The sequence below is a fragment of the Psychrobacillus sp. FSL K6-2843 genome (assembly GCF_038626375.1).
Taxonomy (GTDB): Bacteria; Bacillota; Bacilli; order Bacillales_A; family Planococcaceae; genus Psychrobacillus; species Psychrobacillus faecigallinarum.
Window position 1 is genome coordinate 2,767,849 of sequence record NZ_CP152021.1, and the last position, 230,686, is coordinate 2,998,534.

The window sequence follows — 230,686 nt, forward strand, 5'->3', positions numbered from 1 at the left end:
ATGAAGTAAAGTAATCTACATCCTTATTTGTTAAATCATATACAATTGTTGAATTTGAATGTGCTCCAATCCCTTTTTCATAGAAGACTTGACTACCACTCTCATTTGTTAATCTTAAAATGTTATCACTTACTGCTTTATCTTTCTTAGGAGCGGTATAGCTATTCTGTGTGGACTTCCAATCGAAATCTGAAAGATACTTGTAGTCTTCCATGTTTACTACTGAAATTGTTCTCATTTCTGTTACCGTAATATTATCATTATCTGTTACAGTATATTTAATCTCATATTTACCAGTTTTATTGAAGTTAACTTTATCAACTCCTGTAACTTCTACTCGATCAGTCAAATCACCATCTTCCGCATCTACAGCTGAATATTGTCCTTTGATATCGATAGGCTGTCCAACCTTAGTTGCTTCTGATTTAACAGTAATAACTGGTTTACTAGAGTTTTTTGTAAACTTTGCATCCGCCCACACTGTATGGTCAGATCCATTATTTCCAGCATCGGTCGTTACTAGTTTTATTTCTTTAGCTTCAGTTAAAGGAACTCTTATAAATTCACTGTCTGTGTTTGAATTGAAATTATTGCTTATATATTTCTTTTCGCCATCTACCCATACTTCAAATGCTGCAGATGAACCTTTTCCTCTCATGGCTTGATCAATTCCTATATAGCTTTCAAAGAAATCAAATCCCTTACCATCAATGTTATACACGATTTCTGAAATAGCATGTGCGCCGATGCCTTTAGCGTACGTTGCCTCTAGTCCCTGTCTAACAAGACCAATTGTTCCCCCAGATGGTGATTTATCTTTTTTATATCCACCCCATGCTATGTTAGAAGATACAGGATTCATATCAGAAGCGTATTCGAAGTCACTTACTACTGTCACTTGTGTCGTTTTCGTTTCTTTAATATCTTTATTGATTACTTCGTAAACAATCTCATAGTTCCCTTTTTGGGTTGTATTTACATTATTTGATTTAACGACAACATCTTCTGTAATATCTATGCCTTGATAGTCAGATGCCTTCACATAAGACATTGGATCGAAGCTTTGATTTAGTTTAAGTGTCAGATGGTCTTCAACTGAAAGCGTAGGTTTAAATACCTTAATTTCTAATGGCTCTGAGGTATTTAATTTCTTATCATAGGCTACTATTTGATACGTATAATTTTCGTTCGAACTAATATTTTGATCGACAAATGATGCTGTAGAAGTAAATCCAATCATTTTACCATTTCGACTAATTTCATATCCAAGTAAGTCGTCTTTATTAGCTTTGTCCATAACGAAATGAATTGTATTAGTTTTCTTTTCAGTATCACGAACAATGTTTACATCTACTGAAGCACCTTTAGAAAATCCAACACCCTCATATCCTAGTACACTATTATTTAAATACCATACTTTCTTAGGCTTTGGATATTTACTAACTTTTTCTTTTGTTTCCTGGTTCACTGTGAAGCCATGTCTAGCAAAGTGTTCACTTAAATCTTGACCGACTACTTCAGATGAAAGTTCGACTAGATACTGCTGTTTAGCATCTTCCGTAGCAGCTGAGATATCTCTTTCTCTGTATAGCTTATTTAATTCTCCCCAATAATCCTTATGATACATTTCCAATTGCCAGAATACACCCAGTCTTTTGAAGTACCCTTGTGGCTCATATGGACTAGGATTATCATCGAAGATCGTTTTATAGATATCATCTTCATAAGGAATTCGTTGATCTGTTTTTCCATAATATACTGACATTTGCATTGCAATCATATTGTTTGTTGTTTCCCCATAAAGTCGAGCGTTAACATCCATTCTGTGCCCTATTTCATGTGATATTCCCCAGCCATAGCTGTCTGGCACTAACATACTTTCCATAACGTCACCTTGAACACCTATATGATTCGTATATGCATACATATAACCAAATGGCTGTGCTAACCTTATATTCTCACGAATATATTTCGGATCGTTCTTTTCATTACTTCCGTCTAACCCATAAAATTTAAAAATTTCATCCATATAATTATTATAGGATTTTACAGTGTCTAAAGGGTTGTAACCATTCACGGAATAAGTTTGATAGGCGCCAGTTGCTGTCCCAGTGAATACGAGGTGGTCACTCACTACCTCCACCACATCGATCAGCTTTCTATCTTCCACATTTGGATGATTCTGTTTGTCCAAATCCAAACGATTTTTATAATCGATTAAAAAAGCTTTAAACTCCTCTGGATTTGTATCTTTCGTTACAAAAGGTATTCTTTCTCCACCCTCAATACGAATGATTGGTGAAGTCTGTTGTTGTTCTGGCGTATATGGATTATGAATGTAGATTGACCCGCCCTTTGTAACTTCTTGTTTATACCAGCTATCCTGAGGCACTGCGGGTACAGTAATTTCATTTTTTCCCGGTTGTAAATTTACTGTTCTAGCCCAGTTAGCAAAACTTCCTTCCTGTTGAGCGAATACAATTTGTGGTAGTGGCCCATCTGAATCCGCCTCTACATAAACAGTTACTTTATCTCCTGGCAGTGCAGCAATTCCTGTTGGTTGATAATTATTCCCGAAACCAAACTTTAAATTTTGGTTAGCATGACTCATCATATTCCCATGCTGCTCTACTTGAGTGATTCTTCCATCCGTAACGATTTCACCTTTTAGTAGCTGTTTGGCTAAATCTAAACGGTATTTTAAAATACTATATAATGGATGTGCCTTTGCTTCGTTTTCTAACGCATTAATTTTAGCTACCTCATTATATTCAGATGTAAGCTCACTCATTGTATCATCAGTGAAAATATTGTTTATTTTATCTTCTATAGGATCTTCTTTATAGAATGCTATTTCTGACAATGTTGCCCAATTTTGATTTGATTTTTTGAATACAAATTTCACACGTTTAAATTGTGTAGGCACAAATTTGGCTTCCACTAAGCCGCTAATTACATTGTGTTTACCGGTAGACACTAATTGATATGTATCACCTTTAGACGTTTGAGAAGCATAGATATCGAAGTTCTCTGCAAAGCCTTTACGGTCAGATCTTGCCCCATACACGATTCTATTTAACGTTATCAATTCATTAAACTCTAATTCTACCTCATTTGAAAAACTAGCTGTATTCGTTCTATTTGTTTCCCAGTATGTGCTTATGTTCCCATCAATAGCATTCGCGAGGACAGCACTGCTATAATGCCCACCATTATTACGAATGCTTTTTATGTTCTCATTATTCATTTTAAATAGCTCTGTATATGCTACGTTATCATAGTAACCAAAAGCTCTTGTTACCGCTGTGGTTGTCTCTACGTCTTCTTGATTTATTAATACATAGGCATTGGTAAGATCTTCTTTGAACTCGACATCATATAAAGGATGTTCCTTGACGCTATCTTCTAAGATTTTTAATTTTTCTACCGTATTAAACTCAGCTGCTACTCTATTTTTATTGCTATCCGTAAACAACTTTGCCATTTTGTTAGATGAAACATCTTCTTTATAAAATGCTAATTCTGATAGCGTTGCCCAGTTTTGATTTGACTTTTTGAACACAAATTTTATTCGCTTAAAATTTGTAGGTTCAAACTTAGCTTCCACTAATCCAGTAACTAGATTATGTTGTCCATTTGCTACAAGCTGATAAGTATCACCTGTTGATGTTTGAGAGGCATAAATATCAAATTCCTCTGCAAAGCCTTTATTGTCAGGTCTTGCTCCGTACATAATTCTATCTAGAGTAATTGCTTCTTTAAAGGTCACTTCTACTTCGTTAGAAAAACTAGTCGTGTTAGCTCTATTTGTTTCCCAATATGTACTTATATTACCATCCACAGCATTTCCAATCACAGAACTGCTATAGTGACCTCCATTGTTTCTAATGCTAAGAATATTATCGTTATCCATTCTAAATAGTTTTGAATACTCGTTATCCGAATAATATTTAAATTGCTTCGTGGTCGCTATTGTAGATTCTATTTTTTCTTCCGTAATTAAAACTCTAGCATTCTCAATGTCTTCTTTATATTGTTCATATAAAGGATGATTTTGCGCTTCTTTATCTAAGTTATTTAAAGCCTCGACACTACTAAATTCAGCACTTACTTTAGTAAAAGTGCTATCTGTAAATAATGATTTCATACTAGCTCTTACATGGTCTTCTTTATAAAAGCCAAATTCAGCAGCACTTGCCCAATCTTGATTTGCCTTTTTGAATACAAATTTGATTCTCTTAAACTCTGTTGAATCAAATTCGATCTCAATTATATCTCCTGTTGTTCTTTTATATTCTCCTGGAGATACTAATGCAAAGTCATCACCTGTGTCAGTAGAAGAACTATATACCTCAAACTCTTGGGCGAAACCTTTTCCTTGCGCACTTGACTGTCTTGCAGCATAAACTATTCTGTTTAATTCAGTTGAATCCTTGAAGGTGAATATCAACTCATTAGTAAATGCAGTACTATTTGGTTTTCCAGTTTCCCAATGGGTATTTAAATTTCCATCTATCGCATATTCAACAGGAGAGCCAGAATAATTTCCGCCGTTGGTTGTGACGGATGTAATACCCTCTCTCGCTACTTTAAACACTTCGTTATACGCGTTTAAATAACTATTTTCGTACAAGTCAAACTTACTAACAGTTGCCTCTTTCGCTTCCTTTACTTCGAGCTCTACAGCCGTTTTTATTGCATCAGTACTCGATGCCGCCAAAACGTTTACGGCACTTCCCGAATAACTAGCAATTAAGGCAGCCGAGGTTGCAACTACAATCATATTTGACATAGTTTTCTTAGCCTTCTTCATACATTACCTCCTAATGTTTTTTTGTGAAACATGGAAAAAGAACTCTGCCGGGTAAGAAACTATTTTCCCCAAAGACTTACTAAATAAAATGTAAGATAAGTTATTTTCAAATAATGAGTTCATGATAAACTATTAGATTCTTTAGCTATCTCTTCCTACGCTTCTAAAAGTTACCTATCCATTTATTCACAATTTTATTATTATAACGTTCACAATAGTGTGTCAACATTTTATGAACTCTAAAATGCTATTTTTTTGATGTTCAATACTTTAGAACGGTTTATATGTACCATTCTAGACACAATAATATTACTAATTACCTCTTGTTTTCAAAAATTTTTAGAGGGTTTTAAGTTGCACCTAAATGGTATTTATAAGTTTACAAAGTATCCTTTTCGAATAAAAATAAAGAAAATAATGTAAAATAATAGCGGGTATTTTAAAAGGTGAAGAAGCCTAATTTTTATAGAAGTAAAAATGAATATGTAAGCTATTTTAGTACAATTCTTAATAATACTTTTGGACTTGTAGCTTAGAAGCTACAGTGAATAAAAGGACGCCATCCTATTGATAATATTCCCCAGTAGTGAATATAAAATGGAAATTAACGAGAATACAAAAAAGCTGCTTCTATTTCCTAATTAGTTAGGAATTAAAAGCAGACAATGGAATACAATTTTATTCAATTACGCACATGCTATAAAAAGAGAATTTTATAGATGGATGTTTTTAAGTATCCCTCTAACAAATTAACATCTTACATGTTTACGTTTAAAACCAAGCCTTTCTTTTTCAATCTCTTTTTGAATATTTTCGTAAGCATTAAGAAAACTGTTTTTTTTCTTCTCACGTTTTATTTCCACAGGACCTATAGCCTTAGCAGTTTCTAATGCTTTCTTATGGAGCGGTAAATAGGAAAGCCCTAATGTGTAAATAAAGTTATTCATAGAGGATTTCGCTCGTTCTGGCGATTCATGTATCGTATTTTTTACCATATCAAGCATATTGGAAATTTTCTCATCTGAAAATTCATCGTCTTTTCGATTTCCTAAAAGCCAGCAATAGCAGCTCCATCCAGCAGACATTCTTAGCTCTTCCCCGCTTGCAATCCATTTGTCAGCAACTTCCTGTGCAATATCTGACTCAGATAAAGTAACTGCTACTACAAAATCAGACAGCATATAAAAATAAGCAGCATCCATCCATCGATCATAATCGGACACACTCATTGCATTTGGATCTGCAATAATACCCGCAAAGTACATCGCATCATAATTCCCAGTGGCATATAGTTCCTCAGCTAAATGCTGATTTATTTTTATCTTCTTTACGATTGGTTTCATTGCACCTGTAGCCACGCCAAATAGCGGTTCATGTGCTCCGTTAGAAAGATATATCTTTTTAGTTCTTTCCTTACCTAGTGCTTCAAGCTCCTGCATTACCGTTTCTAAGTTCATTGTTTCACACTTCCCTTTTTAAGAATTCTTCAACCTAATATTTATACCCATCCAATACATCACTATTATCCTATACAAAGGAGTCACTATGCGCGTATTCTGCTCACTAATATAAAACGAACGAAAGTGTTCGCTCATATCTGATTTGCATGCTTATCTATCGAAATGAGATTTTTGTTGTACTATATCACAAGGTTAAAATTAATAATAAAAAACAAAAATATTTTTCAACAAGGCATATATTACTTCATTATGAAGTGCCAAGTTTTGCAAACCTATTACAAATGTTTTCTTTAAAGTTAATATCTATCCTTACATAATAAAAAAGCTACCTAGATTAAGTAGCCTTACCTGTACTTATCAACTATTATTTAGGAAATTACTTTTTTTCCATTACTGCAAAATAGTTCTCTTCATTGTCTGCAAAGTTAAATACTCTACCAGTCGGCATATTTACTATCTCTCCGACTGTAATTTTTTTATTTAATAAGTCATTGTATAATTGTTCGATATCCTCTGTGAAAAACATTAATGAAGGAGTATCAAGATTTAATCCAGGAGACATTTTAGAGACAAAATCTTTATTATGCAGAATGAGACTTGTTTCTGCACCATTTATCGGAGCAATTTCAATCCATCTAAAACCCTGATCATTGTTCTCTTCAGCTATTACAGTAAAACCTAAATTTTCTGTCCAGAATTTCACAGCATTATCTTGGTTATTTACATACAACATAATTTGACCGATTTTACTTAACATCTTCTCCGTCACTCCCTTTTAAAAAGACTGATTTACTATCTTAACTAATATTCTTTGTTTGGGAAAAAGAATCCTTCTTAATTTTACTGCTTAGTTTAAAATAAACCCTGGAAATGATGGTCATTTTGAACTTATCACATTACTTTAGGTACTCTTTTTCACAAGCTTGTCCTTTTCTCCGTCATTAATATAATTTGCAATAACTTCACATTTTTTTATAGCCCATATGTAATGATTGGAGGTATTTGCTGCAAAATAGCTGTATAAATTACTTGTCTTAGTCCACTTATAGTATTTCTTTGTCATGATTTCTTCATTCGTATGTGCCTTTATTAAATTCATTACTCTCTCATGGCTTAACTTAAATTTTTTTATAGCTTGATTTAATGTTACATCTTGATAGTTTTTCCAAATCTGCATATTAAGTAGCTTGATAGTACTCCATTTATAACCGGGTGCCGGCATAAAAGGGATATCTCCATCCATTCCTTCTCTATACCACCTTTCAAGCATTACATGCCACTCATACAGATGCATTAATACATCTCGAAAATTCTTATCTCTTTCTAGAGTCTCAATAGAAACACTTCTTTTTCTGCTTGGTACAGAATCAATTATATCAAGAAGTGATTTAAAATTTCTGTCGCTATTCAGTATAAGAACTTCTTTTTCACTTACTACCATCATAATCATTCCATCCTTTTTTACTATAAGCTTTTATTATCAAATGGTCTTCCGCAAAAATAGTTTATATCATTAAATATTCTTTACAATAATTTCTATCCTACTTTTACTACTTTCCAATTTTGTTGAATAACAATAACAGAATCATTTTATTAACTTTAAATTATCTAAAGGAAGAAAAACAATTTCTGCAGACCCTAAAAATTTGTCCATCGGTACAAAACCAACACTAGGATCTCTACTATCTATACTATTAAGACGATTATCTCCCAGTACAAAATAGTGTCCCTCTGGCACAGCAATTTCACCTAATTTTTGGTCTAATGTAAAGTCTTGAGTGAGTGTATCATTGCCTAGCAAAGCTTTTTTATATTCATCCAAGTAGGGTTCTTCGTACTTCTCACCGTTAATAAAAAGTTCATCGTTTTCATAAGCAATACGGTCACCAGGAATACCTATAATACGCTTGATATAATTTGTATCTTCTTTTGCTTCAAATACAATCACATCAAATCGCTTGTACTCCGTCAATCTTGGACCAATTTTATTCACTACTACTTTGTCACCGTCTTCAAAGGTGGGCATCATAGAAGCACCATCAACGACAATAGGTGTTAATATAAATACTCGAACTCCCCAGGCAAATAAGATAGCAATGCCTATTGCTTTTACCCATTCCAATAATTCATTTTTATCTTTAGTTTTTCTCACTTTTAATACCTCTTTCTCTAATAGAATAATTCCTTTAATTAACACCTTCGACATCCGTTTAGTAATACCTGCTTTTTTAAACTAAACAGCATTGTTAGTTTAAGCAAAATATTTTCTCACTGAATCAACGAAATTGTAAAGTAGATCATCGAGATTATGAGCTGGTTTAATTAAGAAATGTTACAGAGTAGTCGTTCAAATATCGTTCCCCCCACGAAAACCGTCAGTCGAAAGCGGAAGTTTGCCATCTATTGATCCTACTTTTTATATAAATTGAATTTAACTTTAATAGTTGATTTTGTTTTATCCATCCGGCAATCTAACTTCCACACAACTTATGATTGGAGCAGCATACGGCGACTCCAATGGGATCAGTGCGACAGATGAGACGCGTAAGCGACGGTGATGGCTTATCATTCCCCCACGGAAAGCGTCCGCATAAAGCTGAAATCGACTATTCTTTGTTCATTCTCCCGTATCTTATAAAATAGCAATTATGTGATTAAATGGATAGGTACTAATATGCAAATGGTTCTCTCCATAAAAAAGAAGAGTCATGAATGCATCATGACTCTCCCTCAACAATGTTATTTAACTGTATTTCTTTCCTCAATACGATAAGGAAGAACTACATTTTGTTCCTCAATCTTTTCTTTATTCATAAACTTAGTCAGCAATCTCATGGAAACCGCTCCAATATCATATAAAGGAAGCACTACGCTAGTTAATTGCGGTCGTACCATTCGAGCAAGTTTGGAATTCTCAAAGCTTATAATTTCAATATCATTAGGGACATTTAAGCCACTATCCTGTGCTCCGTGAATAAGTCCGATTGCTATTTCATCACTTCCTGCAAAAAATGCAGTTGGTGGATTGTCCAGTTTACAAAGCTGTTCCCATGCCGCTAAACCATCGTCGTATGTATTATCGACGCCTACTATTAAATCCTCATCCACTTCGATATCCGCATTTTCCAACGCTTCCTCATAGCCCGCAAGCTTAAAGTCACGATTAATCGGAGATGAAATGGAACCTGATATAAAGGCGATTCGCTTGTGACCGTTTTGAATAAGTCGATTCACTGCATCAATAGCAGCCTCACGATATTCAATATTCACAGAAGGGAACGAATTAGAATGCTCCACTGTTCCTGCTAAAACAACCGGTGCATTTGCCCGGTTCATCTCATGTAACATTTCCTCTGAAACATAGTCACTCATCATGACTATACCATCTACTTGTTTACTTAAGAGGGTCGACAATAACTGAACTTCTTTTTCTTCCTGTTGATCGGAATTCGTTAAAATAATATTATAGCGATACATAGTTGCAATATCTTCAATACCGCGTACTAATTCCGCATAAAAAACATTTGATATGTCCGGGATAATAACCCCTACGGTTTTTGTCTTTTTACTTGCTAAACCTCTTGCCACAGCATTAGGACGGTAATCTAGTCGTTCGATCACGGCCAACACCTTTTGGCGAGTTGCTGGTTTTACGTTTTGATTGCCATTAACTACACGTGACACAGTAGCCATAGATACATTAGCTTCTCTTGCTACATCATAAATAGTGATAGTCATTGCATACCCTCCTTTTCTTATCTAATTTACAGTATATATTAAAATAATACTTTATATCCTCAACAACTTTCAATTAAATAATAAAACCGACTCTTATTTAGAGTCGGTTTTGTGACAATACTATATTTTATGCGTGAACTTCATGATTTTTCATGAATTTTTGAATGGAATCATAGAACTCATCAAATTGCTTTAAGTTCATTTGCTGAGCAGCATCAGACAATGCCACTGCAGGATCTGGGTGAACCTCTGCCATTACTCCGTCAGCTCCAATAGCAATTGCAGCCTTAGCAGCAGGTAGTAAAATATCACGACGACCAGTTGAATGCGTCACATCAACAAATACAGGCAAGTGAGTCTCTTGTTTTAAAATAGGCACTGCCGAAATATCTAAAGTGTTTCTTGTAGCTCTTTCATATGTGCGGATACCACGCTCACATAAAATGATTTGGTCATTACCTTGAGAGATAATATATTCAGCAGCATGGATAAATTCATCTAAAGTAGCTGCAATCCCACGTTTTAATAGGATAGGTTTATTTATTTGACCTACTGCTTTCAATAGTTCAAAGTTTTGCATATTTCGGGCACCGACCTGTACAACATCTACATAGTCAAGTGCTTCCTCTAAGTGACTAGGTGTTACGATCTCCGAAACAACCGCTAAACCGAATTCTTGAGAAATTTGTTTTAAAATTTTCAATCCTTCTAAGCCAAGTCCTTGGAAATCATAAGGAGACGTACGTGGTTTGTATGCTCCTCCGCGAATTAGCTTTAATCCTTTAGATTGGATCGCAGCAGCAACTTCTGCAACCTGCGTATATGATTCAACAGCACAAGGGCCAAATACAAACGATGGCGTTCCTGTACCAATTTGTTCTCCATTAATTGTTACAATTGTATCTTCTGATTTCTTTTTGCGAGAAACGAGAAGTGCTTTTTTCTGGTCATCCACTTGTAATTCTAGAGCTGTTTTAAAGATTTCTTTAAATATATGCTCCACAGTTGATTGTGGCATTGGACCGTCATTGTTTTCTTTAAGATGATCTAGCATATGTCTTTCACGAAGAGGATCATATCTATTTACACCTTGCTTTTCTTTAACTCTACCTATCTCTTGCACTACTTCCGATCTTTCATTGATTAAACGTAGAATTTCTACATTAATCTCGTCTACACGGCTTCGTAAAGCCTCTAAATCCACTTGATTCATAGATATTTCTCCTTTCGTCTCAGCTACGACTCTTTCTATCGCCTGAAAATTATGATACATTTTAGGATATAATTCATATTATAATCAATCATTTGAGAAATGTCACGCTTTTTATTTTAGCGATTCAACTCGCTAAAGTGTCTCATATTAAAAAGGAAGTGAGAACTTGTCATCTACCCTATTTGCATTAGATATCGGTACACGATCTGTCGTAGGAATAATTCTAGAACAACGAAATGAAACGTTTCATGTAGTTGACATACTTGTGGAAGAACATAAGGATCGAGCAATGATGGATGGTCAAATACATAACGTGCTCAAAGTAGCAGAGGTAATACAATCGATAAAGGAAAAACTAGAAGCTAAGCATGGTCCTTTAGAAAAAGTAAGCGTTGCTGCAGCAGGAAGAGCTTTAAAAACTGAGCAAGCCGAGATAAAAATGAATATAAAAAATAGACCGATTTTTTCCGAGGAAGACGTTAGTAGACTAGAGCTTTCAGCAGTTCAACAGGCTCAAAATGCTCTTGTTCAGCCCGACAATGGAAATCAGTCTAGTCACTATTATTGTGTTGGATATAGTGTTTTATACTACAAATTGGATGGAGAAGAAATTGGGAGCTTGGTTGACCAACAAGGTGAGGAAGCCTCAATAGAAGTAATAGCTACCTTTCTTCCGCGAGTTGTGGTTGAATCTCTGATTTCTGCTTTAAAGCGAGCTAATTTAGAAATGGAGGCTCTTACATTAGAGCCAATCGCAGCTATTAATGTATTGATTCCCACATCAATGCGTCGTTTGAATGTTGCCCTCGTTGATATTGGAGCAGGAACATCAGATATAGCAATCACTGACTTTGGTACAGTAGTCGCCTATGGTATGGTTCCATATGCGGGAGATGAAATTACCGAAGCATTAAGCGATCATTATTTATTGGACTTTCCTCTTGCTGAAAAAGCAAAGAGAGCAATCAATACTAATGATTACATTCAAGTGCAGGATATCCTTGGTTTTGAACAGGACATACCAAAGGAAGAAGTTATAGAAGCTCTAAAACCAACAATTACAGAACTAGCAACTGAAATTTCAAAAGAGATACTACGTTTAAATAATAATCGCTCTCCTAAAGCTGTCATGCTTGTAGGAGGTGGTAGCCTAACACCTACCATCACCACCTCTTTAGAACAAGCATTAAATTTGCCAGCTAATAGAGTTGCTGTTAGAGGTATCGATGCAATACAAGATTTAACAAAGGAAGAACATATTCCAATCACACCGGAGCTTGTCACACCGATTGGTATTGCAATTGCAGCGAAAAAGTCTCCTATTCAGTATATGTCTGTAAAGGTGAATGGGCAGGTTGTTCGTTTATTTGAACTTAAGGAAATGACAGTTGGTGATGCGTTATTAGCTGCGAATATATCAACCCGAAAATTATACGGGAAACCTGGTGCTGCTCTATCTATCCAACTTAATAATCAAACTCTTCATATCCCTGGAGAACATGGTCAAGCGGCTTTGATAATGGTAAATGGAATGGAGGCTAATACGAAAACCATCATAAAAAATAATGATACAATTGAGCTTCTAGAAGGAAAAGATGGAAACCCAGGAGTAGCTACTGTTCGAGACTTGTTGGATGAGGCATCTGTTCAAACAGTCACCTTCCAAGGAGTTATGTATATTGTAGAACCAAAGATTTATATCAACGGTGCTTCTTCTACAATAGACACTCCTTTAAAGGAAAGAGACAAGGTTACTGTGGAAACAGTTCAGACAGTAGAACAGTTCCTACATATCATCAACAAGGAAAGCTATATAGAGAAGCTAAACCCTTACACAGTTACCATTAACGATAAAAATCACTATATGCCCGTTCTTTCTCCTAACCTACTCATCAACGGGATGAAAGGCAAATTACAGAGTTCCATTCAAGATAATGACGTAATAGTAATCAATACTTTAGAGTACCCTACGTTGGAAAAATTGGCTGAGATATTAAACAAAAAATTATCTATTAGAACAGTAGTCACCTTTCAAAGTGAAAAAGTTGAACTTTTTAAAGAGCTTGCTATAGTTTCTATGGGAGAATTGACTCTTCAAGGAAGTGATGTCATACCAAACAATGCCAAGATTGTATGGGAAGAAGCAAATGACTCCTCCTGGATTTTTCAAGATGTGTTTCGCTTCACAGAGTGGACTCTTCCAGAGAATGCCACCTCTTTTCAAATTTTGAGAAATGGTCAACCTTCCCGATTTGATGAAGAAATTTTCGGAGGAGACCAACTGGAAATTCGAGTAGGGTAGAAAAATAAAAAAGAACAAGCATCTCTGCTTGTTCTATCAGACTGTAGACAAACCCAAAGATATTGGAATTGTCTTATAGTCTTTTTTTTATTAACGGTACTATAGTAAGAAATCGTCGATTTCCATTTCAGGCGTCGCTCAGTCCGCGTGCTTCGGCTCGTGCTGTTCCCGTAGGAGTCTTCACGCCTTCCATTCCAATCGACTAATATTAACTATTTAAAACGTGTAGGTTTTATAAATCTTCTAAGACATCTTTTATCACATCTCTTAAAAGTATTCATAGATTTTGGTTTAATAGAGAAGACAATGTATTCATTGGATTCAATTCATGTAAAAGTGAGTACCAGTAACGCAAGTATTTTTTTAAACTCGCGACTTGGAATTGGCAGCTGCCTAATGTGAGTTGAAAACGTCTTATATAGACGACTCACCATAAAATTCAGGGTGGTAATTTGAACTTAAATAAAAAGTACCCCTAGAGAAGAACTCCGGGGGTACTTTTTCTACAGTTTGAGAACAAGCATCTCTGCTTGTTCTTTTATTTTTTTGTAGTGGTAGTCTTTTTAGAGTTTGAGTTTGAATTAGAATCGTTTTCTTCTGTAATCGCTTCTTTAATAGCTTCAGCAACTGCAGTAGCATTTTCCTCTTCTTCTGTTAGCTCTTCTGTAGTTTGAGAAATAGTCTCCATGAAATCCATTGGTTCTTCTCCTTCAGATGAAGCAGTACCATCATCTAATGGTGAAGCAGGTGAACCTTTAATGTTTTTCACTTTGTCTACTAGCTGACCAGATTGCTCTTGCAGCTGTTTAGAAATTTGAGTTGTTTTTTCTTTAGCAGTTGAAGAAAGGTCGATTGTTTTTTCTTTCAGCTGGCCTGCTTGAGATGTTAAGGAGTCACGAAGCTCTGTCCCTGTTTTTGGGGCTAATAATAGTGCTGTCGTAGCACCTATGATACCACCGATAATTACTCCCATGATGAAGTCCTTACCGTTTACTTCTTCATCCTTATAGATATTGTGGCGGCTTTCCTTATAAGAAGGCATTGGTGGATAGCTAGGCTGCCCTTGTCGATCGTATGATGATTGGTTTGCATAGTACTCGTGGTCAAATTTTGCATCATTGTAATTTGGTTTGTTTGATTCGTAATTAGTCATTTCAATTCCTCCAGTTAGCTTATTTTATATTGTCTTTTTCAAATGTATAAAAGCCAGCTTGTTCCATTGCTTTGCGTTCTTTCCACTTGTCACGTATGCCAAGGAAAATGCTGCTCCACTGAACAACCTGTGCAATTTTATCTTCATTTTTTTCCACTTCTGAAGTGACAGAAGTTGACAGGCGTTGTATTGAGTTATTGAATCCATTCACCGATGTTCCAACATTTTTCACTGCTTCTACAACCGTATTAAGCTTCTCGGATTTATCTTGAATATCCACTGCCAGTTCGTTTGTTTTATGCAAAAGTTCAGCAGTTTCTTTTGTTACGTTTTGTAAATGAGCCTCTAACCCATCTAATGTATCTGCCACATTGTTCAAGGTCTTTTTAACGGAAGACAAAGTTACCGCCAAGCTTATACATAATATTAGAAATGCTATGGCCGCTACAATTGCAGCTATGTATAATAGATTTTCCATTTGGACACTCCCCATCATTTTTGTTATGTAGTATTTTTACCCTAATTGAACCAAACTAAACTTCTTACTCTATATACTATACTACTTTTTTTTGAAAACTCCTCTAAAAAATGCTTAATCTACATAAGAGATTAAGCATTTTTATTAATTATTTAGTTTTTTTTCAAATGCCTTTTGATATTTTTGGACATCTCCTGCACCCATAAACATAAACACAGCATTTTCATGAGTTAATAATTGTTCCACCGACTCCTCTTGAAGGATATGACTGCCCTCTATAAGATCACCTAGTGTTTCGATAGTTAAAGAGCCTGCGTTTTCTCTAGCTGATCCAAATATGTCGCATAAGTACACTTCGTCAGCCAAGCTAAGGCTTTCTTTAAACTCATTTAAGAACTTTTGAGTTCTAGTAAATGTGTGTGGTTGGAATATCACTACAAGCTTTCTATCTGGATACTTTTGACGTGCGCCTTCAATTGTTACAGCAATTTCTGTCGGGTGATGAGCGTAATCATCAATAATTACACGATCTCCTATAACTGTTTCTGTAAAACGTCTTTTAACACCCTCAAAGGATTCTAAACCATCCTGGATAACCTCTACAGGCACACCCTCATAATGACATAAAGATATAACCGATAAAGAATTCAAAATGACATGATCACCGTACATTGGTATCGTAAACCGATGATAAAACTCATTTCTTACAAATACGTCAAAGGAAGTCCCCTCTGTTGTCTTTTCTATATTACGAGCAGCAAAATCATTATGCTCCCCGAAACCATAATAGACAACAGGCACAGACGCTTTAATGCGTTGAAGATGAGAGTCATCTCCACAAGCTATAATGCCCTTTTTAACTTGCATCGCCATTTCCTGAAACGCGTTAAATACATCCTCAATATCTGTAAAATAATCTGGATGGTCAAAATCGATATTAGTCATAATCGCATAATCTGGACTATATGCCAAAAAGTGTCTGCGATATTCACATGCTTCAAAAACGAAATTAGAGGCGTTTTTAACCCCTTTACCAGTGCCATCACCAATTAGATAAGAAGTAGCGTTATAACCGCTTAAAACGTGAGCGAGTAGACCTGTAGTTGACGTTTTCCCATGAGCTCCAGTTACTGCAATTGAAGTAAACTGGTTCATATAATCACCTAAAAACTTATGATAACGAATAACTTCCAACCCTAGTTCCTTAGCCTTCACTATTTCAGGATGAGTGTCAGGAAATGCATTTCCTGCAATCACTGTCATTCCTTCTTTTACATTATCTTCATCGAACAATAGAACATTTATCTGGCGATCATGTAATGGTTTTTCTGTAAAAAAATATTTTTCAATATCGGATCCTTGAACTTCATGACCTTCATCATGAAGGATTTGAGCTAACGGGCTCATACCCGATCCCTTAATCCCTGTAAAATGATACTTTGTCATACATTGTAAACCTCCTGGGATTAGTCCCACTTATATACATTGATTATGCGTTCGCCTATTAGACGTATTCCCCATTATATCACTTTTTAGTACGTTATATTAATAAATATATTTAACTAAAAATTTGGTCAATGCTATCATTTGTCAATAACACTTCTCTAGCCTTACTTCCTCGTTGATCAGAAATATAACCACTCTCATACATAGCATCAATCAGCCTAGCTGCCCGATTATATCCTAAGTGGAATTTCCGTTGCAATAATGATGTGGATGCACTGCCCTGTTCAACTACAAATCGACAAGCTTCCTCAAATAATTCGTCTTGTTCGGAGGCTGTCTCTGTTTTTTGTATTAGCTCATCCTGTTCAAACATATAATTGGGAGTTCCTTGGCTTCTTGCATAGTCAATAACACTTTCTATTTCATCGTCTGTCACATAAGTCCCCTGAATCCTTACTGGACTCGACATACCATTGCCTTGATAAAGCATATCTCCGCGACCAAGCAATCTCTCAGCACCTTGCTGGTCTAAAATAGTCCGTGAATCTATTTGGGATGATACAGAAAAAGCAATTCGTGTAGGAATATTTGCCTTTATGAGGCCTGTAATTACATCAACAGAAGGACGTTGTGTTGCTAAAACAAGATGTATTCCACAAGCTCTTGCTTTTTGTGCAATACGACAAATAGCATCCTCCACCTCGGTTGGAGCCATCATCATTAAGTCAGCTAACTCATCAATTACAATAACAAGGTAAGGTAGTTTTTGAGCAAACTGTCTTTTTTCCGTGGCCAATGTGTTATATCTGCTAATATCACGCACTCCGATATGAGCAAACAATTGATAACGACGTTCCATTTCTTCAACTGCCCACTTGAGAGCTGCTGTTGCAGCTTTCACATCTGTGATTACTGGACTTACTAAATGAGGAATATGGTTAAAAGGAGCAAGCTCCACCATCTTAGGATCGATTAACAATAATTTCAATTCATCTGGAGTTGCCTTATATAACAGACTAACAAGCAAAGAATTGATAAACACAGATTTCCCCGAGCCTGTTGCTCCTGCAATTAGCCCATGTGGCATCTTTCTCAAATCGATTGTCACAGGTTTACCAGTTAAATCTAAACCAAGGGCTGCTTCTAAAGGAGAGTCAGATTCAATAAATACATTCGTGTTAAGAACCTCCGATATACGTACAGCACGTGATTTTCTATTAGGAATTTCAATACCTATTGAGCTTTTTCCTGGTATAGGAGCTTGTATACGAATGTCCTTCGCTGCTAGAGCAAGCTTAAGATCATCTGCTAGGTTGCGAATTTTACTTACCTTCGTACCATGTCCTACTGTAATTTCAAATTGAGTAACTGCTGGTCCTTGAAACATTTGAACAATTTCCCCGCTCACTTGAAAATACGAAAGGGCTTCCACTAAAGTGGCAGCTTGATCCTCCATCCACTCTTTATCCTCATCCTTCATCTCTGGAGGTAAAAGATAACTAAAGGAAGGTTTTTGATAGCTAGAAGTGTATTCTTCCTGCATTTCCTCAATTGGTTCTGTTACAGAGTTTTCTTCCACCCTTACTTCTTCTTTATGTCGGGCTTGTGTCGGCTCAGCTACAGAAACAGGCGGCATGGATGAAAAGCTCTGTTGGTTAGGTATTATTTTATTTCCTAGTTTATTCAACTTATCCTTATCTGACTTTAGCATTAAAACGTTAAAGGGTCTGATTTTCTCTGTTCGAGTTGCTTCAGGCGTCTTAATCGGTTCTCCTACTGATTCCCCTTTGACTTCAAGCGATTCTACTACTTGCTGTTCTTCTTTTCTTTCAAGTTGCTCGACTAGCGGTGTTTCTTTGGTTTCAAGTAGCTCTGTTACCGTTTGTTGCTCTTCGTTTACTTCAAGAGCATTAACTACTGCTTCTTCTTCGACTTCATGTTCTTCTTTTCTTTCAAGTTGCTCGAATAATGACTGTTCTTTTACTTTAAGGAGCTCAGCTACCATTGGTTGCTCTTCGTTTACTTCAAGAACATTTACTACTGATTCTTCTTTGACTTCAAGCGGTTCTATTACCATCTGTTCTTCTTTTCTTTCAAATTGCTCGACTAATGGCTGTTCTTCTACTTTAAGGAGCTCAGTTACCATTGGTTGCTCTTCTTTAACTTCAAGATTATTTACTACTGATTCCTCTACTACTTCAAGCGGTTCTGCTACTTGTGATTCCTCTTTTACTTCAACATGCTCTAATTTCGGCTTTTCCACCTTAGAAATTTGTTCCAATTCTTGTTTTACTTCTACTATCTCGTTTGGCGATTCCTCTAAAGAAGTATTGATATTTGGAGCTTTATCGAGAACCTCCGATGTTTCTTCACTTACTACAAGTACTGGATCCTCTATGGCATTTTCTTTGATTTCCACTGATTGCTCTGCCTTTACCTCCTGTGGCATGGGGAAAGGACTCACAATTTTTTCTTTACTTATAATAGGCTCTCTCTCTATAATTGGTTCCTTGTGGGTTGCCCCATATTTTTCCTTTGGCTTATTATAGCCATATACTGGAGAAGGAACTTGAGTTGGAGTGAAGGGTCTCTTTTTCTTTACGATAGCTGCTTCTTCAACTATTTCTTTTTCCACTTTTTTGACTACTGGCTGTATTTTTCTTTGTTGCCAGCCTTCATAGATAGGAGGAGCTTCATATACTTTTTTCTCATTTACAATCGGCTCGTTAATTATTTTTTCTTCCTTTACTCCATACAGGAATTCGTTTTTTTCATTATCCGATATTAATGGAAAGCGGAAAGGAGTTTTCGTTTCTTTTGGAGATAACTCCTCAGCTTCAAATTCTTCTATATTTTCTTCCTCATTATTTGAAAATAATTTTTTAAACCAGTTCATTTACATCACTCTTTCTACTCGATACCATCTATTTTACCAATAATTACGGTATACGTCTGTTAAAAATTAAAAGATAGTAGAAAAAAAGCACACCTATTAGGCATGCTTTAAGAACTTCTTCATACTTTTATGAAACAAAGGCACTTCCTATTTCATTGTTATCTTCCAAAACAAGAATACCTTTCACCTCAGGAGCATTTGGTAAAGCAAGCTCTCTGGCAGAGCAAAGCATTCCACTTGAAGCAATTCCTCGAAGTTCTGCATCTTTAATAACCATTCCAGAAGGCATAACAGCTCCAACTTTAGCTACCACTACCTTTTGGCCAGCGTCCACGTTTGGAGCGCCACAAACAATTTGTAAGGTTTCAGTTCCTACGTTTACTTGGCACACCTTTAACTTGTCCGCATTTGGATGCTGCTCTAAAGATTCCACATAACCAACTACGAATTTAGGAGACAGGTCCACCTCTAATTGGTAATCTACTTCATTTGAATTTAATACTGCTTGAATTTTTGTCACAAGCTCCTCATTTAAAGTAACTTGTCCGTTTGCTTCTAGTTGTGCATATTTACTAAATCCAAATATATTGATTGCAAGAATCTCAGCTGATTGCTGATCCTTAACAAGCGTTACATCGCCTTTAGTTTCAGTTATAACTTTTTCTGTTTTTTCTGGTGTTAATTGGACTAATAACACGTCACCTATACCGGCTGCATTGTAAAATATATTCATTTGTCTTCGTTCTCCTTTGTTACTCGATTTTTAGCCAGGATAAAGATTGGCTCTAAATCTCCTTTGTCATATATAAAAGATAATGAGGTAATTGGCACTGTCCCTACTGTAAAGAAATGCATAGTCATTTGAGCAAGAACATCGTAACCTGTCTCATTTCTTATATCACCAATAATCATAACATCTTGATGGGGTACAGAAACAGTCATATCTCCAGAAATCTGTTTTTTCATTTCTTTTAATAGAGATTCGTTTAAGATTCTGCTTGCATCATATCCGTCATTATTGTTAAAAAAGTAAAAGATATTGCCAGCAACTTCATCCGTTTTATAATTTGTTTTTAGATTTCTAACCTGGAATAGAGCTCTCTCCCTTATCTCAGTTTCCCGCACATTCCAGCTCGCTAACATCTTCTCATCTAGCAAACGATAAGTATTTCCTAAATCTAAAGCATAGTAAACTCTAGTTTCAGCAGTATGGTCTTTCGTAACAAATCGGTTTCCCTCGTTAGATTTAAGAGGAAAGGAAGTAGAACGAATTACAGGATAAACCGCTAACGTTGGATCAATTTCTCCTGCCATTTCCTTCTCCATAGCTGAAAATGTCTCTTGTATTGTGTATACTACCTCGTTAATTGCTTCCTCTTTTTTTGTTTCATATTTCGCTAATATAGGAGGAATCGAAATATCCATACCTTTTCCTAGTTGCTTATGGGTTAAACGAAGCTTATTTGTTTCACGATTGTAATCATACATATATATTTCTTCTGTCATTTTAGTTTTAAATAATCTTATCAATTCAAGTGCTTTCAAAGTATCCCTTCCTTTCTTATTCACAAAAGACTTGCCTATGTGAATTCTATCGCTATATAGCAGTTAAAAACAAATATTATGTATGGAATCCCAAATAAAAACGGCTCACAATTTGTGAACCGTTTAGTCTCTTAGATAGATTGAAGAAATAATTCAATTTCTTCTCTTGTTTTACGATCTTTACTTACGAAACGACCTATCTCGTTTCCATTTTCAAAAGCGACAAAACTCGGAATACCTAAAATGTTTAACTCAACACATAAATCTATAAACTTATCTCTATCTACGGAGATAAATTGGAATTCAGAAAACTGCTCTTCCACCTCTCCCATAAACGGGTCGATAAAATGACAATCTGGACACCAATCGGCTGTAAATTTAAATACAACATTCCCAGTATTCTTTAATTGTTCGAACTGATCAATGGATTGTAAGTTTTCCACGTGAATTCCCCCTATTTCGTTTGAATAGATCTGACTATCATCATCATCTGTTCAAGATTATTAGCAACATCTTTCTCTTTAGTAATAGTTGTTAATTTGATACCGCCAATACTGGTTATTAACTCATATCTTTCTTCGCTATTTTCTAAAATGGCAACAAAACCAAACCGATCATCTTTTTCAAAGGTTGCTTCCTTAATGATTTTCACATTTTTATTTGCCATCATTAAATCATAGTATAATTTACTCGAAGATGATTCATTGGGATTGATAAATAAAATAAAAGAATTTTTCCCTTTGTTGAGAAGAATATTAGTTTCATCGGAATCATCTTCAATAGAATATCCACTTGGTAAGAAAAGTTTTATACTGTTAATTTCTTCGTTAGGATCTTCAGCATCCCCTTGAAAGGCTTTTTCAGCTTGTTCAAGGCCGTCTACAGCTTGTTCATCTATAGATGCGCACCCTGCTATTAAAATGACAGCTAGCGACGCGAGAATAACCCGCATCCAAATTCTCGTCAAATTCTTTCCTCCATTCAATGCATAACTGCTATATATTTTAACTATGATTTTATTTACTTGCAACTAGTATATCTTATTAAGCTAGTTGGTTTTTCATTCCTGTAAATCTAATTTCGCATTTTGAGTCTTTAAAGAAAGTTCATACTGACCAATGAGCAATAACATAATATGCTCGAACATATCACTTCGTTTTACAAAACCGTTTGTAAATACTCCTATTGCTCCTTCGTGATGACGTATACCTTTCTTGTTAGTATAGACGTCCATTATGGGTCCAAGTTCCGCACCCTCTTTTAAACTATCTGCTATTTCCTTTGGTAAGGCTACACCTGCTCCGGTAGCAGTAAACACTTCTCCTGTTTTGGTTGCAAGAGCACCCCAGTTACAAACATACATAGTATCAGAAATTTCCTGTACACCGCCTTCTAAGCCAATGCCAAAGGTACCATCAAAGTCTTGCATTAATCGTTTTGCTCGGTTAATTGCTCCCTGCCTAGTTTCCTCGTTGCTCATCGGCTGATTCGACACTTGTGAGGAAACCTCCTGATTTACAAAAATAGCATCAGGATAAAATTTGCCAGCTACCACTTCAACTGCCTTTGTTTTAGCTCTATTATTAGTTCCAATTAGTATTTTATGCATCGTTTAATCTCCTTCTTTGAAACAAGCCAATGAAAACAATAAGACAGTTCAATTTCATCGGCTGAAAAAGATATGATTTTTGGACTGTCTGTTGCTATCTATTATTCCAAGCAATATGTATTGAATATGTATAATTTATATCTTTAATTTTAAAAAAAGATGCCACTCGGGGCATCCTTTTTAGACGTTTGCTTTAATAGTCTCAAGTGTTGAACGATCGCATGCCTTTACAAGCTTCACAATTAATTCCTTCGCTGCTGCGTAATCATCTGTATGAATAATAGACGAAGAGGTATGAATATAACGTGAACATATACCAACTACTGCACTAGGTACACCTTCTAACGAAGTATGAACTCTTCCTGCATCTGTTCCACCTTGTGAGATAAAATATTGATATGGAATATTATTAGTCTCAGCAGTATCTAATACAAATTCTCTCATCCCTCGATGAGTGATCATGGAGCGGTCAAATATACGTAGTAGAGTACCTTTCCCCAATTGACCAAACTCATTTTTATTGCCAGAAGCATCATTTGCGGGGCTAGCATCTAAAGCGAAGAACAAATCAGGCTTGATCATATTAGTGGAGGCTTGTGCCCCGCGAAGACCTACCTCTTCCATAACATTTGCTCCAGAGTACAACATATTTGGCAACTGTTCATTTTGAACTTCTTTTAATAATTCAATCGCAAGCCCACAACCATAACGGTTGTCCCAAGCCTTAGCCATAATTTTTTTATCATTTGCCATTGGAGTAAACGGACAAACAGGGACAATTTGATCGCCAGGTTTAATACCCATTCTAAGTACATCCTCTTTATCATCAGCACCAACATCGATTAACATATTTTTAATATCCATTGGTTTATTACGAACCTCATCACTCAACAAATGAGGAGGAATAGATCCGATTACACCTGGAATTGTTTTGTAACCTGTAACAATTTCTACACGTTGAGCGAGTAGAACTTGGTTCCACCATCCACCTAGTGGCTGGAAACGTAGCATTCCATTATCCGTGATGCCAGAAACCATAAATCCGACCTCGTCCATATGCCCAGCAACTAATATTTTAGGACCATTTTCATCGCCCTTTTTCAATCCGAAAATTCCACCTAAATTGTCTTGTACTATTTCGTCTGCATATTTTGTTAACTCGGTTCGCATAAATGCTCGAACAGCATGCTCATTTCCTGGAGCCCCAGGTAACTCGGTTAATGTTTTAAACAACCCGCGTGTTTCTTCATTCATCTCAGTAGATGCCTCCTAAAGCATAGAAAAGTTAATTTTGCCTTTTTAAATACATTTCCTATCTATTGTAATAAAAGTTTGAATTGTTTACTACTAATAAATTTCGACAATCGAAAAATTTTACGAAATCGAGTTATGTGATAAACTAAAATAAACAAGAGGGAGGAATTGGAATGAAATTAAGAGACTATATGATGGGATTAGGTACTGGAGTCGTTTTAGGTATTGTTGCAAGTCAGGCTGCAAATAAAATAAATCCAAACAAACCAGCAGATCTAGTGCTTAATAATATAAAGAACTCTTTTAAAGAAGAGGGACCAATCGATGGCTCATGGATTTATATGAGTCCAGAACCTTTCCAAAAAGAAGCAATCCGTTTGGAAGTATATAAAGGCGGAATATCAAGAGTTAAAAATGGAGAGCTTGAACAATTTGAGTTTGCAGCTGATTCGAAGTCTGGAACTGTCGTAGACCTTACAAGAGTATAATACAATGATGTTGCTTTCAGTCATGGAGCATAAATCCACCTCTTAAGTGTAAATTATCTGTAGGAGGTGATATTCCATGAGTAGCAAGAACAGTAAAAAAACCATGAACGAGCGAACGCACAACAGCCAAGAATTATACAAAAATCCTACCGTAAACCCAGATACAGAAATGGGAATTGACTTTGCTGAAGTCTCGAAAAACAAGGTAACGAAACATATTACTAAAGAATCGAATAACAAAAAATAAAGCAAAGGTGAGTTAAAAGCTCACCTTTTTTCTTTTTTAGTGGAGTGTTGCAGAAACCGCCTGAAATGTTGTGCAAAACTTGTGAAGTGTTTCGGGAACGCCTGGAGTGTTGCGCAGAAGTCTCTATGTGTTGCGGGAAATAAGTGAAGTGTTGCAATCAGCTTATTGAAGAAAAAATTTTATTTTTCTTAGTTAACTGCTTCACACTGCAGGCCATAATTTGTGGTCCTTTAATAGCTCCATTAAATCACTCTTGCTCCTATTCAAGTAAAGACCTTTTATCCCAGCTCGCTCCGAGCCATCAATATTTTCCATTTTATCGTCAATAAAAACACTTTCTTCTTTACTAGCAGATAACTCCTTCAGGGCAAGATAATAAACAGCTTCATTTGGCTTTTCTAGAAGGACGGTGGACGATAATATAATGGCTTCAAAATAATGTCGTATTCCTAAACGATCAAAAATCCAATCCATACTTGGCATTGCATTAGAAATAACTGCTAGTCGATAAGTTTTACTTAACGTTTCTAGAACTTCCTTAACCTCCGGAAACAATTCACAGTTAACAGCGTAATGAGCAAAGAACATCAATTCATCTTCTAATTTCTTTTCACCAAGGTGCTCAGCAATTGCTCCGTAATAATTCTTGTAATATTGTTCCTCTTCCTTCCAATTAGTTATAAATGGCAGGTCAAGCTGACTGGCTTTATGTATAGCGGTTACAATTTCAGATTGTGCGAATCCTCGTTGCATCATCAAATTAGTGACTCGTCGCTCCCCTTTTACTAAGGTGTCAAAAAGAACCCCGCCCGCATCAAAGAAGATCACGTTCACATCCTTATTTAATATGTTCATTCTTTTCTTCTAGCTCCATTCCTTTTAGTATTCTTATAGCTTCTAGAATGATATCTGGCCGATCTAAATGAATCGAGTGACTGGAGCCTTTTGCAAAGATTAACCTACTATTTTTTGTTATATAAGCTTGACCCTCAATAAGCTCCTCCCATTTATTTTCTAGAAGTGTAGCTTCTTTCTCAGGCAATCCTTCTTCCACTGCTAATGTTATACAATGAGCTTTATCTCTGCCAATGACTATCAAAGGGAGATTGAGAGAAGTATTTAAATTTTTTATTGTCTCAGCATCTCTTTCCCAGTGACTTATCTCCAAATACATTGCCTTATATAAATTTGGCTTTACTTGAAATTCTAGTAGTCTTTTTTGAATGTTAATAGGAAATTGTAGTTGCTGTTTTGTCAGTGTTGGTTTTAGGTGAACCCGCAGTCTTTCTTCATTCATAGAGGAATAAAAAAGGCATTTTTCTAACCAAGCTTCATCCGTGGAATCTTCATTGATCATCGGTAAATCCAATTGATCGAGAGCTTTAAAGTTCACAGATGTGGAATCTACTAATACTACTCCCAGCACCTTCTCTTCGTGCTTCTTCATAAAATGCTGGACACATAATCCTCCATAAGAATGCCCAACCAAAATAAATGGTTCATCTATTTCAAGGAGACGAATAATCTCTGATATTTCATTTCTGACAGTTTCTGTATTTCGTAATTCCTTTAGCAATTCACTTTCACCAAGTCCAGGTCTATGAAACATTATCACACGATTCGTTTTACTTAATGTTTCGGTTATTTCATACCACTCATCAAATGAGGAGCCCATACCCGAAACAATCATTACTGGAGTACCTTCACTTCCTTTAAATAAAATCTCCATGTTCTGTTCGTCTATATTTAAAAAAGTCCTGATTATACTCACCTCAACCTTTAGTAGTTTATCCTTCATTAATTCTCTATAATTTACCAATAACCTTCTATAATTATGTGAATACACAACAAAAAAACAGCTATAAATGTCCTAAGACACTTATAACTGTTTATTTACATCATTTTCTCGTTCTCTCTAGCTTCTCTATAACTTCCTTGCCATCTGTAGACCATTTAATCATTCGATGGTAAGCATCATGATAAAAGCTAAACCAATAATTGTTTTGTAATGCCTCATTCACCCATTTTTGCTTAGCAAAGACAGAAGTCATTGGATAATCATCATAAGCTAAAACCCATAAAGGATTTTGGTGAGCATTCGTTGGCATAAGATCGGCCATATGAATGATCGTTTCGCCAGATTGTCTTAATAGTACAATGCTGTGCCCGTCGCTATGCCCACCTGTGTGAACCATCTGAATATCTTCTAATATAGTAATAGAATCCTGGAATGTTGTGACCTGAGATTGAATTGGTTCCCAGTTTTCCTTCCAATAAGTATTGCTAGATCGAATATTAGGATTCTTCATTTCATTCCACTCTACATCTGAAACATAGATAGTAGCATTCGGGAAACTAGAAATTAACTCTCCATTTAACCACTTAGTTAATCCACAAGCGTGATCAAAATGTAAATGTGTCATTAAAATGATATCGATATCCTCAGCTAGTAGACCTAGCTCGACAAGATTGTCATCTACCATCGATTCGTCTGTAATCCCATAGTTTCTTATTTGCTTTTCTGAAAACTTACCAAATCCTATGCCCGCCTCTAGCAAAATGTTTTTACCTTGATATTGGATGAGAATTGGATCGGAAGGAAGCTCTATTTGATTTTTTTCGTTAACAGGATATTTTTTTTCCCATAAAGGCTTTGGCACTACTCCAAACATGGCTCCCCCGTCCATATGTGTCGTACCACCCTTTAACCATGTTAATGTCATCTCTTGAAACTTATACGTATCCATACTTTCATCCCCTTTGAATAGTATTGACCTTTTACTTGTTGCTCAAAAACCTAGCCTCTAGTCGATAAATCGGCTGACCTTTTGCTGAGAATTTCTCCTCATATTCCGTCATAATATTATCTTCTGGCATATTCGCATGTAAATCAAGCGATACATAAGTTAACAGCATCCCATAAGCCGACATGCTTGTTAAAGAATATTCAAATAACCCTCTATTATCTGTTTTAAAATGAACTTCTGCATTGTCTACTAAAATAGATTCATACAGCTTTAAAAACCCTTCGTGAGTTAAGCGTCTCTTTGCATGTCTAATTTTTGGCCATGGATCTGAGAAGTTTAAATACACACGGTGTACATCATTTTTTTGAAAATATTTTGCTAAGTCAGCACCATTCACCTTAAGCAAACGTAAATTTGGTAAAGGCTGTGCTTCTAATGCGTTTTCTAAAGCAGATACAATGACACTATCATAAAGCTCAATTCCTATATAATTGATATCAGGATTTTGTTTTGCCATTCCTGTGATAAATTGGCCTTTACCTGTACCTACTTCAATGTGAAGTGGATTCTCGTTATTGAACACTGAATTCCATTTTCCTTTTTGTTCTTCTGGATTTGGAATTACTATTTCTGGATGAGCGTTTATAAAATCCTCTGCCCATGGTTTGTTTCTTAATCTCATTACTTTAACTCCTTTTACTTAGTGGTTTTGCTAAATTCCAAGCATCGGACTCCACCTTAAACGTATAAGTACTGCCAGGTGTAGTCATACAGGAAAATTCTCCATCTACATGCCCATATACTTCATCGTTCATTTGAATGGTGAACTCTTTTGCTTGAATTTGTTTAATTTCTTTATAAGCAGTATGTTTTCCAAAAAACACAGTGCCAAATATAAATAATAGCTTTGTTCTTTTTAAATGGTGCACTATGGTTAGTTCGATTAATGAATCGTTCGGTAAGGAGGACGGCGAGATTTTCATACCTCCTCCAAAATAAGGCTGATTACATACAGTGATAAACCAAACATCCTCAAACTTTATCTCATCTTCTTTATTTAGTAAAGAAAAAGAAAATTTTTGAAAACAAAATAACTCCTTCACTAGATAAAGTATGTATACTAGTTTACCTAACCCTAATCTATTTAACCACTTTTTCCAGTTAGAATTATTGGCTGCATACACAACATGAGCGTCAAAACCAAAGCCCGCATTATTTACAAAATGAAATTTCTCTGAATTGGTTTTTAATGTTCCTATGTCCATATATTCTGATGATTGAAATCCTAAAACATATTCATTTAATTGTTCAATTGTTTTAAACACAAAAAAAGTTCGACCAAAATCGTTTCCACTTCCTGCAGAAACAACTCCAACTCGAACATGATTGTATCCTATCAAACCTGAGAGTATTTCGTGTATGGTACCATCTCCACCTATTGCAATAATAAGAAGAGGTTCTTGGCTAGCGTCAGCATATTCCTTCGATATAGCAGTTGCATGCCCACTGTATTCAGTTTTAAAGAGCGTAAAGGAGAACGGGAGCCGGTCCTTCCATGACTCCCATAGCTTTTTAGCTCTTCCCTGACCTGCTACCTCATTTACAATTATCACTACATTATTCATTTTCTATCTCACTCTCTAACTCCCAGCCTGCTCGAGAGTAGGAGGTGGTTTGAACAAGATTAAGTAATGCTTGCGCTGCCTTAAACTGCATATGCTTCATAGGTGAAGGAGATGATTTTAAGGATTGAAACCAAGCAGAAAAACTTCTTGTATCCACTAATTGAGTCTGATAGGTGGAACCTGGATAATCGATATACCCATTCCTAGACAAGACTACCTTTCTTATTGGCAAGTCAATCTCTTCCTTTTTAAACACTTGTAAAAGAATAGATTCCATTCTATTTAAGCTAATCATCGGACTTAATGTTTTACTCTCTGCTTTCCCACTTTTTTTCACCCAGAATCGATCTCCGCTACCGATAAAAGCGTCTGAATCTCTACCCTCTAAAACTACTAAGCATATAATTTCTGTAGGTAAAACAATAATAATATCTAGTTCTACAGGAGCTTTTTTCAACTTAAGAATCGGATAATAAAACAGAAAATAATTATCAGGCAATTGTAGTGTTAATTGCCTCAGCAAACTATCTCTCATATACTTTGGGTCCACATATGATTTTTCCATTAAGGTAGAGCTAGCCCATTTTAATTGAAAATGGAATAATTGATCCAAATACATTCTTCGTAGCTCTTCTTTAGATTTTGGATTATAAACAATATTAGGTTCAAAAAAGAGAGTTGTAGATTCTTCTGGTACATCATGTCCAATCTCTTCTTTTTCCTCTTCCAGTAATTCTGCAGAGGTTTCTTCTTTATTTCGGGAAAATAGTTTAGAGATAAAGGATTTCTTTTCCTCTACCTCTATATCTTCCTCCTGCTCATTTTCAATCCACGATGTATCTAAAGCTCCGTTTTCCCAAGAAGCGTTAATACGCTCCCATTGTTGTTTTTTCAAACGAACAAATTGTGTAGGATAGCGCTTTAAATCAATCTGATATCTGGATATATAATCTTGCAGTTTGACTAACTGAGCCATTCCGTTGCCTCCCTCTCACACGTTTATTCTTGCAAAATGTTCGTAACGTGGAGTACTCGCTGGATTTATTTTGTAGATGATAAAATCACGGACTTCAAAAGACTGTTTTTCCAGATTAAATGAATCATAGACACATTTTTCTTTTGACATCCACTTTTTAGCCAGTGTTATATGTGCATGGAAGTCCCTAGAAATATTTAACTCTAAAAAATCCAAAACCTTTTGAACAATTGCCTGCTGCAGTTTCATTAACTCATCTTTTTCTTCTAAGGCAACGAAAACAACTCTAGGAGTTTCATCGTTACCAAAATGAGCTAGTCCATCTGTAGTTAAAGAAAAGGCATCCCACTTAATTTGATTCAAAGATGCTATTAAGTCCTTTAATACATTTTCATCGACAGCAGCCAAGTATGCTAATGTGATATGGAGATCCTCTGCAAGGGGCAACGTTTTATGTGTTTTATGCATATTTGTTGTCTCCCTTGCCTTTATGAGAGATCTTCCAATCATCTCAGGTACTTTGATTCCTATGAAATAATGTGTGTTCATACTTGTAGAGTGGAGGGAATCTTTTGTTCAAAAGCCTTCTGAAGTTTTCTTGTAAATTCTCCAGGTTTTCCATCGCCGATAGCATTACCATCAATCGAAATAATCGGCATAACCTCAGCGTTAGTAGATGACATGATAAATTCATCCATTTGCAATGTTTCCTCTTTAGTCATTGCTTTCTCCACTATCGGTAATCCAATTTCTTCACAGCAATCTAATATTACTTTTCTTGTAATACCATTTAAAATCAGGTTGCTAACTGGATGTGTATACAGGATACCATCTTTTATTCCATACATATTAGACGATGATCCTTCTGTCACCGTCTCTCCGCGATGCAAAATTGCTTCAAAACAACCTTTTGTAACAGCCTCTTGTTTAGCAAGTACATTCCCAAGTAGATTCAATGACTTAATATCACATCTCAACCAACGGATATCCTCTACAAAACAAGCCTTTACGCCACTTTCTAGTTGAGCAAGAGGACGAGTCGTTTCTTTTGTATAAGCAGTCAGTACAGAGCTAACTGCTGGGTTAGGAAAGTTATGAATACGAGGACTATTTCCACGTGTTACTTGAAGATAAATTTGACCATTTTGAAGCTCATTCGTTTCAATTAGTTCGTGCATCAATTGATGTAATTTATCTTTTGTATAAGGCATGACTAATTGAATTTTGTCTGCACTTGCGTATAGACGATCGATATGCTCCATTGCTGTAAACAAATCACCATTATAAATTTTAATCACTTCATAAATTCCATCTCCGAATTGATAACCACGATCCTCAAAGCCGATTTTTACCTCTTTTTCCTCTACGATTTGATCATTCCATAAAATTTTAGTCATGTTCTATCATCCTCTCCTTATTTTTTCCCAGCAAGCTCTACAATTGCATCTGCATAAATGGCCGTTGCTTTTATTAAATCTTCAATATCTACATATTCATCCACTTGATGTGCTACATCTGGTCTACCAGGGAATAACATTCCAAATGCTACACCTTTTTTCAGTACTCGTGCGTATGTTCCTCCACCAATAGATAATAGTTCTGCGTTTTCTCCCGTTTGACGCTCGTATACCTTTTGAAGAGATTGAATCAGTACATCCTCTTTATCGACAAAATGTGGTGTAGAATTAGAGCCTAAATCTAATGTAATACCACTATTTTGTAGCTTTTCTCTACAAGCTCCTATTTTTTCCTCAAACGGATAGCTAACAGAATAGCGTAGGCTTACTTGTGTGCATGAGCCTTGTGCAGGTGCATAATGAATAACCCCGGCATTTAATGTAGTTTCACCAGAAACTTCATCCGCATAGCCTAAGCCCAATGCACGACCTCTACTTTCGTCACCAAAAGCCATTACAAGGAATTCACAGAATGCTTTGGAATGTGGTGTTAAAGATAATGTTAATAGGAATTTAGCTAGAAAAACCCCTGCATTCACTCCTTGATCTGGCTCCATAGCATGAGCAGATTTTCCACGAACCAATACTTTCACGACTGGCCCTTCTGGCAATACCTCTCCAGTAATACCATGTTCACTTGCAAAAGCATTAAATTTTTCTTTAATAGAATGAGCTCCGCCAAAAATAAATGCAAACGCTTCATCCGGCACCATATTTGTGCGCTTTCCGGCTTGGAAAAATTGAATTGTTTCTGTTTCGGAAGAACCCGTTTGAGAGAAGATTAAATTAGCAATCCCCTTTTCTGCATTAATAATTGGAAAGTCTGCATCTGGAGCAAAGCCTAGGTCAGGCATCTCCTCTTTTTCGAAATAGCGATCAACACATCGGAATCCGCTTTCTTCATCAGAACCAATAATTAGTCTCACACGTTTTGAAAGCTCGATACCAGCTTCCTTAACTAGTTTCATTGCCATCCATGCTGCAATAGTTGGACCTTTATCATCTATTGCTCCTCTACCATAGATACGATCATCAGCAACAACACCTTCGAATGGTGGGTAAGTCCAGCCCTGTCCTTCCGGAACTACATCAACATGACAAAGAATTCCTACTAGTTCCTCTCCACTACCCATTTCAATGTGACCAGCCATATTGTCTATATTTTTCGTAAGAAAGCCTTCTTTGTTACCCTCATTTAACATATGTTGAAGCGCCTCAAGTGGCTTTATACCAAAAGGAGCTTCTTCTGTAGCTTCCTTTTCGTCTAAAACGCTAGGGATTTGGATTAATGCCTGTAACTCTTTAATGATCTCAGGCTTTTTTTGTTCTGCTAGGTCTAACCAGTTCATTTATTATATCCTCCTATGTATATTGCATATTTCTTATTTTACACTTAATTTGTTCAAACACACAGCAAAAAGAAGGTTTTTTTAAACCTCTATCAAATAATATTATTAGAGCGGTAACTGCATATTTAAGCTATTCATATAAGTAAAAAATAATTTTGGTTTCTTTTCATATCGCAAAGATTTCAACATACTATTCAATTGTTCTATCAGATTATCAATATTATTTTAGAGATGTATTCTGGTACTAAGGTTAATATTTTTATAATTTTAAATTAAGACAAATCCATTAGAAAATCCAGTCATGAATGGGTTCTTTTAACTTCCTTAGAAGAACTTCATATGTTTTTTTTGTAAATAAACAGTTATTTTTATAGAAATTTCTTTGTAATTCTACTATAATTAAATTGTCAGATAATAAAATTCTGACTACCAAAATGTAAAGGGGCTGTCAATTGCAATACATCTGTTGCTTTTCGCCCAAGTCGTCCGCTAGTCTTGCCACGAGATATCAAGATGAAGGAGTGGTTATTTTTGAAACCTACTACTGATCGGATGCTCACTCGAATCAAAGATATGTATATGTTCATCCGAGACAACGGAACTGTTACAACACAAGATCTGGTCGATGAATTTGGAATCACTCCTCGAACAATTCAACGAGATTTGAATGTACTTGCGTTTAATGACCTAGTCATTAGTCCAACAAGAGGCAAATGGACCACGACGAACAAACGAGTTAAAATGACATCTTAGATTCACTATATTAAAAAGAATGACCACGCTTATGCATGGTCATTCTTTTGTTCTAAACTTATTAATTCCTCAGTCGTTAACTCCCGGTAAGACCCTTCTTCTAGAGAATTATCTAGCTTTAAAGCCCCCATCGAAAGTCTCTTTAAATAAATTACTTCCTTATCTACTGACTGAAACATCCTTTTCACTTGATGGAACTTTCCTTCGGTGATAGTCAGCTCAATTTCAGATATTTGATCACTCTTCAAAATATGAAGATGCCCAGGCTTCGTATGATACCCATCATCTAAAATTACTCCTTCTTTAAATGCCTCTACGTCTGATTCTGTTACTCTTCCTGCAACTTTTGCATAATATACTTTCGGAACATCCTTTTTAGGAGATAACAGCCGATGAGTAAGCGCACCGTCATTTGTTAAGAGAAGCAGCCCAACTGTATCCTTATCTAGTCTTCCGACGGGATACGGCTCAAAATGTCTTACATCATCGTCTAGCAGGTCAATTACAGTTTGGTCTCTAGAATCTTCTGTTGCAGAAACAACCCCGGGTGGCTTGTTCATCATTAAATAGATGAACTCTCTATATTCCACCACTTCCCCATAAACGGAAACTTGGTCCTCTAATTCATTGACATGCGTGGACCCATTTTTAGCAACGGTATTGTTTATTTCAATTGCCTTTGACTTGATGAGTACCTTTACTTCACTTCTTGTACCGTATCCCATGTGAGACAGAAATTTATCTAATCGCATTTATTTCTCCTTAAAACCTAATTTTTTCGTAAAGCGCGTAATCTTCTCACCAAATAACTTTTGTGCTAAGCCAAGACGTAGAGTTATGTAGCCATAAAAAACTGCTCCGATACTAGCACATACCATGATGACCAATAATGCTTCCATTTTACTATCAATCACAAACAGGTTCTCTAAGCCTAGTTTGATAACGAATACTATTGTTAACATAAGTGCATTAACAATGAGTATAAGTATACTTCTTCTAATCACCATAGTGGATTTATAATGCAATGTTTTTCGAATCGCAAACATATTCAACCCTATTGCCACTAAATAGCCACAAGCTGTTGCCAATATAGCACCATCTGTTTCAAACGCTTTTATAAGCGGTGTGTTCAATAATAGCTTGGTAAGTATACCCAATAATAGATTTAAAATAATTAGTTTTTGACGATCTATCCCCTGCAAAATTGCAGTTGTTACTGGATATAAAGCAAATAATATTGCTACAGGTGCATAATGTGCAAGAACTGTAGAACCTGTTTTGCTTGTCTCATAAAACAAGTGATAAAAATCACCTGACAATACTGCAATTCCCATTGCTGCTGGAACTGTTAGAAATAATAATATTTGAAATGATTGGTCTAATGATTTTCTTACTTGAACAAAATCTTGTTTCGCATAATAACTCGTGATAAAAGGTATTAAAGCCATACTAAATCCGGTAGCTAGCATGACCGGAATCATCACTAATTTATGAGTTGAATAGTTTAACATCCCTAACAAAGTATTAGATATATCTCCGCTTATTCCGATGCTAGACATCGCTCTATTAAAAGTAATCATATCGATAAATTGAAATAGCGGATTAATCACTCCGACTAATGCAAATGGTACCGTATAAATTAATATTTCTTTGTATATATTTTTGAGAGAAACATCTGACCTAGGACTGCCAGAATCATTTAACTTTAAATCAAATTCTGGCTTTAGCTTTTTCCAATACCAATAGAGAACACCCAGACTGGCCAATGCTCCTAAAAAGGCAGCAAATACCGCAAAGGAAATCGCGGTCTTCTCCGTTCCGTTTAATATGTATACAACAAAGAATCCTCCAGCTAACACGAACAAAATACGTACTATTTGCTCCCAAAGCTGAGAAACCGCCGTTGGTGTCATATGCTGATAGCCTTGGAAGAAACCTCTTATTAAACTCATAAGCGGTACAACGATTACTGCGAAGCTGACATATTTAATCACACTAGCTACATCATTAAGAGAAAAAGCTGCTTCATCATCCTTAATGATCATATGTGCAATAGGATCCGCTAAGAAAAAAAGAATAAGGAATCCTAAGAAACCAGTGATACTCATTAATAACATACTGGATTTCATTAGCTTCCTTCCTGTAGCATAATCTCCAAGAGCATTATATTTGGAAACAAACTTTGAAACTGCAACTGGTACTCCTGAAACAGCTATTGCCAGCATGATTGAATAAGGAGTATAAGCGTATTGATAAAGCGCAATGTATTCCTCGCCAATAATTTGATAAAAAGGAATTACATAAAGAACTCCTAAAATTCTAGATAACAAGAGACCGACCGTTAAGATCATTGTCCCTTTTAATAAATTCGATGCCATCAAACCCGCCCAATCCTTTAAAATGTCTATATTACAGTTTACAACTGTCTCATCAAAACTACAATCATGTATAATAAAGAAAAAATGAAAGTGTGAATTTACTATGTATGACGTAATTATTATCGGTGGGGGTCCCTCAGGACTTATGGCCGCTGCCGCAGCTGGCGCTGAAAACAAAAAGGTTTTATTGATTGAAAAAGGGAATAAGCTAGGGAAAAAGCTTGCTATATCTGGTGGAGGTCGATGCAACGTCACGAATAGACTTCCTCAGGAGGAAATCGTAAAAAACATACCAGGAAATGGTCGATTTCTATTCAGCCCATTCTCCGTCTTTAACAATGAAGATATTATTGCCTTTTTTGAGAACTTAGGTGTTCCGTTAAAAGAGGAAGACCATGGTAGAATGTTCCCTGTTTCCAACAAGGCAATGGATGTCGTGAACGCTCTTCTTGACGAATTAAAAAGATTAAAAGTAGATATAAAGCTAAATGCTCCCGTTTCTAAACTGTTAATGAATGAAGAAAAAGTTATTGGAATTAGATTGGCGACTGGCGAAGAAATAACTGCTGGAGCTATAGTTGTTGCTGTCGGTGGAAAGGCCGTTCCTCAAACAGGCTCAACCGGAGATGGCTACCCTTGGGCTGAAAAAGCTGGGCATACGGTAACCGATTTATATCCAACAGAGGTTCCTTTATTATCTAGTGAGGCATTCATAAAGTCTAAGGAGCTTCAAGGGCTAGCACTTAGAGATGTAGCTGTTTCAGTTCTAAATAAAAAAGGAAAAGCAATCATCACACATCAAATGGACATGCTCTTTACACATTTTGGCTTAAGTGGTCCTGCTATTTTACGTTGTAGCCAGTTCGTTGTAAAAGAAATTAAGAAAAATGGCGGACCAGTTTCTGTAAGAATTGATAGCCTACCTGAAATAAATGAAGAAGAAACTTTCCAAAAGCTCCTCTCTTCTATTAAGGAAGATCCTAAGAAAGCTGTTAAAAATGTATGGAAAGGACTAGTTCCAGAAAGATGGCTTTTGTTTTTGTTGGAACAAGCAAAAATACAAGAAAGTGAAGATGGCCAAAACCTATCCCACGAGAAAATCAGATCCCTCGCCCATCTATTAAAGCAGTTTGTTGTTAAGGTACATGGTACTCAGCCCCTTGAAAAAGCCTTTGTCACTGGTGGCGGCGTTTCTATTAAAGAGATTGAGCCAAAGACAATGGCATCGAAGAAAAAAGCTGGCCTATACTTTTGTGGGGAAATATTAGACATACACGGCTATACAGGTGGCTATAACATTACCTCCGCTCTTGTCACTGGAAAACTAGCTGGCATGAGTGCAGCAAAAAGTATTTTAGATTAAATGGATAAAATTTGGAATATTTTATACGAATCCATTGAATTTTGAAACTATTTATAATACAATGGTCTTTAATGAGCGATGACGAAGAGTAGTAATCATATGTGATGCATTAGAGAGCTGACGGTTGGTGCAAGTCAGTGCATAGCATATGATGAATGGGCTTCTGAGTTCCAAGGCCGAAATGATAGTAGGCCTTGGCGTTTGTCTACGTTACAGGACTAGCAGCTATGAGCTGCAAACAAGTGGATTACAATAGTAATCAATGAAGGTGGCACCACGGCTCTCCGTCCTTTTTGGATGGAGGGCCTTTTTGTATTCTTTTTTAGATGAGCCGAGTCGAGAAAGAGGAGAGTGTAGAAAATGACAGTTGAGACGAGAAGCTATGAAATGAAAGAAATCCAAGGGGATATGATGACTCCTATCTCCATTTATCACTCCTTACGTGGAATGAAAAAAATGCTATTTGAATCCTCTGCAAAGCACGAGGAAAGCGGACGCTATTCTTTTATAGTGCTAAACCCTGTAGCAGAAATTAAAGGCAATCAGTTTAATTATGTATTTACAGACGAACAAGGAAACAAAGAAGTTGGTCATGAACCCATTATGGATAAACTTAAAACCATTCTTCCTGAACACAATGAACAATATCCCTTTTCTTTTTTTGGTGGAATGCTGGGTTATTTTGGATATGAAACAGCATTTTATAACGAACGAATCGGAGAGTATCTTCCCGATGATTTAAATATGCCTGATATACATGTGTTATTTTACGATACCTTTCTTATTTATGATCATTTAAAACAAAAGGTGACAATCGCAGCTATTGATTTATTTTTAAGTGGGCGTTCTCCCGAGCATATGAAAAAGGATATTGAAATAATTTATGAAGACCTCCAAGCGGGTTCTCCACAGCAAGGAGAGTTAGGAGCTAGCCTATCATTTAAGCCAGCGATAAAAGAAGATGACTTTAAAGAAATGGTGGAGAAAGCAAAGCAACATATTGTAAAAGGAGATATATTCCAAGTGGTAATCTCACAGCGCTTCTCCTCTCCTTTTAAAGGAAATCCATTCTCTCTTTATCGGCAACTGAGAACTTCTAATCCATCACCTTATATGTTTTACATGGATTTCGAAGATTATATCGTTTTAGGTACTTCTCCTGAGAGTCTAGTAAAGGTAAAGAATGGATTTGTCACTACTAATCCAATTGCAGGAACAAAGCCACGAGGGAAAACCTCAGAAGAAGATAAGCAAATTGCTGCCAGTTTATTAATAGATGAAAAAGAAGTAGCAGAGCATCGAATGCTTGTTGACTTAGGAAGAAATGACATAGGCAAAATTTCTGAAATTGGTACCGTTCAGGTAAATAAATATATGCAAATAGAATTGTACAAGTATGTCATGCATATAGTTTCAGAGGTAACAGGACGTTTAACAAAAGATATTCACGCATTAGATGTATTGGCAACATGCTTACCAGCGGGCACTGTTTCCGGAGCACCAAAAATTCGAGCTATGCAAATTATAAACGAATTGGAGCCTATGAAACGCGGGGTTTATGCTGGTGCAGTAGGTTATATTTCAGTATCAGGAGATATGGATCTCGCTCTCGCAATTAGAACAATGGTTGTAAAAGATAATGAGGCATTTGTGCAGGCTGGTGCGGGTATTGTTTATGATTCCATTCCTAAAAATGAATATGAGGAAACGTTAAACAAGGCAAAAGCACTTTTGGAGGTGCACAGATGATACTCCTAATAGATAATTATGATTCCTTTACGTATAATCTCTATCAGCAATTAGGTATTCTTGGTAAGGATGTTAAGATTGTTAGAAATGATGCTATTACCATTGAAGCTATAGATAAGCTTTGCCCGGAAGCAATTGTCATCTCCCCTGGACCAGGTAATCCGCTTGAAGCAGGTATTTCTGTTGAAGTTATTCAAGCATTCTATAAGAAATACCCTATCCTTGGAATTTGTCTTGGTCACCAATCGATTGGTGCTGCTTTTGGTGCCAATGTCGTGCAGGCTAAAACAATTATGCACGGCAAGCTATCTACAATACATCATACACAAAATGAATTGTTCCACGGGTTTGAAGGCCCTATATCCGTCATGCGTTATCACTCTCTTGTCATTGAAGAGGATAGTTTACAAGATTGTTTCGAGGTTCTCGCAAGAGCTGATGATGATCATGAAATTATGGCAATAAAGCACAGGGACTATCCACTTTATGGACTTCAGTTTCACCCTGAGTCTATTGGAACAGAGCATGGTACTATGCTTATGAAAGTATTTGTAGATACGTTGAATTAACCTTTGAAAGGAGAGTTTGATGGTAGCTGCTCTTGGTATTATTTTAGTTCATATTGTTGGTTTGCTTTTGTTAAAGTTCATGTTTCCAAAAGAAGATATTGCTTCATGAAAAGTGCAAATGGTTTGCAGGAAAGTTTAATTAATAGGTTGCAGATTTTCGCTTTCGGCGGTCGCTTTCCGTGGGGTGAGCGATAAGCCATCACCGTCGCTTACGCGTCGTTTGTGATGGCTTATCAGTCTCACTCATCCCACAGGAGTCGCCGCCTGTCGCTGCAATCATGTGGGGTGTAGTAGTGAGAAAGTGGACGACTTTTCAATGGATGAAAGTGTTGTGGTGAACATGAAATTTTGAAGATTTGCGAGAACCTTGCGGTGATGAGTAATAACCTTGCACAGATGAAGTGGAACATTGCAGTGATGGAGCAAAACCTTGCACAAAACGCTTGAAATGTTGCGCAGACGACGTTAAGAGTTGCACAAACAGATAAAAGGCTTTGTCGGAAAGTAACAAGCCATCATCCCTTTTTTGCTGCTCTTCCTGTTTTGTCTCAATCATCTCTCAGTTCTCATCATGCTTGTGTTTTTCTAAAAAATAAAGCTGCTTAACTCTCATAAGAGACTAAGCAGCTTTATTATTTATTAAATAACGATGTTTACCATTTTACCAGGGATTGCAATGATTTTTTTGACTTCGTTGCCTTCAATCCATTGTTGAACCTGTTCAGAAGCTAATGCCAATGCTTCTAGCTCATCTTTTGTTGCGTCTTTAGAAACGACAAGTTTTGCACGAACTTTCCCTTTGATCTGTACTGGAATTTCAACCTCGTTGTCCACAAGCTTGGATTCATCGAATGTTGGCCAAGATTCATAAGCGATAGAATTATCATGGCCTAAAATGCTCCAAAGCTCCTCTGAGATATGAGGAACAATAGGAGAAATAAGCTTCACGAAGCCCTCTACATATTCCTTAGAAATTTTCTCAGCTTTATATCCTTCATTAATAAATACCATCATTTGAGAGATAGCCGTGTTATAGTGCATTGCCTCGTAATCCTCTGTTACCTTCTTAACCGTTTGGTGGTACGCTTTTTCCATATTGTCAGATGATGTGTCGCTAACTTTCGGGCTTAGAGTGCCCTCTTCTGTTACGAATAATCTCCAAATACGATCCAAGAATCTACGAGAGCCGTCTAGACCATTCGTTGACCATGGTTTAGAAGAATCTAGAGGTCCCATGAACATTTCATATAAACGAAGTGAATCAGCTCCGTGGCTCTTCACGATATCATCAGGATTAACTACATTCCCTTTAGATTTAGACATTTTCTCGTGATTTTCACCTAAGATCATTCCTTGGTTAAATAATTTTTGGAATGGCTCTTTCGTTGTAACAACACCGATATCATATAGGAATTTATGCCAGAAACGTGCATATAGCAAGTGAAGTACAGCATGCTCTGCCCCACCTACGTAAAGATCTACTGGCAACCAGCGTTTTACTAGCTCTGGATCAATTAGTGCTTCATCATTATGTGGATCGATGTAGCGTATATAATACCAGCAGCTTCCTGCCCACTGAGGCATTGTATTTGTTTCACGACGTCCTTTTTTACCAGTCACTGGGTCCACTACATTTACCCATTCCTCAATATTAGCTAATGGAGATTCACCTGTACCACTTGGCTTGATGTCAGTAGTAACAGGTAGCATAAGTGGAAGCTCTGATTCATCTACAGGTGTTGAAGTTCCATCTTCCCAATGGATAATCGGAATTGGTTCTCCCCAATAACGCTGACGACTGAACAACCAGTCACGTAAACGATAAGTAATTTTCTTCTCGCCTTTTCCATTCGCTTCAAACCATTCAATTGCTTTAGCGATTGCTTCTTCTTTGTTAAGACCATTTAAGAAATCCGAATTAACAAGTATGCCATCCTCTGTGTAAGCAGCTTCTTCAATGCTTCCACCCGAAACAACTTCTACAATCGGAAGATCGAATTGCTTAGCAAACTCATAGTCACGCTCATCATGTGCAGGAACTGCCATGATAGCACCTGTTCCATATGTTGCTAAAACATAGTCTGCGATCCAGATTGGCATTTTTTCACCACTAACTGGATTGATGGCATAGGCTCCTGTAAATACTCCAGTTTTATGTTTGGCAAGATCTGTACGCTCTAAATCACTTTTCAATTTTACTTGATCTTTATAAGCTTGAACTGCTTCCTGCTGCTCTGGAGTTGTAATAGCATCCACTAATTTATGCTCTGGTGCCAATACTGCATATGTTGCGCCAAAAATAGTATCTGGACGAGTCGTAAATGCTTGGAAGGATTCCTTTGTTCCTGCAACTTCAAACGTTAGCTCTGCTCCTTCAGAACGGCCAATCCAGTTACGTTGCATTTCTTTCAAGCTCTCTGGCCAATCTAAATCATCTAAATCCTCCAACAATCTATCTGCATAAGCCGTAATGCGAAGAACCCATTGACGCATTGGTCTACGCTCTACTGGATGCCCACCACGTTCCGATAAGCCATCAATTACCTCTTCATTCGCTAGAACTGTACCTAATGCTGGACACCAGTTTACTGGCACTTCATCCACGTAAGCTAAGCCCTTTTTATAAAGCTGGATGAAGATCCATTGTGTCCATTTGTAATAGGAAGGATCGGTTGTATTGATTTCTCTATCCCAATCATAAGAAAAGCCAAGATCCATCATTTGACGTTTAAACGTCGCAATATTTTTTGCAGTAAATTCTGCAGGATCATTACCTGTATCAATTGCATACTGCTCTGCAGGAAGACCGAATGCATCCCATCCCATTGGGTGAAGTACATTGTAGCCTTGTTTACGTTTAAATGCACTTAGAATATCTGTTGCAATATATCCAAGTGGATGTCCCACGTGTAGACCTACTCCTGATGGATATGGGAACATATCTAATGCATAAAATTTTGGTTTGGAAGGATCATCAATCATTTTATATGTCTTGTTTTCTTTCCAATAACTTTGCCACTTTTGCTCAATTGCTTCATGATTAAAGCTCATCTTTCTTCCTCCTTCAGTTAATGGCGCTTTCTAACTATCATTGGTTTAAAATCCCAAAAGATAACAGCGCCAAATAAAAAAACTCGCCCCTTAAAAAAACTAAGGGACGAGAGATATACTCACGCGGTACCACCCAAATTAGTGAAAAAATTATCACTCAACTTGTTTCCTTAACGCGGAAAACGGTATAAGCTACTAATCGTTCACTTATACAGACTCAAAGGCGAGTTCAATAATTCGTTACACTAACTTGCACCAGATGTTAGCTCTCTTCAGAAACGAGTGTTATTTACTATTCCTTTTCTTAGTCGATTGTTATTCAATGTAATGCATTTATTCTAATGGATATTGAAGGAAAACACAAGATGTACTCTCATCAAAAATTTTATAATATGAGATATTAAATCGCTACATTCTCTTTTACATCTTTGATGATTAAACCAGCTTCAGTAGCATCGATAATATCTTGTACAGAATACCCTTCAAATACTTCTTTTAACTCTAGGCCATCTTCAGTTACTTCAATCATTGCCCGTTCTGTTATTATTTTATTCACAACTGCCTTACCAGTTAGAGGCAAGGCACATTCTTTTTTAATCTTTGCGGAGCCGTCCTTCGCACAATGGTCCATAATAACAATTATTTTCTTGGCACCATGTACAAGATCCATCGCTCCTCCCATTCCTTTAATCATCTTACCTGGGATCATCCAGTTAGCTAAATCTCCCTTTTCGGATACCTCCATTGCCCCTAAAATAGCAACATCTACATGTCCTCCGCGTATCATCGCAAAGGATTCAGCACTTGAGAAGAAGGATGACCCTGGTATTGTAGTAACTGTTTCCTTACCAGCATTGATAAGGTCTGGATCCACTTCTTGCTCCGTTGGATATGGCCCTATGCCTAAAAGTCCATTCTCTGATTGAAGCACCACTGTCTTATCTGGAGATATAAAGTTGGCAACCAAGGTAGGAATTCCAATCCCTAGATTTACATAGTTCCCATTTTCAATTTCTTTTTCTGCTCTTCTCGCAATTTTTTCACGTGTATTCATCCGAATCTCCCCCTTATGAACGTGTCGTTAGACGTTCGATTCTTTTTTCCTGCTCTGCTTGGAACAGACCTTGGACATAAATACTTGGTGTATGTATTTGGGCTGGATCTAAATCGCCTGTCTCTACGATTTCCTCTACTTCTGCTATCGTCACCAAACCAGCAGCAGCCATCATTGGATTGAAGTTTTGAGCTGTTTTGTTGTATATTAGGTTACCAAACTTATCTGCCTTAGCCGCCCGAATCAAGGCATAATCTGCTCTAAGGGCTTCTTCAAGAACATATTCCTTACCGTCATAAATACGTACCTCTTTACCCTCTGCAACTACTGTACCTACACCTGCTGGAGTAAAAAATGCAGGAATTCCTGCCCCTCCGGCACGAATTTTTTCCGCTAAAGTACCTTGTGGAGTGAGCTCAACTTCAATCTCTCCTGAAATTACTTGTCTTTCAAACTCTTTATTTTCACCTACATAGGAGCCTATCATTTTTTTAATCTGTTTATTTTTTAGTAAAAGGCCTAGGCCCCAGTCATCTACGCCACAGTTATTGGAAATTACGGTTAAATCCTTTACCCCTTTATCAACTAACGCTAAAATTAGCTGCTCTGGAATACCTACTAATCCAAATCCGCCTACCATTAACGTCATGCCGTCTTCAATACCTGCGACAGCTTCTTTTGCTGAACTATAAATCGGTTTCATATCCCTATCCCCTTTCAAAAAATACAGCCTACCCTATTATATTCTCAAATATCGGACTACTCCGCAAACCTTTTTGATTATTTACGGTATATATTCATCTCGAGACAGTATATCAAATCTTAAAAATGCTTCTTTTGGTAACAAAATTCTTATTACATTTTTTTAGAATAAAAAAAAGAACAAATTCCACATGGAGAATTTGTTCTTTAATCGGATTAAATTATATTAAATAAATCTATTATTTTTCGTTGTCAGCTTTTTCTTTTACATCCTTATTATAATTATATTGAGAAGGATTAACCTTAGTAAAGCCTGCCGGTGTATAAAATCTCAATAAGTCACCATTTACAACTTTATCAGATAAATGCAACCTGTTTTCTACTCTTTTCTTATACTCATTCGCTTTTTGAATTTGATTATCATCAACTAGTGGCAAACCAGTTGTTGCATCATAGAATTTTTCATCAATTGAATAGATAGTAGGGCTGACATAATCACCATTTCTGAAAGGTACAATATCATTATGTTCTTTTGATAATATGTCTGTACCAAATTGAACATAATCTTGTGAATCAATTCCAAGTAAGTGTAATAAGGTTGGAAGAAGGTCTATTTGCCCTCCGTAAGTATGATTGACTCCACCTTGCATCTCAGGAACGTGAATAATTAAAGGTACCCGTTGTAAATTAGTACTTTCGTAAGGAGTAATTTCTTTTCCAATGATTTGTTCCATGGCTTTATTATGATTTTCAGAAATACCATAATGATCACCATAAAAAACAAGCATACTGTTATCATATAAGCCGGAGTTTTGTAATTCACCAATGAACTGTTCAATTGCTTCATCAGCATAACGAGCAGTTTGGAAATAATCATCTACACTTGCATCACCAGTATCTGCTTTATCAATTGTTGTTAAGTTTTGATTCATTTTATATGGATAATGGTTCCCAACCGTAATAAATTTAGCATAGAAAGGTTGAGGTAAAGTTTTTACATATTCTAATGATTGTTCAAAGAATGGCTTGTCCAATAATCCATATTCAGCCATATCTTCTTTAGAAGTAGTGTCATAATAATTGGCATCAAAGAAATGCTCATAGCCGAATGATTTATAAATCTCATTACGATTCCAGAAAGTGCCGTTATTGCCGTGGAATACAGCAGATGTATAACCATCTTTTTTTAAAATCGCGGGAGCTGATTGATAAGTATTCTGACCTTTTGTAATAAATGCAGACCCTTGTGGTAAACCAAACAATGAGTTTTCAAGCATGAATTCAGCATCCGAAGTTTTGCCTTGCGCTGTTTCATGGAAGAAATTATCAAAGTATAGTGTATTCGGATCTTTTATTAATGAATTTAAGAATGGTGTAACTTCTTCACCGTTTAATTTATAATTCATTAAAAAGTTTTGGAATGACTCCAAATGGATATAGATGACGTTCATTTCTTTTGCAGCGCCGAAATATTCTGGATTAGGCTCCGCAGAGATAGATTTTGTATAGTTAATAACTTCTGTCATATCATCGCTATCAGCTAAAGCCCTCTGTGAAGATGCCTTTATAGTTTCAGTAGCGTCATAAATAGTATAGTTATACATTCCTAAATACTTAACAATATAGTTTCTATCAAAACCACGAGTTAATAACTGTGGACGATCATAGTTAGCTAATCCTAAATTTAATGCAAATATTCCTATTACAAAAGCAAGCCCAGCAATTGCTTTCTTATATCCAACTCTACTATTGTTTTTTTGTATTTTTTTAGACACACATAGATAAGCTAACAAAAATACATCGACAAAGAACATGATATCGTAGGGTTTTAATAAAGAAATAACACTGCCGCCTAAGTCTCCAAAATTCTGCGTTTGAGTAATCGTTGGTAATGTAATAAAGTCACTAAAAAATCTATAATAAACTACATTTGCATATAAAAGGAAGGACATTAAAGCATAAATAACAGCAAGTAATGTGTATCTTCCTCGACCTTTGAAAGCAAAAGAAAATCCAAGAAATAGCAAGGCAGAGCCAAGCGGATTTATAAATAAAAGGAATTGTTGAAGGAGTCCTTCTACTCCTAAGTTAAACTGAGTTACTTGCGTGATATATGTTTTAATCCATAACATGAAAACGGCTAAAATAAACAGACTACTAAACTTGTTTAAAAAGGCAGTCTTGTTTTTATTTAAAATTTCCATTTGATCACCTTCCTATAAGTCTAGTATTTCAAGATTTAAATTTAATAATATATTTAGGGGAAAATAATTTTAATATAATTTCTAAAGCTAATATAACCTACCTCTTTCTTCGACTTTTGTCAAGTAAAAAAACTACTGCATTTATCTTTGCATAGCCTTTAGATAGATACTTATCATTATGTATCGATACTTCTTTTCATGGTGCTGACTTTACATTTGAAGGCATTATAAAAATTAGATACTTAGTTGAAGACCCACATTTAAATTGGCATTAATTAACAAAAACCTCTTACTCCATTTTAAAGTCCATTGGAGTAAAAGGTTTTGATTTTTGGGGTAATATATTTAACAAGCCGAATAATAGAGATTTATCAACTATAGTTGAACAAGAAAAAAGAGCTGCTTATGTCAAAATTTAAACTCTTAACGAGCCACGGAAGCCCCGTGCAGCATAATAAGAATCTGCTCCATTGTGGTACATAAATACAGTATCGTAGCGACGATCACAAAAGATGGCCCCACCGAATTTTCTAATATTATCAGGTGTTTGCACCCAGCTAGACGTTTTCAAATCGAATTCTCCAAGCTTCTGCAGTTCTCGGTATTGTTCCTCCGTTAAAAGCTCAATACCCATATCAGTTGCCATATCAAGAACGCTATTCTCTGGTTTGTGTTTTTTCCTTGACTCAAGTGCTTCACGGTCATAACAAACGCTTCTGCGACCCTTAGGAGTTTCCGCTGAACAATCATAAAAAATGAATTCGGCTGTCGTTTTATCATATCCAACAACATCAGGTTCACCGCCAGTTATTTCCATTTCATGGAGCGACCACAGTTTATCAGTGTTAGCTTCAAGCTTAGCTTGCACTTTAACCCAATCAAGTCCCATATGGCGGTTCATATTTTTCTCAAAACGGTCTTTCAAAGTTTCAAATAGTTCCTCACGTTGCTCTGGTGAATACTCCTTACTTGTCATATAAGCTTCCTCCTATATTGTTTTTATTCAAATTTGTTTTTGTGTTAATAAATGTACTAACATTAGTAACTCCTGCTTCTATATAACTTCTGACTAAATTCCATTCGTTCTTGTTATTTTTTTGGAACGTTTGAAAGAACAAATTTGCTGTGTCTAATTTCTTACCTTGAATAACCAAAGTAGCAGATAAAATAGCCATAGTTTCGTCATCTCTTAAAGGAAGAACTGTAATTACATTTATCATCCACTCTGCATTATTTTCTTTTGCAAATTTAAAACCTTGTTCCCATCCATTTAATGATTCTTCATAACCAAAGTCAACTATATTTCCATCTGTTATTTCTCTAGCTTTATACTCTTGTGATATTGAGTTTTTCATGCCTGTTAAAGATGAATTTCTCCAAACATCCAAATAAGAATCTAAAAACATTGAAAATGAACTGGGCATTGAGGTCCCTCCTTAATATTGTTTGTAATTACAATTCTATATAAGAAGGAACATACCTTTATTTTAACCTGAACTGTTATTAGAAACATAATAAGTTATTGAAGTGTCCAAATTTATTCATCATCAAAGTCATCCTCGATCTTTTTTTCTGAAATTAAAATAATAAATTCTTTCAAATTAGAGGCATATTCTTCAAGTTCTGCGTCTTCGTGATACCATATATAAATCTCATTCTCCATTCTTCCATTATTAATTTTAAAACATAATTTATCTCCCGAATCATCATCACCAATTGCTATAAGCTCTTTTGAGATATCTTCTTTGACCTCAGTGTTTTGTCTAACAATATCATCCCAAGTCTTTTTAGGATTTCTCTGGTCTTTGATAGGAAAAAGTGTCCATTCACCTACTTCTGCATTATTGATTAACTTGAAAAGTTCCTTATATTGTCCTGGGAAGACTGCACCTAGCTTATCTTCCGTTTCCTTTATGTCTGATTCATTAACGCCGGTTTTCCTTGTATGTATTAGTCCTATTACATCTTTCATTAAATAACCTTCCTGTCGTTTTTAATATTTTTCCTTCTATAACTTCACCTATTTATTTTGTTGAAGAAAAAACAACTCAGTCACTTTGAATTTCAAAGCAAAAATATCCAAATGGCAAATGCTTTTCTTTTAATTTCATTTCAGATTTTGCTATTTTCATCATCTTGAGTAGAATTTCTCTTAAAGAGTCCTTATATACTTTAAGTGCCTTTTGATATGAAACAATATCGTTATGTTTACATAATGGATAAAGTATGGCACCTAGATTGATATCATTAAGTACTCTAGGGGTATCTACTGAATCTAGACAATCTAAGATGTGCATCTCTTGGTCCTTTTCATCAAACCAATCTCTGCATTCTATATAAAACATATATTCCTCAAATTCTATTTGGTGATTCAGTTCTTCATTGATATAAAATGGTGTAACTCTAAGACAATTAGTTGTTGAATTACAACTAATAATTTCTTCAAGGATACCTTTTAAATCTGTAATGGTCGGGTAATATCTATATTTCCCCTTATAGTAAGCTGTATTATTGTATATTATTCCATTAATCTTCCCGCTTTTTTTCTTCAACACAATTCACCACTTCCCTGTTTCCCGAGCTAACTTCTTATATTTTGCTTCCTTTAGTTTAACAAGAAAAAAGAGCTGCCTATGCAGCTCATTGATTTGTCAAATGTTTCCCGAGAGAATAGTATGATTATTTATGTTGTTCAACTATTAAATCTATTCCATCTCAAACAGTTTTTGTTCTATCAAATTTAATATTGCAAGTATATAGCTATTATCCTCTTCCAATTTATAATAGAATTTATCATTTTATCATAAGTCACGGGATACCCTTGAAATACAACATATAAATTCTGAGTATCCTTATTTATATTAAATACATCCCAGGAAAATCATTTTAACAATTTGATTAATGCTAGAATTTTTTCATCGTCACCTGGGTCTACGTACACTAGCTTTGTATTTTCAATAATATTGGTGTAGAATTTTTCACCGGCAGGGTAACTGCCATCCCAACGTAATGGAACGTTATAAACATTAATCGTCCCATCCCCATTACCACTATATGTTACTGATCCGTCTACTAACCGAGAACCTGCTAATTGGATGACATCTTCTGGATAGCTAGCACTTGTATCGTCATTAGGATTTATTAGAGTACCAGCAGGAATATGTTGAACATATAAACCATCTATCTCTTGATTGGCACCTAGCTTCAGCCAGACTCGAGCGTATTCAATTTGCTCACTAGAATACGGAGATAGTATTTCTTTATCTCCCTTAGATCCTTCATTTGAATCACTACTGCTATTAGTACTATCTGAATTATTTTTTACCGTTTCTTTTGTAGATGTATCATTTACACCATCAGCGGTCTCCTTTAAAATACTTTTTTCTGTTTCTTTTGTTGATTCTAAAGCAGAATTTTTTTCTGAAGAATCATTTATGTATTCTTCATTAGTGTTGTTAGAGCATCCTACTAGCATACATAAAGAAATATTAAAATAAAGGATCTTAGTTATTTTTTTCATTCGACAACGTATTCCTTTCATTAGTGTAAAATCAGTTAAAGGTTTGATAACATCTTAGAATTTAAAGCAATTGATTTATTAGTTGTCCTGTTGTAAGTATAGTAGCGAACTCTTCATTTAAAGTAGCTAGTGAAGTATTATGTATAGTCTCGGCATCATAGTAATTATCATTTTGGTCTTTCATACCAAACGCTGCTGTCGCATCAGATATAAGGTATGTATTAAAACCTAGATTCCCACTCATTCTTGTAGTCGTAGATACACAATGCGGCGTAGTTAAACCTGTTATTATTAATGTTGTTATATGATTTAATTTCAAGAACTCTTCCAAATTTGTACCAATAAAACTACTATTAACTTTCTTTGTTATAATTACTTCCTCTTCAATGGGTTCAACTAACTCTTTTATAGCAAATCCCTCATTCATTGGATGAAATACAGAACTAGGGTTATCCGACATATGTTTAATATGCACTACTTGCCACCCTTTCTCTCTCCACAACGTTAGAATTCTACTAATGTTTTCTTCTGCATTTAAATTATTTCTCTCTCCCCATTTTTTATCATTAAAAGCTTTTTGTACATCTATCACTATTAACGCTTTATTTTCTTTATCTAACATAATTCCTCCTAAAATTTTGAATTTATCATTTATTTCATTTTATGTGCCTATTCTATTAAGTTCAACTGGAATCGTTATTTTTCAACATTGATCGCTTCTAATTTCATAATGGCACCAAAATACTGTGAAGCCGTAGTTAACGTAATAAACGCAATAAGCTCACTAATCTCTGCATCTGAAAGAGTTTCTTTCAAAACTTTAAATTGAGCATCTGAAATATTCTCTTTTTGTTTTATAAATACCTCCACAAATCCAACAGCAATGGATGTTTTATCATCAAATAAATGCGGTTCAGGTTTTCCCTTTACTTTGCAATACTCACAACCATTACTTTGTGCTAAAGTTCTCCTTACTTGTTCTTTTAATTGAGATGATAAATGCCCATCTTTTTCTAAAATTTCGCCTAATTGATTCCACCCGTTCAATACATCTTTGTTATGCCCTAAAAGTTTTTGAAAAGGGGTCTCCCCGAAATCTGACTGATTAATTCTTGCCATAATTATTACCTCCTTCTAGTATTTATCATACCGAATAATTCTATTGTTTTACATTAAATGTGATATCATTTTAAAGATATTACTTTAAAAAATTAACGTAAAAGGAGAATTTACTTTAAAAATGAAAATAGATTCAACTGATAAGAAAATTATAGATGAATTAAGGCAAAATAGTCGATTATCGATGAGTGAACTAGGAAGAAGAATCAATTTATCTTCACCGTCTGTATCAGAACGGGTAAAACAAATGGAGTCATTTGGAATTATAAAGAGGTATACATTAGAAGTCGATTACGAGAAATTAGGGCTCCCAATCCAATGTATTATAGAAGCAACAGTTAAAAATGGAGATTATAATTCTTTTAAAACATATATTGAAGGTCTTCCAAATGTGGAATTTTGTTACCGAATAGCAGGAAATGCTTGTTATATGCTTAAGATGCAATTCGAGACTTTTTCGAAAGCAGAGGAATTTATAGAAGATGTAAATCCTTACGCCCACACGGTAACACATTTCATTTTTTCTCAAGTCCAAACGAAATTACGAATGGATTCTTATTGATCTTTCCTATTACTTGGTTAACTATGCTGCGTTACGTTAAATGCAACATTACGACAGGGATTGCCGTATTGTGAATGTAAAAAGAGACCATCGAAAAATGATGGTCCTCTTTTTCCTTTATTAATATAGAAATGCTAAGTGATTGTCTACTTGGTAAGTGGACTTAAAAAATAGAACTTCAATATGGTAACTTAGTTTTTTTTAAAGCACACAACGTTTCTAATGTATCTGACATTAAATCCACTTTTCGTTCTATTTCATTTAATTCTTCTCTTACATTACTAATACAGTCCAATAAAACTTCATTTGGTATTTCCTTTTTAAATGATTTTATCAATTGGTATGCTTGCGCTTGTACTTCATAGTTTCCATTTATCAAATGATAAACTAGAGTTTCTATATGTGCTGAACAATCAAATGGTTCTAGAGCATATAATAGTGTTCCTCTATAACCAAGAGTTTTTGGATCATTAATAACATCTATTAACGGTTGAACCACGTCTTCATTCCCAGTATCACTTAAAGTTAAAGCAATGGAATTTCTTAATAATGCATTTTCTGTACTTCGTAAGTATCCAATAAGGAGAGGGATTGCTTGAATGTCCTTGCTTTTGCTAATTTCTTCTAAAATGATTTCTGTTTCATCAAACCTTTCATTTTCTATAGCCAATTTTAATGAATTATTGTACATAATACTTATCCAGACTCCTTATTCTTGTCGTTTACCCTAATTAAAATTAGATAATCCTGTTAATTGATTTAAATATTACGTCAATAACAATGTTCTTGATTTGGATCAAACGTTCGCGACATTCTCTCAGATAATGGATTACTGTTCGCAGTATGGACTCCGCCAGAGAAATCCATTATATTTATTTCATTTACTATCTTATCTTCTTTGTCTATATAAAAAGCTTTTTCTTTATGCCAACCCAAATCAATAATAAATTTTGATGGAGATGAAGTTAAGATATTTCCATGTTCAGGTACTATAAATAGCAAGGCATCGTCTTTAATTTCCAGCTCTTTCTCATTAGGTTGATTGAAATAAATGTTAATACATCCTTTGAAACCTTCAGGTAAATGATAAACGACGGTAGTATTATTGTTTGGTTTACTTAACCACCACACGAGGCCTACCATCAGAACTATACTAATTAAAATCCATAACTTCCTCGCCATATCACTACTCCAATCACTTACTTACAGTTTATGTAGTCGCTTTGATTAACTATTGTTCAATTTAGGCACACCCATTGGTTAAGTAAAAAGCTTCAAGTATTTTTGTTTTTTATTCTTTAAATGTTAACCCTTCTTCTTTTAATGAAGTTCTCATAATAGGTAATGAAGCTGGTCCAATGCCATGAATTTTTAAAATTTCTTTTTCAGTATAGCTTGATAGTTCTTGCAAAGTGTCAATTCCTTCGTGAACTAATGCATTTCTTGCGGGTGAACTGAGTTTAGAAAGGAACCCACTTTTAGGTTTATTCTTTTTATCACAGGTAGGGCAACTTTGACACTCACTAGTTTTGTAAAACTTATGTCCTTTTTCACAAACCCTTAAACTTTTTTCTACTGTCAAATTAATCCCTCCACACAAAGTCTGCAACTAATTTTATCGATTGCTCAGATGTTTTTTATCAATGCCCCATCCGAACAATCGCAAGGATGGTAGATAATAATTCTCCTTTCTAAATTAGTTATATTAGTGTTTTGGTCATTATAAAGTCTATTTGTTCCTCGTCCCCCATATAAAAGGAGTGAGCGCCAGTTTGAATAAACCCCATTTTCTCATAAAAAGCTATAGCATTTTCATTTTTATCCCAAACGCCTAACCAGATTTTCTGTTTATTACTTTTCACCGCAATGTCCATGGCTTTATTAAAGAGATATTTACCAATTCCATGTTTTTGAAATTTGTTCTTTATATAAATCCTCTCTATTTCGAGTGATTCATCACCCATTTTTTCAGACTGAGCATCATTGGTATTGATCTTTAAGTATCCTGCAATTTCATTATTAAAATAAGCAAAAAAGAATTGCGAAGAAATATTTAAAATTTCTTTTTCTAATTGTTTTAAGTTAAATGCTCTTTCTAAATAGGAATTCATATTCTCAGGTGAATTTTGATGCTTAAATGTCTCATTAAATGTTTCATAACTAATTTTTTGAAGCACAGGTAAATCCTCAATAGTACACTTTTTTAAATTTATAGTCATTTCAATACGTCGCTCCTTTAATAATAAGTAAGAAGTTATGCCCTACAAATGTGTATTAGGAAAAAATATAAACAAAAATTGACCCATCGAACTTCGATAAGCCAATTCCATACATAATGTATTATTTTGATAATGCGATTTTTATATGGGCTAAGTGGTGCTCTTCATGCCAAGCTAATTTTGCTACTTTTGTTGCGGCTGTTATTTTACCATTTTCCTGGTGAGTAAAAGCTCGATCTAATTGCTCTTCAGTTAAACTATATCCTAAAGATACGATGCGCTCATTTATACCTTCTAGCATTTTAATAGAACTCTCTATAGGAAGCTTGGTATCCGGTTGAATAGCCCACTTTTCTTGATCAAAAGCTGGTACTGTTGGATTCTCGTCTGTTAAAGCTAGCTTCAAATGTTGATACATATTCAACTGAGAATCTGCAATATGATGCACAAGTTGACGAACTGTCCAGCTACCATCACGATATGTTTTGCTTAATTCCTCATCGCTTAAAGAGTCAACAGTTTCTCTTAAACGAATCGTATAAGTTTCGATTTTCTTTAGCCATTCTTGAATATTTTCTAATGTGACTTTTTTAGGAACCTGTAATTCTCCAATTGGGTATCTTGTATCCATTTTCAATCCCCTTCCCTCTTAGTTGTTTTACTCTTCATTATTACTTAAGTTATTTTACCATATTGTTAAATTTCCGTATCAATTGGCTATATATGTTCATTTTTATTCTCTGCTTGTTTTAAGGCAGGGAACTACCTTTTTAGTTCAGTAAGACCTGATTACGAGCCAGTAAGTATTGGATTAAAAAAATTTCTAATTCTGCGAAGCGAATCACAGTTAAAATCATTTTAAAAAAAGTTTATATAAAACAAATCCAACTATTAAAACAACAATCAATATTAATGTACAATTCCAACCCATACCACCTGTTATATCAGTATAATTTCCATTTTCACCTCGACTAAATCCATCTCTTAATGCACCGCCAGGATTTTTATTTAGTTCTAGTTGCCTTAACCTTTCTCTTTTTTCCTTTGGAGTTTCTTGTCTATTCTTCAAGCCAAACACCTCCTAGATTGCTGTATTATCTATTTTTTATGGTTCACCTTCTTTTACTAAACTGTTTCAATAGTTTAAGGGTAATAATTTATAATGGTGGGCTAAAAATAGAACATCGCAATGCTTTTCTATCTCAAAATACACATTCAATCTTGTTACTACTTTGGAAAAATTACTATTTTGCAGATACCCATTCATATTGAATATCTGGTAAATTTTCTTCGTTTTCATGACCTCTACTTATGATTTCAAACCCATTAGTTTCATAAAATCTTTGTGCCTTTTCATTTACTTCAAATGTGTACAAGATTAATTTCCCACTAGATTGTGCTTTTGCTTTATCTAGTAATGTCCGCCCTATACCGAATCCTTGATATTCTAGATGAATATATAATTGGTTTATTTCCCTATCATTATATGCAATCATTCCAACCACTTCTTCATCAATTAACGCTAATTCTATTTGAAACCGTTCAGGTAATATATTATTTAAAAAATATACATGATTTTCAAAGTCATGTATTTCTTTTTGACCAATAGCCTGTTCCTTACTATCTCGCCACATTTCCATTGTTTGTTCTGCATATTTGGAGTTATACGGAGTAATTCTGATTTTATGTTGCTTCATCCTACGCCTCCTCTTTTGATTTCAGACGAACATCCAAAAACTATAAACGATATTAAAATTAAAAATAGAAATAAACTGTAACAAGCACCTCCTTAATAATAATTGAATAAAATTTTTGTTATTATCTATTGCTATGTTTGACTCGCTTCCTTCACTTTTTTAAACGTATCCTTTGTAACTGGATTCTTCTTTAAATGACTTATGCGACTTGAGAGCTAAATAACCTTTTACATTCATACAGATGAGTTAATTTATTCAAATACGACCATTTTTCACACTGTCGATTGGAACAAAAATATCTCCTTCTTTTTTTATTAAAAAACCTAAGTCAACAAAATATTGAACTTAGGTTTAGGAATTATCTATTTACTTTTACTCATTTAAAGCTGCTTCTTTTTTTAAAGGTATATCGTAAAGTAAGCTAGTAATAATAGATATAATTATTAGACTAGCTAAGATTAGTATCATCGCCGGAGTTCCGTATGCCTCTACTAAAACCCCTCCTATAAATGGTCCAATCATCCGTCCAATTGTAGCCATACTGTTAACGATACCTTGATAGAATCCTTCTTTTCCTTTCGGAGCCAACTGGCTAGCTAACGTGGGAACAGCTGGCCAAACGAACATTTCACCAAAAGTGAGTATGACCATAGCAACTACAAACATCGTATAGTTTTCAGCAAATGCTACTACTACAAAAGAAATCATAAATATGACAAGCCCTAAGACCATTTGCGTTTTAATCTTGTGCTCTAATTTATTTATAATCGGCTTAATAAGTGGCTGAGCAAGTAAGATTAGTGCTCCATTAACTGTCCATAAGAGACTATATTGTTTTAAGGTGATCCCTAAATCTAGCACATAGGTTGAAATAGTCGAAGTCCATTGTACATATATGATCCATGTAAGCATATAACCAAAAGTTACAATCATCATTGCATAAATAGGAGCCATTTTTTTTATTTTCTTCTTTTCTCCTAAAACAGAAGCTTGATGATTAGAAACGATTGACATATTTTTATAAAATACGCCGGCAATCACTAAAAAGAAAACATACGCAAATAAATTTGCTACAAAAATATTGTTGATATTATTATCCGCTACAAGACCCGCTAAGGCAGGTCCAATTGCCACTCCTAAATTCTGGGCTAAATAGATAGAGTTGAATGCTCTTCTACCGCCCTCTGGCCAAACATTTCCTACCATTGCATACATACTAGGAAAGATAATCCCCCCACTAAATCCTAGTATAGCAACGAGCCAAATATATTCGGGCCAGTCATGCCATACAGTCAACGCTGCTAACGACAACATAGACAGGAGAATACCAAACATAATAGACTTATAGCCTCCTATGCGGTCAAACAAATACCCACCCAATAAATTACCTATTACTCCGGTCCCTGCGTTAAGCATTAATACTAAGCCTGCAGTGGTCAACGATTGACCTAAATAATCATGCATATAAATTGTATGTAAAGGCCATAAAAATGAATTTCCTGTCGTATTTATGAACATTCCTATTATTAAGAGCCATACTGCTTTTGGCATTTTAAATACCTCATTTCTTTAGACACTCAAAATATTGTAGCTGTTTTTAGTCACCACTTCAAGATAATTACATCTTTAAATCAAATATTCATGATAAAATAATCCTGTTAAGGAGTGAAGAATATGACTAATAACTTCCCTTTCCCTACAGATGGGAAAAGATACTATACGTGGAACCGATATTTGCGAGACATTTTTGATATGAAGATTTTTAAGGTTGCGCTTGATGCAGGCTTTGATTGTCCAAATCGTGATGGCACAGTAGCATACGGAGGATGCACATTTTGCAGTGTTGCAGGCAGCGGGGATTTTGCTGGTGATAAAGTAGACCCAATTCCGGTGCAATTTGAGAAAATTCGAGATAAGATGCATGAGAAATGGAAGCAAGGAAAATATATCGCTTATTTTCAGGCTTATACAAATACGCATGCACCTCTTCCTGTTTTAAAGGAGAAATTTGAAGCCGCATTAGCATTAGAAGGAGTAGTAGGAATTTCTATCGCCACTAGACCAGACTGTTTACCTGATGATGTAGTGGAATATTTGGCTGAGTTAAATGAACGTACATATCTGTGGGTTGAGCTCGGCTTACAAACTGTCCATGAAAGTACAGCAAAAATAGTAAATAGAGCTCATGATTATCCTAGTTATATAGAAGGAGTTTCCAAGTTAAGAAAACACGGGATCCGTATATGCACCCACATTATAAACGGCTTACCATTAGAAAATCGCGATATGATGATGGAAACAGCTAGAGAGGTAGCAAAGCTGGATGTCCAAGGTATTAAGATTCACCTTCTTCATCTATTAAAAGGAACTCCTATGGTGAAGCAATATGAAAAAGGGATGCTAGAGTTTATGGGTCGTGATGAATATATCCAGCTAGTAGCCGATCAATTAGAAATCCTCCCGCCAGAAATGATAATTCATCGTATTACTGGAGACGGGCCTATCGATTTAATGATTGGTCCTATGTGGAGTTCCAACAAATGGGAAGTGTTAAATGGAATTGATGCTGAGCTAGCTAGAAGAGAAAGTTATCAAGGAAAATTTTATACGAAAACTGGTGAATTAATATGAAGTTAAAAAGAATTCTTCCATATGCAAAAGAGCTTCTTCAAGGGATTGTAAAAGAAGGTGACACAGTTGTAGACGCAACTGCAGGGAATGGTTATGACACACTATTCCTTGCAAGCTTAGTTGGCACACAGGGTCATGTCTTCGCTTTTGATGTCCAAAAGGAAGCGATTGAATCGACCTCTGAGAAACTCAGCAATGCAGAACTAAGAGATCGTGTTTCTCTTATTTTAGATAGTCATGAGAACGTAGGAGAATATGTAAAGAATAAAATTTCTGCAGCAGTCTTCAATCTAGGATACCTGCCGGGAAGCAACCATGAAGTAGTAACTACAGGGAATTCTACTACTAAGGCTATTTCCTCCTTGTTAGACCTTTTGGAGGTCGGGGGTCTTATAGTATTAGTAGTTTATCATGGGCATGAGGGTGGTAAACAAGAAAAAGATGAACTCATTTCTTTTGTTCAACGACTTCCTCAATCTTTCGTTCATGTATTATGCTACCAATTTCTAAACCAAGAAAATGACCCTCCATTTATAATTGCCATTGAAAAAATGAAAGAAAGGTGAATATATGGATGAAGGATGGAGAGACTAACACAAAAAGGAGATTACCATGCCAAAAATTGCTTCTGTTAGTACATACAAACCTCCATACACCCTAGAACAATCGAACATAGAACAATTAACGAAAGAGCTTTTTCACGATAAAATCCCACAGCTCGAACGATTACTAAAAGTATTTGAAAATGGTGACATTAATACCCGAAATTTCTGTGTTCCTTTAGAGTGGCACAAAACCACCCATTCATTTGAAGAAAGAAATTCCACATATATCGATCTTACTACCAAATATAGCGTGGAAGTCATCCAAGCCTGTCTCCAAAACAGTTCTTTTTTAGAGAATAAAGTATCACCAGAAGAAATCGATGCCATTATTTTTGTAAGCAGTACTGGTATATCTACTCCGAGTATTGATGCTCGTGTGATGAATCATCTTCCCTTCTCAGATCGTCTTAAACGGATTCCATTATGGGGACTAGGATGTGCAGGCGGCGCAGCTGGAATAAGTAGAGCGTTCGATTATTGTAAAGCACATCCTTCTGACAAGGCTTTAGTAGTTTGTGTAGAGCTATGTAGCCTCACCTTCCAACCAAATGATTATTCAAAGAGTAATTTAGTCGGTGCTTCCTTGTTTGCAGACGGAGCAGCTTGTGTGTTAGTTTGCGGAGACGATGTTGATATAGCTACTAAAAGACCAGTACCTCATATTATCAAAACAGCATCCAAATGGATGCCCGACTCTGAGGATGTAATGGGCTGGGAAGTAAAAAACAGCGGTTTACACGTTGTATTCTCAAAGAGCATTCCAACAATTATCTCCAAATGGCTTGGTCCATTTATGCACGAATTCTTGAGTGAGGAAAATCTCACTAGTGAGGATATCATTAATTTCGTTGCTCATCCAGGTGGAAAAAAAGTTTTGAAAGCTTATGAGGATTCTCTTAGTCTGTCTGAAAACCAAACAGCTATTTCAAGAGAAGTATTAAAAAATAATGGGAATATGTCTTCACCAACCGTTCTCTATGTATTAGAGCAATTTATGCTTAAAGAAAATACTCCTAATAACTATGGCATGCTAGTCGCTTTAGGCCCAGGATTTTGTGGCGAAGCAGTGTTATTAAATTGGAGGAATTAGTATGTTGTTTTTCATAATCATTGCACTAGTTATTATTCAAAGGTTGGTGGAAGTAGTAATTGCTAAGAGGAACGAGAAACATATGCTGGCTCAAGGTGCATATGAAGTAGGAGCCTCTCACTATCCTTATATGCTAGCCTTGCATATTAGCTTTTTTCTCTTTTTGGTTGCGGAGGTCGTCTTTTTAAACCGAACAACTTCTCCCTTATTTCCTGTATTTTTTTTCGTATTCTTGTTAGTTCAAATTCTTCGCGTTTGGTGTTTAACTTCTCTCGGAAAGTTCTGGAATACAAAAATAATTGTTCTTCCTGGGGCAAATGTGGTTACTAAAGGACCATATCTTTACTTCAGACATCCGAATTATATTGTTGTTTGCACCGAGATATTATTATTGCCTCTAATGTTCCAGGCATACTTTACTGCATTAGCTTTCACATTGTTGAATTTGGCTATGCTGTCAGTCCGAATTCCATTGGAAGAAAAGGCTTTAATAGAAGCAACTGATTATAATGAAGCATTAAAAAAGAAGATATCGGCCTCCTAGGCGATATCTTCTTTTCTTGTATATATCATATTAAATAATGCTGACTCATGCTAGATTATTAAGCTTCTTTAGTCACTGCCTCTTCAACTGCTCGAGCAACTATATAATGTACCGCAGGGTCTAATGGATTTGGTATTAACTCTCCCGGTCTTGTATAATCGACTATTGCCTGAGCTGCTGCAATAAGCATTGGATACGTAATTTCTTTTGCCCCAGCATTTAAAGCACCCTTAAAAATACCTGGGAAGCCAATTACATTATTAACAGAGCGACCATCTGCTGCAAAGGCTGCTCCCGCTGCGATAGCAATAGATGGAAGGATTTCTGGATTAGGGTTGGAAAGTGCTAAAATAATTTGACCTTTTCGCACCATCTCAGGTTTAATCAATCCCTCGACACCTGTCGTAGCAACAATAATATCACAATTCTTCATCATCTCTTCTAATGAATCAATCGTTTTTCCTCCATAGTGAAGAAGACGCTCTTTAGCCGCTTCCTGACGGTCTAAGCCATACACTTCCTCCACACCGTAAGCCATTAACATACGACAAATAGCTAATCCCGCAGCTCCTAAGCCAATCTGACCAATTTTCGCATTTTTTATGTTTACCTCAGTAGCTCGGCAAGCAGAAAGTATAGCCGCTAAAGCCACTACAGCTGTGCCGTGCTGGTCGTCATGCATAACAGGTATTGGAAGCTCTGCTTTCAGTCTTTCTTCTATTTCAAAGCAATGCGGTGAACCGATATCTTCTAATAGAATTGCACCAAATCCTTGGTGAATATGCTTTATAGTTTCTACAATCTCATCGGGATCACTAGTATCTAATAGAATTGGTATTCCGCTCAATCCAACGAACTGATCTAATAGTACAGATTTCCCTTCCATTACTGGCATACCTGCCACGGAACCAATGTTGCCTAAACCCAAAATAGCGGTACCATCCGTTACAATAGCAACGGAGTTTCCGATGGAAGTGAAATATTGGGCCTTATCTGGTTCGTTAACAATTTCCATACATACACTTGCCACTCCAGGTGTATAGATTCTTTGCAAATCTCCTAATGAGCGGACATCATATCTGCTCTTCATTGCAATTTTCCCGCCTTCGTGGGCTTTTAACACATCATCACTGATAGCTTGGATTTTCACACCATTTCCAATTGCTTCAATGTTTTTTATAATTAGCTCGAAGTCTTTTTTAGACTTGCTCGTAACGGATATATCTCGAATAGTTGTCAATGCACCACTCTTTAAAGTAGTGATATCTCCTATATCTCCTTCTCCCATGCCTATGGCAGTCGCTACCTTAGCAAAGTTACCAGGTTTTGAAGGTGTTTCGACGATAATATTACGAATAATATGTTGGTTTTCCATATCTCTCTCCTAATCTCTTACTCTATTTTCAATTATATGATTATAACACAAAAAATCCCCATTTATAAAAATGAAGATTAATTGTTGCTCAATATGTTTGTTTGAAAAAAAGATGCATTTTAAACGATATAACCGATAGATCTCAGTACATTATTAATGAAGGAGTGAGAATATGTAAAAATTTCTTCTCTTTCTGGCTCTAAATACAGATCATGAAAACAATTCTTCCATTCCTTGAATTGATAATCCGATAGCTCCTGTTTTTTCAACCATGCTTTGGCTGCTGCTGTGTCCGTAATCTTATCTCTTTCTCCCGTCATTAATAAAACAGGGACATTAGGAATAGATTCGGGATATTGGCTTACAGTTTTCATCTCATTTTCAAGCTCTTTATACCAATCATGTGAAATAATCGTTCGATAATACGGATCGTTTACTAGATCTTGATAGGCGCTGTAGTTTCTAGTTAGTTCCTTTAGTTCAATGTCATGATTGATCTTCTGCTGCACAGAGATTTTAGCTAATGCCTTTGTCCACTTGGAAGGAAGTTTTTTTAACAAAAGCCACGGAGATGTTAAGATAACACCAGCATATTCCACCTCTATCTTATGTAACATCTTCATAACTAAGGTTGCTCCAAGCCCGTGTCCTACTATAAAAATAGGAAGGTCATATGAAACAGCAACCTGCAATGCTTGCTTTATGTAGTCTTTATAAAGATCAAAGGATTCATCGTGAATGGTCTTGGTTCTCACTAACTCCCCGTGACCTGGCAAATCTCCCATCACTATATGGCAATTTGAGCTTCGCAATTTTTCGATTAGCCAAGCATAACGTCTGTGATGCTCATAGGCACTATGAACAATAATTACAACCGCTTTAGCCTTTTCATCTGACTCCCACTTCCACATGTTCAACATACCTCATTTCTGTAACACTCTCTACGTCCTATTTATTTCTTTCTTTCGATTTGTTTGATAGGATTAATTATACTCTAGAAAAACAAAGGAGCGTGTCTATTTTGATTTATCCATACAAAGATAAGAAACCTTCGATTGATGCATCTGCCTATATTGCTGATTATGTCACAATCACAGGTGATGTTACAATCGGTCCAGAGACTACAATTTGGTTTAATACGGTAATAAGAGGGGACGTTGCCCCTACTATAATAGGAAGCAGAGTTAGTATTCAAGATTTAAGTTGCCTTCATCAAAGCCCAAATAATCCACTCATAATTGAAGATGAGGTAACTGTTGGCCATCAGGTTACATTACATAGCTGTACTATACGTAAAGGCGCATTAATAGGCATGGGGTCCATTATTTTAGATGGTGCAGAAATAGGCGAAGGAGCATTTATTGGAGCTGGTAGTCTTGTCCCTCAAGGGAAAAAAATCCCGCCTAATACTTTAGCATTCGGTAGTCCAGCTAAGATTATACGTGAATTGAATGACGAAGATAAAAAAGATGTCCAACGAATTATTCATGAATATGCTGAAAAAGGACAGTACTATAAATCCATCAAACCCTTATAGAAAGATCGAATTTAAAATAGAATAAATTAGAATTAAGAAACACCTAATTTTAAAATTTTTATAAATTTGACTCCGGTTATTTTTATACAATAATCCATTAAGAGTAAATAGATCCATTTATTTGGTCAGCCTATTTACCGTTAAGCTGTATAATTGTTTGAAAAAAACAAAAGGTATTAAGAGGCTAGCCTCTTAATACCTTCTTTCTTTAGGCGAGGCATTCCAATAGAAGGAAGTCTCTGAATTCTTAAATACCCGCTTTTTGCTTTAATTGCTCTGCCTTGTCGGTTTTTTCCCATGGAGCATCGATGTCAGTACGTCCGAAATGTCCGTAAGCTGCCGTTTGCTTGTAAATTGGGCGACGAAGGTCTAGCATTTTAATAATTCCAGCTGGACGAAGGTCAAATAGATCACGGATATATGATACTAAATCCGCCTCTGCTACTTTTCCTGTACCAAATGTATCGATTGCGATAGAAACTGGTTGTGCTACACCGATTGCATACGCTAGTTGTACCTCACAGCGATCTGCAAGACCAGCAGCAACAATATTTTTTGCTACATAACGAGCGGCATAAGCTGCAGAACGGTCTACTTTTGTTGGATCTTTTCCAGAGAAAGCTCCTCCTCCATGGCGAGCATAACCTCCGTATGTATCAACAATAATTTTACGTCCAGTTAGTCCAGCATCACCTTGAGGACCACCAATAACAAAGCGTCCCGTCGGGTTAATAAAGTATTTCGTTTCCTCTGTTATTAAATCAGTAGGTACTACCGGTTTTATAACATGCTCTTTTAAATCTCTTTGGATTTGTTCTAAAGTTATTTCTGGGTGATGTTGTGTAGAAATAACAATCGTATCAATATGAACAGGGTTGTTATTTTCATCATATTCAACTGTTACCTGTGTTTTACCGTCTGGTCGTAAGTAGTCTAAAGTTTCATCCTTCCGAACCTGTGCTAAGCGACGGGCAAGTTTGTGAGCTAGACTGATCGGTAATGGCATAAGCTCTGGAGTTTCATTACATGCGTAACCAAACATTAACCCTTGGTCTCCTGCTCCAATAGCCTCGATATCTGAATCAGTCATCGCACCTTCTCTAGCCTCTAGCGCTTGGTCTACACCCATAGCAATATCAGCGGATTGCTCATCAATCGCAGTTAAAACTGCTGAAGTTTCAGAGTCAAAGCCGTATTTAGCACGTGTATAACCAATTTCTTGGATAGTCGAACGTACAACTTTAGGTATGTCTACATATGTAGAAGTTGTTATTTCTCCTGCAACTAACACTAAACCTGTAGTAACGGTTGTTTCACAAGCAACTCGTGCATTAGGGTCTTCCGTTAAAATTGCATCTAATATAGCATCAGAAATTTGGTCACAAATTTTATCTGGATGCCCTTCTGTTACTGACTCCGATGTAAATAATCGACGTTGTGTCAAAAGATTCCCTCCTATATCCTGCGAGATTTCTCTCAGGAATTGATACGGTACTCATTCCCATGTCAAGCCAATAGTAAACTTGAAGCTGCTTCGGACTTGGCACACAAGGATTTAGGGCGATGTAAAATAAAAAAACCTTTCACTCACGTAATTACATGAGGAAAGGGATTAATATCATAAACACCTTTCACTCTTATCAATCAAGGAATTTCACCTTGTCTCAGGTTGGGCACCTTTGTAATGATTTTTCAATTACAGGTTGCCGGGTTTCACAGGGCCTGACCCCTCCACCAGCTCGGAATAAGAGTATCCGTTCAATTCACCATCATACGTAAAAATTAGTTATAAGTCAACCGATTAAATGTAATTTTTTCTCAAAAACAAAAATTATTCCAATAATGGGCTTCTATTAGTGTAGACTATTTAGTGTAATGTGTTATACTATTTCACATATCAATGAAAAATCCTCTTTATGTTGACTATTTACATGAAGAGATAAAAATTAAAAAAGGATGGTAATACTAAATGAATTCAATCGATACTGTGAGCGAACTGAACGAATTGTTAGCTGGTAACAACATTAGCCTTCAATTATCAGTACCACAATTGGTGGAAAAAGCTACTTCTAGAGGAGAAGCAGTACTAACTTCAACTGGAGCTGTTAAAGCAGAGACAGGCAAATATACAGGACGTTCTCCACAAGACAAGTATATTGTTGATGAACCTATCTCAAAAGACAAAATCGATTGGGGCTCTGTAAACCAACCTATCTCATCTTCTCATTTTGAAGCACTATATACAAAAGTTATGAACTATTTAAAAGAACAAAATGAACTATTTGTATTCAAAGGATTTGCTGGTGCTGATAAGGATTCGCGTCTAAGCATTCAAGTAATAAACGAGTATGCTTGGCATAACCTTTTTGCTCACCAACTATTTATCCGTCCTTCTGAAGAAGAGTTAGTAGCTCATAAAGCAGACTTTACTGTAATCAGCGCACCAAACTTCAAAGCAGATCCTGCTATTGATGGAACAAATTCAGAGACTTTTATCATTGTTTCTATGGAAAAACGTATTGTTTTAATTGGTGGAACAGAATACGCAGGAGAAATGAAAAAATCTATCTTCTCTATTATGAACTATTTATTGCCAGAACAAAATATTTTGCCTATGCACTGCTCTGCTAACGTTGGAGAAAAAGGCGATGTAACGTTATTCTTCGGCCTTTCAGGTACAGGTAAAACTACATTATCTGCTGATGCTGGAAGAAAGCTAATCGGTGATGATGAACATGGTTGGTCAGATAATGGTGTATTTAATATTGAAGGTGGCTGCTACGCAAAATGTATCGACCTAACAAGAGAAAATGAACCACAAATCTTTGACGCTATTAAATTTGGTACTGTTTTAGAAAACGTTGTTGTTGACCATACAACACGAGTTGCAGATTATGCAGATAACTCTTTAACAGAAAATACACGTGCAGCTTACCCAATTCAATATATCGATAATATTGTAGATCCATCTGTAGCGGGTCATCCAAATACAATCATCTTCTTAACTGCAGATGCATTTGGCGTGCTACCTCCTATCAGCAAACTTACTAAAGAGCAAGCAATGTATCACTTCTTAAGTGGGTTTACGTCTAAATTAGCTGGTACAGAACGTGGAGTTACTTCTCCTCAGCCTGCATTCTCAACATGCTTCGGGTCTCCATTCCTTCCATTGCATGCAACAGTTTATGCAGAAATGCTTGGTAAGAAAATTGACGAGCATGGAGCACAAGTATTTCTAGTGAACACTGGCTGGACTGGTGGAGAATATGGCGTAGGAAGTCGTATGAAGCTTTCTTACACTCGTACAATGGTCCGTGCAGCGATTGAAGGGAAATTAAACGAAGTGGAAACAACAAAAGATGCAGTATTCGGTTTAGATATTCCTACAAGCATCGATGGAGTTCCTTCTGAGGTATTAGTTCCTCGTAACGCATGGGCAGACAAAACTGCTTATGATAAAAAAGCTGCTGAGCTTGCTCAATCTTTCCATGAGAACTTCAAAAAGTTTGGTACCGTATCAGAAGAGATATCTCTTAAAGGCGGTCCAACTGCTTAATCTATATACTTTAAATGGCCGTGAAACTTTTCACGGCCATTTTTTTGTTTATTTGCTTAGTGATAATAATAGCTAAGTCGCTTTATTTGTGCAGACAAGCAATTATTGAAGCAAGGATATATTTCCTTAGTCACCATAGTAATTGTAAAGTTCACTTCTCCTCCACAAATGACGCTTATGTGGAAAACAAATAATAATCATCCATCTATCGTCGCATAAAAGAAGGAGGCCATAGACACTAGTCTATCACCTCCTCCCCTATATATTTAAAAGAATATTACTCCTCAAAGTCGTCGTGATATTCCATGTCAGTAGAAATGGGGAAGATTCCTTTTATCTCTTCTGCTTTTTCTTCATCTACATTAGAAAAAATAATCTCAGAGCCATAATGTCCAATTTCTAACTCTTCTTCGCCCTCTGCATTGAAAAACATCGTGAACCATTTAAGTCCTCCGACTGGGTCAATGGAGTAATTCCGGAAAAACAATCTATTTTCATCGTTTAAATTAACAGTAATTACCTTCATCAATCCCTCATTCATCACTTCAAAGCTTTTTTCACAAAGCTCATTGACTGCATCCTCTTCTTCAGCCCAGCAATGTATAACTACTTCAGAATACTGTGTTGTATACTGATCCCATAAGTCTTCCCAAAAGCTTAAATCTATTGGGAATAACGTTTTTTCCTCTAAACTCATTGACTCTACTTGAATAACTAACTGACCCAAATTATTTTCCTCCTCCATGTTTTTTCATCCAAATACACACGTCTCTCACTACTTGTCGATTTACCTTAGAAGGAAAGTAATGTGTGTAATCCGGATAATACCATGTCTCTACAATTTTGTTATACCCTATTAATGCCTGCTCTAATACTTTTGCATGCTCAATAGAAACATTGACGTCTTTTCTACCATGAATTATTAAAATAGGAGCACTGATTTCTTCTACTCGCTCTAATACATTTCTATCCTCATATTCTTCCTCACGGCTTGAAGGAGTGCCACCAATTACACGCTTCATCATTCTCCGCATATCCAGTCTTTCCTCATATGTAAGAAAAATATCAGTTACTCCTGCCCAGGAAACAAGAGAACTTATGTCTTCTCTTATGACGGCCGTCCATAATGCCATCATACCGCCCCTAGAAAAGGCAAATAGATGAATTTTGTCAGGATTGCAAAATTGCTTTAAGACATCCACTGCATAGACGGCATCCCATCGATCCTCTCCACCAAATTCATCTCGCCCCTCTCCACCACGATTTCCTCGATAATAGGGAGCAAAGACCACAAGGCCCTGCGAAGCAAATTGGGCTATTCGTGCAGGACGAACCATGCCTATCCCTTGAATACCACCCCTACAATAAAGCATCCCATCATAATTCCCCTTTTTAACAGGGAATGCTAGCATTCCTTTTATGCGCAGTCCACAAGACCAGTAAGTGATTTCCTTTAAATGAACATTAGGATTTGGAGATGGATAGACTCGAATCCTATCGATCGTTCCATTTTTCTTCATGAACCCTCACCTCTTTAAGAATAGCTATCATACCTTTATCCTTCATATGAAAACTTAGATTTGTACAAGCTTCCAGCTCCTCCTGAGTAAGCCAGAGTGCTCCATCTGTTTCATATATGGTTGACCCTGTATGTATATCCTCGACCTCTGCGATATATACCGCCTTACAAAAGGGGCTGACATCATGAACTACATATTCTGCAAGCCATCTTAAGTTAGAAACTACTACATTCGTCTCTTCTAGTGTTTCTCGTACGGCAGCCTCCTCTTTAGTTTCATATACCTCTTTTTTCCCTCCAGGAAACTCTATTCCTCTTTTAGGATGGTTTGTTAATAACCATTTATGTTCTTTTTTTGCTAAAACGAGTACATGCTGTGGTTTTATTGTAAATCTATCTTTTTCAAAGGAAAGATCCACCTTATAGCCATTTAAATCATAGAAAGAAATCATATTAGTCTTCTCCCTTTTAATCCCTATTGCCTTAGATTCTTTTGAGATATTTACTTAAAAGTTTAGCATACGCAACAAAAAAAGGCTTAGTAGTTATACTAAACCTGGTTAAGCTTAAAGAATAATGAATAAATAAACAAGCATAATTCCTAAGTCAGCTAAGCTATGGCTAACAATAGATGGTACGATTGTGTGAAATTTCGAACGAAAAATTCCCCACATAATGCCCGCCAGAAAAACTATCATAGCTGCTAGAATATGAAAGGGAGAATTAAAAATAGGCATTACTACTACCAAATGATAAAGACTATAGAAAAAAGAAGTAATCAGAATCGTAAAAGTAGAACCTAATCTTGGATATAATCGATCATACATAAACCTTCTCCAATAAAATTCCTCTAGAATGGGGTTAACAAGAATCAAGAAAAATACTAGAAGAATTACTTTTGATCCTGTAAAATCCCATTGAACCAGTAGAGTAGACAAGTTTTCTCGGTCAATAACCAGTGATTGAAACAAATAGAAAAAGCCATAAATAGCTATTAAACATATGATTCCACTTATAATTCCTACTGTCAGTGAGGATTTTGGCTGTGGTACAAAAAAACGGTTACGATTTTTTCTTCTAAAGCTGACTACAATAGGTATTAGAAGCAACCAACCATAGAAAAGCAGAAAAGTAATCGGGACATTCTGTAAGATAGGAAGACCCAGAATAATCATAATTGTAGGTCCGAATAATAAAACAAGCTGTTTAACCATATAACCTCCTAATTATTTCTAATTTATCACACGGTAAAAGACTTGGCAATGTGCCAAGTCTTAATTTTCCCACTTTTCTTGCTCTTGTTGTTTAAAGTTTTTACCGCCCTCTTGACTATTTTGACCAGCGTTAATCTTAGCTTTGTCTTGAGGAGAAAGATTTAGAAGGGAGCTTGCATTACGATAGGTAGTAGTGTCATTACCTTTACCATTATTATTAATATTTTTTGTCATTATAGATGCCTACTTTCTTTAAAAAATGGAAGCTGTTCAATAAACATTTGAGAATCCTTGTCACTAAACTCGTGAATGAGGGCATACAATTTTTTAATCCGATTATCATATTCCTCATTAGAAAAATCATTACTATAAAGCTTTATCGGTACATGCGCCCTCCAAAATGTATTCATGTCTTTGTGATAGAGCTGATAAAAAAGTGTTTCAAAAACTGGTATAATGTCCTGTCTTGCAGTTATTTCATATTCCCACGGCGATTCATCTGGATATAAATAAACTCTCCTTTGACTCAATGAAATGTAAGCTTTTATTTCTGTCATATCACACATCCTTTTTGTGTAGTATGTACTCAAAACAAAAAAACATGCACCAATTACGGTACATGTTTTTTCTTATGCTTGTACGTCTACTACCGTTCCTTTAAAAGGATGCGAAGCAGGTTGAGGCATATCTTCTAGCATTGTTACTGCAGCTACCGTTTCCATATTGAGTGCATTTTTCAATACACTCATTTGAACTGTTTGTTGTAACTGCGCTAGCTGAGAAGACATTATGGAGTTAATATCCAAAATAATTCCCCCTTACAAGCTTATTATCGGTATAAAATTTGTTTATTTCATTACTTATTGGAATCTCCTAGGAATGCATTTAACATCCATTGGTGTTTCTCTGTTTTTTGATAGATGGCATTCAGAATGTCTTCTGTCATATCATCTTCATCCTTCGCTGCCTCGTCCATACCTTTTTTTAGGGATTTCATAATTTTGTCAAAATCCTTCACTACTGTTTCTACCATTTCCTCAGCTGTTTCTTTATTTGTAGCTTCCTTCACAGCTGAAAGCTCTAAATGCTCTTTTAAGGTAGCTGTTGGTTTTCCGCCTAAAGTTAATAAGCGTTCTGCGATTTCATCCATGTTTAATGTTGTTTCATTGTATAATTCTTCAAATTTAGCGTGTAATGTAAAAAACTGTGGTCCCTTTACATACCAATGAAAATTATGTAATTTTGTATACATTACCGAAAAGGTTGCTACTAGATTATTTAGTTCCTTGTTTAATGCTGCTGACATAATATTGACACTCTCCTCTAGAATTATAGTTGCTTTCTCTTTTCATATACCTCTTATTTTCTTACAATAAACATAACGACAATTAACTGGAGTGAACTCACATGGTATTTTGGATCTTAGGTATAGCAATTATATTTAGTATTGTTGGATTTACCTTCCTATATAAATTAGCAACAAAAGAAAATATTTCAGCTATAGACCCTAAACCTAAGGATACGGAACTGTAAGATGAAACGAATCATATTAAGTATATTCCGCTTTTATCAAAAGTTTATATCGCCATTGTCTCCCCCTAGCTGTCGCTTCTATCCCACATGCTCTCACTACGGGGTGGAAGCTGTGGAGAAACATGGTGCTATAAAAGGTAGCTACCTAACTGTCAAACGCATATCTAAGTGTCATCCCTTTCATGAAGGAGGATTTGACCCAGTGCCAGAAGAATGGCCTTTGAAGAAAAAATAATTCAAAGGCTATTTTTTCTTGCCTTTTTGAACAAAATACTGTAAGATAATAAAGTTCTTATGATTTAAAGCGTAATCATTACTATTTAGAAAGGTTGATAAATTTGAAACGTCTTTTCCTATTATGCATAGTATCATTTGTTTTATTCATCGCTGCTTGTGGAAATGAAAAAGAATCCACTACTACAGATAGCGACCAATTAGAAGTATATACAACCGTTTATCCATTGCAGTATTTTGCACAGAGAATTGGAGAAGACCATGTTAACGTTCAATCAATTTATCCTCCAGGAGCAAACGAGCATACATTTGAGCCTACTCAAAAGGATATGATTGCACTTGCTGATGCTGATTTATTTTTTTACATAGGTTTAGGTCTAGAGGGTTTTGTTGAAAATGCTAAAAAGACTTTAGCAGAAGAAAATGTCTCGATGGTAGCCGTTATTGATGGGGTGCCAGATACTGTCTTAGAAGCTAACGATGAACATGACCACGATCATGACGGACATGACGAAGATAATGAAGCTGCAAATGAACATGATCATGGTTCAGAAGCTGAGGAATTAGGACATGAGGGACATGATCATGGAGACACTGATCCACATGTTTGGATTTCTCCAAAAATTAGTCAGAGCTTAGCCTTAAAGATTAAAGATTCACTAGTAGAAGCTTCACCAGAAAACAAAGAATTATTTGAAGAAAACTATCAAACACTTGTCAGTGAGCTTCAACAACTAGACGCAGACTTTGTAGAAATGTCGAATAGTGCATCAACTAAAACGTTTTTTGTATCACATGCTGCATTTGGTTATCTTGCAAACACATATAATCTAGAACAAATTGCTATTGCAGGTTTAAATTCTCAGGAAGATCCCTCTCAAAAAGAGCTAACTAAAATCATTGATTTGGCAAAAGAGAAAAATGTTGAGTATATTCTATTTGAACAAAATGTTAGCTCTAAGCTGACAGAAGTCATTCAAAAAGAAATTGGTGCTGAAAGTCTTGTACTCCATAATCTAGGCGTCCTTTCCAAAGAGGATATAAAAAACAAAGAAACCTACTTTACTTTAATGAAGAAAAATCTTGAAACTTTAAAAACAGCATTAAATTAGAAATGATGGAGCTCCTTTCCTATACGGCCACGAAGGACATTTTGAAATAAGCACAAAAACTCAGCAGCCTATAATAAAAGCTCTGAGTTTTTTCTTTGCTTTATAAGCATTACTGTTTCCCTTCATCTTCTAAAATTTTTTCAATTTCTTCATTACTAATTTTAACTGTCTCTATTTTTCCATTAACTTTAATATGCTTAGAAATCAATTTAAGCTGATATTTTATAGTTGATAGACTATATATCACATATACCATAAATAAAAGTAATAATATAACCCATAGCATTTTAAATCATCCTTTGGTTTGTAATAATCTACTAAAGAAAATCATTTGTACGCCCCTTAGACTCCACCTATGACAAAATTTGAAGTGTTAATTCTTTTGGCTATCATCTATTTTTCCGTGTTTAGCAAGTATCTCATTTATATCAGCGCTTCTATTTTCACCTTCTAGTAATTTACCAACGATTGAATTGTTAATTCCTTTAGTAAATGCTGAATGAATAACAATATAAAGTATATAAAAACCAATAAATAAAATGATTAAGATAAAAATGCCTTCCACGATGATATTCCCCTTTTGCTCTATCTCTTCCTCTTTCTAATATTCGTTAGGTACGTTTAAAAAACCTTCCGATAATTGTAAGTCACTTGCCATGTCTAGATTAAATGTGTTTTTACTAAGTATTGTTTGATTTCATTGTACAGCTCTTCTACACTTTTTGAGCTATCTAACCTAAGTATAGGACTCTCAGATAACTCCATTTCATAGCTCTGAGCCACGAATGTTCCTCCTTGGCTTTTATCCGACTCGGTTAAATACGTTTTGCACCATTCGATGAATTCATTCGTAAAGTCTCCATGCTCATCAAGCCATGACTCTTTTAAAGATTTACGTAATACTTCTCTTTTTCTTACGCGTTCCATCCTTTCTTCCTCATCTAAAGTTAAAAAGACTAACAGGTCTCGATTTGAAAAACCTTCTGGTAGCCAAGAAAAAATAGAGCCTGAAACTACATAAGATGTATTTGAAATTATATCTTTCTCGTACATTTCTATTCTTTTTTCAATTGGATTATTCTCTAGAAATGAATTGTCCTTCCAAAGATAAGAATCCGTATCAATCCATTTAATATTCTCTTGCTGACCAAAATATTTACCTAGTGTGCTCTTCCCTGTTCCAGAACCACCAATAATTTGTACTCTCATAAGATTTCCCCTCCTATAATTAGAAAAGCGCAAGCGCCTATGTCTGGCCTGACAAGCAAATGGAGAAAAGCGAGGAGGCAGTTCCTCAGCCACCGCAGCTTTTTTCCATTTGACCTCGAGGGCCAAGCTGCTTGCGCTAGACAATATAAAAACGCATGCGCCTTTAAAAAAAGCCGAGAGAAGTGTTTCTCTCGACCCTACAAATATTCATGTAGCTTTCTTCTTAAAATTTTGTTTGAAGCATTTCTAGGTAGCTCGTCGATAAAATAGTAACCCACAGGCTGTTTATATGTAGCAAGCTGAGTTTTCATAAAGGATTTCAATTCTTCCTCGGTTACTTGCCCCTTTAATACGACAAAGGCAATTGGTACTTGTCCCCATGTATCATCCTTTATACCAGTTACTCCAGCTTCTTTTACAGCCTTATGCTTAACAATGGCCTGCTCCACCTCTGCAGGATAAATATTTTCACCACCGGATATGATTAAATCTGATCTACGATCTACTACGTATAAATAACCTTCATCATCGATATAGCCGATATCTCCAGTATGGAGCCATCCATCAACTTGAGGATTTTTGGAAGATGCTGCTCCAACATAACCTTTAGTAACATGGGGCCCCTTAATACAGATTTCCCCTTTTTCCTTTTCCCCTGAAATACGGATATCTGCGAAGAAAAGCGGTTTACCTGCTGACCCAAGCTTTCGAATGGCATCCTCACTAGACAAAGTCGTTGTTTGAGAGGAAGTTTCCGTCATACCATATGTCTGTAAAACAGGTATATTACGTGCTATCGCCCTTTCAAGATAATTAAGAGGAACTGGCCCTCCTCCCACTAACATAGATTGAAAAGTGTCGGGGAATGCAAGATTTCGTTCTTCTAACACGCTTATTATTCTCTCTAATGTTACAGCGACTACTGACATTCTAGTAACCGTTCCATTTAAAATTTCCTCTGTTGCCTTTTCAGCATTAAATTTCGTATGGAGACTTACTGTCATACCATATAAAACGGAGCGCATCAAAATAGAAAAACCACTAATATGAAATAATGGCATTGCACATAGCCAGCAATCGTTAGGATGAACACCCAAATTTAAAGCAGACCCTGTAGCGCTCATCACATGATTCTCAAGTGTTTGTCTCACTCCCTTTGGATTACCAGTTGTACCTGACGTGTACATTATCGTAATGGTTCTATCCTTTGACCACTCAAAATCTATTTTAATCGGTTTATTGGGAGCTGCTAAAATCTCATCGAAGGAAAGTCTATTTACATACATAAGACTTCTATTTAAACTATCTACCAATAATACGTCAGGCTGACTATCGTTCAATTGATATAATAATTCTTCCTCTGTTAAGCGCTCATTGAGCATGACAAGTTCGCAACCTAACTGCATACATCCGTGTAAAACTGTCACCAGCTGAGGATTGGAAGAAGCTAAAATAGCAATTCTCATACCTTTGTTAATACCTAACATATGCAGTTTTTCGGCAAAATCTATTGCCTCTTGCTTTAATTGTGAAAATGTCCATCGACGGCCTTCAAATATTATAGCCGATCTATTTGGCGTAAGACTTGCTCGTTTAACTAATAGATTAGGGTACATATAAAACAACTCCTTTTTTAAGAAAAGTGTAAGCGATCTATATTTCCTCATTGGGCAAGTCGCTGGAGCTGGAGCTTAACAATTACTTTTCTAATCTTTAAAAAAAGCTGCCCTTATTAGGACAGCCTGAGAATATCATAAAGTATCTTACTAAATCACGGGAAACGTGGGAATTGACCAAAGTCTGGTTTACGTTTTTCCTTAAACGCATCGCGACCTTCTTTTGCTTCATCAGTAGTGTAATAAAGAAGTGTTGCATCTCCAGCCATTTGTTGAAGACCAGCTAATCCATCTGTATCAGCATTCATAGCAGCTTTTAAGAAACGAAGAGCTGTTGGACTCATTTCTAGCATTTCCTCACACCATTGAACAGTCTCGTCCTCTAATTGCTCATAAGGAACTACTGTGTTAACTAAGCCCATATCCAATGCTTGTTGTGCATCATATTGGCGGCATAAGAACCAAATTTCACGTGCTTTCTTATGACCGACGATACGAGCTAAATAGCCGGAACCGTAGCCAGCGTCAAATGAACCTACCTTAGGTCCAGTTTGTCCAAAGATTGCATTATCAGCAGCAATTGTTAAGTCACAAACTACATGTAATACATGACCACCACCAATAGCATATCCAGCTACCATAGCTACAACCGGTTTAGGAATTACACGGATTAAACGTTGTAGGTCTAAAACATTTAGACGAGGAATTTCATCCTCTCCCACATATCCGCCATGTCCGCGAACTTTTTGGTCTCCACCTGAACAGAAAGCTTTTTCGCCTTCTCCAGTTAAAATGATTGCCCCAACGTTTTTGTCATCGCGTGCACGAGAAAATGCATCGATCATTTCCATAACTGTTTTTGGGCGGAAAGCATTTCGCACTTCAGGGCGATTAATAGTTACTTTCGCAATTCCATTATAAAATTCATACTTAATGTCTTCGTATGTATGTAATGTTGTCCATTCACGAGTCATCTTATATCCTCCTTTAAAATTATATCCTCTACTATTGTAGCAAACAATTTAGGATTTTCCACATGAATTGCATGCCCAACATTGTTTATTATTTTCCAGTTAGCATTCGGTAATAATGCCAACATTTTTTTGGCTATTTCACAGAACTTTAAATCTAATTCCCCTGTTAATAAGGTCACGGGAATGTGGAGCGAATTTAGGTTCCCCCATAAAGAGGGCTGTTCTCCAGTACTAAAGCCCTTCAAACTATTCGATAGCCCTACTGCTGTTTGGGATAATCGTTCTTCTCGAATCATTTTTTTCTTTTTGTGAGATAATCTCTTTTGCGAATCAAATAAAGGAATCTGTTCCCAGTAGTCAATGAATGCTGGAACTCCTTCTTCTATAATTCTTTGAGCAAGCTGCTCATCCGCAAATTTCCTTTCAATACGAGCATCCTGGTCATTCAAGCCTGGAGAGCTGCTTTCTAGTATTAAACGGTCCACTCCATGCTTACTTGAATAAGCGAGTGCTAATCTACCGCCCATAGAATACCCTACAAGCGTAAAATGTTCCCACCCAATCTGCTGGAACAGTTCGTGTAAATCTGCCACCTGCTCCTCTACAAGGTACCGTCTTGCCTCTTTAGGTTTATCAGTCTCCCCATGCCCGATCAAATCTATAGTAAGTATTTCAATAGTTGGATCTATAGAAGAAACAACTTCCTCCCATGTGTTTGTGGAGCCAGTGAAGCCATGAAGCAAAACGACCTTTTTATCGCTTTCACTATTGTACCTTTTTACATTCATCTGAATGTCTCTAACAGATATATTTAAGCGTTCCAAGTAGCATCCAGCTCCTCTGTTATAGCGGCCCAAAGTTTTCGATGAGTTTCAGTGTTGATTTTTCGATCAGTACGAACTTCAATTATACGAATATTTTTAGTTTTATTCTTACTCAACACGGTTTGAAAATCCTCTTTTGTATGTACTACATCGTACTGAGCATCGTACATAGTTGCAATAGCTGAAAATTCAAGACCTGTAGGTGTACCAAACAAATGCTCAAAGTAGTTAGTCTCCGTTGATTGAGGCAAGTAAGAGAATATGCCTCCCCCATCATTATTCATAATAACAATCGTCAAATCTGTCTCATTAAAACGTGTAACTACTAATCCGTTTATATCATGTAAAAATGCTAAATCCCCGATTAATAGAAAACCTGGTCTTTTAGTAGCTGCTTGTATACCTAACGCAGTAGATACTACACCATCAATCCCGTTAGTTCCTCTATTTGCATATACTTGAATATCCTTAGAGGTTTTATTGAAAAATGTGTCTACATCACGTATAGGCATACTACTGCTAGCAACTAAATCTGTATTTTCGGATAAACTCTCAAACAAAATTCCGGCTAATGCTCCTTCATCCAATTCCTCGGAAATATAGCATTTAATATGCGCTGTTGCTATATCATTAGCCTTCGACCAGTGCTTTAGATACTCCGATGGTTGCTTTTCTTCTATCGACATCCATAGAGAAGAGGCATCTACTTGAATATGATGAGTCACAATATGAATAGAGTCTCTAAATAATGGGCTTTCGTCAACTGCTATAAAAGTCTCAGGCTGGTGAGCTTCTAGAAACTTTACTAGCGGTTTAGAAACAGGCTGAGCACCAAAACGAATAACTACTTCTGGGACAGCTACCTCTTTAAAAATTTCACTTTTTAAAATAGCATCGTATTGGTCTACACACAAATGCATACAATCTGCTGGGACATTGCTACGAAGATTAGATAATGGATCAGCTAACACTGGCCATTGAATGGTTTTAGCAAATTCCCAAAATCCATCAGTTGTTGCTAAGGAATCCCCAACAATGATAAGTCCCTTTTCTGTGTTACTAATTAAATGCGTATACCATTTTAAAAATTCTTCACTTGGTCCAAGCTTTCCTAAATCAGCAAGATGCATTTGCGGTGTAGTAGAAGGCTTATCCATTTCTAATAAAAGTGGTTCCCGGAAAGGCACGTTAATATGAACCGGACCCATCGGAGCTGCTTTAGAAGAAGATACTGCACGGTGGATATGTCTCTCTACAAAACCTAGACTTTCTTCTCTAGCTTCCGGTAAAGGAAAATCAACAGACCACTTCACATGCTTACCGTACATATGAATTTGGTCAATCGCTTGGGGAGCCCCAACCTCTCTTAGTTCATGAGGTCTATCTGCTGTAATAACAAGCAACGGGATTCTTGCATAATATGCTTCTACAATTGCTGGGAAAAAGTTAGCTGCAGCAGTGCCAGAAGTACATAAAAGAACTACAGGATTTTTCTTTGCTTTAGCAATTCCTAAAGCAAAGTACCCTGCAGAACGCTCATCAATTTGACGATAGAAGTTAAATCCTTTTGTTTTGGCAAACCCATAAGCTAAAGGAGTAGATCTAGATCCTGGACATAAAACAACATCTTCTATGCCCGCCTTTTTAATTGTTTCCACAAATTGATTTACATAAGATGTCAAAAAGCTTGTATTAGTCATTCATATTTCCTCCAAGTGTGCGAAGCATTGGTCGGAATTTTACTCGTGTTTCTTCAAACTCTTCTAACGAAGTAGATTCTGAAACTAGTCCGCCTCCGGCATATAGATAAGCGTATTGGTTCTCTATAAGTGCTGAGCGGATTCCTACGGCAAACTCTCCCTCTCCCTCGGCATTGACCCAGCCGATTGGTGCTGCGTAATAGCCACGGTTCATTTGCTCAGATTCTCTAATAATTTCAATTGCCTCTTGTCTAGGTTCTCCCCCAAGTGCTGGAGTTGGGTGCATTGCCTCTACAAATTCGAAAAGAGAAGAGCTTCCTTTAATTTTTCCTTCAATAGGGGTAAACAAATGCTGAATATCTCTTATTTTCATTAGCTTTGGTCTAGATGGAATTTTAACCTGTTCACAATATTGATCAAATACTTTTCTGATCATATTAACTACGTACTGGTGCTCCATTAAGTTTTTATTGTCAGCTAATAGCGCATCCCCTAGCTTCTTGTCTTCCTCTAGATTTGTACCTCTACGAACCGATCCAGCTAACCCTGCAGATTCAACCTTGCCTTTTTCTAGCTTAACTAATCTCTCGGGTGTTGCTCCAAAGAAAATTTTGTCTTCTTTTTCTAAACCAAACAAATAACTCTCTGGTTGTTCCATAGACGCATTATAAATAGCTGTAGAAGATGAAAAACTATTCTCAAAGGTCAATTTCAAGGAGCGTCCAATGACCACCTTATTAACTTCCTTATTGCGAATACGGTTTGTAACGGCTTCAACCGCAGATAAGTATTCATCCTTTAGTCTATCTTCTCTTTGAAGAAGCTGTGGCTTTTCATGGACTTTTAACTCTTTTACTTGAGCTGTATGAATTAATGTATCTCTTTCTATTCTCAAGTTTTCAAAAGCCGCCGCGCTGTCTTGCTCTTCCGTAATAAGATGGATGCTTACAAATGCCTGGTCATCCCGAATGACTAATTGGAATGTAGCCACAGCAAAAAAACTGGAAGGAAAGCTATTCCACTCCGAGGATATCTTGTTGGCAGGATCGAATGAGAATCCACCAAATAGGATTGGAGATACGTCCGCTTTTTCTATTAAAGAGCATGCACACAACTCTTCCCATTTTTGTGCTATATCCTGATATCTATTTTTTTCTAAATCATTAGCCAGTACATAAGCATGTCCAAGTCCAACCAGTGTGAAGGTTTTCTCTTTGTTTTGCCAAAAGAAACGTTTCCCTTTATAGCAATCCTCTCCGGCTTCAAAAAAGGCGTGAGCGGACATTCTAGATACTTCTATTGTTTCCGTATAAAAACGTAATGTTGTTTTATTTTGCCCGGTGGTGTTCGGCATATATATGACCTCCGTATAAATTACCTGCTGTTAAATTTCTTGTTTTATTACTCTACCCTTTATCATACAACTTTCTCCGCGTTTCGGCACACATTTCGCTACAAATGTATGCTAAAATTGATGTTGAGTCTTTTAAAGGAGAGAAATTTATATGTCACAGGAACTACAAGCTGATAAAGGCTGGCGTATATGGTGGAAGTTGACAAGACCACATACATTAACTGCCTCCTTTGCCCCAGTATTTTTAGGTACAATGATTGCACTTTACTACGTAAATATTGATTGGCTATTATTCTTAGCAATGCTAATTGCATGTTTATTTATCCAGGCAGCTACAAATATGTTTAACGAGTACTATGACTTTGTTAGGGGGCTCGATAGCGAAGAATCAATTGGTATCGGTGGTGCTATTGTTCGTAATGGGGTTAAACCAAAAACAGTACTTCAATTAGCCTTAGCATTATATATCCTTGCAGCGATATTAGGTATATATATTTGCTCCCAATCGTCTTGGTTATTATTGATTGTTGGAGCTGTTTGTATGCTTATTGGTTACCTTTATACTGGTGGACCTTACCCAATAGCGTATACACCATTCGGTGAACTATTTAGCGGTGTTGTCATGGGAATGTTTATCGTATTAATTGCTACATACATTCAGGTTGGTTCAATACCAAACTTTGCCTTATTCCTATCCATCCCTAGTACTCTACTTGTTGCTGCTATTATGCTTTCCAATAATATTCGCGATATAGTTGAGGATACAAAAGGTGGTAGAAAGACGATGGCCATTCTCATTGGTAGAGATAGTGCTATTAATGTGTTAGCCTTATTTTTCATCGTTTCTTATGTATGGATCATTCTATTGGTAATTCTACAGATTATCACCCCTTGGGCACTACTAGTCCTATTAAGTGCTAAGAAACCTTTAGATGCTATAAAACTATTTAAAGCAAAAGAAAATCATCTTGAAGTTGGATTAGCAATGAAGAATACTGCACTCACCAACACGATTTTTGTATTTCTTTTAGGTATAGGGTTATTGCTCGGCTTTATAATTTAACAGTCAGTCAGGAAGTTTAATAGCTTCCTGGCTTTTTTATTTTTTGCTATGTGAATGGGAAAATGATTTATTATAATTTGGAACACATGGCCAGCCACTAAAATTGGTTAGTATGAATTTGCTATTTATGTGATGATTAAGGCTTGAAAAGAGTTACCTAGCGAAGCAGGATAATGTAAGCAGAATTCAGTGTGTAGAAACCTGTTAAGAAATGTTCTTGTGAGTATTAATGAACAAAGTGTGATGAGGTTATAGTAGAGTGGGAATTATAGATGGACAAAAGAACAAAGAAGAAAGTGTATAAATACATAACTCATGATTTGATACCAATAAGTAAAACTTAGAAATGGAATTGTTTTATGAAATCGGTCCTTTCACTCCGTATTAATAAGTAGCATTTACAGAACAAAGGACAAAACATTAATACTCTAAAAACACCTGCGCAACTCTATCTTTTCAAAACAAAAAAGACAACCACCTAAGTGATTGTCTTTTTTTAAGTTATGACCCCTACGGGATTCGAACCCGTGTTACCGCCGTGAAAGGGCGGTGTCTTAACCGCTTGACCAAGGGGCCTTATATATGGCGGAGAAGGAGGGATTTGAACCCTCGCGCCGGTTGCCCGACCTACACCCTTAGCAGGGGCGCCTCTTCAGCCACTTGAGTACTTCCCCATATATATGGCTCCGAAGGTAGGACTCGAACCTACGACCGATCGGTTAACAGCCGATTGCTCTACCACTGAGCTACTTCGGAATAATGGTGGGCCTAAATGGACTCGAACCATCGACCTCACGCTTATCAGGCGTGCGCTCTAACCAGCTGAGCTATAGGCCCATTAATTGGAGCGGGTGAAGAGAATCGAACTCTCATCATCAGCTTGGAAGGCTGAGGTTTTACCACTAAACTACACCCGCTTGATAAAATGGTGGCTCAGGACGGAATCGAACCGCCGACACAAGGATTTTCAGTCCTTTGCTCTACCGACTGAGCTACTGAGCCTCTTCGATTTACACTAAGCTGCGCTTCTCTTTGTCAGCTTCACTCACTCATTAAGTCACATACTTTAGTATGCTCCTTCGTTCGTTCGATTGCTTCCTAGATTTGCTTGCTTATCCTAAATCTCTAAGTTGTTGAAAAATAAATGGCGGTCCCGACCGGGATCGAACCGGCGATCTCCTGCGTGACAGGCAGGCATGTTAACCGCTACACCACGGGACCATTTGGTTGCGGGGACAGGATTTGAACCTGTGACCTTCGGGTTATGAGCCCGACGAGCTACCGAACTGCTCCACCCCGCGACAATAAGAAAGTGTTGAAATTTAAATCAACTGTGCATTTAGTGAGTTTTACGTCCTCCACGCTTCGCTTGCGTCGACGTTATGTATAATATTTTTCCACTAACAATAAGATGGAGGAGGAAGAGGGATTCGAACCCCCGCGCGGTATGACCCGCCTGTCGGTTTTCAAGACCGATCCCTTCAGCCAGACTTGGGTATTCCTCCTAAATATTATGTTGGTGGACCTTGCAGGACTCGAACCTGCGACCGGACGGTTATGAGCCGTCTGCTCTAACCAACTGAGCTAAAGGTCCTTAAGATGGCGGCAGAGGGAGTCGAACCCACGACCTTTCGGGTATGAACCGAATGCTCTAGCCAGCTGAGCTACGCCGCCAGGAAATTTAAAATTAAATTGGTGGAGCCTAGCGGGATCGAACCGCTGACCTCCTGCGTGCAAGGCAGGCGCTCTCCCAGCTGAGCTAAGGCCCCAAATTTATTAATTAACTGGTCGGGAAGACAGGATTCGAACCTGCGACCCCTTGGTCCCAAACCAAGTGCTCTACCAAGCTGAGCTACTTCCCGTATATATGGCGCGCCCGGCAGGAGTCGAACCCACAACCTTCTGATCCGTAGTCAGACGCTCTATCCAATTGAGCTACGGGCGCTAATGTTTCATAAAAGTGGTGCCGAGGACCGGAATCGAACCGGTACGGTAGTCACCTACCGCAGGATTTTAAGTCCTGTGCGTCTGCCAGTTCCGCCACCCCGGCACTTTGATGAATCTTTGGAGCGGAAGACGAGGTTCGAACTCGCGACCCCCACCTTGGCAAGGTGGTGTTCTACCACTGAACTACTTCCGCTCGGTTATTAAATTAAATGGTGCGGGTGAAGGGAGTCGAACCCCCACGCCTTGCGGCGCTAGATCCTAAGTCTAGTGCGTCTGCCAGTTCCGCCACACCCGCATATTTATATCACAAAAAGTGAATGAGCCATGTAGGATTCGAACCTACGACCCTCTGATTAAAAGTCAGATGCTCTACCAACTGAGCTAATGGCTCAAAAAATGGTGCCGGAGAAAGGACTTGAACCCTCAACCTACTGATTACAAGTCAGTTGCTCTACCAGTTGAGCTACTCCGGCAGGAGTAAAGTTATGGTGGAGGATGACGGGCTCGAACCGCCGACCCTCTGCTTGTAAGGCAGATGCTCTCCCAGCTGAGCTAATCCTCCTGGGTATTAAAATGTATTTCTATGTATTTTTATTGCAAGCCCAGCGACGTCCTACTCTTGCAGGGGGAGACCCCCAACTACCATTGGCGCTGAAGAGCTTAACTTCCGTGTTCGGTATGGGAACGGGTGTGACCTCTTCGCCATCATCACTAGACTTGAATAATTATTTGAAAGACAAGTTCTATTATATCAACTATGTAGATTATTACAAGTGTTTTTTTAATAAAAATTTATTCTTTCAAAACTGAATAAACTGACATCTTAGAAACAAACAATTTGGTTAAGTCCTCGATCGATTAGTATTCGTCAGCTGCACGTGTCGCCACGCTTCCACCCCGAACCTATCTACCTCATCGTCTTTGAGGGATCTTACTTACTTGCGTAATGGGAAATCTCATCTTGAGGGGGGCTTCGTGCTTAGATGCTTTCAGCACTTATCCCGTCCACACATAGCTACCCAGCGATGCCCTTGGCAGAACAACTGGTACACCAGCGGTGTGTCCATCCCGGTCCTCTCGTACTAAGGACAGCTCCTCTCAAATTTCCTACGCCCACGACGGATAGGGACCGAACTGTCTCACGACGTTCTGAACCCAGCTCGCGTACCGCTTTAATGGGCGAACAGCCCAACCCTTGGGACCGACTACAGCCCCAGGATGCGATGAGCCGACATCGAGGTGCCAAACCTCCCCGTCGATGTGGACTCTTGGGGGAGATAAGCCTGTTATCCCCGGGGTAGCTTTTATCCGTTGAGCGATGGCCCTTCCATGCGGAACCACCGGATCACTAAGCCCGTCTTTCGACCCTGCTCGACTTGTAGGTCTCGCAGTCAAGCTCCCTTCTGCCTTTACACTCTTCGAATGATTTCCAACCATTCTGAGGGAACCTTTGGGCGCCTCCGTTACACTTTAGGAGGCGACCGCCCCAGTCAAACTGCCCGCCTGACACTGTCTCCTACCCGGGTTACGGGTATGGGTTAGAATTTCAATACAACCAGGGTAGTATCCCACCGACGCCTCCTCCGAAGCTGGCGCTCCGGGCTCTAAGGCTCCTACCTATCCTGTACAAGTTGCACCAAAATTCAATATCAAGCTACAGTAAAGCTCCACGGGGTCTTTCCGTCCTGTCGCGGGTAACCTGCATCTTCACAGGTACTATAATTTCACCGAGTCTCTCGTTGAGACAGTGCCCAGATCGTTACGCCTTTCGTGCGGGTCGGAACTTACCCGACAAGGAATTTCGCTACCTTAGGACCGTTATAGTTACGGCCGCCGTTTACTGGGGCTTCAATTCGCACCTTCGCTTGCGCTAAGCACTCCTCTTAACCTTCCAGCACCGGGCAGGCGTCAGCCCCTATACTTCACCTTACGGTTTTGCAGAGACCTGTGTTTTTGCTAAACAGTCGCCTGGGCCTATTCACTGCGGCTCTTCTAGGCTATACACCCAAAAGAGCACCCCTTCTCCCGAAGTTACGGGGTCATTTTGCCGAGTTCCTTAACGAGAGTTCTCTCGCTCACCTTAGGATTCTCTCCTCGACTACCTGTGTCGGTTTGCGGTACGGGCACCTCCCACCTCGTTAGAGGCTTTTCTTGGCAGTGTGAAATCAGGAACTTCGGACTAAGTCCTCGCCATCACAGCTCAATGTTACAGAGTGCGGATTTGCCTACACTCACACCTCACTGCTTGGACGTGCATAACCAACAGCACGCTTACCCTATCCTACTGCGTCCCCCCATCACTCAAACGGTGGGGTGGTGGTACAGGAATATCAACCTGTTGTCCATCGTCTACGCCTATCGGCCTCGACTTAGGTCCCGACTAACCCTGAGCGGACGAGCCTTCCTCAGGAAACCTTAGTCATACGGTGGATGGGATTCTCACCCATCTTTCGCTACTCATACCGGCATTCTCACTTCTAAGCGCTCCACCAGTCCTTCCGGTCTGACTTCAACGCCCTTAGAACGCTCTCCTACCACTGATACCAAAGGTATCAATCCACAGCTTCGGTGATTTGTTTAGCCCCGATACATTTTCGGCGCAGCGTCACTCGACCAGTGAGCTATTACGCACTCTTTAAATGATGGCTGCTTCTAAGCCAACATCCTGGTTGTCTAAGCAACGCCACATCCTTTTCCACTTAACAAATACTTTGGGACCTTAGCTGGTGGTCTGGGCTGTTTCCCTCTTGACTACGGATCTTATCACTCGCAGTCTGACTCCCAAACATAAATCATTGGCATTCGGAGTTTGTCTGAATTCGGTAACCCGGGATGGGCCCCTAGTCCAAACAGTGCTCTACCTCCAAGATTCTAACGTTTGAGGCTAGCCCTAAAGCTATTTCGGAGAGAACCAGCTATCTCCAGGTTCGATTGGAATTTCTCCGCTACCCACACCTCATCCCCGCACTTTTCAACGTGCGTGGGTTCGGACCTCCAGTAAGTGTTACCTTACCTTCATCCTGGACATGGGTAGATCACCTGGTTTCGGGTCTACGACCACATACTCATTCGCCCTATTCAGACTCGCTTTCGCTGCGGCTCCGTCTTCTCAACTTAACCTCGCATGTAATCGTAACTCGCCGGTTCATTCTACAAAAGGCACGCCATCACCCGTTAACGGGCTTTGACTATTTGTAGGCACACGGTTTCAGGGTCTATTTCACTCCCCTTCCGGGGTGCTTTTCACCTTTCCCTCACGGTACTGGTTCACTATCGGTCACTAGGTAGTATTTAGCCTTGGGAGATGGTCCTCCCGGATTCCGACGGAATTTCACGTGTTCCGCCGTACTCAGGATACACTCTGGAGGGAATGAATTTTGGACTACGGGGCTTTTACCCTATCCTGCGGACCTTTCCAGGTCGCTTCATCTAACTCATTCTTTTGTAACTCCGTATAGAGTGTCCTACAACCCCAAGAGGCAAGCCTCTTGGTTTGGGCTCTTCCCGTTTCGCTCGCCGCTACTCAGGGAATCGAATTTTCTTTCTCTTCCTCCAGGTACTTAGATGTTTCAGTTCCCTGGGTGTGTCTCAGATGCGCTATGTATTCACGCAAATGTACTGCCCCATTACGGGCAGTGGGTTTCCCCATTCGGAAATCTCCGGATCGAAGCTCACTTACAGCTCCCCGAAGCATATCGGTGTTAGTGCCGTCCTTCGTCGACTCCTAGTGCCAAGGCATCCACCGTGCGCCCTTATTAACTTAACCTAAAAGTTAAAAGTACTACACTTGCAATCACGTAAGTGATCACAATTTGAATATCTTGCGTTTGTTTCTTTTTTTGATGTCGTTTTATCCAGTTTTCAAAGAACAAAGGGCTTGTTCCTTTGCGACGAGTAATCGCAGGAGCAAGTATAAATGTTCATCATAAAAATGAACACTCAAAACTGAACTGCAAAACGTTAAGATACAGATAAAGATCTGTATTCCGAATATATCCTTAGAAAGGAGGTGATCCAGCCGCACCTTCCGATACGGCTACCTTGTTACGACTTCACCCCAATCATCTGTCCCACCTTCGGCGGCTGGCTCCCAAAAGGGTTACCCCACCGACTTCGGGTGTTACAAACTCTCGTGGTGTGACGGGCGGTGTGTACAAGGCCCGGGAACGTATTCACCGTGGCATGCTGATCCACGATTACTAGCGATTCCGGCTTCATGTAGGCGAGTTGCAGCCTACAATCCGAACTGAGAACGGTTTTATGGGATTAGCTCACCCTCGCGGGGTTGCGACCCTCTGTACCGTCCATTGTAGCACGTGTGTAGCCCAGGTCATAAGGGGCATGATGATTTGACGTCATCCCCACCTTCCTCCGGTTTATCACCGGCAGTCACCTTAGAGTGCCCAACTGAATGCTGGCAACTAAGATCAAGGGTTGCGCTCGTTGCGGGACTTAACCCAACATCTCACGACACGAGCTGACGACAACCATGCACCACCTGTCACCGCTGTCCCCGAAGGGAAAAGCCTATCTCTAGGCCGGTCAGCGGGATGTCAAGACCTGGTAAGGTTCTTCGCGTTGCTTCGAATTAAACCACATGCTCCACCGCTTGTGCGGGCCCCCGTCAATTCCTTTGAGTTTCAGTCTTGCGACCGTACTCCCCAGGCGGAGTGCTTAATGCGTTAGCTGCAGCACTAAGGGGCGGAAACCCCCTAACACTTAGCACTCATCGTTTACGGCGTGGACTACCAGGGTATCTAATCCTGTTTGCTCCCCACGCTTTCGCGCCTCAGCGTCAGTTACAGACCAGAAAGCCGCCTTCGCCACTGGTGTTCCTCCAAATCTCTACGCATTTCACCGCTACACTTGGAATTCCGCTTTCCTCTTCTGCACTCAAGTCCCCCAGTTTCCAATGACCCTCCACGGTTGAGCCGTGGGCTTTCACATCAGACTTAAAGGACCGCCTGCGCGCGCTTTACGCCCAATAATTCCGGACAACGCTTGCCACCTACGTATTACCGCGGCTGCTGGCACGTAGTTAGCCGTGGCTTTCTAATGAGGTACCGTCAAGGTACGAGCAGTTACTCTCGTACTTGTTCTTCCCTCACAACAGAGTTTTACGATCCGAAAACCTTCTTCACTCACGCGGCGTTGCTCCATCAGACTTTCGTCCATTGTGGAAGATTCCCTACTGCTGCCTCCCGTAGGAGTCTGGGCCGTGTCTCAGTCCCAGTGTGGCCGATCACCCTCTCAGGTCGGCTACGCATCGTCGCCTTGGTGAGCCGTTACCTCACCAACTAGCTAATGCGCCGCGGGCCCATCCTGTAGTGACAGCCGAGACCGTCTTTTAACATTCCCCCATGTGAGGAAATGGATTATTCGGTATTAGCCCCGGTTTCCCGGAGTTATCCCAATCTACAGGGCAGGTTGCCCACGTGTTACTCACCCGTCCGCCGCTAAATCAGAAGAAGCAAGCTTCTTCATCATTCGCTCGACTTGCATGTATTAGGCACGCCGCCAGCGTTCGTCCTGAGCCAGGATCAAACTCTCCATAATAGCCGGCTGGCGATACACAGCGCATTGCGTTGTCAGCTTCGCTTACTCAGTCAGTCACGTACGTTAGTACGCTCCTTCCCTCGCTCACTTGCTTCCTAGCACTGCACTACGTCTCGTCAGCCAGAAAAAATAGAACTAGTTTAAAAGCTCATTTTGTTTTGCTGGCATCATCATTAAATGATGTCAAAATTGTTTTGCGTCAATCAAACCGAAGTTTGTTGAACGCTGTATTTCTTAACGTTTTGCATGTTCAGTTTTCAATGTTCATCGCGTCGTTTTGTTTTTGACGACTTTATTAGTATAACTCATTTCAGATTCGCTGTCAAACACTTTTTTTATTTTCTTTCAAGTAGTTTGTCGCTTGTTCCGAAGGACAAGTATTAATATACAACGTAGAGAAACAAAAAGCAATACCTTTTTTTATATTTAATATGATTTTTATTAAATTATTTAATAAAGGATAGTTTTAAATAGCTTTAGCCTTACTTACTATAATATTCTTCATTAATTCAGAACAGGGTGATATTAAATAGAAAAATGGGTATGTAAGTATAAGATTTAAATTTCCACATATTCTTTACTAACTTAATAGAAAGGAGGAACATCCTTGGACTGGGTTCCCTATTTAAATGGATATGGCGAGATATTAATAAAATTAAGTTTCGCGGCAATCCTAAGTTTAGTTATTGGGATTGAAAGAGAACTGAAGAAAAAACCCATTGGTCTAAAAACAAGTATCGTTATAGCCACATTTAGTTGCTTGCTCACATACATATCTATCGAATCGGCATATAAGGCTCATACTGGACACGACGGAGTCAATATAACCATGGATCCTTTACGGTTAGCAGCTCAAATTGTTAGCGGAATCGGTTTTTTAGGGGCCGGGGTTATCCTTCGTAAAGGAAATGATAGCATAAGTGGTCTAACAACAGCAGCCATGATTTGGGGAGCTGGGGGAATTGGGATTGCTGTGGGAGCAGGATTTTATTTGGAGGCATCCTTATCTGTTGTGATTGTACTAATAGGTATAGAAGTAATCCCTCCCCTCTTATCTAAAATAGGTCCAAAGCGATTAAGATCGAAAGAGTTATCATTGAAGGTAATTGTTTCAGAGCAAGAAAACATTTCTAAAATGTATTATCACTTAAAAGACCAAGGCTTTTATATTGATAGCATTCGAATAAAAGACATTCCATTAGAGAATGATGAAATCAAGCATGAGCTTCATATTCGTTTGTCTATACTTACTAAAAAGAATACGGTAGAATTTTATCATTCGATAGCAAATTTAGAATTTATCGAAACTCTTGAATTAGAATCTATTTAACAAAAGGAGTAATTATATGGGACAGTTTTTTACTTTATTAAAGGGTGGTAACAAACCATCCTTGATTGCAGCAATTGTAAATACAATAATAGCAGCATTAAAAGGCGGAGCATTTTTTCTAACTGGAAACGTAGCTATGTTTGCAGAAATGATGCATTCCATCGGGGATGCAGCTAACCAGTTTTTTGTGTTTATAGGATCAGCACTTTCTAAAAAGGCGCCAACTCCTAAGTTTCCAAATGGCTTTGGACGATTGGTCAATCTTGTTTGTTTAGGTGCAGTAATACTTGTAGGAATCCTCTCATATGAAACGATCAAAGAAGGATGGCATCATATCCAACATCCTGTAGCATCTGGAGGGCTTGCAATTAGTTTAACCGTTCTTGGGATTGCGATAATCCTTGAATTTGCGGTTTTATACAAAGCAGGAAAAGAAATCTTGCATGAAGTTGGCATAAAAGGATCTGTTTTAGCTCCGCTTACTACGAGCTTTGCACATTTAAAAAGAGCAAAACCAGCTACAAAACTTGTATTTATGGAGGATTTAGTTGCAACTTCTGGTGGTATTTTAGCTTTTGTAGCAGTTCTGATCTCTCATTTCACAGGATTTTTACAAGCAGAAGGTATTGCTTCTATCCTTATCGGACTAATGATGTTTTACGTAGTAGGTAAAGTATTCTTAGATAATGCACGAGGCGCTCTTGGGGAAACAGATGAACAAATGCTCGTTCATATTGCGCATCTTGTTTCTGATGTAAAGGAAGTAAAAGATATTCAAGAGCTAGAGGTAATAAAAGAAGGAGAGTTTCTTCACGTTACTCTAGTAGCTGAAATAGACGCTTCGCTATCCTTTGCAACAGTAGATGATATTCATGATGTTTTAAAGGATTTAATACTAAGCCAACAAGGAGTATCCGATGTGACTATCTCCTTTGACGAGGACGACGGAGTTAAAACGTGGAATCATCATAAAGATTCAAAAACAGTTTTAAAAACAAATGACAAGAAATAAATCTTCCATTAAGTATTACTCTTTTATATAAGAGGTTGTATGTCAAGCTATGATTTAACATAATAAAGGCAAGAATGTTGGGTTAACAGCATTCTTGCCTTTTAAAATTCACTTTTTTATTGATGAAAAAAGATAAAAACTCAACCGCAGTCTTACAGACAAGCTGTTAATATAGCTTTTGTATCTTCTGCATTTAACTTATTAAAATTGCCATACTCACCACGTGCCATTGCTTTTTCTACCATTAAGTCGATTTGTGAGTCATCAATTTTATAATCAGATAGGTTCACAGGTGCCCCTAACGAAGCCCAGAAAGAAGATAATCTTTCAATACCCTCTAAACCAATTTCCTCCGGCGTCTTACCTGAAGGATCCACATGGAAGACTTTAGTAGCAAGCTTTGCAAAGCGCTCTGGATTTACTTTAAGATTATGTCGCATCCATCTCGGGAAAATAATTGCCAATCCGCCTGCATGGGGAATGTCATACACAGCTGAGACAGCATGTTCAATGTTATGGCTCGCCCAATCACCGTTATAACCCATTTGTAGAAAACCATTTAAGCCTAGAGTTCCCGCAAATAGGATAGTTTCTCTTAATTCATAGTTTTCTAGGTCGGTAATTAGTTTAGGAGCAGCATCTATAACTGTACGTAGAGCGCCCTCAATCATTTCATCTTGAAGAGGTGTGTTAGTCGCATTATGATAATATTGCTCAAACATATGAGACATCATATCAACAATCCCATAAACCGTTTGGTCTAGAGGAACTGTGAAAGTGTTCACTGGGTCTAATATAGAGAATTTAGGGAAAACTAGCGGGCTCCCCCAGCCGTATTTTTCTAACGTTTCTTCATTTGTAATTACCGAACCTGAGTTCATTTCGGAGCCAGTTGCGGCTAAAGTTAAAACAGTACCAAAAGGTAGTGCTTCTTCTGGGAAGGCTTTACGTGTAACTAAGTCCCATGGATCCCCATCATACTTAGCAGCAGCAACAATAAGCTTCGTGCAGTCTATTACAGACCCACCTCCGACTGCAAGTACTACTTCAATTCCTTCTGCCTTACAAAGATCTGCTCCTCGTTTTGCAGTAGATAGTCTTGGATTTGGCTCTACTCCTGACAGTTCAAAGATTTCCATACCTGCCTCATTTAAATAATTCATTACTTCGTCGTATAAACCATTTTTTTTAATGCTTCCGCCGCCGTATACTACCAATACCTTTTTACCGAATACAGAAAGCTCAGTAGGAAGCTTTGCTAGTTGACCTTTACCAAAAATCAGTTTGACCGGATTATAAAAAGAAAATGCATTCATATGTTAATCCCCTTTCTTTACCTTTTCATCATATAAAAAACCGCTTGTAAAATACAAGCGGTTCAACTTATCGGGTTATACCCATCCACGGAAGCGTGAAGCTTCAGCAGTTCTGCGTACACCAACCATATATGCAGCTAAACGCATATCGATATTACGAGTAGTAGCTACTTCATAAATATTCTCAAATGCATCTACCATTTTCTTCACTAACTTGTCGTTAACTTCTTCTTCTGTCCAGTAGTAGCCTTGGTTATTTTGTACCCACTCAAAGTAAGATACAGTTACCCCACCAGCACTAGCTAATACGTCAGGGACTAATAGGATTCCTCTTTCATATAGAATTCTAGTAGCTTCTGTAGTAGTTGGACCATTTGCTGCTTCTACTACTATATTAGCTTTGATGTTGTGAGCATTATCAGAAGTAATTTGGTTTTCGATAGCAGCAGGCACTAAAATATCACAATCTAATTCTAATAATTCTTCATTAGAAATAGTATTTTCAAACAAAGTCGTTACAGTTCCAAAGCTATCACGGCGATCTAATAAATAATCTATATCTAAGCCATTAGGGTCATGTAAAGCACCGTAAGCATCAGAAATACCAATTACTTTTGCACCTTGATCGCTCAAGAACTTAGCAAGGAAGCTTCCTGCGTTTCCGAAACCTTGGATAACCACTCTAGCACCCATCATATCAATGCCGCGTTTCTTCGCTGCTTCATTAATAATAATAGTAACACCTTGTGCAGTTGCACGGTCACGACCTTGAGATCCACCAAGAACTAAAGGTTTACCCGTGATAAATCCTGGTGAGTTGAATTGGTCCATACGACTATATTCATCCATCATCCATGCCATAATTTGCGCATTTGTGAAAACGTCTGGAGCAGGGATATCTTTTGTTGGTCCGACAATTTGACTAATTGCACGAACATATCCACGACTTAGGCGCTCGATTTCTCCCATAGACATCTCACGTGGGTCACAAGCAACCCCACCTTTACCTCCACCATACGGAAGGTCAACAATTCCAGCTTTTAATGTCATCCACATAGAAAGTGCTTTCATTTCTTCAGGAGTTACACCTGGGTGAAAACGAACTCCACCTTTTGTTGGTCCGACTGCATCGTTATGTTGGGAACGGTAACCAGTAAATACTTTAACAGTATTGTCATCCATTCTTACTGGAATTCTTACCTCTAACATACGAAGTGGTTCTTTTAACAAGTCATACATTGCATCGTCGTAGCCTAATTTTTGCAAAGCCTCTTTAATGACAGCCTGCGTTGATGTGAACAGGTTTAGATTTTCAGCCATTTATTATTTCGCCTCTTTAATTCATAATGATTTCATCGGAGATTATTGTAACACAATTCATTTACAAATTGGGAAACAATTAGTTAAATTGTAAATACTTTTTTAATTTTCTCAATTGACCAGTCAAGTTCCTCTTTTGTAATGATTAAAGGTGGTGCGAAACGGATAACTGTATCGTGAGTTTCTTTACATAATAATCCTAGTTCTTTTAGTTCTTCACAATAAGGTCTTGCTGCTTCAGTCAATTCCATACCGATAAACAAACCACGACCACGTACTTCTTTAATAGAAGGATGATTAATGTCTCTTAAAGCATCCATAAAATAATTTCCTAATTCTAATGAACGATCAGCAAGCTTCTCGTCAATCAACACGTCAAGTGCAGCAAGAGAAACAGCACAAGCCATAGGGTTACCACCGAAAGTAGAGCCATGTGAACCTGGATTAAATACTTCTAGAACATCACGGTTAGCTACTATACATGAGATAGGGAATACTCCTCCGCCTAGTGCTTTACCTAAGATGTACATATCCGGATCGATATCTTCCCATTCACATGCAAACATTTTACCTGTGCGGCATAATCCAGCTTGAATTTCATCTGCGATAAATAATACATTATTTTCTCGACATAATTCACGTGCAGCCTTCATAAATCCTTCTGGAGGAATAATGATTCCAGCTTCGCCTTGGATAGGTTCGATTAAGAATGCAGCTGTGTTTGGAGTAATTGCTTGCTTAAGTGCTTCAATATCCCCGTAAGGAATTAGTTTAATCCCTGGAAGCATTGGTCCGAATCCACGTTTGTATTCTGGGTCTGACGATAAAGAAACCGCTCCCATAGTTCTGCCGTGGAAGTTACCGTTACAAGCAATGATTTCTGCTTGATCATCAGCAACACCTTTTACATCATACGCCCATCTGCGAGCAGCCTTAAATGCTGTTTCTACAGCTTCAGCTCCTGTATTCATCGGTAAAACCATTTCTTTTTTCGTTAATTGACTTACTTTTTCATACCATGGACCTAACTGGTCGTTATGGAACGCACGAGAAGTTAAAGTAACACGATCTGCTTGGTCTTTTAACGCTTGAATAATTTTAGGATGACGATGTCCTTGGTTTACAGCTGAGTATGCAGATAGCATATCCATGTATTTATTACCCTCTGGATCCTTTACCCAAACACCTTCAGCTTCAGACACAACGATTGGTAGTGGATTGTAATTGTGTGCACCGTATTTTTCTGTTTGTTCAATTACTTTACTAGATACTGACATTCATTTTCCCCCTATTAAATGAAATGGCCAGACAAACCAGTTGTTTGGCCATTTCATAAGATTTGTTTTAAAAAATATTAAAGCATTTCGGAAGTTGTTTTAGCTTGCATATGAAGTTGAATGTAGTCTGGTCCACCAGCTTTAGAGTCAGTTCCAGACATGTTGAATCCACCAAATGGTTGGTATCCAACGATAGCTCCAGTACATCCACGGTTGAAGTATAAGTTACCTACGTGGAAGTCTTCACGCGCTTTTTCTAAGTTCATGCGGTTATTAGTAATAACGGCACCTGTTAAACCATATTCCGTGTTGTTAGCAATTTCAATCGCTTCATCAAAATCTTTTGCTTTAGAAATACCAAGGATTGGTCCAAAAATTTCTTCTTGCATAATGCGAGAAGTTGGAGATAGATCTGCAAATACAGTAGGTTGAATGAAGTAACCTTTTGAATCGTCACCTTCTCCACCAGTGATTAAGCGACCTTCTTCTTTACCAACTGGGATATAGCTCATGATTTTTTTGAATGCAGAAGCATCGATTACTGGACCTACAAAATGCTCATCTTCGTCTGGAATACCTACAGTTAACTCATTCGTTAACTCTTTTACACGATCCACTACTTGGTCATATACATCTTCAAGGATTACAGCACGTGAACCAGCCGAGCATTTTTGTCCGCTAAAACCAAATGCTGATCGTACGATTGATTGAGCAGCTAATTCTAAATCAGCATCTTTATCTACAACGATTGTGTCTTTACCGCCCATTTCAAGAATTGTACGTTTAATCCAGATTTGCTTTTCAGCTAATTTAGCTGATTTTTCTACAATTCCTAAACCAACGTCACGAGATCCTGTAAAGCTGATTAAACGAGTACGTGGGTGTTCAACTAAGAAATCACCAATTTCAGCACCTGAACCAGGGATGAAGTTAACAACGCCCGCTGGCATTCCAGCTTCTTCTAGAACTTCTACAAACTTATAAGCAACAACAGGAGTAGTAGAAGCTGGTTTTAATAATACTGTATTACCAGCAACCATAGCTGCTACAGTAGTACCAGCCATGATAGCAAATGGGAAGTTCCAAGGAGAGATAACAACAGAAACTCCTAATGGAATATAGTCATAACGATTGTATTCACCTGGACGGCTTTCCACAGGTTGGCCTTCTTTAAGACGTAGCATTTGACGTCCATAATATTCTAAGAAGTCAATTCCTTCAGCAACCTCTACATCAGCTTCCACCCATGTTTTCCCTGCTTCTCTTGATAATAAAGCGGAGAATTCAAATTTACGGCGACGAATGATTGCCGCTGCTTTGAAAAGTACATCTGCGCGTACTTCTGGTTTTACTTTTTTCCATGTGTTGAATGTTTCATCAGCAATTTTAAGTGCTTTTTCTGCGATTTCTTGAGAAGCTTTTGATACTTTACCAATTACCTCTTCTTTTTTTGCTGGATTATAAGAAACAATTTTGCTTTCAGTAGTAATTCTTTCTCCACCAACGATTAATGGGAAATCTTGACCTAAATATGCGTCAACAATTTTATATCCTTCTTTTATTGCTTTTTTATTTTCTTCTTTTGAAAAATCTGTAAATGCTTCGTGTTTATAAGGTATCATGTAAATCCTCCTTTAAATGTTAGCGCAAAAAAAATTTGCACTACTAATACTACTTCACTTATAATAATGCAAAAGATTGTTGCGTTTTTCAAGTAAAATTAACTAAAATGTTAAATATTTTTTTGAGGTGATTAATTTGACCAGTACATTTAGTAAGCTGCTCCCCTTTTACAAATTCGCTACAGAGCAAGTCACTGTAGGCATTCATGCAATAGATTTAATGGGAAAAACGATTATATACAATGAAAAAATGAAAGAAATCGAAGGTTTGAATTCGATGGATGTAGAAGATCGTTCTATCCTAGAACTTTTTCAATTCGAACAACATGAAAGTACCTTATTAAAAGTTCTATATAGCGAAAAGCCAGTCCTAAGAGTAAAACAGACCTATTGGAGTAGGAATGGTCAAGAAATCACCACTATTAACGATACATATCCTGTTTTTGAAGATGGTGTCTTAATAGGGGCGATTGAATTTTCACGAGATATCACTGCTCTGGAAAAGCTATTATTTCAGCCTTTAAAGAGATATAACGAGGCAATCACACTTTCCTCAATCACAGCAGAATCTAAAATCATGAAGGACGTAAAGGAACGCTCAATAAAAGCAGCTAATGTACGAATGCCTATCCTGCTTATTGGAGAAGCTGGGACAGGAAAGGATTTAATAGCGGAAGCAATACATCATCAGCTTTCTCCACAAAACGAGCAATTTATAACGCTTTATTGTTATAGTGCGGACGATCAAATAATTTATAAATTCGAACAAGAAATAAAAAGCCTGCATAACTGCACTATATTTTGTGAAAGAATAGATTTATTATCCATCGATTTACAAAATAAATTATTTGAAATTTTAAAAGAAAATAGCTCTAACCACAATCTGTATATAGCTAGTATTGGAGAAGATCCGATTGACCTAGTTTATAATAACCAGTTGGTTAAAGAGCTATATTATTACTTTGCGTCTATTACTATTAATATTCCGCCGCTTCGTGAACGAACAGAGGATATTATGCCCTTTATACATGATTACTTCCAGCGACATTTAAATCGGTACGCGTCTACTCTTGAAGACATAGATCCACAGGTAATAAAAGCTTTTAAAACCTATGACTGGCCAGGTAACTTAAAGGAATTGGAGCTTTTATTAGACGAAATCACTTCTATGATTACAACAGAGAGAACATTAAGTTTCGATATGCTACCACTCCATTTCAAATTAAAAATTCAGGATATGGATGGATCAATGAAAAATGCCGAGGACTTTGTCATTTCTCCAGAGAGAGATATCCTTCCTCTAGACGAATACTTAAGAGAAGCGGAAACTTATTATTTACAAAAGGCTTTAGAGAAATACAATAACAATGTCACCAAAGCAGCGGAGGCATTGGGAATGAGTAGGCAGAATCTACAGTACCGATTACGTAAAATAAGAAAAGTTTAATATTTTACATGATAAAAAAAGAAAAGGTGGATAAGGATTTGATCCTTCTCCACCTTTTCTTTTTTATTGGATGGATTGTTTAATCCACCCTGCTAGTTTTTCCTTCAATGTATTAAAGCCTTCTTCATCATGCTCATCGACACGAGCTTGAAGTGATTTACGTGGCTTATCATCACGTTTCGAAGAGATTGGTTTTTCTTGAAGTTCTCGAATAGAAAGGCTTATTTTGCTTGCTTCCTCATCTATTTCTAGAATTTTCACTTCTACTTCCTGACCAACAGTCAAAAACTCTCCTACTTCCTTAACATAGCCATATGTTATTTCTGATATGTGCACTAGACCTTGTGTTTGTTCATCCAGACTAACGAACGCACCATATGGTTGAATACCCGTCACTTTACCAGTAACCACATCTCCTACCTTAAATGTTTTTGTCATATTGCCGTCCTACTTTCTTATCTACGATATAGTCATGTTAAATTATAACATATCAGAAAGTATATGACCAAAAATCACTGAGGTGTATGAAGACAACTTCCTTTGTAAATCAATGTGTAATAATAGCTTTCACGAACTTTCTTATTTTACACTCAGAGGGATATTAATACGCCAAATGTTATCCTCATCTAATCTCATGGGTATATTGGATTTTATTTTTTCTTCAACTCCTTGATCTAATACAGTAGTTAGTACGCTGTTCTCTACCTGGTTTTTTGACTGCTGATAATAGAGCATAGTAGATGATTCCGCAATTAAACTTACAGGACTTTTAAAGAAGGAACCTTTGCTTGACTCTAATCTGACATCATCACTTAATAGCTTCCACATCATGTCTAGGTTGTGTTGGTCCTCAGCGTAATCATATAAAACAGCAATTTCTATAGGCCCAATCCCATGTAAATGCTTTGTGTCGAAGCTTTCCCCAAACCTTTTATAAAGATAAGCTACATCTCCTTCTTTTGCCACTTCCATACTCGCCGATATTTTCTCAGATAACATCGCTTCCCAATCCAGCTTCACATAATCTAAATTACCCTCTAAGGCTTGGTTATAAAGATCTCTAAATTGCCCTAAATTTAAATCCTTATAGTTGAAAGTATACTTCCAATTATTCTCCTCCATTACGTCCAAAAATTTTCTCATAAATGTAGCAATTGGAGATTCTCCCGGTGTATCAGCTAAATAACTCCAAGCTAGTTGATATTCCTGCCTAACTTTTTGGTTTTCATCCAAAAGTGCACTATTGTACTCTCCTAAAAGCATGCTCTCTACTCCAGTAAAGTAAAATGTCTCAAGATTAGTATGAACGCTAAAAGATGGATCAGTATTCAAGAGAACAATCTCTATTCCTCTTAAATTACTTACTAAATTACTTACTAGATTATTACCATCCCCCATGGAGTTGTTGTCTGAGTATTGATTTAGCATAACGTTTTGTAAGAAAATATATCCTGAAGCATAATCATTTAACTTTTCATTAAAATCCTGATTAAATGCTAAACTATTATAAAGAACAAAAAATTCTGTACCAGATTGATTTACTTCAATATTTAGTCCTTGTTTAGGTAATACCTTCAACATTGTTTGAATTTTTTTCGGCATTTCTTCTCTTTTAGCCTGAAGCATATTCTTATTTAATTTCCCATCAAAAACAGCAGATCTCAATGCTTCTCTGTCTTTGTATAAAATGTGGTTATAATGAGTGATTAGTATATTTGCTTTTGTCACGAATTCATCAACAAACTTCATGCTTTCGTTAGAATTCATTACTTTTCCTTTTTTAACCTCTTCTATCATTTCAGAAGGAAGCTTTAACCCTTGTATTGCTTGATGGTAAGCTTCTTCAATAGTAATATCATCGTTCTTACCTTCGAGGGAGCCTGGACTAATCTGAGTAGCAAAAATATTATCTGCATAAATGACAAAATCGAGGCCATTAAAATCATCCTCATCCATCTCTAGTATTTTCTGTCTCTTCAATCGCTCCTCTGCGTATTTCTTTTCATATTCTTCAATATCTCCCAGTATGGTCGTTTCTTTTATTTTACTACCTGTTTGGTTATCGTTTAAAAGTGTAGCACTAAGGATTCCTATAACAAAAACACTTGCTAGGCTAACAGTCCACACTGCAATTCGTTGCCAATTCGTTTTCTTCTTTTTAGAATGATCTAGGTTAGTTTCTTTTTCTTTCACCATTTTCTTTAGTATTTCATCCGGATTTATTGAAGAAGGCACTCTTTCATATGAATCTTTCAATAATTCCAAACGTACTTCCAGTTTTTTATCGTCCATGGTTTTCACCTCCACTAATTTGTAGAGCCGATTTCAAATGTCCCTTTGCTCGTAATAATCGAATTTTAATGGTAGACATTGGAACATTCAGTACATCTGCCATTTGTTCATAAGACATGTCATGAAAATAGAAAAGTATAATGGGATGGCGATATTTTTCATCTAATAATTGTATTGCTACATGGAGCTCTCGATCCTCCTCAAAAACAAGGACCTTTTCCTCGGCAGACTTCATTATATAGTGGTCAGGCGATACTCCTTGAAGCCTTACCTCTTTTTGCGCTTCTTTCGTTTCCTTGCGGTAATAGTCTCTTGTTGCATTTAATGTAATTTTATATAACCAGGTTGTGAAACGCTCCTTTTGAAATTGATGAAGGAAACGATACAATTTTACAAACACTTCCTGTGTCACATCTGGTATATCTTGAACTCGCACTCCACATTGAAAGGCAAATTTTTCTACTGTTCGATGATGTAAGCGAATGAGTTCCCCGTATGCTTGCTGATCGCCCTGTTGTGCAAGTTCGATCAATTCGTTCTCAACCATTGCTCCACCCCGCTCTCTCTCTTTTGCTATAAGTGATACGAAAGATGCCAGCTAAATGTTACATCTATCTGTATACTTTTATCTTACTTGCACATATTAACAATTCACATTTATAGATTTAGCGTTTATTTTTCATTAACAAAATAGTATACTATCCCTTTAAAGCGTTAAAGCGTTGAAGGAGGAATACATATGAAAACTCGAGATCACTTCGGGTCGAAAATTGGATTTATATTGGCTGCGGCCGGAAGTGCCATTGGATTAGGGGCGATTTGGAAGTTTCCCTATATGGCAGGAACTAATGGTGGTGGCGTCTTTGTATTGCTCTTCATCCTATGTACACTTCTTATTGGATTACCAATTTTACTAGCTGAATTTATCATAGGAAGAAAGGGACAGGCAGATGCAGTAACTGGATTTAAAAAATTGGCACCTAAAAAGCCATGGTTTTTAATCGGATGGTCTGGCTTCTTCTTTTCGTTTATAATACTCTCATTTTATAGTGTAGTTGGTGGCTGGATTTTATCTTACTTGTTCCGTTCTATTACTCTTAGCTTAAACGGGAGTGCAGATAATTTCTATGAGGACTTATTTAATACGGTCATATCAAATCCTTGGGAAGTGTTAATTGGACAAGGAGTATTTATACTCTTAACTTTGTGGATTGTTTCAGGAGGCATCAAGGGAGGAATTGAGAAAGCTAGTAAGTGGATGATGCCCTTACTTCTCATCTTCTTTGTGGTTCTAGCCATACGTTCACTGACTCTTGATGGAGCTATTGAAGGAGTTAAGTTTTTATTAATACCGGATTGGTCTTATTTTACGTGGGAAACTGCCCTGCTTGCATTGGGTCAGGCATTCTTTTCTCTCAGTGTCGGTGTTTCTGGGATGATTACCTATGCATCCTACTTACCAAAGGGAACTAATTTAGGAAATTCGGCTCTTAGTGTTTCCTTACTGAATATAGGTATTTCTATCATGGCAGGTCTCGTAATATTCCCTGCAGTTTTCGCTTTGGGTTTTTCTCCAGACGCTGGTCCTGGATTAGTATTCATCATTCTACCAGCAGTGTTTGAACAAATTATTTTCGGGCAATTCTTTTTAATAATATTCTTTATCCTGTTATTATTTGCCACGTTAACGTCTTCCATCAGTATGTTAGAGATCGTTGTGTCCATTGGTATTAAGTCGAATTATGATCGAAGAAAACGTGCTGCTTGGATCTCGGGCTTTTTAATTTTCCTTGTTGGAATTCCAAGTGCTCTTTCTTTTGGTGTTCTTCAAGATATTAAAATCCTAGACTTGTCGATTTTTGATTTTGCTGATTTCCTGACTAGTAGCATTGGTTTACCTTTAGGGGCACTTTTTATATCAATTTTTGCTGGATTCCACTTCTCTAAAGATGACATTTCCAAGGAGATTGGTTCTAGAGCTGTTCTTTTAAACGGTTGGAGAATTATTGTACGCTATGCTGCACCAGTAGCAATTTTAATTGTATTTATTCAAGGGGTTATGAATGTTCTTAAATAGGACAAATATCCTTTAGGCTAGTAAATTAAAAATTGTACTTTTTCTGACAATACATTAAAACAAGTTCCAAAAAAAAATGTGCTATAATATGATATAAGATGTGAAGAATTTTTAAAGAGGTGGACAGAAATCATGAAAAAAGAATTGCATAAGCAGTTGCGACAACTAAGAGAAGAACGCAATATTTCTTTAGAAACACTTTCCTTAAAAACAAGAATCGGCGCTGGAAAATTGGAAGCGTACGAGTCTGGTAGTGAAATTCCTTCAACACAAACTATTTTAAAGCTATCTAACGCATTAGAAGTACCTGCATCCAACTTAATGGACGGCCTGCAAGAAGTGTAAAATAAAAGCTTTCGATTCATTGGAATCGAAAGCTTTTTCTTGTTATTACTCTTTTTATCTAGCATTATAGGAAGTGAGTAATTAAATAATACACTTCATTTCATATTTTAAAGCAATAAGTTTGTAAGAGATCTCCACGCATTTTTCTAGTGGAATCCATTGTTCAAAGGAATGCTCGTAAACTTCTTGAATTTTTCTAGCAAGCTCTGAAGGATGGTCGATATCGTGCAGAGAAGCTACAACATCGGCGATCTCTGTTTCGTAAGCATCAATTCCGAACTTGAAAGGATCCCACTCTTGAAGTAACCAAACTGCTTTTCTATTCATCTCTATAGTATCCATTATTTTTTCACCTTACTACTTTTATTAGTTAGGGTTATAATAACACAATAAGTTAAAAATGAAAGGGGATTTTATTTTGTCAGATTTTTCTACTATTTTTAATCGTCGTAACACTTTTTCCGTGAAATGGGATATGTTAAAACAAGTATATGCTATTGAGGATGATGCGGATGTACTTCCAATGTGGGTAGCAGATATGGATTTTAGTTTAGCACCAGTAATACAGCAAGCCATACATAAGCGTCTAGAGCATCCTGTTTTTGGATACTCAATTACCCCTGAAGCAGTGAAGGATGCATTATCTTCTTGGGTATATACTAAACACCAACTAGAAATAGAAAACGAATGGATTCTCTTACGTCATGGGGTTATTCCAGGAATGGCCGAAGTGGTTGAGGCTTTCTCAGAAATAGGAGATAAAGTACTTGTACACACTCCAATTTATCCTCCCTTTAAAGGTATACCGAATACTTTAGAAAGAGAGGTTGTTACTTGTCGCTTAAAGGAAAAAGGTAACTCCTTTGAATTGGATTGGGATGCTTTTGAAGAATGCTTACAGCAGGATATAAAAATATTTATACTTTGCAACCCACATAACCCAGGAGGAAAAGTGTGGAGCAAGGAAGATTTAACTAAGATGGCTTCACTATGTAAAATGCATAATGTATTAATACTTTCAGACGAGATACACTCAGATCTTGTCTTTAAACCAAATAAACATGTTCCTCTACTTGTTGCAGCAGAAGAAATCGATCATATTATTACTTTCTTTGCACCAACTAAAACGTTTAACTTAGCTGGAATTCAAGGTGCTGCTACCATCGTACCTAATGATGAATTGCGAAAAGCATTAGAAAATAGTGCTGCAAGACGTGGAGACATGGGACTGAATGTCTTCTCCTTAACTGCTATGCAAGCGGCATATGAACACGGAGCTCCATGGCTTGAAGAGTTAATAGATGTTATAGAAGGTAATATGGAGTATGTCATTAAACAATTATCAATTATAGAAGGCATTAAGATTTCTAAACCAGAAGGTAGTTATTTACTATGGATTGATTATCGTGGGACAGGCTTGAATGAGAAAGATATGATGAATCTATTATTAACTAAGGGAAAACTTGCATTAGAGCCTGGAACTAAATATGGAGAAGGCGGAGATGGATTCCTTCGAATGAACGTGGCATGTCCTAGAGCAACAGTAGAAGAAGGAGTTTCGAGATTCAAACATGCATTGTCCTAGCACTAGAGCAAAATAAGCTATGTACTAATATATAAAAAGAAGGTGCCTTCACTCAGAAGGTACCTTCTTTTCCATTTCTTCTTTTCTTGCTTGTAATACTCGTTCTTCTATTTCTTTCGCTTTTGCAGCGTCTCTAGCGGATTTCTTTTTAAACCAACGGAATAATAGCACACATAGAATAAATACTATTATAAACTCTAATACTACTGGTATATATTCGGTTTTATCCTCTGGAAAGTATAAATACAAAAAGCCTAATGAAAGAAAGTTTAACATAGTCTACACTTCCTAACTTTATTTTTGGATAACTTCTATAGACTGAATAAGGACATCTTCTACTGGTTTATCGTTTGCACCAGTTTCTACTTTAGCTATTTCATCGACTACATCCATACCTTCAATAACCTGTCCAAACACCGTATGTTTTTGATCTAAATGCGGTGTTCCGCCATTTTGTTCGTAAGCCTTAATAATTTCCTCCGGCCATCCGCCTTTTCTAAGCTGTTCAACGATTCCTTCTTGTAGAGGAGCTTGGACGATAAAAAACTGACTTCCGTTAGTGTTCGGCTGACCCGTGTTCGCCATAGAAAGTGCACCTTTTAAATTGAATAGATTATTAGCAAATTCATCCTCGAATGATTCACCATAAATGCTTTCTCCTCCTGCTCCTGTCCCAGTAGGATCTCCGGTTTGAATCATAAAGTTTTCGATGACCCGATGGAAAATAACGCCTTCATAATATCCTTCTTCTGCTTTAGTTAAAAAGTTTTCCACTGTTTTTGGTGCTTCATCTGGGAATAGTTTGATTTTTATCGTTCCTAAAGAAGTGTTCATTTGGACTAAAGCTTCATTTTCAGCCACTTCTGTTGAAAGTTGCGGATATGTGATTATTTCTCCCTCTTGTTGGGTATCAGTAGTAACAGCAGTTTCTTGTTCTGCTGTCTCTTTAGTAGCGTCTTTTTCTTTATCGGATGAGTCGCTTCCACAAGCTGTTATAAAAAGTAGTGTAAATAAATTCAATAAAATTATTTTTTTCAACATAATCACCCCAAAACAGTTTAACATAACTAAAAGTAGTTTTCAGTGACAAAGTTTCTAACAATCAACTTTCTTAGTCACCCGAAATGTTTTATACTAAAAGACAGTAGTATGCGACAAGAGAAAGAAGGGATTCCGATGAGCATACAAAAAAGAAATTTTATAATCATGTGGTTTTCTATTTTTCTTGTATCCAGTACGATGACAATGATCATGCCTTTCCTTTCATTGTATATTAATACAATGGGTGACTTTACAGACGCCTATGTCCAAAAATGGGCAGGCCTTGTTTTTGGAGCAACCTTTGTATCAGCACTTATTATGTCGCCTATTTGGGGAAGAATCGCAGACAAGTATGGCTACAAACCAATCCTTGTCATAAATGGTTTTGGTATTGCCATAAGTGTCTTTTTAATGGGCTTTATCAACTCAGTCGAGGCATTTTTTGTCCTACGTTTATTCATGGGAGTAGTTACCGGCTTTATCCCTACCTCTTTAGCATTTATCAGCTCTCAAACACCAAAAGAAGTTGCTGGTAAAACAATGGGGACGTTGCAAATGGGAAGTGTGTCTGGTACGTTATTCGGTCCTGTAATAGGTGGGTTTATGGCTGATACGTTTGGATTTCAATATACGTTCGTCATTACAGCAACTGCTGTATCTATAGCCGCATTCATGGTTATTTTAGGAATTAGAGAGATGCGACGAGTAAAACCCAAGGATGAGCATGAATATTCAAGAAAGATTGTTGTATCCGGGATTTTTCATCACCGATTGATGTTGAACGTGCTGATGATTAGTTCCCTTATTCAAATTGGGCTTTTTAGTATTCAGCCTCTTCTTTCTTTATACGTCTCTCATTTAACCGATTCAAATGAAGTTGCATTATTGGCAGGAATTACCTTCAGTGCGACAGGTGTAGGAAGTCTGTTATTTGCGAGAATATGGGGTAAGCTAGGAGATTCCATTGGATACGAAAAAGTTTTGTCTACTCTCTTACTAATTGCTTTTATATTTATCGTTCCACAAGCTTTTGTTACAGAGCTGTGGCAACTGATGGTGCTCCGCTTCCTATTTGGTATTGCATCCGGTGGTCTAATACCGATTACCACTGCCTTAATACGTCGGGAGGCGCCAATTGAAGTACAAGGCGAGTTAATGGGCTACAATACAAGCTTCCGATTCCTCGGTAATATCATTGGTCCAATGTTTGGGGGCTTTATTAGTGGTTTTATCGGTATTTCTTCGGTATTTTACGTGACTGGTGCCCTCTTCCTATTGGCATTCTTCATCATCTATTTCGCAAGTAAGAAACCAGTTCAAGATTTTGAAGAAGTGCTCCATGAAGAGGAACTCCATGCAAAAGCACACTGATTACCAAAAGACTTTCGAATTAATCGATTCGAAAGTCTTTTTTTGTAGCTTCCTGTAGATATTCACTAGGTGTTTACTTAGAAAAATTAGCACACTTTTCCAGCGAAATATGTGCTATTCTTTTATGGAGATAACTTGAACTGGAGTGCAAATTATGCGACAAGGTACTGGATTTATTATCATATTATTATGCTTTCCTCTCCTTTGGATTTTATATTCCTTTATCCATACTGAGGTGCTTTCAGCTGCTTCTTTTAATGATGACTTAGAACATTCTATTCAGCTTTCTAACCCTACAATAACTTCTCCAGTTGTCCTCTTAGATAAACAAGGTGAAATATTTTCTGAGGACTATGTGGAATGGAGAGAACCGATAGAGTTAGAAACTATTCCTCTATTTGTTCAGGAGCTATTTATACAGAGTGAGGATGTAGAATTTTATAATCATATTGGCTTTAATTTTACCGCAATCTTCCGAGCAGTTTTTGCAAATGCTTCTTCTCAGGAAAGAGAACAAGGGGCTAGCACCATCACTCAGCAGCTAGTCCGCCTACGCTACTTGTCTACTGAAAAAACATATGAAAGAAAGCTAACAGAGTTGCTATATGCACATGAAATGGAAAAGCAAACTACTAAAGAAGAAATACTAACTAATTATTTAAATGAGATTTACTTCAGCAACCAGGTATATGGAATTGGGGCAGCTGCCACCTTCTACTTCGGCCGCCCAATAGAAGAATTGAGGGAATCAGAACTTGCCTTTATCAGTGCTATCCCGAATAATCCAACCATTTACAATCCACTCACTAACTTTGAAGCTACTAAAAAGAGACAAGAGCTTCTAATAGATGTCATGGTCAAAAATGGACGGCTCACTGCCGAGAATGGAGAAAAAATAAAGAAGGAATCAATTGTTCTTTCGACGAAGTTAAAAAAACAACTATACCCTGCCTATAGTACGTTTGTTTTACATGAGCTTGAAAACCTTATAGCACACAACGAGGGATTTAAAGAAAGAATCGCTAACTCACAAAATGAACAGCAAAAGCAATTCCTAGAAAGTGAATTAAAAACCCGTGTCAATGAAGTAATCGCTGGAGGGATAACAATCTCTACAGCTTTGGATCAATCTAAACAAGATTATGATGAACGTTACATTAATAGCCTTTTAAGCAAAACTCCAGAATTACAAGCTGCGTCTGTAGTGATTAACAATGAATCTAGAGAAATTGTAAGTGTATATGGAGGTAAGGATTATAGGAAAATGGATTTTCATCGCGCCTATCAGGCAGTTCGACAACCTGGCTCTGCCTTTAAGCCCTTGCTAGTATACGCTCCATTATTTGAGACAACTACTTATGCTCCTGCCAACTCTATTAATGCAGGTAAGTTATGTATTGGATCCTATTGCCCACAAAATTACGGAGGAGCAGTATATGGAGATGTGACGATTCAAGACGCATTTCGTTTAAGCCATAATACCCCTGCTGTAAGATTATTGGATAAGGTCGGTATTGAAAATGCTTTTGCAAGGTTATCTCCTTTTCAATTTGAATATATACAAAAAGAGGATTATACGTATTCTGCCGCACTAGGAGGATTAACTCATGGCGTTACGATTGCAGAAATGGCAGATGCTTATACAAGCTTCATCAACGGAACATATAAACCAGTGCATTCAATAAGAAAAGTTGAAGACAAGCAAGGAAATGTTCTGTATCGATGGGATGAGGATTTTCAAGAAGCTTGGTCGTATAAGACAGCCCAAACGATGAGAGGTTTACTTCAACAGGTGGTCACAAACGGGACTGGAAAAGGAATTCATATTAACTCTTCGTACGTGGGAGCTAAGACAGGCACTACAAATGAATATTATGATTATTGGCTAGCCGGCCTTACAGACACTTATACCTCTGCAGTATGGATTGGATACGATAAACCTAAAAACATGAAATCTATAGAGTCTAACAAAATCCATCATCGTATTTTCAATCAAATTATGAAAACAGATTGAGCTGGGATTTAAGTAGTTTCGTAACACGTAAAAAGAAAAATTGCTACATGCAATTTCACTTTTTGCGTGTTATTTTTGAATTCATCGCCTTCGCTCCGTACAACGGCTAGGAAATAGTTTACGAAAAACAAAGCCCTGAATTCTCTAAGGGAGTTTTGTTGTCCCTGGCTAGTCAGATCATTTTGATAAACTTCAATATTTTCCTATATAAATGTGCAAGTTCTTCAGGCGTTTCACGTTCGTTTTGAGAGAGCCAATGCTCAACCAGTCCTAAAATGGATGATGAAGCAAACGCCGAAAGATAATCTGTTGGAATAGAAGAATCTATGGAGGATAAATCAGTAGCGTAATAGTTATCTTCAAACTGTTCGATAAAGAAGCTTTTTAAGCGAAGATGAAAGCCCGACGTATTGTTTTTAGATAATAGAACAATAAATTGTTCTTTGTACATTTCAATGTATCTAAATACCTCCATAGAAAAACCAGCGACCTCTAATAGTTGTTCCTTCTCCAGGCTGTCTTTTTTATTAATATTCGCAATATGTACTCGAAGCCCATCAAGAAGCTCAATCTCGACTTTTTCTAATAAATCATATTTATCGAGATAATGTAGATAGAAGGTTCCACGGTTAATGGAAGCATTAACTGTTATGTCTTTAATCGATATTTTCACAAATTCTTTCTCTTTAAGTAACTTGAGAAATACATCTTGAATTTTCTTCTTTGTACGAGAATTCATCTCATCAAAAACGTTTCCCACCTTCCATTCACCCCTCTCATATATTTTCTAGTATTTCTCTAATATACTGCACCCCGAAAGCTAATATTAAGCTTCTACTAGCTAAATGACTGTCTATAGCTTGCACATCTTGTAATCTCCTGTGAGTTAATAGGCTATAGGAAAGGCAGACTCGCGATAATTCCGTTATACAGCTTGATGACTACATATATGACTAAAGCTAAGAATAAGCTCCATACGATAATTTCAAACATGATTAGTCCTAATGTTCCTATCATGGACATAGAGTTGCTTAGTTTGAATACAACATAAATAAAATAAATAAAAGCAGTAGCTAAAAATATAAGAAGAAGAATTTTAATTGATTGGAAGCCTACTGCTGAAATGATAGCACCTGCAAAAAAAATGACATACCCACCGCGCGCTAGTGCCATTGTTTTTCCTTCAAAATCCTTAGAAAAGAATAGCATCCCTAATTCGTGAATAGTTTCTGCAATCAATTTTAACGCAGAAAAGAGCATGAAATAAATAAGGGCAAAAATAATTAGCACAAATAATCTTATCTCAAAATCAGAAAGAAACTCTTTCATCCCGCTATACACGCCAATGACTTTAAACAGATCGATTGCTTTAAACATTGTATACGTGGAAAAGCTCAAGCTAAATAAAATAATGGTTATCAATGGCAAAAAGCCAAATACATAAGGGTTTTTCATGATCGTTCCTCTAATCTTGATAAATTTGATTCTATAGTTCATATCGGAGTAAATTGGCCTTTTACAAGAGTCTATCATATAGATTTAACTTTTAAGGCTAGTTACTAATAATTGATTTATAAATCTTGGCATAAATAAGCCTAACTTTTACTTTTTGGAGGACAAATTTAAGCACCCCTTTATTTGATTAAAAATGCATTTACTTATATATAGGAAGGAAGTGATAAGCCATGCAAACACATATTATTTGGGGTATAATTTTATTATATACTTAAATATATTGTCGGAAGGAGGATCCCTATGTCCATGGTTTTTGCAATATTCTTGCCTATTATTTTAGCTGTTTTTATACCTTTTTTGTATAAAAGAGCAAAAAGTATCCATACTGGATGGATTGTCTTGATTGCCCCTGTTCTTTTGGTAATCTTTTATGCAATGTATATCCCATCGGTAATGGATGGAGAAACTTTTATTAACGAAATGCCTTGGATTCCATCACTTGATATTTCACTCGTCTCGTACATAGATGGCCTTAGCTTACTTTTTTCGTTATTAATAACCGGGATAGGATCTCTAGTCGTTCTTTACTCTATCTTCTATTTAGATAAGGATAAAGAAAAGCTAGGTAACTTTTACGTATACTTATTAATTTTTATGACTGCCATGTTGGGAGTTGTACAATCTGACCACTTAATCGGACTGTATTTCTTTTGGGAGTTAACTTCCATTTCATCATTCTTGCTCATTGGTTACTGGTATACGCGAGATCGTTCGCGTTTTGGTGCATTGAAGTCAATGATGATTACCGTCTTTGGTGGCTTAATGATGCTTGGTGGATTCTTATTATTAGGAATTATGGGGGAAAGCTTCTCCATTCGTGAGTTAATCGCACAAGCATCCTCTATTGCAGAGCACGACTTGTTCATATGGGCGTTAGTGTTGGTACTCCTAGGGGCCTTTACAAAATCTGCTCAGTTTCCCTTCTACATTTGGCTACCCGATGCGATGGAAGCTCCAACACCTGTTAGCGCATATTTACATTCAGCAACTATGGTTAAAGCAGGACTATATTTAGTCGCAAGATTTACACCAATCTTTGCATTATCCGAGGTCTGGGTGTGGCTAGTAACAGGAGTCGGTATTCTCACTTTGTTCTGGGGATCTTTCTTCGCAGTAAAACAAACAGATTTGAAAGCAATTTTAGCCTTTTCAACGGTCAGCCAGCTTGGTTTGATCATGTCACTGCTTGGAATTGGTTCTATCGCCTATCATGTTACAGGCGATTTAGTGTCAACATATACAATTGCAACTTTTGCGGCAATATTCCATCTCCTAAACCATGCAACCTTTAAAGGTAGTTTGTTTATGATTGCTGGGATAGTTGATCATGAAACTGGTACACGAGATATCCGCAAGCTCGGTGGGTTAATGAGTTTAATGCCTATTAGCTTTACAATCGCAATGATCGGCAGTTTATCGATGGCTGGCGTACCGCTATTCAATGGCTTTTTGAGCAAAGAAATGTTTTTAGAAGCCACACTTTCCTTACAGCATTTTAACCTCTATGCAATGGATACTTGGTGGATTTTAATACCAGTAGTTGCATGGATTGCAAGCGTATTTACATTTGTATATAGCTTGTACTTTGTCTTACATACATTCCGAGGAAAGCACAAACCCGAGCTGCTTCCTAAAAAAGCACATGAAGCTCCAATTGGAATGCTCGTTTCACCAGGTATATTAGCAACATTAGTCATAGTTATTTTCTTTATACCAAATGTTTTTGGTAGTACTTTTATAAAGCCGGCAGTAGCTGCTATTCATCCAGGAGCCTATGCACTTCCTTCTGAGATAGGAGTCAAGATAAAAGCATGGCATGGATTTGATTCGCCCGCTCTATATATGACGTTAGGAATTTTCCTAGTCGGCTATCTTCTATTTAAAACATTGCCAAAATGGAGTGTAGGTTATGAGAAGATGCCAGCTAAAGTTTCATTGAACGGTATTTATGATTGGTTAATGATGCTTTCAGAAGGTGGAGCTAATAGCGTTTCTTCTCTTTACATGAAGGGTTCTATTCGTTCTTACTTAATCTACATGTTCTCAGCTATTATCTTCCTGCTTGCTAGCACCATGTGGGTTAAGGATGCCTTTGTAATAGACTTTGATAATTTAGCACCTATCAAGTTCTTTGAAATACTTTTATCACTCATTGTTATTATTGGGACGATTACGATCCTAGTTACAAAATCCCGCCTTACAGCAATCATTGCTTTAGGAGCTGTAGGATATACTGTGGCTTTGTTCTACATCATTTTTAAAGCGCCTGATCTAGCTTTAACTCAGTTAGTAATAGAAACAGTTTCGGTTGCTCTATTCCTTGGAGCTTTTTATCACCTGCCAAAACTAAATAAGCACGAAAAAGGCAAGGAAGACCGTAAATTCCGTTTAACTAACTTTATCATTGCACTAGGTGTTGGAGTGATGGTTACATTAATAGCTATTTCCTCCCACTCTCAAAAATTAGTAACATCTATCTCTCAATACTATAAAGATACTGTATACACAGAAGCTGGCGGTGGAAATATTGTAAACGTTATCTTAGTTGATTATCGGGGATTTGATACTTTATTTGAAATCAGTGTACTAACTATTGCTTCTCTAGGCATCATAGGAATGATCACACTACGACTTGCTAAAAAGAAAGGAGATAGAAAAGTTGAAAACAAATGATTTAATTATTCAAACGACAACGAAAGTAGTCTTTTTCATCATCTTTCTATTCTCCATTCATATTTTTTTCGCAGGTCATTATACACCAGGAGGAGGATTTGTTGGTGGCCTATTAATGTCAAGTGCAATCGTCCTTCTTTTACTTGCATTCGATTTAAAAACAGTACAAGATATGCTACCTATAAACTATACGGTTGTAACAGCAATCGGGCTTATAATATCTTTAGCAACTGCAGCCGGGTCTATCTTTTTTAATGTTCCTTTCTTTACCCACGTATATGATTATTTCAATCTTCCCTTGTTAGGGAAAACGTCTATCCATACTGCAATGTTTTTTGATACCGGCGTATATCTTGTTGTAGTGGGAGTAACAATGACAATTATTCAAATGATAGGAGGAGATGAATAATGGAAATTATGATGTCCATTTTAATCGGCTTTCTATTTATGGCTGCAGTCTATTTAATCCTCTCTCGCAGCTTGCTTAGGATTATTATTGGAACGGGCTTACTGAGTCATGGGACACATTTGCTCCTACTAACCATGGGTGGACTTGGGGGAAAATCTGCTCCCGTATTAGCTGACGGAGTGACAGATTATGTCGATCCACTACCACAGGCTCTAATTTTAACCGCCATCGTTATTAGCTTTGGCGTAACGGCATTTTCACTTGTACTTGCCTATCGTACCTATAAAGAAGTCGGTACAGATAATATGGAACTTATGAAAGGAACTGAAGACAATGATTAACTTATTATTATTCCCAGTCCTCATCCCTTTCTTATTCGCTGCGGTTCTTTTATTATTTCCCAAGAAATTAAAAGCACAGCGAATAGTTACTATTATTGGATTGTTGTTAGCACTAGCATCTGCCTTTACATTGCTGTACAAAGTAAAGATAGATGGTGTACAAACCCTTACACTCGGGAGCTGGGCACCTCCATTTGGAATCACAATGGTTTCAGATATGTTCTCAGCGTTACTAGTAACTTCATCTCTAATCATTGCTCTATTTGTTGTATGGTATAGCTTTTCTTATATGGATGAAGCTAGAGAAAAATCATTTTACTATCCAGCTATTCTATTTATGTTAACTGGAGTCAATGGTGCTTTTACAACGGGAGATATATTTAACTTATTTGTATTTTTTGAAGTATTATTAATGTCTTCCTATGTATTGATTGTTTTAGGTGGAGAAAGAATACAATTAAAAGAATCTATTAAATACATAATAGTCAATATTGTCTCTTCATCCCTATTTGTAATTACAGTAGGATACTTGTATTCAGTAGTTGGAACATTAAATATGGCTGATATCTCAGTTAAATTGGCCGAGCTTGGTGAGGTAGGAATTGTAACTGTAATTGCTGTGTTGTTTTTAATTGTTTTTGGTATTAAGGGTGGTATCTTTCCCCTCTTCTTCTGGTTACCAGGTTCCTATGCAGCACCCCCAGTTCCAATACTAGCCCTGTTCGGTGCACTTCTCACTAAAGTTGGAGTGTATGCGATTATGCGTACATACACGTTATTCTTTACGACAGATGTAGGTTTCACGCATGAGTTGCTTATGATTCTCGCGATAATTACCATCGTCGTTGGGTGTATTGGCGCACTGGCTTACTTTGATTTAAAACAAATTATTATTTATAACATCGTCATTGCAGTAGGAGTTATATTATTCGGTGCTTCTGTAATGAATGAAAATGGAATGATGGGTTCTGTATTTTATTTGATTCATGATATTTTGATAAAGGGAGCATTGTTCTTACTTATCGGTATTGTCATTAAAATTACAGGCACCTCCGATTTACGTAAAATGGGAGGTCTGATGAAAAAGTATCCTGTTTTAGCCTGGAGTTATTTGATTGCAGCATTTGGATTAGCTGGTATTCCACCCTTAAGTGGCTTCATCGGTAAAATGCTAATCGTACAAGGGGGCTTTGAAGGTGAATTACTCTGGCAGAGTGTTTTTATATTAGCTTCGAGTCTAATTGTCCTACTTTCGGCAATTCGAATTTTCATCTATGCTTTCTGGGGTGAGCCAAAAGGTGAATCTACTCTTTTAGGACCTAAATCATATCGACGACTGTTAACACCTACTATCGTTTTGGTAGCCATAACAGTATTCTATGGTGTTGGAGCGGAATTCTTAGTCCCATTTATGACGGATGCTTCTGATTTGTTGCTAGATCCTTCTATTTACGTCGATGCTGTATTTGAAGGGGTGAAATAATATGGCGTTTCAAATTTTGTTAAATGTTTTCATTGCCCTGACCTGGATGTTTTTATCGGTATCCTTTAAGCCTACTACCTTCATCGTGGGATATCTGCTAGGCTTACTTATGCTTTTCATACTAAGAAAATCCTTTAAATCACGGTTTTATATGGATCGAGTGTGGGCGGTTATAAAATTGGCTGTCTTATTTTTAAAGGAGCTAATACTTTCTAACTTCTCGGTATTAAAGTTAATCGTAAAGCCTGAAATGCCCATCCGTCCTGCCATATTTGCCTTGGAAACAGTTTTAACCGAAGACTGGGAAATAACGTTGTTATCCAGCCTTATAACGTTAACACCTGGTACGGTAGTTATTGATGTTTCGGATGACAATAAAACGTTATATATTCATTCTATTGAGTTTAGCAATATTGACGAAGCGGTTAACTCCATACGCGATACTTTTGAGAAAGCAATTTTGGAGGTGAGTAGATCATGATAACTTTTTTATGGGTGATTGTCGTGTTAATAAGCGCCGCTTTACTAGGCTTCTTATACCGACTTGTAAAGGGTCCGACTACTCCCGATCGCGTAATAGCCTTGGATGCAATTGGAGTGGGTCTAATCTCTTTAATTGGTCTAATATCAATTCTGTTTGACACTCCATTCTTCTTAGAGGTCATTCTATTGTTAGCTGTTCTTTCCTTTATAGGAACAGTAGCGTTTTCTAAATTCACGGAGAAGGGAGAAATCATTCAACGTGACCGTAATAGCTAATATATTTATCGTAGGTACTATTTCCTTTGGAACTATTTTTATCTTGGTTACTGCAATAGGCTTGTTCCGACTACCAGATGTCTATACAAGAGCACATGCAGCTTCCAAGAGTGCTACACTTGGGGTTATGAGCATTTTAATAGGTGTGTTTCTTCACTTTTGGTTAATCGAGGGGACGTTTAATTCTCGTATTTTGCTTGGTATTCTGTTTCTTTTCATCACTGGACCTGTAGGTGGACATATGATGGGAAGAGCTGCCTATTACTCTGGCGTGGAATGTTGCGACCTCACAGTTCGAGATGATTTAGAAGAGGTAGTGGAAGAAAAAAGAAAGAACATGAAAGTCAAAGTTTGATGAGTGTGTAGGCAGAGTGTTTTATCACTTTGTCTACACTTTTTTGTTGTAAACACTAACATCAAATATCATTCGTGTTTAAAATAACTGACACATTAGACAGGATTGCGTTTTTCAAAAGTAATGGTAGTTTTCTTCACTTACAATGAAAGGAATGAAGTACGATTAGGTCAAATAAAAAATTAGGTAAACATCTCAATATAAAATTAATAATCGCAAAGTGAAAATTCTAAATTACAAAAGAAGCAGTCATTTTGACGAATATAAAAATCAAGAGATATTTACCATTGAATTAATAACGAAAATTTATAATGAAGTGCTAGATAACAAAGCTGTAAAAATAGAACTCAATGAAAAAGAAATTATAAATGCTGAATGGATATTATGTTTTAGACAGCCAAATATATATAGATTTACTTATAAGATAATTAATACAATATCGGTGAATAAATCAAACGGGGAATGCCAAAAAAATTGCATTCGATATTCTTCAGAAGGAAAATCAATATCAAAATTTAACAGAACCAAATTTTAAAAAAGCTATTACCTTCCCTGATATATCAAGGAATGGCAATAGCTCTTTTTTAGTAGTACGGGTAATACGGTGTAAAATTGTTGTAGTAAGGATACGGTTGGTATGGATATGGCTGATAAGGATAAGGTTGTCTGGCACCAAAGCCAACAATGGAAGAACCTAAAAGACCTCCTACAAAGCCTCCTAATAATGGCGCTCCAAAACCACCGAAACCTCCACCAAATCCACCATAGCCTCCATAGCCTCCTGGGCCAACCGGACCTCTACCTCCATAACCACCGCGTTGATATCTAGGCATAATGTTCCTCCTTTCAACACAGTGTATGCTATATGGGATAAGTGTCCTGTGCGTATACCCTACTCTTCTTCAGCCATTCTTTCGATAAGAGTAGCCAATGTTCGTACCATTACACCGGTACCACCTTTTGGTCCAAAATCATAGGCAGATTTAGAGTCAGATGTTCCAGCTATGTCTAAGTGAATCCATGGTGTTTCCTCCACGAACTCTCCAACAAAACCGCCTCCAAATATCATATGACCATCTCCTCCAGGAGAATTATTCAAGTCAGCCACATCACTCTTGCGGATACGTTTTTTATCGTTTTCTGTTAAAGGCAATCTCCATACAAACTCGCCAGTTTCTAAAGAGGATTCCATAAAGGTTTCAAAAAACTCCTCGTCATTTGTAAGTGCACCTGTCTTGTCATATCCAAGAGCTGTAATAACGCCACCTGTTAAAGTAGCAACGTCTACGATATAGTTAGCTCCTTGTTGTTTTGCATAAGTAACCGCATCTGCTAGAACAAGACGGCCTTCTGCATCCGTGTTTAAAATTTCAATTGTTTTTCCACTCATCGAAGTGATGACGTCATCAGGCTTGAAGGCATTACCAGAAATCATATTGTCTGTGGAAGGTATAACTGCAATAACATTTTTATTTGGACGAAGCTCTCCAATAATTTGCATTGCTCCTAATACTGCTGCAGCACCTCCCATATCGCCCTTCATCCCAACGATACCTGCCTTCGTTTTGAGAGAGTAACCACCTGTATCAAAAGTAATTCCTTTACCAACAAGTGCCACTACATCATCCCAGTTTTCTGTTGCCTGATATTTCAAAGCGATTAATCGCGGTTCTTCAACAGATCCTTGATTTACTGCAAGTAATGCTCCCATCCCAAGTTCTTCTATTTCTTTCTTACCTAAAATTTCTGTTTCAAAGCCATATGTTTCTCCAAGCTCTCTTGCATACTCACCTAGCTGTGTAGAAGTTAATACGTTTCCTGGTGTGTTTACTAAAATTCTTGCTTCATTTACTGCATCTGCATAAATACTTCCTACCTCAAAATAAGTAGCAGCTTCGTCCGGATCAGTGTCAGTTAATAGCTCGATGGCAGGTAAATAGTAATCAGGGACATTAGAGGATGTTTTGTAGCCTTCATAAACGAATGCACCCATTCCAATTCCTTCGGCTGCTAAATACGCTACATCGGCTTCTGTAGCTGCTTCTGATGTAAATGATGGTATCCAAACTGCTAAAGACTCTGGCTTACTCGAAAGAAGTTCTTTGCCTACTAAGCCAAATGCCTCACGAATGTTCTCTTGAGTTAACTTTTTGCGGTCACCAAGCCCGACAAAAAGAATTCTTTTTACAGTTTCCTGATTAGCAACTGGTACTTTTACTAGTTTTTTTAAATCTGATGAAATGTCTCCGCTTTTTACCCATTCTAGGATGTGGTCTCCAAAAGCATTTAACAATGCATCCCACTTCTCTGTGTTTTCAGGATGCTTTGGAATGCCCACCACTAGTGTTTCTGATTGCACTTCTTCGAATAATACTTCATTAGTATTTATAATCATTATTTTTCCCCCTAGATAATTTGGATACATTATCATTATATAGCAACAAGTTTGATTTTTCGAATAGTAGTAATATGTTATACTAGTAGTAACTAAAGTTTTCCTTGAAAGGCTGTGTCTACTCTGACAATCCTCCAAAATACTCCATTACTAGCTGCTCTATTTTCTATTTTCTTTGCTCAGTTCGTGAAAATACCTATTCATTTTTTGGTCACCAAAAAGGTTGATTGGAAGTTATTTACTTCTACTGGTGGAATGCCTAGTTCCCACTCTGCGGCTGTAACTTCTCTTTGCACAGCTATTGCTTTTGAGACAGGTTTAGACTCACCTCTCTTTGCAGTTGCTACTGTATTTGCAGTTATAGTGATGTTCGATGCAACTGGTGTCAGATTCCAGGCTGGCCAGCAAGCCATTATTATCAATCAAATGCGTGTAGATTTTCAGGCATTTGTGAATCAGACAAAAGGTTGGGGACAAAAGAAAAGTGAAGAAAAGCTAGAAGAATTAAAAACGTTGCTTGGTCATAAACCAATAGAGGTATTTATGGGTGCCCTAACTGGGATTATGATATCTATCATTATTTACACCGTGATTTTATAGCTTTTTTACAAATTAAGAGTTAAATCAAATGTAGTTTAAATATACATTCCTCTTGCCCACAACTACTGTGCATTATTCTCTAAATAACAGGTACTGTTAAACTTGTTTAGTATTTTATTATCTCTAGAAGCGTATTCGCCTTAAATCGAATGCGCTTCTTGTTTTTTCCTAATTGGACTCTATTTGTTGTTTATCCTTCAACTAAGTGATAATAGTATTTTAATTCATCATTATACTTAGTAATAAGTACATCATTACGTTCTTTAGCTTTAAATATTTCAGTACCAATGGGCAGAATATTTGCTGTAGAATCTTTAAAATCCATTGGATTAGAAGTGTTATACTCAATTTTCCCTACTAAATCACCTTCTGTTAAGACAAGTTCGTTAACCCACTCAATATTCGTACTATAGATTATACTATCCCACTGAAAAATATCAGCTTTTGAATCAATTTCCAGAATTTCTTGTGCAGTAGGATTACCAATGGTTACTTCTGTTGTAGTGTTTTGGTCTATTGAACTGTTGCTTGATTCATCCGAGCATCCCCATAACAATAGATTCCCTAGCATCATTACTGTTATAATCACACACTTTTTCAATACCACCCCTCCTTTTCTAATACATTAGTCGATTGATACATAATATTCGTTTCTTTTTCCCATACCTTTCTATATAGTTACCTTGAGGCTATATATGTACTTCGGAATTATGCATATGCTTTTTCTTACCAATAAAAAAAAGATGGCTATAAGGCCATCCCTTTTTAGAACATTTGATATCCACTTTTCCGAAGCATTTTAATAACGATCCCCGCAATAATTGCTCCTACAAAACCACTTGTTAAAATTACGATATCTGCCATATGCAAAGAAACAAACTTATCTCCTAGAGCAGAGAATGAAGAACCCGGGTTAGTGAAATAATCAAAGAACCCTACCTCATCAATGATAAATACCACAATTAGTGGATATAAAATAGCCACAAACCAGGACATTCTTAGTAACATATTTAATAAGAAGGCGATTCCAAAAAACATAACTAGAAAAATTAGTACTGAAAGAATCATCTGTGTAATTGTAAAATTCATATTCATATACCTCCGTAGTATCTCTAAATAGTTTACCTTAACGGAGGCGTGGATTCAATGTACTTGTTTCTTTTCACATTTTTGTCAAATAATCTTCTTATTACTTTTTCCAGAGCCATTACAGCAGCCACACGTTTCTGATCCACCAAGTCTAAGTTGGAAATATCCTTCACCTTTACAATAAGGACAAGACTTTGCAGTTTCTGTTTTAAATTTAATCATATAATACGCCTCCTTGAATATTTATTTTAATATTCAGATAATATATCACGGATTAATATATTTGTAAATAAAAAACAAAATATATTTGATACGTGTTTTAAAAGTGCTTAAGTAAAGAAAAATAGACTGTCTTATGAAAAATGTGCTTTGTTTCATAAGACTTTTTATCGAAGTTCTATAAGCTAACCACTATTAGTAGAGCTAGTCACAGTTGAATTTTTAATGACATGAATTTAGTCTATTTATGTTCGGATTATTTTATGAATAATTTATAGCTAGTATACCCAAATATGTCTCCAGGATTTATCCCTTCGATAGTTGGAAAGCCAATTTCTAAAGACGCAGCTGCTAATTCATGCAGCATTACAGAAGCGTTCTCATCTTTCAGTAAATCACTTGGAAGTATCCATTTGGCCTCATATAGCTCAGAAAGCTGCACTTGAATAATCGGTTCCTCTTCAATTGGTTTAAGAAGAAAAATGGCCATATTATCACTGATTTTTCCCTGTAAGACCCCACTTCTAAAACCGATCATATTTTTAACTGTACAATCTACCGCAGTTTCTTCCTTAACTTCACGTACGGCAGCCTGTTCAATTGTTTCATCACCATTTACAAAGCCTGCAGGTAAAGACCATCTTCCTTCTAAGCCACCATATCGTTTTTTAACAACTAGCCATTCACCCTTGTTGTTTAAAACTAATCCTGCAGCTCCCAACCAGACATTTCCTCGTTTATCCTTCGACAAATAATCCATCTCCTTTAACAAAAGCATACTTACCTTTTATACTTTAAAAAAGCTCCCACTGAGAGTTACAGTGGGAGCCATGTATTGTTTTTCTTTTATAATTTAAATTTACCTTTTTTAAGCACTAATGGAACTCCACCGATCATGAAAAGAGCACGGTTATCAATAACCTTTTTCATGATGGATGCTTTAGTACCAGTAAGTTTTCTACCCATTACATCTCCAATTGCATCATGCTCACCAAGAGAACAAACTGTTCCTTTTAGTTCAGGAACAAATTCCTTTGTATTTTCGCCTTTCATTAGGGCTACGATATTTTTAGCAACTGTTACAGCTTGTTGCATAGCAATTTGAGCAGTAGGTGGGTATGGACGATTTGTTTCTTCATTAATCATTAGAGCACAATCACCAACGATGAATACGTCTGGGAATCCAGGTGCACGCATATCTTTTTCAACTTTAACGCGAGCACGCATATTTTCGATACCAGAAGTTTCGATTAAGCGGTTTCCACGAACTCCAGCAGCCCATACTACAGTACCAGCTTTGATGAATTCAAATTCTTCTTCGCCTTTTTTAATTTTAACGCCTTCAGGAGTAGCTTCTACTACTGGTGTACCTATAGAGAACTCGATTCCTTTTGCTTCTAATTGACGAACAGCATATTCAACTAGCTCAGGATCAAAACCAGGTAATACCATAGGAGCAGCTTCTACGCAGACAACGCGTACTTTTTCTTTTGGTACATCGTATTCTTCACAAAGCTCAGGAATACGATTACCTAATTCACCTAAAAATTCAATACCAGAGAAGCCAGCTCCTCCTACTACAATAGTTAAACGAGCATCGTCTCTGTTTTCTTCTGTAGACCATGTAGCAAATTGGTATTCGATATGATCACGGATTTGACGAGCAGCATTTACATTTGCAATTGATAGTGCATATTTATCTAAACCAGTGATTCCAAATGTTTCACCTTCAAAGCCTAAACCGATTACTAAATAATCATATGTGTATTCTCCAGCACTTGTTGCTACCTTCTTAGTATTAACATCAATGCCTTCGACAGTTGCTTTTACAAATTGTACCTTGCTTTTATTTATAACACCTTGAATATCATAACGCACTTGGTCTGGACGTAAAGTTCCAGCTGAAGCCTCATGTAACCAAGTAGACTCGTAGTGATAGTCATTTTTATTTACTAAAATAATATCTGCTTCATCGGTACCTACTAATTTTTGAAGGTTCACTACAGTAGATAATCCACCATAACCTGCACCTAATACTAGAATTGTTGGTCTTTTCACGAAGATCGCAACCACCTTTTTATATTTTTTATGAATCTAATGATACGAATAATTCACAATTAGAAATGGACTTTGTCATTTTTCCGACAAATTTTTCACTACATCCTATTTTAGACCTTTTAGAATAGGATTTCAACACTATTTAACAACATTGCAAAGGTGGGAATATACAGACAATTAGCCCATGAGAAAAGCGCAAGCGCCTAGATCTGTCCCGACAAGCAAATGGGGGAAAGCGAGGAGGCAGTTCTTCAGCCACCGCAGCTTTTTCCCATTTGACCTCGAGGGGCAAGGCGCTGGAGCTAGACAACAAGAAAAGCGCAAGCGCCTAGTTCTGTCCCAACAAGCAAATGGGGGAAAGCGAGAGCAACCAGTTAGATCCTCATTGACTTCCAAACGTAATTTACTTTCTTATCCTTTAAAAAAGAACATTTTCTTAAGTAAGAAAATGTTCTTTCGAATATTTAGCAGCTTTCCGGTGTGCCTTCTTTTTTAGCAGTTCTAAATGATGAACCACAGCCACAGGATGCAATTGCATTAGGGTTATCGATGGTAAAGCCTCCACCCATCAACGATTCTTTGTAATCGATGACTGTACCTTGGAGAATAGAAGCATCTTCACTAGATATAATTATTTCTAAATCATGCTGATGTAAAACTATATCGTCTTCATTTTTCTCTTTTTCAAATCCCATACCGTAAGAAAGACCGCTACATCCGCCACCGTTAACAGATACACGGAGAAGTGAACCTTCTTCCTCGTTGTGAACCATCATCTCTTTGACGCGGTAAGCTGCCGCTTCAGACAAATTAACTACTTCTGTCATCTGAATCACATTCCTTCCTTATTTATATAATATCAATTTAATCACAATCTATACAAGGAAAACTACTTAAGTTACCTCGCTTTCGAAATATTTTTACAGTATAATAAAACCAAGAACGAGAATAAGGAGAAGATAAAATGGAAATACCTCCATATTACCAAAAAGATATCGAATGCTTACACTGTAAAAACAAATTTAAATCAACCAAGATACGTTCAAAATTTATAAATGTCGAATCTCATGAAACAGACTTTCAACCAATATATCAAAATAAAGATATCAACCCGTTATTATATAATGTATTTGTCTGTGAGCATTGTGGCTTTTCTTTTACCGATGACTTCACCAAGTATTTTGCACCTGGACTTAAAGAAATCGTTAAAGAGAAAATATCGACTAATTGGACACCACGTTCCTATGGCGACGTCCGATCGACACAAGACGGGATCACTACATATAAATTAGGTATACTGTGTGGAACGTTAAAAAAAGAAAAATTTGTCTCTATTGCTGGCTTAGCACTTCGTACTGCTTGGCTCTACCGCATGATGGAAAACAAAGAAGATGAAAATAGATTTCTAGAAATAGCCAGAGATCGTTACTCAGACTCCTATTCTAGCGAAGATTACAATGGAACTCAAATGTCCGAGACACGAATTATATATATGATAGCAGAGCTTTCTAGAAGAATAGGTGACCGAGAATTAGCAACGCGTTATTTTTCCAAAGTAATCGAAAAACAAAGTACCTCTATAGAACCCAAGCTAATTGAAATGGCAAAAGAGCGTTGGCAGGAAATGCGAGGGTGAAAAAAAGAAGCCTCATTCAGGCTTCTTTTTTATATGTGTTGGTATTAAAATACTTGTTCTACTTCTACTATTCCAGGTACTTCCTCTAATAAAGCGCGTTCAATACCAGCTTTTAACGTGATAGTAGAACTTGGGCAGCTCCCGCATGCTCCTAAAAGGCGTAATTTTACAATACCATCTTCAACGTCAACAAGCTCGCAGTCTCCGCCGTCACGTAGTAAGAATGGACGCAATTTATCTAAAACTTCTTGTACTTGTTCGTTAATTGTATCAGTCATATATGTCGACTCCTTTCGCTATAATCATTATAGAATAATTGTTGGTTAAATGGAAGTGTTTACTCCCCACAAAACACACCGTGATAAGAGTGTTCCCTAAGATTCATAAAATAATTATTTACCCTGTTTTATTCTTAAATACAAATCATTTTTACGATGATTTGTATATAGACTATTTACTTAATATTAATAATAAATAGCTAGAATCGTGTTACTTCAGGCTTTTATTCCCCAATATATCTTTCCAAAATAAATTTATTTTCAATTCTAGTCTATTAGACTAGCTTCCTCTACTAAAAGTTCATATGTTACAGTATGCCATTTGTTGGCAAATAAACTTCGAGGAGGTGTTTTTTTATGGTTTTAACCTTACAAGCATTTACAACTCCAGCAAATACTCAAGTCATTGCTGATACAGCTGCTTTACCAGGTACTCTTCCAACACCAGCAGTACCAACCGCACCAGCTATGTTGTCTCCTTTAATTGATGGCAGCAGCGCTTATATCTGGTCACCGAATACAGCATCCAACCAAACGGTTACATTCCAAAGCATTTTCGACATTGGAACTTTACCAATTCTAGGACTTGCTTTGCCACTTAGCGCGTTTTATGCGTATGCAGGTAACGAGACTGTCTCAGTAACTGCAACTTTAGAGGTAGTAAATCTTTTAGGAATTGTTATAGCAACTATTCCTTTATTTACCGATGCTAACTCTGGTAGCTCTCAGGACGTAGCAATTGCATCTGGAGATGCTCTTTTAGCAGTTGGTTTATTAGGAAATACAGGTCGTATTGTCATCAATGCTACTGTTACTTCCCCAACAGTAATAGGATATTCTGCAAATCCCGGCAGATATCTTGGACAACTTACCGTTCGTAGTCTTATAGCTGTTTAACAGCAGCTCCTCTTAAGGATGGCGTCTATACAATTTACAAGTTTCCCTCAATCTAGTAAATAACTTAGGCTAATTCACTGAAAACGTAAGCATCTCTGTACATGTACAAATAAACCAGTACATGTTTCAGAGGTGCTTTAAATATACTATTGGAAAAGTGAGAATAGGTAATTCTCAATAAGAATTGCTAAAAAAATTTGTCGGTTAATTTCATAAATAGCACTTTGCCAGTATTCACAGCCAACCAATTATATTATATTCAATGTCATGTGTATCGATTCTCTTTTCTTAAAATAAACGATTTAAATTCGCCATTTCAATTGCAGAAACCGCACTGTCATAGCCTTTGTTTCCAGCTTTTGTTCCTGCACGTTCAATTGCTTGTTCAATATTTTCCGTTGTCACTATACCAAAAATAACAGGTATACCCGTATCTAGGCCTGCTTTTGCAATGCCTTTTGCTGCTTCATTACATACATAGTCATAGTGCGTAGTAGATCCACGTATTACAGTACCTAAGCCGATTATTGCATCGTAGTTTTTCGTATTTGCCATTTTCTTTGCGATAAATGGTACTTCAAATGCTCCTGGCACCCAAGCGATATCAATATTTCCTTCCTCAACTCCGTGACGTTTTAAACCGTCTAGTGCACCGCTTAATAATTTGTCATTAATAAACTCATTAAATCTTCCTACTACAATTCCTATTTTTAAATCTGTACCGACTAGCTGTGCCTCAAAAATTTGTCCCATGCTCATTCTCCTTTTACGTAAGCTTTATAATTCGCTTCTGTGTATTTCACTAAATCTTCTATCGTAATAAACTTCATTTGAAATTTTTCTGCAATTTTTTCAAGTTGTGGTATGCGTGCCATTGTACCGTCCTCGTTCATAATCTCACAAATAACAGCGACTTCTTTTGAACCACATAATTTAGCTAGTTCTACACCTGCTTCTGTATGACCACGACGCTCTATAACTCCCCCTTTTTTTGCGATAAGAGGGAATACATGTCCTGGACGGTTGAAATCTGTTGCTACAGCTTGATTATTTAATAGTGCAAGAATTGTATAAGATCGTTCAAATGCACTAATGCCTGTTGTTGTTGATTTATGATCAATACTAATGGTAAAGGCTGTTTGATGTGAATCCGTGTTCTTATTTACCATTGGGTCTAATGACAATCTTTCTGCAATTTCATTTGAAATGGGTGTGCATATTAAGCCACGACCATGCACTGCCATAAAATTAATGTTTTCAGGTGTTGCATACTCACCTATTACGACAAAATCACCTTCATTTTCTCGATTTACATCATCGACTACAATGATGATTTCACCTTGCTTTAATGCAACGATTGCTTCGTCTATAGTATTCATTTCATTCCACTCCTTTAGAATCCGGCTTTTTGTAAGAAATCAACAGTCACTTTTCCTGTATTTTGATTGGCTAGATGCTTTGCTACATACTTGCCAATTAAATCCGTTTCAATATTGACAATTTCTCCAGTCTGTTTTAAGCCAAGCACAGTTTCCTTGAATGTATGTGGTATTAAAGAAACAGTAATTATAGAATCTGTTACATTAAAAATCGTCAGGCTTGTACCATCAATGGTGATTGAGCCCTTCATTAAACAGTTAAAAAGCAATTCTTTTGGCATTGCTAAGTCGATATATACTGCATTGGAAGCTGGTCTCTTTCGAAGAATCGTTGCAACACCATCGACATGTCCAGAAACAATATGACCGCCGAATCTGCCATTTGCAGACATTGCTCTTTCTAAATTCACTGTTGAACCTTTTTTAAGTTGCTGTAAGCTTGTCGATTTAACCGTTTCAGGCATCACATCTGCCACAAACAGATCATTCGTAAACTTTTTAACAGTTAGACACACACCATTTACAGCAATGCTATCGCCAAGCTGTACATCTTCTAAAATTTTGCTAGCTCCAATGGAAATTTCCATCGATTGAGTAGACATATTCATCTGCTGAACAGCCCCTAGCTCCTCAATAATCCCTGTAAACATCTTCCTCACCTCTTTCTCAAAATAAAAAACCCCGAACATTTTTTGTCGGAGTTTCGATGAGAGGTAAATTTGGCTTCGTCAAATAAGACTAGTGAATATGTATTTTCAAAAGTCTACTTGCGTTGCTTCCTTCTCCCATCCAGACTATAACTGTCGGCTTTGGACTTGCACCAAATCCTGCACACTAAAAGTGGCTCACGGGCTTAGAGATACAATCTCAACACCGTCGATTGGGAATTTCACCCGACCCCGAAGGAATAATATAAAATTGTTGTAAAATAAAAAAATTCCCAACACGGTTGTGATGGGATGAAAGTGCATAGCAAAAAATACATTTTAAAATTGCAATTTTAAAATGTTTTGCTTACTCCTTCTCCCATCCAGACTATAACTGTCGGCTTTGGACTCGCACCAAATCCTGCACACTAAAAGCGGCTCACGGGCTTAGAGATATAATCTCAACACCGTCGATTGGGAATTTCACCCGACCCCGAAGGAAATTATTCTATTTGATTAGTATTGTATCATAAAAATTCGACGTAGAGGCTTTCTTCGTATTACCACCTTTTAGTTGATTTGCATTCCTGGACTTTCAGACTAACTAAATCAACAACCGTTAGTGCATGAAACAATCATGACTAAAGCTATCATATTAAAACTCTATCATTTAAAGGATATTCGCTTTTTGACAGTATTTCCGTATCCCCTTTATAATATAGATGGGTAAAATAATATATAAGTTAAAGGGGACAAGTATTTTATGGCACAAGAAAAACTCACTGTTGAAATTTACGGTGCCGATATAGTATGTGCAAGCTGTGTGAATGCTCCTTCTTCTAAGGACACGTATGAATGGTTAGAAGCTGCAATTACCAGAAAATTTCCTGGACATCAAATAACATTTTTATATATTGATATAGAAAAGCCAATAGAAGACGAAAAACAACTGTCAATTGCCAATCAAATTGCAAATGATGAGTTTTTCTACCCATTAATAATGATAAACGAGGAAGTTATAGGGGAAGGTTATATTCAGTTAAAGCCTGTATTCTCTGCCCTCGAAAAGTACGGTTATATAGCAGAATAACGTTAAGTATCATTTCAAAAAGTACTCAAATAAGCTTATTAAGTAAAATGCTTTTTCCCAGAGAAAGCATTTTATAAAAAAATAAAAAGCTTGGGAACGCGTTTAACTCCACGTTTCCAAGCTTTTTTAATTTATCCGTTATGGCGTTTATACATCCAAAGTAAACCTGATTTCATCAATCTTGCAATACGTCCAGTAACAGAGATATCTGCCAAATAAGCAAAGCCTTGCTTTTTACCTAGAGATCCCATAAAGCCTTTAAGCTTAATATCTGGCATTTTTTCTGGTAGTGGCTGACCCTTCCAGCGTGCTTGCAGTACTTTCACAATCTGCTCTGCCTGTTCCTCTGCTAGCTGTGCACTTGGAGCAAACGGCAAGGATGCACAATCACCAACTACAAAGACATTATCGTAACTTGGTAGATCATGATATTGAGTAAGGATGATGCGACCAGTTTTGTCCTTCTCTCCAGGTAAAGCACGAACAGGAGCAGCTGGCTGAATACCGGCTGTCCAAACTACAACATCTACCGGAATTATTTCATCATGATTATATAATTTGTTTGGTTCCACTTTTGTGATATTCGAATTGCTTATCACGTCTACATCATTTGTATCAAACCATTTTTGTACAAAATTACTTAAGCGTTCTGGAAAGTCTCTTAATACTCGAGGGCTACGGTCAAATAATTTAATTTTTAAATCTGGTCTACTTTCACGAAGCTCACTCGCAAGCTCGATTCCACTTAGACCTGCCCCCACGATTCCTACAACAGAACCTGCTGGTAATCCACCAATCTTATTGTATGTGTCTCTAGAGCGCCCAATTGTTTGAATGCTATAAGTAAATTCATCCGCTCCTGGAACATTATGATACTTATCTTCGCAGCCAAGTCCAATTACTAAATCATCGTATGGAATTATTTTTTCATCTTGTAGAATTACTTGTTTGTTTTCTACATCAATTTTCTCAATTTCTCCATAAGTAATTTTTAACTTGTCACTCTCTGGAAAAGCCACTCTAATTTCATGATCAGATGATGTGCCTGCTGCCAACGCGTAAAATTCTGTTTTTAAACTATGAAATGGTGTACGATCTATTAATGTGAGTTCTACATCATCTGGCAAATTATTTGGTAATAGGCGTAGTAATACGCGCATATTCCCATATCCTCCACCTAACAATACTAATTTTCGCATAAATATTCTCCCTTTTGTTTCAATGTCTCCTCAAATTATAAATGATTGTGACACATTTCACAATAAAACTTCACAATTGACCTTTATAAAAAAATAGAGTAGCATGACGATGTAGTGAGGTGACAGCTATGAATCCAATGGTTGAATTTTGTATAAGCAACCTTGCAAATGGTTCACAAGAAGCTTTTGATATATTAGAACAGGATCCTGATTTAGATGTGTTAGAATATGGCTGTCTTAGCTATTGTTCCCTATGTTCCGAAACACTTTTCGCCATAGTGAACGGTGATGTGGTAGAGGGTGAATCTTCCGAAGATCTTGTAGCCAAAATATATAAATACATTGAAGAAAATCCATTATTTTAAAAGGTATCGAGAAGATATTCTCTCGATACCTTTTATATATTTTAATCTATTAAATCAATTTCATACATTCATTCCATAAATAGCATTACTCCATTTATGAGTGAGAAAAAGAAATAAGGTATTCTCTGTTCTAAGCTCAACAGGAATACCTTATTTAATACAGTTATTATATTGTTCTTCCAAACAATGAATGGTGTTTTATTTTATCCAGTCATGTAAAGTTTCTAAAAAATGAGTCGGTTTTTGAAGGAACATTTGAACTTCTTCCGTTCTATTAACTCCAGTATTGACGTGAGCAGTATCAATTCCCATGTGAATGCCGGTTAATATGTCTGTTTGATAATTGTCTCCAATCATCACCATCTCTTCTTTTTTAAACCCATACTTTTTTTGAATAAACTCAAGCATAAACGGTTGCGGCTTTCCAGTAAAAATAGGTTCAACACCTGTAGAATGCTCTACTAATTTGGTGAACGCTCCATTCCCTGGAAGATAGCCTCTTTCACTTGGGAAAGCGTGGTCGCTATTTGTAGAGATAAACGCCGCTCCAGCCCTAATTGACAAACAAGCTTGTGCGAGCTTTTCGTAATTGACTTTATGGTCTATTCCCATGACAACCACCTCTGCTAAGTCATCCGTTGGCTCAATTCCTACAGAACATAAAGCATCCTCCAAGCCCTTCTCTCCAATCATAAAAACGCTTTTTGCAGGATAATGCTCGGCAATGTAATTAGCAGCTGCAATCGATGAAGAGATAATTTGCTCCTCAGTAGTATGTATGTCCATCTTCGCTAGCTTCGCTTGTAGCTGCTTTTGAGTCATAGAAGAGTTGTTAGTAACGAAAAAAGGTTCAATCCCATTGTTTTGCAAATAATGTACAAAATCTACAGATTCCTGAATTGGTGTTAGTCCCTTATATACAGTTCCATCTAAATCTAAAAAGTATCCTTTATAGGCGGACATCGGAGTCTTCCGGTAAAAATGCTGAAACTGGCCCAAGCTCATTAATTAAATAATTTTCTACTCTTTCTGGAAACTGTTGTAAATAAGGGAGATTTTTCACTAGAACACTTTCTAATTGCTTATGGTCTACGGAAAAGAAATGTCTCACAAGCTCTTTTCTCATTTCAATAACAGCTTTTAAAGGCGCATCCATCTCAGCTGTAATTACTTTTTCATCAGTCAAAATATCAATTATGTCATCATAGCCACCTGGATCCCTCATGATGAAGCCATCAATCATTGAGTTACCTACATCTATAATGGACTCAATCATATTTTGTCCCACTCGCTCTAATGCAAGTTTCGTTATATTATTTTCATTCCAATCTTTTTTACTATCTATTAAGTCAAGCAATTCTCTCATATGCTTCAATGTCATTGCAATACTTTTACGGTCCACAAAATACATTGTACAGCCTCCTAATTCTTGGTCAGTTGATATATAGTTCTATTCTATAGTACCATAATTCATAGGTAAGGAAGGAGTGTCAAGGGTGGAACGATTTTTCTTGTATGATGACGTCGAAGATACAAAAACAAGATTCGTTGGATTTACTGGAGAAAGCCAGCGATATGATTTAGCAATTGTCCAGAGTTCTCGATTTTTCGGTAAGGTACTTGTGATGGACATTCAATACAATCGATCAGCTATTATTGGGTCGGATGATGTGGAAGAACCTGGCTACTTAGAGCATGTTTTTAATAGATCTGAAGCTGAAGCAACGGAGCTAAGAGATTATCTAAGAGAATTACTGAGCTAAAGTGGAATATTGTATAGATTTTTATAAAAAGAAAAACCTTGAGCAGATCATAATTGATCTTGCTCAAGGTTTTCTTTCTTATCTTTTACTAGTTCGAGTGGGACCGTTTTTGGTGCTACCCCTGTTTTTTTAACAATAAAGTAAGCACACCCAAAGTTACAATACTCGTATAAGTAATCCTTCATAGTGCTAATTTTCGTATCAAATGTTGCTTTATGATTTCGATCCTCGAAAAAGCCCTTTAGACGAAGCTGACCGTAGCCCCAGTCGCCCATTATATAATCATACTTCGTTAAAATCTCACTATAACGCTCTATAAATGCTTCTTCTTTAAAAGCCTCTCGAAAATCCTCAATCACTTCATAAGTGAAACCTTCAGCAATAATCATTCGCTCACCATCCATTAGCTATTTTGAATAGCTAGTAATTCCTCACCTTGCAGTTGTCGTTGCTTCGCTGCTGCATTTACCTGTTCATCCGCATGATAACTACTTCTAACTAGTGGTCCTGCCTCACAATGAGAGAAGCCCTTGCTCATGGCAATTTTACGTAATTCTCCAAACTCAGCTGGTGAATAATATTTTTGTACTTTAAGATGTTTTTTTGTTGGTTGTAAGTATTGGCCAATAGTCATGATATCTACATCGTGAGCACGTAAATCATCCATAACCTCTATAATTTCTTCAAATGTTTCCCCTAGACCTAGCATTAACGAAGACTTCGTAGGAATAGTCGGTTGCATTTCCTTAGCACGTTTTAATAACTCTAAAGATCGGTCATATTGAGCACGCGCTCTAACTCTTGGAGTTAAACGTCGTACTGTTTCAATATTATGATTTAGAATATCCGGCTTAGCATCCATTATATTACGAATGTTTTGCTCAATACCACCCATATCTGAAGGCAATACTTCAATAGTTGTAAAAGGATTTTTTCGACGAATTGCTCGAATTGTCTCTGCAAAGACCTCCGAACCACCATCCTTTAAATCATCACGGGCTACCGCTGTTACAACTACGTGTTTTAGATTCATAATGACAACTGAATCTGCTACTCGCTCTGGTTCTGCTAAGTCTAACTCGTTAGGAAGACCTGTCTTTACAGCACAAAAACGACAAGCTCTTGTACACACAGCTCCTAAAATCATGAATGTCGCAGTACGTCGCGATCCCCAGCATTCATGAATGTTTGGACATCTTGCTTCTTCACAAACTGTATTTAAATTATTTTCACGCATTAATTTTTTTAAGCCTTTATAATCCTCATTGGTATTTAACTTTATTTTTAGCCAGTCAGGCTTGCGTTCATGCTGTTCTTTTGGTGGTTTACACGCTGTCACGATTCCATACCCCATTCCCATTAATCTGACTTTACTGATGTCAATGTACCATATTATTAGAATTCAAACAACCTTCTAAAATCAACGGGCAGAACTATTGAACCACTCTTTTGCTTCTAATCGACCAAAAGGCAAACAACAAAACAATTATAATTATAACTGTTATTAACCCTATCAAGACAGAGCTTGTTAAGCCTAGTACCAAGTAACCTACTGCTGCAATAATTGCGCTAATAATAGCATAGGGCAGCTGAGTCATTACGTGGTCAATTACATTAACACCTGCTCCTGTGGCAGACATAATAGTCGTATCGGAGATTGGTGAGCAATGGTCTCCAAAAACTGCTCCTGCTAAAACAGCAGCTAAGACTGGAAGCAATAATTGAGGCTCAATCGCCATGATGATACTCGCTCCAATAGGAAGTAAGATACCAAAAGAACCCCAAGATGATCCAGTTGCAAAAGCCATAAATGCTGTTAACACAAACATTAATACAGGTATCACACCTACTGGTACATTGTTTTCCGTAACTAAAGTAGCTAAAAATGCTCCAGTTTCTAAAGCTGTGATTAAATAAGACAACGACCAAGCAAACACTAATATCAAAATAGCTGGAAGCATAGATTTAACACCTGTGCATATGGCTTTCCACACGTAAGTCATGTTTGCCTCTGGGTTCGTTTTAAATTGACGCATATATAAAATCATTGCGATTATACTAGCTGTCAGTCCCCCTATAAATAACGAAAGAGGTACATCTGTATGTTCAAAGATTATAAAGATGTCTAAAACTTTTCCTGAAAGGCTATAACCCGTCCAAAACATACTTCCTAAAGTGACAACCACTAAAGAAATAATAGGAAGTAATAAATCAATCACCTTACCATAATTATTTTCCGGGAAATCACCCTCTAAATCTCCAGGATTTGTTTTCTCCGGGTCAAAAAGTACGCCTGTATCCATCGCTCGTCTTTCATGCTTTTTCATCTCAAACAAATCAAAGTCAGTCCAAGCTGTGAAAAAGACCAATGCTAATGTTGCAATTACATAGAAGTTCATCGGTGCCATTAACACAAATGCCTCCAGCGGTGTATAATCAGTCACCGCATGTGTAGCAAAAATTACACCAAGCTGACTGATTAGGAAAGCTCCCCAACTAGAGACTGGAGACACTACACAAACTGGTGCAGAGGTGGAATCGATAAAATAAGCAAGCTTTGCACGAGAAACTTTATGAGAGTCTGTAATAGGTCTTGCGATTTGCCCAACTGCTAATGCATTAAAATAATCATCCACAAAAATGATAATCCCCAAAAAAGCAGTTAAAAGTTTAGATCCTCTTTTTGTTTTGATTCTTTTGATAGCCCAAGCAGCAAATGCTGTGCTACCACCGGAAAGACTAACGAAAGCTGTTACTACTCCTAATAATAATATAAAAGCTAAAATATATATGTTATATACGTTTAACCCACCATCCCAAAAGGAAACTTTAAATGAGTCCCATAACAAAAGAAAAGATTGTACTGGGTTAAAATTCTCCACAAGTAATGCGGCGGAAAGAATCCCCGCTCCCAATGAAAGTAAAACCCTTTTAGTCACTAAAACCATAATAATTGCCAATAACGGTGGCACTAACGAAAAAATAGTATTTTCCAAAACTGTTCCTCCTTAAAAATCGAAAAGCCAACCTATAAATATATATAGGTTGGCTTGATTATGAAATATAAGCTAAATACTTACTTCATTTGTAGCTCCCCATCTATACTGGCGTATAAATGACAGTGTTATTTTTGTTCAAAATAACCCCAACTAAATATCTTATGACTATCAATACTTAGCTTCGGCAAAGCTTCCTTTCATCTACGATCAACGGTGTCAACCTCCTGTAAATTACTCTTAAGCCTCGCAGCCTCTACCTATTCATTATTCATTTCTTTCTATTCTAACAGGGTTTTATAAAAAACGCCTTTTTTTTAATCTTTCGGCAATGGTATTGGCACCTCTACTGATGGAGCAGCAGACCCATCTCCTCCGGTGTAAATATGAGGCACCTGACCCTGTACTAAGCCCATTGCAACAGGGATATTTTGTTCAACTACACTCATCTTACTTGCCAGCGGTACAATGATTTGTACATTTACTTTAATATGAATACTAATTTCTACATAAGCATTATTTATTCCAAACTCTGTTATGGTAGGCACTACATTGGACTGAACATTACCTATTACATGGAAACGAATTGGAATTTTCGGCCCTAAGTTTCCGATTAGAGGTATATTTGTAGCCTGCCCCATCGGCACAAAGAATACTACCCCACCTTGATCTTCCATCGTATGCTTATCATATTCAATATCATCCAAGTAGGGAAGGCTAGAAAGATTACCTTTTTCTGCCTGCTCCAAATGAGATTGCACTAAACTATTTGTATCAGAAAGTACTCGGTTGATAATCTCCGTATTAAACTTAGTCGTCACCATATTTTTACTATCTGAAGGAACTTCTTCAATAATATCGTTTACGTCTAATACATTTGCCGTACGTGAATTAATCGCTTTACTAATTACCATAGAGGCAATCTTATTAGTTTGTACTTCTGCATAATCTAAATAAGTTGGAGTCAGTTGGGCATTTATGTAATAAAACACCCAAGCTACCGACAATAGAAAGCATGTCAAAAAGATAGCTAATTTACGTTGAGTGCTAAAAAATATAAAACGTTTCTTCTTTTTTCGATAAAACAACGAAAAAACCTCCTCATTACTTTTATGTAACAAGAAGGTCTTTTATGCCCTGCACTTATGCTCTTCCTTTATTCCGTACCATTTCACAACGTCTCGAATTGTTTCTGGCATAATATATTGTTTTTTTGCTGTTTTAAAGGAAGGAAAGAAATATCCAAATGTGAACATATCCAAAGTTGCCAGCCGGTAGGTGTCCTGAATAATTAACGGACTTCCCTGTATTAAGATAACACCATCTTCTCTTTCAACTATTTGTTCAAATAATACATTACCTAAGAATTTACCACGAAAGCCTAATCCTTTTACCTCGAGGTGAGGCCATTTATCATTTTTTGATTGCTCAATGATCTCTAGTAAATCTGCTCCACTTAATGTAATGATACAAGGATTAATAGGATGAGGAAGACATTGATGTAAGTCTCCTGCAGTTACAGGTCCCTCCGGTAAATCTTTTAAAAATATACCCGCTGGGAACATTGCACAATCAGCACCTGTATATTCGAGCAACCCTTTCCCAAAAAATTTAGCGAGCTCAGATTCATGAAACCATTCTTTTTCAAGCTTTACTGGATTATTAAATACAGTATGAGAAAGCTGGACTTTTCCTTCATACTCCCAACGCATTTGGAGTTGGCTTGCATATTCAGGTACGGGTAGCTCGTCGGTCGGATATACCTTAGCCTCTTTAGAAACAATCTTCTTGCTAATATGATCAAACTCTAATATTACACGTCCAATATACATACCAAATTTGCCTGTAGCAGCCTGCAAAGTGTTCCCTAACCATTTCCCCTCCTCGAACAAATGATGGGTGTGAGCGCCTAAAATAAGATCCAATGAGGGTATTTGTTCAATCAGAATTTCATCCTGTGATTTTCCCAAATGTGACATACATATTAGAATATCTACTTGTGAGGAAATTTCCTTACACACATTTTTTAATCGTGGTATAGGGTCCTGTACATGCCAACCAAGTTTTTCATAGTAAACGCCATAATCTGCAGTGGCAGCAACAATTCCAATTTTAATGCCAGAGGGGGTTTGATGAATTTTGTAAGGCTTTACCCAATTAGGAATCTCTCCATCCAAGTTAGTAAAATTTGAAACAATTACTTCAAAATTTGCTTCTGTATATAAAGAGTCTAATTCCTCATGACTAAGCGTTATCCCTTCGTTATTACCAATTGTCACATAGTCATACTTTGCCTCGTTTAAAAGCTTTACATTGCCCTTCCCCAGAGTTCCTTCTGTATAAATATTGGAGCGATCCACGTGATCCCCGATATCTAAAATAAGATAGGAATCCTTCTTTTCATGCATCTTTCTTTTATTTGAAAGAAAGTGATGGATTGAAGGCCAATTTTCCAAATGACTGTGCAAGTCATTTGTATGATAAATATAAATCGTCTCTTTCACCCTCTCCACCTCTTTCATATGTTTTAACCATTTTATAATTTTCTTTTAAAATAGCCCATCAATAATGGAGCGGATTCCAAGTAACAGTAACACTATCCGTAAGGCAGTTACTAGTGTTTCCGAGTTCAACTTTTTGTTCAGCTTTGCACCGATCTTAGCACCAATATATGCAGCAGGGATAACGGGTATGGTATATAGCCATGGAACATTTCCTAATGATATATGGGTTGCCGAATTGACAATAGACGATAAAAACACCATAAACATGGAAGTACCCACTGCAACATGTGGAGGAAAAAGAAATAACAAAATCATAGCAGGTACAATCATCGATCCTCCACCGATTCCAAATAACCCTGAGGCAAAGCCAATTACAAACGTTAAGGAAACGGCAAACCAAATCGGAAAACCATATACATATGTATTTTCTCCATCCTCAAACGTCCGCTGCTTACCGTGATTAACAAACCATTGAACTGGCTTCAAATACTTACGAACAAGCAATAGAATAGATAGGACAACGAGTAATATACCAAAGTATAGGTTAAATGATGGGAGGTCTAATCCTTTATTAACCCAAGCACCTAAAATAGTACCCGGAATACTGCCAATAAAAAATATAAATCCACTTCTAAAATCTACTGTTTTAGACTTCATATAGGATAGAGTAGAAGACAGGCCAATAAAGATCATCATGACAACCGAAAGACCCACCACACTTTGTGGTGTAATATTTGGTATCAAATCAAGCGTAGTACCAAGAAAAAGTACTGCGGGCACTAAAATAACGCCGCCTCCTAGCCCTACCAAGGCACCTATCACCCCGGAAAAAAGACCGCTAAGCACTAATAAAAACCACTCCATTTAAAATTCTCCTTCGAAAAGATTTAGTTGCTTTGGAGCAAGTCCGTCAAATTCAATATCTAACATGTGTTGAAAGGATTTAGCATTTTTAGCCGCATGACCGCCTGAATTGTTATTAAATAACACAAGCACCTCCGAAGCCTGCTTTGATAGAGTTTGACATATCTGTTGAATATATTGGAGCTCCTGTTCATTATAATCATATAAATAGCGGACCTCTCTCCACTTTTCATTGTTCCCAGGATTCTTCCATCCGTAAAAGTTTCTGCCGTGAAGACGAACCAATACTTTATCAGAAGTTGCAATCGGAACTACAGGTATACTCCCTTCCCCATTTTGCGGCTCATCACAAACGCTATGATGAAAATTATTTTCCTTCAAAAATTGGATAGTCGACTCCTTATATTCTGGAAGATACCAGGATTGATGGCGAAACTCGATTACCACCTCAAAATCCTTTAGCTCTTCCCGTATTCTCCTCATATATTGAACATTGTCCTTCTCACACTGAAACCAAGGCGGAAATTGAACAAGTACCACCGCCAGCTTCCCCGCCTCCTTCAGAGGACGAAGCATCTGTCGGTAGCTCTCAAACATTTCCTCTGACGTTTTAAAAGGGTTTTCTCCTCTGAGATGACCCGTTATTCCTTGATAGGCCTTTACGATAAATTGAAAATTATCAGGTGTCTCTCGGATCCATTTTTCTATATTCCGTTGTGGTTGAATCGCATAAAAGGACGCATCCAGCTCTACAATTGGAAAATGTGCACTATAATCTTGCAGCTTCTCCTTAGACGACGAAACGTATAAATCTGGGTGATCCCCCCAACCAGTTAAACCAATCTTAATCATCAAACCACCTCTTTATTAATACTTAGTATCATATCATTTCCCTAACCAATCAGACAAAAAAATAGACCAAACATCCACTTTTCTAACAATTATTAAATAAGTTTTGTGGGCAGCAGGTGAAGTATTTTGAAAAAAGTGTTGCATGAAGCGAGGAAGTGTTGCAGTAATCGGCCAAAGCGTTGCGAGAAAACAAAGTGTTGCGGATATCAGGGAAAGTGTTGCGCAGAGCGAGACAACTGTTGCGAGACAGCCCCCAAGTGTTGCAGTAACCAGCCAAAGCATTGCGAGAAATTAAAGTGTTGCGGATATCAGGGGGAAGTGTTGCGCAGAGCGAGACAACTGTTGCGAGACAGCCCCAAAGTGTTGCAGAATCCAGCCAAAGCATTGCGAGAAAATAAAGTGTTGCGGATATCAGGGGGGAAGTGTTGCGCAGAGCGAGACAACTGTTGCGAAACAGCCCCCAAGTGTTGCAGTAACCAGCCAAAGCATTGCGCAAAAGACTCAAAGTGTTGCGAGAATCTTACTTCTTACCGTTAGAGTTCCCTCCTGTCGCTACATATCTTTACCCTGTTACCTATTTCTTGACACTTACTTTGATGTTGTAATTTACACGCCATTGCCGGAGTTTTTACATAGACAAGATATTTTTTGAGTGGTTGTTCCTAAAGTTTAAATTTCCTTTGCAAAAACCTTTCTTGCAAATTCTAAAAAGGTCTTTTCTTCTCTTGGGAAAATTGTTAAGTCCTCGTGCCAAATTTCAACAATTAACCAATTCTCAGTAGGCAAAAATCCAATCGCATCACCTGAAAAGTTACCTCCGAATAATAAAACCTTGTTTATTTCAGGATTATTGGCTACATCATATATTTCTTCCGCTTCAATTAATCCACCATAGAACATAAAATAACCATCAGCTACAGATCCAAACCCTACTTCCATTAAAAAATCTCTATAATCCTGCGGTATATCACCATATATTAAATTCTCGTCTACTTTAGATTTTGATAACTTCCTAAATCCTTGATTAATAGACGATTGAGTTATTTCTTTGAGAATTTTACTGAAGTCCTCCACTTTTTATTCTTCCTCCTATTAATAATTTACCTTAGAAAATATGTAAAATATCTAAATGCGTCTTTGAATTTGTCTGTCTAAAAGTTTATATACACCTGGATAACTTTCATTTGTAATAATATTTACCGTCTCATTGTGTTCCAATTCTCCTACTTCAAGTAAATGTGATAATGTCTGTGCCAAACATTTTTTGGCATCAAAGTTTTTCGGCATTCTCCAATATGGATTTTCTAATAGTTTTTTATAACGTTCTTTATGCTGACATCTTAAAAGCAACTTATACAAATTTTCATAATTTCGATCACTGATAAACCTTTGAATTATAACTTCATACATTTTCAGCTCACCTATTTTTATCAGAAGTTTTATCGCAAGTGCTAAACAAGTTTCTTCATTAAATTTAGTTGGCTTAATGATTTTTTTCACCTCATCTTTTTTAATCTGCGTTTTATTAATTTCTTATTCTCTCTTTGTAATAACGTCAATTTGTTTCTCACTTTTATATTCAACTTTTAAGAGTACGAGTCGCCGACTGTTGTTCCAATCAACAAAGATTTAACTTGCCTAAATATATTATATATTTAATTCCATAATTATACAATTTAATGAAATATAATTAACCTCTTTAAGGTAGCTATAATATTTCCCCATTTTAAATAAAAAAAAGAAGACGAACTTAAAAGTTCGCCTCCTACACTTTAGGAAAATTCACATCGATCCAATATTGGTTCGATTAATTTTCATTATACATTTATTATTGAATCAAAGTTAATAAAATATTAACCGATAGATCCTTCCATTTCGAACTTGATGAGACGGTTCATTTCTACCGCATATTCCATTGGAAGTTCTTTTGTGAATGGCTCGATGAAGCCCATTACGATCATTTCAGTTGCTTCTTCCTCGCTTAGTCCACGACTCATCAAGTAGAATAACTGTTCCTCTGATACTTTAGAAACTTTCGCTTCATGCTCTAGAGAAATGTTATCGTTCAAGATTTCGTTGTATGGGATTGTATCAGAAGTAGACTGATTATCCATGATTAATGTATCACATTCGATATTAGCACGAGCTCCAGTAGCTTTACGTCCAAAATGAACGATACCACGGTATGTTACTTTACCACCTTGTTTAGAAATAGATTTCGAAACAATCGTAGAAGAAGTATTTGGAGCTAAATGCATCATTTTAGCACCAGCATCTTGGTGTTGACCTTTACCAGCGATAGCGATAGAAAGAGTCATACCACGTGCACCCTCACCTTTAAGGATAACAGCTGGATATTTCATAGTAAGCTTAGAACCGATGTTACCATCAATCCATTCCATCGTTGCGTTAGCATCACAAACAGCACGTTTTGTAACTAAGTTATACACGTTGTTTGCCCAGTTTTGGATTGTTGTGTAACGGCAATAAGCGTCTTTTTTGATGATGATTTCAACTACCGCACTGTGAAGTGAGTTAGTTGTGTAAACAGGAGCTGTACATCCTTCAACATAATGTACAGAAGCGCCTTCATCTACAATGATAAGCGTACGTTCGAATTGCCCCATGTTTTCTGAGTTAATACGGAAGTATGCTTGAAGTGGAGTATCCACTTTTACACCTGGTGGTACATAGATAAATGATCCGCCTGACCAAACTGCTGAGTTAAGAGCAGAGAATTTGTTGTCAGAAGAAGGGATTACTGTACCCCAGTGTTTTTTGAAGATGTCTTCATTTTCACGAAGTGCAGAGTCTGTATCTTTAAATACAATTCCCATATCTTCAAGTTCTTGCTTCATGTTGTGGTAAACAACCTCAGATTCATACTGTGCAGAAACACCTGCAAGGTATTTTTGTTCTGCTTCAGGAATACCTAATTTATCAAAAGTAGCTTTAATTTCTTCAGGTACTTCATCCCATGATTTTTCCGTTTGTTCTGATGGTTTTACATAATAAGTGATTTCATCGAAATTTAATGAACCTAGATCTCCACCCCATTGTGGCATTGGTTTAGAGTAGAAAATTTCTAATGCTTTTAAGCGATAGTCTAACATCCATTGTGGTTCATTTTTCATACGGGAAATTTCTTCAACGATTTCTTTCGTTAAACCACGTTTTGAACGGAAAATGGATACGTCTTTATCGTGGAAGCCATATTTGTAATCACCAATTTCAGGCATTTTTTTTGCCATCGTATTTCCTCCGTTCTATTATTATTTCTTTTCTTCTGAAACGCCTTTTTCCATTGCTTTCCATGCAAGAGTTGCACATTTGATACGTGCTGGGAATTTGGATACGCCATTTAATGCCTCGATATCTCCAAGGTCAATAGAGTCGTCATATTCTTTTCCAAGCATCATATCCGAAAAGATATGGGAAAGCTGTAGCGCCTCATCTATATTTCTTCCTTTGATCGCTTGCGTCATCATGGATGCAGAAGACATAGAGATGGAACATCCTTCTCCATCAAATTTTGCATCTTGTACAACGCCGCCTTCCACTTGAATAGTCAAGTGAATGCGATCTCCGCAGGTCGGGTTATTCATATCTATTGTCAACGCGCCATCCTCAATACTACCTTTATTGCGAGGATTTTTGTAATGGTCCATAATGACCTGACGATATAATTGGTCTAAATTAGAAGACATCTCCAAAATACTCCTTAGCAGTGCGTAGGCCGGCAACGAGAAGATCTACATCTTCTTCAGAGTTATAAACGTAGAAGCTTGCTCTAGCAGTTGCAGTAGCTTTTAACCACTTCATAAGTGGCTGCGCACAGTGATGTCCTGCACGAATAGCAATACCATTCATATCTAGGACTGTTGCGACATCGTGAGGATGTACTTCATCTAAATTAAATGTTACAATTCCAGCTCGTTTCGACGGATCTTGTGGTCCGTAAATAGTTAAGCCTTCAATTGTTGACATTTTGTCCATGGCATAAGCCGCAAGCTCATGCTCATGTTTTTCAATCTTTGATAAACCGATTTCTTCTAGGAAATCAATTGCAGCAGCTAAACCGATTGCTCCAGCAATGATTGGAGTACCACCTTCAAACTTCCAAGGTAGCTCCTTCCATGTTGACTCTTGCAAGCCGACAAAATCGATCATTTCTCCACCGAACTCAATCGGCTCCATTGCATCAAGTAGTGCCTCTTTTCCATAAAGAACCCCGATACCGGTTGGACCACACATTTTGTGTCCAGAGAATGCTAGGAAATCACAATCTAAATCTTGCACATCGAGCTTTAAGTGAGGAGCAGCCTGTGCACCATCCACTACCATAACAGCTCCATGTTCATGTGCAATTTTTGTAATTTCTTTAATAGGATTCATCGTGCCTAATACATTTGATACGTACACGACAGATACTATTTTAGTTTTCTCTGTAATTGTTTCACGGACTTTTTCCAAAGATAGTGTACCATCTTCTTCTAAGTCAATATATTTAAGCGTAGCTCCAGTTTCCTTCGCTAATTGCTGCCAAGGAATAATATTGGAATGATGCTCCATATACGTGATTACAATTTCATCGCCTTCTTTTACGTTTGCAAGGCCATAGCTTTTTGCAACGGTATTAATACCAGTTGTTGTTCCACGAGTGAAAATTATTTCCTTAGTAGATTTCGCATTGATAAACTCACGAACCTTTTCGCGTGCACCTTCATAACTTTCCGTTGCACGGTTACCAAGTGTATGAACACCACGGTGAACGTTTGAATTATCAAATTCGTAGTACTTTTTAATAGCCTCAATTACTTGAATTGGCTTCTGAGAAGTAGCACCGCTATCTAAATATACAAGTGGATGACCATTAACTTCTTGGTTAAGAATTGGAAAATAGCTTCGAATCTCTTTTGTATTGAGCATTAGCGAACTTTCCTTTCAATTACCTCCGTCAGCTGTTTCTTCACGCCTTCGATTGGTAGTTCATTTACTACAGGTGCAAGGAATCCATGAATTACAAGACGCTCTGCATTTTGTTTAGAAATACCACGACTCATCAAGTAGTACAGCTGAAGTGGATCAACGCGTCCAACAGATGCTGCATGACCTGCTGTTACATCGTCCTCGTCGATCAATAAAATCGGGTTAGCATCTCCGCGAGCTTTTTCACTTAACATTAGAACACGAGATTCTTGTTCAGCGTTTGCTTTTGTAGCACCGAATTCGATTTTACCGATACCGTTGAAAATAGAAGAAGCAGCATCTTTCATAACACCATGCTTAAGAATCTGTCCTTCTGTATGTTTACCCCAGTGAATAACTTTTGTTGTAAAGTTTTGTTTTTGATTTCCGCGACCTACGACAACCATTTTCACATGACCTTCTGAGTTATCCCCAACTAAGTGAGTGACATTTTCAGAAATAGTATCACTGTCATTCATCATTCCAAGTGCCCATTCGATTACAGCATCACGACTAGTTACACCACGACGGTTTACATAAGTAGTAAATCCTTCTGCAAGAACGTCCACTGTTCCAAAAGTAACTTTCGCATTATCCTTCACAATTACTTCTGAAATAATGTTTGCTAGACCGTTAGTTTTTTCAACTGTAGACAAATAATTTTCCACATAAGTTACTGAACTGTTTTCATCCGCCACAAGCAATGTGTGATTGAATAAAGAAGCAGTTTCGTTATCATGTAAGTAAATTACTTGAACAGGTTCTTCAATTACTACATTTTTCGGTACGTATACAAATACCCCACCGTTTAATAATGCAGCATGAAGGGCAGTTAATTTGTGTTCATTAACTTTGACTCCATCAGTCATGAAATATTTTTGTACTAGCTCGCTATGTTCACGCGCAGCAGTATAAATATCTGTAATGATAACACCTTGAGCTTTTAAATTATCCGTAACTGATAAGTAAGCTGGTGTGTTGTTATGTTGAATATATATATTTTTTTGCTCGTCTGCATGAACAAGTGCTTGCACCTCTTCAGGAAGTTCATCCAATGAAGAAAATGTAGTGCTTTCTACAGTATGAGCAGGAAATTCAGTGAAATTCCAATTTGTAATTTTTGTTTTATCTGGTGTTGGCATTGGAAGTGTTTCCACTTGACCTAAAGCAGAAAGACGAAGTTCCGTCATCCAGCTTGGTTCTTGGTGACCTTCTGAAAAGGAGCGAATATCCTGTTCGGTTAATGCCAATTTCGTTTCAACCGTCATGTCATGCGTCCCCTTTCTTATGCTTCTTGTCCAACTGTCTCGTCTTCGATTCCTAATTCTTCTTTAATCCAGTCATAACCTTGAGCTTCTAATTTTTGAGCTAGCTCAGGGCCACCAGATTTAACAACGCGACCTTGCATCATAACATGTACATGGTCTGGAGTGATGTAGTTAAGTAAACGTTGGTAGTGAGTGATGATTAAGCTACCAAATCCTTCTCCACGCATTTCATTGATACCTTTAGATACAACTTTAAGTGCATCGATATCTAAACCTGAGTCAATTTCATCTAAAATAGCAAATTTAGGTTTAAGCATCATTAACTGAAGAATTTCGTTACGTTTTTTCTCTCCACCTGAGAATCCTTCATTTAAATAGCGTTGAGCCATGTCAACGTCCATTTCTAAGAATTCCATTTTGCTGTCTAATTCGCGGATGAATTTCATAAGTGAAATTTCATCACCTTCTTCACGGCGAGAGTTGATTGCCGAACGTAAGAAGTCTGCGTTAGTTACTCCAGTGATCTCACTTGGATATTGCATTGCAAGGAACAAACCAGCTTGTGCGCGCTCATCCACTTCCATTTCCAATACATCTTCACCATCTAGTTCTACAGAACCAGAAGTAACTTCATATTTAGGATGACCCATGATAGCTGAAGCCAAAGTAGACTTACCAGTACCGTTTGGACCCATGATAGCGTGAATTTCATTTGTGTTAAGTGACAAATTAACACCTTTTAAAATCTCTTTACCGTCGATAGCAACGTGTAAATCCTTAATAACTAAAGTCGACATTTAATAACCTCCATTAAGTAACTATGAATGTGTAACCATTCTAATTTATTATCATTCTAATCTTAACCCAAACTGAAGTCCCTTGCAAATCTTTTGAAACACTTTCTCATTGATAATATATAACATTTTTAATAGAAGAAATAGGTTGATATTTATGGTACTTTATGATGCTATCATTTTCAATAAGAACCATCTAATTGAGAATGCATATCACTACCAGCATAGTGTTAACTTAAAAAGGCAGAAAATAAATACCGTTTCCTTCATTCTTTTATCCTAGAAATAAAAAATCCACACAGATTAATCTGCATGGATTTTGTCTTATATTTAAATTAACCTCGGAAAGCACGAGCATCGAGCTTAGCAGCAAGCTGCATACTTTTTTCGTGATCGGCTTGACGACGTTTTTCAACTTTCGCTCTCAATCTTTGACTATTTCGTAATTCATCGTAGCCGAAACCATGTACTCCTCTAAACGCGTGGTCCATTTGTTCTGTATACGGCAACTCTTCCGAACTGATAATAAATCATTCCTTTCAATTTTTATGGTTTCTATACTACACTACATACCACCTCATGTTAAGTTCAAACATCCTTTTTATTCTGATAATTGTCTACGATAAAAAAGGAATTGCTACATATGTCACATATATATGTTTCTTCCTATTGCTTTACGTAATCCTGTTATTTATTGACTTGTCTGCCACTTCAAATCCTAATCCCATGCACATGAGGGCGAATACCATTTAACCTGAAACACTCTAGAATATTTTGTGCATTTTAAAAAGCGAATTATAGTCGAAAATAAAAACGGGTGAAACGAATCATTTTTAAAAAGTTTTTATATACGAGTTAATTTCATGATTAAACCTTTACCAATTAAACATTGTGGCAGAGGGCTGACGATGAAGTCTTTTCGCTACTCCTCTGAAAGTGTCATCCTATAGAGGAAATGAAGTGATAAAAAAATTGTTTGTATTTTTTCATATAAACAAGAATTATGGAATTGATTTATACATTAAGTTTTCCACTTATATTTTGTAGATTTATTGTTTCCTATTTTAATTAGGTTTGCTTTCCTCAATAATCTATTTGCTTCATATCGAGTTCTTAATTGTAAAAACTCTCTGCATGTTTTGTTTGTAATGAAGTCGTCATACAATAAAAAATATTGTTGTAGTGATTTTTGTAAAGCATATTTGTCTACATACTGGCAGCCTGCACAATACCAGAAATTCTTCACTTTATTCATCCCAACTTGTCCGCATTTTTCACATGCGACTCCCAGGATTAAATCACTTGGTTCTATATAGTAATGTTTAGTTAAAGGGAAAAAATCATATGAAGAATTATATTTTAGGATCAGATTCTTTATCTGGCTGAGCTTAGAATTGGTTACAGTCAAGGGTTTATTTTGGAGTTTTCGAAGGAACGAATATAGATCTTTCTTATAAAGGATTGTTGTCTCGTTTGTGGTGGTTTTTACATAGCTATTCTTAGAAGCAAAAATAATTGCTCCGAATACTGGAATTGAGAGGTTATGCTGGAACAAGAAATTAGATAGTAAATAGATGTACTCATTTAACTGGTTAACGGGACAAGGATATTTTTTTATCTCTCCATTATCCTTAGTTTGTACTAATTGAGAAGGATTTACCTGAAATTCAAGCTCTCCTATAATATTTTTTACTTCTAACACAATTGCACCAAATGGAGTTAATAAAATATAATCAATTTCAAATAACTTTTCTGTACGAATCATTATTTTATGAAACAAATAATAATTGTAAGGTAAATGCATCCTCTCTAATTCTCTATAAACCATTTCCTCTCCATAATCTCCTGCCATCGTTGTTTGAATTTCCATGCCGAGTTTTGAGTAAAGCGGGTGCTTCATAGGCAGCCTGTTTAATAATAATTTCATTGCTTTCAGTTGTTGCGATTCAGTATATTTTTTTATAATCAATAGTCATCACCTCCCTATCAGATTAGCAAAATGAATAGAATAAAGATACCCTTATTTTGGAATTTCAGATTAGTAGATGTAGTTTCTGAGTTAGGAGCGCTTTTCTTTGAATTAGGAGACAGTTTTCCCCGTTTAGGAGCGGTTTCCACCTTTTTAGGAGACACATCCACCAATTTAGGGGCGACACTCTCAGTTAGGGGCGCTTTTCTCTGATTTAGGAGACAGTTTCTCTCGTTTAGGAGCGGTTTCCACCTTCTTAGGAGACATTTCCAACAATTTAGGGGCGACACTCTTAGTTAGGGGCACTTTTCTTTGATTTAGGAGACACTTTCTCCTGTTTAGGAGCGGTTTCCACCTTCTTAGGAGACATTTCCAACAATTTAGGGGCGACACTCTTAGTTAGGGGCACTTTTCTTTGATTTAGGAGACAGTTTCTCCCGTTTAGGAGCGGTTTCCACCTTTTTAGGAGACACTTCCCAACCAGTTAAGGACAATGACTCCGCTCAATCACAAAAAAAAGCAAGCACACAAGGTGCCTGCTCCTTATCTTATTATTTTACTGGAACAACTGAACCTTTCCATTCTTCCAATATAAAGTCTTGAATTTCTTCTGATTGTAATGCTTCTACTAGTGCTTTGATGCGCTTGTCGTCCTCGTTACCAGCTTTTACAGCAATTAGGTTAACATACGGAGATTCTGAGTCTTCAATAGCGATTGCATCTTCTAATGGATTTAGGCCAGCGTCGATTGCATAATTGGAGTTGATCAATAATGCATCACCCTCTTCATTTTCATATAACTGAACCATTAGGGCCGCTTCGTAGTTAGGATCAAATTCTAGGTTTTTAGGATTATCTACGATGTCTCCAATTTCGGCAGTTGTTTTATCTATTCCCTCTGCCAGGGTAATTAGACCTTCTGCTTCTAGCATCGCTAACACGCGTCCATGGTCAGCTACAGAGTTACTCATTAGAATAGTTGCGCCCTCAGGAAGTTCGTCAATAGAAGCGTATTTTTTAGAGTAAAGACCAATTGGCTCAATATGGATTCCGCCAGCATTTGCGAAATCATAATCGAAATCTTTCATTTGAGATTCTAAGTATGGAGCATGTTGAAAATAATTGGCATCTAGATCTCCAGAATCTAGGTCTTTATTTGGTAGTACATAGTCTTGATAAGTTTCAATTTGAAGCTCAATACCTTGTTCTTCTAAGATAGGTTTTACCTGTTCTAAAATTTCTGCGTGCGGTACGTTGGATGCACCAACAACTAATTTATCGCTATCCTCGTCTCCACATGCAGCAAGCGTTAATGCACTAACAGATAATAAAACTCCAGCCAATAATTTTTTCATCCCAATCTCTCCCTTATCGTTTATCTATTTTTGTAGTAATGATGTCACCAATCCATTGGATAATGAACACGATGATTAATATTAAAATAGTAGCTACGAGTGTGACATCCCCGCGACCACGTTGGAAACCATCTAAAAAGGCTAGATTCCCTAATCCTCCCGCTCCAATGATTCCTGCCATAGCTGTATAACCAACTAGTGAAATACAAGTTACGGTTATACCAGACACTAAAGCTGGCATTGATTCAGGCAATAAAACCTTCCATATAATAGTTGTGGTTTTAGCACCCATAGATTTTGCAGCCTCTAAAACGCCTTTATCAATTTCTCGTAAAGCAATTAAAACCATGCGAGCATAAAATGGAGCAGCTCCAATCACTAATGCTGGGAAAGCAGCATTCGGACCACGCATCGAGCCCATCAACAGTGTTGTAAGTGGGATCAATAAAATAATTAATATAATAAATGGGATAGAGCGGAATATATTTACTACCGCACCCGTTAACCAATTTGCCAATTTATTCGCCCAAGCCTGATGTGGGCTTGTCAAAAATAATAAAAGTCCTAAAATTAGTCCAAAGATTGCTGTGAGTACCGTAGAAACTGCTGTCATATACAGGGTTTCTAGAGTAGCGTCCCACATTTTAGGCCAATCAACATTTGGAAATAACGATTCAATCATTGTTGATCACCTCAGTGTTTACTTTTTGCGAGTGGATAAATTGTATTGCATCCTCCACGGCTTGGTCATTTCCATCGATTTGAAGAATTAGTGTACCGAAAGCTCCACTCTTCGTATGAGAGATGTTACCTTGCACAATATTAACTTCTAAATCAAACTGTTTGATTAATCTTGAAAGAATTGGCTGCTCTGTGGTTTCACCTACAAAAACGAGCTTGACTAGCTTACCATTTGGATAAAGCTGGACTATTTTTTGAATCGTTTGCACTGGCTGGTTGGAATCAGAAATTTGAGAGACGAAACGTTTAGTAATAGCCTGTTGTGGCTTTTGGAAAACCTCTAGCACATCTCCCTCTTCTACAACTTGCCCATTTTCCATAACAGCTACTCGGTTACAAATCTTTTGAATAACTTGCATTTCGTGTGTAATCAATACAATTGTTAATCCTAGTTTTTCGTTGATGCTGACTAATAGGTCTAGTATTGAATCGGTCGTTTCAGGATCAAGAGCAGATGTTGCCTCATCACAAAGCAATACCTCTGGTCCATTAGCTAAAGCCCTAGCAATTCCTACACGCTGCTTTTGCCCACCAGATAATTGTGAAGGATAAGAATCTCCTCTGCCCTCTAGACCAACAAGGTTCAAAAGCTCCTCTACTCTGGCTTTTCTTTTGTCCTTCGGAACCCCAGCAATTTCTAGAGGAAATGCTATATTTTCAGCGACTGTTCTCGACCATAAAAGATTGAAATGCTGGAAGATCATACTTACCTTTTGTCGGAAGCCACGGAGCTTCTCCTCATTTATGGAAGTAATCTCTTGCCCATTCACAACTATTTGGCCGACAGAAGGTTTTTCTAAGCCATTCAATAAGCGGATCAATGTACTTTTACCGGCTCCGCTATAACCAATAATCCCAAATATTTCTCCACGCTGTATGTCCAGATTTACATTATCAACAGCAACGATTTCTCCTTGCTTTGTAATAAATCTTTTCGAAACTTCCTTTAAACTAATCATGTAAATCTAGCCACCTTTCCTATTAAAAAACCCCTTCTGCAAAAGAGCAGAAGGGGTGTAGGTTATCAATTTCAAATAACACTCATCCATTCTCTCATTTCTCAAAGCTATAGCTTTGCGTGACTTGGCACCATTTCACTTTCGTGACGGTTGCCGGGCTTCGTAGGGCACTTCCCTCCACCTCTCTCAATAAGAGCGACACTATTAAATTATTTTTTCAACACAACGAATGTTATCATAGGATCTGGTTTTCGTCAATAGTTTTTATTGTTTCCAATAGATAGGGTACGGATTGAAACGCATATATCTTTTTTTCTACCCTGCCATTTTTAGATATTAATAAGCAAGGTACACTTTCAATTTCTTGTTCTATTGCCAAATCGCCAAGAAAGTTAATATTTGCTTGGCCAATTGGAACAGAAACCATTTCTTTAATGACATTCATCATCTTACTTGCAATCTGACACGTACCACACATTGGGGTATAAATATAAAATAAGGAAAGTGGAGAGTTATATTTTATGCTTTCCCATTGCTCTTTAGTCCACTCATTCATTACACATCATCCTAAGGCAAAAATTCTTTTTTCACCTTAATATTAACACGTTTTAATATGGATGCCAAAACCTTAGCCGGGGTATTCGCCACTTCACCATACATAGGATTTGTATAGAGGTGAATTGCCTCAGGATATTCCTTCCTGACAACCGAGCGTATTTGTTCGCCAGATTTGTCGGCATCTAGAAAAGCATAAATCGGCAAGCCATCATAAGGGCTTAAAAGCTCCTCCAATTTTACATCGGATATCGTTCCATTTGTACAAATGATTTCTGGAGATTCATCGAGAAGGGTCAACAATTGTAGTTTATCAGACCTTCCCTCGACGAGAATTATTTTATCACTAAATACATGTGCCATTTAGCTTCTCTCCCAACTTGTTACCTTTCCTTTATTATATGAAAAAAACGCCGATTATTAACCGGCGTTTTCATTATTACTCTGCAATTAATTCTTCATACTTTTCTGGAGACAATAAGCTGTCCACTTCTGATAAATCAGAAGGCTCAACAACGATCATCCAAGCATTTTCATAAGGTGATTCATTAACGAATTCGGGGCTATCTTCTAGCTCAGCATTTACTTCCACTACTTTACCGCTAATTGGTGCATATAGTTCCGAAACTGTTTTTACTGATTCAACGCTACCAAAAGCATCTCCTGCTTTAATTTCATCTCCAACTTGTGGAAGTTCAACAAAAACGATGTCTCCTAGTTCTGATTGCGCAAAATGAGTAATACCGATGCGGACATTTCCATCCTCATTTTTAACCCATTCATGTTCAGCTGAGTACTTAAAATCTTTAGGCACGCTCATAAATAAACCCCTCTCAATTAAATATTCCATCTATTTAATATTCACATATTTCCCTAGTAAATACAAGGTACTTTAAGAGGTTTTCCACATGTCCTCAAACTGCTCTTCCTTGAAACCAAGTGTAAGCTTGTTTCCATCATAAACAAGTGGGCGTTTAATAAGCTTTCCATCCGAAGCAAGCAGCTCCAACTGTTCATCCTCCGACATAGTAGGAAGCTTGTCCTTCAGTTGCAATTCACGGTACTTCACTCCACTAGTATTAAAGAACTTTTTAAGCTCATAGTCTCCGTTAGCTACCATCTCTTTTAAAAGTTCTTTTGATGGTGGCGCATCTACAATATGGTGATTCTCGAATTGTACTTGATTGTCTCTCAACCATTTGCTAGCTTTGTTACAAGTACTACATTTAGGATAACCGTAAAATTTTATATTCATTTAAATCTCACCTTTTTCTTTTTATCATAATAATATTTTGCTGCTCATGCAAGAGGGATCAAACCAAGTTTTAAATTTCCATATTATATAGTACATTCTATTAATAAGTAAAACCGCTTCTATATAGTTTGCCTTACTAGAATGCAGCTAACTCATTCTTTTCAATTGACCCTTAGGATCAAGCGCAATTAGAGATAGTATTTTGCTGAACGGTCATATATTTTTCTATCCGGTCATAAATCCTTGCTATGCGGTTATAAATATTTTTATCCGGTCATAAAATTGTGCTATCCGGTCATAAAACTGTGCTATCCGGTCATAAAACTGAACTATCCGGTCATAAACTTAATTCCACTTAAAAAGTTGCTGGATTTCGTTGCTAATTATGCTTTTTTGTTATGATTTCTCCTGAGTGATCAATTACTTATGTAAAAAACTGCCCTCAGGAGTCAATAGGAGACTCTTGAGGGCAGCTTTGTTTTTATATGATTAAACTACGAATTTTTCTGCTTCGATTAGTTTTACTGAAGCTTCACGCTTTTTCTCGATTACGTTGTAAGGAGTGTAGCGAGTTAGTTTACGAAGTGCAGAAAGCATCATGCGTAAGTTGTCGCCATCTACAGAAGCTATTAAAGTTTCTTTCGCTGCTGCTTCGATTTCATTGAATGCTTCTTGGCAGAAGATTTGAGTGTATAGAAGCTTTTGAGCTGCTTTTTCTTCTCCACTGCGTCCGATAGCTTTTTCTGTACGAAGTACTGCTGATTCCATAGCGAAAATGTTGTTTGCAATGTTTGCGATGTGTACCAATACTTCTTGCTCGGCTTCTAGCTTAGTTCCGAAGCGTTGAGCAGCCATACCAGCAGCTAAAATACCAATTTTCTTAGCGTTTGCAACTAGTACCTTCTCTTGAGCTAGAGCTTCATCGCCAACTTCTTCTGGCATCATCATTAATAGCTCTTCTTGAAGTCCTTGTGCTTTTTGAAGAAGTGGCAATTCACCCTTCATTGCTTTTTTCAAGAATGTTCCAGGAACGATTAAACGGTTAATTTCATTTGTCCCTTCGAAAATACGGTTAATTCGAGAGTCACGGTAAATGCGCTCTACTTCATACTCTTGCATGAAGCCGTATCCTCCATGTAATTGAACAGCCTCGTCAGCGATATAGTCTAACACCTCTGAACCAACTACTTTGTTAATAGAGCATTCAATAGCATACTCAGCAATTGCAGCTGCAATTTTGCTTCCGTCTTTTTGATCTTCTTCGCTCATTTGGCTCATACGGTCCTCGAAGTAACCAACTGTACGGTAAATCAAGCTTTCAGTAGCATAAAGCTTAGAAGCCATAGTTGCTAGTTTTTGTTTTGTTAAGTTAAATGAAGAAATAGGTGTCTTAAATTGTTGTCGTTGGTTTGAATAAGAAATTGCTAGCTCTAATGCACGTTTAGAACCACCGATTGTACCTACTCCTAATTTGTAACGTCCGATATTAAGGATGTTGAACGCGATAATATGACCACGGCCTATTTCTCCTAATAAGTTTTCAACTGGTACTTCTGCATCTTCTAAGATCAATGTACGAGTAGAAGAAGATTTAATACCCATTTTCTTTTCTTCAGCCCCTACAGAAACGCCTGGGAAAGTTCTTTCTACGATAAATGCAGAGAATTTGTCTCCGTCCACTTTTGCGTATACTACGAACACGTCTGCAAATCCAGCATTAGTGATCCATTGTTTTTCCCCATTAAGTACATAGTGAGTGCCTGCTTCGTTTAGTTTAGCAGTAGTTTTTGCTCCTAGAGCGTCAGAACCTGAACCTGGCTCCGTTAAAGCGTATGCTGAGATTTTGTCTCCAGAAGCTGAATTTGGAAGGTATTTTTTCTTTTGTTCCTCGTTACCGAAAAGAACGATTGGTAGTGTACCGATTCCTACATGTGCTCCGTGAGTGATAGAGAATCCGCCTGCTACAGACAATTTTTCAGCGATTAAAGCAGAAGAAATTTTGTCTAATCCCAATCCATCATATGCTTCTGGAATATCAGCCGCCAAAAGACCTAAATCTCCAGCAGATTTTAATAAACGTACAGAGTGCTCAAACTCGTGATGCTCTAAATTCTCTACTACAGGCAATACTTCGCTTTTTACAAAATCTTCTGCAGTTTTAGCAATCATCTTTTGCTCATCATTGAAATCCTCTGGTGTAAATACGCGACTTGCTTCAATGTCTTCTACTAAAAAGCTTCCACCTTTAATTGCATCTTGAACTTGTGTCATTTCCTTCTCCTCCTATGTGTGTAAACGTTTGAATTAGTAATCGTGAAATGCGCCAAATATTAAAAGCACATTTCACCTATTGAAATTAAAGAAGTTCAAATACTCCTGCAGCTCCCATGCCTCCACCGATACACATGGTAACGACACCGAATTGCTTTCCTTGTCTTCTTAATTCGCTCATCATTTTAAGTGTTAGTATTGAACCCGTTGCTCCAAGGGGATGCCCCAATGCAATGGCTCCACCATTAACATTTACTTTATCCATATCAATGCCTAAATGACGCACTACTTGGATTGATTGAGAAGCAAATGCTTCGTTTAGCTCCCAAAGGTCAATATCTTCAATAGATAGGCCTGCAATTTTCAATGCTTTTGGTACAGCAACGATTGGTCCAATTCCCATTACGTCTGGCGCTACGCCACCTACTGCAAAGGAGCGGAATTTAGCAAGTGGCTTTAAGCCCTGTGCTTCTGCAACTTCACGATCCATTACCAATACAGCTCCTGCACCATCAGATGTTTGAGATGCATTTCCTGCTGTTACAGAACCACGCACATTAAATGCTGGACGTAATTTTGCAAGTGTTTCTACTGTTGTACCTGGACGTACACCCTCATCCATTTCGAACATAAATTTTTTAGATTGTGCTTTGTTGTTTTCATCTACATAATGCTTGATTACTTCTACTGGTACGATATCGTCGTTAAACTTCCCAGCAGCAATTGCCGCTGCAGCAAGCTGATGAGAACGGACAGCGAAAGCATCCTGGTCCTCACGGCTCACATTATACTTATTCGCTACCTGCTCTGCCGTATGTCCCATCCCCATATAATACTGAGGTGCTGTTTCAGCTAAATGAGCGTTTGGTCGGATAACGTTACCCATCATCGGAACCATACTCATCGACTCTACTCCTCCAGCGATAATTGCTTCAGAGTGACCTAGCATAATACGTTCTGCTGCATAAGCAATTGATTGTAATCCAGATGAACAGAAACGATTAATAGTAATCGCTGGAGTTGTATCTGGAAGTCCAGCAAGTGCACCGATATTACGAGCAACGTTCATCCCCTGCTCAGCTTCTGGCATGGCACATCCTAATATTAAATCATCTATAGGGCCATCGTATCCGCCCGCTCTTTTCAATGTCTCTTTTACCACTAATGCCCCAAAATCATCTGGGCGCACATTAGCTAGAGATCCTTTTTTCGCTTTACCAACTGGTGTTCTTGCACCTGCTACGATAACTGCTTCACGCATGAGTTCTCCTCCTTTTACCTAACGCAGATTAATTGCGTAATGGTTTACCTTTCACTAACATGTGCTGCATTCTTGCCTGAGATTTAGAATCTGCAACTAAACTTAAGAAAGCCTCGCGCTCTAAATTAAGTAAATATTGCTCATCCACTAAAGTACCGTATGGCACCTCTCCACCAGCAATGACATATGCAAGCTTCTTCGCAATCTTCAAGTCATGCTCACTAATATATCCTGATAAGAACATTCCTTCTGCCCCTAATAACAATGCTGCATATCCAGGGGACCCTACAACCGGAACCTTCTCACGAATCGGAGCCTTGTAGCCAGCATCAGCAAGAGCTATCGCTGCTTGTTTCGCGTCGTAGATCAAGTGGTCAGGGTTTACACTGATTCCATCTGCAATGCTTAAGAAATTATTTTCACGTGCTTCTTCAGCTGAAGTCGAAACCTTCGCCATAGCTATTGTTTCAAACACCTTGCTAGCAACATTCAGATAATCAATTTGAACTCCATTCGGAATTCCTTTTAGATGTTTAAGGTAAAGCTCTTTATTACCTCCACCGCCAGGGATAAGCCCGACGCCCGCTTCAACAAGTCCCATATATGTTTCAGTAGAAGCTTGAATGTGTGCTGCAGGTAAAGTGACCTCTGCGCCTCCACCTAGTGTCATTCCAAATGGAGCAACAACGACTGGTTTTGAAGAGTATTTAATTTTCAGTGTCGCATTTTGGAATTGACGAACGACGAAATCTAGTTCAAAAATATTGTCATCTTGAGCTTCCATTAAAATCATTCCAAGATTTGCTCCAACGCTGAAATTTTTTCCTTGGTTACTAATAACAAGACCTTTAAAGTTTTTCTCTACTTCATCGATTGCAAAGTTAATCATTTGAAGAATGTCTAATCCAATTGAATTGGACTTAGAATGGAATTCAAGTAAAGCAATTCCGTCTCCTAAATCGATTAGACTAGCACCTGAATTCGACTTAATGACACCATGCTTTTTCTTGTAGCTTTTTAAGTCGATTACTTTTTCATTAACTGGAACCGCTTGGTAATCTGTCCCATCAAAATAGAAGAAATTGCCATTCTCTTCTTTATAGAAGCATTCAAAGCCTTTATCTAATAAAGATTGAACGAATGCTGGGATGTCATTACCCTCTGCCTTCATTTTTTCTACTGAGTCTTTTACTCCAATTGCATCCCATATTTCAAAAGGTCCTTGCTGCCAGCCGAAGCCCCATTTCATCGCATTGTCAATAGACACGATATCATCAGCTATATCTGTGTGAAGCTGAGCAGAATAAATAAGCGTCGGACTTAAAATACTCCATAATAGCTCGCCAGTACGGTCTTTTGCATATGTCAACGTTTTCACTTTTGCCGCTAAGCCTTTTTGCTGCTTAGCCATTTCTATTGAAGGCGTTTTAAGCTTTTTCATTGGACCATATTCTAATGTTTCAGGATTTAGTTCTTTAATTTCTTTTCCTTCTTTTAAGAAAAAGCCTTGACCTGTTTTAGCTCCAAGCCATTTATTTTCAAGCATTTTTTTCATGAATGCCGGTACTTCAAATACCTTTTGCTCTTCCCCAGCTGTTTGGTCATATACATTTTTGGCTACGTGAGCAAATGTATCGAGACCTACAACATCAAGAGTACGGAACGTAGCAGACTTCGGACGACCAATTAGTGGACCAGTAACTGAATCTACCTCACCAACAGAGTATCCTCTTGCTTGCATTTCACGAAGAGTTACAAGTAAGCCATAAGTTCCAATTCGGTTAGCGATGAAGTTTGGTGTATCCTTTGCTAGTACTACACCTTTTCCAAGAACATCCTCACCAAATTTTTTCACGAATTCTACTACTTCAGGAGCAGTTGTTTGAGCTGGAATTACTTCCAACAGCTTTAAATAGCGAGGTGGGTTAAAGAAGTGAGTTCCTAGGAAGTGTTTACCGAAGTCTTCTGATCTTCCTTCCACCATCGCATTAATGCTGATACCTGATGTGTTAGAAGTGATGATTGTACCCGACTTACGTACAGCATCAATTTTGTCATATAGGTTTTTCTTAATTTCTAGGTTTTCAACTACTACCTCAATAATCCAGTCCACGTCTTTTAACTTTTCTAAGTCATCCTCTAGGTTACCTGCTGTAATTAGCTGTAGGTTTTTCTTAGACGTTAGTGGTGCTGGTTTTTGCTTTAATAATTTCTGTAAAGCAGTATCTGCAAAACGATTACGTACGGAAGGATGCTCCAATGTAAGTCCTTTTGCTTCATCCTCTTTACTAACTTCTTTTGGAACGATATCCAACAATAACGTTGGTATACCTATGTTTGCTAAGTGAGCTGCGATTCCAGATCCCATTACCCCCGAACCAAGTACAGCTGCTTTTTTAATTTGATATGTCACGTGCAAAGCCTCCCCTTCATCTTGAATGAACGCTCATTCATTTTGTTTACAAAAAAAATAGAAGCAATCTCTATATCTATTATTCTAGTGCAATGTTCAAATTTTCGCAATAATAAAATGAATAAATTAATACATTTTTCTTTCTCCTATATGGGAAACAGTGTAAACTGTATGTATCATCCATGGAGGTATATAATATGAAAAAAATTACAACTGCAGAACAATTTAATGAAATCATTTCCGGAGACAATGAAGTACTAGTTAAATTCGAAGCTGGCTGGTGTCCTGATTGCCGCAGAATGGAAATGTTTATCGATCCAATCATCGAAAAATACAATCAGTACGAGTGGTATGAAGTAAACCGCGATGAGCTACCAGAAATCGCTGAAAAATATGAAGTTATGGGAATCCCTAGCCTTCTAATTTACCAAAACGGCGAGAAAAAAGCTCACCTACACAGCGCCAACGCAAAATCACCGGAGCAGGTCACTGAATTTTTAGATGCACAAAATTAATTAGAAGTTATCTACAAATCAAAGCATCTACTTTTCATACTGCGACGAGCAGTGCGCAGGAGCAAGTAACTGACTTTTTAGATGCACAAAAGTAATTAGAAGTTATCTACATGTCAAAGCATCTAACTTTCATACTGCGACGAGCAGTGCGCAGGAGCAGGTCACTGAATTTTTAGATGCACAAAATTAATTAGAAGTTATCTTCAAATCAAAGCATCTACCTTTCATACTGCGACGAGCAGCGAAGCGCGCAGGAGCAAGTAACTGAATTTTTAGATGCACAAAGCAAATAATAAAGTATCTACAACTCAAAGCATCTACCTTTCATACTGCGACGAGCAGCGAAGCGCGCAGGAGCAAGTAACTGAATTTTTAGATGCACAAAGCAAATAATAAAGTATCTACAAATCAAAGCATCTACTTTTCATACTGCGACGAGCAGTACGATGAAGTACGTCATAAAAGATGCACGATTAGAATAAATAGTTTATTCTTTCTATAGAAGATATTTTTCGCATTATAAATTATTTACCGTTAAAAGGGGCTGCTCTAATAGAGGGTCCCTATTTTTTTCTAAGGCTACAGAATAAAAAAGTCAGAGGTGTTTTATTTGTCGCAAGAAAATGAGATTATTGAATTAAAAGAGAAAATTGCTCACTATGAGCGCATTATTAAAACTATGTCTACTCCGATTATTCCATCCATTGTCCCAAAAACAATTTTAATGCCAATTGCTGGATACATGTACAAGGAACGCTTTGAAAATATTGAGACACAAACATTGCAATATATTGGAGAGCATAAAGAAGTTGAGCATGCCATTTTCGACTTTACTGGTGTTAGCGTTGAACATATAGAGGAGTTTGACTACAATGATTTGGCTGTATCCATTTCACAGTTGAACAGTTCTTTACGTTTAATGGGAATTCGACCTATTTACGTAGGTTTCAATCCTAAATTTATCCGAGAAATTGTTCATGCGGATTTACATGTGAATATTGAAACCTATAAAAATTTCCGTGAAGCTTTGAATCATCTCTTAGCAGAGGCAAACAAAACGATTACTTCTAAATATTAAAAAGTAGTTGCCAAAATTTCAACTAGCTACTTGAATCTAATTATTTATACAAAAATTACTCAGGCATCAAAATGCTCTGAGTAATTTTTATTTTTCTAATTTCTATCACCGCACATTAGATTAAGCATCATTTGTGTACTTATTATCACCCATCAAATAATTTGAGTCTTCACCAGGCTTTGCATTGGAATTAATTGAATTTTGGTTGTTATTCTTAATTTTGTTATTTCTTATTTCCACAAATACGGCCAAGGCAACAACAATCAAAATTGGGATAGCAAATATAAGTATAAGAACACCTCCAATTACTTTAAGAACTCTCTCTTAATTCACGTAATATTCAGAATAAAGTTCCTCATTTCCTTTTTCAGCTAGAATTTATTAGTTATCCTCTAACATTTTTACTTAGAAGATTTAGGATTATCTTTAATTAAAATGACTTCAAAACATAGAAAAGCACATTAATTCAGTTGAATTAACGTGCTTTTTCATGTGTTTCTTTTATATTACATAAATTAATCTGTGTTACTATAAGCTTCACATTTTTTCTTAAAAATTCGTCATACAAATAGGGCCTTTTCTTGGCATAAACCAATCATCTAAATCGTCGGTAACAATATTGTGAAGCTCTATTTCCCCGTAGTTATTTAATTCCTTAATTGAGACACACCCCATCCACCAGGCACTCAGGTCCTGAATAGTGATTTGGATATTTGGTTGTTTAATTTCTGCTTCAAGCTTTCTTGCCAGCCATTTCTCATTAGAAAAGCTAAGCTCGAAGAGGCCATTTTGTTCTGGAATAAAACTATCCTCAATCTTTACTACTATTTTAGTATTTTGTATAGGTTTACGAAGAGCTTGATCATTCATATTTTCTATAAATTGAAAAATGTCTGTAATACGGTACATTAGACCAGAACCAGTCCTCGCAACCTCGTGGTAGACACTAGGTATTAGATGATTGGAATCATTCGGTGGATTGTTTAGGCTATAAATAAAAGCGGGATTGTTAGTACTATAAATAACACGATCCACTTGATCTTGCTGTGAATGAACCCATGCCGCTAGCTGTTTATACGCCTTCTGATTTAACCAAACCCATTCATGAATTACTAGGTTTTGGTGTAAAAAATTGCTATCCTTCACTGGATCTAAGGTAAACGCTAATGCACCAATGAGTTGGCCTTCTTCTCTTACACCTACATAAAGTGTTTTTGCATTTTTTATGTGCTGCCGTTCATTCCATGTCCGTGTAATCATCCCATGATGCTTTTCTGCAAACTTATTGTATACAGCTACAATCTCCTCTTCGTCCGCAGGAGATAGTAATTGAACAAGATCCTTCTTACCAGTGCTGTTAAACGAGCCTGGTTTTATTTTAAATTCATACTTTATTGGACCATAGCCATATCCCATTTTTCGATAAAAGCTTGAGCTAAATGGATAAAGAGCTACAAGTGTAACCTTTTCCTTCCGGGCCTCCTCATGAAAATGAGAAAGCAATTGGAAAGCAACCTTTTCTTTTTTATGTAGAATATGTACAGCTACCATTCCAATGCCGAAAATTCTTTGAAACTGTCCATTTATATTGCATTCGAAATCGCTTCTTCTGTATATACCTACTAATTGGCCCGCTTCATTAAAACAGCCATAATATTGGATGCCATTATGTTCCTTCTGTTCTCTTATGAATCGTTCTACAAGTTCCTGCTTTTTCTCCGATGACTGAATTCCCATCCCCGGGTAAGCCATTGAAACTAAATCTGCTGTAGCTGCATAATCCTTTTCCTCTAGAGCTCTAATCAATCCATCCATCCCCTTCCATCACGTCAAAACAATTTTTGCTTTTACTCACAACTTTTTGGGTAATATAAATGTATTATAAATTATTTTCTGGAATTAGATATAGCTTATTCCAGAAAATATATAGAAGCATAAATTAATGGAAATAATTAGCCCATGAAGCTTCAACCTATTCATATAACAAGTCATAAATATTCAGTTTCAGCTAATAAAGTACTATTATGAAATAAACGCATTAGAAATGTAAAATATGCAGGAGGTTATTTTATGAAAATCCAATTGCCTGTTAAAGGTTTTTCTCAATACGATGCAGCAGTGGATGCTAAATTCCAGGCCTCCGCCTGCGGGCCGGTTACCGTTTATGTGCTCTTAAATTATCTAATACCAGATAAACATGCTTATATGCCTAACGAATTATATAAAAATCTGAAGGGTACTCGAATTGGCCTGTTTACCTATCGCTTTATAAAATATTTGAGAAAGATGCTTGGCACTAGTTGGACAATAGACAAATGCTCCGTTGACGAAGCTATAGAGGAGCTACGTCAGGGGCGTCCAGTCGCATTGAAATTTGATAAGTATTTCATCTTTCAGTGGAGGAAAACATTTTCTTTTTCCTATCACTGGGTTCCACTTATCGGCTTTGAGCAGACTAGCAGTGGCCTTTTTTTAATCGTTCATGATAACGGAGGAAGAAATCGAGCGAGCACCATTCGAAAAATAAAGTATGAGTTAAATGCTCCTATACTCACCTTCGTAAAAATGGTTCCTCCACAGGTTACTTAGTAGACTGCAGCTGTCTTGCTAAAATGGTATATCCTTGATCATATAAGAAATCGTATTTATCAGACTCAATATTTTGAAGCTGAAGATGATCAAGCTCAGCATCAATTGGCACATCTCTTCTAATAGTAGCAAGTTGCTTTGAAAGATGAAGCATATCTAAATCCGTTTCGATTTTTGTTCGTTGGCCTGTTTTTAGCAGGTGGAGAGATTCTACTACATTTTCAACAGATCCATAGGTTTGAATAAGTTGTAATGCTGTCTTTGGTCCGATTCCCTTTACCCCTGCATAACCATCACTCGAATCCCCCATAAATGCCTTAACATCAGGGAAAAGTAAAGGGGAAATTCCATACTCCTGCTGAAATCTGTCCTCAGTGTACATATCGTATATTGTGAAGCCTTTTTTAGTAAAGGCAATTTCTGTAGAGGAATGTAATAATTGAAGTAAATCCTTGTCCCCACTCACAATCGTAAAGCGTGCGTCATCCTGCCATTTATGCGTAATGGATGCAATTGTATCGTCAGCTTCCATCCCTACTAACCCAAAGTTTTTCCAACCTAGATGCTCGGAAAGCTCCTGAGCCATATCAAATTGTGGAACAAGTTCAACAGCAGGTTTAGGTCGATTCGCTTTATATCCGTCAAAAAGCTCATTGCGAAATGTATTCATCCCTTTATCCCAGCAAATAGCCATATGAGTCGGTTGCATAATATTTTGTGCAGCTAGTACATGTCTTGCAAAGCCCTGTACCGCATTAGTTGGAATTCCTTTGTCATTTTTAAAATAATTGCCTGACATTGCTGTTGCAAAAAAAGAACGGAACAGAAGTGCCATGCCATCTATAACTAATACATGTGGTTTATCTTGGTTCATATATAACATCCTTCTTAATTTTATTAGCTTATAGTATACCATGGATTGAACTCCAAAATTGTGGGTATATAATCTATAAAAATAATCGGAGGATAATATATGAATATTCATAACGGGTCTCTTTATTGGCCAACTACTACAAAAGCATTTGAACCTAAAATAGCGGTACATCCATTAGATATGTATGATGTTGTGATCGTTGGTGCAGGAATGTCAGGCTCTTTGACTGCCTTGGCTCTCGCGGAAGCAGGCTTACAGGTAGCTCTATTAGATAAACGAGTAATGGGCTCAGGCAGTACAAGTGCAAACACTGGCCTGCTACAATATTCAAATGACATTATGTTACATGAGCTAATTGACCAAATTGGAGAAAAAGATGCAGTTCGTTTCTATCAGCTTTGCTACGAGGCAATGGATCATTTAGAGCTTGTCGCTAAAAGTTTAGATGAAGATCCTGACTTTATTAGAAGACCGAGCCTATGCTTTGCAAGTGAGGAAAATGACGTAGAAAAACTGAAGGCGGAATACATAACTCTACAAAAGTATAACTTTCCATGTGACTATCTAGGAAGAAATGAGATAGCGAGCAAATTCTCCTTTGAGAAGGATGGTGCTCTACTGACGCTGGGAGATGCAGAGGTGAACCCTTTGAAATTTGTTCAAGGAGTTCTAAGAAAAGCTGAAAACCTAGGTGTTCACTTGTTCCCTTATACGGAAGTGATAGATGTAGTAGATGTAAGTGACCATTTAGACATTCGCACTTCTGGACAAAACTTCTTTGCTAAGAACATTGTCTACACAACCGGTTATGAAACAACGCCGGTAGGAAAACGTGTTGGTGCAGACATTAATCGTTCCTATGTAATGGTGAGTAATGTAGTGAAGGATTTATCCGATTGGCATGAGCAGGCTTTAATATGGGAGACACAGCGTCCCTATTTGTATGCTCGGACGTGTAAGGAAGGACGTATAATCGTCGGTGGATTAGACGAGGACAAACCAGAGGCACCTCAATCAGATGAGCTAATCATGAAAAGAGCTGAAAATCTCTTAAAACAAATTAAAGAATTATTTCCTAAATACGATTTAAGTATCGATTACGCCTATGCGGCTAGTTTCGGAGAATCAATTGATAACCTCCCATTCATCGGTCAGCATCCAACGAAGGACAAACACTATTATCTATTAGGGTACGGTGGAAACGGAACTGTTTACAGTATGCTAGGCTCTCATATATTAAGAGATTTATTGACTGGTCAAAAGAATGATGATGCTGAGATTGTTCAATTGGAGAAGAAATACGGGGTTCGATAATTTTAAAATAAAATAATGAGGCAAGTGCTGTCTTATTTATGGAAAGCAAGAATGTTGTTAAAACCACATTCTTGCTTTTTAGTTACTTGAAATTTTGGGGATGGAGTACTAGGTGTTACTATCCACTTCTCTTTTTTCATCTAAGAATTTATCTGCTACCTCTTTCATATTTAGGGATTCAAAACCATATCTATCCCTCAAAAATTCTACATGCTTTAAGATTTCCTCTAAAAAGCGTAGGTTTTCTTCTATATTTTTTCCGAAGTTATGTGGATGCCACCAGAGATGAAACACCTTATCTTCCCTTGCTGCTTCCGTTAATCCTTTTTTTATTCTTTCTAGTCTTAGCCCTTCTAATACACGAAGTTTTTTGTTGTATGGACGCAGAAATCTACTAGATTTTATATTTAAAACGGAAGTTGCCTTTATACTATTTATACTGTAAGTATGGTGACCAGTCACCATAATATAGGCGTCTAGCAGACGCATTGCTCTCTTAATCGGCAAATTAGTTTTGCTTGTATATGGCCTATAGATCCAGCTATCTTCATTTCCTCTATAGGCACTGATACCGTACATTTTACAAACTTTCAAATACTCTTCATTTGTTTGGTTTCTGGGAAATACTAAAGAAGTAACACCCTCCTGTAGTTCTGCCACGTTCTCTAAATCCTTTTCAAAGTTTTTAATACTTTGTCCAGATTCTAAACAGTAATAATGAGAAAATGTATGTGTCGCGATTTCTTGATTTGGAGCTGTCTTAATAACTTCAATCAATGAACCTGCGTAGTGGTAAGGGTCTACACTCTCCTCCTCTCCAACATAGGATAATATGTGTTTAGGAGAAAATTCCTCTTGTTCATATGGGAGATCTAAATTATCCAGTCTTTGTAACAGCTCTTTTTTATTTTTACAATATAGCATCCCAACAATCGCCCAAGTAGCGTGGATCTCATAATCATTAAACAACTGCAGCATTCTAGGAATGGCAATCCGAGACCCTAATAAATTTCCCTTATACTTTTCCAATGAAAGAACGTCATGTACTCCCCAATTCATCTCCATGTCTAAAGAAATTACAAGAACACCCAGTTTCTCTTCACCTCCTCATATATAAATTTCTTCCCCACAAAACTATCTTACCAACAGAGGATTTTGCCTTATAACCTGAATATACTTCTACGATATCCCCTCCGAATTCTAGCTTAAAGTTTCGTATATTTTCATTGTCCGTAAGCCCACCCATGTCATAACGTTTATGATTAGACCTTTTAAAGTAAAGGATATTATGCCACAGCAAATATCTACTTGCTTCACTTAACATTCTTTTTTCTATTGCGCTTTTAAATTCCTTATAATAAGAAGCGGAGTATAGCGACAGCACGTTTTCACCATCAGAAATATATACACGATAACATAGAGTTTCTTTATCGCTATTTAATATTTTTGTAATAACTAAAGCATTCTGATCTCTAAGTCTTTTCATTGTATTTATATGAAAAGCATTACAAGAATAGGTATCCTTAGTTTTAGCAAATGCATTATAAAACCTCTGGAAATCATATATGTCTCTAATTGTGGGATTATCTAATTCTTCTATTATAAATTCCCTATTCATTGCTCTTCTAATTTGTTTTCTATTGCTAGATCTTAAATCAAAGAATAATAATTCTTCCTCTCTTGTTAAATCAATACAGCTTGTTTCCACCTTTGAAAGTCCCGATGAAAAGGTGGAATGAGAAAACCCTTCAATATCTTTGCTTGATTGCAACTCTTGATTTTTTTCAGAAAAATAGTAGCTGTGCATTTTAAAAAACAAAAATTTTCTTTCCAAAACAATTATAAAGGCACCTTCTCTTTATTTTACTTTTCTTCTCATCTTGTGTGCACTATTAGCCTGGTCCAGCTTTAATCTCTCAATAATTTGAAAACCAAATAATTTTAGCTTTTCTTGACTCGCCTTATCTGTAAAATCCACCAATACATAGATATTATTTGGAAGATAGATCTTTTGTATAAAAGAGAGTTGTTTTTCAAGTTCTTGTCTATTCCACGAACCTAAATATACGGACCTTGCTGGTAATTCCTTGAGAAAAACCGTATCTTCATTAAAGATAAAATTTTCATTTACCCAAAATGCCTTAGAAGGATCGATTGAATAATAACCTTTGCTTTTCCTAAAAGCCTTCTCCAGCGACTCCCTTCTATTATTTTCTGAAGTCAGTATATCTATATTAGTCACACCTTTAAAATCACTTACTGCCTTTACTTGAGTATCAGTAAGCCTCGCTAAAAGGTATTTATATTTTCTTACACTAAGAGATTTACTCTTTTTGAATGCAACCTTTTTTCTTGCTAATTGTTTTTTCTTTAAGAAAAAGATTATTTTGGTGTACCTTGCCTTTAAAGTTTTAGTCGAAACTATAATACTATTAGATGAAGATGAATGTATTAAACTATTATTAGCGACTTTTATGTGATGGCTTAGTACCTTTTCAAGTTCGTAAATAGTAAAATCTGGGTGAAAGCCATATGCGTATTCTTCATAAGTCCCTCTACAGTTCAATACAAAGGAAAAAGCGACAATTTCCTTCTCAATTGCTACAGTAACCACTTTCAATTCCAGTGCAGCTATTTTGAGCTCCTGTGATAAATTTTCTAAAAAAGTAAGATCGTAAGAAGAAGAAAAGCAGAAAGGCTCTCTAGATTTACAAATGAATTCCTTATATTGAGAATAGGAAATTTCATCAATAGCCACATTACCTAGTTCTTGTAATCTTTCTATTCCTAATATATTATTTCCCTCATCTATGATGGGGGCATTCAAGCTCACAGTTACTTTACTCAGTAAATTTCGAGCTTTTAAATATGCAGAAAGCTTTAAGAAAAGAATTTCGCTCATTTCTGTAAAATGAAACACAGCATGTTTATGAGTCTCTATTAATTTATCCATCAAAAACATAAGCACTCTATCTAGATTAGAATGCTGTACTATAAAATCTAATTTACATATTCCAGGAAGAGATAACATTTGATAAATAGGTATTTTATATTTTATTGATATATTAAAAGGAAAAAAAGCTATTACTTTTAAATTTTCCTTAATACCAAATACTGTTACATTATGGTTAAAAGCTTTGTTCTTCCACCAATTTATAAAAAATTCATATTCAAAAAAATGGTTAGTATTGTGGTTTAATTCTAGAATGGAGGACCATTCCTTCTTATACATCTGCAATTGCATAGGACTTTTTATAACGAAAAGTTCCAAATAAAACTCCTTTCTTTTTTTATTTAAACCAAATCGTCAGTAAAAAAACTATATGATTATGCTTTTGTCATAGAAAACTTCTCCAGTAAGAGCAATAAGCGTTTTTACTGTGACGGAGTCGTTTTTCATATACAGCCTCCTACGTTATAGTAGTTCTTTTTTATTAATCACTTTATGATAAACTGAACACGTTTTTTCATACATAATTGAAAACGTAAAAGATTCTAAGTAAATATTTCTGCTTTTTTTCCCCATTCTTAATCGTAGTTCCTCATCTTCGATCAATCTTTTTAAAAGGTCCGAGAGATTGTCCTTAATAAGAAATCCATTTTTGTTATTAGAAACCGCCTCTTTTACACCCCCTACGTCTGAAGAAATCACAGGAAGACTGTGCATCATAGCTTCTAATATACTTAATGGTAATCCCTCCCACGAAGAAGTGAGCACAAACAGGTCAGAGTTTTTCAATACAGAAGAGACATCAGAGCAATTACCTAAAAAAAAGACTCTATTATCTAGCTCATTTTCTACAGTTGCTAACATTACTTCTTGCTTTAATGATCCATCCCCTACAAAAATCATTTTCCATTGCAGGTCTTTTATTTGAGCTAAAGCTTTTATTACATCTAGATGTTTTTTGGGGGCTTCAAAACGTGCAACCATTACTATTACTACTTCATCCTTTTTGGTCCTATTACTTAAAATGCTGTTATCATGCACTCCGTTTGTAATTGTTACTAGTTTTTCCGAAGGAAGTACTCCATTATTTATGGCTAACAGGCGATCTTGTTCACACACAGTTATAACAGTGCGTGATAATTTTCCAACTTGTTTTTCAATCAATCTATAAAACATTTTTTTTCTTGTTTCAACCCCTTCAGCAAATGCCCAACCGTGTGCTGTAAAAACAAACGGAAGCCGCAGAGACCAACAAGCAATTCTTCCTAATATACCAGCTTTAGACGAATGAATAGCGACGATATCTGGACTAAGTTCCTTTAGCTTTTTCCTAATCTCCAAGATAGCCTGAACATCTTTCCATAGGTTAATATTTCTCCTTAAAAACTTTGTTCGAACATATGCAATACCATCTACAACTAAATCCGAATCGGTAGTTTCTTCACCACCCGACATTATAGTAACCTCATGACCATCAGTTATAAGCTGTCTAGATAAATCCCGTACGTGGACTTGGGCTCCTCCAAGCTCATTCATATGGGTTATCAATTGAACAATGCGCATTTATCTCCCTCTTCTACATAGGGTTATTTAAGTAATCATCATCTTAGTAACACCGAAAACAGTTCTTTTAACAATCTTCTCTTTTAATATGAAACCGTGTTTTTCTAGCTCTGCTATTTTCTTTTTTTCTCGTCGTTTAACAAAAACGAATAGCTTATTCACATTACTTTTCTTTTTTATATAGGAACAAATATCCGCTATATTTTCTATTTTCCAATTTTCTATTGAAATAGAGCTTTTTCTAAAGTCCTTCAAATAGGATATCTCATCTATACGAAATACCTTTTCGTTTAACCAAATAACATTCTCGTATTTAACCTCTTCACTATCATAAAACCCTTTACTTCCTCCATAAATTTTTGTACAAATATCTCTCATAAATGGCTGAAATATAGAGTATTTAGAAGTTGAATCCTTTATAGTAAGTTCCGTATATGACTTAATTCCATCTCTAGCTTTTACATCTTTTCTTGGTATTTCATATATATAGTAACTTTTCATATGGAATATTTTTTTAAATTGCATTGCAAGAAATTCTAATATTATTTTCCTAGCTTCTTTTGCTTCACCTTTACGGAAAATATTTTTTATGATGTATACAGCTTTACCTAGCTTGTTTCTTTTAAATAACACTATCTTTTGGTTTAATTTTACTGTTGAGATTAAACCTTCTTTACCCGATAATATTCTCCTGTACATTCGACTTAATAGTGTACTAGATGAAAAAATCATTTTAGTCGTATGATCCACATCTGTATTCCACTCAAATTTATACGTTTCATATCCAATACTTAAATCGAAAACTGTTATGTCCCGTTCACTACATTGAAGGATTTTTTCTTTTTCTAGAATTCTACCTGGACTAAATACATCGTAATCATCATCAAATCCTAGTACATAGCTGATATATCTTCCTCTGCATCGGTATCCATAGTTAAAGGCAATCATTTTACCATCCAAGTAAAGGCCATCTATCTCAGTTTGACAATCTCCAGTAGTTCGAGTGGCTAAACTCTTATAAAACTCTCTTTCTTGTTTATAAGTAAAACGACTCGTATCATGTTTCTTTTTCCATCTCTTATGATGAATATCAAATATTTCTTCCATTTTATCTGGCCCTGTTACTAATACATCAACATTCCCATTTTCCCTTATACGTTTTTCTCTTCTATCTAATCGGTGTATTTTTTTCCGCTTTTTCATATATTCTTCAAGTTCAATTTTCTTTAAATTAATGTATGGAGTAATAACACGATGTTTAGTATGAGGATAATTATTTTTTTGCAGAAAGTTACTTAACGCACGAAAGGTGTCACTGCTTTCAAGTATGCCATGCAATTTAAAAACTACATGCTTTTTCTTTTCTATAATTGAGTCAATTACAAATCTAATAAGGGCTTCTAGTTTTCTATTAAAAGCGATAATTTCCATATAATTTGCTTGACCTAGACCTAAAAAGGAGTATTCATACAAAGCACCTTTTTTTGTATATAGAAAAGGAAATATAGCTACTATCTTTCCATTGTCTTTTACAACGGAAATTTCAATATTTTCACTTCCTCCCAGATGCTTCCACCATTCATATATCCACATAAATTCTACAAACGGATTTGTGTTTTGCTTAGTATCTAGTATCTTTGTCCATTCCTTTTCAACAAGTGCCAAATCCTCAAAAGAGACAATTGTATGCAGCTCCAAGTTTTTCAGTAGCTCAATCCTTTCTTCTAATTGATCCATTTCTCTTTTATATAATTTATAATTGTTTTTGTTTCAGATACTTTAAATAAAGTGATCAGTAATATATATATAACTATCCCTACTAATACAACAATAGATAGTTTTAATAATTCACCCATAACTAAAGATTGATTTAAGAAATAGACAACCCCACCCATACCTCCTGCGGCAATAGATACTTTTACAAAAGTAATGAGGCATTCCTTTAAACCAAAAGGTCCAATTTTTTTTCTCAGATGAATTACTAAAAGAAAAGAGCAAAATAATGCTGAAATACTCGTAGCTAGCGCTAAACCACTTATGCCTAAAAATCTGGAAAGGATTAAATTAAGAACTATATTTAATCCAACTGCAATAGCAGCATTATACATAGGCGTTTTAGAATCCTGTAACGAATAAAATGTTCTATTGAGAATTTCTCTAATTGCATAACCAATCATTCCAATGCAATAAAAAAATAATGCATGAGAAGTCATTTCCACTGCTTGACCATCAAAATGTCCATGACCAAATAATATTTTGATTATTGGATTAACAAGTATCATTATTCCAACACTAGCTGGAACCACAATAATTATTACACTGGATATTACCTCACTAATAGACTTTTTAAAGTCCTTTTGATTGTCTTGTGCCGCCATCTTTGAGATGAGAGGGAACATAACTGTAACAAAGGAGAGTACAAAAATCCCTTGAACAAAATCATTTAAACGACTTGCATATGTTAACGCCGATATCCCGCCTTCTACCAACATGGATGCAATTGTTTTATCAACCATTAAGTTTATTTGATCAATGGATATTCCAATCATTACTGGAAAAACAATAGTAGCCATTTTTTTTATATTTTTATCTGAGATACTTACAATACGCTCATATTTATAATTAGTTTTCTTGAGTGCAGGAAATAGAAACAGCATTTGAAAAAAGGCAGCTAAAACACTTCCTATAGCTAAAACAACTATATTCGAATGTACGCTAAAATATATGGACAAAATGATGATGAAATTGAATGGTAAACCTACCATTGCTGAGGCAGTAAATTTTTCGTTTATTTGCAGATATCCTATAAACAATTGAGTTAGACTAGTAAAATATATCCCTATCAAGCCTATGCGAGTGAACATCACTGCAATTTTCAATGTCTCCCCATCGAAGCCTAAGGCAAACACTTTTACAAGTAGGTTAGAAGATAGCAAACCTATCACTATTATTCCTGTAGTAATGATAAGAACTATGTTTATCAAATTATTAGTAAACCCCAATGCCGATCTCTTTCCGTCCTCGTGTTCAATTTGTTTATACATAGGTATATATGCAGTCGAAATACCTGCAATAATAAGACTGAACAAAACAGAGGTAATAGTGATGGAAATGATATACGCATCACTAATAGCAGTTGCTCCATAAAAATAAGATAAAGTTATATCGCGTAGAAAGCCTGTGACCTTTGATAAAACTGCTATAATCATTAAAAATACTGCTGTCTTTTTCATCTTATCAATAGAATTTCCTTCTTTTCTCAAGAATTTATATTTATCCAACCACTACTCATATTCGTAGATATTTTTTATCGCAAATAGTAATAATAAATAGAAGCTTTCATTTGATAGTGCATTTATTGATAGATAACTAATACCCATAGCTAAAAGAGGCAGCCAGCTGATGAACGCTGTTCTTCTAAGCTTCTTGGAAGAGGCAAAGACAGTTAACACCGTTATAAACAGGAAGAAAATGATAAAGCCTAATAATCCCCATACAACAAATAGCTCTATAAGAATGTTATGCGTTTCAAGATAAACTCCAGATCTTATATGGTAATCCTGAATTCCCATACCAAAAACCATTAGCTTCCAATCTGAATTCATAAGTGTGAAGTAACTTTCGGCAATAATATTCCTATTACTTGTCAAAGCATCAGGGTCATTAATATAATTTGTAAACCTTGAAAAAAGCAAATCTAACAAAGAAAGAATTTCTTCATGATAAAAAAAAGAAAGTATCGTCGTGAGGATAATAATCATTACGATAAAATGGATTAACTTCTTACTCTTCCTAAGCGAAAGCAGAAGTTTTAGGAGCAAGAACATTAAAGTTATCGTAACAACCAATATGAACATTCTAGAAAGACTCAATATTCCAAAGCCTGCGAAAAAGACAAATAGAAGGGGATAAAATATTTTTTTACCTATACCCTTTCCTCTTAAAACAAGATGAAGCATCGAAAACATGGCTACCATAATATACATAGAAAAATAATTAGAATCTCCAGCTCCGCCGCGAAAACGAATCGTCGCATTTTGATTCAAAATTGATCCGTATAGCTGATAGAACTCTACAATTCCATACAATATAGAAATAACTAACCCTACAAGAAAGTACTTAATCGTATTTAAATGATTATATGTGTTCTTTGAATAGATTAAGTACAAAGCAGCATATAAAACTGCACCTATCCAACTAAAAAGTAAAAAGATAGATTTTAAATTATACGAAAATAAATGTAATGCTTCATAAAAAATAATAAAAATAATAAAAAATAAATACCATTTTGATATATCAATATTTCTGCATTTAATCACTAGCTTAACAAGAGATATACAAATAAGAATGTTCAAAGAAGGAATTGACACAGTACTTGCTGTAAAATGCATTATCCCTAAATTAGGAATTAAAAAGACTAATATAGAAAAGTTTTGATCAATAGTAGAGAATAATATACGAGCAATAAAGTAAATTACAAGTACATACATCCCAAGACCACTATTCAACAGCTGGTCACCAATGAGACAGAAAATAGTAAAAAAAACATCTAAAATCATCCAGCTGTCTTTAAATAGAAAATTTGTAATTTGAGATTGTGGCCTACTGTAGAACACTACTGTATACCTGTCCAAGTTGATATTTAAATTGAGCAATATCACTTAACTCTTCTGCTCTTTGATATGCACCATTTTTTAACCTTTGGTATTCTTTTACAGAATTTAACAGTATGATTATCGCCTCTACAAACTCAAAATCATTTTCACAAATGTACGAGCATGAATCATCTACTATATTGTCTATGCCTGGTAGAAGAGGCACTATCACAGGCTTACTTAAAGCTAGTGCTTCCATTAGAACCATAGGCAAACCTTCTGATTTGGATGTCATTACAAAAACTTTAGAGTGTAAAAGTGCTGGGTAAGGATTCATTTGGAATCCTCTTATTTCAATATTTTTTTGCAAATTTCTTTGTAAAATAACTTTTTGACATACTTGCTCTAGAGACCCGCCACCTAGCATGACTACTCTAAGATTTGGAATTATTTCAATCACCTTTTCACATATACCAATAAATCGAAGCGGATTTTTTATATCTTCATATCTACCGATAAATGCTATATCAAAATCTTTATCCTCCACTAAAAGGGCATTTTTCTTTATCGCATTTATATCTACGATGTTTTTTATTGAGATACATCTAGAAGGAAATCTATTTAAAAATGAAGTTTCTTTTATGATAGGAGATACTACAACTATTTTTTGTATTTTTAAGCATGCTAGAAAAAATACGATAGAATATTTATTTACAGATTGAAGCCAATGTGGATTTTGATGAATATGGGATATAACTGGAATAGTAAAAGTTGCTAACGAACATTTTATAGTTGCAGTAAAATCATGGGCATGTATTAAATCGGGTTTCCATTCTCTAATAATTTTTCTGAGTTGCCGTATAGATAGTTGTTTCATTTCTACATGCTCAATACCTCTGTTTTGTAGAACGTCTTCAATTAACCCACTCGGAGAAGCATAAGCACTTTCATATGAATCTGAAAGAGTGGTGATAATTCCAATTGCTACGTTTTCTGCTCCAGCCAAATCATTAGAACTTAATACATGTAATATTCTTTTTTTCATTTCAACCCCCCCTGTATTTTAAAAGTAAGAGCCACTTCACGTTAGAAATTTATTTTGAAAACAATTAAACAAGTTACTTCTAGTAGGGTTAGTTTACTTATCTCCGTAATACTGATAGTAATAATGATCTTTTTCTATTTTGTAATTGTTCAAAATCATACCTATAACCTTTGCCTGAGAGTTATCCAGTGCTTCTTTTACTTTGCTTAAGGTCTTTTTTTCTGTTTTACCTGCACTTATCACTATTAATGTCCCATCACATTTATTGGCTAATATTTGCGCATCTGAAACTGAAAGTATTGGAGGAGCATCATAAATGATAAGATCGTATAGTTTCCTTGTTTCTTTTATAAAATTATCCATTTCAGCTGAATCTAATATTTCGTTTGGATTAGATGGAATAGTACCACAGGTTATTAAATCCAAATTCTCTTTACCTGAATTCTTAATGATACTTGGAAGGCTCTCCTCATTCCGCAGGAAACAACTTAGTCCTTTGGAGATATGTTTATTGAATGTATAATGGACTGTCGGTTTTCTTAAATCGGCATCTACCAGCAATACCTTTTTTCCTGCTTGTGCAAAGATCAAAGCTAAATTGGAGGCTATTGTCGACTTTCCTTCACCTACAGAAGGAGAGGTAATAAGAAGAGTTTTAAATTCCCTATCTCTCATTGCAAACTTAATATTTGCCCTTATGGTACGAAACTGCTCAGCAACTATTGAATTTAGTTGAGAGTTCAATACTAGTCTTTTACCCTTCGGAATGGTCTTTTTCTGGATCACTTTTTTCCCTCCTCCTCCTCTTTCTTTGTGTTCCTACAACATCCATCACATTTGTATTTATTGGACTAACTATACCCAGCAAGGGATAGTCAATAAGTTCTTCTATATCCTCTTCAGTCTTGACAGTAGTATTAATGAGGTAGAAAAAATAAGCTAAGCCTATTCCGAAAACAACTCCTAGGATGCTAGCAATTATTAAATTTAATGGTAGGTTAGGCTTAATAGGCTTAACACTCTTCTTTTCTAGTGCTGGAGATAAAATAGTAACATTATCAATGCTCATAATTTTTTTTATCTCTTCCTGAAATACATCTGCAGTCATATTGGCTGTTGCTACGGCTGTTTTAAGTTTTTCATGCTCAACAGAAATATTTAATACCTGAGAATTTTGTTCATTCGTTACAGATATTTCTTCAGCAAGAAGATCAGATGTCGTTAACAGAGATAGATTTTCTATAACCTTATCTAAAATGACAGGACTTTTAATAATGACATTATAAGTATTTATAATTTGTAAATTTGATTGAATATCTTGAGTTTCTAAACGGTTACTACTTTTTTCTTTTTGATTAATAAGAAGTTGAGTTGTAGCTTCATATTTAGGTGTTAGAAAAAAGTAGCTAATAACACCTGTTATTAGCACAAATGAAAGAAAGACTGTTATTAACAATATTCTTTTCTTCCTTAACAGTAGATAGAACTCATTGAGACTCATATCCTTATCCATGTTTATCTACTCCCTCTATTTACAACTATCAATTAAGTTACGTCTTTTGACTATGAGGACCATTTTCCTGTTACAACTATCCAAAATGTATTTATTAATATTTTTAAATCTAAGAAAAAGGAACAGTTCTCTACGTAATACAAATCATATTTTAGTTTTTCACCATGAGTAATGGTTGACCTACCTCGAATTTGAGCGTATCCAGTAATTCCCGGTCTCATAAGTAAGCGTTTTTTTTGTATAGGAGAATAATGTGTAGTAATCTCAATCATTTCTGGCCTTGGTCCAACTAAGCTCATATCTCCAATTAAAACATTCCATAATTGGGGCAATTCATCTATGCTATATTTCCTGTAAATTATTCCCACCTTCGTTATTTTAATATGGTCTGGCTTTTCAAATGTAAAGTTTTGAGGCACTTCGTAGCCCCACTGATATGAATGACCTGGAGAATCTACATCTGATGAATCCATTGTTCGAAACTTCCATATTAAAAAAATCCGTTCATGTCGTCCTCCCCTTAGCTGATAAAAAAATATAGGAAAACCTGAGACAAAATATGAAATTATAGAAAAAATTAAGAGAAATGGAGAGAGAATAACTAGAAGAATAAAACTTCCTAAAATATCCAATAATCGCTTTCCATATTTTTGATAAATTACAGATTCCTCCTTTCAAAAATAATTATTATTCTGTACTAGTTCTTTTACATTCATTCTGGATTAATTTTTAATACTAAAGAAATATATGAAAAAAACTAAAAGTATTATTCAAAAATAATATACTTAATCAAACGCTTATAAATTGCCTTCTAGCACTTAAATAACTCTTTTGTTTTGAAGTTTCTTGAAATTCGACCTCATAATTTTTCTTAATAGAGTATATTCACTTAGACAAGCAATAAAGAACAAAAATTTATGATTGTTTTGAGAAAATCCACGACAAAAAAACACCAGTTGTTTCTTAACTGGTGTTTTTTCCATTATTAGTAAAACTTTCAATAGAGTACTTGTTTAATAAAGCTCAAAGAAAACGATAAGATATAAAAGTAGATAATGTTAATTGGTAGACGAGAGAAAAATTTAAACATTTCTATGTAAATAAATTTTTCTTTGTTTTCATTATTCACCATCGCTATCACTATCTTTATCATCAACTTCCTTTCCTCTTGGTGGAAGCATACCCATCTTCTCTAATAGTTTAGGTAGATTCATCGCTACAAACATAAAAACAACAGTAATTATTGCTAAGTCGTAAGCGCCATAGCCTATCGTTAAGCCAACGCAAGCAGTTATCCAAAGATTTGCTGCAGTAGTTAGTCCTCTTTTTACATTATCCTTGTCTACCCAAATAACCCCTGCTCCAAGGAACCCAATACCACTGATGACTTGCGCAGCTAAACGCATTGGGTCCATGTATGGCCCTTGGTTTAACGTGGATAAGCTCATGGCTAATGTAGAGCCTAAGCAAACTAAAATATGTGTTCGTATACCGGCAGGCTTATGCTTAATAGCTCTCTCCAGGCCAATTAGCAATCCGATAAACGTTGCAACAGCTAATCTAATGTACAGATCAACATGTGAGTTAAATAATGAAGTGATAAAATCCATTGAGCATTACCTCCCTTAACAGGTTAGTCTAATTCTACAGTATATTGCTCTTTGGAAAGTCTTTATTCCCAAAAACAGATCTGTGACTTGTTGCCATCTAAATCATATAGCTCAAAATAAGTATTAAGGCCATCCTTTTGTATCGATGACACTCGGACTCCACGAGCCGAGAGTAGCTGATGGGTCTCATCAATGCTTGAAGAAAAGAAGATTGGATATGTAGCATTATCTTGTGCGGCCGGCTCTCCCTTTTCTAACGTCAATGGGACACTGCTCTCTCCAATTTTCAAAATAACGTAGTGGTCTTCCTTGTAATGCTCCTCTAGTCCTAACATTTCCTTATACCATCGACTTGCCTTTTCAATCTCACGGACCTTTAAACAGACAGTATCAATTCGTTCAATTAAGCTCATAGTTTCTCCTCCCCAAAAAGATATTTTATGTTTTATTCGCGAAAGAACGCTCATTTCCTTTTAAGTTACTCCCAATAATTCGACATCAAGTCAACTGACCAGTTTGGCTGTTTTACCTCTCCCTTTGGAAGAAATTCGTTCATGACAGGCTTAATGTCTAAAACCGGAGTTCCATCTATGGCATCCAACCCTTTTACAAAGATTGATAATCCCTCCCGTTTAATGAGTTCCACAGTAGTAAGCCCTATTTTATTTGGACGATTTTTACCACGTTGCGCGAATATACCAACCTTCGGGTAGTCCGTGTTATTTCTCGGATGCCTAGCAGTATATTGAATCTTATCGTCTGATACAAGGTGAAATAAAAAAATAATCTCTACATGACTAAATGCGTCAATACCATCTAAACTTGTCACGTCCCAATCATTGTTCAATCTTATCTCAGATACTACTTGACCCCAATAATCATCCTCCGGAGTTTTTCTAGTGTTATGTACCGTTCCAATAGAACTAACGTTAAATGTATTCATAATATTCTCCCCCTTTAGACAAGCATAGCAAATCATTCTTAAACGAAACATTACTTATTTGTTATATGAGGTGATAGATAATTCAAATGAGGACATTAAAGGATTCTCATCAAACCTTGTGGAAATAAAATAGCATAAAGGGGGGAATGAAATGATTACACAAGCAACTAAAGAGGAAGTCGAATTTATTCTTTCTCATGCAATAAGCTCTACTTATGATGCAACTCAAATGGAAATTAGTGAAGAAAAGGCAGTCGCAATGCTCCAAGGAGTTTTAGATAAAGGAGGGTTCTACTTAATTGCCAAAGAAGAAGACAGTACCATTACTGGATGGATACTGCTAGGGAAAAGCACAGATTACTTTACGGATCAAACATATGGTTTTATTTATGAAATTTATGTACTACCCGAGCACAGAGGGAAAGGTCTATCTAAGTTGCTAATAAACGAAGGAAACGCCTATTGGAAGAGCCAAGGCTACGACGAGGTTCGTCTAAATGTCTTTGCCTCCAGTTTCGCTAAGGAAATTTATAAAAAAATGGGCTTCGAAGAAGTCAACTTCATCATGAAAGCAAAGTTATAAATAGATTTAGTAATGACATACACACCTATGGGGCTCTTGAATCTTTCAAGAGCCCTTTCCTTTGTATAGCAAGATTTATGACCGTTCGCAATAAAATTTTAGACAGATTATTCATGCAATCAATGCTAAACCGGCTCTATTTAGTGTTTTTTAATTAGAAAGCAAGCTCCAACATAGATATTTGAAGCAGAAAAACAAACTTATGACCGTTCAGAGTACATTTATGACCGGATAGATTTTTTTATGACCGGATAGGAAAATTTATGACCGCATAAGCCGGATTTATGACCGGATAGATATATTTATGACCGTTCGCAACAAAATCAACCTTTTGGACAGATTCATCATGTAATTAAGGCTAATCTGGCCCTATTTATTGTTTTTTAATTAGAAAGCAAGCTCCAGCATAGACATTTGAAGCAGAAAAACAAACTTATGACCGTTCGGAGCACATTTATGACCGGATAGGTTTTTTTATGACCGGATAGGAAAATTTATGACCGCATAGAAAATTTTATGACCGTTCGCAATAAAATCAACCTTTTGGACAGATTCATCATGTAATCAATGCTAAACCGGCCCTATTTATTGTTTTTTAATTAGAAAGCAAGCTCCAGCATAGACATTTGAAGCAGAAAAACAAACTTATGACCGTTCGGAGCACATTTATGACCGGATAGATTTTTTTATGACCGGATAGGAAAATTTATGACCGCATAAGCCGGATTTATGACCGGATAGAAAATTTTATGACCGTTCGCAACAAAATCAACCTTTTGGACAGATTCATCATGTAATTAAGGCTAATCTGGCCCTATTTAGTGTTTTTTTATTAGAAAGCAAGCTCCAGCATAGATATTTGAAGCAGAAAAACAAACTTATGACCGTTCGGAGCACATTTATGACCGGATAGATTTTTTTATGACCGGATAGGAAAATTTATGACCGCATAAGCCGGATTTATGACCGGATAGAAAATTTTATGACCGTTCGCACTCATTTGCCCATTATCTCCCCATAAAAAACTCCTTCTTTAAGCCCTATAATCTTATCAGCCTCCAGACCTAGCAATAGTTAATCCTCTCGCTCAATGTGGAAATCATTTCTATTTTCTACAATGAAATGGTAATGCAATGAAAGGAGTAACTAGCGCTGTAAATTAATTGAAAATTATAACATCAAGATGCACTCATACGTACTGTTCTTAATTCAAAGGAGGAGTTGGAAGATGTCGAGTTTTACCAGATGGGCATTTGGCAATAAAGCGGGTGTAGCGGTATTAACCGTTTTAGTATTAGTAATTGGAGTGTTTAGTTATTTTAGATTGCCGATGGAGTTTTTACCCTCTGCCGATAATCCGCAGGTAACCATTATCACTATGGGACCTGGTACAGATGCGAAAACGATGGAGAGCGAAGTGACCACTCCTATTGAGAGGGCTGTTGTTGGATTGAACGGTAAGTCTTCGGTTTATTCTAGAACCGGGGATGGGTATTCCCATGTAGATCTTGTGTATGAATCTGGCTATGATATGAAACAAGCAAAACAAGAAGTGCAGGAGGCATTGACCCGTGTACCTTTGCCACCTTCTATATCCGAACCAGTTGTTTCCCAGCTTCACACATCCATGATTCCAATTATCAATATTGCGGTCACATTTGAGGACGGCCTCACTTCTGAAAACATGGAGCTTGCGAAAAATGAGCTGAAGTCACGTTTTCAAGAGGTTAAAGGAGTTGCAAATGTTGATGTGTATGGGATTACTGAATCCACCATTTCGATTCGTTTAGATGAGGACAAATTAGCGGATTATCAAATTCCTCTTCAATCGGTAATGACAATCCTCCAGGGGCAAAATACGGCTGTTTCTGTTGGTGAGAAAAATATCGATGGGAAGACGAGCAATATCAAAGTGATTGGTGACTTAACTAGCATAGAAAAGCTAAAAAATCTCTCGATAGTCCCTGATGTGACGTTAGGCGAAATTGCAGTAATTGAAGAGACAATTGACTCCAGCTTTATTAGTAGATTTAATGGCAAGGAAAGCTTAGATATAAGCATTACAAAGGATAGCACATCGAATGCTGTTACAATCAGCAAGGAAATCGAGCAAGTGACAAAAGAATTGAATGAACAATATAAGCAGCAGAAGTCTGTTATTTATGTATCCTCTTCTGATTTGGTTCAAAATTCTGTTCACACAATGATGAAAGAGGTTTTGCTTGGCGCACTTTTTGCAACCATTGTTATTATGATTTTCCTACGCAATATCCGCTCTACTTTCATAACTATTATTTCTATTCCGTTATCCCTTTGCTTAACGCTATTTTTACTCTGGATTTCGGGAGTTACGCTCAATATTTTAACACTAGGTGGTGTAGCTGTTGCGGTTGGCCGTTTAGTAGATGACAGTATTGTCGTTATTGAAAATATTTTCCGGAAGATGCAAACGGAGAAGTTTTCTGTTCAGATGGTCATAGATGCTACAAAGCAGGTAGGGGTTGCGATTACCGCATCAACGCTTACAACAGTGGCAGTATTCCTTCCTATGAGTTTATTGGATGGCACCCTGCAGGATTTCCTTCTTCCGTTTGCTTTAACAGTAACCTATTCTCTATTAGCCTCCTTGTTAGTAGCACTGACTGTCGTTCCTATTATGAGCGCAGGCTTATTGAAAAACACGAAACTTCCGGAGCATAAACCCGCTGTCCGTTTTCCAAAGGCTGTAACATGGTCTTTAAATCATAAGTGGGTTATCTTTGTAGTTTCTTTATTCCTGTTTGCTGGCTCAATTGGCACTTACCTTTTAATTCCTAAAGGAGCAGTGGATAATTCTTCTGCGGATTTTATTACGGCTTCCTTAAGCTATCCGTCTAATACACCTGTAGAGGAAGTTAAGGAAAAAACGATTGAAATGGAATCCCTTATTCGGGAGATGGAGGAAGTCGATTTTGTTTTTGCACAAGTTGGTACGCCTCCCGAAGCAGCACAATATGGATCTGTAGGATCTCAGACCGAGGCTCTTTTTAGCATTTTATTGGCTGACAAAAAAGATATAGAGAAGGTCATAGAGGCTATAGAAGAAAAACGCAGTCAGTTTCCAAAGGCTGAATTAGAAATTACTGCTGCTTCCTTTATGATGGGAGGAACTAGCACTAGTATTAACATTGATATTGTGGGAGATGACTTAGCAAGTCTGGAAAAGCTGGCACCAGTTATTCAAGAGAAGATAGAGCCTATTGAAGGAATCGAAAAGGTAACTACGAATCAGGATGAAAAGAAAACAGTACACTCCTTGGTAGTCGATTCATCTAAAGGAAACACCGAGCAAATTGCACAGCAATTAAGTGTTATGTTGAACAAGACACCTATCGGAACAATCCAGGTAGAGGATAAGCAAAAAACAGTTTTTCTAGAACCAATATTAGATACTAAAACACCAGAGGATTTAAAGGCTATCCAGATAATGACAAGCGACGGTCCTGTTCCTGTATCTTCTATAGCTACGCTACAAACTGAGCAACGCTCCACTATTCAGCTGCATAAGGATGGGAAGACTTATCTCCGAGTAACGGCATCTGTGGATCCAGCTAAGCTTTCAGAGGTAGCAAGTGACATGAATATTGCTATTTTTGGAGATAAAGACAAGGAAAAAGGTATAGGCATTCCAAAGGACACACAGGTTTTCATTGGTGGCTCCAGCAGTCAACAAGCAGAGGAATTTGAAGATTTATTTTTAATCATGCTCGTTTCTATTGGCCTAGTTTTTCTAATTATGGTCATTACCTTTAAATCTATAAGAACTCCAATTGCCATTCTTTGTTCCCTACCCCTAGCTGCAATCGGTGCAGTTTTAGGAATAGTGATTAGCGGGATTTCTGTAGATATCACCGCATTACTAGGTGCTTTGATGTTAATCGGAATTGTTGTTACCAATGCTATTGTATTATTGGACAGAGTAAAGCAAAATGAAAAAACCATGACCATTCGCGAGTCCTTAGTAGAAGCAACCTCTACAAGAATGCGACCAATATTCATGACAGCAATCGCCACTATATGTGCAATGCTTCCACTGTTGTTAAAGCAAGCGGAAACAGGTAGCCTTGTATCACAAAGTCTTGCAATCGTCGTGATTGGTGGGCTTGCAATGGCAACGCTTCTAACCTTAATAGTTGTGCCATGTATTTATGAGCTACTCTATTATAGAAAGTCTAGGAAGCAAAGAATGGCGAAAGAAAGAAGCTAAATATGTTAATCATAAATAAAACCAGATCTAGCTCAATGACTAGATCTGGTTTTATCTTTTTTATTTGAAAGAAATTAGTTCTCCCACAGTATTTCCATCATTACCTACTGCTTTAATAATTCCAACACCTGGAGCTAAATAAAACGTAACTCCATATTCTTTACTTTTGAATATGACAACATTTTGGAATGTCCCTGCTTTGACCTTTACAGTACTAGTTGTACTAATAACATCTATATTTTGTGTTACTCTGTTGTTTTCTTCATCATAGAAAATTTCTTTTGTTTGCTTGCCTTCAATTAGAGGAAATTCAATAGCAAATAATCCCCAATCTGTATGATTCACACCAAAAGAAAAAATCTGTTTACCTTCGACATTGTTAATCTCATTATACACATAACTCTCATATTGCTTACCTGGAACGGTTAAAATAGTTTGAATATAACCATCTTCCTTTATAACAGTAGTAACGAAATCTCTTTTAGTATTCTCTGTAAAACTTGGAGAATAAGTAAGCTTCATACCCGCTTTTGGGACTAGCCCACCGTTTACCTCTTTGTTAAGCAAAGCAAGTTTGCTTTTTGAAGGAGTTTCATATTTTACTTTTGACCCCTTTTGAACAAAGCTACTTGCACCTAATCCGTATAAGCCACCGTTTGAACCCTTATACGTGTAGACTCTATATTCCTCGCCCTTTTTTAGGGTGCGAACTTTACTTAGGGAGCCATTAGCTCCTACTTTTACTAAGTTAGTGTCCGCTAGAATAGTAACCTTACCAATCTGCCCCACTTTCAATTCCGTCTTACCCCACATCACCTTGTGTGTGGCTGCCTCTGCGGATGTATTAGCTGTCGCCGTAATTCCCAAAGCTAAAACACCTACTAGTACTGCTTTACTAAGTTTTTTAATCATTTTAACTCTCTCCCTTCCCTCTTATTCTATCAGAAAATAAAAAAATATAGTTGATATTGGTTAAATATAATAAAATTTGTAATTTTAAAATATTATTTTCATATATTTTCCATTTATTATACAATAACATCTTCTAAAATTCGTGTTTCCTAATTAACCCCTTTTCTCATGCTAAGATAGAGTATAAAAAATAAATTCTAAAAGTTTGTAACGAATTGATAATTTTATAGATATATAGGGTGAAAGGAGGTTGAACATTGGGGGAGCTTACGGAAATTTATAAGCAATATGCGGATGGTGTCTTTAAATATTTGATGGTTCTTTGCAACAATACAGACGTTGCAGAGGAGCTAACACAGGAGACTTTTTATCAGGCAGTTCGATCAATCGATAATTATAATGGTGAGTGCAAAATGTCAGTTTGGCTCTGTCAAATTGCCAAGCATACATATTATAAATACGTAGATAAGCAAGTAAAACAGCCAAAACAAGCCAATGCGCCAAACCATGTACCTTCACTCGAAAGCAACCTAATTGAGAACGAAAATAAAATTGCGCTTTATCGTACGATTCATTTGTTGGAGGAGCCATTTAAAGAAATTGTGCTGCTGCGTATGTTAGGTGGCCTAAGCTTTAAGGAGATTGGTGAAATACACAAAAAAAATGAAAATTGGGCAAGGGTTAGTTTTTACCGAGCGAAGTTAAAATTAAGGGAGAGAGGAATTTTAGATGAAGAATGAATGCTATATTGTACGTGATTTGTTACCCACTTACATAGATAAGCTTTGTAGTCTAGAGAGTGCAGAGTTTGTAGATCAACATATTGCCACATGTGACAAATGTACACAAATCGCAAAACAAATGCGTGCTGAATTCGATATAGATGAAAACGTTGACATAACGGCTAATATGGAACAAAAGAAACCATTAAAAAAACTTGCAAACTTTTTTAATGCACAAAGAGGTTATACAGCTTTTTTGCGTGCAGCATTTTGGATTTCACTCATAGTAACCGTTGGATTTTTCATATATTCTCTGAGTGTATTAAATGATATAAACGATGAACGAAAAGTAGCACGATCGGTTGAGCAGGAAAAGCAAGAGGTAATGGAACAGTCATTTGAAGTCTTGTCTACTAATCTAGATGAAACAGCACTTCAAAAAATATTTCAGGAATACAGCGACCATCTGCAGCATTTAGCCGTATTTTCTACCGATCACATAAATGATTTCACACTCATCAGGGAAGGGATAACACATCCTTATTCTATTGATTTTTCTCGGCTAAAAGAAGGACCTTCTAACGCTTATCCTATTAATTATTCTCAAGCGGAGTTAGTTGTTGGAGATGGTGGAACAGTTACAGAATTAATCATACCGAATGATTATGATATTGGTACTGTGGCAATGGCCAATGAAGAATGGATTATCCAATTTGAATATAAGGAAGCATATTTTGATACTGTGGAAAGGGCACATCAATCTAAATATTATGGGCCATCTAATTGGATAATCTTTCAGCTACCACTTATATTACTAGTCATCACATCGTTTATATTAGGTAACTGGATCTTTCAAAAACGTATTACCAAACCAGTGAATAATATGTTGGACTAGTATTTAAAATTAGTAGTCCCTCTTATTGCTAAATATATAGTTTGCTTGATTGCAAGAATCAACTATATTGAACACTTTTTTTAATTGAAAAGTCCAAAACTGCCTGACAAATTATTGGATTTAATATTTTTACCATAAGAAAAGAGCTGTCCTAAGGGCAGCTCTTTTGCTAATTAACGTGATGGTTTAATTGGGGCACATTCCGTACAGCTTTTTTGATTACTTCCCTTAAACTTCGTAAATGTTTTTTCAAAAAGATTCCCACAGGAACATTTAAACTGTAATTTTTGGGAGAAACCTTTATATTCAGTAGAAAGTAATTCACTTGTTGAATTCTTTTTAACATACTCACGGATTTCTTCAATCGTCCATTTTTTATTCATCATGACACCTCCGACATAGCTTCCGAATAGACATGCAGGAAGAAGCTTCGGAAACTTCCTTTCAATCGGGATCATCTGCTCCTAATCTACCTAAGGTCACTATTATATCATAGGAATTGTTTCCTTTACCATTTACACTAGCTGAAATTCAGCATCCTCTGGATACAACGAAACATAGCTATCCTGCTCCTGCTCGTAAGCAATTTCAACACCTTCTGTCAATTCGTGTTCAGATAGCTTCTTCCAGATAGTGTTAAAACCAATCTCTACATCTACGACAAAAATTGTAATTGTTCCTGCCCCTGCTCCGACCTCCAAACCACTTACGTCCCCATTTCCTGTGAAAAGGAGAGCCTCCTCTATAATATCCTCAACATCAAAGCACTTTTTCTCTGTCGCTTCAAACTGAGCTTCATCAGCTTCTTCATAGCGATACTGGACAACTAGTTTGTTCATGTCTTTGTCATTCACAAATTCATAGCCCAGATTTGCTTTTTCCTTGGCTAATTTTTTCACAATTTTTTTAGGACTTTCCCAAAACCTTAAGGACGGCCTCTCCTCTATTCCTTCTTTTCCTAATGTACCAGTTAAAATACTTAATGGAAATTTATAATTCCATGCCTGCCAATATAGCGTTTCCTTACCATTCTTCTTTATCATTCTTATCATCATCTTAACCGGTCCCCTTTGTTTTCCTTTAGATGTGCTTTTATGATTTAATATCCTTTACCATTACATCAATTGGCTCCCCACCATTGTCCAAAGATATTTGGTTAACGTTTATCAATTTCTGGCCTGATATTACTTGTCGAATTCTTTGAATGGCAATATCCATGTCTTCAACAAAGCAAGTGATAATAACCCTTGTTTCGTCGTTAATATCAACACCATCCGGGAAGCCTATACTAGTTTCCATAAGCTCATTCTCAATCATTTCATATAATTCGAAGCTAGCTTTTTTCAATACGTCATATTCACTTACTCCGTTATCATTGTGGATAACAATATCTATCGCTTCTTTTTCATCGCTATTTACGTAGCCTTGGCTCCGCTTTTCCTCTACTAATCTTTTCATCAGCTTACTTCCGTTATCAAAAAGTTTAAGCTGGATTTCTTCGGACTCTTTGCTGACTCCAATAACTCCATATTCGACGCAAATTCTCTTCTGATGCTTCCACACTTTCCAATAATGCGTTTCATGAGCTAACTTTTTGGACAGTTCATACATATAATAAAAACTCCTTTGTTTAATTATTATATTATTAATAATATTATAATTATATCTCATTTTGATAGTTTGTCGCTTTAAATACCCTTATACTAAAAGGACAGAAGAACAATTGTGTTCATTATGTAAAATTTATTCCAGTATCTAACCATTGCTTAACAATTAGTCTTTGGATTGGTATGTATTTGCGCTTATGTAGTTTCCGTCTTCCTGTAGTAAAGAGACACTGCTTTCGTTTAATAGCTTCTGTTCAAGTAAAATCTTTTGTATTGCTACAATACCTAAATCTTCATCTACTACGAAGAAATAAATGGTAGCTCCGCTTTCATTGATTGTGATACCTTCCGTATAGCCTATACCTGTAGACAATAAACTATCATTTATCTTATCTTGTAAATCATAGCTTGCCTGTCTAAAAGTCTCATATTCTGCTGCATCTTCACGATACGCAATGTCCACCTTTATTTCCTTATCCTCATGGCATTGGACAAATCCTTGATTTTCTTTCTCCTCTACTAACCGTTTCATTAATTTATTGCCTCTTTCAAATAAACTTAGCGGTTGCTCCTCACTTTTATTGCTCACTCCTAGTACTCCATAGGTAAAATGTAGACTTCTTCCGGATTTCCACACCTCCCAGTAGTGTGTTTCATTAGGCAACTTTTTAAGCAGCTTATACATACTTCTCCCCCTAATCTAATTACGTATGTTAATTATATCTAACTTTCGGTATGGTTGTGGAATTCTTCTTTACAGTTTCTCTTTGTACAAGCATCATACAATCTAACTTTTTTAAATAAATTGGCTATGTTAAGGGCTGGGGTTGATTTTTCGTGAGGTGATTTTATTTGTGAAATGTTACACTTAAACGAACGTCTCAGGTTAGTTTAAATTGGTATTTTTTGAAGATGACGGATTATCTGTTGGAGGTATAAAAATGAAAGAAAAAAAGTTTGACATTTTAATGATATTTCAATTAATTTTTGCAGTCCTTGGTATGTTAGTTGGTATTTACAGTAAGGTTACGGAAAATTACAACTTACTACCATTGATGTTAATACTTCTAAGTGTAACGTTACTAATAATGGGAATACGAGAATATAAAAGAACTAAGAGTTTATTGTGGGGCATCTTTATTTTGTGCACTTCTTTATACATTTTAATCTCTGCGGTTGAAGGCATTATGATAAATTAAATAGAAGTAATATTTAACTTAAAAAACATTCAATATCTGTATTATAGTTTCTTTAATCTTGGAGGTTGGCTGGTTCTAGATACTTGCGGGATATGCAAAATTTTATTTTTTTGGCAATAAAAGAACCCACTTTTTCAAGTTTGTATTCCCTTTGCGCTTAATAGAATTATAGACATAGGTTGTATTTTTACTAACGATGCAGGTTAGTTGATTAAGGAATGGTAAAATTGAAGAAATAAAATGAGGTGTGGCAATGCTTTTAAATGACTATATTAATGAAAATTACCCTAACTTAAACCTTAGACCACCATTGTTTTATAACTGGGAAATTGGCATACGGTTCAAATTAGGGGTAGAGTGGGATGGAGAATACAATTTCGAAAACAGTACTTATGTTCAGGGGTTATATAAAAGGGCTGTCATGTTATTTGAATCCTTGCATTCACAAGACGAGGAGATTTTTGTTGTAGTAGATGTAGACGATTTTGGAAATGGAAAAACCTTTAAGCACAAAGCAAGGATTTTTTCTCCCTATGTCTATGAAAAATCAATCTTATATAAATTGAAGCATGCAGAAATACCTTATGTTTTCCCAGAAGATGATGAAGACGGGAAATGTAAAACACATAGGTTTACTCTTAAATGCAAGGCATCTGATATGAAATATATTTCATTGTTAAAGGCAGTATGCAATCAGGATTTAGGAATCCAACCAAGTATTTTTCATAGGATATATTTTATAAATATCAAAAGGAAAACCATTTTTCACGTGTACGATGATAGAGGATGTGATTTGATTGCTACCTTCCCTGAATCTATACGAGACATTTATAGCACATACAATGATTGGATATTAGATTACGACAAAGATGAAATAGATAAAGTATTTAAATAAGAAGTGCAGGTTTGTTTGAAAAAAGGAGGCGAAGTGATAAGTGGAGCAAGTAAATAGGTTTTTACGTTCTCTTATCTTTAATAAATACGATGAATTTGCAAATGCTTTGGGCTACACAAATTGGAAAGTTGCCGAAGAAAACACGTTCTATATTTATCGCCTAGAGGAAGACGCAGGTTGGTATGCAACAGAACTTCCAAGTAATAAGTGGGCAGTTTGGAATGATGAAGGACAACCCCCGTACTCTATGAGTGAATTTGCAACATGGTCCGAAGCAATTGGACAACTTCGAAAGTCATTTGTGGGAAAAGGATTACCAGAGGAATACTGGCAGCCCGAAGGATTTAAAGATAATGAGAATGTGTTTATGAAAGAACCTGACAGAGAAAAAAAGATGTAAAAAGAGAATTGCTTTATTCAACTCCCATGAAAATTAAAAAATGCCCAAAATATACAAGTTTACATACCAAAAGAGACTCAGAAATTGCTTTTTAAAAAAAGCTGAGCCTTCAGAATGTTTATATTAAGTTAGCCAGCCATAGCATCCTATACCCGTTTTTCACATTTTCATTCTCTGTGGTGTAGCGCTTGTTTTCCGCTACATGGATGGCTAACTGGTGCTTTAGTAAAAAAGGAAATCAAATTAATATGCTCTTGGCGAAAATATCCAAGGTCATTTTTTATTTGTATATTAAATCAACCCTCACCTTTAACATAGCCAATAAATATTAGAATTTTAAAAAGAGCGACCGTCATATAGACGGTTTGCTCTTTTCATTTTAGTTATCTTGACTAAGTGATTCTTGTGCAAGTGTTGCTAGCTCTTGTGCCTTAGAGCTAATTTCTTGAATAGTTGCAGAAAATTCTTGAATGGAACCGGATTGGTTGTCAGTCAATGTATTTACCTCTGAGAAAGCTTGGTTCAACGTTAACAGAAGCCCTTGAATGTTTTTTGTTATGTCATTAATCTGATTTACATTTTCCTTCGAATTGGTTGCTAGCTTACGTATTTCATTCGCTACAACGGAAAAGCCCTTCCCTACATCCCCTGCTCTAGCCGCTTCAATCGCTGCATTTAAACCAAGCAGATTACTTTGGTCTGATATTCCCTTAACTACAGAAGAAATTTCACCGATTTGCTCTGCACTTGAGCTTACGGCTTTCATTTGAGACGTAATATCTGTCACTCGATCAGCAAGTGAAGTCACCGATTCACTTATATCTTCAATGCCTGCTGCTGTTTGCTCCACAATTACAGAAAAGCTTTCAGCCATTTCAAATAGCTTGTTTGCCTTTTCCAAGCTTGTTCCGATTCCTACACCGCCTATTACATTACCCTCATCATCATGAAGAGGTAGTGCACGAGCTATTAACGGAAATCCGAATAGCTCCTTCGGAAGGACTGCCGATAAAGGAGAATCGGTTCTAATCGCATTTGTTACGATATCCCCTTCCATTAATGGATCACCTGGGTTTACATTTAAAGCAAACGTTTTACCTGGTATATTAATGATCAGCTTCTCCGTATCGTAAATTCCAACAGTTATATCGTCCTGGACAAGCTCATTAAGCAATGGAGCAACTTTAACAAATGCTTTTATTAAATCATGTTCTGCCATCAATTTTCACTCTTTCTATTAATATGGTAGGTTTCTTTGACCGTAGTTCACTGAAATCCATTTTAATGTTGTAAATTCATCTAAGCTCCATTGGCCATTTAAGCGACCTAAGCCAGATTGCTTTTCACCACCGAAGGCTACAATCGGTTCATCATTAATCGTTAAATCATTAACATGAATCATCCCTGTGTGTACCTTCTTAGCCATTTCCACTCCTCGTTCTAGATTAGATGTATGAATAGCTCCACTTAGTCCAAAACGAGTATTGTTAGCAATATCAATTGCCTCTTCTTCTGTATCAAAAGGAATAACACATACTACTGGTCCGAAAAGCTCTTCCTGAGAAACACTAATGTCAGTCGTAACATCTGTTAAAATGGTTGGCTCTAGCAATCTTCCAGTAACATTCCCTTTAAGGTAAGGTGTAGCACCTTCTTCAATCCCTTTTTCGATCAAGGCTTGCAGGGTTTGGGCTTGGCGATCATTGATAACTGGCCCAATGATTGTTTCAGGATTTAATGGATCACCGACTTTAAGAGAAGAAACCTTTTGTGCATATTTTTCAATGAACTCTTTATAAATAGATCGTTGAACAAGAATTCTATTTGCTGACATACAAATTTGTCCTTGATGGGTAAATCTACTGAAAGTAGCAGCATTCACAGCATACTCGAGGTCAGCATCCTCTAAAATAATAAAAGCACTGTTGCCGCCTAGCTCAAGTAATGGCTTTTTGAAGTTTTTAATAGCTACCTGACCAATATAGCTTCCTACTTGTGTAGATCCAGTGAAGGAGATAATTCTTGGAATTGGGTGCTCCACAAATGCATCGCCAATTTCTTTGATATCTGTAACAACGACATTTATTAATCCTTTCGGTACTCCTGCTTCTTCAAAGATTTTTCCGATTAGCGTTCCGCCCATAATAGGTGTGTCATCATGAGGTTTTAATACGACACCATTTCCAGCTCCTAGTGCAGGTGCAACAGATTTCATCGATAAGAAGAATGGGAAGTTAAATGGGCTAATAACTCCTACAACGCCTGCAGGAATTCGGTATAGTCTATTTTCCACGTCATCTATTGTAGAAGGTAGAATTTTCCCTTCCATTCTTAATGGGAAGGTAGCTGCCTCTTTAATGATGTTTTTAACAAGACCAATTTCGAATGCTGCCTTCAGTCTAGTACCACCTAATTCTTCCATAATAATAGAGGTGATTTCTTCCTCATGCTCTTCCATATATTTTACTGCATTTTCTAAGATATCACGTTTTTTATAAGGATTTACTTTGTCCCATTCTAGCTTCGCTGCATGTGCAGCCTTATATGCTAAATCTATATCTTCTACATTTGCTAGCTTGTATGTATTAATAGGCTTGTCATTGTAAGGGTTTGTATTATTTAACACGAGACTACTGTTTCCGTCTCTCCATTCACCAGCGATAAATTGTTTGCCTAACATTTCTAAGTTCATCTTTTTAACCTCCAGGATATTATTCTTATTAACTCTTTGATTATCGTCAGGATTAGTAAAATCTTTACTGAAATAGAAATGTATTGTGAATAATTTATCTAATAGTTACTGAAAAGTTTTAAAAATAGTCCCATACACCCATTCGATTCTTTCAGACAAACAAACATTATTACCTAATCTAATATATAAGAATAGCGCAAGAGTTATATCTGAGTTACTAAGAACTATTAATATAGATGGCTGATTTTCGCTTTAGGCGGTCGCTTTCCGTGGGGTGAGCGATAAGCCATCACCGTCGCTTACGCGTCGTTTGTGATGTCTTATCTGTCTCACTCATCCCACTGGAGTCGCCGCCTGACGCTTCAATCACAGGTGGAGGATGAATTAGATAAGTTAGAATGAAAAAAATTATACCGTTATATTTAGCTATTAAATCGAATTAATTTACACTTAAATTTTGAATATAGATGGTAGATTTCCGCTCTAGGCGGTCGCTTTCCGTGGGGTGCGCGATAAGTCATCACCGCCGCTTGCGCGTCGTTTGTGATGTCTCATCTGTCTCACTCATCCCACTGGAGTCGCCGCCTGTCGCTTCAATCACAGGTGGAGGGTGAATTAGATAAGTTAGAATGAAAAAAATTATACCGTTATATTTAGCTATTAAATCGAATTAATTTACACTTAAATTTTGAATATAGATGGTAGATTTCCGCTTTAGGCGGTCGCTTCAATAATAGGTAGAGGGTGAATTAGATAAGTTAGAATGAAAAAAATTATACCGTTATATTTAGCCATTAAATCGAATTAATTTATACTTAAATTTTGAATATAGATGATAGATTTCCGCTCTAGGCGGTCGCTTTCCATGGGGTGAGCGATGAGCCATCACCGCCGCTTGCGCGTCGTTTGTGATGTCTCATCTGTCTCACTCATCCCACTGGAGTCGCCGCCTGTCACTTCAATCAACAGGATAAAATATTATTTAGAATTCCATTAGCTTGCTATGTAGATATAACTTTGTTAATGGCATATTTAGAATTTTATTTATTTTGTGTTCCTCCGTTAGTTATTAATGCTTGTTCTGCTAACCTCAATATGGCTACCAATTTATGTCCTTTCTATCTCCAATAAGACATCCTACAGATATCTAATTCTTCGTTTTAGAGCCTTTCCAAGATGGAAAATGAACAACATTACTTGAAAACTGCTCAAACAAAAAGTACAAAAATACCAATTAAGCCCATAATTATGAACGAAGTTGACACTTTCTTAAATATTTCACAATTGTGTTAAAGAACGTTCAAATCTTCTTGAACAATTCGTGAAGTCCGGTTTTTATATTCGTTTTTTTGAAGGCATGGTAATAAGATAGAGGCACAGAGAGGAATTCTTTGAAAGCAACACTAGTTACCTTAGCTTTTTATAATAGATTGGAAAGGGGTACAACGATGAAATTAAAATTGAAGTGGGCTCTCTTGACGATGGTTTTCACTATTGTCACTGTGTTAACAGGATGCGAGCCATTACTTGTTTTAGACCCTAAAGGCCCTCAAGCCGAGGCACAGGCAAATGATATTATGTTATCTATTTTCCTAATGTCGGGGATTGTGATTGTCGTTTTAGCTATCTTAGTTTTTGTGTTAATAAAATACCGTGCTTCTAAACAAAGCGAGGATTACGAGCCACCTCATATAGAAGGAAGTCCGATTGTGGAAGCAATTTGTATCGGTATTCCTATTATAATAGTTATTTTTCTTTCAATCGTTTCAGTTAGAAGTAACTATATTGTAGAGTCGACGCCTCAAGGCTATGAGGATCAGGAACCATTAATCATTTATGCATCTTCCTCTAACTGGAAATGGCATTTTAGTTATCCTGAACAAGGTATTGAAACGGTTAACTACTTATATATCCCAGCTAATCGTGCGATTGAGTTTAAACTATACTCCCACGGACCAATTACTAGCTTTTGGATTCCACAGCTAGGCGGGCAAAAGTATGCGATGTCTGATATGGTGACTACGTTACACTTAGCTGCCGATGTTGAAGGCGAGTTCATGGGCAGAAATGCGAACTTCAGTGGATCTGGATTTGCAGAAAACGTCTTTGATGTTACCTCTATGTCTAATGCCGATTTTGAAGATTGGGTAGAGGAAGTACATGAAACTGCACCTGCTCTTACAGAAGAGAAGTTTGAGGAATTATTAGAACCAGGTCATCTTGGCCGTTCAACTTATACAGGAACACATTTAGAATTCTCACCTGCTCCTAGTCATGACCATGGCGATAATGCAGAGGAATCTGAACACGAGCACCATGAATCAACTGATAAGGATGAGAAGTCCGATCATGAGAATCATGGACAAACTAATGAAACTGAGGAATCAGATCATTCTCAGCATTAATTGAAGGATTACAAGATTACTATAGTAAAAGCTATAGATTCCTGAAAGGAGAAACAAAAGTATGGATTTCTTTGATCGCTTTGCCGTACCACATCCAAGCTTTTTGATATATGCATCCATGGTCGGAATTGGCCTTACGATGGTTGCAATAGTTTTAGGTATTACCTACTTTAAGAAATGGGGATACCTCTGGCGTGAATGGATTACTACAGTAGACCATAAGCGTATTGGTATTATGTACTTGCTTACAGCATTATTGATGCTGTTCCGTGGTGGCGTTGACGCCATTATGATGCGCTATCAGCTTTCGATGCCAGAAAACACATTTTTAGATTCACAGCATTATAATGAAGTCTTCTCCACTCATGGAGTAGTAATGATTTTATTTATGGCAATGCCGTTTATCATCTTTTTCTTTAACTATGTTATTCCATTACAAATTGGAGCAAGAGATGTAGCGTTTCCACGTTTAAATGCACTTAGCTTCTGGCTGTTCTTTATGGGTATGGGATTATTCAACATTTCCTTCATCGTAGGTGGATCGCCTGATGCAGGTTGGACTTCTTATTTCCCACTTGCAGGCAATGAGTTCAGTACATCTGTTGGTACGAACTATTACATGATTGCTATTCAAATAGCTGGTCTTGGTACATTGATGACTGGTATTAACTTTATTACAACTATCCTGAAAATGAGAGCACCTGGTATGACTTTAATGAAAATGCCAATGTTCACATGGTCAGCGTTTATCGCAAACATCATTATCGTTTTCGCTTTCCCAGTATTAACTGTATTACTAGCAATGGGAACAATGGATAGACTGTTTGGGACAAACTTCTTTACAACGGACAATGGCGGAATGGATATGCTCTGGGCTAACCTGTTCTGGGTTTGGGGACATCCGGAGGTATACATTCTAATACTACCGGCATTCGGTTTATTCAGTGAGATTATTTCAACCTTTGCTCGACGCAATCTATATGGCTATAAGTCAATGGTTGCTTCCATGGTAGTTATTTCTGTCCTATCCTTTGTCGTATGGGCGCATCACTTCTTTACAATGGGTCAAGGTCCATTATCAAATAGTATCTTCTCGATCACTACGATGGCGATCGCTATTCCGACAGGGGTTAAAATATTTAACTGGCTGTTCACCCTATGGAAGGGGAAAATCGAGTTTACGACACCGATGCTTTACTCCATCATGTTCATTCCACTGTTCACTTTAGGTGGGGTTACAGGGGTAATGCTTGCAATGTCAGCAGCTGACTATCAATATCACAATACGATGTTCTTAGTTGCCCATTTCCATAACGTAATTATCCCTGGTGTTGTTTACGCAATGCTAGCTGGTCTTACTTACTATTGGCCGAAAATATTCGGCTTTATGTTAAACGAGCGACTAGGAAAATGGACTGCATGGTTATTATCCATCGGTTTCGTACTAGCCTTCATCCCAATGTATATTACGGGATTAGACGGTCAAGCGCGTCGTATGTACACTTACTCTGAGTCTACAGGTTTCGGAATGTGGAATATGGTTTCCTTCGTTGGAGCAGGTATTATGGCAGTAGCCTTCGCGTTACTTGTTTATAACATCTATTACAGTATCCGTTATGCTTCTCGCGATATTGGGGATGACCCATGGGATGCACGATCACTGGAATGGGCTACACATACACCAGTACCTGAATATAATTTCGCTGTTACACCTCAGGTCGAGTCTACACAAGCGTTTTGGGATTCTAAGAAAAACGGTCATGAAATATTCAAAGGAAAAATCGAGAAAATTCACATGCCGAATAATAGCGGTTTACCATTTATCATGAGCTGTATCTTCTTTGCCCTTGGGTTTGCAATGATCTTCAGCATATGGCCACTTGCCATCGTTTCATTGATTGGTATTTTAGGTTGTCTAGCATACCGTTCATTTGAACAGGATCATGGAAGATACATTTCGGTAGAGGAAATCGAAGAAACGGAAAGAAAATTGCGAGGTGCTAAAAAATGAAGGTAGATAAGTCACTTCCACTTGAGTACAGCACAGAGGAAAACAGCTTAAAAGTCTTGGGCTTTTGGATTTTCATCGGGGCGGAAATTATGCTTTTCGCAACACTTTTCGCCTCCTACTTCACCTTAGAGGATCGCATAGGTAGCGGTCCCTCTGGTGCAGATATTTTTGAAATAACACCAGTGTTAATTGAGACACTTTTACTTTTAACGAGTAGCTTTACAATCGGTCTTGCCATTCATGCAATGCGAATGAACCGTACAAAAGCAACAATGGCTTTCTTTGGGATTACACTTCTTCTAGGAGCTGCTTTCCTAGGAGTCGAGATTTACGAGTTTACACACTATATACATGTTGGAGCAGGACTTCAAACTAGTGCCTTTACGGCGATTTTATTGACGACGTTAGGGACACATGGTTTGCACGTAACATTTGGTTTCTTCTGGGGATTGTTCATTCTCCTACAAATCAAGAAGCGTGGTCTAACTCCGGAAACTGCTAATAAGTCATTTATTTTCTCTCTATATTGGCATTTCCTAGATGTGATTTGGATTTTCATCTTCAGCTTCATCTACTTGAAAGGAATGATGTAATATGAAAGAATTATTCCCTCTCAAGCAAGTAATGGGCTTTGCATTTTCATTGGTCCTAACAGCAGTAGCATTATTGGTGTACTTTATGGATATGTCCTTTGGAGTTGGAATGACTATCTTACTGCTGACTGCGTTTACCCAGGCCGGTTTACAGCTAGTGGTATTCATGCATGCTGGCGAAACGGATGATAAAAAATCCATTTATGTCAATGTCTATTACGGCTTATTGCTCGCATTATTAACGATTTTAGGTACGTTACTTGTAATGGTGTGGGATATGTAATAACGAAGAAGAGCGTCTATTAGGCGCTCTTTTTTTGTTGATAAAGATGGAAAGATATAAGAATAGATGACTGATTTTCGCTTTAGGCGAACGCTTTCCGTGGGGTGAGCGATAAGTCATCACCCGTCGCTTACGAGCGCGGTTGTGATGGCTTATCTGTCTCACTCATCCCACTGGAGTCGCCGCCTGTCGCTACAATCATAGGTTGTGTAGGAATAGAAAGTCATTTGAAAAAAGCTTGCTAAACTATCTAAACGGTTACTTGAAAAGAATGAGAGAGAGATGGGAGATTTCCGCTTTAGGCGGACGCTTTCCGTGGGGTGAGCGATAAGTCATCACCCGTCGCTTACGCGCGCGGTTGTGATGGCTTATCTGACTCCACTCATCCCACTGGAGTCGCCGCCTGTCGCTTCAATCATAGGTTGTGTGACGAGAAAGTAGTTAGGATAAAATCAAATTCAGTTCGGGCAGTTTGTATCAAAAATAAATCTCAAAAAATAAATGGCCGATCTCCGCTTTAGGCAGGCGCTTTCCGTGGGGTGAGCGATTAGCCATCACCGTCGCCTACGCGCGCGGTTGTGATAGCTTATCTGACTGACTCATCCCACTGGAGTCGCCGCCTGTCGCTTCAATCATAAAGTGTATGTAGGGTAAAATGTTGTGAGTCTGGAACAAGCTGAATTCATTAATATGTATCAAAATAAACCTCAATATAAGACTCAAAAAATAGATGGCTGATTTCCGCTTTCGGTGGACGCGTTCCGTGGGGTGAGCGATAAGTCATCACCTGTCGCTACAATCAATAAAGTGAGTAATTTTCATTTTTTGTAGGCAAATTGCTGCCTATAAAATTAACTCGTGTATATATTTTTTAAGCATGTTACATTCGAAATGTACCAAACAATTCCAAAAGAAGAAAGGAAGTAAGAATCGATGAAGTTTGAAGTTGAAACGCTACCTAACTATCGCTTGGTTTATGTACGACGGGTTGGTCCATATGGTTCTGCAAATATTGAAGTTATGCAGAAGTTAAAAAATTGGGCTAAAGAGAAAGATCTTTCGGGAACTATACTTGCTATCCAACAAGATAACCCTACGACAACACTTCCCGAAAACTGTAGATTTGATGCTTGTTTAGTGATTTCAGAGGATTATCAAGTGGATGATTCGATTTGTGAAGGCGAACTAGCTGCAGGTGAATATCTTGTTTACAAGGTTAAACATACAGCCGAGGACATTCAAATTGCATATGCTAGCATTTTTCCTTCTTTACAAGACAATGGATATCAAATTGACAACAAACCCATTTTAGAAAGGTACACGGAGGATATGGTAAACAACCATTATTGTGAAATATGTGTACCGGTAAAACCATTAAAGATTGGTTAAGAAAGTTGTGCCTTTCTGGACTTTGCACATGAGGAGTCACTACTTACACTTAACCAATAAAAAAAGGCATTTAGAGTAGCTCCTCTAAATACCTTGTTCACAGAGAGTATCTTGTTTAGATGCTCTCTTTTTTCAATTGTTTGGAGTTCAAAATCATTTCCTCTGAAGCAACTAATATCATCCCAATGATAAATGTGAAGACTGCTCCCATGACGATTCCGATTCCAACGCCCATAACTGTACTATACTCACTTATTAATGTTCCATATAAAAAGACAGCAATTCCTATAGTTAACAAGGCTGCACCTACAATTTTTGTAGCGTGTAACATTTTTACGTATGATTCCATTCGAAACACCCCTCTTAACCTATATTATTCACCTTGTTCACAATTTTGTCAATACTTTTTGTCCGAAATGTGAACGACTGTGAATAGTTAGAGGTCCCTTCTTCCCCAATTATATGCTTCCTCTCCAGTTACTATTAGCGTAAGTCATATAAACAAAAAAACTCCCCAGCAGATTCATACCTGCTGAGGAGCTCTCTATAATAATGGAAGTATTATTCCTTCCATCAACTTTATTATTGTGCAGTTAATCCACCATCGATTACGAATTCAGATCCAGTTGAATAGCTTGATTCGTCAGATGCTAGGTAAAGAACAAGGCTAGAAACTTCTTCAGATTGAGCTACACGTTTAAGTGGGATATGCTTAGCGAACTCTTTAATCATTTCTACCGCATCTCCTTGGGTAACCATTGGTGTTTCAATAACACCCGGGTGTACGGAGTTTACTCGAATGCCATAGTGAGCTAATTGAAGAGCTGCTGCCTTAGTCATACCACGAACAGCAAATTTCGTATCTGTATATCCGACTGCTCCACCTACTAATCCGTTCATAGAAGAGATGTTGACGATAGAACCACTACCTGCTTTTTGCATAGAAGGAACAACTGCTTTTGTTCCTAGGAATACAGAAACTTGGTTGATGTCCACAATTTTACGGTAGTCAGCTTCAGTCATTTCCATTAAAGGCTTGCTCATGCTGATACCAGCGTTGTTCACTAAGATGTTAGCTGGACCGAAAGCTTTTTCTGTTTCTTCAATAACAGTTGTCCAGTCCGCTTCTTTTGTTACGTCTTGTTTTACAAACAAGACGTTTTCTCCTAGTTCTTTCGCTAGAGCTTGTCCACCTTCCTCGTTCAAGTCAGTGAAGACAACTTTCGCACCTTCGCTTACGAATTTACGTACATGAGATTCACCCATACCACGAGCTCCACCAGTAATAATAGCAACTTTGTCTGTTAAACGACCCATTCAAATTCCTCCCACTAATCTATTTTTCTTTTTTGTAAACGGTTACAATTCCATTATATACCTACTTTATCCTAAATCAAGTAGATACAATAACGTTTAAACATTATGATATGAAGGAATTAATGTTAACAAAAATTTAGCCTAAAACACTTAATTTCCCCTATAAAACTGTCCTAAAAACAGTGGTTAAGATTTGCAAATTTGAGTCTATAACGCTACACGATTTTGACTTTATGGAAGGCAGGGATTAAAACCAAGGTAGACTACTCAGCAAAGCTTTCATACTCCCCTTGTAATAAGTATTTCTATTGGATTGTTCCAGTACTTTTTAATGCGATATCTACGGTTACATCAATTGGTAGGTTTGGGTATGCCTCTTCCCATTTTTTAAACGTACCTTTATCATATAGCTGCATTGTTCGATATCTAAGCCCGAATCCAAAGGGGTCTAGCTCTTCCTTTTGAAGCGTGGTGAGTAATTTCTCCAAATTTCCTTTTATCTCTTTGGAAGCTAATTTATTATATTTGTCTAAGTTGTTTAGGGGCAATTGCTTATTTGACTGGCTGATGACTCCTGTCATTTTTACGTCTACCTTGATGGATGTAGGTCGTTCATTATCATTTATTACTTTATATTTCATCTTAACGGTTCCCATATTTAGTACTAGCTTTAAATCATCAGTCACTATTTTAACGCTGTACCCACTTATACTATTTGCCAGTGAATTGTAGTCTCTCGTTAAACTAGAGGATAATTCAAGTGGCTTAATCCTCTCCTTCACTACTACGGATTTATTGACGATTAGCTGAGTACCTGACTCATTTGACTCCACGATTGGTATAATCGGATCAACACCTTCACCATGAAAATCTCTTCTAAATTCATATAAATAAGTTGAGACTATATAGGGACTTTCCGTACCTGTATTCCCAAAAAATTTAGTAAGTGGAGATGCAACTGCAGCCTCCCCCTTTGGTTCAGTTCTAAGTATAGCTTCCGCCGAAGGTTTAGCTACAGCAACCCAAGCGATTGTTTGTATATCCCCTCTTCTAAAAAGATAATCCATAAAATCCTTGAGCTCTTCTTCTAATAGCGCTTCATTTATTAGGATTATTTTTGCATGCCCAAATTCCAAAACCTTATCCGTATGTGTTTCTAATATTCTAACCGCTTCTTCTATATTTTCACCCTCATGCACTAAATACTGATAGCTCGGTTCTTTTTCTTGTTTGATGGATGAAACAGGGATAGCTAGCTTCAATGTAATTTTATATTTACCGCTTTCTTTTTCAGAAGGATCAATTCCAATCGCTGTAACAAATATTCGATTATCAATATCTTTAAATCCACAGCCCGAAAGAAAGCTTGTAATGACTAGTATAATTGTCAGAAATTTAAGATGAGCCATTAGACTTTAACCTCCGTTTTGCAAAAAGTAAACTTACGATTAAAACGATGTAGAATATTGGCAATATATTATAGAAATAAGTAGAAAGTTTAGTTAATTGATATTCACTAATTTGTCTCGTCACAGCTATTCCTATAATCCCGAATAGAAAAACAAATAGATAAGATGTGAGATTTCTTTCTTTCCATTTCAATTTTTTAAACAGAAAAATACTTTCAAATATTTTCAGTGAAACATGCCAGTGGATCAACAGGCTAATAAAGGCTACTCCCAAAAATAAAATGACAAAAATGAAAATGGCTCGCTCAATTATTCCAAACTTCATGCGTACAGCATCGCTTGTTGTCACCCAAGGAAAAGTAAAATTATCAATTTGTTCAAAGCCATTAAAACCTATAGGTATGAAATATGTTGTAAACAAAGTGAAGATACCTGTCAAACTTAAAATGACTATTTCCTTAAATCCTGCTTTCTTCTTAAACTTAATAAATTTATTGAAGATAATTATGTTCACAGCACCTATAAAAATATACGTAGATGCTGAATAGGCATTATAGCTTGGTAATTCATTGATGTGTGTAATAGCTACCTTTACAAAATCCCAATCTAATCGTGAATCAGTATATATTTTTACTACTAAAAAGAAAATGACAGGTACAAACAAAACTAACACGAGCTCAGTTGTGTAAAGAACACTTTTCTCCTTCATTAACACCCCAAAGGAGATGATCAATATAAATGCCAGAGTTGTTATGGTAACAGAAGTCTCATAAGACAAAAAAGTAGTAAACAGCATAACATACGTTGCAATAGTTATTAGACCCGCAGCATACCATGAAATTGCAAAGTAAAATAAAACAGGGTAATAAAACCACTTAGAAGTATACTTCTGTAATATTTCTGGAAAGGTCATATTTGGAAAATGCCTAAATAAGTTTATAACAGTGATAGTAAGAAATACTCCAACAATGATAGCAATAATCATGGACACTATGGCTCCATTTTTGCTCTCACTCATTAAAATTCTTGGCACAGATGCGATGATGTTAGTAACCATTGTGACAATTATTAAGTAATATAGATACCGGCTCATCCTTTTGATCGCACCCCTATTTCTTTCTTCTCCCCCCACCAATACATTTTTAGATAGGGCTCACCAAAGCTTCTTTTGTTAGCCAAGAACATTACAAGCCCTAGAGATCCTAGTATTAACCCTATCGTTCCAAAAAGCGTTGTATAGATGATTAGCATATATCGACAAATACGGATAGAAAAGCTCATCTCACTAATCGGAATGACAAAGCTTGTAATAGCAACAGCAGACACAATGATAATCATGATATTGGAGGTTAATGCTGCTTCAGTAGCCGCAGTTCCTAAGATCAGTCCTCCAACTGTCGTAGCTGTTGCAGAAATGGCCTTAGGCAATCGTATACTTGCCTCAGTAAGAAACTCCATGAAAATAAGCATGAATAATACCTCGATAAAGGACGGATAAGGCACTCCAAGTCTACTCCCTGCTACAGTAAGCGCCAATTCCGTTCTCATAACATCTGGGGTATAGGACGTCACGGCAACATACAACGCCGGTAAAATGAGACAGATGATCAAACCTATATACCTCAGTATCAATGTAAACGTAGTAATCCAAAAAGTATGATAGTTATCTTCCATCGAGAGCATAAAGTCAAAGAAAACAACGGGAGCTATTAATGCATGAGGACTCCCATTAATCATGACTACAACTTTTCCAGCGGCCAGATTATATGATATTCGATCAGGTCGCTCCGTCAAAATCAGGGTAGGAAAAAGAGTAATTTTAGACCCATTTAAGTGGAGCTGCAAATCTCCAGCAGACTGAATAAGTGTCGCATCTAAATTCTTTAATTTTTCTTTGACATTTTTGAGTACAGACTGTTTTACCGTCTTTTCGTCATAAATAATGGCCACGGGCTGGTGAGCCTTATCCTTCAATTGGTGCATTTCAAACTTTAAGGTAGGCTCATGATAACGCTGCCTAATAATGTTTAAATTCGTCTCAATATCCTCACTTAAAGCTAATTGTGGACCGTAAATAGTAGGCTCCATTAATGTTTGCTGTACTTCATTCGAATTCACTAATTTAATATCTATTAGATAAAACTCATCTTCTATAGCTACTAGGACATGTCCCTTCGTTATTTCAATTTGCAGTTCTTCTCCCGATTTCATCGTAGTTAAGTCCGGCAACGATTCGACATAAGATTGGTAACTCCCAAAGGATTTCATTTCAAAAAAAGGTTTAATAATCGTTCCATGTAGCTTAGCACCATCTACAACTGATTTTAAATAGAACATAAATACTGTATTCCCTTCCATTTGTAAGGGCTTGAAGATTATATCACTAGAAGGGGTAAACTTTTCAGATAGCTCATTCATCAATGTAGGAGGATTCGGTTTCGACATACTATCCAAGCTCATAGCCTCCATATAAGAATATTTTTAATACATTTAGGTTAACCGAAAGTACAAAATTCTAACCAATTAATGGCTTTAATTATGTAAGTCTTTAGAAAAAATGAAGAACCCCATTTCTTTTGAAATGAGGTTCTAGTTTTGGGGCAGTATATGGTTAATTTAAAGAGACAAGTTAGTCTTCCCTATATCTGTTGTTCTATATTCTCTACTTTTGTTTTATTTACACTTCCGACTTGTAACAATTTATATCTCACACCGTTTAATCGTGTATCTGTGATAGAGCGTTCCTATGACAAACAAAGCAAAATCTACAGCTTTAGATGTTTCGTTTAAGCTATATATAATACTCGTTTCAAAACTGGAGGTAAACATATGAAACGCACTTTATTGACTATGGTTTTCACAATCTTACTCTCAGGATGTGGACTTGAAACATTGACAATTGACGATTATTATAAAAAGAATTTAGAGAATGTATCCAAAATAGAAGTTTTTGACAGCAGTAATAGTAATAGTCGAACAACCACAAATAAAGAGGAAATAATGTCTTTTATAAAAGAAATTAAGGATATTAAATTTATACCAGACGAGGATCAAAGTGAAAGAGATGGATTTCTGTACTCCATTACTTTCTATGAGGACGACAAAGCAACCCTCCAATTCGGTTTAAATCAAATTGGTGATGACTATTATAATACCGAGCCTGATATTGAACCGATTGTATACGAATTTTTTAACTCTATGAGTGAACAAGACTAGTAAATATTATGTATTAATTCAAAACAACGCCCACCTGCATAAAGGTGGGCGTTGTTTGATGCATACACTATTGCCATTAAATCTGAGTAAAGATAACTAGCTACATGGTTAAACACTCTTGATCAGTAGATAAATAAAATAAGGTGCCCCTAAGATGAATACCACCATAGTGTAGTCTATCCACTCCTAATAAGTTGGCACCTTTTTACCTCCCCAGTAATTATCGATGATTCAACGCATCCGTTGGCTAAATATTACTTCACAAACTTTATAATTTGTAATCAATGATGCGCAGTTATTTATCACTATTTTCTTCCACCATTAGCAAACAACAGCTCTGAAAAATTATTTTTGCTATAATTTTCACAAAGTTGCGATTTATAAAAATTCTGTGATAAAATAAAATGAAATTTATTCCAGAAGAAAGTACATACCCTGAAAGTATTTTAAGTAAAAAGAAGACCGTTAACGCATTTAAACATTATCCAAAAACGTACTCGTGTTAAATAATTTAATAGATTAAAAGGTGGTTTGAAGTTGATAACGGTAAATAAAGAGCAAACTATATTTGATCACGTTGGACATAAAATAATGACAGATAGAGAGATTGACATAGTCACAAGATTAGAAGAACCATTAATAGTGGTTTTAGGAAATGTGTTAAGTAACGAAGAGTGCGATGAACTAATCAGATTGTCTAAGGACAGAATGAAACGTTCTAAAATTGGAACGACACGCGAAGTAAATGAGCAGAGAACAAGTAGTAGTTCGTTTATTGAAGAAAGTGAAAACGCTATTGTTGCTAGAATCGAAAAAAGAATCTCCTCTGTTATGAATATACCCATTGAACACGGAGAAGGCCTTCAAATCCTTCAGTATACACCCGGTCAAGAGTATAAAGCCCATTACGATTTCTTTTCATCAACTAGTAAAGTAGCAAATAATAATAGAATTAGTACTCTCGTTATGTACTTAAATGATGTAGAACTAGGTGGAGAAACTTTTTTCCCTAAACTAAATTTTACCGTAACACCTAAAAAAGGAATGGCAGTTTACTTTGAGTATTTCTATAACGACCAAACTTTAAATGAATTAACCTTACATGGTGGAGCACCAGTTATAGCAGGTGAAAAGTGGGTTGCTACTCAGTGGATGAGGAAGCAGAAGATAAGATGAAAAAAGAAAAAAAGAACACACTGTTATTTTTTTTGTAAAACAGTATGTTCTTTTCTTTAAGTATAGCTCACTTAGGAATCATTATTTTATATACGATTGTTCAGAAAAGGTAGGCAGCTCTTCGAAAGAGAAGATATAATAGAAAACTATGAGTATTTATTTAGAATAGTTTTTGCTAAATCAAGTGCAACAGCTAATTTTATTTGATTTTTCTTACTGAGCCCCTGTATATATTTAGTTATTGTTGTAATCTCTACAATCGGCTCAAGTTTCAAGAAACTTAGAAAACTCAAGCTGACATGTAACTTAGAAGAATAATCGGATTACCGAACGTTCTTCAATTTATTCTCTATCCTATATATTTATAGTGAGATAATTTCCTAAAGTAGTTTTTGATGCTCAAAGCAATATATATTGCCTTTAAAACGAGTTTTGTTTAATAAACAATATTTTTTAACCTTTTCGGAAACTGGATTTCCACATGTTTTACAATTCGAAAGGTGATTCTCATTCTTAATAGATTCCCTATCCTTTTCTTTCAACGTTTCAACATGCTTATCTCTTATATATAAATCAGTTATATTAGCACTCTTTATTTTATTGTATAGGTTCTGTAATTCATTCGTAGAATAAATTGGTTCAGGATTTTGAAGCTTAAGTATATTGATCTTTCTCGTAATATACTCCGATAGTTCTATGTCATAAACGATTAAATCATTCGATTGTATTTTTCTTAATTCATCACTTACTTTAAAAGTACATCTTTTAGTAAAAGAGACCATTGAGACAAATTGTGTCTCACCTTCTATCTCGAGAACTCCCTTAATCGCTTGTATATGACCATAATTCTGATTAAATGGATTCATCATCGGAAATTTCCCATTAACACTCCACTTAGTCCTGCTCCTATCTCCATAAATAGTTCCACTATAATTCTTAGTCTCTACAACAAATATTGCAAAAGGAGTAAAGATAACATGATCAATTTGTGAATATCCAGACTTAGCTTTATTGTTTTCAATTAATACATCACTTAGATATTTGCTATTCTTAGGAAGTTGGTCAAGTTGTATATTGATCTTATATTCACCAAGCTCACCAATTCTTGAAGGAGTTGGTTTAGACTGTTTCTCTATTCTTTGCTTATTGGTAACAGATACTTTCTCGGTAGACTCTCTTTTAAAAATATTATTAATTATTCTTGAAAACATGTAGACTCTCCCCTTTTCTTATATATCGTTGATTCTTTAATTAATTTAATAATTCGTTTGTAATACAATAAATTCTCCATTATATCCAAATAAGCCATGTATTAATTTAGACAGAAAAAAACCTCCTAATTCATCTTGAAAATTAGAAGGTCTTTGATTAAACTTCATTTAGCAATTGTTCCATATTTAGAATCTCTGTGTTTAGTTAGGTACATATGCTATAAATTCTAAAACTGAATCTGGTGAATCTCCATCAAATTCTAGACTATATAAACCTGAATCTGTCATGACTTCAGCTGTGTATGAATAGCCACCTTCCATCTCATTTTCCCATCCTACAACTTCTACTGTTTGATTAAAGATACTTGTTAATTCATCCACAGTTACTTTATTTTTAGGAGTAATGTAATAAGCATGCATTCCTCCACTCTCTTTATGAGATTCACAAATAAAGAATGTTTCGTAGAAGGAACACATTGCTCCCTCATAATATTCTTCTGTTATTAAATTTTCTGTAATTTTACTTTGTGCAGTATAGTAAAAATCTGTCACATTAATATAATAGTCATTAATTGTTGTCCCTACAAGTTTTGACAATTCCTCATTAATAATAATACCCAAGCGTTTTCCACTGTTGTCTACGATTTCTCCATTTTTAAATATATAATTTTGAGTAAAACCGTTTTCTGCTGTCACAATGAAACTATTTTCTTCTAAATTAGCACTATATGTCTCTGTTGATTGTAACTCAATTTCTACTAATTCTTCAATGGATTGTGTAGCTTCATTATAATTTAGAATCGATAAACTTTGGCGGATAGTACTTGCTTGAGCTTCTATTATTTCAAAAGCTAGTGCCTCTTTTTCAGTTCCATCTTCATATAGAAGTTTACCGATTGACTCTAAATATATATGTATATTTGACTCATAATTTTTTGATATATCTTCTATCCATTGATCATTTTCAAATTTATAGATTGTTACATTGCTATTTTTTATATCATCATTTATGCCAAGTACCATTTCCGGTACTTCATCTCCCTCAAAATCTACTGATTCAAGAAAACTACTATCTATACCTTGAATCCGGTCTTGATAAACAGCCGTTTTCTCAAACTCTGCTAAATACTGCTGAGTGGTTTTCTTTTCAATAACTTCTTCAATTATTTCTTTTTGCTCTTCTGTGTTAACTTTTGTATTTTCATTAGCACAACCAACTAATAGGAAGCTTAGAGCTAATACCGAAATTATTTTTTTAAGCATTACTTCTTTCCTCTCCTTAAACAACTAAATTTACATATTTATACTCCACTCATATATATCATTTCTTATATCGCCCCATTATTCCTTCTAAGTATTGCAAATCCGTCTCATATGCCCTGATAGATTTACTAAAATCTCCTCTAATACCATCTTTTTTATATGAATTTTTCAGAAGCCAACTAATATGTGAGATAATTCTTGAAGGATGAATATTCATTAAAGCATTATTTAACGCATTTCTTCTTTCTTCATCTGTTTTATTAGTTACTTCATAACCAAAGGTTCTTAAATCGCTAAAATCTTTCCAATTTTCTGCATTATGTTTATTCGAATTTGAAATTTCATCATTAGTTTTGGTTAATGGCATCATTTTCGGGACTTCAAACCTAGAATGTTTTTTAGAATGAGATTTCTTTATAGAAATCATTTTATTTCCAGACAATTCATAACCAGAATAGTTAGCCAACATTTCCCATAAAGTCATATTACTTTCTGAAATCATTCTATTTATTAATAACCTACGGGTATACAAATAGTCGAAGTACTTTTTAAGAACCGTATTATGTGCATTATTCCAAATAATAAATAGTAATTTTACAAGCCAGTAATCATTTCTAGTTATAGAACAAGCAGTTATTAATTCCTCTATATACCTATCAAACATTTTCTCAAATTCAGTTAAAAATTCATGATTATCTTTATATGATAAAATTTCAAATAAAATCATAAGATGAATTTCTTCTATATTTTTTTGTCCTACTATTTCTTTGACAAACCTATTCAGCGCCAGTTGAAAATCCTCTATTGTTTCTTCACTTAATACCGTAGACTTTATGTTATCTTTTGAGGTGTATTTTTGGCTAATATAGAATGCTAAATCACACCTATTAGTTTTTACTAATAAAGCTACAATTCTTAATAATTCTCCAAAATCTAAACACCGACCATTTATTTCAAAAAAAACATCATAAGGTAAACCTGAATCCTCATTAACATCCGGAATTAATATATTTAGTAAATATTCCATATCTTTCTTCATTACAGAGCTTTTTAGCATTCTTGTAAGTCTTTTCATCTTACTCACTAGTTCTTCATTTTTCTTTTTTAATTGTTTGTATTCTTCTAATTTAATATTCATAGTCGCAGCACCGTTCTCAGTTATTTTAGATTGAGATACAAGTCATTTACTATTTAAATTCTATTAAACAATAATATTACTATTTATATGTTTAATTACAAATAAAACCAATCCTCTATACATATCGGCATTATTAATAATATTTGAATTACCAAAATACAAGCTAATTAAAGGATACATGTTATTTTTTAGACCAAATACTAAGATTAATATTGAAATACTGGGCATGAGTTTAATTAAGATGTACTTAATATGTTTATCAACTATTTTCAATCATTACTTTTGGACTACCTAGAAAGCAAAAGAAGAGCGATTCTAAAGTTCTTAAGCTATTTGAACATGTAAAGTTTTTGGCTTGATACTAAATGATATAGACAAAAAAGAAAACCCTTGAATACCAAGGGTTTTGACACTTTATGAAATCATATGAGGTCGTGATAAGGAGACGGCGGGATTTGAACCCGCGGCTCTTTGAAGTGCTATAAAACCAGCGTTTATAAGGGTTTATAGCTGCTGTCGAAAATGTTTGACTACGTTTTTGACTACGTTTAATAAAAAATGTGTTGCGGGGGCAAGTTTTTATAATACTATACTTTTTATTTAACCAGTAAATTTCATTATTTCATAGGCGGATAATTTTTCTTTCTCTGTTGAATATGAACTGTTGCTTTTCATAAAATATCTCATGCAAAAAACCAACTGAACAAACCTATTAAAGTTCCTATGCTTAAAAAAGTAAAACCTAATTTCAAATTGGAATATTTAGCAACTGCTACTTTTGATAGATCATAATTTTGAATAGCCATATCTTCAAGGAATTCATCCTCACTTTTAGATCCTAACCTAATCAAATAATCATTCTGATTAGAAAAGGAACCTATTCCTCCCCATGACATATAAAAATCAGTATTCTGAGAATACCTTGGCCATAAAATCCTAAAAATAAAAAAATATGCAGATGTAAGCAAAAAAATCAAACTAAGATACATACCAACATCAGTTATAGATAAATAGTTAAAACCTATTTCTTTCGAAGCTTTTCCTAAAAAACCAATCATTAATAAATTTAAACTTAGGGCTACCCCTGCTTTTGTATCAGCAAATTTAATATAGTCACTAATATAGGTTATATTATGTTTGTGATAATCATACATTTGTTTTTGCTCATCATTGAATGCCATTAATATCTCACTCCATACCACTGTTCAGAAAGCAAAGGGTTTCTGCGTAAATCACTATTTAAAACTCTGGATATTATTGATAACTTTTCGTTAATACTACACATCTCAAAGCTTGTTGAATCCATCCCTATAAAACACATTTCTTCTTTTACACATTTTTCAAGTTTGTGAGCAACATTAACAGCATGACCTATCGAAATAAACTCTTCATGTTTATAGTTACCAAATTTAGTTATAATCGTATCGTCACCATAAGTTAAAGTGAAACGATATTGGCTTCTTTGCAATTGTGTTACAGATCTTAAATAATTATCCATTTTAGATATTGCCGAAAATGCTCTTTTTATAGGGTGTGCTTCATTCTGAGAATCAGATAATGGGAAATGCATACTTATTCCATCTCCTGGGAACTTCTCTATAATTCCCTTTTCTTTATAAACAAGATCAGTTAATTCAGAAAAAATTTCTTGGTTCTTCTTAACGTAATCTATTGCACCACGGTCTCGTATACTCAGAGAAGATCCTGCTAAGTCGAAAACCACAGTAGCTGATGGTAGTTCCATACCAATTCCGGACCAACCATTTGGGATATCTAAATCTACAACTGAAAAATCTTTCTTCAAATCAAAAGAACCGTATTTCTCCAAATCCTTGGAATTAACACTTTCTGTAATTCCTACTACATGAGAATAATCTTTAAATTTAGTTTTAATAATTTTTAAATTGCTCATCACAAACACCTCTTGACCATTTTCGACCTTTTAGTTCATTTTAAGTCACAGATTAATATTTTGAAAGTAAAAACACTTCAGAATTTAAACTTTGGTATCAAATCTGGTATACACCAACAAAAAAACTTGGAAAACCTATTTAAATAGGCTTTCCAAGCTATTAATCAATTTACCTATTACACACACTATTCCCACTTTATATTGATGTCATACAGCACGCTTCAAACCGTTGATATAGAAGAGTTAAATGGTTCGTTCAAAATGATAGTCGACTCAATTTCCCACAATAATATTCATTCAATTTTAGCAGGTGAATGTTTTCAACAATATTCAACTTCGATAATATACTTGTTACTAGATAGTAATTTTATTTAGTAGCCTATCTTTCAAACATAGTAAACCATTAATTTTTTTCACAATACGTTTTTGCTCATTGATAGGTGGCAAAGGGATTAATTGTTCTTTAACAATATCAGCATTTATTGCTTTAAAAGTGCTTCCAGTAGCCTTCTGCTCAAAATCATATTTCAAAATTTTTAAGATGTAATATAAATATTCCAAATTGACATCATTACAAGGAATTAGGGCAGCTAGACCTCTACCTATACTTACAGTTCTATTAACAATATTCACATCTCCCACAGGTGCACGTACAGACATTAATATAGCGGACTTTTCTATTATTTTGATTGGTTTTGTAACAAACTTCGGAGATACTTCTAACATTTTTTCTCCGAAATATGACTTACCTTGATGAAACTCCATTGCTCCTTCGCTATATATTTCGCTGACACTCTCCCCCTTAGGCGATTGTCCCATAATAGGTAATGTTATTTCCCCTAACCTCATCCATTTCCATGTACTAGGTAATTCATAAGGAATCTCTTCTTCTGTTATAGCTGGTAATGTTTTTTCCTTTTTAATTATCTTTTCTTTTACTTCTTTCTCTGCTTTAATTCGTTTAACTAACATGCTTGCAGGTTCATCTGTTTCTACTTGTTCTACTAATTTGCCCTGCATTGCATATTGTAAGATTGACTTTTCGAGTTTAATAGGGAATTTCTTTATACTTTCTACCCTTAGTTTTTCTTTTTGATCATAAATTTCAAGCTTAAAATTTAAAGCATTTATCCTATCAATAATCCTACGTTGCTCTTCTAAAGGAGGTATAGGAAATACAACTTCATTTTTTAAATATTTTAACGAAGCTAAATTTTTCATTGCTGAACCTTTTGCATTTTTATTAATTGTACGCACTAAAGTTTCAAACACTATTAAGAAAAATTCTTTTAGCATTACATTTTCATTAATAGACAATTTCATCAAAGCTTGATTAATTATTCCTTTAGGAGCACCAAAAGGCAAAATATACGCTTCACCAATAGTTCCAGCACAACTGATTAATATATCTCCTTCTACAACCTCAAAACTACTCAATTTAACAAAATCTTCATCGGATATATAGTAATCTCCATAATCTAGCGTTTTTCTAATAGCATTACCTTGTTCAAATACTTTATATGTATTCTCACCCATGGGTACAAACATACTCTTCGTAATAGAACTTCCAAATGGACCTCTTCTAATAGCCCCGTTTACATTTTCACAAATAAAAGGTAATCTTGCGAATGCCCAATTAACTGGAAATTCCCCTTTTATCTCATTTTCATCGATTGAAGCAATAGCTTCATTTTTCATTTTTTTATTTTTTATAGCAATTTCCCTATCTAAAATCGCATTATTTAAGTTTACAAATGCTGATTCGTCAGATAATTTTTGTGGTACAAGCTTCCCCTGCATCGCATAATGTAAAATAGAATCTTTTAATTGCTTAGCGTTCATTCGTATCACCTAACATCTCGTGAATTTCAGCTAAAATCGAATCAATTTCATTATTCAACCGTGTACGTTCTGTTTGATAAGTAGCAATTAATTCTTCTGGATCTAGTATAATTTCCTTTTCTTGTGGTAGTCCACATAGATCTAAATTATAGTTTCCATCAATAATTTCCTGTGCTGAAAATTTACGTGCTTTATCAAAGCTACCTTCTTTAATTTCTATACGATTTTCCCACCAATCCATAGCTGGTTTGAAATGCTCTAATTTAATTGGCTTCGTTTTAGAAAAGTTTTTATATCCTTCTGGCATATCTAAACGGTAGAACCATACATCTTCTGTTGGCTTACTTTTATCAAAAAATAAAATATTTGTACGAATAGATGTATAAGGTGCAAATACACTATGTGGCAAACGAATAATTGTGTGTAAGTTAAATTCTTTCACTAATTTTTCTTTAATCCCTAGTTTTGCTCCATCTGTACCAAATAAGAATCCATCGGGTAAAATAACACCTGCACGACCATTTTGTTTTAAACGATACATAATTACAGACATAAATAAATCCGCTGTTTCACTGCTTCTTACCTTAACTGGGAAGTTCATTTTAATGCTATCTTTTTCTGAACCACCATATGGAGGGTTCATCATAATAACTTCAAATTTTTCTTTCTCACTATAATCACGTACATTTTTATCTAGGCTATTGCCATGAATAATCGCTGGATTATCAATGTCATGTAACAATAGGTTTGTAATACTTAATAAGTACGGGAATGCTTTTTTCTCAATCCCGTAAACAGATCTATCATAAATTTCGTTGTCTTCTGTTGATTTAATTTGAGGTTGCAAATAGTTTAAAGCAGATGTTAAGAAGCCGCCTGTTCCACAAGCAAAATCCGCTACTCTTTCGCCTAATTGTGGCTTTATCATTGCCGTAATAAAATCTGTTGCTGCACGTGGTGAATAGTATTCACCAGACGCACGTTGGGCTTGTAGGTCTTTTAAAATTTGTTCATAGATTTCGTTAAATGCATGGCGTTCTTTATAATCTGTAAAATCAACGCTATCAATTACATTAATAACTTGTCGTAAAAGCACACCGTCTTTCATATAGTTGTAAGCATCCTCAAAAGCAAAACGCACGATTGCTTTACTTACTGGTGTATACTCATCTACTTCAATTGCTTTTAACGCTGGGAATAGCTCGTTATTTACAAAATCGAGTAATCCTTCACCTGTTTTTGCTTCACCGTCTTTTTTATCAACTGCCCAATTTCTCCAACGCAAATCCTCTGGTATGATTGATTCAAAGTTATCATCGTGGAATTCCCAAAGTTCTTCTTTTGAGTCGTAAATTTTTAAAAATAGCATCCAAACAATTTGTTCAATACGTTGTGCGTCACCAGATATCCCAGCATCATTACGCATAATATTTTGTAGTGTTTTTACAAATGATGTAATCGACATTTCAAATCTCCTAAGCTAGATATATTTCATCTTTTAATTTTTTTACTGCATCTAAGTACTTCTTCTTGTTTCCAAAGGCTTTTACAATTTTCATTGGACTTCCAAATTTATGGAATTCACTTAATTCTAATACTTCTGTTCCCTCAATCTCAGTAATACCTTCGTTCATATACTTATCTAGTAACATTTCTAACACTTCACGTGCTACATCTTTATATCCATAAATATAACCACGTTTCTTCACATTGTTCGCACGTTCTGCCTTTGTTAAGGGCGGCTGATCATAGGCTAAATGAAGAATTAAATCAAAATCATCTAAGTCTTTTAGGTTGTCATATTCACGAAGAGCATCTAATAACACACCTTGCTCTTTTAATGCTTCTAATATAATCTCTTTTCGCTCTTCTTCTTTCCATGTTCGTAAAAAGACATCTAATGAAGCATATTGTTTTTGAATATTCTTCTTCGTATAATCGACAAGACTTTCTGTAATGAGCTTTCCCTCTACATCGTAATATTGTACACGTTCATGAATAATTTTCACATCAACATCATCCAAACGATATTTTCTTGTAGGGTCACCACCGTCACCACCATTACCAGCTTCCCCACCTGTACCAGTGCCGCCATTTCCTGTATCACCACCAGTTTCACCGCCTGTTTCACCATCATCATAGCCAGGCATGTCTCCGCCTTCCGGAACATCAATAATAACAATCGGATCACCATCAAAATCTGGGTCAGCAAATAAGCGACTAACATTTCTAAAGTCCATAATTGTGAAGTACTCCTTACCATGTTCAACATCTAAACGTGTACCTCGACCAATAATTTGTTTAAATTCTGTCATCGAGTTGATATTAGAATCTAACACAATAAGTTTGCATGTTTTTACATCCACCCCTGTTGTTAAAAGCTTAGATGTTGTTACAATAGTAGGGTACTTACTACCCCTATCAATAAAGTTATCTAATTGTGCTTTCCCCTCTTTATTGTCACCTGTGATACGCATAACATATTTAGAGTTTTCTTTGCATAAGTCACTATTTTCATTTACTAATGCTCTACGCATACGCTCTGCATGTTCAATATCTATACAGAATACAATTGTTTTAGCAAATCGATCCGTTTTCTTTAAGAACTGCGTAATTCGCTTAGCAACAGTTTCTGTTCTAGCATCAATTATAATTTTTTTATCGAAATCTTTTTGGTTATATTCTCTATCTTCAATAAGCTCACCATGAATATCACGTTTACCTTTTTCTGGTCGATAACCTTGTAAATCCTTATCAAGTCCTATACGCATCACTTTATAAGGAGCTAAGAATCCATCATCAATTCCTTGCTTCAAACTATAAGTATAGACCGGCTCTCCAAAGTAAGTAATATTCGAAGTTTCTTTCGTTTCTTTCGGTGTTGCGGTTAAAGCAATTTGAGTAGTTCCTTTTGTATCAAAATACTCTAACACCTTTCTCCAACGACTATCATCTCTTGCAGAACCTCGATGTGCCTCGTCAACGATAATTAAATCGAAGAAATCTGGTTTGAACTGTCTAAATGGTTCTGAACCATTGTCACCTGCAAGTTGGTGATATAAAGCTAAATAAACTTCATACGAGCTATCTAACTTTCTATTCTCGATTTTAGTCATGACTTTTTCAAAAGGTTTAAAGTCATTTATTATCGTTTGGTCTACTAGAATATTTCTATCTGCTAAGAACAAAACTTTCTTTTTAACACCAGCTTTCCATAAACGATAAATGATTTGAAATGCTGTATAAGTTTTACCCGTACCTGTTGCCATAACTAATAGAATTTTGTTTTGACCATTTGCAATAGCCTCTACCGTTCTATTAACAGCAATACGTTGATAATAGCGTGGCGTTTTATCTCCCAATTGGAAATAATACGGTTCATTAATGATTTGCTCTTGCTCAGGTGTAATATCCGCTTCCTTAACATATCTCTTCCACAGTTCCTCACGTGTTGGGAATTCATCTAGAGTTAGTTCTCTTTCTTTACCAGTTAAGCGGTCATGTTCAATAAACCTATCACCATTAGAAGAAAAGGCAAAAGGGACATCTAAGATTTCTGCATAGTCTAATGCTTGCTGCATTCCAGCCCCTGCTTCCTGCTTATTATCTTTTGCTTCTACAATCGCAATTGGATAGTTCTTTTTATGGAACAATAGGTAATCTGCTCGTTTAGATTTACCACGAGTAGTTAAATTGCCACGGACAATGATACGACCATCTGTAAAGCTATACTCACAAAATACATCATTCATAATATCCCACCCTGCTTTTTGAATAGCTGGCGTAATATATTTCAACTTAATATCTTCTTCAGTCATTTGATATTTTTTTTTCAAGTGATTAGCCCCTCTCAAAGTAGTTATCTATTTAAACATGCTAAATTATCTATGTAATCTCCTTATTATTATAGCATGTGCATAATTAATCTACTCTTTTTAGAAAATAACCCCAATTGGACAAACTTCATCTAAAATTGAAGCTATCTGCCCCACTTTAATCAAATTCCATAAATACACTTACAATTCTTCATTAGGAATCTTCAAATTTAATTTGTTTGCATATTTTCCCTTTGCAAAGTCCTAATATTTCTTTAGTTACTAACCAACTTGTTCACTATCCAAACTTATATCGTTAATTTAAGTATTATTTATGTCAATCTAACTTAATGCGGTTTTTTACATCCTATAATTGATGTTATGAGCGGTTTAACAATTAACTATTAACCATTTATCTTTAAAAAAGATTATTAAGCCCTTCTTCAGCTTAAGCACCCATTCGTCAAAAAAGAGCTGTTAATCAGCTCTTTTAACCAGAATATTTATTGGGAGTAATTGAATAATGAAATATTTCTATGTCCTGATCTATAAAACCTCTTCTTTGAGCTGCTTTAAGGGTTTGATACATATTTTCTCTTCCAACGCCATTATCGGTATGAATGTAAATTTTATCTGCTCTTAATCCCTTTTCGCAAATGTACTTGACCAAATCATATCCTGTAGGTAATAAGTTTCCATCCTTATCTTCACCTAAATCGTGATCTAGAGAAAGTATATGAACCTTATAGTTTTCAAGGTAATTTATTGCTTCTTCAATATTTCTTGCAACTGTGAATCCTTTTGGACAGTCCCTTAGATCATCCACATACAGATTTATAGTCTCGCTAATCAATAGAATTTCCTCCCACGATATTTTTATGGATATACTATGTGAATTAACTATAGTATACAATTATTCCTTCTTGAAGTGATTGTCCTTTAAATCTTTTACGGTTGAATACGATACTCAAATGCACTGAGTTGCCATTTTGGAAGCATATTTATTAGAACTTCAGCTGGTTTGTTCTATACCTCTACTATATAAAATAATATTGTATTAGTACCAACTTCTTTCATTGTTATTCATTTAGCTTTGACACTCCCATATTAACCAAATTTAAAAACACCATTTTCATGAGGATGGTAAATCCAATTTTCAAAAGTAAATAATATCCAGAGAGTGTGATAAAATATAACAATAACGCTGTACAAAGTAACTTACTTTTATTGGAGGTTAATAATATGGAAAATAAGAAACAAAGTGGAGAGAGTAAGATGCCTCCCAAAGCTAAGCGAACAGCTAGTAAAGAAGAGATTAAACAAAGATTTGAAAAAGCAGTTAGAACACACGGCAAGACCATAGAGAGACTTAGCAAGAACTAGAATATTCCTAATAGACGATCTGGTAATATAAAGCTTCTTTCTTACACTTTCATAAATAAAACACTTAGCATCTTTAATCAGAAACTACGTGTTCTCCATAATCTTATTTATGTCTTTCCGCTACCACTTCCTTAAATTTCTGCTCCGCTTCTTCATAAAAAGACCTTAATAGTCTGCGATCTTCGATTATCTGGTCACGCTTCCCCAGCAATTCATTTCGTTGTTCATTGAAATAACAATCTGAACAATCTTTAGAACAGAATCGGCGTACCCTAACATTAGAATCATACCTAGTAACTGGCACCGTCCAAAATTCATCTGCTTCATTGCTGGACACTTTCTCTTCACACTGATAACACTTGAAACTCCATGGCTTATTTGTGTTTTTCCTAAAATATTTCTTACGATACCCTTCGTCTAACTTTTGTAATTCTAAATTAACCTTTACTAATTCCTGCATTAGCCTATAATCTAGATCCATCTAATCACGCTCCCTATATTGTTTTCTGACTATTTATATACTACCTATTCGAAAAAACTATTAATAGTATATTTTTATTATATAACAAACAATACTTATAGTATATGGCAATATATCGTTTTCTCCCCAATCCTAAAGGGTGAGGTGATTAAATAATGGACTTAGTAAAAATAGTGGGTGAAAGAATCCGCTTCTATCGTAAAGAACGTGGTTTAAGCCAAGAAGAACTGGCTTTTCGTGCTTCATTGCATAACACATATATTGGCCAACTTGAACGTGGAGAAAAGAATGCTACCATTGAAAGCCTTGCAAAAGTCTGTGCAGCATTGGATATTACATTAGCTGTTCTCTTTGAGGATGAAGCTAGTCAGCCCAAAGTACTTAGCTTCGAATTAGAGCAAATTATAGGTATATTAAAAGGAAGGTCAAGAAAGGATCAACGAGCTATTTTGACGTTTATTGAATCTTTGATAGCATGGAAGGATAACGAGTAATTGCTACCAGGGGGAGGCTCTCTTGTTGAGTGTTGGTGTGTTTACAATTTACTAAAACGCAACACACCTCTAGGCTTTTGAGAACAGAGAGAACGACACTAGGATATATACAATAAAAATCTATTGAATTTGACATATAACATATGAAATTAACCTTAGTAGTTTATTGGTAAATTTAATTTTACATAAATTCGTTGTAGCTGCTTCTTCCCTGCCAATCATCTTGTGTTTATATGAAAGTGAATCTAATCATTTTCTTATAGATGTAGATTTACTTCATTTAATGTAGTACTTTCCTCTTCCTTCCCTATTTAGCAAAGCAAAATAGGATTAACAGGTAGATAATATATTTTTGTATATAACTGTATTTAATAGTAGCCATTTGAGAGCTACAACTAGTCTATAAAATAGACGTTCAAAATATTATTAAAGCCCTAATAGTCTATTTGATAGATTATCAAGGCTAAAATATAGCTCCTTATTTTAGGAAGTTACTTTATTATTTTAAAAATTTCATCTTTCACAGTATCAAATGTCTTTTCTATTTCATCACTATAGTTAGAATATGGTTTTCCACCAAAGATTTTATTTTTTAATTCATTAATAGCATTAATAGAATTAGCATAATATTTTTCTTCTTTTACAAAAATCATAGTAGCATTTATTACGACTTTTTTATCAGTTATAAATATTTCTCCTGTATCCTCAATTAACATTTCTGACATACTATCAATCATTTTTTTACGAAAAAAATGAACCCATTCACTTAAAATAATATAGGGATTTTCTGAGGCACCATTAATTATATAGATATTACGTCCATCAAAATCAACTACCTTCCTAATAAAGCCTTTTTTTGTTAGTGAGCTTATTGCTTTTTTTACAGTACTTAATCCAAGAGTTGTATTAACTCTTATATGTGACTCCGTTACTTTACAATAGCCATCTGAGTAAGCTTTGGTAGTACTTGCCCAAGAAATTAATTCATAAAGCACCTCCTTTTCAGTAGATGTAAGAAAGTGGCATCTCCTTATTACTTCAGGTACTATAGTAAATGTGCCACTATGTTCATTAGGAAAGAAGATTTTCTCACCTTGTTCCCCATACACCTTTTCTTCTATAGACTTAAACGGTCTATTGATTAAAATATCTAGAAATTGTTTCATTATTTTATTCACCCTTCTTTGATTTTATTGTTCCATTGATCTGGACATATTCTATATACGCTTTATGTGATAATGAGTTAAGGCAATTCGTAAAAAAAATAGCATTTGTCCAGCACTTCTCCGGTGGACTCAAGATTCCAGGAGTAAGGCATAATTAATGTAATTGTTTTTACTTAGTTCCATCCCTTTCACCTTACATGTTGAAATCCGCACCACTTTTCACGAAAAATTTTCCGTAGGTATTACTTAACTCCCACTCAATACCACTTCAATAGTTAAATCCCTAGACACCGGGGTGGGTATTATAATATTCCTAATAAACCCTTGATTTTTATTCGTGGTGTGCGTAATACAAGATTGACAAACTATAACGTATTAATGTGAGTTTAAAGGTTATAGTTTTTACAACAGCCTGTTGTTTATTTGCTGCTCTAGTCTGTGACTTTTATAAACCTTCCTACTTCCTTCGCTCCTCTTATACGCTCCCTGTTTAACAGAGTTTAATTTTTTATTTTTTATTTAATTTCTCACATAAACATAGGTCTCCAAAAACAAAGAGAAAGTAGCTATTAACAATAGAACTTGTTAATAGCTACTTTTATAAAGTTGTTTTCATTTTTTATTAGTAAGTAATTTCTATATACATACTAGTTTGAGTGCTTTTAATGCAAAACTGGGAGGGTACAGTAAAAATTTTAAAACAACACTCGCCTTTGATTTCATCTTGGGACTATATAAAAGAAAAGGTTGATTTATTGTAAAATAGTAAAACTATCGGTGTGTTTTAGTAAAAAGCACGACGTTAAAACACCTTGGATTAGAAGATATATTTCCTAGCTCATCTTATGTGAATTGTTATTTTCCTATGTCTTATATTAATTTCTCTCTTTCCTCTTAACTCCTCTCCTCCTTCCTCGTATAAATCAACAGAAGCAATAAAACATTGCGGGGATTAAAATGAAGAGGAGCAATTACAATGAATGCAGAGATAATGAATACAAAAATAGAAGAAGTGGTTATGAAGGCAGTTCAGAAGGCTTTATTAGCCACTCAACATCAGTTTATGGATAGTGGGTGGCTATCCTTACAAGACGGGGCCAAGTACGCTGGTGTCTCCTACAACACATTTATCAAGTTCCGTAGAAGGGGTTTACAAGTATGTGAAATAGAAGGTATAAAGCGTGTATCACGTAAAGAGATTGATCGTTTTTTAGAAGATCATAGCTATTAATAATAATTTATGAGGATTTTCCTTTAGGTTCGATTATAATATCACTAGAGGTAAATCCTCTCTTTAATCATTTGCCCCCGCAACTGATTCAGGAGGAATTATCATGGTAAAGAAAAAAGTATCACCAATCAAAAGCTATAAGCTAAAAAGTGGTGAGACACGATACGAGTTTCCAGCTTATTTAGGTGTTGATCCTTTAACCGGTAAACAAAAGCGTACATTGAAACGTGGCTTTAAAACACGTAAGGAAGCAGAATTAGCATTAGCTCGTATTAAATTAGAAGTTGCAAATGGTACGTACCAAAAAGAACGTGCTGAAACGTACCAAGAAGTTTACGATCTATGGGTAAAGCAATATGAGAAGACTGTGGAAGAAAGCACTTATGTAAAAACAATGGGGGTCTTTAAAAATCACATCTTGCCTGCGATGAGTGCTTATAAAATTGAAAAGATACATGTCGATATATGTCAGAGGCATGTGGATGAATAGGCGTCGAAATTAAAGAAGTTCCGCATGGTAAAAGCCTATGCTGCTAAGGTTCTGGACTTTGCGATTAAACGTGGCTATATCCAAACAAATCCCTTTGCACATGTAGATATGCGTACTAACCATTCTAAAAAGGCTATAGGAGCAGATGAGGATAAAGCCGAGAACTTCTACTCACGTGATCAGCTTAAAGAGTTCCTGTTATGCTTAGAACGGGAAAGTAATTATAAAGCGTATGTTTTATTCCGCTTACTAGCTTTCAGTGGAATGCGTAAAGGTGAAGCATTGGCTCTTACATGGAATGACTTAAACTTCAAATCAAACGAACTGCGTATCAACAAAGCCCTTTCACGAGGCAAAGATAGCAGACTATATTTAAAATCTACTAAAACAGGTGATTCCCGTACAATTAAAATGGACGATAAGACAATGGCAATCTTAAAAGATTGGAAGAAAAAGCAGAAACAAGATTATCTCATTCTAGGATTTAATACAATGCAACCTAAACAGCTTGTATTTAGTAATACACAGAATGAATACTTGCAGCCTCCAAAAACCACTAGGTGGATAACGCACATACAGAAAAAATATAAGCTAGGCGAAATTACAACACATGGTTTACGTCATACACATTGTTCTTTATTATTTGAAGCCGGTGCTAGTTTGAAGGAAGTGCAAGACCGTTTAGGTCATAGTGATGTAAAAACGACGATGAACATTTATGCACACGTTACAAAGAAAGCAAAAGAAGAAGCAATAATGAAGTTCTCTAGCTACATTGAAATCTAGTAGGTGACTACGCTTTGACTACGTTTTTGACTACGTTCGATTGATACTCAATTGAAACTAGATGATATAGTCAAAAAGAAAAAACCCTTGAATATCAAGGGTTTTGACATGTGACATAAACCATATAATTTCCTAAGAATAAACCATAAAGTTCCCACGCTTAGAGCCACATGACTTTAAAGAATTTTTAAGAAGAATATATTATAAAATATCTTAATTAAAAATCAAAAATAAGGAAATAACTATAAAGCTCTCTACTTTAGGAAAACTTATGCTTTATTTTTATACTTTAGGAAATTATATAATTTATTTATTTTTCTTGAAATTATGATACAAATATGAAACAGCGAAAAATCAAATCACATTTTAAATTAGACTTCCCTCTAATTCTGTAACCACATAAAAATGAGCTAGGATATTTTCTCCTGGCTCATTTTACTTTAATATTATTTTTGACTAACGCACCCGTTAATATAAGGTTAGCCAGATTTTTCTGGTTGACCTTTAGTTAAAGTGAAACATTTCACTAACTTGTTCGACTAATTAAAGTAACTTGAATTTAAAAATCCCGATAATCCTAAAAATAAGTTAATTACCAAACTGTCCTTCCCTTTCTACTTCCCCTAATTTCTTTCCAACTTTAACTTGCTTATTTAAATATAGATACCCAACCAATGATGTAATACAGATTACACTACCAATTACAAAATATAATGTCCGAATACTTAAGAACTGAACGGTTACTGTAGCAAATAATATACCTAATGGTAACATTGTTCGCATTATCAATAAGCGAACCGAAGTCACTTTTCCCATTAAATGATTTGGAATTGAACTTTGGATGAGTGTAATGTTGTAAATATTAAAAATAGCAATAGCCATACCTGCCATGCATTCTGTCAAGACAGCAATAAAATACCACGGTGTAATACCTAAAGAAATATATGTACATCCTCCAATGAATAACGCAGTAAAAAGAATGCCTATACCCTTAATCTTTAATAGCTTGGAATTAAGTAAGGCTCCTATTGTGTAACCAATTGGAAAAGCAGACATAAACAATCCATAAGCCGAATAAGGTTGGTTTAATATTGTAGTTATATAAGGTAAAGTTGTCACGATTGTTACGCCTACACCGAATTGGACAAAGCCGAAAAATATACCCAGCCATACAATTAACTTATGTTTGAAATAGGATTGAAGTCCTTCTTTAAACTCTACAATCCACGGTTTTCTAACAGCCATTTTTATATAATTTTCATTTATTTTTAACAAAGTAACAGCACTTAGTGCAAATGCGATTGATATAATAACTAGTATCCACTCTATCTCTAAGACATCTACTAGGACACCTGATAAAAGCGGTCCCATAACCGCCATGACTTGTCGAACGGACTCTAATGATGCATTTGCTTGTGATAGTTTTTCTTTTTCAATGATCGTTGGTAAAATGGCTTGATTTGCCGGTGTGAAAATCGGCATAACTATTCCAACAATAATTTGAACGATATAAATAAAAGTTATCGTAAAGTTATCTTGAAAAAGAAATAAGACCAAAACAGAAGCGAGCAACATTCGGATTAACTGACAACTAATCATTATCCATTTACGACTCCAACGATCAATATATGGTCCAATAAATAACTGCATAAAAAAAGATGGTATGTAGTAAATCAGCCATACCAACCCTAAAGCAGTGGGTGAGCCTGTTAACTCGTAAATTAAAATTGAATTACATGCAGTAAATAGAGCACCGCCTAATTCCGAAGTTGCACTACTCAGCCAAATAGAACGAAAGCTAGGATTGTTAATCAATAGTAAGTCACCTTCCTTTTTATCCTCTTTTTCAATTACTTTCTTAAATATAGGTTTAGTTCTTCATATAAAAATGCGACCGCATTCCTTTTAAGTGAATACTTAGATTCAATGATTTCCACTAATTTAGCTGATCTCAGAATTTTGAGGTGATGATGAATTGTAGATTTACCAATGTTTAATTGAGTAGTAATGTCTTGTAAAGTACGGTCGTTTTCGTACAGTAATTTAACAATCCTCATTCGTACTTCATCTCCTAATGCCTTATGTTTAAGTACTAAAAAGTCATTTGGTGTATATCGATTATTTGGTGTAATACTTTCATTCGCTACGGGATAATAAAATACTTTAGTGCCTTCAATATCTGACTCTATATTCCAAGGCCGATATATATATTGGGGTATTAAAAGAACATTGTTAACACTTGGTTCTGGCATATAAACAATTCCTCCAGTTGCCCATTCAACCAGTCTTTCAGAAGTCATTTTGTCGGACATTTGCTTTTTCATATCATAGTCAGTTTGTAGTATTGTATTAAGTCCTTCGAGATCTTTATTAATAACAGCTTCGTACCAACCTTTCATCACTACTATAAGGTGTTCTTTTAGAAAGCTGACATCTGTTGTACTAATGAATTCAATGTATCGTGGAAAAAAGGGATTGTTGCTTGTTAAGTATTTCATTTCCTCAATAGCCGCTGCCTCGCCTAATGCTGCTTTATTTCTTATGAGTTGAAATTTCATGCCAACAAAGGGTAAACAAATAAATTTAAAATCTGTATCTGAAATATCCTTTATGTAGGAAGTAAACTCCAATAAATCATTAAATCTTTTCTTATGTAACAATTGAAGTAGGGCCTTCCAAGTATTGTTGCTTTCAACAAAGTTCAAATGCTCTAATAGTTCTATTGATAAGGATTTTTTCAGGTCTTCCCAATAATCCTCTGGGTTTTCTAAAGTTTTAATAAATGGGGTATTGGTTATTGCAGCTATCCCCAAAGCACACTCCCATAAAACTGAGTATTCTAGCTGAATTTGATAGGATTCTCTTTTCTTACTTGTAAGATTTAAAACATCCACTTTAACACCTCTTTAATATAATTTATATTTTCTTAATATTCATTCTATATTAATAGAATGCAAAATTCAACATATATAGAATTAAAATTCCTATTAAATTTAAAATACCCCATTCGTATTGAATGGGGTATTTAGCGTATGTATGTAAATTTCTTATTGTTCCATCAAGTTACTGATAGGTAAACATTCAAATTATCTCAGGCTTCTCCGCTACTTCAATAGGAATCTTCTAGTTTACCAATATTCTTTTAAAAAAGCCGCTGATTAGTGGTTATTCCTATTGAATTTATTCCAGAAGAAACCTTTTAAATCTCTCATTTTCTTACTTATTTGCTTTTTTTCACTACACCTAATTCTTCCAATAGATCACTAAGTATTTCTCTATGGGAATTCTTCCAAAAAAACTTGGGTTTTTTTAACTCTTCTTCTATATTAGATGAGGAGGGAGTAATACCATCATTCATTAACTTTATAATGATACTTCTAAGGTCATCTTTCATTTTTATATTTTTTTCATTTATGTACTCTTTATATTTATTTACTATTATTTCAGTTTCATGGGGAAGTTTTTTACGTAATGTTTCAGTTTTTTTATACCCTAATATTTTTGTAATTTGAGATAAAGAAAGGGGTGGATTATTTTTATCTTCATTTTTAATAATTACTCTCCTCAGTTCTTCCTTCAGTTCATTAATTTCATATTTTTTTTGATTCTTATATAAATTATTTTGGTAAATATACTGAGGTAGTCTTCTTATTTTTTCTCCCATAATATATTCTTCGTGAGAAAAAAATTTGTTTAAAGAAATTGAAGTAACATAACCTAATTTTAATACCGAATATAATGAAGCCTTTCTTTGTCCATTTTTCCAATAACTATATAATCTTCTTGGAATATTAGAAACTTTAAAGATATCATTTTTCTTAATTCCATAGTTATTAGCTATTAAGTTGATAATATATTCGATATTCTCACCATAATTTATCCATTTCTTATTATTATATACTCTTTCTTGCTGATTAAGTATAAGTAGTTCTTTTATATTTTCAATGATCCATTTTTGCCAAACTATATAATCTTGTGGCAATTCTTCATATTTTCTACAATCTGTTAAACCTAAGTAAGTATCACATATATAACAGTGCCCTGTTCTTCCACTCCTTGTCATATGATATTGTATATTATTACAGGAAGGACAACTATTAACTAACTTACATCTATGTTCGAAACAAACTTCCACTACCTCAAAACTCCATAATAGTTTTTCATAGATTGGACTTTTGTTATTTCTACAATCTTGAAAACAAAGAGGACACCAATATTTAGTTGATCGAACTTCATAATCTGATAAAAAAGAGTTAAAGTTTATTAAAGTAAGATTTTCCAAATTCTTTATGGTAGTTAAATTTGTTAAAGCATACACGAGTTCATTTGAATTATAATGGAAATTGTTAAAAGCAGATGACTTATTTGCTTTGATTCCATCTCTAGGAAAATTTTCCTTTTCTAAAAATGGATAAATAATTTTAGTAAATAAAACCCCTAACGTTATATTATGAGCTGAACTTAACCTAGTAACATAGCTTGTAAGACTTTCTATATTAAACGTACCAACTCCAATTGGATTCATGCTATAAAGTAAACTGCTTTTAGGGAGATTGTTTAAAATATTTTCCAAATCGATACCTCCATAGTATAAATGTTAGTTTAGTAGCACATTAATAAAAATACCATTTTTTCATTTCTATTTTTTTTCAAATAATTTTAAATGAAAACTATTTTAAACCAACATCATCTCTTGTAGGGTTTCTTTTTCCCGGAGTAGAAACTTTTTTTATTATTTTTTCTTTTACATCATCTTGTTTTGTTCCAAGGAGGGCCCTAAGTTTATCTTTATCACTATCACTTTCTTTAAAGACTAATTCTCCACTTATTGCTTCGTTTGCCAAGGTTAAAAGTTTTTTCGTTTTTAACGCGTTCTTTTTTAAATTGGTATAGGTAATAGTTGGTTCATCATTTTCGATAGCCCCTGCTAGGCATCTCCTCAACCAGTCTTTTAATATTCCTGCACATCCTAGAGAATTCTCATATAAATATTCTGAGTATGCTATTAAATTAGGTTCTTCTTGGACAGGTAGTAGTCTTTGAAATGTCAACAGAATAGAATGAAAATTCTTTTTATCTACTCGTATTGTATAGTCATATCTTGGAAAGTGAATTTCTTTTACCCTTCTTGACAATTGTCCATCTAAATTAAATACTGTATTTAAATCATATGTTCCAAACAAAACAATTTTTGTATTACTCATGTTTGCTAATGATTTTATTGAATTAAATTGTCTTTGATTTTTCTCGCCATCTCCTCTTTTGTCTGAATTAATTTTAAAAAAATGTTGCGCTTCATCAATAAGAAGTGCCTTTGTTTTTCTATAATAAAAAGCATTTTCTATTGTTCTACGTAACACCGCTGCAGTCCCTGAATTATTAGACTTTAGGGTGTATTCCTTATTCTTCAAATTATTAACATCAATCTTATAATCAATTAAAGGTTCATTTAATGAAGTGAGTACACGATAATAAAAATCTTTCCAATTAAACTTCCCTAAGTCTGGATTTGGGAGTTCTATTCCGGTAATAGGTATAATACTTTTATCAACTTCAATCTCTTCAACCATATCAGTTACAATAGATTGAGCAGTTGCATAAAACAATCTTGATTTTCCTACACCAGATGGTCCAACCACCATTATAATATTATGATAACCATTATAGATTTCATTTTTTAATTCGATTAATACCTGTTTCATTTTTGGATGGCTAACAGTAAAATCATCAAAAAACTTTTCACGTTCTTCTTTAGATTTTGTTAGTAGCTCTTCACTAAATA

General features: G+C 36.2%; 224 protein-coding genes, 20 tRNA genes, 3 rRNA genes, 1 pseudogene, 5 riboswitches and 2 other annotated features (2 of these 255 running past the window's edge). Of the genes and pseudogenes, 62 read left to right on the top strand and 186 right to left on the bottom strand.

The annotated features are described in order from the left end of the window. The 7 genes from MKY94_RS13940 to MKY94_RS13970 all read right to left on the bottom strand — a co-directional run. Window positions 1-4,813, bottom strand: the 5' portion of a protein-coding gene (locus MKY94_RS13940; RefSeq protein WP_342577242.1) for an NPCBM/NEW2 domain-containing protein. The gene continues 977 nt to the left of window position 1, outside the view; the window shows 4,813 of its 5,790 coding nt (coding positions 1-4,813); its start codon is at window positions 4,811-4,813; the stop codon falls past the left edge of the window. A gap of 749 nt (window positions 4,814-5,562) precedes the next feature. Beyond that, complete coding sequence (locus MKY94_RS13945; protein ID WP_342577243.1) at window positions 5,563-6,270, bottom strand: DNA alkylation repair protein; 708 nt, start codon at window positions 6,268-6,270, stop codon at window positions 5,563-5,565. Between the two features lie 379 nt (window positions 6,271-6,649). Next, the gene (locus MKY94_RS13950; protein WP_144535269.1) at window positions 6,650-7,030 is read right to left on the bottom strand and encodes a VOC family protein; all 381 of its coding nucleotides are present in this window, start codon (window positions 7,028-7,030) and stop codon (window positions 6,650-6,652) included. 144 nt (window positions 7,031-7,174) lie between these two features. Then, complete coding sequence (locus tag MKY94_RS13955) at window positions 7,175-7,717, bottom strand: ClbS/DfsB family four-helix bundle protein (protein WP_342577244.1); 543 nt, start codon at window positions 7,715-7,717, stop codon at window positions 7,175-7,177. A 141-nt stretch (window positions 7,718-7,858) separates the two neighbouring features. Then, window positions 7,859-8,479 carry a signal peptidase I gene (gene lepB / locus MKY94_RS13960; protein ID WP_154310310.1) on the bottom strand — a complete coding sequence of 207 codons (621 nt, stop codon included), beginning with the start codon at window positions 8,477-8,479 and terminating at the stop codon, window positions 7,859-7,861. Window positions 8,480-9,012: 533 nt separating this feature from the next. Then, window positions 9,013-10,011, bottom strand: coding sequence for a catabolite control protein A (gene ccpA / locus MKY94_RS13965; protein ID WP_144535263.1), 999 nt, complete (start codon window positions 10,009-10,011; stop codon window positions 9,013-9,015). Window positions 10,012-10,138: 127 nt separating this feature from the next. Beyond that, window positions 10,139-11,224, bottom strand: coding sequence for a bifunctional 3-deoxy-7-phosphoheptulonate synthase/chorismate mutase (locus MKY94_RS13970; RefSeq protein WP_144535261.1), 1,086 nt, complete (start codon window positions 11,222-11,224; stop codon window positions 10,139-10,141). Window positions 11,225-11,390: 166 nt separating this feature from the next. Here MKY94_RS13970 and pilM point away from each other — a divergent pair, with 166 nt between their 5' ends. Continuing rightward, complete coding sequence (pilM, locus tag MKY94_RS13975) at window positions 11,391-13,526, top strand: pilus assembly protein PilM (RefSeq protein WP_342577245.1); 2,136 nt, start codon at window positions 11,391-11,393, stop codon at window positions 13,524-13,526. Window positions 13,527-14,064: 538 nt separating this feature from the next. Here pilM and MKY94_RS13980 read toward each other — a convergent pair. The 10 genes from MKY94_RS13980 to MKY94_RS14025 all read right to left on the bottom strand — a co-directional run bounded on the left by MKY94_RS13980 (window position 14,065) and on the right by MKY94_RS14025 (window position 23,907). Continuing rightward, complete coding sequence (locus MKY94_RS13980) at window positions 14,065-14,679, bottom strand: YtxH domain-containing protein (protein ID WP_144535257.1); 615 nt, start codon at window positions 14,677-14,679, stop codon at window positions 14,065-14,067. A gap of 19 nt (window positions 14,680-14,698) precedes the next feature. After that, window positions 14,699-15,157: a DUF948 domain-containing protein gene (locus tag MKY94_RS13985; RefSeq protein ID WP_144535255.1), complete on the bottom strand. Its 459-nt coding sequence runs from the start codon at window positions 15,155-15,157 to the stop codon at window positions 14,699-14,701. A gap of 144 nt (window positions 15,158-15,301) precedes the next feature. Further along, window positions 15,302-16,603 carry a UDP-N-acetylmuramate--L-alanine ligase gene (murC, locus tag MKY94_RS13990; protein WP_154310306.1) on the bottom strand — a complete coding sequence of 434 codons (1,302 nt, stop codon included), beginning with the start codon at window positions 16,601-16,603 and terminating at the stop codon, window positions 15,302-15,304. A 112-nt stretch (window positions 16,604-16,715) separates the two neighbouring features. Beyond that, window positions 16,716-19,499, bottom strand: coding sequence for a DNA translocase FtsK (locus tag MKY94_RS13995; protein WP_342577246.1), 2,784 nt, complete (start codon window positions 19,497-19,499; stop codon window positions 16,716-16,718). Between the two features lie 127 nt (window positions 19,500-19,626). Then, complete coding sequence (ytpR, locus tag MKY94_RS14000; RefSeq protein WP_144535249.1) at window positions 19,627-20,232, bottom strand: YtpR family tRNA-binding protein; 606 nt, start codon at window positions 20,230-20,232, stop codon at window positions 19,627-19,629. After that, a complete protein-coding gene (locus MKY94_RS14005) occupies window positions 20,229-21,044 on the bottom strand; it encodes a DUF1444 family protein (protein ID WP_144535247.1) in 816 nt (271 codons plus the stop codon). The genes ytpR and MKY94_RS14005 overlap by 4 nt, the downstream gene beginning before the upstream one ends. A 131-nt stretch (window positions 21,045-21,175) precedes the next feature. After that, a complete protein-coding gene (locus MKY94_RS14010) occupies window positions 21,176-21,487 on the bottom strand; it encodes a thioredoxin family protein (RefSeq protein WP_342577247.1) in 312 nt (103 codons plus the stop codon). 11 nt (window positions 21,488-21,498) lie between these two features. Beyond that, the gene (locus tag MKY94_RS14015) at window positions 21,499-22,011 is read right to left on the bottom strand and encodes a hypothetical protein (protein ID WP_154310303.1); all 513 of its coding nucleotides are present in this window, start codon (window positions 22,009-22,011) and stop codon (window positions 21,499-21,501) included. A gap of 93 nt (window positions 22,012-22,104) precedes the next feature. Next, window positions 22,105-22,653, bottom strand: a complete 549-nt coding sequence (locus tag MKY94_RS14020) for a DUF84 family protein (RefSeq protein WP_144535241.1) — start codon at window positions 22,651-22,653, stop codon at window positions 22,105-22,107. Window positions 22,654-22,833: 180 nt separating this feature from the next. Further along, on the bottom strand, window positions 22,834-23,907 hold the full coding sequence (locus tag MKY94_RS14025; RefSeq protein ID WP_151113457.1) for a M42 family metallopeptidase: 1,074 nt from the start codon (window positions 23,905-23,907) through the stop codon (window positions 22,834-22,836). Between the two features lie 173 nt (window positions 23,908-24,080). On the opposite strand from MKY94_RS14025, the gene MKY94_RS14030 reads away from it, so the two are divergent. Both MKY94_RS14030 and MKY94_RS14035 read left to right on the top strand, forming a co-directional pair. Beyond that, window positions 24,081-24,395 carry a hypothetical protein gene (locus MKY94_RS14030; RefSeq protein ID WP_144535237.1) on the top strand — a complete coding sequence of 105 codons (315 nt, stop codon included), beginning with the start codon at window positions 24,081-24,083 and terminating at the stop codon, window positions 24,393-24,395. A gap of 76 nt (window positions 24,396-24,471) precedes the next feature. Beyond that, window positions 24,472-24,642, top strand: coding sequence for a hypothetical protein (locus tag MKY94_RS14035; protein WP_186318030.1), 171 nt, complete (start codon window positions 24,472-24,474; stop codon window positions 24,640-24,642). A 201-nt stretch (window positions 24,643-24,843) separates the two neighbouring features. Here the strand turns inward: MKY94_RS14035 and MKY94_RS14040 are convergent, their stop codons facing one another. The 9 genes from MKY94_RS14040 to pepV form a co-directional block, all read right to left on the bottom strand. Next, entirely contained in the window at window positions 24,844-25,497 is a 654-nt protein-coding gene (locus MKY94_RS14040) for an HAD family hydrolase (RefSeq protein ID WP_342577248.1), read from the bottom strand. Further along, window positions 25,481-26,413 (bottom strand): alpha/beta hydrolase, encoded by a 933-nt coding sequence (locus tag MKY94_RS14045; RefSeq protein WP_342577249.1) that lies wholly within the window; start codon window positions 26,411-26,413, stop codon window positions 25,481-25,483. Before MKY94_RS14045 ends, MKY94_RS14040 begins: the two co-directional genes overlap by 17 nt. Before the next feature lie 127 nt (window positions 26,414-26,540). Next, window positions 26,541-27,389 carry an MBL fold metallo-hydrolase gene (locus MKY94_RS14050; RefSeq protein WP_342577250.1) on the bottom strand — a complete coding sequence of 283 codons (849 nt, stop codon included), beginning with the start codon at window positions 27,387-27,389 and terminating at the stop codon, window positions 26,541-26,543. Between the two features lie 31 nt (window positions 27,390-27,420). Then, window positions 27,421-28,071: a tRNA (guanosine(46)-N7)-methyltransferase TrmB gene (gene trmB / locus MKY94_RS14055; protein ID WP_144535231.1), complete on the bottom strand. Its 651-nt coding sequence runs from the start codon at window positions 28,069-28,071 to the stop codon at window positions 27,421-27,423. A gap of 4 nt (window positions 28,072-28,075) precedes the next feature. Beyond that, entirely contained in the window at window positions 28,076-29,014 is a 939-nt protein-coding gene (locus tag MKY94_RS14060) for a diacylglycerol kinase family protein (protein ID WP_342577251.1), read from the bottom strand. Then, entirely contained in the window at window positions 29,007-29,990 is a 984-nt protein-coding gene (locus MKY94_RS14065) for a nuclease-related domain-containing protein (RefSeq protein WP_342577252.1), read from the bottom strand. The genes MKY94_RS14060 and MKY94_RS14065 overlap by 8 nt, the downstream gene beginning before the upstream one ends. A gap of 15 nt (window positions 29,991-30,005) precedes the next feature. Beyond that, window positions 30,006-30,539: an RNA 2',3'-cyclic phosphodiesterase gene (gene thpR / locus MKY94_RS14070; protein ID WP_342577253.1), complete on the bottom strand. Its 534-nt coding sequence runs from the start codon at window positions 30,537-30,539 to the stop codon at window positions 30,006-30,008. Continuing rightward, complete coding sequence (dat, locus tag MKY94_RS14075; protein WP_342577254.1) at window positions 30,536-31,387, bottom strand: D-amino-acid transaminase; 852 nt, start codon at window positions 31,385-31,387, stop codon at window positions 30,536-30,538. Before dat ends, thpR begins: the two co-directional genes overlap by 4 nt. A 17-nt stretch (window positions 31,388-31,404) precedes the next feature. Beyond that, window positions 31,405-32,796 carry a dipeptidase PepV gene (gene pepV / locus MKY94_RS14080; protein ID WP_342577255.1) on the bottom strand — a complete coding sequence of 464 codons (1,392 nt, stop codon included), beginning with the start codon at window positions 32,794-32,796 and terminating at the stop codon, window positions 31,405-31,407. 531 nt (window positions 32,797-33,327) lie between these two features. Between pepV and MKY94_RS14085 the strand changes: the two genes are divergently transcribed. Further along, window positions 33,328-33,549 carry a DeoR family transcriptional regulator gene (locus MKY94_RS14085; protein ID WP_144537096.1) on the top strand — a complete coding sequence of 74 codons (222 nt, stop codon included), beginning with the start codon at window positions 33,328-33,330 and terminating at the stop codon, window positions 33,547-33,549. Window positions 33,550-33,578: 29 nt separating this feature from the next. Here the strand turns inward: MKY94_RS14085 and MKY94_RS14090 are convergent, their stop codons facing one another. Further along, entirely contained in the window at window positions 33,579-34,301 is a 723-nt protein-coding gene (locus MKY94_RS14090; protein ID WP_144535220.1) for a pseudouridine synthase, read from the bottom strand. Then, a complete protein-coding gene (locus tag MKY94_RS14095) occupies window positions 34,302-35,927 on the bottom strand; it encodes a polysaccharide biosynthesis protein (RefSeq protein ID WP_144535218.1) in 1,626 nt (541 codons plus the stop codon). It lies immediately after the preceding gene. Window positions 35,928-36,030: 103 nt separating this feature from the next. On the opposite strand from MKY94_RS14095, the gene MKY94_RS14100 reads away from it, so the two are divergent. From MKY94_RS14100 to MKY94_RS14110, 3 genes are all read left to right on the top strand, one after another. After that, on the top strand, window positions 36,031-37,290 hold the full coding sequence (locus MKY94_RS14100; RefSeq protein ID WP_151113441.1) for an NAD(P)/FAD-dependent oxidoreductase: 1,260 nt from the start codon (window positions 36,031-36,033) through the stop codon (window positions 37,288-37,290). Window positions 37,291-37,359: 69 nt separating this feature from the next. Continuing rightward, window positions 37,360-37,585 (top strand) — a binding site (T-box leader). A 65-nt stretch (window positions 37,586-37,650) separates the two neighbouring features. After that, window positions 37,651-39,039 carry an anthranilate synthase component I gene (gene trpE, locus MKY94_RS14105; protein WP_342577256.1) on the top strand — a complete coding sequence of 463 codons (1,389 nt, stop codon included), beginning with the start codon at window positions 37,651-37,653 and terminating at the stop codon, window positions 39,037-39,039. After that, on the top strand, window positions 39,036-39,608 hold the full coding sequence (locus MKY94_RS14110; protein ID WP_144535212.1) for an aminodeoxychorismate/anthranilate synthase component II: 573 nt from the start codon (window positions 39,036-39,038) through the stop codon (window positions 39,606-39,608). The genes trpE and MKY94_RS14110 overlap by 4 nt, the downstream gene beginning before the upstream one ends. A 313-nt stretch (window positions 39,609-39,921) precedes the next feature. On the opposite strand, the gene MKY94_RS14115 is transcribed toward MKY94_RS14110, so the two are convergent. The 12 genes from MKY94_RS14115 to MKY94_RS14170 all read right to left on the bottom strand — a co-directional run bounded on the left by MKY94_RS14115 (window position 39,922) and on the right by MKY94_RS14170 (window position 51,258). Then, complete coding sequence (locus tag MKY94_RS14115; protein WP_154310297.1) at window positions 39,922-40,164, bottom strand: hypothetical protein; 243 nt, start codon at window positions 40,162-40,164, stop codon at window positions 39,922-39,924. An 83-nt stretch (window positions 40,165-40,247) separates the two neighbouring features. Further along, entirely contained in the window at window positions 40,248-42,659 is a 2,412-nt protein-coding gene (gene leuS / locus MKY94_RS14120; RefSeq protein ID WP_144535208.1) for a leucine--tRNA ligase, read from the bottom strand. Window positions 42,660-42,758: 99 nt separating this feature from the next. Beyond that, window positions 42,759-42,974, bottom strand: a binding site (T-box leader). An 85-nt stretch (window positions 42,975-43,059) separates the two neighbouring features. Beyond that, window positions 43,060-43,713 (bottom strand): 3-oxoacid CoA-transferase subunit B, encoded by a 654-nt coding sequence (locus MKY94_RS14125; RefSeq protein ID WP_144535206.1) that lies wholly within the window; start codon window positions 43,711-43,713, stop codon window positions 43,060-43,062. Window positions 43,714-43,726: 13 nt separating this feature from the next. Continuing rightward, the gene (locus MKY94_RS14130; protein WP_144535204.1) at window positions 43,727-44,416 is read right to left on the bottom strand and encodes a CoA transferase subunit A; all 690 of its coding nucleotides are present in this window, start codon (window positions 44,414-44,416) and stop codon (window positions 43,727-43,729) included. Window positions 44,417-44,654: 238 nt separating this feature from the next. Beyond that, window positions 44,655-46,619, bottom strand: coding sequence for an LTA synthase family protein (locus MKY94_RS14135; protein ID WP_342577257.1), 1,965 nt, complete (start codon window positions 46,617-46,619; stop codon window positions 44,655-44,657). 415 nt (window positions 46,620-47,034) lie between these two features. Continuing rightward, entirely contained in the window at window positions 47,035-47,595 is a 561-nt protein-coding gene (locus MKY94_RS14140) for a DUF4256 domain-containing protein (protein WP_340844644.1), read from the bottom strand. Then, window positions 47,585-48,043 carry a flavoprotein gene (locus tag MKY94_RS14145; RefSeq protein ID WP_342577258.1) on the bottom strand — a complete coding sequence of 153 codons (459 nt, stop codon included), beginning with the start codon at window positions 48,041-48,043 and terminating at the stop codon, window positions 47,585-47,587. The genes MKY94_RS14140 and MKY94_RS14145 overlap by 11 nt, the downstream gene beginning before the upstream one ends. Before the next feature lie 113 nt (window positions 48,044-48,156). After that, a complete protein-coding gene (locus MKY94_RS14150; protein ID WP_342577259.1) occupies window positions 48,157-48,591 on the bottom strand; it encodes an SMI1/KNR4 family protein in 435 nt (144 codons plus the stop codon). A gap of 76 nt (window positions 48,592-48,667) precedes the next feature. After that, window positions 48,668-49,174 carry a hypothetical protein gene (locus MKY94_RS14155; RefSeq protein ID WP_342577260.1) on the bottom strand — a complete coding sequence of 169 codons (507 nt, stop codon included), beginning with the start codon at window positions 49,172-49,174 and terminating at the stop codon, window positions 48,668-48,670. Window positions 49,175-49,500: 326 nt separating this feature from the next. Next, window positions 49,501-50,139 (bottom strand): hypothetical protein, encoded by a 639-nt coding sequence (locus MKY94_RS14160; RefSeq protein WP_342577261.1) that lies wholly within the window; start codon window positions 50,137-50,139, stop codon window positions 49,501-49,503. A gap of 61 nt (window positions 50,140-50,200) precedes the next feature. Beyond that, on the bottom strand, window positions 50,201-50,761 hold the full coding sequence (locus tag MKY94_RS14165; protein ID WP_144535192.1) for a cysteine hydrolase family protein: 561 nt from the start codon (window positions 50,759-50,761) through the stop codon (window positions 50,201-50,203). Between the two features lie 74 nt (window positions 50,762-50,835). Continuing rightward, a complete protein-coding gene (locus tag MKY94_RS14170) occupies window positions 50,836-51,258 on the bottom strand; it encodes a carboxymuconolactone decarboxylase family protein (RefSeq protein ID WP_342577262.1) in 423 nt (140 codons plus the stop codon). Window positions 51,259-51,379: 121 nt separating this feature from the next. Between MKY94_RS14170 and MKY94_RS14175 the strand changes: the two genes are divergently transcribed. Then, on the top strand, window positions 51,380-51,820 hold the full coding sequence (locus MKY94_RS14175; protein ID WP_342577263.1) for an Lrp/AsnC family transcriptional regulator: 441 nt from the start codon (window positions 51,380-51,382) through the stop codon (window positions 51,818-51,820). Window positions 51,821-51,998: 178 nt separating this feature from the next. Here MKY94_RS14175 and MKY94_RS14180 read toward each other — a convergent pair whose 3' ends face one another. The 8 genes from MKY94_RS14180 to MKY94_RS14215 form a co-directional block, all read right to left on the bottom strand. Next, entirely contained in the window at window positions 51,999-52,511 is a 513-nt protein-coding gene (locus MKY94_RS14180) for a HEAT repeat domain-containing protein (protein ID WP_340844650.1), read from the bottom strand. Between the two features lie 80 nt (window positions 52,512-52,591). Further along, the gene (locus MKY94_RS14185; RefSeq protein WP_342577264.1) at window positions 52,592-53,002 is read right to left on the bottom strand and encodes a hypothetical protein; all 411 of its coding nucleotides are present in this window, start codon (window positions 53,000-53,002) and stop codon (window positions 52,592-52,594) included. A 109-nt stretch (window positions 53,003-53,111) separates the two neighbouring features. Continuing rightward, window positions 53,112-53,402: an RNA polymerase alpha subunit C-terminal domain-containing protein gene (locus tag MKY94_RS14190; RefSeq protein WP_144535182.1), complete on the bottom strand. Its 291-nt coding sequence runs from the start codon at window positions 53,400-53,402 to the stop codon at window positions 53,112-53,114. 118 nt (window positions 53,403-53,520) lie between these two features. Next, window positions 53,521-54,039: a GNAT family N-acetyltransferase gene (locus MKY94_RS14195; protein ID WP_342577265.1), complete on the bottom strand. Its 519-nt coding sequence runs from the start codon at window positions 54,037-54,039 to the stop codon at window positions 53,521-53,523. Between the two features lie 121 nt (window positions 54,040-54,160). After that, a complete protein-coding gene (locus MKY94_RS14200; RefSeq protein WP_342577266.1) occupies window positions 54,161-54,670 on the bottom strand; it encodes a YfiT family bacillithiol transferase in 510 nt (169 codons plus the stop codon). A 222-nt stretch (window positions 54,671-54,892) separates the two neighbouring features. Continuing rightward, window positions 54,893-55,108, bottom strand: a complete 216-nt coding sequence (locus tag MKY94_RS14205; RefSeq protein WP_342577268.1) for a DUF6366 family protein — start codon at window positions 55,106-55,108, stop codon at window positions 54,893-54,895. 175 nt (window positions 55,109-55,283) lie between these two features. Next, complete coding sequence (locus tag MKY94_RS14210) at window positions 55,284-55,736, bottom strand: GNAT family N-acetyltransferase (protein WP_342577270.1); 453 nt, start codon at window positions 55,734-55,736, stop codon at window positions 55,284-55,286. A gap of 372 nt (window positions 55,737-56,108) precedes the next feature. Further along, window positions 56,109-57,287, bottom strand: a complete 1,179-nt coding sequence (locus tag MKY94_RS14215; protein WP_144535177.1) for an MFS transporter — start codon at window positions 57,285-57,287, stop codon at window positions 56,109-56,111. 123 nt (window positions 57,288-57,410) lie between these two features. Between MKY94_RS14215 and MKY94_RS14220 the strand changes: the two genes are divergently transcribed. The 4 genes from MKY94_RS14220 to MKY94_RS14235 are packed head-to-tail and all read left to right on the top strand — an operon-like array spanning window position 57,411 to window position 60,606. Next, window positions 57,411-58,367, top strand: coding sequence for a TIGR01212 family radical SAM protein (locus tag MKY94_RS14220; protein ID WP_144535175.1), 957 nt, complete (start codon window positions 57,411-57,413; stop codon window positions 58,365-58,367). Further along, window positions 58,364-58,933 (top strand): class I SAM-dependent methyltransferase, encoded by a 570-nt coding sequence (locus MKY94_RS14225; protein ID WP_151113407.1) that lies wholly within the window; start codon window positions 58,364-58,366, stop codon window positions 58,931-58,933. The genes MKY94_RS14220 and MKY94_RS14225 overlap by 4 nt, the downstream gene beginning before the upstream one ends. A gap of 46 nt (window positions 58,934-58,979) precedes the next feature. Next, window positions 58,980-60,062 (top strand): 3-oxoacyl-[acyl-carrier-protein] synthase III C-terminal domain-containing protein, encoded by a 1,083-nt coding sequence (locus MKY94_RS14230; RefSeq protein ID WP_342577272.1) that lies wholly within the window; start codon window positions 58,980-58,982, stop codon window positions 60,060-60,062. Between the two features lies 1 nt (window position 60,063). After that, entirely contained in the window at window positions 60,064-60,606 is a 543-nt protein-coding gene (locus tag MKY94_RS14235) for an isoprenylcysteine carboxylmethyltransferase family protein (protein WP_144535169.1), read from the top strand. Between the two features lie 58 nt (window positions 60,607-60,664). Here the strand turns inward: MKY94_RS14235 and MKY94_RS14240 are convergent, their stop codons facing one another. Continuing rightward, on the bottom strand, window positions 60,665-61,981 hold the full coding sequence (locus MKY94_RS14240) for a malic enzyme-like NAD(P)-binding protein (RefSeq protein WP_342577273.1): 1,317 nt from the start codon (window positions 61,979-61,981) through the stop codon (window positions 60,665-60,667). Window positions 61,982-62,100: 119 nt separating this feature from the next. Continuing rightward, a complete protein-coding gene (locus tag MKY94_RS14245) occupies window positions 62,101-62,892 on the bottom strand; it encodes an alpha/beta hydrolase (protein ID WP_342577274.1) in 792 nt (263 codons plus the stop codon). A gap of 110 nt (window positions 62,893-63,002) precedes the next feature. Between MKY94_RS14245 and MKY94_RS14250 the strand changes: the two genes are divergently transcribed. Further along, the gene (locus MKY94_RS14250) at window positions 63,003-63,518 is read left to right on the top strand and encodes a gamma carbonic anhydrase family protein (protein WP_151113399.1); all 516 of its coding nucleotides are present in this window, start codon (window positions 63,003-63,005) and stop codon (window positions 63,516-63,518) included. A 247-nt stretch (window positions 63,519-63,765) separates the two neighbouring features. Here the strand turns inward: MKY94_RS14250 and metK are convergent, their stop codons facing one another. Next, window positions 63,766-64,962, bottom strand: a complete 1,197-nt coding sequence (metK, locus tag MKY94_RS14255) for a methionine adenosyltransferase (protein WP_144535161.1) — start codon at window positions 64,960-64,962, stop codon at window positions 63,766-63,768. Window positions 64,963-65,152: 190 nt separating this feature from the next. After that, a riboswitch (SAM riboswitch) is annotated at window positions 65,153-65,269 on the bottom strand. Window positions 65,270-65,487: 218 nt separating this feature from the next. Here metK and pckA point away from each other — a divergent pair. Next, entirely contained in the window at window positions 65,488-67,074 is a 1,587-nt protein-coding gene (gene pckA / locus MKY94_RS14260; RefSeq protein WP_151113395.1) for a phosphoenolpyruvate carboxykinase (ATP), read from the top strand. Window positions 67,075-67,351: 277 nt separating this feature from the next. Here the strand turns inward: pckA and MKY94_RS14265 are convergent, their stop codons facing one another. The 8 genes from MKY94_RS14265 to MKY94_RS14300 form a co-directional block, all read right to left on the bottom strand. Then, on the bottom strand, window positions 67,352-67,801 hold the full coding sequence (locus MKY94_RS14265) for a hypothetical protein (RefSeq protein ID WP_154310256.1): 450 nt from the start codon (window positions 67,799-67,801) through the stop codon (window positions 67,352-67,354). A gap of 1 nt (window position 67,802) precedes the next feature. Beyond that, window positions 67,803-68,594 (bottom strand): prolyl oligopeptidase family serine peptidase, encoded by a 792-nt coding sequence (locus tag MKY94_RS14270; protein ID WP_151113393.1) that lies wholly within the window; start codon window positions 68,592-68,594, stop codon window positions 67,803-67,805. Beyond that, window positions 68,569-69,045 carry an NUDIX domain-containing protein gene (locus MKY94_RS14275; RefSeq protein WP_342577275.1) on the bottom strand — a complete coding sequence of 159 codons (477 nt, stop codon included), beginning with the start codon at window positions 69,043-69,045 and terminating at the stop codon, window positions 68,569-68,571. Before MKY94_RS14275 ends, MKY94_RS14270 begins: the two co-directional genes overlap by 26 nt. A gap of 114 nt (window positions 69,046-69,159) precedes the next feature. Next, window positions 69,160-69,807 carry a type II CAAX endopeptidase family protein gene (locus tag MKY94_RS14280; RefSeq protein ID WP_151113389.1) on the bottom strand — a complete coding sequence of 216 codons (648 nt, stop codon included), beginning with the start codon at window positions 69,805-69,807 and terminating at the stop codon, window positions 69,160-69,162. 60 nt (window positions 69,808-69,867) lie between these two features. After that, window positions 69,868-70,041: a hypothetical protein gene (locus tag MKY94_RS14285; protein ID WP_154310252.1), complete on the bottom strand. Its 174-nt coding sequence runs from the start codon at window positions 70,039-70,041 to the stop codon at window positions 69,868-69,870. Next, window positions 70,041-70,364 carry a transposase gene (locus tag MKY94_RS14290; RefSeq protein WP_144535149.1) on the bottom strand — a complete coding sequence of 108 codons (324 nt, stop codon included), beginning with the start codon at window positions 70,362-70,364 and terminating at the stop codon, window positions 70,041-70,043. Before MKY94_RS14290 ends, MKY94_RS14285 begins: the two co-directional genes overlap by 1 nt. Window positions 70,365-70,436: 72 nt before the next feature. Next, window positions 70,437-70,613 carry a putative motility protein gene (locus MKY94_RS14295; protein WP_151113387.1) on the bottom strand — a complete coding sequence of 59 codons (177 nt, stop codon included), beginning with the start codon at window positions 70,611-70,613 and terminating at the stop codon, window positions 70,437-70,439. A 50-nt stretch (window positions 70,614-70,663) separates the two neighbouring features. After that, window positions 70,664-71,113: a DNA starvation/stationary phase protection protein gene (locus tag MKY94_RS14300; protein WP_144535145.1), complete on the bottom strand. Its 450-nt coding sequence runs from the start codon at window positions 71,111-71,113 to the stop codon at window positions 70,664-70,666. 101 nt (window positions 71,114-71,214) lie between these two features. Between MKY94_RS14300 and MKY94_RS14305 the strand changes: the two genes are divergently transcribed. From MKY94_RS14305 to MKY94_RS14315, 3 genes are all read left to right on the top strand, one after another. Then, window positions 71,215-71,340, top strand: coding sequence for a hypothetical protein (locus tag MKY94_RS14305; protein ID WP_255475367.1), 126 nt, complete (start codon window positions 71,215-71,217; stop codon window positions 71,338-71,340). A gap of 1 nt (window position 71,341) precedes the next feature. Next, window positions 71,342-71,575: a membrane protein insertion efficiency factor YidD gene (yidD, locus tag MKY94_RS14310; protein ID WP_144535143.1), complete on the top strand. Its 234-nt coding sequence runs from the start codon at window positions 71,342-71,344 to the stop codon at window positions 71,573-71,575. Window positions 71,576-71,678: 103 nt separating this feature from the next. After that, entirely contained in the window at window positions 71,679-72,686 is a 1,008-nt protein-coding gene (locus tag MKY94_RS14315) for a zinc ABC transporter substrate-binding protein (RefSeq protein ID WP_342578689.1), read from the top strand. 109 nt (window positions 72,687-72,795) lie between these two features. Here the strand turns inward: MKY94_RS14315 and MKY94_RS14320 are convergent, their stop codons facing one another. From MKY94_RS14320 to MKY94_RS14355, 8 genes are all read right to left on the bottom strand, one after another. Beyond that, window positions 72,796-72,972, bottom strand: coding sequence for a hypothetical protein (locus MKY94_RS14320; RefSeq protein ID WP_342577276.1), 177 nt, complete (start codon window positions 72,970-72,972; stop codon window positions 72,796-72,798). A gap of 87 nt (window positions 72,973-73,059) precedes the next feature. Further along, window positions 73,060-73,251, bottom strand: a complete 192-nt coding sequence (locus tag MKY94_RS14325) for a hypothetical protein (protein ID WP_342577277.1) — start codon at window positions 73,249-73,251, stop codon at window positions 73,060-73,062. A 95-nt stretch (window positions 73,252-73,346) separates the two neighbouring features. After that, a complete protein-coding gene (locus MKY94_RS14330) occupies window positions 73,347-73,895 on the bottom strand; it encodes an AAA family ATPase (RefSeq protein ID WP_342577278.1) in 549 nt (182 codons plus the stop codon). A gap of 197 nt (window positions 73,896-74,092) precedes the next feature. Next, entirely contained in the window at window positions 74,093-75,511 is a 1,419-nt protein-coding gene (locus MKY94_RS14335) for an o-succinylbenzoate--CoA ligase (protein ID WP_154310242.1), read from the bottom strand. Between the two features lie 155 nt (window positions 75,512-75,666). Continuing rightward, window positions 75,667-76,485 (bottom strand): 1,4-dihydroxy-2-naphthoyl-CoA synthase, encoded by an 819-nt coding sequence (gene menB, locus MKY94_RS14340; RefSeq protein ID WP_144535134.1) that lies wholly within the window; start codon window positions 76,483-76,485, stop codon window positions 75,667-75,669. Then, window positions 76,482-77,309 (bottom strand): 2-succinyl-6-hydroxy-2,4-cyclohexadiene-1-carboxylate synthase, encoded by an 828-nt coding sequence (menH, locus tag MKY94_RS14345; RefSeq protein WP_342577279.1) that lies wholly within the window; start codon window positions 77,307-77,309, stop codon window positions 76,482-76,484. The genes menB and menH overlap by 4 nt, the downstream gene beginning before the upstream one ends. Beyond that, window positions 77,297-79,009 carry a 2-succinyl-5-enolpyruvyl-6-hydroxy-3-cyclohexene-1-carboxylic-acid synthase gene (gene menD, locus MKY94_RS14350; RefSeq protein ID WP_342577280.1) on the bottom strand — a complete coding sequence of 571 codons (1,713 nt, stop codon included), beginning with the start codon at window positions 79,007-79,009 and terminating at the stop codon, window positions 77,297-77,299. Before menD ends, menH begins: the two co-directional genes overlap by 13 nt. Continuing rightward, on the bottom strand, window positions 79,002-80,363 hold the full coding sequence (locus MKY94_RS14355) for an isochorismate synthase (protein WP_154310238.1): 1,362 nt from the start codon (window positions 80,361-80,363) through the stop codon (window positions 79,002-79,004). The genes menD and MKY94_RS14355 overlap by 8 nt, the downstream gene beginning before the upstream one ends. 151 nt (window positions 80,364-80,514) lie before the next feature. Here MKY94_RS14355 and MKY94_RS14360 point away from each other — a divergent pair, with 151 nt between their 5' ends. Beyond that, on the top strand, window positions 80,515-81,426 hold the full coding sequence (locus tag MKY94_RS14360; RefSeq protein ID WP_144535128.1) for a 1,4-dihydroxy-2-naphthoate polyprenyltransferase: 912 nt from the start codon (window positions 80,515-80,517) through the stop codon (window positions 81,424-81,426). Window positions 81,427-81,930: 504 nt separating this feature from the next. On the opposite strand, the gene MKY94_RS14365 is transcribed toward MKY94_RS14360, so the two are convergent. The 23 genes from MKY94_RS14365 to MKY94_RS14475 form a co-directional block, all read right to left on the bottom strand. Then, window positions 81,931-82,002 (bottom strand) — tRNA-Glu (locus MKY94_RS14365). Between the two features lie 7 nt (window positions 82,003-82,009). After that, window positions 82,010-82,100 (bottom strand) — tRNA-Ser (locus tag MKY94_RS14370). 7 nt (window positions 82,101-82,107) lie between these two features. Continuing rightward, window positions 82,108-82,182, bottom strand: a tRNA-Asn gene (locus tag MKY94_RS14375). A gap of 4 nt (window positions 82,183-82,186) precedes the next feature. Then, window positions 82,187-82,263 (bottom strand) — tRNA-Ile (locus MKY94_RS14380). 6 nt (window positions 82,264-82,269) lie between these two features. After that, a tRNA-Gly gene (locus MKY94_RS14385) sits at window positions 82,270-82,343 on the bottom strand. A gap of 9 nt (window positions 82,344-82,352) precedes the next feature. After that, window positions 82,353-82,428 (bottom strand) — tRNA-Phe (locus tag MKY94_RS14390). A gap of 143 nt (window positions 82,429-82,571) precedes the next feature. Then, a tRNA-Asp gene (locus tag MKY94_RS14395) sits at window positions 82,572-82,647 on the bottom strand. Window positions 82,648-82,650: 3 nt separating this feature from the next. Further along, window positions 82,651-82,727 (bottom strand) — tRNA-Met (locus MKY94_RS14400). Window positions 82,728-82,838: 111 nt separating this feature from the next. Then, window positions 82,839-82,931 (bottom strand) — tRNA-Ser (locus MKY94_RS14405). 12 nt (window positions 82,932-82,943) lie between these two features. Next, a tRNA-Ile gene (locus MKY94_RS14410) sits at window positions 82,944-83,020 on the bottom strand. 6 nt (window positions 83,021-83,026) lie between these two features. Then, window positions 83,027-83,100 (bottom strand) — tRNA-Met (locus tag MKY94_RS14415). A gap of 19 nt (window positions 83,101-83,119) precedes the next feature. Next, window positions 83,120-83,195 (bottom strand) — tRNA-Ala (locus MKY94_RS14420). 16 nt (window positions 83,196-83,211) lie between these two features. Further along, window positions 83,212-83,288: transfer RNA gene (locus tag MKY94_RS14425), tRNA-Pro, on the bottom strand. Between the two features lie 6 nt (window positions 83,289-83,294). Next, window positions 83,295-83,371 (bottom strand) — tRNA-Arg (locus MKY94_RS14430). Between the two features lie 16 nt (window positions 83,372-83,387). Continuing rightward, window positions 83,388-83,476, bottom strand: a tRNA-Leu gene (locus MKY94_RS14435). 15 nt (window positions 83,477-83,491) lie between these two features. Continuing rightward, window positions 83,492-83,566: transfer RNA gene (locus MKY94_RS14440), tRNA-Gly, on the bottom strand. 17 nt (window positions 83,567-83,583) lie between these two features. Then, a tRNA-Leu gene (locus tag MKY94_RS14445) sits at window positions 83,584-83,668 on the bottom strand. 23 nt (window positions 83,669-83,691) lie between these two features. Then, window positions 83,692-83,764, bottom strand: a tRNA-Lys gene (locus MKY94_RS14450). Window positions 83,765-83,770: 6 nt separating this feature from the next. Then, window positions 83,771-83,846, bottom strand: a tRNA-Thr gene (locus tag MKY94_RS14455). A gap of 13 nt (window positions 83,847-83,859) precedes the next feature. Further along, window positions 83,860-83,935: transfer RNA gene (locus MKY94_RS14460), tRNA-Val, on the bottom strand. Window positions 83,936-83,973: 38 nt separating this feature from the next. Then, window positions 83,974-84,089, bottom strand: a 5S ribosomal RNA gene (gene rrf, locus MKY94_RS14465). Window positions 84,090-84,211: 122 nt separating this feature from the next. Then, window positions 84,212-87,139: ribosomal RNA gene (locus MKY94_RS14470) — 23S ribosomal RNA — on the bottom strand. Between the two features lie 236 nt (window positions 87,140-87,375). Continuing rightward, a 16S ribosomal RNA gene (locus MKY94_RS14475) occupies window positions 87,376-88,929 on the bottom strand. Together the 16S, 23S and 5S rRNA genes with 20 tRNA genes alongside form the textbook arrangement of a ribosomal RNA operon. Before the next feature lie 607 nt (window positions 88,930-89,536). Here MKY94_RS14475 and MKY94_RS14480 point away from each other — a divergent pair. Together MKY94_RS14480 and MKY94_RS14485 are read left to right on the top strand one after the other, a co-directional pair. After that, entirely contained in the window at window positions 89,537-90,259 is a 723-nt protein-coding gene (locus MKY94_RS14480; protein ID WP_144538594.1) for an MgtC/SapB family protein, read from the top strand. Window positions 90,260-90,275: 16 nt separating this feature from the next. Further along, window positions 90,276-91,271 (top strand): cation diffusion facilitator family transporter, encoded by a 996-nt coding sequence (locus MKY94_RS14485; RefSeq protein ID WP_144538595.1) that lies wholly within the window; start codon window positions 90,276-90,278, stop codon window positions 91,269-91,271. A 152-nt stretch (window positions 91,272-91,423) separates the two neighbouring features. Here MKY94_RS14485 and MKY94_RS14490 read toward each other — a convergent pair whose 3' ends face one another. The 4 genes from MKY94_RS14490 to pruA all read right to left on the bottom strand — a co-directional run bounded on the left by MKY94_RS14490 (window position 91,424) and on the right by pruA (window position 96,806). After that, window positions 91,424-92,587 (bottom strand): iron-containing alcohol dehydrogenase, encoded by a 1,164-nt coding sequence (locus MKY94_RS14490; protein WP_144538596.1) that lies wholly within the window; start codon window positions 92,585-92,587, stop codon window positions 91,424-91,426. A gap of 75 nt (window positions 92,588-92,662) precedes the next feature. Further along, complete coding sequence (locus MKY94_RS14495) at window positions 92,663-93,907, bottom strand: Glu/Leu/Phe/Val dehydrogenase (protein ID WP_151113367.1); 1,245 nt, start codon at window positions 93,905-93,907, stop codon at window positions 92,663-92,665. An 83-nt stretch (window positions 93,908-93,990) separates the two neighbouring features. Beyond that, window positions 93,991-95,184 (bottom strand): ornithine--oxo-acid transaminase, encoded by a 1,194-nt coding sequence (locus tag MKY94_RS14500; RefSeq protein WP_144538598.1) that lies wholly within the window; start codon window positions 95,182-95,184, stop codon window positions 93,991-93,993. 77 nt (window positions 95,185-95,261) lie between these two features. Further along, a complete protein-coding gene (gene pruA, locus MKY94_RS14505) occupies window positions 95,262-96,806 on the bottom strand; it encodes an L-glutamate gamma-semialdehyde dehydrogenase (protein ID WP_144538599.1) in 1,545 nt (514 codons plus the stop codon). A 136-nt stretch (window positions 96,807-96,942) separates the two neighbouring features. Here pruA and MKY94_RS14510 point away from each other — a divergent pair, with 136 nt between their 5' ends. Continuing rightward, window positions 96,943-98,253, top strand: coding sequence for a sigma 54-interacting transcriptional regulator (locus MKY94_RS14510; RefSeq protein ID WP_340844666.1), 1,311 nt, complete (start codon window positions 96,943-96,945; stop codon window positions 98,251-98,253). A gap of 63 nt (window positions 98,254-98,316) precedes the next feature. Here MKY94_RS14510 and yugI read toward each other — a convergent pair whose 3' ends face one another. From yugI to MKY94_RS14525, 3 genes are all read right to left on the bottom strand, one after another. Continuing rightward, entirely contained in the window at window positions 98,317-98,691 is a 375-nt protein-coding gene (gene yugI, locus MKY94_RS14515; protein WP_340844667.1) for a S1 domain-containing post-transcriptional regulator GSP13, read from the bottom strand. Between the two features lie 141 nt (window positions 98,692-98,832). Continuing rightward, window positions 98,833-100,545: a hypothetical protein gene (locus MKY94_RS14520; RefSeq protein ID WP_340844668.1), complete on the bottom strand. Its 1,713-nt coding sequence runs from the start codon at window positions 100,543-100,545 to the stop codon at window positions 98,833-98,835. Then, window positions 100,535-101,092, bottom strand: coding sequence for a sigma-70 family RNA polymerase sigma factor (locus MKY94_RS14525; RefSeq protein ID WP_144538603.1), 558 nt, complete (start codon window positions 101,090-101,092; stop codon window positions 100,535-100,537). The genes MKY94_RS14520 and MKY94_RS14525 overlap by 11 nt, the downstream gene beginning before the upstream one ends. A gap of 192 nt (window positions 101,093-101,284) precedes the next feature. On the opposite strand from MKY94_RS14525, the gene MKY94_RS14530 reads away from it, so the two are divergent. After that, window positions 101,285-102,622, top strand: coding sequence for a sodium-dependent transporter (locus tag MKY94_RS14530; protein ID WP_144538604.1), 1,338 nt, complete (start codon window positions 101,285-101,287; stop codon window positions 102,620-102,622). Window positions 102,623-102,754: 132 nt separating this feature from the next. Beyond that, window positions 102,755-102,967 carry a helix-turn-helix transcriptional regulator gene (locus MKY94_RS14535; protein ID WP_144538605.1) on the top strand — a complete coding sequence of 71 codons (213 nt, stop codon included), beginning with the start codon at window positions 102,755-102,757 and terminating at the stop codon, window positions 102,965-102,967. Window positions 102,968-103,048: 81 nt separating this feature from the next. Here MKY94_RS14535 and MKY94_RS14540 read toward each other — a convergent pair whose 3' ends face one another. After that, window positions 103,049-103,309 carry a DUF1871 family protein gene (locus MKY94_RS14540; RefSeq protein WP_144538606.1) on the bottom strand — a complete coding sequence of 87 codons (261 nt, stop codon included), beginning with the start codon at window positions 103,307-103,309 and terminating at the stop codon, window positions 103,049-103,051. 76 nt (window positions 103,310-103,385) lie between these two features. On the opposite strand from MKY94_RS14540, the gene MKY94_RS14545 reads away from it, so the two are divergent. Further along, window positions 103,386-104,552, top strand: coding sequence for a MalY/PatB family protein (locus MKY94_RS14545; protein WP_225216135.1), 1,167 nt, complete (start codon window positions 103,386-103,388; stop codon window positions 104,550-104,552). Window positions 104,553-104,600: 48 nt separating this feature from the next. Here MKY94_RS14545 and MKY94_RS14550 read toward each other — a convergent pair whose 3' ends face one another. Both MKY94_RS14550 and MKY94_RS14555 read right to left on the bottom strand, forming a co-directional pair. Continuing rightward, window positions 104,601-104,828 carry a hypothetical protein gene (locus MKY94_RS14550; RefSeq protein WP_144538608.1) on the bottom strand — a complete coding sequence of 76 codons (228 nt, stop codon included), beginning with the start codon at window positions 104,826-104,828 and terminating at the stop codon, window positions 104,601-104,603. Window positions 104,829-104,846: 18 nt separating this feature from the next. Then, a complete protein-coding gene (locus MKY94_RS14555) occupies window positions 104,847-105,593 on the bottom strand; it encodes a peptidylprolyl isomerase (RefSeq protein ID WP_342577281.1) in 747 nt (248 codons plus the stop codon). A 135-nt stretch (window positions 105,594-105,728) separates the two neighbouring features. Here MKY94_RS14555 and MKY94_RS14560 point away from each other — a divergent pair, with 135 nt between their 5' ends. Further along, window positions 105,729-106,964: an MFS transporter gene (locus MKY94_RS14560; RefSeq protein WP_151113355.1), complete on the top strand. Its 1,236-nt coding sequence runs from the start codon at window positions 105,729-105,731 to the stop codon at window positions 106,962-106,964. Between the two features lie 154 nt (window positions 106,965-107,118). Next, window positions 107,119-108,978 carry a transglycosylase domain-containing protein gene (locus tag MKY94_RS14565; protein WP_342577282.1) on the top strand — a complete coding sequence of 620 codons (1,860 nt, stop codon included), beginning with the start codon at window positions 107,119-107,121 and terminating at the stop codon, window positions 108,976-108,978. A gap of 172 nt (window positions 108,979-109,150) precedes the next feature. Here MKY94_RS14565 and MKY94_RS14570 read toward each other — a convergent pair whose 3' ends face one another. After that, the gene (locus tag MKY94_RS14570; RefSeq protein WP_154310229.1) at window positions 109,151-109,738 is read right to left on the bottom strand and encodes a TetR/AcrR family transcriptional regulator; all 588 of its coding nucleotides are present in this window, start codon (window positions 109,736-109,738) and stop codon (window positions 109,151-109,153) included. Window positions 109,739-109,872: 134 nt separating this feature from the next. After that, window positions 109,873-110,433 (bottom strand): DUF5366 family protein, encoded by a 561-nt coding sequence (locus MKY94_RS14575; RefSeq protein ID WP_144538613.1) that lies wholly within the window; start codon window positions 110,431-110,433, stop codon window positions 109,873-109,875. 300 nt (window positions 110,434-110,733) lie between these two features. Between MKY94_RS14575 and MKY94_RS14580 the strand changes: the two genes are divergently transcribed. The 7 genes from MKY94_RS14580 to mnhG are packed head-to-tail and all read left to right on the top strand — an operon-like array spanning window position 110,734 to window position 116,513. Further along, on the top strand, window positions 110,734-113,166 hold the full coding sequence (locus MKY94_RS14580) for a Na+/H+ antiporter subunit A (RefSeq protein WP_342577283.1): 2,433 nt from the start codon (window positions 110,734-110,736) through the stop codon (window positions 113,164-113,166). Further along, window positions 113,153-113,575, top strand: a complete 423-nt coding sequence (locus MKY94_RS14585; protein WP_144538615.1) for a Na(+)/H(+) antiporter subunit B — start codon at window positions 113,153-113,155, stop codon at window positions 113,573-113,575. Before MKY94_RS14580 ends, MKY94_RS14585 begins: the two co-directional genes overlap by 14 nt. Further along, a complete protein-coding gene (locus MKY94_RS14590; protein ID WP_144538616.1) occupies window positions 113,575-113,916 on the top strand; it encodes a Na(+)/H(+) antiporter subunit C in 342 nt (113 codons plus the stop codon). Before MKY94_RS14585 ends, MKY94_RS14590 begins: the two co-directional genes overlap by 1 nt. Further along, the gene (locus MKY94_RS14595) at window positions 113,909-115,399 is read left to right on the top strand and encodes a Na+/H+ antiporter subunit D (protein ID WP_340863484.1); all 1,491 of its coding nucleotides are present in this window, start codon (window positions 113,909-113,911) and stop codon (window positions 115,397-115,399) included. Before MKY94_RS14590 ends, MKY94_RS14595 begins: the two co-directional genes overlap by 8 nt. 1 nt (window position 115,400) lies before the next feature. Next, window positions 115,401-115,880, top strand: coding sequence for a Na+/H+ antiporter subunit E (locus tag MKY94_RS14600; protein WP_144538618.1), 480 nt, complete (start codon window positions 115,401-115,403; stop codon window positions 115,878-115,880). Next, window positions 115,877-116,158 carry a Na(+)/H(+) antiporter subunit F1 gene (locus MKY94_RS14605; protein WP_144538619.1) on the top strand — a complete coding sequence of 94 codons (282 nt, stop codon included), beginning with the start codon at window positions 115,877-115,879 and terminating at the stop codon, window positions 116,156-116,158. The genes MKY94_RS14600 and MKY94_RS14605 overlap by 4 nt, the downstream gene beginning before the upstream one ends. Further along, window positions 116,142-116,513 carry a monovalent cation/H(+) antiporter subunit G gene (mnhG, locus tag MKY94_RS14610; protein ID WP_144538620.1) on the top strand — a complete coding sequence of 124 codons (372 nt, stop codon included), beginning with the start codon at window positions 116,142-116,144 and terminating at the stop codon, window positions 116,511-116,513. Before MKY94_RS14605 ends, mnhG begins: the two co-directional genes overlap by 17 nt. Before the next feature lie 584 nt (window positions 116,514-117,097). Here the strand turns inward: mnhG and MKY94_RS14615 are convergent. Next, window positions 117,098-117,346 carry a hypothetical protein gene (locus MKY94_RS14615; protein WP_340844676.1) on the bottom strand — a complete coding sequence of 83 codons (249 nt, stop codon included), beginning with the start codon at window positions 117,344-117,346 and terminating at the stop codon, window positions 117,098-117,100. Between the two features lie 59 nt (window positions 117,347-117,405). Then, entirely contained in the window at window positions 117,406-118,908 is a 1,503-nt protein-coding gene (locus MKY94_RS14620) for a leucyl aminopeptidase (RefSeq protein WP_340844677.1), read from the bottom strand. Window positions 118,909-119,031: 123 nt separating this feature from the next. On the opposite strand from MKY94_RS14620, the gene MKY94_RS14625 reads away from it, so the two are divergent. After that, entirely contained in the window at window positions 119,032-119,508 is a 477-nt protein-coding gene (locus MKY94_RS14625; RefSeq protein WP_342578690.1) for a divergent PAP2 family protein, read from the top strand. Window positions 119,509-119,698: 190 nt separating this feature from the next. Here MKY94_RS14625 and MKY94_RS14630 read toward each other — a convergent pair whose 3' ends face one another. The 6 genes from MKY94_RS14630 to MKY94_RS14655 form a co-directional block, all read right to left on the bottom strand. Beyond that, window positions 119,699-120,109 (bottom strand): hypothetical protein, encoded by a 411-nt coding sequence (locus MKY94_RS14630; RefSeq protein WP_340844678.1) that lies wholly within the window; start codon window positions 120,107-120,109, stop codon window positions 119,699-119,701. Between the two features lie 164 nt (window positions 120,110-120,273). Beyond that, window positions 120,274-120,603 (bottom strand): YuiB family protein, encoded by a 330-nt coding sequence (locus MKY94_RS14635; RefSeq protein ID WP_340844679.1) that lies wholly within the window; start codon window positions 120,601-120,603, stop codon window positions 120,274-120,276. Window positions 120,604-120,681: 78 nt separating this feature from the next. Beyond that, window positions 120,682-120,819 carry a YuiA family protein gene (locus MKY94_RS14640; protein ID WP_186318169.1) on the bottom strand — a complete coding sequence of 46 codons (138 nt, stop codon included), beginning with the start codon at window positions 120,817-120,819 and terminating at the stop codon, window positions 120,682-120,684. A gap of 253 nt (window positions 120,820-121,072) precedes the next feature. Beyond that, on the bottom strand, window positions 121,073-121,567 hold the full coding sequence (locus MKY94_RS14645) for an NUDIX domain-containing protein (protein ID WP_340844680.1): 495 nt from the start codon (window positions 121,565-121,567) through the stop codon (window positions 121,073-121,075). A gap of 95 nt (window positions 121,568-121,662) precedes the next feature. Then, window positions 121,663-122,874 carry an NAD(P)/FAD-dependent oxidoreductase gene (locus MKY94_RS14650; RefSeq protein WP_144538626.1) on the bottom strand — a complete coding sequence of 404 codons (1,212 nt, stop codon included), beginning with the start codon at window positions 122,872-122,874 and terminating at the stop codon, window positions 121,663-121,665. Between the two features lie 464 nt (window positions 122,875-123,338). Next, window positions 123,339-123,701, bottom strand: coding sequence for an iron-sulfur cluster assembly accessory protein (locus MKY94_RS14655; protein WP_151113337.1), 363 nt, complete (start codon window positions 123,699-123,701; stop codon window positions 123,339-123,341). A gap of 137 nt (window positions 123,702-123,838) precedes the next feature. On the opposite strand from MKY94_RS14655, the gene MKY94_RS14660 reads away from it, so the two are divergent. Then, entirely contained in the window at window positions 123,839-124,510 is a 672-nt protein-coding gene (locus MKY94_RS14660) for a DUF2225 domain-containing protein (protein WP_342577284.1), read from the top strand. A 44-nt stretch (window positions 124,511-124,554) separates the two neighbouring features. Here MKY94_RS14660 and MKY94_RS14665 read toward each other — a convergent pair whose 3' ends face one another. After that, complete coding sequence (locus MKY94_RS14665; RefSeq protein ID WP_144538629.1) at window positions 124,555-124,788, bottom strand: NifU family protein; 234 nt, start codon at window positions 124,786-124,788, stop codon at window positions 124,555-124,557. A gap of 357 nt (window positions 124,789-125,145) precedes the next feature. Here MKY94_RS14665 and MKY94_RS14670 point away from each other — a divergent pair, with 357 nt between their 5' ends. Beyond that, on the top strand, window positions 125,146-125,685 hold the full coding sequence (locus tag MKY94_RS14670; protein ID WP_144538630.1) for a hypothetical protein: 540 nt from the start codon (window positions 125,146-125,148) through the stop codon (window positions 125,683-125,685). 288 nt (window positions 125,686-125,973) lie between these two features. Here MKY94_RS14670 and ribE (MKY94_RS14675) read toward each other — a convergent pair whose 3' ends face one another. The 3 genes and pseudogenes from ribE (MKY94_RS14675) to ribE (MKY94_RS14685) form a co-directional block, all read right to left on the bottom strand. Beyond that, window positions 125,974-126,438, bottom strand: a complete 465-nt coding sequence (ribE, locus tag MKY94_RS14675; protein WP_154310218.1) for a 6,7-dimethyl-8-ribityllumazine synthase — start codon at window positions 126,436-126,438, stop codon at window positions 125,974-125,976. A 41-nt stretch (window positions 126,439-126,479) separates the two neighbouring features. After that, a pseudogene (gene ribB / locus MKY94_RS14680) lies at window positions 126,480-127,064 on the bottom strand (3,4-dihydroxy-2-butanone-4-phosphate synthase); the annotation flags it as partial. Window positions 127,065-127,078: 14 nt separating this feature from the next. After that, window positions 127,079-127,714: a riboflavin synthase gene (gene ribE / locus MKY94_RS14685; protein WP_191697675.1), complete on the bottom strand. Its 636-nt coding sequence runs from the start codon at window positions 127,712-127,714 to the stop codon at window positions 127,079-127,081. Between the two features lie 123 nt (window positions 127,715-127,837). Continuing rightward, window positions 127,838-127,975, bottom strand: a riboswitch (FMN riboswitch). A 103-nt stretch (window positions 127,976-128,078) separates the two neighbouring features. Next, window positions 128,079-128,216: riboswitch (FMN riboswitch) on the bottom strand. 258 nt (window positions 128,217-128,474) lie between these two features. Between ribE (MKY94_RS14685) and MKY94_RS14690 the strand changes: the two genes are divergently transcribed. Further along, the gene (locus tag MKY94_RS14690; RefSeq protein WP_144538634.1) at window positions 128,475-128,801 is read left to right on the top strand and encodes a YuzD family protein; all 327 of its coding nucleotides are present in this window, start codon (window positions 128,475-128,477) and stop codon (window positions 128,799-128,801) included. 131 nt (window positions 128,802-128,932) lie between these two features. Here the strand turns inward: MKY94_RS14690 and MKY94_RS14695 are convergent, their stop codons facing one another. After that, window positions 128,933-130,000 carry an NAD(P)/FAD-dependent oxidoreductase gene (locus MKY94_RS14695; RefSeq protein WP_144538635.1) on the bottom strand — a complete coding sequence of 356 codons (1,068 nt, stop codon included), beginning with the start codon at window positions 129,998-130,000 and terminating at the stop codon, window positions 128,933-128,935. Between the two features lie 128 nt (window positions 130,001-130,128). On the opposite strand from MKY94_RS14695, the gene MKY94_RS14700 reads away from it, so the two are divergent. After that, window positions 130,129-130,365 carry a YuzB family protein gene (locus MKY94_RS14700; protein ID WP_144538636.1) on the top strand — a complete coding sequence of 79 codons (237 nt, stop codon included), beginning with the start codon at window positions 130,129-130,131 and terminating at the stop codon, window positions 130,363-130,365. A gap of 198 nt (window positions 130,366-130,563) precedes the next feature. On the opposite strand, the gene MKY94_RS14705 is transcribed toward MKY94_RS14700, so the two are convergent. Both MKY94_RS14705 and MKY94_RS14710 read right to left on the bottom strand, forming a co-directional pair. Further along, complete coding sequence (locus MKY94_RS14705; protein ID WP_154310212.1) at window positions 130,564-131,328, bottom strand: TIGR01457 family HAD-type hydrolase; 765 nt, start codon at window positions 131,326-131,328, stop codon at window positions 130,564-130,566. Further along, entirely contained in the window at window positions 131,315-131,776 is a 462-nt protein-coding gene (locus tag MKY94_RS14710) for a DUF86 domain-containing protein (RefSeq protein WP_191697677.1), read from the bottom strand. Before MKY94_RS14710 ends, MKY94_RS14705 begins: the two co-directional genes overlap by 14 nt. Before the next feature lie 85 nt (window positions 131,777-131,861). Here MKY94_RS14710 and MKY94_RS14715 point away from each other — a divergent pair, with 85 nt between their 5' ends. Further along, window positions 131,862-132,128 carry a DUF3055 domain-containing protein gene (locus MKY94_RS14715; RefSeq protein ID WP_144538639.1) on the top strand — a complete coding sequence of 89 codons (267 nt, stop codon included), beginning with the start codon at window positions 131,862-131,864 and terminating at the stop codon, window positions 132,126-132,128. A gap of 47 nt (window positions 132,129-132,175) precedes the next feature. Here the strand turns inward: MKY94_RS14715 and MKY94_RS14720 are convergent, their stop codons facing one another. The 26 genes from MKY94_RS14720 to MKY94_RS14845 all read right to left on the bottom strand — a co-directional run bounded on the left by MKY94_RS14720 (window position 132,176) and on the right by MKY94_RS14845 (window position 159,108). Next, complete coding sequence (locus MKY94_RS14720) at window positions 132,176-132,517, bottom strand: YutD family protein (RefSeq protein ID WP_144538640.1); 342 nt, start codon at window positions 132,515-132,517, stop codon at window positions 132,176-132,178. A 14-nt stretch (window positions 132,518-132,531) separates the two neighbouring features. Next, on the bottom strand, window positions 132,532-133,467 hold the full coding sequence (lipA, locus tag MKY94_RS14725; RefSeq protein WP_144538641.1) for a lipoyl synthase: 936 nt from the start codon (window positions 133,465-133,467) through the stop codon (window positions 132,532-132,534). 94 nt (window positions 133,468-133,561) lie between these two features. Continuing rightward, entirely contained in the window at window positions 133,562-135,124 is a 1,563-nt protein-coding gene (locus MKY94_RS14730) for a Na+/H+ antiporter NhaC family protein (RefSeq protein WP_154310210.1), read from the bottom strand. An 84-nt stretch (window positions 135,125-135,208) separates the two neighbouring features. Continuing rightward, window positions 135,209-135,391: riboswitch (Lysine riboswitch) on the bottom strand. Window positions 135,392-135,441: 50 nt separating this feature from the next. Next, a complete protein-coding gene (gene yunB / locus MKY94_RS14735; protein ID WP_191697678.1) occupies window positions 135,442-136,212 on the bottom strand; it encodes a sporulation protein YunB in 771 nt (256 codons plus the stop codon). 42 nt (window positions 136,213-136,254) lie between these two features. Then, entirely contained in the window at window positions 136,255-137,628 is a 1,374-nt protein-coding gene (locus MKY94_RS14740; protein WP_191697679.1) for a bifunctional UDP-sugar hydrolase/5'-nucleotidase, read from the bottom strand. 45 nt (window positions 137,629-137,673) lie between these two features. Beyond that, window positions 137,674-138,492 carry a sulfite exporter TauE/SafE family protein gene (locus MKY94_RS14745; RefSeq protein ID WP_151113314.1) on the bottom strand — a complete coding sequence of 273 codons (819 nt, stop codon included), beginning with the start codon at window positions 138,490-138,492 and terminating at the stop codon, window positions 137,674-137,676. After that, on the bottom strand, window positions 138,493-139,344 hold the full coding sequence (locus MKY94_RS14750) for a DUF72 domain-containing protein (RefSeq protein WP_342577286.1): 852 nt from the start codon (window positions 139,342-139,344) through the stop codon (window positions 138,493-138,495). It lies immediately after the preceding gene. A gap of 669 nt (window positions 139,345-140,013) precedes the next feature. Further along, on the bottom strand, window positions 140,014-140,418 hold the full coding sequence (locus tag MKY94_RS14755; RefSeq protein ID WP_342577287.1) for an SMI1/KNR4 family protein: 405 nt from the start codon (window positions 140,416-140,418) through the stop codon (window positions 140,014-140,016). Window positions 140,419-140,469: 51 nt separating this feature from the next. Beyond that, on the bottom strand, window positions 140,470-140,844 hold the full coding sequence (locus MKY94_RS14760; RefSeq protein WP_151113308.1) for a hypothetical protein: 375 nt from the start codon (window positions 140,842-140,844) through the stop codon (window positions 140,470-140,472). A gap of 353 nt (window positions 140,845-141,197) precedes the next feature. Next, window positions 141,198-142,595, bottom strand: coding sequence for a Fe-S cluster assembly protein SufB (gene sufB, locus MKY94_RS14765; RefSeq protein WP_144538648.1), 1,398 nt, complete (start codon window positions 142,593-142,595; stop codon window positions 141,198-141,200). Window positions 142,596-142,616: 21 nt separating this feature from the next. After that, on the bottom strand, window positions 142,617-143,051 hold the full coding sequence (sufU, locus tag MKY94_RS14770; RefSeq protein WP_144538649.1) for a Fe-S cluster assembly sulfur transfer protein SufU: 435 nt from the start codon (window positions 143,049-143,051) through the stop codon (window positions 142,617-142,619). Further along, on the bottom strand, window positions 143,041-144,273 hold the full coding sequence (locus MKY94_RS14775; protein WP_342577288.1) for a cysteine desulfurase: 1,233 nt from the start codon (window positions 144,271-144,273) through the stop codon (window positions 143,041-143,043). The genes sufU and MKY94_RS14775 overlap by 11 nt, the downstream gene beginning before the upstream one ends. After that, window positions 144,273-145,580, bottom strand: a complete 1,308-nt coding sequence (sufD, locus tag MKY94_RS14780; RefSeq protein WP_342577289.1) for a Fe-S cluster assembly protein SufD — start codon at window positions 145,578-145,580, stop codon at window positions 144,273-144,275. The genes MKY94_RS14775 and sufD overlap by 1 nt, the downstream gene beginning before the upstream one ends. Before the next feature lie 17 nt (window positions 145,581-145,597). Beyond that, a complete protein-coding gene (gene sufC, locus MKY94_RS14785; RefSeq protein ID WP_144538652.1) occupies window positions 145,598-146,377 on the bottom strand; it encodes a Fe-S cluster assembly ATPase SufC in 780 nt (259 codons plus the stop codon). A 332-nt stretch (window positions 146,378-146,709) separates the two neighbouring features. After that, window positions 146,710-146,865 carry a hypothetical protein gene (locus MKY94_RS14790; RefSeq protein ID WP_229654033.1) on the bottom strand — a complete coding sequence of 52 codons (156 nt, stop codon included), beginning with the start codon at window positions 146,863-146,865 and terminating at the stop codon, window positions 146,710-146,712. Between the two features lie 530 nt (window positions 146,866-147,395). Beyond that, window positions 147,396-148,343, bottom strand: coding sequence for a nuclease-related domain-containing protein (locus MKY94_RS14795; protein ID WP_342577290.1), 948 nt, complete (start codon window positions 148,341-148,343; stop codon window positions 147,396-147,398). A gap of 551 nt (window positions 148,344-148,894) precedes the next feature. Next, entirely contained in the window at window positions 148,895-149,698 is an 804-nt protein-coding gene (locus MKY94_RS14800; protein WP_151113304.1) for a MetQ/NlpA family ABC transporter substrate-binding protein, read from the bottom strand. A 13-nt stretch (window positions 149,699-149,711) separates the two neighbouring features. Next, window positions 149,712-150,380, bottom strand: coding sequence for a methionine ABC transporter permease (locus tag MKY94_RS14805; protein ID WP_144538656.1), 669 nt, complete (start codon window positions 150,378-150,380; stop codon window positions 149,712-149,714). Further along, window positions 150,373-151,398 carry a methionine ABC transporter ATP-binding protein gene (locus MKY94_RS14810; RefSeq protein WP_342577291.1) on the bottom strand — a complete coding sequence of 342 codons (1,026 nt, stop codon included), beginning with the start codon at window positions 151,396-151,398 and terminating at the stop codon, window positions 150,373-150,375. The genes MKY94_RS14805 and MKY94_RS14810 overlap by 8 nt, the downstream gene beginning before the upstream one ends. 91 nt (window positions 151,399-151,489) lie before the next feature. Further along, window positions 151,490-151,594, bottom strand: a riboswitch (SAM riboswitch). A 39-nt stretch (window positions 151,595-151,633) separates the two neighbouring features. Then, the gene (locus MKY94_RS14815; RefSeq protein WP_191697684.1) at window positions 151,634-151,954 is read right to left on the bottom strand and encodes a thioredoxin family protein; all 321 of its coding nucleotides are present in this window, start codon (window positions 151,952-151,954) and stop codon (window positions 151,634-151,636) included. Window positions 151,955-151,965: 11 nt separating this feature from the next. Further along, a complete protein-coding gene (locus tag MKY94_RS14820) occupies window positions 151,966-152,316 on the bottom strand; it encodes a toprim domain-containing protein (protein ID WP_144538659.1) in 351 nt (116 codons plus the stop codon). A gap of 76 nt (window positions 152,317-152,392) precedes the next feature. Then, a complete protein-coding gene (gene gcvH, locus MKY94_RS14825; protein ID WP_144538660.1) occupies window positions 152,393-152,773 on the bottom strand; it encodes a glycine cleavage system protein GcvH in 381 nt (126 codons plus the stop codon). 72 nt (window positions 152,774-152,845) lie between these two features. Further along, the gene (locus tag MKY94_RS14830; RefSeq protein ID WP_144538661.1) at window positions 152,846-153,208 is read right to left on the bottom strand and encodes an arsenate reductase family protein; all 363 of its coding nucleotides are present in this window, start codon (window positions 153,206-153,208) and stop codon (window positions 152,846-152,848) included. A 489-nt stretch (window positions 153,209-153,697) separates the two neighbouring features. Next, window positions 153,698-155,479: an acyl-CoA dehydrogenase family protein gene (locus MKY94_RS14835; protein ID WP_151113296.1), complete on the bottom strand. Its 1,782-nt coding sequence runs from the start codon at window positions 155,477-155,479 to the stop codon at window positions 153,698-153,700. A gap of 85 nt (window positions 155,480-155,564) precedes the next feature. Next, window positions 155,565-156,740, bottom strand: a complete 1,176-nt coding sequence (locus MKY94_RS14840) for an acetyl-CoA C-acetyltransferase (RefSeq protein ID WP_151113294.1) — start codon at window positions 156,738-156,740, stop codon at window positions 155,565-155,567. A gap of 28 nt (window positions 156,741-156,768) precedes the next feature. Beyond that, on the bottom strand, window positions 156,769-159,108 hold the full coding sequence (locus MKY94_RS14845) for a 3-hydroxyacyl-CoA dehydrogenase/enoyl-CoA hydratase family protein (protein ID WP_263619343.1): 2,340 nt from the start codon (window positions 159,106-159,108) through the stop codon (window positions 156,769-156,771). Between the two features lie 242 nt (window positions 159,109-159,350). Here MKY94_RS14845 and MKY94_RS14850 point away from each other — a divergent pair, with 242 nt between their 5' ends. Continuing rightward, window positions 159,351-159,668, top strand: a complete 318-nt coding sequence (locus MKY94_RS14850) for a thioredoxin family protein (RefSeq protein ID WP_154310189.1) — start codon at window positions 159,351-159,353, stop codon at window positions 159,666-159,668. Between the two features lie 601 nt (window positions 159,669-160,269). After that, complete coding sequence (locus tag MKY94_RS14855) at window positions 160,270-160,746, top strand: STAS domain-containing protein (RefSeq protein WP_318245420.1); 477 nt, start codon at window positions 160,270-160,272, stop codon at window positions 160,744-160,746. Window positions 160,747-161,295: 549 nt separating this feature from the next. Here the strand turns inward: MKY94_RS14855 and MKY94_RS14860 are convergent. Then, a complete protein-coding gene (locus MKY94_RS14860) occupies window positions 161,296-162,552 on the bottom strand; it encodes a GNAT family N-acetyltransferase (RefSeq protein ID WP_191697687.1) in 1,257 nt (418 codons plus the stop codon). 264 nt (window positions 162,553-162,816) lie between these two features. Here MKY94_RS14860 and MKY94_RS14865 point away from each other — a divergent pair, with 264 nt between their 5' ends. Further along, on the top strand, window positions 162,817-163,335 hold the full coding sequence (locus MKY94_RS14865) for a C39 family peptidase (RefSeq protein WP_342577292.1): 519 nt from the start codon (window positions 162,817-162,819) through the stop codon (window positions 163,333-163,335). Here MKY94_RS14865 and MKY94_RS14870 read toward each other — a convergent pair. Next, a complete protein-coding gene (locus MKY94_RS14870; protein WP_191697689.1) occupies window positions 163,328-164,209 on the bottom strand; it encodes a 5'-3' exonuclease in 882 nt (293 codons plus the stop codon). The two genes, MKY94_RS14865 and MKY94_RS14870, sit on opposite strands and share 8 nt — an antisense overlap. Before the next feature lie 99 nt (window positions 164,210-164,308). On the opposite strand from MKY94_RS14870, the gene MKY94_RS14875 reads away from it, so the two are divergent. Continuing rightward, entirely contained in the window at window positions 164,309-165,523 is a 1,215-nt protein-coding gene (locus tag MKY94_RS14875) for an FAD-dependent oxidoreductase (protein ID WP_191697691.1), read from the top strand. 108 nt (window positions 165,524-165,631) lie between these two features. Here MKY94_RS14875 and MKY94_RS14880 read toward each other — a convergent pair whose 3' ends face one another. The 14 genes from MKY94_RS14880 to MKY94_RS14945 form a co-directional block, all read right to left on the bottom strand. Continuing rightward, window positions 165,632-166,588 carry a polysaccharide deacetylase family protein gene (locus MKY94_RS14880; RefSeq protein ID WP_191697692.1) on the bottom strand — a complete coding sequence of 319 codons (957 nt, stop codon included), beginning with the start codon at window positions 166,586-166,588 and terminating at the stop codon, window positions 165,632-165,634. Between the two features lie 34 nt (window positions 166,589-166,622). Continuing rightward, on the bottom strand, window positions 166,623-167,357 hold the full coding sequence (locus tag MKY94_RS14885; RefSeq protein ID WP_191697694.1) for a hypothetical protein: 735 nt from the start codon (window positions 167,355-167,357) through the stop codon (window positions 166,623-166,625). Window positions 167,358-167,381: 24 nt separating this feature from the next. Then, window positions 167,382-168,794: a hypothetical protein gene (locus tag MKY94_RS14890; RefSeq protein WP_191697696.1), complete on the bottom strand. Its 1,413-nt coding sequence runs from the start codon at window positions 168,792-168,794 to the stop codon at window positions 167,382-167,384. A gap of 144 nt (window positions 168,795-168,938) precedes the next feature. Further along, window positions 168,939-170,036, bottom strand: coding sequence for a glycosyltransferase family 4 protein (locus MKY94_RS14895; protein ID WP_154310174.1), 1,098 nt, complete (start codon window positions 170,034-170,036; stop codon window positions 168,939-168,941). A 27-nt stretch (window positions 170,037-170,063) separates the two neighbouring features. Beyond that, window positions 170,064-171,773, bottom strand: coding sequence for a GNAT family N-acetyltransferase (locus MKY94_RS14900; RefSeq protein WP_154310172.1), 1,710 nt, complete (start codon window positions 171,771-171,773; stop codon window positions 170,064-170,066). Continuing rightward, window positions 171,761-173,269 (bottom strand): murein biosynthesis integral membrane protein MurJ, encoded by a 1,509-nt coding sequence (gene murJ, locus MKY94_RS14905; protein ID WP_144539160.1) that lies wholly within the window; start codon window positions 173,267-173,269, stop codon window positions 171,761-171,763. Before murJ ends, MKY94_RS14900 begins: the two co-directional genes overlap by 13 nt. A 51-nt stretch (window positions 173,270-173,320) precedes the next feature. Continuing rightward, window positions 173,321-174,670: a hypothetical protein gene (locus MKY94_RS14910; RefSeq protein ID WP_342577293.1), complete on the bottom strand. Its 1,350-nt coding sequence runs from the start codon at window positions 174,668-174,670 to the stop codon at window positions 173,321-173,323. After that, entirely contained in the window at window positions 174,639-175,676 is a 1,038-nt protein-coding gene (locus MKY94_RS14915) for a glycosyltransferase (protein WP_144538680.1), read from the bottom strand. The genes MKY94_RS14910 and MKY94_RS14915 overlap by 32 nt, the downstream gene beginning before the upstream one ends. Window positions 175,677-175,769: 93 nt before the next feature. After that, a complete protein-coding gene (locus MKY94_RS14920) occupies window positions 175,770-176,462 on the bottom strand; it encodes a CpsD/CapB family tyrosine-protein kinase (RefSeq protein WP_191697699.1) in 693 nt (230 codons plus the stop codon). Further along, a complete protein-coding gene (locus MKY94_RS14925; RefSeq protein ID WP_191697701.1) occupies window positions 176,431-177,189 on the bottom strand; it encodes a Wzz/FepE/Etk N-terminal domain-containing protein in 759 nt (252 codons plus the stop codon). Before MKY94_RS14925 ends, MKY94_RS14920 begins: the two co-directional genes overlap by 32 nt. 50 nt (window positions 177,190-177,239) lie before the next feature. After that, window positions 177,240-177,821, bottom strand: coding sequence for a sugar transferase (locus MKY94_RS14930; protein ID WP_225216140.1), 582 nt, complete (start codon window positions 177,819-177,821; stop codon window positions 177,240-177,242). A gap of 489 nt (window positions 177,822-178,310) precedes the next feature. Next, complete coding sequence (locus tag MKY94_RS14935) at window positions 178,311-178,799, bottom strand: MgtC/SapB family protein (protein WP_144538689.1); 489 nt, start codon at window positions 178,797-178,799, stop codon at window positions 178,311-178,313. Window positions 178,800-178,861: 62 nt separating this feature from the next. Continuing rightward, a complete protein-coding gene (locus MKY94_RS14940) occupies window positions 178,862-179,212 on the bottom strand; it encodes a VOC family protein (protein ID WP_342577295.1) in 351 nt (116 codons plus the stop codon). Window positions 179,213-179,277: 65 nt separating this feature from the next. Continuing rightward, on the bottom strand, window positions 179,278-179,742 hold the full coding sequence (locus MKY94_RS14945; RefSeq protein WP_340863572.1) for an SAM-dependent methyltransferase: 465 nt from the start codon (window positions 179,740-179,742) through the stop codon (window positions 179,278-179,280). A 151-nt stretch (window positions 179,743-179,893) separates the two neighbouring features. Between MKY94_RS14945 and MKY94_RS14950 the strand changes: the two genes are divergently transcribed. Both MKY94_RS14950 and MKY94_RS14955 read left to right on the top strand, forming a co-directional pair. After that, window positions 179,894-180,325 carry a GNAT family N-acetyltransferase gene (locus MKY94_RS14950; RefSeq protein WP_342577296.1) on the top strand — a complete coding sequence of 144 codons (432 nt, stop codon included), beginning with the start codon at window positions 179,894-179,896 and terminating at the stop codon, window positions 180,323-180,325. Window positions 180,326-181,553: 1,228 nt separating this feature from the next. Then, window positions 181,554-184,571 carry an efflux RND transporter permease subunit gene (locus MKY94_RS14955; protein ID WP_342577297.1) on the top strand — a complete coding sequence of 1,006 codons (3,018 nt, stop codon included), beginning with the start codon at window positions 181,554-181,556 and terminating at the stop codon, window positions 184,569-184,571. Window positions 184,572-184,631: 60 nt separating this feature from the next. On the opposite strand, the gene MKY94_RS14960 is transcribed toward MKY94_RS14955, so the two are convergent. Beyond that, window positions 184,632-185,483, bottom strand: coding sequence for a hypothetical protein (locus MKY94_RS14960; protein ID WP_342577298.1), 852 nt, complete (start codon window positions 185,481-185,483; stop codon window positions 184,632-184,634). 257 nt (window positions 185,484-185,740) lie between these two features. On the opposite strand from MKY94_RS14960, the gene MKY94_RS14965 reads away from it, so the two are divergent. Further along, window positions 185,741-186,223 carry a sigma-70 family RNA polymerase sigma factor gene (locus MKY94_RS14965; protein ID WP_151113256.1) on the top strand — a complete coding sequence of 161 codons (483 nt, stop codon included), beginning with the start codon at window positions 185,741-185,743 and terminating at the stop codon, window positions 186,221-186,223. Next, window positions 186,213-187,100 (top strand): zf-HC2 domain-containing protein, encoded by an 888-nt coding sequence (locus tag MKY94_RS14970; protein WP_191697707.1) that lies wholly within the window; start codon window positions 186,213-186,215, stop codon window positions 187,098-187,100. The genes MKY94_RS14965 and MKY94_RS14970 overlap by 11 nt, the downstream gene beginning before the upstream one ends. A 173-nt stretch (window positions 187,101-187,273) precedes the next feature. On the opposite strand, the gene MKY94_RS14975 is transcribed toward MKY94_RS14970, so the two are convergent. From MKY94_RS14975 to MKY94_RS14990, 4 genes are all read right to left on the bottom strand, one after another. Beyond that, window positions 187,274-187,483 (bottom strand): hypothetical protein, encoded by a 210-nt coding sequence (locus tag MKY94_RS14975; protein WP_191697709.1) that lies wholly within the window; start codon window positions 187,481-187,483, stop codon window positions 187,274-187,276. A gap of 132 nt (window positions 187,484-187,615) precedes the next feature. Then, window positions 187,616-188,155 carry a hypothetical protein gene (locus MKY94_RS14980; RefSeq protein ID WP_191697710.1) on the bottom strand — a complete coding sequence of 180 codons (540 nt, stop codon included), beginning with the start codon at window positions 188,153-188,155 and terminating at the stop codon, window positions 187,616-187,618. Window positions 188,156-188,192: 37 nt separating this feature from the next. Further along, window positions 188,193-188,711, bottom strand: a complete 519-nt coding sequence (locus MKY94_RS14985; protein ID WP_342577299.1) for a hypothetical protein — start codon at window positions 188,709-188,711, stop codon at window positions 188,193-188,195. 162 nt (window positions 188,712-188,873) lie between these two features. Beyond that, the gene (locus MKY94_RS14990) at window positions 188,874-189,392 is read right to left on the bottom strand and encodes a hypothetical protein (protein WP_154310149.1); all 519 of its coding nucleotides are present in this window, start codon (window positions 189,390-189,392) and stop codon (window positions 188,874-188,876) included. 256 nt (window positions 189,393-189,648) lie between these two features. Between MKY94_RS14990 and MKY94_RS14995 the strand changes: the two genes are divergently transcribed. The 3 genes from MKY94_RS14995 to MKY94_RS15005 all read left to right on the top strand — a co-directional run bounded on the left by MKY94_RS14995 (window position 189,649) and on the right by MKY94_RS15005 (window position 191,201). Beyond that, window positions 189,649-189,906, top strand: a complete 258-nt coding sequence (locus tag MKY94_RS14995; protein WP_154310147.1) for a DUF3953 domain-containing protein — start codon at window positions 189,649-189,651, stop codon at window positions 189,904-189,906. A 253-nt stretch (window positions 189,907-190,159) separates the two neighbouring features. Then, window positions 190,160-190,801 carry a DUF3885 domain-containing protein gene (locus MKY94_RS15000; protein ID WP_154310145.1) on the top strand — a complete coding sequence of 214 codons (642 nt, stop codon included), beginning with the start codon at window positions 190,160-190,162 and terminating at the stop codon, window positions 190,799-190,801. Window positions 190,802-190,841: 40 nt separating this feature from the next. Further along, entirely contained in the window at window positions 190,842-191,201 is a 360-nt protein-coding gene (locus tag MKY94_RS15005; protein ID WP_154310143.1) for a hypothetical protein, read from the top strand. Window positions 191,202-191,580: 379 nt separating this feature from the next. Here MKY94_RS15005 and MKY94_RS15010 read toward each other — a convergent pair whose 3' ends face one another. Together MKY94_RS15010 and MKY94_RS15015 are read right to left on the bottom strand one after the other, a co-directional pair. Next, window positions 191,581-192,420, bottom strand: a complete 840-nt coding sequence (locus tag MKY94_RS15010; RefSeq protein ID WP_144538715.1) for a methyl-accepting chemotaxis protein — start codon at window positions 192,418-192,420, stop codon at window positions 191,581-191,583. An 18-nt stretch (window positions 192,421-192,438) separates the two neighbouring features. Next, the gene (locus MKY94_RS15015) at window positions 192,439-193,893 is read right to left on the bottom strand and encodes an aldehyde dehydrogenase family protein (protein ID WP_342577300.1); all 1,455 of its coding nucleotides are present in this window, start codon (window positions 193,891-193,893) and stop codon (window positions 192,439-192,441) included. 1,448 nt (window positions 193,894-195,341) lie between these two features. Here MKY94_RS15015 and qoxA point away from each other — a divergent pair. From qoxA to MKY94_RS15040, 5 genes are all read left to right on the top strand, one after another. Further along, window positions 195,342-196,298 carry a cytochrome aa3 quinol oxidase subunit II gene (gene qoxA, locus MKY94_RS15020; protein ID WP_191697713.1) on the top strand — a complete coding sequence of 319 codons (957 nt, stop codon included), beginning with the start codon at window positions 195,342-195,344 and terminating at the stop codon, window positions 196,296-196,298. Between the two features lie 61 nt (window positions 196,299-196,359). Next, a complete protein-coding gene (qoxB, locus tag MKY94_RS15025; protein ID WP_144538721.1) occupies window positions 196,360-198,309 on the top strand; it encodes a cytochrome aa3 quinol oxidase subunit I in 1,950 nt (649 codons plus the stop codon). Further along, window positions 198,306-198,902: a cytochrome aa3 quinol oxidase subunit III gene (qoxC, locus tag MKY94_RS15030; protein WP_154310141.1), complete on the top strand. Its 597-nt coding sequence runs from the start codon at window positions 198,306-198,308 to the stop codon at window positions 198,900-198,902. The genes qoxB and qoxC overlap by 4 nt, the downstream gene beginning before the upstream one ends. A 1-nt stretch (window position 198,903) precedes the next feature. Next, window positions 198,904-199,185: a cytochrome aa3 quinol oxidase subunit IV gene (gene qoxD, locus MKY94_RS15035; protein WP_144538725.1), complete on the top strand. Its 282-nt coding sequence runs from the start codon at window positions 198,904-198,906 to the stop codon at window positions 199,183-199,185. A gap of 933 nt (window positions 199,186-200,118) precedes the next feature. Further along, window positions 200,119-200,574, top strand: a complete 456-nt coding sequence (locus MKY94_RS15040) for a GyrI-like domain-containing protein (RefSeq protein WP_191697715.1) — start codon at window positions 200,119-200,121, stop codon at window positions 200,572-200,574. A gap of 115 nt (window positions 200,575-200,689) precedes the next feature. Here the strand turns inward: MKY94_RS15040 and MKY94_RS15045 are convergent, their stop codons facing one another. From MKY94_RS15045 to MKY94_RS15065, 5 genes are all read right to left on the bottom strand, one after another. Then, window positions 200,690-200,923, bottom strand: a complete 234-nt coding sequence (locus MKY94_RS15045) for a hypothetical protein (protein ID WP_144538729.1) — start codon at window positions 200,921-200,923, stop codon at window positions 200,690-200,692. Window positions 200,924-201,156: 233 nt separating this feature from the next. Next, entirely contained in the window at window positions 201,157-201,891 is a 735-nt protein-coding gene (locus MKY94_RS15050) for a glucose 1-dehydrogenase (RefSeq protein WP_144538731.1), read from the bottom strand. A gap of 305 nt (window positions 201,892-202,196) precedes the next feature. Then, on the bottom strand, window positions 202,197-203,300 hold the full coding sequence (locus tag MKY94_RS15055; RefSeq protein ID WP_144538733.1) for a Ger(x)C family spore germination protein: 1,104 nt from the start codon (window positions 203,298-203,300) through the stop codon (window positions 202,197-202,199). Then, window positions 203,287-204,393 carry a GerAB/ArcD/ProY family transporter gene (locus MKY94_RS15060; RefSeq protein ID WP_144538735.1) on the bottom strand — a complete coding sequence of 369 codons (1,107 nt, stop codon included), beginning with the start codon at window positions 204,391-204,393 and terminating at the stop codon, window positions 203,287-203,289. Before MKY94_RS15060 ends, MKY94_RS15055 begins: the two co-directional genes overlap by 14 nt. Then, a complete protein-coding gene (locus MKY94_RS15065) occupies window positions 204,390-205,745 on the bottom strand; it encodes a spore germination protein (protein ID WP_186318195.1) in 1,356 nt (451 codons plus the stop codon). Before MKY94_RS15065 ends, MKY94_RS15060 begins: the two co-directional genes overlap by 4 nt. 384 nt (window positions 205,746-206,129) lie before the next feature. Between MKY94_RS15065 and MKY94_RS15070 the strand changes: the two genes are divergently transcribed. After that, window positions 206,130-206,516 carry a hypothetical protein gene (locus tag MKY94_RS15070; RefSeq protein ID WP_144538737.1) on the top strand — a complete coding sequence of 129 codons (387 nt, stop codon included), beginning with the start codon at window positions 206,130-206,132 and terminating at the stop codon, window positions 206,514-206,516. 591 nt (window positions 206,517-207,107) lie between these two features. Further along, entirely contained in the window at window positions 207,108-207,692 is a 585-nt protein-coding gene (locus tag MKY94_RS15075) for a 2OG-Fe(II) oxygenase (RefSeq protein WP_144539166.1), read from the top strand. A 380-nt stretch (window positions 207,693-208,072) separates the two neighbouring features. Here MKY94_RS15075 and MKY94_RS15080 read toward each other — a convergent pair whose 3' ends face one another. From MKY94_RS15080 to MKY94_RS15120, 9 genes are all read right to left on the bottom strand, one after another. After that, window positions 208,073-208,903, bottom strand: a complete 831-nt coding sequence (locus MKY94_RS15080) for a nuclease-related domain-containing protein (RefSeq protein ID WP_191697717.1) — start codon at window positions 208,901-208,903, stop codon at window positions 208,073-208,075. A 201-nt stretch (window positions 208,904-209,104) separates the two neighbouring features. Continuing rightward, window positions 209,105-210,166 carry a hypothetical protein gene (locus MKY94_RS15085; protein ID WP_191697719.1) on the bottom strand — a complete coding sequence of 354 codons (1,062 nt, stop codon included), beginning with the start codon at window positions 210,164-210,166 and terminating at the stop codon, window positions 209,105-209,107. Window positions 210,167-210,224: 58 nt separating this feature from the next. Continuing rightward, a complete protein-coding gene (locus MKY94_RS15090; RefSeq protein ID WP_191697720.1) occupies window positions 210,225-211,304 on the bottom strand; it encodes a hypothetical protein in 1,080 nt (359 codons plus the stop codon). Between the two features lie 683 nt (window positions 211,305-211,987). Then, entirely contained in the window at window positions 211,988-212,485 is a 498-nt protein-coding gene (locus MKY94_RS15095) for a Pycsar system effector family protein (RefSeq protein ID WP_342577301.1), read from the bottom strand. Then, the gene (locus MKY94_RS15100; RefSeq protein ID WP_342577302.1) at window positions 212,485-213,216 is read right to left on the bottom strand and encodes a hypothetical protein; all 732 of its coding nucleotides are present in this window, start codon (window positions 213,214-213,216) and stop codon (window positions 212,485-212,487) included. Before MKY94_RS15100 ends, MKY94_RS15095 begins: the two co-directional genes overlap by 1 nt. A 354-nt stretch (window positions 213,217-213,570) precedes the next feature. Next, window positions 213,571-215,058, bottom strand: coding sequence for a restriction endonuclease subunit S (locus MKY94_RS15105; protein ID WP_342577303.1), 1,488 nt, complete (start codon window positions 215,056-215,058; stop codon window positions 213,571-213,573). Then, window positions 215,048-216,523: a class I SAM-dependent DNA methyltransferase gene (locus MKY94_RS15110; protein WP_342577304.1), complete on the bottom strand. Its 1,476-nt coding sequence runs from the start codon at window positions 216,521-216,523 to the stop codon at window positions 215,048-215,050. The genes MKY94_RS15105 and MKY94_RS15110 overlap by 11 nt, the downstream gene beginning before the upstream one ends. Window positions 216,524-216,533: 10 nt before the next feature. Further along, a complete protein-coding gene (locus MKY94_RS15115) occupies window positions 216,534-218,894 on the bottom strand; it encodes a DEAD/DEAH box helicase family protein (RefSeq protein ID WP_342577305.1) in 2,361 nt (786 codons plus the stop codon). A gap of 469 nt (window positions 218,895-219,363) precedes the next feature. Continuing rightward, window positions 219,364-219,726 (bottom strand): cyclic-phosphate processing receiver domain-containing protein, encoded by a 363-nt coding sequence (locus MKY94_RS15120; protein ID WP_342577306.1) that lies wholly within the window; start codon window positions 219,724-219,726, stop codon window positions 219,364-219,366. Between the two features lie 389 nt (window positions 219,727-220,115). On the opposite strand from MKY94_RS15120, the gene MKY94_RS15125 reads away from it, so the two are divergent. Next, window positions 220,116-220,256 (top strand): hypothetical protein, encoded by a 141-nt coding sequence (locus tag MKY94_RS15125; RefSeq protein WP_342577307.1) that lies wholly within the window; start codon window positions 220,116-220,118, stop codon window positions 220,254-220,256. A 103-nt stretch (window positions 220,257-220,359) separates the two neighbouring features. On the opposite strand, the gene MKY94_RS15130 is transcribed toward MKY94_RS15125, so the two are convergent. Next, window positions 220,360-220,737, bottom strand: a complete 378-nt coding sequence (locus MKY94_RS15130) for a hypothetical protein (protein ID WP_342577308.1) — start codon at window positions 220,735-220,737, stop codon at window positions 220,360-220,362. Between the two features lie 155 nt (window positions 220,738-220,892). On the opposite strand from MKY94_RS15130, the gene MKY94_RS15135 reads away from it, so the two are divergent. After that, the gene (locus tag MKY94_RS15135) at window positions 220,893-221,231 is read left to right on the top strand and encodes a helix-turn-helix transcriptional regulator (protein WP_342577309.1); all 339 of its coding nucleotides are present in this window, start codon (window positions 220,893-220,895) and stop codon (window positions 221,229-221,231) included. 491 nt (window positions 221,232-221,722) lie between these two features. Here the strand turns inward: MKY94_RS15135 and MKY94_RS15140 are convergent, their stop codons facing one another. Further along, window positions 221,723-222,397, bottom strand: a complete 675-nt coding sequence (locus tag MKY94_RS15140) for a hypothetical protein (RefSeq protein WP_342577310.1) — start codon at window positions 222,395-222,397, stop codon at window positions 221,723-221,725. Between the two features lie 976 nt (window positions 222,398-223,373). Between MKY94_RS15140 and MKY94_RS15145 the strand changes: the two genes are divergently transcribed. From MKY94_RS15145 to MKY94_RS15155, 3 genes are all read left to right on the top strand, one after another. After that, window positions 223,374-223,628: a helix-turn-helix domain-containing protein gene (locus MKY94_RS15145; RefSeq protein WP_342577311.1), complete on the top strand. Its 255-nt coding sequence runs from the start codon at window positions 223,374-223,376 to the stop codon at window positions 223,626-223,628. 103 nt (window positions 223,629-223,731) lie between these two features. Further along, window positions 223,732-224,118, top strand: a complete 387-nt coding sequence (locus tag MKY94_RS15150; protein ID WP_342577312.1) for an Arm DNA-binding domain-containing protein — start codon at window positions 223,732-223,734, stop codon at window positions 224,116-224,118. Between the two features lie 24 nt (window positions 224,119-224,142). Continuing rightward, window positions 224,143-224,904, top strand: a complete 762-nt coding sequence (locus tag MKY94_RS15155) for a site-specific integrase (protein ID WP_342577313.1) — start codon at window positions 224,143-224,145, stop codon at window positions 224,902-224,904. Window positions 224,905-225,492: 588 nt separating this feature from the next. Here MKY94_RS15155 and MKY94_RS15160 read toward each other — a convergent pair. The 4 genes from MKY94_RS15160 to MKY94_RS15175 form a co-directional block, all read right to left on the bottom strand. Further along, the gene (locus MKY94_RS15160) at window positions 225,493-226,719 is read right to left on the bottom strand and encodes an MFS transporter (protein WP_191697721.1); all 1,227 of its coding nucleotides are present in this window, start codon (window positions 226,717-226,719) and stop codon (window positions 225,493-225,495) included. Between the two features lie 35 nt (window positions 226,720-226,754). After that, window positions 226,755-227,798, bottom strand: a complete 1,044-nt coding sequence (locus MKY94_RS15165) for a winged helix-turn-helix domain-containing protein (RefSeq protein WP_151113201.1) — start codon at window positions 227,796-227,798, stop codon at window positions 226,755-226,757. 326 nt (window positions 227,799-228,124) lie between these two features. After that, the gene (locus MKY94_RS15170; RefSeq protein WP_151113198.1) at window positions 228,125-229,477 is read right to left on the bottom strand and encodes a TniQ family protein; all 1,353 of its coding nucleotides are present in this window, start codon (window positions 229,475-229,477) and stop codon (window positions 228,125-228,127) included. Window positions 229,478-229,574: 97 nt separating this feature from the next. Then, on the bottom strand, window positions 229,575-230,686 hold the 3' portion of the coding sequence (locus MKY94_RS15175) for an AAA family ATPase (RefSeq protein ID WP_225321646.1). 19 nt of this gene lie beyond the right edge of the window; only the last 1,112 of its 1,131 coding nucleotides appear in the window; the start codon falls outside the window, past its right edge — the gene reads right to left on this strand; it ends in the stop codon at window positions 229,575-229,577.

What these genes read in the sequence shown, in the direction of transcription:
- MKY94_RS13945 (WP_342577243.1), bottom strand. Translation starts at nt 6,270, where the DNA reads ATGAACTTAGAAACGGTAATGCAGGAGCTTGAAGCACTAGGTAAGGAA.
- MKY94_RS13950 (WP_144535269.1), bottom strand. Translation starts at nt 7,030, where the DNA reads ATGTTAAGTAAAATCGGTCAAATTATGTTGTATGTAAATAACCAAGAT.
- MKY94_RS13955 (WP_342577244.1), bottom strand. Translation starts at nt 7,717, where the DNA reads ATGATGGTAGTAAGTGAAAAAGAAGTTCTTATACTGAATAGCGACAGA.
- lepB (WP_154310310.1), bottom strand. Translation starts at nt 8,479, where the DNA reads ATGTCGAAGGTGTTAATTAAAGGAATTATTCTATTAGAGAAAGAGGTA.
- ccpA (WP_144535263.1), bottom strand. Translation starts at nt 10,011, where the DNA reads ATGACTATCACTATTTATGATGTAGCAAGAGAAGCTAATGTATCTATG.
- MKY94_RS13970 (WP_144535261.1), bottom strand. Translation starts at nt 11,224, where the DNA reads ATGAATCAAGTGGATTTAGAGGCTTTACGAAGCCGTGTAGACGAGATT.
- MKY94_RS13980 (WP_144535257.1), bottom strand. Translation starts at nt 14,679, where the DNA reads ATGACTAATTACGAATCAAACAAACCAAATTACAATGATGCAAAATTT.
- MKY94_RS13985 (WP_144535255.1), bottom strand. Translation starts at nt 15,157, where the DNA reads ATGGAAAATCTATTATACATAGCTGCAATTGTAGCGGCCATAGCATTT.
- murC (WP_154310306.1), bottom strand. Translation starts at nt 16,603, where the DNA reads ATGACAAAGTATCATTTTACAGGGATTAAGGGATCGGGTATGAGCCCG.
- MKY94_RS13995 (WP_342577246.1), bottom strand. Translation starts at nt 19,499, where the DNA reads ATGAACTGGTTTAAAAAATTATTTTCAAATAATGAGGAAGAAAATATA.
- ytpR (WP_144535249.1), bottom strand. Translation starts at nt 20,232, where the DNA reads ATGAATATATTTTACAATGCAGCCGGTATAGGTGACGTGTTATTAGTC.
- MKY94_RS14020 (WP_144535241.1), bottom strand. Translation starts at nt 22,653, where the DNA reads ATGCATAAAATACTAATTGGAACTAATAATAGAGCTAAAACAAAGGCA.
- MKY94_RS14025 (WP_151113457.1), bottom strand. Translation starts at nt 23,907, where the DNA reads ATGAATGAAGAAACACGCGGGTTGTTTAAAACATTAACCGAGTTACCT.
- MKY94_RS14030 (WP_144535237.1), top strand. Translation starts at nt 24,081, where the DNA reads ATGAAATTAAGAGACTATATGATGGGATTAGGTACTGGAGTCGTTTTA.
- MKY94_RS14035 (WP_186318030.1), top strand. Translation starts at nt 24,472, where the DNA reads ATGAGTAGCAAGAACAGTAAAAAAACCATGAACGAGCGAACGCACAAC.
- MKY94_RS14040 (WP_342577248.1), bottom strand. Translation starts at nt 25,497, where the DNA reads ATGAACATATTAAATAAGGATGTGAACGTGATCTTCTTTGATGCGGGC.
- MKY94_RS14050 (WP_342577250.1), bottom strand. Translation starts at nt 27,389, where the DNA reads ATGGATACGTATAAGTTTCAAGAGATGACATTAACATGGTTAAAGGGT.
- trmB (WP_144535231.1), bottom strand. Translation starts at nt 28,071, where the DNA reads ATGAGATTAAGAAACAAACCATGGGCAGAGGATTTTATAAACGCTCAT.
- MKY94_RS14060 (WP_342577251.1), bottom strand. Translation starts at nt 29,014, where the DNA reads ATGAATAATGTAGTGATAATTGTAAATGAGGTAGCAGGTCAGGGAAGA.
- MKY94_RS14065 (WP_342577252.1), bottom strand. Translation starts at nt 29,990, where the DNA reads ATGGCTCAGTTAGTCAAACTGCAAGATTATATATCCAGATATCAGATT.
- thpR (WP_342577253.1), bottom strand. Translation starts at nt 30,539, where the DNA reads ATGAACACACATTATTTCATAGGAATCAAAGTACCTGAGATGATTGGA.
- dat (WP_342577254.1), bottom strand. Translation starts at nt 31,387, where the DNA reads ATGACTAAAATTTTATGGAATGATCAAATCGTAGAGGAAAAAGAGGTA.
- pepV (WP_342577255.1), bottom strand. Translation starts at nt 32,796, where the DNA reads ATGAACTGGTTAGACCTAGCAGAACAAAAAAAGCCTGAGATCATTAAA.
- MKY94_RS14090 (WP_144535220.1), bottom strand. Translation starts at nt 34,301, where the DNA reads ATGCGATTAGATAAATTTCTGTCTCACATGGGATACGGTACAAGAAGT.
- MKY94_RS14095 (WP_144535218.1), bottom strand. Translation starts at nt 35,927, where the DNA reads ATGGCATCGAATTTATTAAAAGGGACAATGATCTTAACGGTCGGTCTC.
- MKY94_RS14100 (WP_151113441.1), top strand. Translation starts at nt 36,031, where the DNA reads ATGTATGACGTAATTATTATCGGTGGGGGTCCCTCAGGACTTATGGCC.
- trpE (WP_342577256.1), top strand. Translation starts at nt 37,651, where the DNA reads ATGACAGTTGAGACGAGAAGCTATGAAATGAAAGAAATCCAAGGGGAT.
- MKY94_RS14110 (WP_144535212.1), top strand. Translation starts at nt 39,036, where the DNA reads ATGATACTCCTAATAGATAATTATGATTCCTTTACGTATAATCTCTAT.
- MKY94_RS14115 (WP_154310297.1), bottom strand. Translation starts at nt 40,164, where the DNA reads ATGATTGAGACAAAACAGGAAGAGCAGCAAAAAAGGGATGATGGCTTG.
- leuS (WP_144535208.1), bottom strand. Translation starts at nt 42,659, where the DNA reads ATGAGCTTTAATCATGAAGCAATTGAGCAAAAGTGGCAAAGTTATTGG.
- MKY94_RS14125 (WP_144535206.1), bottom strand. Translation starts at nt 43,713, where the DNA reads ATGAATACACGTGAAAAAATTGCGAGAAGAGCAGAAAAAGAAATTGAA.
- MKY94_RS14130 (WP_144535204.1), bottom strand. Translation starts at nt 44,416, where the DNA reads ATGAAACCGATTTATAGTTCAGCAAAAGAAGCTGTCGCAGGTATTGAA.
- MKY94_RS14135 (WP_342577257.1), bottom strand. Translation starts at nt 46,619, where the DNA reads ATGGAAATTTTAAATAAAAACAAGACTGCCTTTTTAAACAAGTTTAGT.
- MKY94_RS14140 (WP_340844644.1), bottom strand. Translation starts at nt 47,595, where the DNA reads ATGACAAGTAAGGAGTATTCACCAGAGCAACGTGAGGAACTATTTGAA.
- MKY94_RS14145 (WP_342577258.1), bottom strand. Translation starts at nt 48,043, where the DNA reads ATGCCCAGTTCATTTTCAATGTTTTTAGATTCTTATTTGGATGTTTGG.
- MKY94_RS14150 (WP_342577259.1), bottom strand. Translation starts at nt 48,591, where the DNA reads ATGAAAGATGTAATAGGACTAATACATACAAGGAAAACCGGCGTTAAT.
- MKY94_RS14160 (WP_342577261.1), bottom strand. Translation starts at nt 50,139, where the DNA reads ATGAAAAAAATAACTAAGATCCTTTATTTTAATATTTCTTTATGTATG.
- MKY94_RS14165 (WP_144535192.1), bottom strand. Translation starts at nt 50,761, where the DNA reads ATGTTAGATAAAGAAAATAAAGCGTTAATAGTGATAGATGTACAAAAA.
- MKY94_RS14170 (WP_342577262.1), bottom strand. Translation starts at nt 51,258, where the DNA reads ATGGCAAGAATTAATCAGTCAGATTTCGGGGAGACCCCTTTTCAAAAA.
- MKY94_RS14175 (WP_342577263.1), top strand. Translation starts at nt 51,380, where the DNA reads ATGAAAATAGATTCAACTGATAAGAAAATTATAGATGAATTAAGGCAA.
- MKY94_RS14180 (WP_340844650.1), bottom strand. Translation starts at nt 52,511, where the DNA reads ATGTACAATAATTCATTAAAATTGGCTATAGAAAATGAAAGGTTTGAT.
- MKY94_RS14185 (WP_342577264.1), bottom strand. Translation starts at nt 53,002, where the DNA reads ATGGCGAGGAAGTTATGGATTTTAATTAGTATAGTTCTGATGGTAGGC.
- MKY94_RS14195 (WP_342577265.1), bottom strand. Translation starts at nt 54,039, where the DNA reads ATGACTATAAATTTAAAAAAGTGTACTATTGAGGATTTACCTGTGCTT.
- MKY94_RS14200 (WP_342577266.1), bottom strand. Translation starts at nt 54,670, where the DNA reads ATGGATACAAGATACCCAATTGGAGAATTACAGGTTCCTAAAAAAGTC.
- MKY94_RS14210 (WP_342577270.1), bottom strand. Translation starts at nt 55,736, where the DNA reads ATGAAGCAACATAAAATCAGAATTACTCCGTATAACTCCAAATATGCA.
- MKY94_RS14215 (WP_144535177.1), bottom strand. Translation starts at nt 57,287, where the DNA reads ATGCCAAAAGCAGTATGGCTCTTAATAATAGGAATGTTCATAAATACG.
- MKY94_RS14220 (WP_144535175.1), top strand. Translation starts at nt 57,411, where the DNA reads ATGACTAATAACTTCCCTTTCCCTACAGATGGGAAAAGATACTATACG.
- MKY94_RS14225 (WP_151113407.1), top strand. Translation starts at nt 58,364, where the DNA reads ATGAAGTTAAAAAGAATTCTTCCATATGCAAAAGAGCTTCTTCAAGGG.
- MKY94_RS14230 (WP_342577272.1), top strand. Translation starts at nt 58,980, where the DNA reads ATGCCAAAAATTGCTTCTGTTAGTACATACAAACCTCCATACACCCTA.
- MKY94_RS14235 (WP_144535169.1), top strand. Translation starts at nt 60,064, where the DNA reads ATGTTGTTTTTCATAATCATTGCACTAGTTATTATTCAAAGGTTGGTG.
- MKY94_RS14240 (WP_342577273.1), bottom strand. Translation starts at nt 61,981, where the DNA reads ATGGAAAACCAACATATTATTCGTAATATTATCGTCGAAACACCTTCA.
- MKY94_RS14245 (WP_342577274.1), bottom strand. Translation starts at nt 62,892, where the DNA reads ATGTGGAAGTGGGAGTCAGATGAAAAGGCTAAAGCGGTTGTAATTATT.
- pckA (WP_151113395.1), top strand. Translation starts at nt 65,488, where the DNA reads ATGAATTCAATCGATACTGTGAGCGAACTGAACGAATTGTTAGCTGGT.
- MKY94_RS14270 (WP_151113393.1), bottom strand. Translation starts at nt 68,594, where the DNA reads ATGAAGAAAAATGGAACGATCGATAGGATTCGAGTCTATCCATCTCCA.
- MKY94_RS14275 (WP_342577275.1), bottom strand. Translation starts at nt 69,045, where the DNA reads ATGATTTCTTTCTATGATTTAAATGGCTATAAGGTGGATCTTTCCTTT.
- MKY94_RS14280 (WP_151113389.1), bottom strand. Translation starts at nt 69,807, where the DNA reads ATGGTTAAACAGCTTGTTTTATTATTCGGACCTACAATTATGATTATT.
- MKY94_RS14285 (WP_154310252.1), bottom strand. Translation starts at nt 70,041, where the DNA reads ATGACAAAAAATATTAATAATAATGGTAAAGGTAATGACACTACTACC.
- MKY94_RS14290 (WP_144535149.1), bottom strand. Translation starts at nt 70,364, where the DNA reads ATGACAGAAATAAAAGCTTACATTTCATTGAGTCAAAGGAGAGTTTAT.
- MKY94_RS14300 (WP_144535145.1), bottom strand. Translation starts at nt 71,113, where the DNA reads ATGTCAGCAGCATTAAACAAGGAACTAAATAATCTAGTAGCAACCTTT.
- MKY94_RS14305 (WP_255475367.1), top strand. Translation starts at nt 71,215, where the DNA reads ATGGTATTTTGGATCTTAGGTATAGCAATTATATTTAGTATTGTTGGA.
- yidD (WP_144535143.1), top strand. Translation starts at nt 71,342, where the DNA reads ATGAAACGAATCATATTAAGTATATTCCGCTTTTATCAAAAGTTTATA.
- MKY94_RS14320 (WP_342577276.1), bottom strand. Translation starts at nt 72,972, where the DNA reads ATGCTATGGGTTATATTATTACTTTTATTTATGGTATATGTGATATAT.
- MKY94_RS14330 (WP_342577278.1), bottom strand. Translation starts at nt 73,895, where the DNA reads ATGAGAGTACAAATTATTGGTGGTTCTGGAACAGGGAAGAGCACACTA.
- MKY94_RS14335 (WP_154310242.1), bottom strand. Translation starts at nt 75,511, where the DNA reads ATGTACCCTAATCTATTAGTTAAACGAGCAAGTCTTACGCCAAATAGA.
- menB (WP_144535134.1), bottom strand. Translation starts at nt 76,485, where the DNA reads ATGACTCGTGAATGGACAACATTACATACATACGAAGACATTAAGTAT.
- menD (WP_342577280.1), bottom strand. Translation starts at nt 79,009, where the DNA reads ATGACTAATACAAGCTTTTTGACATCTTATGTAAATCAATTTGTGGAA.
- MKY94_RS14355 (WP_154310238.1), bottom strand. Translation starts at nt 80,363, where the DNA reads ATGCCGAACACCACCGGGCAAAATAAAACAACATTACGTTTTTATACG.
- MKY94_RS14360 (WP_144535128.1), top strand. Translation starts at nt 80,515, where the DNA reads ATGTCACAGGAACTACAAGCTGATAAAGGCTGGCGTATATGGTGGAAG.
- MKY94_RS14485 (WP_144538595.1), top strand. Translation starts at nt 90,276, where the DNA reads ATGGGACAGTTTTTTACTTTATTAAAGGGTGGTAACAAACCATCCTTG.
- MKY94_RS14490 (WP_144538596.1), bottom strand. Translation starts at nt 92,587, where the DNA reads ATGAATGCATTTTCTTTTTATAATCCGGTCAAACTGATTTTTGGTAAA.
- MKY94_RS14495 (WP_151113367.1), bottom strand. Translation starts at nt 93,907, where the DNA reads ATGGCTGAAAATCTAAACCTGTTCACATCAACGCAGGCTGTCATTAAA.
- MKY94_RS14500 (WP_144538598.1), bottom strand. Translation starts at nt 95,184, where the DNA reads ATGTCAGTATCTAGTAAAGTAATTGAACAAACAGAAAAATACGGTGCA.
- pruA (WP_144538599.1), bottom strand. Translation starts at nt 96,806, where the DNA reads ATGATACCTTATAAACACGAAGCATTTACAGATTTTTCAAAAGAAGAA.
- yugI (WP_340844667.1), bottom strand. Translation starts at nt 98,691, where the DNA reads ATGACAAAAACATTTAAGGTAGGAGATGTGGTTACTGGTAAAGTGACG.
- MKY94_RS14520 (WP_340844668.1), bottom strand. Translation starts at nt 100,545, where the DNA reads ATGGACGATAAAAAACTGGAAGTACGTTTGGAATTATTGAAAGATTCA.
- MKY94_RS14525 (WP_144538603.1), bottom strand. Translation starts at nt 101,092, where the DNA reads ATGGTTGAGAACGAATTGATCGAACTTGCACAACAGGGCGATCAGCAA.
- MKY94_RS14530 (WP_144538604.1), top strand. Translation starts at nt 101,285, where the DNA reads ATGAAAACTCGAGATCACTTCGGGTCGAAAATTGGATTTATATTGGCT.
- MKY94_RS14535 (WP_144538605.1), top strand. Translation starts at nt 102,755, where the DNA reads ATGAAAAAAGAATTGCATAAGCAGTTGCGACAACTAAGAGAAGAACGC.
- MKY94_RS14540 (WP_144538606.1), bottom strand. Translation starts at nt 103,309, where the DNA reads ATGGATACTATAGAGATGAATAGAAAAGCAGTTTGGTTACTTCAAGAG.
- MKY94_RS14550 (WP_144538608.1), bottom strand. Translation starts at nt 104,828, where the DNA reads ATGTTAAACTTTCTTTCATTAGGCTTTTTGTATTTATACTTTCCAGAG.
- MKY94_RS14555 (WP_342577281.1), bottom strand. Translation starts at nt 105,593, where the DNA reads ATGTTGAAAAAAATAATTTTATTGAATTTATTTACACTACTTTTTATA.
- MKY94_RS14560 (WP_151113355.1), top strand. Translation starts at nt 105,729, where the DNA reads ATGAGCATACAAAAAAGAAATTTTATAATCATGTGGTTTTCTATTTTT.
- MKY94_RS14565 (WP_342577282.1), top strand. Translation starts at nt 107,119, where the DNA reads ATGCGACAAGGTACTGGATTTATTATCATATTATTATGCTTTCCTCTC.
- MKY94_RS14575 (WP_144538613.1), bottom strand. Translation starts at nt 110,433, where the DNA reads ATGAAAAACCCTTATGTATTTGGCTTTTTGCCATTGATAACCATTATT.
- MKY94_RS14580 (WP_342577283.1), top strand. Translation starts at nt 110,734, where the DNA reads ATGTCCATGGTTTTTGCAATATTCTTGCCTATTATTTTAGCTGTTTTT.
- MKY94_RS14590 (WP_144538616.1), top strand. Translation starts at nt 113,575, where the DNA reads ATGGAAATTATGATGTCCATTTTAATCGGCTTTCTATTTATGGCTGCA.
- MKY94_RS14595 (WP_340863484.1), top strand. Translation starts at nt 113,909, where the DNA reads ATGATTAACTTATTATTATTCCCAGTCCTCATCCCTTTCTTATTCGCT.
- MKY94_RS14600 (WP_144538618.1), top strand. Translation starts at nt 115,401, where the DNA reads ATGGCGTTTCAAATTTTGTTAAATGTTTTCATTGCCCTGACCTGGATG.
- MKY94_RS14605 (WP_144538619.1), top strand. Translation starts at nt 115,877, where the DNA reads ATGATAACTTTTTTATGGGTGATTGTCGTGTTAATAAGCGCCGCTTTA.
- MKY94_RS14615 (WP_340844676.1), bottom strand. Translation starts at nt 117,346, where the DNA reads ATGCCTAGATATCAACGCGGTGGTTATGGAGGTAGAGGTCCGGTTGGC.
- MKY94_RS14620 (WP_340844677.1), bottom strand. Translation starts at nt 118,908, where the DNA reads ATGATTATAAATACTAATGAAGTATTATTCGAAGAAGTGCAATCAGAA.
- MKY94_RS14635 (WP_340844679.1), bottom strand. Translation starts at nt 120,603, where the DNA reads ATGAATATGAATTTTACAATTACACAGATGATTCTTTCAGTACTAATT.
- MKY94_RS14640 (WP_186318169.1), bottom strand. Translation starts at nt 120,819, where the DNA reads ATGATTAAATTTAAAACAGAAACTGCAAAGTCTTGTCCTTATTGTAAA.
- MKY94_RS14655 (WP_151113337.1), bottom strand. Translation starts at nt 123,701, where the DNA reads ATGACAGAAGTAGTTAATTTGTCTGAAGCGGCAGCTTACCGCGTCAAA.
- MKY94_RS14660 (WP_342577284.1), top strand. Translation starts at nt 123,839, where the DNA reads ATGGAAATACCTCCATATTACCAAAAAGATATCGAATGCTTACACTGT.
- MKY94_RS14665 (WP_144538629.1), bottom strand. Translation starts at nt 124,788, where the DNA reads ATGACTGATACAATTAACGAACAAGTACAAGAAGTTTTAGATAAATTG.
- MKY94_RS14670 (WP_144538630.1), top strand. Translation starts at nt 125,146, where the DNA reads ATGGTTTTAACCTTACAAGCATTTACAACTCCAGCAAATACTCAAGTC.
- ribE (WP_154310218.1), bottom strand. Translation starts at nt 126,438, where the DNA reads ATGGGACAAATTTTTGAGGCACAGCTAGTCGGTACAGATTTAAAAATA.
- ribE (WP_191697675.1), bottom strand. Translation starts at nt 127,714, where the DNA reads ATGTTTACAGGGATTATTGAGGAGCTAGGGGCTGTTCAGCAGATGAAT.
- MKY94_RS14690 (WP_144538634.1), top strand. Translation starts at nt 128,475, where the DNA reads ATGGCACAAGAAAAACTCACTGTTGAAATTTACGGTGCCGATATAGTA.
- MKY94_RS14695 (WP_144538635.1), bottom strand. Translation starts at nt 130,000, where the DNA reads ATGCGAAAATTAGTATTGTTAGGTGGAGGATATGGGAATATGCGCGTA.
- MKY94_RS14700 (WP_144538636.1), top strand. Translation starts at nt 130,129, where the DNA reads ATGAATCCAATGGTTGAATTTTGTATAAGCAACCTTGCAAATGGTTCA.
- MKY94_RS14705 (WP_154310212.1), bottom strand. Translation starts at nt 131,328, where the DNA reads ATGTCCGCCTATAAAGGATACTTTTTAGATTTAGATGGAACTGTATAT.
- MKY94_RS14710 (WP_191697677.1), bottom strand. Translation starts at nt 131,776, where the DNA reads ATGTATTTTGTGGACCGTAAAAGTATTGCAATGACATTGAAGCATATG.
- MKY94_RS14720 (WP_144538640.1), bottom strand. Translation starts at nt 132,517, where the DNA reads ATGATTATTGCTGAAGGTTTCACTTATGAAGTGATTGAGGATTTTCGA.
- MKY94_RS14745 (WP_151113314.1), bottom strand. Translation starts at nt 138,492, where the DNA reads ATGGAGTGGTTTTTATTAGTGCTTAGCGGTCTTTTTTCCGGGGTGATA.
- MKY94_RS14750 (WP_342577286.1), bottom strand. Translation starts at nt 139,344, where the DNA reads ATGATTAAGATTGGTTTAACTGGTTGGGGGGATCACCCAGATTTATAC.
- sufB (WP_144538648.1), bottom strand. Translation starts at nt 142,595, where the DNA reads ATGGCAAAAAAAATGCCTGAAATTGGTGATTACAAATATGGCTTCCAC.
- sufU (WP_144538649.1), bottom strand. Translation starts at nt 143,051, where the DNA reads ATGTCTTCTAATTTAGACCAATTATATCGTCAGGTCATTATGGACCAT.
- MKY94_RS14775 (WP_342577288.1), bottom strand. Translation starts at nt 144,273, where the DNA reads ATGCTCAATACAAAAGAGATTCGAAGCTATTTTCCAATTCTTAACCAA.
- sufD (WP_342577289.1), bottom strand. Translation starts at nt 145,580, where the DNA reads ATGACGGTTGAAACGAAATTGGCATTAACCGAACAGGATATTCGCTCC.
- sufC (WP_144538652.1), bottom strand. Translation starts at nt 146,377, where the DNA reads ATGTCGACTTTAGTTATTAAGGATTTACACGTTGCTATCGACGGTAAA.
- MKY94_RS14790 (WP_229654033.1), bottom strand. Translation starts at nt 146,865, where the DNA reads ATGGACCACGCGTTTAGAGGAGTACATGGTTTCGGCTACGATGAATTA.
- MKY94_RS14800 (WP_151113304.1), bottom strand. Translation starts at nt 149,698, where the DNA reads ATGAAAAAATTATTGGCTGGAGTTTTATTATCTGTTAGTGCATTAACG.
- MKY94_RS14805 (WP_144538656.1), bottom strand. Translation starts at nt 150,380, where the DNA reads ATGATTGAATCGTTATTTCCAAATGTTGATTGGCCTAAAATGTGGGAC.
- MKY94_RS14810 (WP_342577291.1), bottom strand. Translation starts at nt 151,398, where the DNA reads ATGATTAGTTTAAAGGAAGTTTCGAAAAGATTTATTACAAAGCAAGGA.
- MKY94_RS14815 (WP_191697684.1), bottom strand. Translation starts at nt 151,954, where the DNA reads ATGAATGAGTGGACTAAAGAGCAATGGGAAAGCATAAAATATAACTCT.
- MKY94_RS14820 (WP_144538659.1), bottom strand. Translation starts at nt 152,316, where the DNA reads ATGGCACATGTATTTAGTGATAAAATAATTCTCGTCGAGGGAAGGTCT.
- gcvH (WP_144538660.1), bottom strand. Translation starts at nt 152,773, where the DNA reads ATGAGCGTGCCTAAAGATTTTAAGTACTCAGCTGAACATGAATGGGTT.
- MKY94_RS14830 (WP_144538661.1), bottom strand. Translation starts at nt 153,208, where the DNA reads ATGAATATAAAATTTTACGGTTATCCTAAATGTAGTACTTGTAACAAA.
- MKY94_RS14835 (WP_151113296.1), bottom strand. Translation starts at nt 155,479, where the DNA reads ATGACACAAGTTCAAGATGCAATTAAAGGTGGAAGCTTTTTAGTAGAA.
- MKY94_RS14840 (WP_151113294.1), bottom strand. Translation starts at nt 156,740, where the DNA reads ATGCGTGAAGCAGTTATCGTAGCAGGTGCAAGAACACCAGTTGGTAAA.
- MKY94_RS14845 (WP_263619343.1), bottom strand. Translation starts at nt 159,108, where the DNA reads ATGGGATCTGGAATCGCAGCTCACTTAGCAAACATAGGTATACCAACG.
- MKY94_RS14850 (WP_154310189.1), top strand. Translation starts at nt 159,351, where the DNA reads ATGAAAAAAATTACAACTGCAGAACAATTTAATGAAATCATTTCCGGA.
- MKY94_RS14865 (WP_342577292.1), top strand. Translation starts at nt 162,817, where the DNA reads ATGAAAATCCAATTGCCTGTTAAAGGTTTTTCTCAATACGATGCAGCA.
- MKY94_RS14870 (WP_191697689.1), bottom strand. Translation starts at nt 164,209, where the DNA reads ATGAACCAAGATAAACCACATGTATTAGTTATAGATGGCATGGCACTT.
- MKY94_RS14875 (WP_191697691.1), top strand. Translation starts at nt 164,309, where the DNA reads ATGAATATTCATAACGGGTCTCTTTATTGGCCAACTACTACAAAAGCA.
- MKY94_RS14880 (WP_191697692.1), bottom strand. Translation starts at nt 166,588, where the DNA reads ATGGAGATGAATTGGGGAGTACATGACGTTCTTTCATTGGAAAAGTAT.
- MKY94_RS14895 (WP_154310174.1), bottom strand. Translation starts at nt 170,036, where the DNA reads ATGCGCATTGTTCAATTGATAACCCATATGAATGAGCTTGGAGGAGCC.
- MKY94_RS14900 (WP_154310172.1), bottom strand. Translation starts at nt 171,773, where the DNA reads ATGGATCAATTAGAAGAAAGGATTGAGCTACTGAAAAACTTGGAGCTG.
- murJ (WP_144539160.1), bottom strand. Translation starts at nt 173,269, where the DNA reads ATGAAAAAGACAGCAGTATTTTTAATGATTATAGCAGTTTTATCAAAG.
- MKY94_RS14915 (WP_144538680.1), bottom strand. Translation starts at nt 175,676, where the DNA reads ATGAAAAAAAGAATATTACATGTATTAAGTTCTAATGATTTGGCTGGA.
- MKY94_RS14925 (WP_191697701.1), bottom strand. Translation starts at nt 177,189, where the DNA reads ATGGATAAGGATATGAGTCTCAATGAGTTCTATCTACTGTTAAGGAAG.
- MKY94_RS14935 (WP_144538689.1), bottom strand. Translation starts at nt 178,799, where the DNA reads ATGGATTTTATCACTTCATTATTTAACTCACATGTTGATCTGTACATT.
- MKY94_RS14940 (WP_342577295.1), bottom strand. Translation starts at nt 179,212, where the DNA reads ATGAGCTTAATTGAACGAATTGATACTGTCTGTTTAAAGGTCCGTGAG.
- MKY94_RS14945 (WP_340863572.1), bottom strand. Translation starts at nt 179,742, where the DNA reads ATGAATACATTTAACGTTAGTTCTATTGGAACGGTACATAACACTAGA.
- MKY94_RS14950 (WP_342577296.1), top strand. Translation starts at nt 179,894, where the DNA reads ATGATTACACAAGCAACTAAAGAGGAAGTCGAATTTATTCTTTCTCAT.
- MKY94_RS14955 (WP_342577297.1), top strand. Translation starts at nt 181,554, where the DNA reads ATGTCGAGTTTTACCAGATGGGCATTTGGCAATAAAGCGGGTGTAGCG.
- MKY94_RS14960 (WP_342577298.1), bottom strand. Translation starts at nt 185,483, where the DNA reads ATGATTAAAAAACTTAGTAAAGCAGTACTAGTAGGTGTTTTAGCTTTG.
- MKY94_RS14970 (WP_191697707.1), top strand. Translation starts at nt 186,213, where the DNA reads ATGAAGAATGAATGCTATATTGTACGTGATTTGTTACCCACTTACATA.
- MKY94_RS14975 (WP_191697709.1), bottom strand. Translation starts at nt 187,483, where the DNA reads ATGAATAAAAAATGGACGATTGAAGAAATCCGTGAGTATGTTAAAAAG.
- MKY94_RS14980 (WP_191697710.1), bottom strand. Translation starts at nt 188,155, where the DNA reads ATGATGATAAGAATGATAAAGAAGAATGGTAAGGAAACGCTATATTGG.
- MKY94_RS14985 (WP_342577299.1), bottom strand. Translation starts at nt 188,711, where the DNA reads ATGTATGAACTGTCCAAAAAGTTAGCTCATGAAACGCATTATTGGAAA.
- MKY94_RS14990 (WP_154310149.1), bottom strand. Translation starts at nt 189,392, where the DNA reads ATGTATAAGCTGCTTAAAAAGTTGCCTAATGAAACACACTACTGGGAG.
- MKY94_RS14995 (WP_154310147.1), top strand. Translation starts at nt 189,649, where the DNA reads ATGAAAGAAAAAAAGTTTGACATTTTAATGATATTTCAATTAATTTTT.
- MKY94_RS15000 (WP_154310145.1), top strand. Translation starts at nt 190,160, where the DNA reads ATGCTTTTAAATGACTATATTAATGAAAATTACCCTAACTTAAACCTT.
- MKY94_RS15010 (WP_144538715.1), bottom strand. Translation starts at nt 192,420, where the DNA reads ATGGCAGAACATGATTTAATAAAAGCATTTGTTAAAGTTGCTCCATTG.
- MKY94_RS15015 (WP_342577300.1), bottom strand. Translation starts at nt 193,893, where the DNA reads ATGAACTTAGAAATGTTAGGCAAACAATTTATCGCTGGTGAATGGAGA.
- qoxA (WP_191697713.1), top strand. Translation starts at nt 195,342, where the DNA reads ATGAAATTAAAATTGAAGTGGGCTCTCTTGACGATGGTTTTCACTATT.
- qoxB (WP_144538721.1), top strand. Translation starts at nt 196,360, where the DNA reads ATGGATTTCTTTGATCGCTTTGCCGTACCACATCCAAGCTTTTTGATA.
- qoxC (WP_154310141.1), top strand. Translation starts at nt 198,306, where the DNA reads ATGAAGGTAGATAAGTCACTTCCACTTGAGTACAGCACAGAGGAAAAC.
- qoxD (WP_144538725.1), top strand. Translation starts at nt 198,904, where the DNA reads ATGAAAGAATTATTCCCTCTCAAGCAAGTAATGGGCTTTGCATTTTCA.
- MKY94_RS15040 (WP_191697715.1), top strand. Translation starts at nt 200,119, where the DNA reads ATGAAGTTTGAAGTTGAAACGCTACCTAACTATCGCTTGGTTTATGTA.
- MKY94_RS15045 (WP_144538729.1), bottom strand. Translation starts at nt 200,923, where the DNA reads ATGGAATCATACGTAAAAATGTTACACGCTACAAAAATTGTAGGTGCA.
- MKY94_RS15050 (WP_144538731.1), bottom strand. Translation starts at nt 201,891, where the DNA reads ATGGGTCGTTTAACAGACAAAGTTGCTATTATTACTGGTGGAGCTCGT.
- MKY94_RS15055 (WP_144538733.1), bottom strand. Translation starts at nt 203,300, where the DNA reads ATGGCTCATCTTAAATTTCTGACAATTATACTAGTCATTACAAGCTTT.
- MKY94_RS15060 (WP_144538735.1), bottom strand. Translation starts at nt 204,393, where the DNA reads ATGAGCCGGTATCTATATTACTTAATAATTGTCACAATGGTTACTAAC.
- MKY94_RS15065 (WP_186318195.1), bottom strand. Translation starts at nt 205,745, where the DNA reads ATGTCGAAACCGAATCCTCCTACATTGATGAATGAGCTATCTGAAAAG.
- MKY94_RS15070 (WP_144538737.1), top strand. Translation starts at nt 206,130, where the DNA reads ATGAAACGCACTTTATTGACTATGGTTTTCACAATCTTACTCTCAGGA.
- MKY94_RS15075 (WP_144539166.1), top strand. Translation starts at nt 207,108, where the DNA reads ATGACAGATAGAGAGATTGACATAGTCACAAGATTAGAAGAACCATTA.
- MKY94_RS15080 (WP_191697717.1), bottom strand. Translation starts at nt 208,903, where the DNA reads ATGTTTTCAAGAATAATTAATAATATTTTTAAAAGAGAGTCTACCGAG.
- MKY94_RS15085 (WP_191697719.1), bottom strand. Translation starts at nt 210,166, where the DNA reads ATGCTTAAAAAAATAATTTCGGTATTAGCTCTAAGCTTCCTATTAGTT.
- MKY94_RS15090 (WP_191697720.1), bottom strand. Translation starts at nt 211,304, where the DNA reads ATGAATATTAAATTAGAAGAATACAAACAATTAAAAAAGAAAAATGAA.
- MKY94_RS15095 (WP_342577301.1), bottom strand. Translation starts at nt 212,485, where the DNA reads ATGGCATTCAATGATGAGCAAAAACAAATGTATGATTATCACAAACAT.
- MKY94_RS15100 (WP_342577302.1), bottom strand. Translation starts at nt 213,216, where the DNA reads ATGAGCAATTTAAAAATTATTAAAACTAAATTTAAAGATTATTCTCAT.
- MKY94_RS15105 (WP_342577303.1), bottom strand. Translation starts at nt 215,058, where the DNA reads ATGAACGCTAAGCAATTAAAAGATTCTATTTTACATTATGCGATGCAG.
- MKY94_RS15110 (WP_342577304.1), bottom strand. Translation starts at nt 216,523, where the DNA reads ATGTCGATTACATCATTTGTAAAAACACTACAAAATATTATGCGTAAT.
- MKY94_RS15125 (WP_342577307.1), top strand. Translation starts at nt 220,116, where the DNA reads ATGGAAAATAAGAAACAAAGTGGAGAGAGTAAGATGCCTCCCAAAGCT.
- MKY94_RS15130 (WP_342577308.1), bottom strand. Translation starts at nt 220,737, where the DNA reads ATGGATCTAGATTATAGGCTAATGCAGGAATTAGTAAAGGTTAATTTA.
- MKY94_RS15135 (WP_342577309.1), top strand. Translation starts at nt 220,893, where the DNA reads ATGGACTTAGTAAAAATAGTGGGTGAAAGAATCCGCTTCTATCGTAAA.
- MKY94_RS15140 (WP_342577310.1), bottom strand. Translation starts at nt 222,397, where the DNA reads ATGAAACAATTTCTAGATATTTTAATCAATAGACCGTTTAAGTCTATA.
- MKY94_RS15145 (WP_342577311.1), top strand. Translation starts at nt 223,374, where the DNA reads ATGAATGCAGAGATAATGAATACAAAAATAGAAGAAGTGGTTATGAAG.
- MKY94_RS15150 (WP_342577312.1), top strand. Translation starts at nt 223,732, where the DNA reads ATGGTAAAGAAAAAAGTATCACCAATCAAAAGCTATAAGCTAAAAAGT.
- MKY94_RS15155 (WP_342577313.1), top strand. Translation starts at nt 224,143, where the DNA reads ATGGTAAAAGCCTATGCTGCTAAGGTTCTGGACTTTGCGATTAAACGT.